Raw genomic sequence first — 197,900 nt, 5'->3', positions numbered from 1 at the left:
ATTACGAAGCCTGGGCGCTGGAGAAATGGAAGTGGACCCAGCCCGCTGAAGCTCCAACCTTAAACAATGAAGAACTGATAAACCCTGTTTTGGCAGATCCATGGGTTCAGTTTTATCATGCGTACGCTGTGAGTGATTACGTGGGAATGGAAGACTCCATTGAAGCCTTAAGAGATTCTGCGTATAATTTCTTGACGTATCAGGAGAAATTTGTTAGTTTAACCTTTTTGCGCAATGGGAGTGTAATTACGAAGACTGGAACACTGGGTCGTGTTGAGTGGACGGAGAATGGTTCAATGGTGTTTACCACTCTAGTCACCTCTCCGTCTGAGGACGGTTTCATGCTTAACACTACAACCTACTACTGGCCAAGTGCGTTACGGGCTTATGAGCTGACATCCAACATAATGACTCTCGTAAAGGCCAGGAATTGTGGTAACAACAATTCTGAGGTTCAGTGGATGCTTAATCAGAAAGTTGCAGAGTTGAGGAGTGCGCTCAAGGTAATTATCGTGAGTACGAGCACTTCAACTGTACAAGTTCCGAATGAGCCAATTTATCCAATAGAGCCAATAGACCCGATCTATCCAATAGATCCAAAACTGCCAGTACTGCCTGTTTCGACGACTTCTCCAGAAGAGTCCACTACGGCAGAACTTTCCGAGAGTACAACCGTTATAACCCCTGCCGATGAGACTGCGCTGTTGGCCCTTGATCCCAACAACGAGGAAGGGCGCTTAGTGGTTGACAGTGTTAATGTGGAGGCGGTTGAGGTAACCTCGGATTACGTCACATACAAGGTTGCAGTCCACCTCCATGTTGAAGACAATGCCGTCTCAAACGTGAATTTAGAGTTTCAAGGAACTGAGTTGAGTGACTCCAAGTCTATGGGTTTTCTTTATCCAGGTGATAGCTTTGTGGTGGAGAGTACCGTCAGTGGAAGGGTGTATGGAAGTGACCAAGTTACGGTAAGCGGGACTGTTAAGATAACTTATACCCCCAGTTCCGGCCAGATACCGAACAGTGTTAGTCCAGCTAATGATGAGCGTGAAATAACCGAGAGTTATTCAAAGACAATACCGTTGGAGGAAGGCATTGATCCTAGCAAGGTTTATGTAAGCGTTTTGGCTCAAGATGAGAATGGTGATGGAACCGTCAAGACTGGAGAAGACGTTACTTTCAAGGTTGTAGTGAGGAATGACAATGATGTTAACATTGCTGGAACTTGCACTATCAGGATTGTCTATCCAATAAGCAGCAGCGACACGAGCGCGAGGAGTTTTAGCGTTAGCGTTAATGCTCCTGCAGGTGGGAGTGCAACGGAAACTTTTGGTAGTGTTCATTATGCCTGGTCTGGAACCTTCACGTATACTGGAAAATGTACTTTTGACCAGTATGAGAAAAGCTTTAGTGGTTACGTGACGGTGGAGGAGGATGACTCCACAGACCCCACTGTTGTGAAGATGATTGATGTTGTTCCAACAAGTTGGCCAAGTACGGCTCGTCTTGGTGGTTCTGTTGAGTTCAGTGTGGATTTGAAGAATACGTATCCAGTAGACAAGTCTGTGAAGGTTGAGTTAAAGATTGATGGGACTGTTGTTGACGTTGTTGAGGTTACTGTTATTGCTGGTCGTTCCACGGGAATATTACTCCACTGGAATGTTCCGGATGACTTTCCAGTGGGGGAGCATTCCGTAAAAATACAGGCCTTCTCAAGAAATCTCGACTCGAACGACTCATGGAACCCAGAAGACAGTGAAACTGGATCAATTAACGTTGAGCGGCCGAAGGATTTGCTCTTCGGCAAGCTTGTGCCGAATGTTAATGGTACTGTGGTTCAGGGCACGGTAGTTCATTTTGACGTGATTGTGGAGAACAAGGAGGATTATCCAGCTTACAATGTTCCCATCAGGGTTTTCTACACTTATCAGACGCCGAATGGAGGGTTCAGTGATCCAATCCGAGTATTTGAACGCAATCCACGTCAGATTGATGGTCTCGGAGTTAACCTCACGTGGTTCAACATGACCCTTACCAACCTAGGGAAGTATTACTTCACACTCTATGTTAATGGGGAAATCGAAGATGAAAAGATTATAACCGTGACAAGCAACAGTAGCGTGATGGCGTGGATGGAATGCGAAGACACAATTCCATTATATGACGAACTTAGTTGCCATATTCATATATTAAACAACAGCTCAGATGACGTCTCTATCCAGGTTACCAAAGTCATGTTTGGTGGTTATGAAGTATGGAACGGTGAAAATTGGAAGGCGGTCATGGTAAACTACATTACAGGGACTACTATTAAAAGACACTCAGAAGGCATTATCTACATAGGAATAGACGTTGATGGATGGTTATCTGAAAGAGTATTCGGGGATGACTACTATATCTACCTCTTTCTAGATGGTGGACAACCCAAGGAACACATAATTAACGTAGATCTTCGACTTAACGACACACGTCGTGTACTGGGATACACTGTCACAGTATATTCTGGAGATGATAAAGAGGGAGGGAAAATAGAAACCGCGGATTATATATTAAAATCTGCACAAGTCGCTGGTGGAGCTTCGACAGTATTGGGCTTTGTACTGGCAATAGGTGGGAACCCCACAGGCTTGATAATAGCTGGGATTGGATTCGGAGCCCTCGTACTAACAACGGTAGGCTATTCCACATACAAAGGAATCACAGCCCCAACACCAACCTGTTCCCAAGAGAGTGACAATAATCTAATTTGCGGAGGGTGATTTCAATGACATGTTGGGTAACTTTGCTTTTCCTGTTTACATCTTTTTTGGTGCTAGTGGATGGGTATTTGGTTGCTAAATACGAAGGACTACGACCAATTCGAAAAGAACTGGGAAGAAAAACAGTTGAGTTTCTGGGTGACATAATTATAATTCCATGGAGCGTCACAGGGCTTGCCTCGATGATAGTTCTCGCAGATAAAGGGAAACTAGACTTCATCGCCCCTGAACTCGGAGCAATTCTAGTGCTCGTGTGGTTTTTGACTCTACTCTTTATAGTTTTCAAAATTAGAAACACAGCAGATGCAGTTCTAAAAAGGATTGAAGATATAATAAAGTTAAATGCCTTTGGAAATGCACTACTACTAATGATGACCTTCCTAGAGGTATGCAAAAATATAACAATAATTCATGGCATTGTACTGACAATCCCCGTAATCCTGTACCTATCAATATCCATTAAGTTCGCCAAAATAATAAAGGAAAACCCAAAGAAGAAACTCTAAAACTCATGAAGCAATCTAAAATATAACAAAAAGGACAATAAAGCCATCACGATAAGGGGGGCAGTAAAGTGGTTACATTAACGTGGACTGCTCAGGCTGGGGAGCACGAGTATAGAATAGAGGCCTGGGAAAGCGGAAAACTGGAGGCATCGAGGAGCGGGAGTGTGCTGGAGGAGATTTACTTTGCCGGAATTCCAGTCTGGACTGGGGTGAACGATGATTCCGTTAAAATCCCAATCACTTCAAAGAGAACAGTAACAGTTCTCGCGAACTCAGAAAACGATGATATGGGATTCGAGATAATATTTAATGACAACCTTGCAGAAAAGTTATTTACAGCAGATTATTTCCTCTCTCCTGGCGGGAGCTACTATAAATACCTATTGACGCCAGGGGGCCAACCAGCGATTTATAGGGTAGCAGTGAAGCTTTCAACAGGACAAATAATCACGTATGATATTTGCTTGCTGCCTAATACTGTAAATGTGACCGGATATGAGATAGTTGGAGGTTCCTCATCTGGAGCGGGTGTTATTCTAGCGTTTTTAAATATCGATGTTGGAACCCTACTTACTGTAGGTGGACTTTTGTTATATTTCTACCCTAGCATAAAGGCACCTTCCCTTCTAGGAGCCACTGAAACGGACAATAATCTAATAGGAGGTGGCTGAAGTGGTCGTTAGTTTTGAAGGCTTCTCTTCCTTTCTTTTAATTGTCGTCTCCCCAGTCCTCTTGCTTTCGCTGGCAGTATTAGTCAGCAACAGGGACATTATTCGCAGAACCAATTTCTGGGAGGGAGCCGCAAAAATATACACTTGGGCGATTATATTGCCAGCGTACTATCTGGCGTTTATCTTTACCTTCCACATGATGGTCAGGTACTATCTGGTTGGGATGATTATTTTCGTCATTCTTACTGTAGGGGCCATGTACCTAACCGGTAGCCTCAAAGGTGACCCATGCAAGGTGAGGGGAATTTCCAAGCATGACTACATGCTGTTGGGCATACTTGCGACAGTGTACATCTTGATTCCAGCATCCATCACCCTCCTCAAAAAAGAGTTCTCCATTGGTTCGGCCATCTACTTTGCAATAGCAATTCTTTACTTTGGGTATTCCTTCAAGCTCCTTAGGGAGATTCACAGAAGTAATAAAATTCGTGGAGCTCAGAAACGATGTGACTAGTAATGAGAGGAGAGTGCCTGTGGACTTAAGCGACATAAACCCCGGAACGCCAATAGCAATCAAGGCCTACCTGAACCAGCTGAAAGAACCAATAACTTGCGTGGTGGAAATGAATCCCCGACCCGTTACTGCAGGGGACGTGGCAAAAGCTATGTATTCTGGGGCAAAATGGGTAAAAGACGAACTCGTTGGAACATTCACAGACGTAAGAAGCATCGCAGGAGGAGCTGGGGCTACTAAAGGTATTGTAAAGTTTTTGGCAAAGAAAGGGATTGAAATTTCCAGTGAAAGTGCAGGAATGCTCTTTGGGGCATTTTCTCTGTACGTAAAACTTTGGATATATGTCTTAGAGAATCCAATACCTGAAAATGCTCCTGGGGACAATAACCTCATAATAGGGGACTAAAGGGGTGTAGCAAATGGATCAGCTTGCAGATCTTTTCCTGCTATATCTTTTCCTGAATTCTGTTTTTATTTTGGGTCTCTTCATCGGCAATATTACTGGTCTTCCTAAGAATCGTGAGAATTCAGTAAATCCTGTGCTGTCTGCAGTAACTACTGTGGCTCTCTTCCTAATGGTTGGATTGATAAATTTGGACTTGGGGTTGATTGTTTTTTTAGTGTATGTATTTACTTCCGAAAGGTACGAGGATAGGGTGTTTACCAGACTCTTAACTCCATTAAGAAGCGTTATGTACATTCTCTGCCTGCAGGTGTTGTCTTCTATTGAAGCGTACTTGGTTACCAAGGACGTAAGTTTAGTGATTATCATTGGAGTATTCCATTTGGTCTATATTGCTCTGGCATTGCACTCCTTCCGGGTTTCAACATTAGAGGAGTGGGCAACCAACTAAGCGGTCAACGAGGCAGTGAAAATAAATTCTAGGGAGCCAACCAAACTTCAAGTGCCCTTAGAATTTGACTTTATGAATTAAGGCGGCACTCTTTGACCCCATACCTCCAAACGACCCAGGAGATAACAATTTGATAATTGGGGGGTGATAAGATGCAGAGAATCCCAAGAAATCTCCTTGCTCTTCTTTTTATTGCATACCTGTTTGTATGGTTAGTATTTTTTTGTTACTGACTCATTCAAGGGAACCTCATTATTGGCGATACTCGGTGTCCTTCACATAGTTTTTCTAATATTTGCAGGTTTTATTGTGGTATTCTACCTTCTAGCACCGCTAGATGATATAAATAGGAAACATAGATAGCTACAACTCGACAAGAATATACCACTTGCCCAGGAACCACACAATTAGTCTAAAGATTTACAAGGCAATAAACTTTATGCCAACAACAGAGGTACTAACACAAAGCGAGAAAGAAGTCATCACAGTCAAATACGACGGATACATGGAGAAGAAAACAATGATTTATTATTTCAAGATTGGCAAGACGAGTGCCGAAGTTCTCGGGCTATATCTAACAGTAGAATATGCAGCTGTAAAGGCTGGAGCAGAAGCAGGTTTGAAGGAACTAGGAAAAGAGTTTCTCAAGAAGGTATTGGTTGGTTAGTGGGATGATCTGCAATGAAGGTTAGATACTGGATTCTTATCTTTATCTTTTATACTTCTGCGGTAATTGTCCAAGAGGAGATTAGTATTTGGGATTTTATAGGCTTCTTAATCCTTGTGCTTGCGTTTATGGTAAGCCAGAAAAAAAGAATGACCCAAAAGGAGCCCTACATCATCGACGACTCCACCGAGATTGAATACCTAACCCCAGAATAACTGGAGGAACGATTAAAGGCCTTGAAAAGACGATAACGGTGGGAAAACTAGTTAGCACTTTTCTCCAGCAACCCTTTTTAACCTCCCTACCTACACATCTTTGGTGGTGTTGATGAGGATTAGGGTTCGCTACTTTGCCCGCTTCCGCTCCCTCGTTGGCACCAGCGAGGAGGAGCTGGAGGTTCCCGATGGGATAAAGGTTAGAGAGCTGATAGAAATCCTGAAGGAAAGGCACCCGGTTCTCAAAAACGAGGTCTTCGCCGAGGACGACGACCTTGCCGATGTGAATGTCTCACGAAACGGTAGCTATGTCAGCTTCGACGAGGTTCTCCGAGATGGGGACGTTGTGGCACTGTTCCCTCCGGTCAGCGGTGGTTGATATGCTGAGCGAAAAGGAAATCGAGCGCTACGACAGGCAGATAATGATCTTCGGCGTTGATGGGCAGGAGAAACTCAAAAGTGCAAAGGTAGCCGTCATCGGTGTCGGCGGCCTCGGGAGCCCGGTGGCTTACTACCTTGCGGCAGCGGGAATAGGCACGATATTGCTGGTTGACGAGCAAAAGCCCGAACTCAGCAACCTCAACAGGCAGATACTCCACTGGGAGGAGGATATCGAAAGGAACCCAAAATCCCTATCGGCGAAGTGGAAGCTTGAGCGCTTTAACTCGGAGGTAAAAATCGAGACTTTCGTTGGAAGATTGACTGAGGAGAACATTGAGGACGTTCTCAGGGACGTTGACGTTATCGTTGACTGCCTCGATAACTTTGAGACGAGGTTTCTCCTCGACGACTACGCCCAGAAAAAAGGTATCCCCCTCGTCCACGGTGCCGTTGAGGGAACCTACGGCCAGGTGACAACAATAATTCCCGGAAAAACTAAGAGCCTGCGCGAGATATTCCCTAACGTGGGGGAAAGGAAGGGAAAGTTCCCGATACTCGGGGCGACTGCGGGAGTCATCGGCACACTTCAGGCGATGGAGGTAATAAAGCTGCTCACCGGGATTGGCGAGCCCCTCCTCAACAAACTGCTTATAGCTGACCTGGCCTTCAACACCTTTGAGGTTGTCGAGCTCAGGTAGACGGTGCTTCCACGTTCTTCTTCTCGTTTGTGGATGTTATCAGTATGGCCTCGCTCCACGAGCCGTCCTGGGTTATCGTCATCTTCCCGATAGTGGGGTCGTCTATTGAGGTCTTTGCGCTCACCGAGAAGCTTATCCTGCCCCCTACGAGCCTGCCGTTCTCAAAGTACAGCTCCAACAGGCTATCCTTCACGCTTATTTCCGTGTCTGGAGTTGTCGCGAAGTACATGATTGCCAGAGGCCTTACCTCGTAGTCCCTGAGGTGGTACCTGAGCACGAGCCTCTCGCTGTTCTCCCTTTCGTCGGGGGTTCTTTTCAGGTACTCCCTGGCGAGGCTTACGATGTTGTATTTCCAGACGAATTCCGCGGTGGCTTGGTCGTCGCTTTTCACCCATCCTACCGGGGTGAGGATGTAGGTGACGTTGTTAACGACGATCCGTGAGGTGTTGGTGGATGCTCCATCGGGAACGCTGATGGTCGTTGTGTTTATGCTGGCGCTCCATGATTCAAAGTCAATGTAGCCCCTTTCGATTATATTCAGCGTGACGTTGTCCCTCTGGGAGACGTTTTCCTGCTTTATGGCCACCACCATTGAGATGGTGGCGTTGCCCACATAGGTGTACTGGTTTACCGCTGAGACCCACTGAAAGAGCTCGTCAGTGGTGACCTCCTTTGGGGTTTCCGTGGGGGACTGACTGGTGGCGGTTGTTGGAGACTGGCTGGTGGTTGTCGGGGTTGTGGTGGCAGAGCTGGAAGAGACCGTGGGGCTCGATGTCGTGGTATCGCTGCCGCCTCCAAGGCAGCCGGCGGTGAATCCGATGACCAGAACCAGAATGAGGACGAGGGCGTATTTTTTCATGCCTTTCACCCAGGACTCCTCGGGTGGAGACCACTTAAACCTTTTCGTTAATCCGGCAGGTTTTAATTTGGTTGGACGTAGTCTTTACGGGGGATGAATGATGAAGGCCAGGATAACGGAGGAACCCTTTGACCTTAACGAGGCACTGAGCTACTTGGTAGTTCCCGAGGCTGGTGGCTATGTCTTCTTCCTCGGCAAGGTCAGAAACGAGAACCACGGAAGAAAAGTGAAGAAACTCATATACGAGACCTACGAGGAGATGGCTGTTAAAGAGATGGAAAAAATCAGGAATGAGGCCATCCAAAAGTTCCCAATCCTGGATATGCTGATATGGCACCGCTACGGGGAGCTTGGGGTTGGGGAAGACACCATACTGATAATCGCGAGTGGGAAGCATAGAAAAGAGGCCTTTGATGCGTGCATCTGGGCCATTGATGAGGTCAAGCGCCGCGTCCCGGTGTGGAAGAGGGAGGTGACGGAGGAGGGTACTTTCTGGATTGAGGGTGACCGGCTGGTTCCAGAGGAATGATTTTCCATTTTTTGCAGACTACTCTTAGTAGTGTGCAAAATCGGAATAGAAAAAGTATATATACAATTCTGTCCCTCTCTTCTATGGTGGGGGTTAATGGAAAGGGTAGCCTACGATGCATCTCATACCGTTGATGTGGGGATGGCCCTCAATATAGTCTCCATAGGAAAGCCTCCCTGGAGCAACAGCTCCCACAGCGGCAGGCTTGAGCGTCTCATCGTGCAGCTTGGTGCCGGGAACGGTAAATTCTCCGAGATTTATGGCATACCGCGCTCAATAGGGTGTATAGGGAACAGCTCTTTCGTTCTTCGAAGGGAACCCCTCAGCCCCGAAAGGGTGAGGGGGCTTATCCGGGAGTTCAGGGAGATAGGCGGTAAGGAGCTCTGGCTCACCAACTACGACAGGGTGGAATACCTTACCAGCGTTGCCACCTACGCCTCCGAAATAGGCGTCCCTGAGGTCTATGCCGTCGTCAAGCTTGAGGATGTGGAATCGGTCGAACCCGTCGATGGGGTCCGCTTCATCGCCGAGCTTGAATACTCACCGAAAAACGTTCAGAGGCTTGAGGCCTACAGCTGGCTCTACGGAGCGCTCATAATGGTGCGGGGTTCACAGCTGGACGAGCTTATGGGCCTCAAGACCACATTTCCGGGAGAGGTCTACGTCGACGTTCTCTTCCCCGGCTCCGCTAGAAAGCTGGACTTCAATGTCATAGAGGTCAAGAGGATACTGAATCCCACCGTTGAAAGGTACCACGACTGCTTGGCCGGTACGATGGCCGTAACGGCTGACGGCTATGCACTTCCGTGCCCGCTCCTCAGGAACTACGTTGTTGGAGACCTCAAGGAGCTGGGGATAAAGAAGGTTCTCAGGAAGAGGAGGATCAAGGCCTTCTGGAAGATGACGAAGGACGAGATAGGGGCCTGCAGTGCCTGCCCGTTCAGGTATATCTGCCACGACTGCAGGGCACTGGAGTATCAGGCTACCAGTGAGATAGACGGGCTTGAGTATTGCCATATAGTGTTTTAGAAGTCCAGTATGGATCGGTACCCGCTTCCGTCTTTTTTTACCCTTCGTGAGTACCTGGTCATTCCATTCTTGTCGTTGAGTTCTTTGAATGTTGAGTCAAAATAGTTGATCAGAATCTTGTCCACGTAATTACTGAACTCCAGTATCTTCGTTCCCAGGTCATCTTTTGAGGAGAAAAACCATTCTATGACATATCCTCTTCCGGGGAACACCCCAACAATGATCTCGTATTCCTTGAATCTCTCTATCACCGATTCGTCGAGGGTTTCCGCTATTCCAAGAACGCTCCTGTCATGGACATTGTTTTCCAAAGCGGGGTCGAATCCAACCAGGATTCCCATCTCCTTAAGCCGGTTTATCATGAATTTTACTGTAGGGCGGGTCTTCCCGAGCCTCCGGGCTATCTTGGTTATCGGGGTTCTTGCGTCTACATTCAAGATGTCCATCAGCACAGCATAATCGTAGCTCAAGTTCCATTCTCCGAAGTTGTCGTCCCCGCTATACGGATACGCCCTGACCTCATAGTATTCATAGTCGTTGGAGTATTTTGAGAGCATCTCGTCTATCCTGTCCTTCTGGTCGTCTGGGATGTGGAGTATTGCAGATAGTCCATTTTTGAAGCCGAATGCGGGATTAACATAAGCCACAAAAGGATTCTGGGTCATCCTATAACCAATCTCAAGTATGCGGTCTGAAGGGACGCTCAGAAATGCCAGATAGCTTCTGAGGCCTATTATCCTGATGTTGTAAACGGCACTGACGAGGATGTACTTGCCGTAATACTTATCGTACAGTCTCTTGAGCCGGTAGTAGTCTATTCCCTCTTCCTCGGCTATCTTCCTAAGGCTATCGGTGGGATGCCTCATCAAAATTTCCGCGAGAAATTCGAGCTCCTCCATGACAGGCTCGCCCATTTTACCTCACCATTATATCCCACGGAAAAGGTTATATCGTTGATGTATATTAAACCCTTCCGGTGGTGGACATGGTAAAGATAGACGTCGTTGATATTGAAAAGCCGGAAGGCGTCGAGGTCATCATTGGACAGGGCAACTTCTCGATATTCACCGTTGATGACCTAGCAAAGACCCTCCTCACAACGGTTCCGGGCATAAGGTTCGGAATAGCCATGAACGAGGCCAAGCCCCAGCTGACGCGCTTTACCGGCAATGACCCGGAGCTTGAAAAGCTTGCCGCTAAAAATGCCCTCAAGATAGGTGCAGGTCACGTCTTCGTTATACTGATGAAGAACGCGTTCCCGATAAACGTTCTCAACGCCGTCAAGAACCACCCCGCCGTTGCCATGGTCTACGGCGCCAGTGAGAACCCGTTCCAGGTGATAATAGCTGAGACTGACCTCGGCAGGAGCGTTCTGGGGATTGTGGACGGCAAGGCCGCCAACAGGATCGAAGACGAGGAGCTCAGAAAGGAGCGCAGGGAGCTTGTTGAGAAGATAGGTTACAAGATAGACTGAAACCTTTTTATCTCTCCGTTCCCCTTTCTCACCAGGTGGTCTCATGAGGCTGGCGTTCATCACTTCCAACCCCGGAAAGGTCGAGGAGGCGAAGAAGTACTTCGAACCGCTTGGCGTTGAGGTGTACCAGCTCCGGATGGAGTACCCGGAGATACAGGCTGACAGCTTGGAGGAGGTCGCCCTCTTCGGCCTTGAATGGCTTGCCAGAAAGATTGATGGGCCGTTCTTTCTCGATGATTCTGGGCTGTTTATAGATGCCCTTGGCGGCTTCCCGGGGGTGTATTCTGCCTACGTTTACAGAACCCTTGGAATAGGTGGAATTCTCAAGCTGATGGATGGCCTTGAGGACAGAAATGCCCACTTCAGGAGCGTTATAGCTTACTGGGACGGTGAGGCTCACATCTTTACCGGAAGGGTCGATGGCGAGATAACCACATCTCCAAGGGGAAGCGGCGGTTTTGGCTTCGACCCGATATTCAGGCCTCGGGGATTTAACATAACTTTTGCCGAAATGACAACCGAACAGAAGAACGTCATCTCCCACAGGGGACGTGCCCTGAAGGCCTTTGCTGACTGGTTAAAAGAAAACCTTAAATAAGGCCATCGTTCCAAAGTTAACAGTTATCATTGAACGGATGACGAAGGGGGTCGCGATGGTAGCATCACTCGATAGCACCGATTTGAGGCTGTTGAAGGAATTGAAGGAGAACGCCAGGGAGAACATAGCGAGTCTCAGCAAGAAGCTGGGGATACCGAGGACCACCGTCCACTACCGCATCAAGAAGCTGGTTGAGGAAGGGGTGATAGAGAAGTTCACGGTCAAGCCCAACTACAAGAAGCTCGACCTTGGGACGACGGCCTTTATACTAGCCAGGTATGAACCAGACTCCGGTCTGAGCCAGAGGGAGGTTGCTGAGAGGATAGCGGCCCTTGAGGGGGTCTACGAAGTCCACATAATAGCCGGCGAATGGGATCTGCTCATAAAGGTACGCGCCCCGAGCTCAGAGGAGGTCGGAAAGATAGTCGTTGACAGGCTCCGGGAGATAAAAGGGGTTGGCCAGACTGTAACTATGGTGTCGTTCGTAACGGTTAAGGAGGAGCTTTAGTCTTATCGGGCGATGATCGGCGTTCTCCTTTCTGATTTTGTGATGATGCGAGGAATGGTGAGCCCTATACCACGCAGCACTCGTAGATTATCTCAACTTCCCTTACAGTTTTTGCCCAATCTATAACTTTTCTTGGGGGGTTCGTCAGCCTGTCAACGCCGGCCAAAACCGCTCCCCTGTCGAACTCAAGGCGCCATTTTCCAAGTGGCCTCATACAGCCTATGCTTATCTCCCCGTCGAATCGTTCCCTGGCGTACCTCACGACATCAAGGCTCTCCTCAACCCCCGGAGAGGATACACCTTCCATCTCCGTTCCCTTTGTTGGGATGAGCACGTCCAGCACGAGGACATCTATGGGATACTTCACCAGCATGTCTATAGCCCTGTACTCCCAGTGGACTTTCCCGAAGTCGAGGCCTATGGTTATGTGTGGGGCAACCCTGACGCCTGCTTCCGTGAGCAGGTCGAGGATTCTGAGGTAGTCCTTTACGGTCCTGTCTATTTTGTAGACCCTCTTTATAACGTCGTCATCGCCAACGAAGTCGAGGGAAACTACATCGACGTATTTGACCCACTCCAAATCTTTCTCGTCTATGAATCCCACGTGGGCGTTGAGCTTTAAGCTCGTCCTCCTCTTTATCTCCCTGATTTCATCGGCGTACTTGTCGAGGGGGACCTTCAGGCGGGAGTCCAGACCTCCGCTCAGCAGGCAGCCGGTGTAGCCTTCCCTCTCAAGGCTGACGCAGTAATCCACCAGCTCTCTCCTCGTCGGCTTCCTCATGCTCTCAAGGTAGTGCCTCCCGCAGTGGGCGCAGTTGAGCGCGCAGTAGTTTCCCGTGAGCGAGATGGAGGGAAACTTAATGCCCGGGATGTATATCTTTAGCTTCTTCCGTTCTGCCATTTAGATCACCTCGCAGAACAGGGGGTTGTAGGGGGCTTTGTCCCCTCCGGTGTTCAAGGGAGAAGGAAGTGGTTGGGAAACGTAGTTTCCCGATTTATGTTGGGCGAAGCCCCACGTTCGGGGGAGGGGGTTGGCAAGGACGTGGGGGGGTGAAACCTCCCTGCCCTGCGAGGGGGACTTGATGCCTAGGATGTAGATCTTGAGTTTTTTTCTTTCCACCATTTCAACCACCTTGCAGAACTGGGGGCCGTAGGGAACGGGGTCGCCTTGAAGAGTTTGATATCTATTCTCCATCGGTCAGGGCCTCCCGGGATTAACCACTCCGCTGGTTCCCTCAAGTTCAAAAAAGGTTGAAGCCGAGGTTAAAAACCCTTGCTGGCCACTGACCTCCTCCCCGCCGTGAGGGGGCGGTTCGGTTTGCGGGCCCATCACTTACTCGGGTTGCCCCTTTCGGCTCGGCCCGCAGGCCGGGTCTTCGGCCCGTTACCCCTCACCGCAGGGCGGATTGGGGTTATGGTTTAGAGGCTACCTTTTGGAGTTTTCAACCGCCAAGTGGCGGTTTTTAAAGGACGCTTAACAGCGTCAATCCTCCAATGCCAGAGGGTAACGTGAAACCCCTCATCTCATAGGGTCTCCTTACGATGGTCTCTTCGAGGCCTTATTACACTGGCAAGACTTAAAAAGATTTCGGTTGTTTAGTTACCCATTGGGCTGATCATTGCATCCCACCGTGAACGGCGAGGCTTTCAAAAGAAAAATGTAATGTAGAAAAGAAATAGAGGCTCAGAAGAACGGGTTCCTGAACTTCCTGCCCGGATATACCGCTATGCCTTCAAGCTCCTCCTCTATCCTGATGAGCTGGTTGTACTTGGCGTTCCTGTCGCTCCTGGCCGGGGCCCCTGTCTTGATCTGGCCGGCGTTGAGTGCAACCGCAAGGTCCGCTATGGTGGCATCCTCGGTCTCTCCAGAGCGGTGGGAGACGACGACACCGTAGCCTGCCCTAAAAGCCGTGTAGGCGGCATCTATTGCCTCGCTCAGCGTTCCAATCTGGTTGACCTTGAGGAGGAGCGCGTTGGCGGCGCCAAGCTCGATGCCCTTCCTTATCCTCTTCGGGTTGGTGACGAACAGGTCGTCGCCGACTATCTGTATCTTGCCTCCGAGCTCCTTGGTTATCATCGCGAAGCCTTCCCAGTCCTCTTCGTGGAACGGGTCCTCAATGGAAACTATCGGATAGCTGGTAACCAGCTCACGGTAGAGCTCGAGGAGCTCGCCCTTGTCGTACTCCTTTCCGGCAACGACGTACTTGCCCTTGTTGGGGTGGAAGAACTCACTGGAAGCGGCATCAAGGGCGAAGGCAATCTCATCGCCCGGCTTGTAGCCGGCCTCCTCGATGGCCTTGATGAGGACTTCGAGCGGCTCGGTGACCTCCTTCATCGGTGGGGCAAAGCCACCCTCGTCACCGACGTTCACGGCGTTCTTTCCGTACTTTTCAGCGATGACGCTCTTGAGGACGTGGTAGGTCTCGCTCACCCACCTTATCGCTTCCCTGAAGGAGTCTGCTCCAACGGGCATGATCATGAACTCCTGGAAGTCGAGCTCGTTGCCGGCGTGAACGCCGCCGTTGATGACGTTGCTCATCGGAACGGGCATGACGTAGGCGTTGGTTCCGCCGATGTACTGGTAGAGCGGAAGTCCGAGCGCGTTCGCTGCTGCCTTGGCAACGGCAAGAGAAACGCCGAGCATCGCGTTGGCACCGAGGTTGCTCTTGTTCTCCGTTCCATCGAGCTCAAGGAGGAGGCTGTCGATGTCCCTCTGCCAGGTGACGTCCATGCCGATGAGTTCGGGCGCGATAATCTTGTTGACGTTCTCAACGGCCCTTCTAACGCCCTTGCCGAGGTAGCGCTTTCCACCATCCCTGAGCTCAAGGGCCTCGTGGGTTCCGGTGCTCGCTCCACTCGGAACGGCAGCACGCCCCATGCTTATCGGCGTGTAGACCTCGACCTCAACCGTCGGGTTCCCCCTGCTGTCCAGTATCTCCCTTGCCACAACCCCTGTAATCTCAAACGGGTTCTCCATCTCGATCACCTCGGGTGATATTCTTTCCGGGCCATATAAAGGTTTTAGCTTTAATTCTGGCTGAAGCGATGAATAGGCGTATATATTTGGTTGCCGTAGTCCATCCGGTGGGAAAATGAAGAGGGTCGTGGGTTTTATAATCCTTCTGATGTTCACTGTGACCCCCATTGTGAGGGCCTGCACTAACCCGAGCGATTATTACGCCGTTGAAGTCGTTCTCAATAAGCCGGGGATAACATACGAACTCTGGCGCTTTAAGGCTACGCACAACGTTCTCATCGAAAACGGGACCTTCGTCTTCCGCTCCCACTATGATAAGAGGCTCTACGTTCTGGTCTGGAATGCCAGCGATGGGCTTCACCTCAAAGTTGGAATTCCCGTTGAGTGAAGACCGAGGACGTCTCGATGGGGTCATTAAACGTCTCCATTCTCGTCACGGAGGAGGCCATTGAGAGGCTCAGGGAGGATGGGTGGAAGGTCTCCGATAACACAACTTTTGAGAGGAACGGTGTCACGATAACTCTGATTTCCGTTGGGGGAGGCGAATGCACCTCCGACGCCGACTGCGCCACCGGCGGCTGTTCCGGTGAGGTCTGCGCTCCCAGGGAGGGGGCGTCAAAGATACTCACGCCCTGCGTTTACAGGCAATGGTATGACTGCCTCCCCCTGACGAGCTGCGGCTGCGTCAACGGCCTCTGCACCTGGAAGCCGAACCAGGCCTTTGAGTCCTGCCTGAGGGAGCACGGAGTTGATCCCTCCCAGGTAGTTCGCGCAGGATACTTTGAGCTCAGGGTTGAGGGCATCAACAAGTCCGACGGCGAGATAAACGCAGCTCTAAAGGACTTCCTCGGCGCTTTTGGAGTCTCGTGCAACTCACCGCTTACGCTGGTTAAAACTGCCGTAATCCGACTTTCTCCTACCATAAACCCCTCTGAAGTTAACGCTTCAGGGGCTATAAAGGCCGAGCTGGAGTGGATGAGGGGATTTGGAATAGTCAACATGAGCGGGAAGGAGGTTGAGGAAATCTCCGCGGTAGCCCGGTGGGGCTTTGCCGGCCACAACGGAAAAATAGGATGGTATGAAGGGGCGAACGGGAGCTATGCGTGGATGCCCTACTATAGGAGCAGGAATCCGAGCCTGATAAAGTGCGTCTCTATGGAGGTTCCGCCCTACAGGCTCCCGAACGGCACTGCCTACGTCGGGCCTACAGTGGCCGAGCCTCCCTCAGAGAGTCCTGCCACGGCCTCTGGTTCAACTAATGGGGAGGTATGCGGGCCGGCCGTTGTGATAGGACTGCCTCTGCTTCTCCTGCTCTTCAGGAGGAGGTGACCCTTTCTTCCTTCCCATGTGATTGAATGCCCCACACCTTGCTGGCTTTTGTCCACTCCATGCAGGATAACTTCAAAAAATTGCCGAAAATTCAATGAAACCCTGCAGATTTTCCGATAAATTGCCCATTTTTGAGGAGAAAAAGTCTAAATACCTTCAGGAAAAGTAGGTACTGGTGATAATTATGGGTGATCATCTCGATATGGCTAAATATATCGACCATACGAATCTCAAACCATACGCTACCGCCGATGATATAGTTAAGCTCTGCGAGGAAGCCAAGGAGTACGGCTTTTACGCCGTCTGTGTCAACCCGTACAGGGTAAAGCTGGCAAAGGAACTCCTCAAGGGCTCGGAGGTAAAGGTTGCCACGGTTATAGGCTTCCCCCTCGGTGCAACTCCGACGGAGGTCAAGGTATTTGAGGCAAAGAGGGCTTTGGAAGACGGTGCCGACGAGCTTGACATGGTCATCAACATCGGCGCTCTGAAGGATAAGGACTACGAGTACGTGAAAAGGGACATTGAGGAGGTAGTCAGGGTCGCCCACGAGAGGGGTGCGGTAGTCAAGGTCATCCTTGAAACATGCTACCTCACAGAGGAGGAGAAGGTCAAGGCCTGCGAGCTGGCAAAGGAAGCTGGAGCGGACTTCGTGAAGACCTCAACGGGCTTCGGGACCGGCGGGGCCACCGTTGAGGACGTTAAGCTCATGAGGGAGGTCGTTGGCCAGGAGATGGGCGTCAAGGCCGCTGGAGGCATCAGGACCTACGAACAGGCCCTGGCGATGATAGAGGCGGGAGCAACGAGGATTGGAACCTCCAGCGGCGTAAAAATCGTGGAGGGGGCGAGGGATGCAGGGAGTGGGTGAGATAAAGGATATCCTGATGAGGGCCATAGCGGAGCTCCAGGAGGAGGGCCTTGAACCCGACATACTCCTGGTTGGGCCGGGCTTCCTTGAGCACTCCGCGGAGATACTCCGGGACTGCAGGCTCAGGATATATAAGATCGAGGAGCTGGGATACGATGCCGTCGTTGCGGACTCCAAGTATCTCGGACAGATAAAAAGGGCCTCAAGGAGAATATCCGTTGAGCCGCTCCTCAAGGAAAGTGAGATGTGGGAAGAACTGAAAAAGCTGGAAGTTTAGATGAGGTCGGTGACCTCGGGGTACCTCTTCTTTATTATCGTTGCCAGACCCGTCCCGACTATTATTCCCGTGACGGCTTGGACGGTGTTTCCTGGAACCTCCGTTAGAGCCGCAGGAACACCAAACATGTACGCCTCAAATGCGAAGTAGCCGGAGACCATTATCATTCCACCGACGATTCCGGCTATGACGAGGGTCGAGACGTTGTCGCTCCTTCTGGCGATGTATCCTATAACCAATCCCTCCAGTCCCTTGACGACGAGCGTTATCGGCGCCCATCCAGGGTAGCCACCGATGATGTCTCCAGGGGCCGAACCAACACCGCCGGCGAAGACTCCAACGACCGGCCCGAAGACCATCGCCGAGAACATGACCATGGTGTCCCCAAGGTTTATGTAGCCCCCCGTTGCCGGGGTCGGCACCTTTATTACGTTGGTGGCTATCGCAACTACCGCCGCGAGGACTGCCGAAAGGGCTATTGTGGCAGGTGCCCTGTACTCCTTCCTCTTGGCCCAGATGTAAGCGAGGAACACCACCACCGCGCCTCCGAGTACATAGTGACCGTACGGCTTGAGCATCTCGGTCAGATCCATTGCTATCACCGCCGAAATTTCAAGTTTAAACTTTAAAAGCTTGTTGCTATGGTAGTAACCGTTTACGAATGGATAAAAACGAAGGGACATTAAAAGGATAAAAAAGAGGCTCAGCCGAGAGCGGCTTTGAGGCTCTCCTCGAATATCTCCATGGCGACGTCTATCTCTTCCTTGCTTATGGTCAGTGGCGGGATAAAGCGTATGCTGTTGTCTCCACAGCCGAGGAGTATGAGCCCGCGCTTGACGGCCTCCTTGACTATCTTGTCCCTCAGCTTGGGGTTCTTCTCCTTGGTGTCCTTGCTCTTGACTATCTCGACGGCCTGGGCCAGTCCAAGACCCCTCGCATCTCCGATGACCTCGTACTTCTCCTCGAGCTCCTTGAGGTACTTGTGGAGGTAGTCGCCGACCTCCCGGACGTGCGGGAGGAGCTCCTTGACTATCTCGACGACCTCTATTCCTGCAGCTATCGCGACGGGGTTGCCGCCGAAGGTCGAGGCGTGCCTGCCCGGTTTGTCGAACGCTATGTCGGCCCTGTGGACAACACCCGCTAAGGGGATTCCGCCGCCAATGGCCTTGCCGAACTGTATGGTGTCAGGTGCAACATCAAAGTGCTCGATGGCCCAGAACTTTCCTGTCCTTCCGACACCCATCTGAACCTCGTCGTCAGCCAGGAGGATTCCGTAGCTGTCCGCCAGCTTCTTGAGCTCCTTGAAGAAGCCCTTGGGAGGAACGACGTAACCACCTTCACCCTGTATCGGCTCGAAGACTATGGCTCCAACCTCCTCGGGCGGGACGTGCCTGAAAACGTACTCCTCGATGAACTCTATAACGCGGTTGACGAGTTCATCCGGCTCGGCGTAGCCGTCGATGTGCCAGGGGTTCCTATAGGGGTTCGGGTAGGGAATGTGCTCAACGCCCGGCATGGTCGGGAAGAACCTGTCCTGCTGAACCCATTTGCTGGCTGTCAGGCTGAGAACGGCCTGGGTTCTTCCGTGGAAGGCGTGGTAGAAGGCGATAAACCTCTTCCTGCCGGTTCCATACTTAACGAGCTTCATCATGGCCTCGTTGGCCTCGGCACCGCTGTTCTGGTAGACGACCTTCTTCGGGAAGTCACCGGGGGCGAGCTCGGCGAGCTTGTTAGCGAGTGTTATGGCGTTCTCATAGAAGAAGTCATTGAGGGCGAAGTGGGTGAACTTCTCGGCCTGCCTCTTTATGGCCTCGACGACCCTCGGGTGGGTGTGGCCGACGTTGAGGACGCCTACACCGCTTCCGAAGTCGTAGAAGACGTTTCCGTCGACGTCATAGACGAGGATTCCATCCCCGTGGTCGATGACTATCGGGAGCGTCTCCGGGTCCTGGGTTGTGTAGGCGAGGGCTTCAAAGTTTTTCTCTATGATCTCCTTGGCCTTCTTTCCAGGGAGTTCTTTAACGTTCGGTCTAACCACCATCTGCATCACCGAAGGGTGATGGGGGTTATCCTATATAAGCCTGTGTTCATCAATGAACATCTTTGACCGAAGAATTTTCGACAAACTTTCTGTAGAAATGAGTTTATAAAATGCCGCCACCAACAAAGGCACAAATTTAATAAACTTTGAATGGTTTTTATTTTCGGTGATAAGGTGGTGAAACTGCACAGGGGAGAACAGGGAAAAGGTGAGATTGGCAAAGCTATTTTGGCCAGTTCGGTCACGGCGATGGTGATGATCATCGCTCTAAACGTTCTCATGGGAAAAGAAGACTTAATAACCGCCCTCGACATAGCAATCAAAGTCATTCCTTTTGTGGCACTGTGGGCTTTCCTTTTGATATCTTTCTTTGATAAGAGTTTTCTGTTTGAGGAAGATGAGGAATCCCGGGAGGATTTTCTCGATATTGAGGAGCTTGTTTGAGGTGAGAATGATGAGGAAGTGCTTTCTTCTCGTTGCCGCGATTCTCATAATATCCTTCATAACTCAGGAGGTATTCTCTCTTGGTGACGTGGTTCTCATTACTCTTCTAGCCTATCTCTGCGGCCTTTTCGATGCCACTCAAGGAGCAGGAATTAAAGAGCCTTACGTAATTGGAGACTCAAACGAAACCGTGTACCTAACGTGAAAGGAACTTAAAGAGAGGCTGGAAAAGAGAAAAACCTCACTCCTCGTTCTTCTCGCTCCACTCCTCAAGGAGCTCCTTGGCGGAGTTTGCAGCTATCGCTCCCTGGCCTACTGCCACAGCTATCTGCTTGAAGACGTTGGTTATGTCTCCAGCCGCGAAGATGCCCTTCACCTTGGTGCGCATGTGCATGTCCACCGGGATGTAGCCGTACTCGTCGGTTATGCCGAGGTGCTTGACGAAGTCCGTCTTCGGCTCGTAGCCGATGAATATGAAGACCCCATCTACCTTCATCTCGGTCTCTTCCCCGGTTACGCGGTTCTTCAGCTTCACCGCCTCGACCTTGTTCTCCCCGATTATCTCGGTCACGACGGTGTTGAGTATAGTTGGAATGCCGCTCTCCTTGAACCTGTCCTGGAGTATCTTGTCCGCCCTGAACTGGTCGCGCCTGTGGACGAGTGTCACGTCAACGCCTATGCTTTTAAGATACATCGCCTCCTGCAGTGCCGTGTTTCCGCCGCCCACAACGATGACCTTCTTGCCCTTGAAGAGCGGGCCGTCGCAGGTGGCGCAGTAGGAAACTCCCCTTCCGGTCAGCTCCTCCTCTCCGGGGACGTGGAGCTTTCTCGGCGCGGCACCGACGGCTATGATTACCGTCTTTGCCTTGTACTCCTTACCGTTCTTGGTCTTAACCGCGAACTTGCACGGGCCCTCGTAGTAGGCGCACTCCGTCGGGTCTATCCTCTCGACCTCGTCGAAGACTACGTCAACGCCGAGGTTCTTGACCTGCTCGTGCATCCTGTTTGTCAGCTCGGAACCGCTTATCTGCAGAAAGCCGGGGTAGTTCTCTATGAGGTCGGTTAAAGCCATGTTTCCGCCCAAGTCTTTGCTGATGATGAGGGTCTCCAAACCGAAACGTTTGGCATATATGGCCGCGGTGAATCCTGCCGGTCCGGCACCTATGATGAGCACGTCCCAGGTCTTGTTCTCATACTCCCCTCCGCGTGAGAATCCTCCTAGACTGAACATCTCTCCCACCTCCGGTTCCTAACCTTGGGTTGAATATTTAAAAACATTGCCACCCGGATTTGGGTACTCAGACCACAACCTCGACCTTCACTTCCCCTTCAGGGGGTTCCTCCGAAGGTTCCACCCTGAGGGTCGCCTTGTCGTGGACGTCTTTGCCGAACGGCACATCGAGCGTCAGCTCTAAGGTGTATTCACCGTGCCCCTCAATGAAAACCTTCCTTCCGAGGATTCGCGAAAAATGCCTCGGGTCAGTTGCGTTTCTGTGGGATATTATCAGGAGGCTCTCCTTCAGGAATTCCTTTCTGAACTCGGCGCTTTCCCTCGTCTCGGCAAGCTTCTCGATTGCCTTCGGCGTTTTTGTCTTCAGCTCTATCCTAACCCCGCGGCACTTTTGAAGGTTCGCATATAACTTGCCCCAGAAGCCGTTATTTCCAACCTCAATCCTTGCGTGTGCAAACTCCATTTCCCTTGAGGCCTCCAAGGACTGCTTTTCGACCTCAATCCTGTAGGAGGGGACTATAGGTATTAGGAGTAGACCTTCGAACTCCGGCTCAAGAACAAGGTACGCCGGAACGTCTATCAGGGTCTCCTCATCTCTGGCCATCACCAGGGTGAACCTCTCAGGTTTTGGCTCTATCACGTCGGTTTCAAGCTCGCTCTCTTTGATGAACTTCCGGTCAACGTGATAGCTCCTGCTTCTGCCGGTGCTCGACCAGTGGCCTTTGAGCAGGAAGCGTCCCTTTGCGAGTTTCATTCTTCTGGGAAGAGCCACCTTACCATCTCGAATTTCTACGGCGTTTTTTAGTTCCTCGGCCTTTTCCCTTGCTTTCTTTTGGCTCATGAAGGCGAGAAAAAATATGGTCGCGATTATCAGAACGACCAAAAGGAAAAAGAGTGTTCCCATCTGCATGGAACCACCGAAATCCCTTCTTTCTTCTTTCGATAAACCTTCCGTTCACAGGAGGGAAACCTCCCTGTCGAGGAGCAGGTGTAAAACATAGCCGCTGAAGGCAGCGAAGCCGACGTAGAGTCCTTCCCCACTTGCCATGTCGAGGCCGTACTCCACGAGCAGAAAGGCCAGAGCGCCGTATACTGCCGCGAAGAGCAGGGAGTGGACTATCCCTCTGTGTTTCGGCATCATCCACGTGAAGGCATACCACGCTACCAGTGCAGCAGCCACCGCGATTCCCCAGGCAACGGCGGTGTTTAACCACTGCTCACCGACATTTATCGAGCCGGCGAGGTTGATGTAGGTCGCTCCCCCCACCAAAACGCTCACTATGGGCTTCGTTCCGCGGTGGATCAGCGCGTTTGGGTGATCCATGTCCGGCAGGTCTGCCCCGAGGACGTAGAGGGTGTAGCCTATTACCAGCGCCATCGTGCTCAGCTCGAAAGGAACCCCTTTACTGGAGAGAAAGCCTGCAATCGCCACAACGAGGGGGTATGTAACTACCCCGCTGAGCACGTGGGCGTCGTAGTTCGGCATGGGCAGTCACTCTTCGCTCTCTTTCGTCTCTCCGCCCTCTTCAAGGAACTTCCTCACGTACTCTGGAACCTTGTAGTTGCCCTTCGGGTCGCCGACCAGAAAGCCCAGCCTTATCAGCTCGTTGAGCTGGTCGTAGACCTGTATTCCCGGCCTCTTAACGACCTTGGCTATCTGGATGTAGCTCACAGGCCCGCCGTTGAACTCATGGACTATCGCCTCGACGAGATCTTTGTAGTCCTTCGGGATCCTCGTGAGGTACTCCTCAAGGCTCTTCGGCTCCTCAAGGATGGTCGTGACGACGTAGTCGTCTATGGGGTCGAACTTGTGCTTCGCTGATTCGCTGAGCACGTAGTGGAGGAGCCTTAGAATCTGCCTCGGGTTGCCCTTTCCGAGCTCGTGGATCAGCTTTACCGCCTCTTCCGTGAACGGGTACAGCGGATCGTCGGTGTCCCGTGTCCTCACGAGGTTGAGCCTCTTTTTCACCAGTTCGTAGGCTTCATCCAGGCTCATCGGGCGAAGCTTGAACTCGTAGTGGAGGCGCATGAAGAAGGCCGGGAAAATCCTGGAGTATTCCTCGTAGGCTTCAGGTATGCAAGCGAATGCAACCACACATCCCTGGGGCATGTTGCTGATGAAGTGTCTGAGCATCTCAAAGAACTGTATCTTCTCCCTTTCGCTCGCTGTCTGCATGTTCTCCAGCTCGTCCAGGAGGAGGGCGCAGTAGGGGTACTTCCCCATCTGCTCGGTCAAAAGCTCGGCTATGTCCCTGCTCTTGTACTCGTCCCGGTCGCTCAGCATCTTCTCAAGCCGGTCTATGAAGCCGAGCTTCCTTGATAGGTTTTCGAGGAAAATGTTCGTTCTGCTCTTCGGCGGCTTGAGGGCGTAGAAGATGTCGCGCGTGAGCTTGAGGATGTCGTTCGTGTCAACCTTGACGTATATCGCCTTCCCCCTGTTCTCTTCTATGGCCTTGGCTATGGTCTTAAGCCTCTGGGTCTTGCCCATCCCGAGGGGACCGACTATGCTCAGCGCTATGGAGCTCTTATTGCCTATTACTTCGGACACTATCATCTGGAGGCGCATGTCTATCTCCTGATAGACGTGAATGCTCTCGACGTCGGCTATTCCCTCGCTTGCGAGCTGTTCAAAGGGGTTTCGAGAAAGACCGTAAACTTCGTATGACTGGTAGGGATAAAGCTTAAGGCTACTCGCTCCCATTTTAACTCACCGCATAGTTTAGGAACGCGAAATATAAAAAGTTGTCCATCGGTGAGCGGAGATGACGATTCTTCTCGTTACGGCCCCGTACAACAGGGAGGGTGATGCAATACTTGAGCTGGAATGGGCACTGGAAAGGGTTCGGGTTAAGGGGACGGACTGGAGGGGGGTTCTCCTGGCCGAGACACCTCTGTCTAAGGGAGAAGCCCTTAAGAAACTTAAGAACTTCGAGACCCAGGCGATACAGCGGGTTGTCCCCCTCGACATAATCGTTCCGGCAAGTAGGGATGATATTGAAAGGGCCGTCCTCCAGCTGGCGAAAAAAATGGACGGCACCTTCGCTGTGCGCGCCAAGGTCAGGGGGAACAGGAATCTCTCTGCGAGAGAGCTTGAAGTAAAGCTGGGTTCGCTTATAGTGGAAGCCTTCGGCCTAAAAGTCAACCTCAGCGACCCGGACTACACGGTTGTTGTCGAAGTGCTTGGGAAAAGGGCCGGAATCGGGCTGGTTGGAAGGGGAGAACTGCTCCGCCCTGAGGTGATGGAGTGAAGTCTAAATAGTATGACATCCAATCCATAAACATGAACTTCAGACATGTTTCGTACATCGTCGTGGCCCTGGTGGTGGCCTCGTCACTTCTCCTCGTCCTCAAGCCTTACGTTCCGCTGAGGAGCGTGGGCGAGACGGTCTCTGGAGATGTTATAGCCCTGCCAGAACCGAGGCTGGAGTCAGAGATCAGCGTCGAGGAGGCAATAGCGAGGCGTAGAAGCATACGTTCCTACAGGGACGAACCCGTAACCCTTCGCCAGCTCTCCCAGCTCCTCTGGGCGGCGCAGGGGATAACGGCCCAGCGAACCAAGTTTCGGGCCTCACCCAGCGCGGGAGCGACATATCCCTTCGAGGTCTATGTGGTGGCAGGGAACGTTGAAGGCCTTGCCCCGGGCGTTTACCGCTACGACCCCTTCAACCACACCCTTGTATCGGTGAAGCCCGGAGACTACAGAAAAGCCCTCCAGGATGCCGCCCTCGACCAGCGGTGGGTTGGGGATGCACCCCTCAGCTTAGTCCTTGTGGCATTCTACGAAAGAACGACTTCGCGCTACGGGGAGAGGGGGATTAGATACGTTCACATGGAGGCGGGCCATATTGGTCAGAACATCTACCTCCAGGCAACTGCTTTGGGTTTGGGAACCGTCGCCGTTGGGGCCTTCTACGATGAGCAGGTTGCGGAGATACTGGGCACCGACGGTGCTCCCCTGTACATCTTTCCGGTTGGTGTTCCGAATGGTTAGCTTTGACCACTACACTCTTGGCTACCTGAGCTTTGCCCTCATGAGCCTAGCCATGCTGAGCGGGGCGTTTATCTTTATCTCCAAGCGCAGGGATTTCTGGATAAAGTTCCACGTCGTCGTGAGCGTCATCGGGTACATTCTGATGTTCCTGACGATATGGCTCGTTAGATGAACCTAAAGCTTATTTAGGTGAGTGCCCTATCGCTGTCCGATGGAAATGTACGACGTCAAAGAGGTAGTTGAGTTCCTCTCAAGGCTGAACTACCGGCAAGCGCTGGCCTACTGGATAGAAAGTGAGAAGAAAGAGGCTAAATTTTACCGCGAACTCGCCAGACGTGCAAGGAACCTTGGTCTGGACAAGGAGCTGGTTAAGGCCTTTGAGAAGCTGGCGGAGGATTCGCTTGCCCATGCGAAGGAGCTTGAGACGAGTTTCAGGGAGACCTACGGGGAGGTTCCAGGGAGCGACCTTCCGCCCATTGAGGTTCTCCCGGTTCTCGATAAGCTTGAGCGGGCCGATCAGCTTCTCGAGGTTCTCCGCGCCGCGATGGAGAGCGAGCTTATAGCCCACGAGTCGTATAAACTGCTGGCCGAAAGGGTCGGGGACGCAAGGCTTAGGGAACTCTACCGGAAGCTTGCCGGTGTTGAGTGGGCTGTTTCTTAGGGTAACTTTCGTAACTTTTGTTGTTTTTTGTTAGCGCAAGGTTTAAATATTCTAACTTAGTATTTCTTTGGGGGTAGTTAATAATGCCTAAGGCAACTTTTGTCATCAGTGAGGAGACCCTTGAAGAGTTCAAAAAACTCGCCAAAAAACGCTATGGAGATAAGAGGGGAGTCCTAAGCGTTGCAATTGAAGAAGCCATTAAGGATTGGATTAAGAAAACAAAAAAGGAGCTGGAAAATGCCGAGTGAAACAATCAAACTCACGGCAAAATTCAAGCTCAAGGAAACTCCCGAAGGATTAGATGAGCTTTTCCAAACTTACCGGGAAATTGTGAACTTTCTCATCACTCACGCTTTTGAGAACAATGTAACGAGCTTTTACCGGTTGAAGAAGGAAACGTACAAGGGATTACGCAAGGAGTATCTAGAACTCCCGAGTCATTACCTTTACACGGCCTGCCAGATGGCCACATCAATTTACAAGAGTTATCGGAAGATGAAGCGGAAGGGTAAAGCTAAAGGAAGACCTGTTTTTAGGAAGGACGTCATAATGCTGGACGACCATCTATTCAAACTCGACCTTGAGAAGAGAGTGATAAAGCTCTCCATTCCCAAAGGCCGAATTCAGTTGGAGTTTTATCCCGCAAAGTATCACGAGAAGTTCAAGAGGTGGAAGGTTGGGCAAGCTTGGCTTGTTAGAACGTCCAAGGGAGTTTTTCTAAACGTCGTTTTCTCGAAAGATGGTGAGGTTAGAGAACCAACAACTTTTGTCGGCGTGGACTTGAACGAGAACAATGTCACTCTCTCCCTTCCTAACGGGGAATTCGTTCAGATCATCACCCACGAGAGGGAGATTAGGACTGGCTACTTTGTAAAGAGGCAGAAAATCCAGCAGAAAATTCGGGCTGGAAGGAAGAGGGAAGAACTCCTCGAAAAATACGGCGAGAGGGAGAAGAACACGCTTAACGACTTGTATCATAAACTTGCGAATAAAATCGTCGAGCTGGCGGAAAAATACGGTGGCCTCGCCTTGGAGGATTTAACGGAAATCAGGGACTCAATTAGGTATTCTGCCGAAATAAATGGTCGTCTTCACCGCTGGAGTTTTAGGAAGCTTCAGAGCATTATCGAATACAAGGCGAAATTAAAGGGCGTTAGGGTTGTTTTCGTTAATCCCGCTTACACTTCCTCCCTGTGCCCGGTATGTGGGGAGAAACTAAGCCCGAATGGGCACAGGGTTTTGAAATGCAAGTGTGGGTTTGAGGCTGACAGGGATGTGGTCGGCTCTTGGAATATTCGTTTGAGGGCCTTGAAGATGTGGGGAGTCACCGTTCCCCCCGAAAGCCGGCCGATGAAGATGGGAGGGTGGAAGGTCAGCCGTAACGAGGCTTACGCACTTTACACAAGTTACGGCTGACCAGAACGGGCACTACGAACTGCTCCGTCAGAGGTATCACGAGTTGGTAAAGGAAAAGGCATGAAAACCCGAAATCCGGTTCAAAAGGCCCTCCCTTTTTGATATGTCCTTGAGGGAGTGGCCGATTATTTCAAACGCATTCTATAGACGGTTGTGCCAAAGCCCGTATAAAGCTCGGTGGGTAACCTCTATCGGTGAGTGGGATGGTCGATCTCGAAGGCATGGCCTTCATTGAGGGGCTTCCCCTTAGGGAGCTCCTCGCCTACTGGATATCCCTTGAAGGGGACAAGGCCCTTCTCTACGAGAGGCTGTCCGAGAAGGCGAAGGGCATGGGGATTGAGGGTGCCGTCTGCGACATGTTCAAGCTCCTCTCACAGGAGGCGAGGCGGCACGAAAGGAAGCTCAGGAACCTCTACACGAAGAAGTTTGGAACGGAAGTCCCTTCGGTCAGCGGCCCCTCCCTGGAGGAACTCTCCGAAATAAAAAATCTTGAGGACGAAAACGACGTTTTTGCAGTTCTTAAATGTGCCCTTGAGCTGGAGGAGGTGGCTGAGAGGGTTTATTCGATCCTGGCGGAGAAGGCGGACGGGGAGTCCATGAGGGCTATTTTCTCCTACCTGGGCTCGACGGAGAGGCTCCACGAAAGGGCGGTGGAATCCCTCATCAGGGATTACGACTACAGAAACGGGGTAAGAAAAAGGGGGATGGAGGCTTAGCTCACGCTAGCCTTCTGACTCCGCTGCCTCCTTCACTTCTTTTTTGAAGAGCTCCCTTGCCTCTGGCGGCTCCTCGATGAGGTTGTCGCTGTACTTGTCGTAGTCGGCTATGAGGAACTCCTCGCTCATCCTGAGCGCCTTAACGGCCTTCTCCTCGCCGGGAAACTTCTTGCCCGGGCAGACATCGACGCAGAGGGCGCAGAACATACAGCGCGAGACGTAGTGCCGTATCTTCTTAAGCTCTGGGATCCACTCCATGGCATTGGCGGGACAGACCATTATGCACAGCCTGCAGCCTATGCACCTCTCGGGGGTATAGACCAGCTTGCCCCTGAAGTCCTCGGGAACCGGAACCGGCGGGTTTATCTGGACTTCACCTTTCTGCACCTTCTCTATGAGGGCCGTGACGTTAGCGGGAGCGTGTTTGACCGGGAACGGATTCGTGGCCGGCTTTTTGACGAGCTGCTTGAGGAGGACAAACATCATCTTGTTGACCATTTCTCACACCCCCAGCCATACCAGCGCGAGTCCCACGAGGGCGATTATGTTGACGTAGACCCAGAATATTTTTGACGCCTGCTCTATCCTGAACCTGGCGAAGGACGTCCTGACCAGCGTTATCGCCAGCAGGTAGATGACCAGCACCTTGAAGAGGAACCACAGCGCCTCGACGGCGTAGTAAGTCGTTCCCGTCAGGCCGAGGTTGAATATGTCCGTCAGCGTGAACGGGAAGAACAGCACCACCTCCAGCGCCGCCATGGCGAAGCCCCTGACGGCATCGGAGAGGTAGAACAGTGCCAGGTTCCTCCCGCTGTACTCCGCGAGCATACCCTCACATATCTCCGTCTCAGCCTCTGCAATGTCAAAGGGCAGTTTCGCCAGCTCTGCGGGTGTAACCGCAAGGAGCGCCACGAGGAGCAGCAGCACGCCCATGGCGGCGAGCGGACCCGCGACGCCCCACACCGGTGTGCTCGCTATGGTGGTCAGTGAGAAGCTCCTGTAGAGCATGGCGAAGCCGACTATAACCGTAGCCAGCGGCATCTCGTAGCTCATCATGAGCACCATTTCCCTCTGCGCACCCACCGATGAGAACGGGCTTCCCGAGGCGAAGCCGCCTATGGCCATTGCCAGGGACTGCAGCGTGAGCAGGTAGAGTATGACGATTAAGTCTCCGTAGCCCTCGAGCGGGGCCTTGAGCACCCCGAAGGGTATGTAGAGGAGCAGGGTCATCGAGGCCGCGAAGGAAACTATCGGTATGGCGTTGAATATCCATGCCACCGCGTTCTCGGGAACGACGGTTTCCTTCAGGAGCAGCTTCCCTACGTCCCAGAAGGGCTGCCTTATGGGCGGGCCTATCCTGGAGGTCAGCCTCGCCGAGAAGCGCCTGTCTATACCCTTGTATACCAGCCCGAGGAAGACGCCCAGCACGGGGAAGGTGAACGCGTAAATGAGGGTCTCGGGGGTCATGTCCTCACCCCCAGCTCTTCTCTAAGCTTCCTTGTTTTCTCAACCGCCTTCCTGTGGAGGGTTGCCGGGTCGATTACCCTGCCGTCTTCGTCCCTCACAACCGCTATCCTGTCGTTACAGCACATGCACGGGTCGATGTAGGCGACGACTATAGGTATGTCCGCCACCTCGGCGCCGAGGAGAAGCGGGGCCCATGTGTTGATGTTGTTATAACTGGGCGCTATGACCTTCCAGACGGATGGTCCGTCCCTCTTTCCGTCGAATTTGATGTAGTGGATGACCTCACCGCGCGGTGCCTCGTGGGCTCCGATGGCCTCGCCCTGGGTTCTCCTTATCTTTGCAAGGAGCGCCACATAGTTTGGAATGGCCATCAGCTTGCCCTCGGGCATCTCGTCGAGGCAGTATTCGATGATGTCAAGGCTCTGGTCTATTTCGTAGAGCCTTACCATGGTGATGTCGTAGGCATCGCCCCTGGCCTCGCCAACGATGTCCTGCGGAACCACTGCGCGGACGTCTATGTCGGCGTATGCGTCGTACGGTATGTCCTGTCTGATGTCCATCCTTACTCCAGCGGCCCTTGCCACCGGCCCGACGGCGTTCAGCTCAAGCGCCATCTTCTTGGAAAGCTGGGCGACTCCCCTCGTTCTCGCCTTGTAAACCGGGTCGGAGAGGAAAACCTCCTTCATCTCCTCGTTGAATATCCTGTAGTAGCTAATCATGTCCTTGATTGCCTTTACGTGGCTCTCCTTGATGTCTCTTCTCACACCGCCTATCATGAAGACCGAGTAGTTTATCCTGTTCCCGGTGAGGAGTTCGAGTATGTCGAGGAGCCTCTCCCTGCCCTTCCACGTCCAGAACAGGAGGGAGTCGAAGCCCATCTCGTGCGCAACCACACCGAGCCACAGGATGTGGCTGTGTATCCTCTCCAGCTCCCCTATTATCGTCCTGATGTACTGGGCCCTGGGCGGCGCCTCTATTCCGAGGGCCTTCTCTGCTGTGACCACGAAGGCGTAGGGGTGCGATATCGAACAGATTCCGCATATCCTCTCGGAGAGGTAGAGCGTCTGGATGGCGTTCCTTTTCATGCCCATGTACTCTATTCCCCTGTGGGCAAAGCCCCTCTTGACGTCGACCTCGACTATCTTCTCGCCCTCGACCCTCGCCTCGACCCTTATGGGCTCCTTAAGTGCGGGATGAATGGGCCCGACGGGGACGTAATACTGGGTTTTGGCCATCACTCCTCACCCCTCATCTTCCTTATCTCGTTCACGCTCCTGTGGGTGTGCTTCACCATGTCTTCAACGCCGTGCTCGTCCCTTCTCCACGGGTACTTGCCCTCCGGCCAGTCGTCGGGCAGGAAGAGGTGTCTCTTGTTCTTCAGTCCCTCGAACTCAACGCCGAGCATCTCCCTTATCTCGCGCTCGTTGGTTTCCGCCCCGATCATGAGGTCGGTTATAGTTGGGAGGACAAGGTTCTCCTTGGGGAGGTCGAACTTGACCGTGATGCTCAGTTCACCCCAGGGGTGCGTGTGGAAGACTCCGAAGGAGTATATCATGGTTATCGTCTCCCCTCCCCCGTCCTCTCCCGCTATGAAGTGGAGGTGGGGGTAGTCGAGGGCAAATATGGCCTCGACGGTCTTTCTGAAGGCGTCGGGCTTTATTGTGATCCACAGCTCCCTGTACGTTCTCTTCCGCTTAACGCCCATGGTGTACTCCCTGACCTCATGGGAGAGCAGCGCCTCCCCCAGCGCCTCCTGGAGCTTTTTGAGTACCTCTTCCACGCTCATCGGCTCCTTCATTCCTTCTTCCCCTCCAGCTCCTTTTCCAGCTTCTCTATTTTGAGCCAGGCCTTCACAACGCCGTCTATTATCGCCTCTGGCCTCGGCGGACATCCCGGAACGTAGACGTCCACGGGTATTATCTCGTCTATCGGGCCCGCTATGTTGTATGAGTCGTAGAAGACCCCACCGCTGGTCCCGCAGTTCCCTACCACCACTACCGCCTTCGGGTCGGGCATCTGCTCGTACACGCGCCTCAGCTTGTCCGCGAAGTCCCTTGGAATGGCTCCTGTAACGAGGAGCACATCAGCGTGCCTCGGACTTCCGACGAGTTTGATTCCAAAGCGCTCCACGTCGTAGCGGGGAGTAAGCACGGCGACTATCTCTATGTCGCAGGCGTTGCAGCTTCCGCCGGACGCGTGGAACACCCAGATGGAGCGCTTAAAGTTGGTGAGCTTCCCCATTCACACACCCCCCACGAGGACGAACAAGATTACGGCACCGAGTCCGAGGTACCAGAGTATGTAGTCCCTGAGGTCTCCGCTGTGCATCCTCATGAGGACGTTGTAGTAGCCCTTGAGCGCCTCGATGAAGCCCCAGTATATGTCCCCAGCCCTTACGCGGATTTCTTCCACGTCCTCCACTGCGTTGCCGCTTATGAAGGGCTTAACCTGTTCCCTGTTGGGCTTGTAGCTCCTGTTCCCGCGCGAATAGATGAGGTAGCCGATGAAGGCGAAGATCACCAGGAACGCCAGCCAGACTATCGGGTTCCAGAAGCCCGACGGCGAGTTCAGCGTAAGGCTCTCAATCCAGGTCATGGCAGACCACCCCACGTCTGGTAGCTGCTCAGCTTCAGCAGCGCGTCAACTGCCGGGTACACCAGCTTGTCCAGCACCACGTTCGGGAACAGACCGAAGAGGATACACAGCGCCGCTAGGATTAGCATCGCCACTACCATGCTCCTCGGAACCTCCCGTACCTCTTCGTACTTCTTGACCGGCGGCCCGAGGAAGGCTGAGGCAAAGACCTTGACGAAGGACGCTAATGTCAGGACGCTCGTGACCATCGCGAACACCGCGAAGATCGGGCTGAGCTGGTAGGACGTCTCGTAGATGAGGAACTTGCTTGCAAAGCCGTTGAAGGGCGGTATTCCCGATATTGCCGCGGCACCGACTATGAAGGCTATCGTGGTGTACGGCATCTTTCTGGCTAAGCCTCCCATCTCGTTGAGGTTCCTCGTCCCGGTGACGTAGAAGAGCGCCCCAGCGGTCATGAGGAGGAGGCTCTTGTAGATGATGTGGTTGATTATGTGGAATATTCCACCTGCCATCGCGTCCCTTCCGAAGGCGGCCAGTTTTGCCGGGTCGTTGAGAACTGCCAGGCCAACGCCGACTCCGAGGAGCATGTAGCCTGTCTGTGAAATCGCGTGGTAGCTCATGAGCCTCTTGACGTCCTTCTGGACGAGCGCCATGGTGACGCCTATGAACATCGTGAGGACTCCGAGGATGCTCATTATCCACCCGAGGCTACTCATGTTCATGGTCACCTTACCGAAGAGGCTGAAGCTCACCCTGAAGAGGGCGTAGAGGCTCGCGTAGGTCGCCACCAGGAGAGGGGGGTTGATTCCGGAGGGGACCTCGGTGTAGGCATCGGGGACCCAGTGGTGGGTCGGCACGGAACCGCACTTCATCGCGAAGGACGCGAAGAGTATTCCGAGGGCTATCATGTCGACGGTGTTGAAGCTTATCTGAGTGCTCAGGTAGGCCATGTTGAGGTTTCCGTACTGACCGTAGAGCAGGCCTATTGAGAACAGCACCATCAGTGAAGCGACCGCGCTGACTATGAGGTACTTGATTCCGGCCTCGCTAGCCTCCCCCCTGTAGTTCCTGAAGCCTACCAGCGCCGAACCGGCTATTCCGGCTATCTCAAGGAACACGAATAGGTTGAACAGGTCTCCCGTCAGGACCATGCCGAGGATTCCAACCTCAAGCAGGAGGAGCAGCGCGTAGTACTTCTCAAGGCCGGTCTCATTCCTGACGTGGCTGTAGGAATACAGCGCCCCGATGAAGCTCATGAGCGTTGCCGAGAGCGCCATGAAAGCCCCTATCGCGTCGACCTCGAAGATTATCCTCACCGGAACCCTGTATCCCGAGGGCAGGACGAGGGTTGGCCTGTCCGCCCCGAAGACGTACACCATCATGCCCTGAGCGAGCACTTCCCTTACGAGAAGGAGCGCCATTCCCAGGGTTACGCCGGTGATGATTATTGCCCAGACGGCTGGAGCACTGCCCTTCTTCTTCAGCAGCGGCGCTATAAACGCCCCGAGGAGGGGCACGGCTATCATAAGTGCCGGCAAATGCTCGATCATCCTTTCAGCCTCCTGACCTTTGTAACGTCAAGGGTTCCATAGTGGCGGTAGATGTTGACCGCGAAGGCGAGCATGAGTGCCGATACCGCGACGCCTATGACTATGCTCGTCAGAGTGAGCGCCTGCGGGGTCGGCAGAACCATGTTGTTGGTGGCATCCTGAGGCGCCATGGTGTATATCGGGGCGTAGGCGCCTTTGACGTAGCCGAGGGCTATCAGAAACAGGTTGACCGCCCCCTCAAGGATTTCAATGCCTATGACAACCTTGATGAGGTTCCTCTTGAATCCTATCGTGTAGAACCCCACAGCCAGCAGGAGGGCCACGACTATGAACGGTAGATTGACCAAAATCACGTTATTCATCCTTCTTCACCCCCAGGAGGAGGTAGAACACCAGGACTATGCTTGTTAACCCTGCCAGAACCTTTGTTCCGACGAATATGTTCATGTAAGGCAGTGTTCCTCCCGTGTTGAGGTAGCCGGGATTAATTCCGAGCGGGGTGGGCTGACCGAAGAGCGGGAACCCGCTGTTGGCTATGACGTTCTTGAAGAAGGTGTACCCCATGAACCCTAGGGCAGCGGTTCCTAAGAAGCCGAGCGCTCCTATGCTCTCGAAGGCACCGAGCGGAACCCTGGAGAAGGTTCTCCTTATGTAGTCATACTTGTTGGCCACGATGAGGAGCGCAAGGCCGCTGGCGAAGACGGCTCCCCCCTGGAATCCGCCTCCAGGGGTGAGGTGACCGTGGAGGATTATGTACGCTCCGAAGGTGAGTATGAGCGCCGCCAAGTACTTCGTGGTGGTCTTGATGATTACGGTTGTCATGTCTTCACCTCCCTCCGCCTGAGGGCCATCAACACACCAGCCACCGCGGTGAACAGGACGGTCGCCTCACCAAGGGTATCGAACCCCCTGTAGTCGAAGACGATGCTCGTAACGACGTTGTTTGCCGAGGCTTCCCCCTGAGCATGCTGAATGAAGTATGAGTCCATGTCGGTGTGGACTGGCTCCCCGAAGGGTCTGAGGCTCGCAGCTGCCACCAGAAGGAACAGCGTGAATCCTATGAACGCAAAGAGGCCCAGTGCACGCCTCATTCTACCACCTCCTCGTCGGTGGTGTTCTTAATCGCCAGCAGGTACATGGCTGTCGTCAGGCCCGCCCCGACACCGGCTTCGGCGATGGCGACGTCCGGCGCTTGAAGAACATAGAACTCCAGTGAGAGTATCAGGCTGAAGACGGCCATCGCGATGACCGCTGAGACCAGGTTCTTGAGTCTGATGGCCGCTACTGCCGTGACCAAAAGCCCCAAGCCAACTAGGACCTGAATCGCCCAGAAGAGCTCCTCGAAGTTCATAGCCTTCCCTCCAGCTCGTCTATAACGGCCCCGTAGGGCCTTATTCCCGACTTCCTGGCCGCTCTACCGAGAGCATGGGCTCCAACGGGGTTGGTGAGAACGAGGAATATCACGACCAGGGCGGAGTGTATCCCTATGGTTACCCATGCCGGGTCTCTCTGGATCCAGTAGTTGTAAATCGAGTACGTAACCGTCGCGAGCACTATGAATATCGTTCCGAAGGTGGTGCACTTCGTCGCCGCGTGTATCCTCGTGTAGACGTCAGGGAAGCGGAGGATACCGACGCTGGCCAGCAGGTTGAAGAAGACTCCTACCACCAAGAACGTCCCGATGAGCCACTCGATCATGGTGCATCACCCTCATAAGCGATGCCGACCCTCTTCTTCACGAGGTAGCGGGCTATGTAGAGCGTTGCGATGTAGCTCAGAACCGCGTAGACTAGTGCGACGTCTATGAAGACAGCCTGTCTGGTTATAACGCCGTAGAGAACCATGGCACCCGCCGTTGTTGTCGTCATTGAGTCGAGCGCAACGGCTCTGTCCGGTATTGTCGGCCCCGCCAGAAGCCTTATAAGCGTCAGCATGGCCGAGAACAGGAGCAGTATCATGGCCCACATGAACATACCATCGACCGTCATTCTCCAATCCTCCTTGCCCATTTTGGAAGGTATCCACACAGTTCTTCGGGTGTGGGCTTTTCCTTTCCAGGCGGCACGTTTATCCAGTGGACGTAGAAGTTGCCCTCGTCGTCTATCTCCAGGGTGAAGGTTCCCGGTGTCAGCGTTATTGAGTTGGCGAGGAGTGTCCTGCTCTCATCTCTGGTCAGGTCTGGTGATATCTTCACAATCCCTGGCCTTATCTTCCCAGTTATGACCCTGTAGGCGACGTCGAGGTTGGCCTTGGCCATGGCGAAGAAGAAAGGCCCTATAGCGTAGACTATGAACAGCAGCCACCTCTTCGGGTTGAAGAAGTATCCCACCTTTTCGTCCATTACGTCCTTCGTTGCATAGCCGATGATGGCCGCTATTACTATCCCTGCAACCAGCTCCCCCGGGCTCCAGGCGATGACATTGCCGGAACCTGCTGTGAGGAGCAGATAGACGATAAGGGACCACAGGAACGGTGCGGCAAACCCCATTTTCCCACCTCAACTTTAGGTTTTAAACCCTTATCGGGCGTATTTTCCCGAAATCTCAATTGAGCATTGGCTAAATCTTTATAAATGGATTTCTAAAACAAATGGTTAACAACCTGAAATTTGACAAATAGAAACAGCACAGCGCTTTACATAAGTCCAAAAAACAGCTCTCTGTAGTATGTTTCTGGATACGAGTGCTCAGAAAAGAACATCAGAGGTCATGGAGGAAAACATAAAAATAGGGTATTCACTTAGGGGCTTCTTTCTTTGCAGATTCTTTGGCCTTCTTCTGCTCCTCGAGCTTCCTCTTGAACTCCTCGATCTCCTCCCCGTGGAACCACATGAGGTTGTCCTCGTACTTGTCGGTGGTCGCCAGCAGGAACTCGTCGCTCATCCAGAGTGCACTGACGGGGCAGACGTCCACACACTGGGCGCAGAAGACGCACCTTCCGAGCCAGAAGGTGACCTTCCTGACCTCCGGGACGTACTCTATGACGCCGGCGGGGCAGACCATGACGCAGAGCCTGCAGCCGACGCACTTCTCGACGTCGTAGTTGAGCTTGCCCCTGAACCCTTCCGGAACCGGCACCGGCTCGCTCTCCGGGAAGGGGTTGGTTGCAGGCTTCTTGAAGAGGTTTCCGAGCACAGTTGAGAGGGTTGGTGGAACCTTCATGCTATCACCCCCAGTGTGTCAATGGCCAGGAGCAGCGCCCCGAGTACACTGGCCGGCAGGAGCCTCGTCCAGAACATATTCACCGCCTGGTTTATCCTGAGCCTTCCGGTTATTGCTCTGAAGATGCTCATGCTGACTAAGAGGACTCCGAAGACCTTTAGGGTGTGGAAGAGGAGCTCCACCACCATCGCGGGAACCCCGGTGAGGCCGAGGTAGCCGGAAATCCCCCACGGGAAGAATATCGCCACGACGAGGCTTGCACTCACGAAGGCCTTTATGGCGTTGGCGAGCTCGAATATTGCCAGGTGCCTGCCGCTGTACTCGGCCATGGGGCCTTCAGCGAGCTCAGTCTCCGCCTCCGGTATGTTGAAGTAGCCCACCTCTATCTCGCTGGCGAGCCAGGCAAGGAAGACTATGAGGAGTATGAAGGCGCCTATAAGGCTCAGGGGTGTCCCCAGCTCCCAGATGCTGTGCTCGTAGAACGTGCCCATGCTGAAGGGCTTGGTAACGCCGAGCTCGCTGAGGCGCCAGAGGATTACAAAGAGGGCGAGCATCATGGGGGCCTCCCTTGACGCGAGTAGGGCCATCTCCCTCTGGGCGCCAATCTGGGCGTAGGGGGAGCCCGAGCTGACGGCACCGACCACGCGGAGGAATCCTATGAGGGTGAGCAGGTATATGAAGACTATGACGTCACCCTTCGTCCCAAAGATGGGCTCGAAGCCGAGCGGCGTGTAGGCCAGGAGCGCTATTGATGTCGCGAGCGCCATGACCGGGGCCAGCTCAAAGAACCTGTTGGCGTCCCTCGGGATTATTGACTCCTTGCTCACCAGCTTCAGGAAGTCGTAGAAGGGCTGGAGCAGCGGGGGCCCTATTCTCCTCTGCATCCTCGCGACGAGCTTCCTGTCTATTCCTCCCCAGAGCAGTGACGCAAGCGAGACGTAGATGTAAATCCCTACGAATCCAAGGGTAGCGTAGAGGAGGTTCATAGTCCACCACCCCTTGGACAGCTTACTCCAACTACTTCGGGTCTGGCCTTTACGTTGGGGTTGATCTCCCTCGTCTTCTCAATGGAGAGCCTGAGAAGATCCCTCTCGGTGAGGACCTTCTTCCTTCCGGTGTTTGCGTCTATGACGGCAACCCTGTCGGTACAGCTCAGGCACGGGTCTATTGAGGCTATCGCGACCGGGACGTCCGCCACCTGCTCGCCTACCAGTGCCCTGGCTATCGCGAACAGGTTGGGGAACGTTGGCTCCCTCATCTTCCACCTCGCAGGGACGTCCTTGCCCTTCTGGGCCATGACGTAGTGGATGAGCTCTCCTCTCGGGGCCTCGTACCTGCCTATTCCCTCTCCCTCTGCCTTCTTGAGCTGGAAGAGGAGGGCGTTGTCCTTGGGGACGGCCTTTATCTTGCCCTCCGGCATCTGGTCTATGGCCCTCTCGATGAGCTCAAGGCTCTGCCATATCTCCCCGACCCTGACGACCATCCTGTCGAAGACGTCCCCCTTGATGACACCTGTGAACTCCTTGGGGGTTATCGGCTTCACGCCGAGGTCGGGATAGACGCCGAGCCTTTCGTTGTAGCGGACGTCCTTCTTGACGCCGCTTCCCCTCGCGGTGGGCCCCTGGGCGCTGTACTCGATTGCTATCCTTTTTGGAATAACGCCCGCGTCTCTAAGCCTTGCCTCGACGGTCGGGTCGTAGAGGAAGACCTCCTCTATTCTGGGCATGACCTCCCTGCGGTAGTAGTCTATCATGTCGGTTATTGCCCTGATGTGCTTCTCCCCAATGTCCCTCCTGACGCCGCCTATCATGTTGACGGCGTAGTTGACCCTGTTGCCTCCAATGAACTCGAGTATGTCCATAACGCGCTCCCTGGCCAGCCATGTGAGGTGCAGGACGGTATCGTAGCCTATGGCGTGGCCAACCACACCGAGGTTGAGCAGGTGGGAGTGAATTCTCTCCAGCTCGCCGACGATTACGCGGATGTACTCGGCCCTCTCGGGAACCACTATACCGGCCATCTCCTCTACCGCTCTGGAGTAGGTGTGGTTGTGGGAGAATGAGCAGATGCCGCACATCCTCTCGGCGAGATAGAGTATCTGGATGTAGTTCCTCCTCAGGGCTATCCACTCTATTCCCCTCAGGTTGTAGCCGAGCTTGACGTCGACGTTGATTATCCTCTCTCCGTCCAGTGTGATGATGAACTTCTCCGGCTCCTCAAGGGCCGGGTGAATGGGTCCGATGGGTATCTTGACCCAGTACTCAATCCTCTCATTCATTTCGAGCCCTCCTTAGAGCCCTTTGCTCCGCAAAGCGCTCGCGGAAAGTTATTATCCATCCAACTTGCTTTTTCTCTAATTGGTGCCTCTTTACGGCCTTCTCTGCTTCTGTTCACCCGTGAAATGCGCCCTCCGGGCGCAGGGTGAGTGTGAACCTGTTGGACTGGCCTCATTTCTTCGCACCCCCTATCTTGTACGGGTGGCCGGCGTTCTTCACCATCTCCGGCTTGATGCCCGTGTCGTCCAGCCTGAGCGGGTAGACACCTTCGGGCCAGTCGTCCGGGAGGAAGAGCCTCCTGGGGTCGGGGATTCCCTCAAAGAACAGTCCGTAGAACTCCTGGACTTCCCTCTCGTAGGGCAGAGCGCTCGGGAAGACGTCCGTAACGGTCGGGAGCTTTGGGTCGTCCTTGGGGACGCTGGTGCCGACTATGAGCGAGATGCTCTCGCCCTCCTCCCAGAAGAGCTCCATGTGGTACTTTGCCTCAAGAGTCTCCCCCGCGTCCCTGGCTATGATTATGGAGAACTGGGCCCTTGGGTCGAGCTCTTTGATGAACGCCATCGCGTCATGGAACCTCTCCCTCTCTACAGTTACCCACACCCTCTTCCTCGGGTGGGGCTGCTTGTTCTCGCTGACCCTTATCTCCGCCTCAGGGAACCTCTCGCCGAAAACCCTGATGAACTCGTCAACGTTCATTTCTTACCCCCCTCAATCTTCTCAATCAGCTTCTGAAGGCCGAGTACGACGCCGTGCAGTATGGCCTCGGGCCTCGGCGGGCAGCCCGGGACGAAGACGTCCACCGGTATGTGCCTGTCCAGCGGTGCGTTGGTGAATGGGCTCTCGAAGAACACGCTTCCGCCGGTGGGGCACGCTCCGACTGCCACCACTACCTTGGGGTCGGGGGTCTGCTCGTAGACCAGCTTGACCCTCTCAAGGCTCTGGTTGGTGACGGGGCCGGTGACGAGCAGTATGTCGGCATGCCTCGGCGTCCCGGCCAGCTTTACACCGAAGCGCTCCGCGTCGTAGCGCGGCGTCAGGACGGCTATTATCTCGATGTCGCACCCGTTACAGCTGCCGCTGTTGACGTGGAAAACCCACGGTGACCTTCCTATGTACCTGCACAGCTTCGATATCTCCTTCTCAAGCCTCTCGCGCTGGGAGGGGTTTGAGCTTGGATGGGCGTCGTGGGCGTGAACTTTAATGGCCATATATCTTCACCTCCTCATCCCCAGACTATCAGGGCCCCCACCACTATTGCCGTCGTGACGAGCAGGTAGCTGACGTAGTCGCTCAGCAGTCCGGTGTGCTCCCTGCGGAAGACCAGGAAGAGCCTGTGAATTCCCCTGATGAGGCCCCACATGACGTGCCTTCCGGTGACGTAGCCCTGGAAGTGCTCGAACTGCGGGATAACGTTGTCCTGGTCCTCACCGCTGAGGAATATCTTGGTTCCATCCCCGGTTCTCCGGGTCCCAGTGCTTGAGCGCTCGGCCCACCTGTAGAGCATGTACGAGATGATCAGGCCTATGATGAAAACGTAAACGAAGTAGAGAGCGTCCCAGTAGCCGAACATTTCACGCACCCCCCAGCACGGCTGATATGTACGTTCCAGCGTTTTCGAGCATCTTTGCGGCGGGTATCATGATCCGGTCGCTGATGAACCACGGAAAGAGGCCCATGAGGATTATTACCGCCACGAGGAGGAGCATCGGCACGAGCATGGCCTTTCCTGGCTCTTTGGCCTTCATGACCCTCTCGCTGGGCCTCCCCAGGAAGGTGAAGAGCACCCTGATGTACGCCGCAAGGCTGAACGCTGTTCCTATCACCGCTATGACCGCCACCAGCGGGTTGAAGAGCGCCGAGCTCTCGTAGATCAGCCATTTGCTCGCGAAGCCGTTCATCGGGGGGAGGCCTATTATCGCCGCGGCGCCGACAAGGAATGCGAAGCTCGTCACGGGCATCTTTCTGGCTATGCCGCTCAGCTCGTTGAGGTTCTTGGTTCCGAGCCCGTGGATGACGGCTCCAGCGACCAGGAAGAGGAGCGCCTTTATGACGGCGTGGTTGACGGTGTGGTATATCGCTCCAGCGAGGGCGATGTTTCCAACATCGCTTCCGTAGGCGGCCAGGCCTATTCCGGTTCCGAGGAGGATGTATCCAATCTGGCCCACACTGGAGAAGGCAAAGAGCCTCTTCATGTCCGTCTGGATTACGGCCATCGCGTTGCCCACTATGAGGGTAGCGCAGGCGAAGAGTATTATGACCCACCCTATGGTCTTGGTGTCTATGCCCGTGCTGAAGACGCTGAAGGCCATCCTGGCCAGGGCGTAGGTTCCGCCTATCTTGATGACCAGGCCGGAGAGCATGGCGCTGATTGAGCTTGGAGCCGCTGGATGGGCATCGGCGAGCCACATGTGCACCGGAACCGCACCGCTCTTGAAGAGCAGTCCTCCGATGAGGAGTCCGAGGGCCACCTTGGCGGTGAACGTCGGGTTCTCGGCTATCATCTTGGCCAGGTAGGCCATCGTCAGCGTTCCGTACTGGCCGTAGAGGAGCACTATTCCGAGGAGGATGAAGCTGCTTGCTATCGAGCCCACGAACATGTACTTTATGCCGGCCTCTATGCCCTCCCAGGTGTCGTTTCTAAACGCCACCAGCGCGTAGCCGGATATGCTCATTATCTCCATGAACACGTAGAAGTTGAAGAGGTCGCCGGTCATGGCTATACCGAGCATTCCGACCTCAAGGAGGAGTATGAGCGCGTAGTACTTTTCGAGGCCCGTGTCGTGCCTCATGTACTCGGTGGAGTAGAGCACGGCCACGAAGGCGACGAAGGCCACCATGAGGATGAATATTGCCCCCAGCAGGTCGACCTCCCAGACTATCCTTATCGGGAAGGAGACTCCTTTTCCGAGCGGGCTCTTCGCTCCGAGGGTGTAAACGAGTATCTCGCCGCCCTTCCAGACGGTGTAGAACAGCTCCGCCGCGACGCCGAGCGTGACGGCGGTGATGAGTACTGCCCAGGGCTCCCTGGCCTTCTTTCCTGCGAGGCTTATTATCGGGAGTGAAAACGCTCCGAAGAGTGGGACTATGATGAGGTAGGGGATCAGCCCGTTCATCCTCTCAACCTCCTGAGCTTGTTAACGTCGAGGCTTCCGTAGTGTCTGTAGGCGTTTATCGTGAGGGCCATGGCAAGTGCGAGGACACAGACTCCTATGACTATGCTGGTAAGGGTCAGTGCCTGGGGCAGCGGGGCCACCATGGCGCTCTTCACGGTCTCGTAGCCGGTGTAGATCGGTGCTGTTGGTATCTGGCCGAGCTCTATCCTGTAGCCGAAGCTTATGAGGAGCAGGTGTATTCCGGAGTCGATGACGTTGAGGGCCAGGATGAGCTTGATGAGGTTTCTCTTGTAGAGGAACGCGTAGATTCCCATTGCTATCATGAGGAAAGCGGTGATGAACTGGAACGGTATCACTCCTTCCACCTCCTGTAAGCGGCTACCGCCACCATCGCGCTGACCAGTCCCGCGAAGACCTTCAGGCCGACGGCCAGGTTCATTATCGGCAGGTATCCCGCTGAAAGCAGGGTCCCCGGCTGGCCGTTGAAGAAGGGCCCTCCATGCCAGAGCGTGTTGTAGAAGAACGCAACACTGAGGCCGAGCATGGCCGCTCCGAGGAAGACAAGGCCTCCTAAGCCCTCAAGTGCGGAGTAGAGGTGGTGGTTGTAGCGCCTCTTCATCTCGCCGAAGCCGAAGGCTATGAGGAACAGTATCCCCGCCCCGGCTATCGTCGCACCCCCCTGGAAGCCTCCTCCAGGAGTGAGGTGACCGTGGGAAACTATGTAGGCACCGAAGATTCCTATGAGCGGGATGGTGGCCCTAGCGGTGGTCTTAACGATGAGCCCCATTTCACTCTGCTCCGAACTGCGGTTCATTCTTCATCCCTCCTCCAGGGCCTTAGCAGAGCCACCGCTCCGGCTATGGCGGTGAAGAGAACCGTCGCCTCTCCGAGGGTGTCGTAGCCACGGTAGTCGAACACTATGTCCGTGACTATGTTTGTCCCACCGACCTCCTCAACGCCGTGCTCGATGTAGTACTGGTCGGTGTAGCGGTACTTCATCCACTCGTCCCCGCCGAGACCGAACTTTATCCCCGTTGACGGACTCGCAACAACTAGGAGCACTCCGAGGAGGAACAGCAGTGCGAGAGCACCAAAGGTCCTGTTCATGGCCCCTCACGCTCCCATCTCTCCGTTTTGGCGATTCCATACACGACTATGGCCGTAACGACGCCGGCTCCGACGGCGGCCTCGGCTATTGCAACATCTGGCGCGTGGAGCATGTAGAACTCCAGGCTCAGCAGAAGGCTCATCGCAGCGGAAGCTATGGCCGCGCTGAGCAGGTCGCGCATGGTTATCGTGAGGTATGCCGCTATGAGGACGCCGAGGAGTATGCCGAACTGGATCGCCATGTCAACAGAGAGAACGTTCATTCCTCACCACCCCTTAGTTTCTCTTCGTAGGCATCGATGACGGCTTTGGCGGGCTTGTATCCGCTTAGGTGTGCCGCCTTCGCTATTGCGTGCGCCCCCGTCGGGTTCGTGAGGAGGAGCGCCACCAGTGCCACGAGGCTGTGGAGCGCCATCTGGAGGTACTTTGGGTCACCTGTGAGGTGGAGCTGGTAGGCCGCGTGAACAACCACCGCCAGAACCGCAAAGATCGTCCCGAAGGTGGTGCACTTGGTCGCGCCGTGGAGTCTCGTGTAGACGTCAGGGAACCTGTGGAGCGAGAAGCTGCCGAGCAGGTTGAAGAGGATGTTTATGCCCAGGAAGGCGTATATTACGTAGGTCACCGCGCTCACCTCAATCCCCCCTGGAGGTACTTCGCTATCGTCAGCGTTCCGACGTAGCTCAGAAGCGCGTAGACTATCGCGATGTCGATGTATATCGTCCTGTCATAGGCCGCTCCCAGCAGAACCATCCCCGCGACGATGAGGGTATTGAGAGTGTCCACTCCAACAACCCTGTCCGGCACGCTCGGGCCGAAGAACACCCTGAGCAGTGCCAGGAACGCACCTATCATGACTATGACCGCGGCGTAGAAAAACTCGGGTGCTATCATCTTCCCAGCCTCCTCGCCCATTTCTCAAATGAACCGGCTATCACCTCGGAGCTCTTCGGCTCCTTATCGGTGACGTTTATCCAGTGGACGTAGAGTGCCTTCTCCTCCGGACAGGCATCAACGGTCAGCGTTCCGGGGGTGAGGGTTATCGAGTTGCTCAGTATGGTGTACTGAGCGTCGTTTTCGAGGTCAACCGGGACGCGCACGATTCCCGGCTTTATCCTGCCGGTTATGACGCGGTAGGCAACGTCGAGGTTGGCCTTGGCCATGCCCCAGAAGAGCACGGGGATGTAAGCTATCCATCCAATCCACTTAACCGGGTTGAGGAAGCGCGATGCTTTCTCCCCTATGATGTCCTTAGTGGCGAAGGCTATTATAGCCGAGAATATCACCCCGGCAACGAGCTCCTGGCCGCTCCAGAGTAACCCCTTACTGCCCGCAGTCAGTACTAACCAGAGCACGAATGACCAAATGAATACAGCGATGAAACTCATTGTTCCTCCCTCCTCTCACATGATACGGGCTCTACAGCCCTGTGTTTCGTCGTTTTTCAATTAAAACTTCGTTATTTGTTTTAAAAGGGTTTTTTGAAGCTTAGAATTGAAAGTAAAGGTCTGTAACTCCTTGTTTTTAACCAAAGGTTAAATACTTGCGTCGGCAGTAGAAAATTGGCTGGCAGAAATTTTTGGGCCCGATTGTCCTTTGCTGGACTTATATGGCTAGAGACGGCATTTTAGTGACTTTAGGGACGTAAAAATTACCCAAAGCTTTATATACCCTCCTGCTGAGTCCCTGTTGAGGCTCTTCTCGGAGTCTTTCGAGGAGTCTCAAAGTTGAAAGAGTTGGTGTTGGATATGTATGGAGATGGATTTGGCGGTGGCTACGAAGCCCCTGTTAAGGTTGGAGAAAGGTATAGAGTTAGGATCGAGAGCCTTGGAAAGGGTGGCGATGGTATCGCCAAGATAAAGGGCTTCGTTATCTTCGTCCCGAACACCCAGGTCGGCGACGAGGTTGAGATCGTCATTAACTCGGTTAAGAGAAAGTTCGCTTTCGCGGAAGTCATCTGATTTCCTTTTCCTTCTATTCTTACTGAACGTGAAGGGTTTATTCAATAGTTCTGGTGCCATGAGATACAGGGTCAAGAGGGCAGAACTCCTTTTTATGGTGAGCCCTTTAGCAGGTGGTTCCCAAACCTGAACCGCACCCTTTTTAAACCCCTTCCCAGAGCGCCCACCGATGGTAAGGGTTCACGTCGAGACCTACGGGTGCACGAGGAACAGGGCCGATGCTGAGATAATGGAGGCTCTCCTGGTTAGGGCAGGGTATAGCCTGGCGGAGACACCGGAAAGCGCCGATTACGTCGTGGTGAACACATGCGCCGTAAAGGACCCCACAGAGAAGCACATGCGCGAGCGCATAGCGGAGCTCATCGGCTCTGGAAAAAGGGTCATCGTCACCGGCTGCCTTCCCCACGTCAGCCCGGAAGCCATAGACCCCCGCGTCTCCGGGATCCTCGGAGTGAAAAGCATTGACAGAATAGCCGAGGCGATAAGCGTAGCGGAGCGCGGCGGAAAGCTGATGAGCGTTGAGGGCTGGCGGGAAAGAAATCTCGACAAGCTCGAACTCCCTCGCCTCTGGAAAAACGGCGTTGCCTTCGTCGTGCCCATAAGCGAGGGCTGCTTGAACGGGTGCACTTACTGTGCGACCCGCTTTGCGAGGGGGGTGCTTAAGAGCTACAAGCCTGAACTCGTAGTCAAATGGGTGAAGGAAGCTCTGGCAAGGGGTTACAGGGAGATCCAGCTGTCGAGCGAAGATACAGGCTGCTACGGCTTCGACATCGGGACTAATTTAGCCCAGCTACTCGACGAGATAACTGCGATAGAGGGCGACTTCAGGATAAGGGTCGGCATGATGAACCCGAACCATGCGATAAAGATACTCGACGAGCTGGTTGATGCCTATCAGGACGGGAAGGTCTACAGATTCCTCCACCTGCCGGTTCAGAGCGGGGACGATGAGGTTCTGAGGAGGATGGGGAGGACGTACACTGTGGAAGAGTTCGAGGAGATAGTTCGAACGTTTCGTAAGAAAGTTCGTGATTTAAACCTCAACACGGACATCATAGTGGGCTTTCCTGGGGAGAGCGATGAGGCCTTCGAGAACACCGTTGAGCTGATTAAGAGGGTTAAACCAGACAAGATAAACGTCTCCCGCTACTCTCCGAGACCGGGAACGGTAGCGGCTAAGTGGAAGCAGCTCCCAGGCTGGAGGGTCAAGGAACGCTCCAGGCGTTTACACAGGCTCAGGCTCCAGATAGCCCACGAGATAAACCGCTCCTACGTCGGCAGGACAGTCGAGGTTCTCGTCCACGGTGCCGGTGAGAAGGGGGGCGTTGAGGCCCGGACTTTCAACTACAAGGATATAATACTGGATTCCGGAGAGCCCGGTGAATTCCTCCGGGTTCGGGTCGAATGGGCCGGTTCGACGTACCTTAGGGGCACTCCCCTTCACTGAGGCACTCTTTTGTGGAGTATCCAAGGCCGATTGAGGGATTCTTAACGATCTTCTGGTTCTTTTGTAAAACCTACAATTTCAAAAGGTGAACCGGTATGGTTTGCTTTAGAAAACTATTTATACCCCCAGAGGGGCAGAAGTTATAAGGCTCTATTTAGGGGTGGGTCAAAATGAGGAGGAATAATAAGAAGAGGTTAATTCCGCTTGCTCTGGCCCTTGCGCTTTCCCTCATCAGCGCCGCGCTTGCTGTTCCTGCTATTACAGTTAACGTCCAGGAACTTGGTCAGGGCAGTAAGGTCATTACCAGCACCGTTACAAACGCTGATGTCACTTGGACTCTTGATTCGACCAACCCGGACTACGTTACCAGCGCCACTGTTACTATAACCACCGATCCAGGTGCGGGTACCATATACCTCAAACTGTACAGCGGGACGACTTTGGTGGCCGTTGCTCAGGCCACTCTGAACGGTTCCGGTACGTACACCCTGACCTTTGCCTCGCCAGTGGCTTTGAGCAGTTTCGACACTGTCTATGTGGTTTACCAGGGTGGCTGAAGGAATAGGAGGCCCTGAATGAATGCCAAGCGCTTTGACTTCCTCTCCATTTTGACGTATTCTATTCTTGTCTTTGTGCTGGGAATCGTTGCTCTGCACTTTGTCTTCGGCTTTCAGTACGTCGTCATCCTCACAGACTCTATGAAACCCCATATAAACCCGAACGATATGGTGATTACAAGACCAGTCTCCCCGGGCGATGTGCATATCGGTGACGTGATTCTCTATCGTATTGAGATTGGAAATGCAACGTACCGGATAACCCATCGGGTGGTAGATATAAAAACAGACCCGGCGGGCAATATTTACTATGTAACCAAAGGGGATAACAGGGAGTATGCGGATCCGTGGAGGGTCTATCCCAGTCAGATTGTGGGAAAGGTCGTGCTCGTTATTCCCAGGGCGGGGATCCTCTGGTACTATACGCCCCTCATAATATTCGGTCTGTTGCTTATAGTGGTGGCTTCTCTCGCGTATGATATAGCTTGGTCGCTTCTGGAAGAAGAACCCCTACGTCCTAAGTCCAGAAAGGCAGACCTGGTCGTCCTCAGGAGAAAGAAAATAAAGGTTTACCATTACAGGCGCCGTTAGGCCCACTCATCGTCGGGTATTGCCTCTTTTTTGGCGGGGATTATGCAGAGGAACTCGAAGGTCTCGCTTAAAGCCCTGTAGCCGTGGGGCTCGTTGGGCGGGACGTAGAGGAAGTCGCCGGCCTTGACGTGGGCCTCCTTGCCGCCGCCGGTTATTATCCCCTCGCCCTTCACAATGAATATCTCGTGCTCCCAGTCGTGGTGGTGGAGCGGTATTTCAGCGCCCTTCCTGAGGACGAAGTAGCGCATCGCGTAGTTCTCCGCTCCGAGCTTTGGAGAAACGAGCCACCTTATGGTCACCCCATCAAAACCGGTGTCCTTCTCGGGGACGTCTTTGTAGTGCCCGACGAACATGGTATCACCCAGATAAATTTTAGACACGATTATTTAAACCTGCCGAGCTTTGGGGGCCGGAAAATATGGGGAAAAGTCCAAAAGGACTTTAAGCTCTGACTTTTAACCTCCTGTGGTGAAGGACATGATGAAGAAAGTTGCTTCTGCAGTCCTGCTGGTTCTGATCGTCCTGGCAGCGGGATGCATAGGGTCAAATGGAGGGACAGCCTCAACATCTCCCACCGGCACGGGAACCACCTCGGCTACCTCCCCAACAGCGTCCCCCACCGAATCAGGTGGCATTGACTTTGCCGCTTATGGGAAAGGCCAGGTTCTTTCTAACTGGTACAAAATCGGGGACACGTCGAAGGTCTACGTCAGTAAGGGGTACGAGGACTTGGCCAAGCACTACTTCCCGAACGCCCAGATTCTTCCGGCGAGCCAGTACGAGGGTGGCATCGCTATACTCTCTCCGGAGGACGCCCGCCCTGTTCTCAGGGGGAAGCCGATACTGATAACGGTCAACGACTACTTCGGCTACATCGTCTACAAGCTCGGCCTTAAGTTCGTTGGTAAAGACAAGGGCATCTTTGCGGCCTTTAACAAGGACGGAAAGGCCTACCTCGTCTTCACCGGCACAGGCAAGGCAGGTGCCGGGGCCGCTCTGGAGTACGCGATGGGGCTGAAGGAGGGGAGGCAGATAAACACCGGCGACGTCCTGAGGAGCGGCGAGTTCGAGGGGATTCTCCTCAAGGTCATAGGGGACAACAACTGGAACGGTGTTCAAGACGAGGGGGAGCACTGGTACTTGAGCTCATTTAAGACGATGGAGCCTTTCATCTACTACTGGCGCGTCGTTGACGGTGAAAACGTTACAGTAAAGGGAGGGTTCATAAAGCTCGTCAACGGCTCGACAGTATATATTTACGCCCTTGGCTTCAACGTCAGCGTGGAAGTCAAGAACCCCAACGGGGCTGAGCTCACCTACGTCATCGAGAACACCAATCCCTCCGTACTCAACCTGCCGGAGGATGTCGAGACAGGTGATACATGGGTCAAGTTCACAACATCCAAACCTTCCTTCAGCATCTCTCCGAGGGATGTTGGGAACTACACGGTTCTTGCCTTCGGCGACCACAGATCCGATGGTGGAAAGGAGGTGCCTCCGGCGTTCCTCAAGGTCAGGGACGCCATGAACTCTGACGAGGGGGCCTTCATAATAGACGGTGGGGATCTGGTCTATTCCGGCAAGGTTGACGAGTGGGGCGAGCTTATGAAGGAGTGGAAGTGGAACAAGCCCGTCTTCATAGCCGTCGGAAACCACGAGTACCGTGGTGAAGGAATAAACGTCTACCACCAGCTCTTTGGCCCGACGGACTACTCCTTCGCCCTCGGTGATTACTACTACATATTCATGAACAACATAGACCACGACTACGGGCTGAGCGATGAGCAGTGGGAGTGGCTTCAGAACGAGCTCGAAAAGGCTAAGGGCCTCGGCAAGAAGCCTGTCATCGTCATGCATGCCCCTCCGGTTGACCCAAGGCCTAACGGCAACCACGGCATGAACTACATGGACGGCAAGAAGCTCCTCCAGCTCATGAAGGCCTACAGCGCCTTTGGGGTCTTTAGCCACATCCACATGTTCTGGGACGGTGAGATAGACGGCGTCAGGTACATAGTCACCGGTGGAGGCGGAGCGCCGCTCTACGCCAAGCCCGATGAGGGTGGCTTTTACCACTACGCCAGGCTCGGCATGCTCTCCAATGCCACAATAACGGCCGAGCCCGTGAAGGTGAACCCCTGATTTTCTATTTATTCTATTTATCGCTATATAGAGATTCCCACACAACTATATTCTACTGCGGCAAGATATTTATATGCCCCCCCTTATTGGGCTTCGGTGATGGCAGTGGAAGTGTGGCTACTGATAACCGTGGTCCTCGGATTTGCCATGGCGTGGGCGATAGGTGCCAACGACGCCGCCAACTCGATGAGCACCGCGGTGGGTGCGAAGGCGATAACCCCCAAACAGGCCGTGATAATAGCTGGTGTTCTTGAGTTCACTGGGGCGTATTTCTTTGGAAAGAGCGTCACCGAGACCATACGAAAGGGCATCCTCGACCCGACGATGATAACCGACCCGAACGTTCTCATCTACGGCTCCGTTGCGGCGCTTCTCGCGGCGACCCTCTGGCTTATAATAGCCACCAAGTTCGGTCTGCCGGTCTCTACCACCCATTCGATTATAGGCGGCATAGCGGGCTATGGAATAGTCTACGCCGGAACGGCCATAGTCAACTGGGGCAAGATGACGCAGGTGGTTCTCAGCTGGATACTCTCCCCGATAGTCGGGGCCATAATGGCCTACTTCATATTCAAGGCGCTGACCAAGAGCATATTTGAGAGGAGAGACCCCGTGAGGAGTGCCCGCATCTGGTCGCCCTTCTGGATCGGGCTGGCCTTTGTGGTAATAGGGACGATGTTCTACATCAAGGTCCTCCATGGGAAGGATCTCAAGACGGGCGTTTTCATGTACGGTGTCCCGCTCGGCATAGTTGTGTTCTTTGTAACGTACGTCCTCATAAAGCTCCGCTTCCCGAGCAGCGACCCGTTCATAGGGGTCGAGGCCATATTCCGTAAGGTTCAGGTCATTACCTCCGGCTACGTTGCCCTTGCCCACGGCGCCAACGACGTTGCAAACGCGATAGGCCCTGTCGCGGCCGTCTATGCGGTGGCAACGATGGGGCTGAGCGGCATGCAGGTTCCCGTCCCCAAGTGGATCCTTGCCCTTGGTGGCCTGGGGATAGCGGTTGGTGTCGCCACCTACGGTTACAGGGTCATGGAGACGGTTGGAAAGAAGATAACGGAGCTCACCAACACGAGGGGCTTCACCATAGACTTTTCGGCGGCGACGGTCGTCCTTGTCGCCAGCTGGATGGGCCTGCCAATCTCAACGACGCATACCGTGGTTGGGGCAGTCATAGGGGTAGGCCTCGCCAGGGGAGTAAAGGCAATAAACAAGAACATCGTTAGGGACATAATAATCTCCTGGTTCATTACCGTTCCGGTCGCGGGTCTGATAAGTGCGGCCATATTCAAGTTCCTCATGATCGTGGGGTGATAACATGCAGGTCTGGACAAAGCTATTTGCGAAGAGCCCGTTCAAGCCCCTTATAAAGCACTCCGAGGTCGTTCTCAACACCGTTGAGACCCTTGAAAAGGCGCTCCAGCGCTGGTACGATGGGGACTACGAGGAGATGAGAAAGATAGCCGTCGAGGTTGACCGCCTTGAGGACGTTGCCGACAGGATAAAGGAGGAGATAAGGGACTCCCTCAGCTCGAAGCTCATGATGGCAGTGGCCAGGGAGGACGTGCTCATCTACCTCCACATGCAGGACAAGGTTGCTGACGCTGCTGAGGACACCGCCAAATGGCTTCTCATCAGGGAGCCCGGAGAGCTTCCGGTCGAGGTCAAGGAGGTAATCCTCCAGATGGGCATGGAGAGCATCAAAGCTGCAAAGCTCGTCCACGAGGCCATAGTCCAGATGGATCGTGTTATAGAGAGCGGCTTCGCCGATGGGGAGATATCCAAGGAGTACGAAATAATCCGGCAGATAGAGAGCGTCGAGAATAAGATAGACGGCCTCGACACGAAGCTCATGCAGCTGGTCTTCGAGAACGCGGAAAAGCTGAGCTGGGGCGACGGCTTCTACATCCTCAACATCGCCAGAACCCTCAGCAACATCTCGGACAAGGCCAAGGATGCGGCCGAGAGGATAAGGCTCATGATGAACAAGTGAGCCCCTTCTTTTCTGTTATTCTTAGAATAAGGGCAAGAGAGAAGAATGAGAGGTTCAGATGGCTATCATCGTCGAGGTCATCTGTATCTCGGACATCTTCCTTATCTTCTCCGTGATGAACTGGTCAAGGTCCTTGAGCGTGTCGGTCTCAACCTTAACGACGAGGTCGTACTCGCCGTAGACCACGTAGGCCTCCTTAACCTCCGGCATGGCCAGAAGCTTCTCCATAACTTCCCTTTCCTTTCCAGCGGCCGTCACCATCAAAATAAAAGCCGTCACCATGGCTATCACCAAAAGTATTTTATCGGCGGAGTATTTAAGCTTATCGAGGAGTATGTTCGACCACCTGATAAGTAAAGCTCAACTGGGGCGGTTTTACTCCCACCTAAAATCGCTCGGATTCGAGGAAGTCCGCCCCTACTCCAAGGGAACCACGAGCCTTATCTTCAGGGCAATGTTAGATGAAAAAAACGTCATCATTAAGCTCCAAAGGCCCGACTCGCCGAGGCAGAACTTCGCGAGGGAGGCGAAAATCGTCAGGACGATAGGGCCCTTCGGAGTAACTCCCCCGCTGATAGGGTATGGGGTCTTTGAGGGCCTTGAGTACCTCATCAGGGAGTTCGCAGAGGGGGAGATAATCCTCCACGCTGACCTCGAAAAGCGCCACCTCTTTGAGGTAGTCGAGAAAACAGCTTTGCTCGACAGGCTCGGCCTTGACCACGGCCAGATCCAGGGCGGCAAGCACATAATAGCCGGCGAGCATGTTTACGTCATAGACTTCGAGAAGGCCAACTGGAGGAAGCCGAAGAACCTCACCTCCGCGGTGGCCATGATCTTTCTCAACGACAACTACATTTCGCGCCGGGTGAGGGTGAAGTTCGGTATTGATAGGGATTTTCTGGACGAAATGAGGAACGAAGTTAGGGCTTACAAAAGAACCGGCCAGCTATCGGGCCTTCTCCGCCTCCTTTCTCGCCTTTAGTCTGCCCGCGTAGATCGCCAGCAGGGGTATCGCGATTGCCATCGCTATGAGGCCCATCCTCGGGTCCCAGAGGTAATTGAAGACCAGTATGACCACCACCGCTATGGCTATCATGAGGAAGAGGTCACGGTCGTAGAGCCTCGACTTCGCCAGTACGTTCTGCTCCCTCGCGATGTAGGCCAGGTAGAGGGGTATCCCGAGGGCGGCCAGTGCTATTCCGCTGTATGTTCTGAGAACGAGCGAAACCACTATTCCAGCGGCAAGTATAATTCCAACGGCGTACTCTTCCTTCATCCTCTCACCTGGACGGGTAGTTACCCTTATATACTTTTAAGGCTCTCTACCAAGTAGGTGATAGCGTTATGAGCAGTATCGAATGGAACCACGAGACCTTTTCTAAGTTCGCCTACCTGGGCGACCCGAGAATACGGGGGAACCTTGTCGCCTACACCCTCACCAAGGCCAACATGAACGAAGATAAGTACGAGAGCACCGTCGTTGTTGAGGATCTGGAGACCGGCGCGAGGCGCTTCATCGAGAATGCAGCGATGCCGAGGATTTCGCCCGACGGCAGAAAGCTCGCCTTCACCCGCTTTAACGAGGAGAAGAAAGAGAGCGAGATATGGGTCGCTGACGTTCAGACCCTGAGCGCAAAGAAGGTTTTGAGCGCTAAAAACGTCCGCTCGATCCAGTGGAACAGCGATTCAAGAAGGCTCCTCGTTGTGGGCTTTAAGAGAAGGGACGACGGGGACTTCGTCTTTGACGACGACGTCCCGGCATGGTTCGACAACATGGGCTTCTTCGACGGCGAAAAGACCACCTTCTGGGTTCTCGACACGGAGAGCGAGGAGGTACTTGAGCAGTTCGAGAAGCCGAGGTTTTCGAGCGGAATATGGCACGGCGATGGCGTGGTCGTCAACGTCCCGCACCGCGAGGGAAGCAAGCCGGCCCTGTTCAAGTTCTGGGACATCTACCTCTGGAAGGATGGAACTGAAGAGAAGCTCTTCGAGAGGGTTTCCTTCACGGCGGTGGGTTCCGACGGAGAGAGTCTGCTTCTCCGCGGGAAGAGGGAAAAGAAGTTCATCAGCGAGCACGAGTGGATCTATATCTGGGACGGCGAGCTCAGGCCGGTCTACGAGGGCCCGCTGGACGTCTACGACGCCAGGCTTGATGATGGGAGGGTCTACTTCCTGACGCCCGACGCTGGCAGGGTGAACCTCTGGCTCTGGGACGGGGAGGCCGAGAGAATCGTTGCCGGTGACCACTGGGTCTACGGCTTCGACGTCCATGGGGGCAGGGCGGTTCTGCTTATAGCGACCGCAATGAGAATAGCGGAGCTCTACCTCTACGACGGCGAGCTGAAGCAGCTCACCGACTACAACGGGCCGATATTCGAGAGGCTCAAAACCTTTGAGCCGAGGCACTTCCGCTTCAAGTCCCTCGACCTTGAGATAGACGGCTGGTACCTCAGACCGGAGCTGAAGGAGGGCGAGAAGGCGCCGGTGGTGGTCTTCGTCCACGGCGGCCCGAAGGGGATGTACGGCCACCGCTTCGTCTACGAGATGCAGCTGATGGCGAACAAGGGCTACTACGTCGTCTTCGTGAACCCGCGCGGGAGCAACGGCTACAGCGAAGACTTTGCCCTCCGTGTGCTGGGGAGAACCGGTCTGGAGGACTTCGGGGACATAATGAACGGCATTGAGGAGTTCTTTAAGCTCGAACCCCAGGCAGACAGGGAGAGGGTTGGAATAACCGGCATAAGCTACGGCGGCTTCATGACCAACTGGGCCTTGACTCAGTCCGACCTCTTCAAGGCCGGCATCAGCGAGAACGGCATAAGCTACTGGCTCACCAGCTACGCCTTCTCGGACATAGGCCTCTGGTACGACGTTGAAGTCATCGGGGCAGATCCATTAGAGAACGAGAACTACCGGAAGCTCAGCCCGCTCTTCTACGCCGACAGGGTTAAAGCGCCGATCCTGCTCATCCACAGCCTTGAGGACTACCGCTGCCCGCTCGACCAGAGCCTGATGTTCTACAACGTGCTCAGGGACATGGGGAAGGAGGCATACATAGCGATATTCAGGCGCGGCGCCCACGGCCACAGCATACGGGGCAAGCCGAAGCACAGGGCGAAGAGATACAGGCTCTTCATCGAGTTCTTCGAGAGGAAGCTTAAGAAGTACGAGGAAGGATTTGACGTGGAGAAGGTGATGAAGGGAGAAACGAAGAAATGAGCTTTTTTATTTTTCTTTCACCGGCTTCCTCGCCACCACTCCTAGGGCCTCCTCGACCCGCTTAACCCCTACGAAGCCCGCCTTCCTCAACCGTTCCATGACGCCCCTCTGGAGGTCTTTCCTCCGGTACTTTTTCCCGGGGTTTCCAACGTAGTGGAACAGCCTCCCGCCGGGCTTTAGGACGCGGTACAGCTCGCGGTAGAACTCCTCCGAGTAGAGCTGTCCGGCTAAAGAAAAGCGCGGCGGGTCGTGGATAACCACGTCGAAGCTCTCATCGTTGAACTTCTTTACAACTTCGAAGGCATCGCCCTGTATGACCTGGATTTTTCCTCCCGTGAAGAGCTCCCTGCTCCAGGGGTTTATCCTGGCGAGCTCCAGGACGTGCGGGTCTTTCTCGATGGTTATGACGTACGCCCCCCTCTTGGCGGACTCTATGGCGGTGTACCCCAGCCCCATGCATGTGTCCAGAACCGTCTCTCCCTCCTTCGGCTTCACCGCGTTCACCTTGTTCCTTGTGTCCTGCAGGGGGTTCACTTCCTTTGTCCTGTGCATCCTGATGCCGTTTATCTCTATCGTCGGCGGAATCGTCGGCACAAGCTTGTAGAAGTGCTCGCCGGCTATTGCGGCCTTGTAAACGCCTTTCCTGATAAAGTAAACGCTCCCCTCGTCCCTCGCAATTCTCTCTATGATGTCCCTCCCAACCCGCGTTCCATTGGGAAATATGAACTCGTCTCCTTCCAGCTTTACCTCCCACGTCCTGTTGGTTTTTCTGAGGTCGAGGTTGAGCTTAACGGCCCCCCCTGAAAAGAGCAGTCTCCTGGCTTCCCTCGCGGTTAAAAAGTAGAGTTCCTCCATAACTCCCACCGTGCCGTGCTGGAGGGTAGGGAATAAAAACCTAACCCACGACCCTCTCAAAAACGCGCTCAAAGTTCTTGAATGTTATGGCCTCGACCTCCCTCCCGCTGAAGGTCTCGGAGAGCCGTTCAACCAGCGCTGGTATCTTCGACTCGTCCTCGAAGCCCTCAACGCTCCTCCCGCTCCAGCCTGGGAGGTAGTACACGAAGTCAAAGCCAAGGCCGACGTGTTTGTACCCGGCCAAGTCTGCCATGTACGCTATGTGCTCCACGTACATCTCCAGTGTTGGCCTCTCCCGGTGGACGAAGCTTGGGATCGCCACCGCCCCTATGACACCGCCGCGCTCGGCTATCGCCTGGATCTGATCGTCGGTCAGGTTTCTCCCGTGGTCGCAGAGGGCTCTTGCGTTGGAGTGCGACGCTATGACCGGAAACGCGGTAGTATCGAGGACGTCCCAGAAGCCGGCCTCGTTGATGTGGCTCAGGTCGATGACTATTCCGAGCTCCTCCGCCTTTCCAACGACCTCAATACCGAAGTTGGTGAGCCCCCCATTCGTTCTTTCAAAGACACCGTCGCCTATCGCGTTGTGCAGGCTCCATGTGAGGGTCAGAACGCGGAGGCCCAGGCGGTAGAAGACCTCCAGGAGGTGGATGCTCTCGCCCACCGGTTCGCCGCCCTCAAGGCCGAGCCAGAGGGCGATTCTTCCATCTTCAATGGCCCGTTTCATCCCTTCGGAGCTCGTCACCAGCTCAAATCGTTCGCTCTCCTCGATGTCCCTTCTGAGGGCGTTCAGAGCCTCCAGGCCGTAGACGGTTGCGTTGCTCCTCCTGTCGGGACGCGTCCAGATGGCCATGACCCTGGCACCTATCCCCGGGGCGAAGAAGCGTTCGAAGTTTTCCTCCAGAACGCGAGCCTTTCCCCTGTCCCTTTCGTCGTAGATGAACGTTGGGAGGTCTGAATGGGCGTCGAATATCATAGCTTTTCACCGGCTCTCCTCTATAGCAACAACCTCGGTCATCGCTTCGGCCCTTATCTCCGGGTCGGGTATAATCTCAACGATCTCCCGAGCTTCTTCAAACTCGTTCCTTTTTGCCAGCTCTACGGCTATTGCCCTCAGGGCGTCGCTCTTCTTGCGAACGTCCTTTATAGCTCTCGCGAACTCAAGCGCCCTTCTCAGGCTTCCGAGTTCGGTCAGAAGCCTGGCTATCTTCTGCACGTTGGCCTCCGTGAAGCGCGGGTTTTTGCAGTGCTCGAAGGCCCTGTCAACGACCTCCAGGTACTCTACGTTGTTCACCCTCTTCATCCAGAGCGCCACTTCGAGCTCCCCTATGAGCCTCACGACCCCGGCGTACTTCTTTTCAATGAGTGCCAGGGCGTAGTGGTTCCTTCCCTCAAGGAGGGCCTGCCTTATCGACGGGAGGCCGACCTCGTAGACAGTCCGGGCCAGCTCTATCTTCTTCTCGACGACGGCCGCGCGCTGGTTTACATGGAGCTTGTCGAATATGTCGAAGGCCATCCTGTAGAAGTCGAGGGCTTTACCCGATGGAAGTGCATCACCCGCCTTCTCAAGGAGCTCTCCTATCCTTATTATGCCGTCGACTTTAAGGTTGTACCCCACTTCCGCCCCGATTATTGTGTCAAAGGCTATGTTGAAGAGCTCAAGGGCGTTTTCGGGATAGCCCCCAACTGCCAGATGATACGCAAGCTCGGAGAGGACTACGCCCTTCTCTATCGGACTTTTTATTCTACCAGTTACGTCCAGAGCACGATTGAAGAAGTCCATAGCGTCCTCTTCGTATCCCATTATCGCGAGGGAAGAGGCTATCGTTGAGTACGCCACTGCTCTGTTGGCCGGATCTTTGAGCTTCTTGGCTATGTACATGGCGTCCTCTATTATGCTGGGGATCCATTCTTGGGGCCCGCCGTGCTGGTATATGGCAACGGCTATGTCCGTGAGAACCTCTATCTGGTCGAGGGGGTCCTTCAGATTGTGAACCTCGGACAGGGCCTCCTCGTAGTACCCCCTTTCAATCAGTAGTTCTATTTCCTCGCGCGTCGTCATCCTAACTTTTTAGTCTGTTCTAAATCCTTATAAACATTCCCTGGCCACTTTAAGTGAGGAAAGATGCTGACTCTGGCCCTTTACAACACGTATGACCCCAAGAGGCTCCATGAGGCCCACCTCAGGGCGATAGCCAGGGCCGGGCCAATTGCCTACGCCTACGGCTTTCATCTGGCACTGGTTGGCTTCCCCCTTGAGGGAGAGCCGCTGGACGTTGCCCGGGAGATAGCCGGCCATACGACCATAGGTGAGGGGGGGAAGTATCTCCTCGAACTGGCCGAGAGAAACCGCTTCCACATTCTGGAGTTCCCCCGGAGGGGTTTTCCGCCGCAGTTCGGTATCCCCGTCGCCACGACCAGAAAGCCGGGCGAGGAGAAGGAGATAACACCACTTGAGCTTGCAGAGAGGGCTTTGAGGGGGGAGAGTTTTCTCCTCCTGGTCGGCCTCGGGAGGCACGGTCTCCCGAAGGAAATATTTAAGACCGCCCGCTACCACATGGACATCACTGGAAATGGGATAAGCCTGGAAACCTGCACCGCGATAGGTGCCATACCCGCGAGAATAAGCACCCTCATGGAGGCGCTGAAATGGAGGACTCATGGAAAAAGGACCTGGCGTGGATACTGATAGCCCTCCTGGCGGTCTTCACTCTCCAGGTGGGGCTCAAACTGGCCCTTCACACTGACTCGCCCCTTGTAATAGTCGTCAGCGAGTCCATGGAGCCCGTTTTCTACCGCGGTGATGTTGTCCTGCTCAAGGGGATAAACGAGGATAACATAGACGACGTCCACGTCGGTGACGTTATCGTCTACAAACGGCCCGGCTACGAATACCCGATAATTCACCGCGTCAGGGAGATAAAGGTGGTCGAACTTGGGGGTAAGGCAGAGAAGTGCTTCGTGACGTGGGGAGACAACAACTGGGCACCCGACCCCCCGTACCCGACACCCTACGGCACCGTCCCCTGCGTTCCAGCCTATGCCGTCGAGGACAAGGCCCTAATCGTCTTCCCGAAGATAGGGCTCATCCCCCTCATAATAAGGGAACACCTCGGCCTGGGATGATGTGAGGGTAGGTGTCCGAGGGCTCCGATGATGAACTAATCGGCCCCTGACCCTACGAAAGACAAGGGGGCTCCGCCCCCTTATCTCTCTGTACTCTCAAACCCCCGGTGTGGGGTTCCACCCCACAACCCCGCTTTTTCTCCAAAACTTGGGAAACTACGTTTCTCCACCTTCCTTATTTTTTAATCCCTTGGGGGGCTAACGCCCCCACACCCCCAGAACTTTGCCTGCGCAAAGTTTGATCAAAGTTTGTAGCTCCCCCTTTTTTAAGTGCCAGATTTTGGGTTTTCTATTTGAAGTCCGTTGTTTTGAATGGGGGACTCTTTGGGGCTCCTTTTAAAGAGGTTTAACCTTAAAAGACGTCCATTGGGCGTCATAGGGGAGTAAACCATTTTAGCCGGCCTCTGCAGTTTTCTCCCTCAAAAAATGCCCTCGATTTGGAAAACCGACCGTAGTGACGCCTTCAAGGGTGGGCTACAAACTTTTGGTGAAGCTTTTTCCAAAAGCTTCCTGTACTCTCAAACCCCCGAGGTGGGGCTTTGACTTTTTTCTTTTCACAAGCCTCGCCCTTTAGGGCGGGGTACGGTATTTGATAAATTGGTCTCAATGAGAAAAGCAACACTCTTTTAAAGCCTAAAACGCATACCATACTTTGAAATGAGGCGGGCAGTAACGGTAAAACTTCAACCCTCAAAGAAACAAGAGAAAGCCCTTTTTGAATTAGCTCAAGCCACAGCCATAATCTGGAACAAGCTCAATTACCAACGCTTGAAACAGTTCAAAGAATTCGGCAAAACCGACTTCTCAACGACAGAAAAAGAAGCATACTACGAGTTCAAGAACTGGATTGGTGGCTCAACAGTTCAACAGTTAGCCCGAAAGAACGCTGAAAGCTGGCGTTCGTTCTTCTCACTCAACAGGAGGAAAAAGAATGGCGAACTCCCCGAATGGTCCAAGCCAAGACCGCCCAAATTCGTTAGGGAAGAGGACGGCAGAAAACTCTTCGTAATTCCCCTGAGAAACGACCAGTACCGGATTAATGGAAACGTCCTCGAATTGAGGAGACTTGGTAAGTTCGGAATACTCAAAATCCAATTCAAGGGCAGGATACACTTGAAGGGCAAGCAGGGGCGGTTAGAAATCACTTATGACAAGGTGAAGCGGAGATGGTACGCCCACATCAGCGTTACAGTCGAGGAGAAATTTGAGGGCGGGGAGTGGGTTGCACTCCCAAGAAGGCCAAAAGGAAGCCTTTCGGCAGGAATCGACTTGGGAGTGAACAACTTAATGGCCGTTTACGTTGAGAATGGTGAAAGCTTCCTCGTGAACGGGAGACCACTCAAAAGCATTGATTTTTACTGGAGGAGAAAAATTGCAGAGTATCAATCAAAACTCAATAAATCTGGAGCTAAGACGAGCAGAAAACTCAAGAGAATGCACGAGAGGGCCAAGCTTCAGGCTAAACATTACATTAACACTGCAGTCAGGCAAACTGTCAGGAGGCTTTACGAGATTGGGGTTTCTAAAATTGTCGTTGGTTATCCTAAGAGTATCGCCAGAAACTCGGACAAGGGTAAAAAGCAGAATTTTCTCCTTTCCCACGTGTGGCGTTTCAATTATGTGATTAAGAGGCTCAAAGAAGTCTCGGAAGAGTATGGTATTAGTGTTGTTGTGGTTAATGAGGCTTTCACTTCGCAATCCTGTCCTCTCTGTGGCCAACACCATCCCAACGCTCGCTTTGTTAGGGGTTTGTTTAAGTGCCGTAGAGAGGGCGTTGTAATGAATGCTGACCTTGTGGGAGCTTTTAATATTTTGAGGAAGGTTAAAGCTATAACCCCGAGCCTTGAGGGTTTGAAAGCCTTCAAGGTGAGGGGTAACTGGCCTAAGACCGGGCCAGAGGGGTCGAAGACCCAATTTGTTTTGGGTCTAAATGAGACCCCTCAAACCTCCCTGCCTTTAGGGTAAGGGGGGTTCCTCGTTGGAACCCTCGTCCTTCAGGGCGGGGAGGAGGTCAGCGCTCTCCTCATCGTTGCCTCGGAAGGGCTTGGGCCTCATCATCGCTGGGCTTAAAAACGCTCACGACCTTTTAACCTTGGTGATGTCATGAGGTTCATCCCGCTCATAGTTGCAAGACCTGAGGTCCAGATGGCCATAGACGAGGCGATAATGCGCGCCAGAATCGAGGGGAAAGTCCCTGACACGGTCAGGCTCTACGCCTTCTCGCCGAGCTCGGTAACTATTGGGAGATTCCAGAGCGTCGTCCACGACGTCAACCTTGAGGAAGCCAGGAGGCTCGGCATTCCCGTCGTGAGGAGAATAACCGGCGGCGGTTCGGTCTTCCACGACGAGTTCGGCGAGATAACCTATTCCGTCGTTGTCGGCGAAGATTTACACCCCATGCTCAAAAACGTCGAGACGAGCTACCGCTATCTGGCCGGCCCTCTCGTCGATGCCTTGAAAGAGCTCGGCATTGATGCCGGCTTCTCCGGCCTCAACGACATAGTTGCCAACGGAAAGAAGATAAGCGGCTCCGCACAGACGAGGCGGAAGGGAATCATCCTGCAGCACGGCACCTTCATGTACTCCACGCGCGTCGAGGTGCTCGGAAGGGTTCTCCGCGCTTCAAAGGCCAAGCTCGCCGACAAGGGCGTTTCAAGCATCTGGGAGAGGGTAACAACGCTGGAGCGCGAGGGGATAAAGCTCAGCCGCTGGGAGGCCTACGAACTGCTGAAGGACAAGTTCTTTACCGCGTTCGGGCTGGAGGAAGGGGGGCTAACGGACTACGAGCTTGAGCTTGCCGAGAGACTGGTGGAAGAGAGGTACGGGAACCCGGAGTGGAATGAGATGAGGTAACTTTTTTTCTTTTGCAAGCCTCGCCCTTTAGGGCGGGGAAGAGGTCAGTGCGGGATGCCCTTCCATGAAGAGCTACATGAGTCTCACCTGGCTTTGATTTCGAACTTCTCCGCCAGCTCGTAGAACAGCTCGTCTTCTCCGAGCTCTTCCCTCAGCTTTCTGAAGTTTCTCCCCAGGCGCGGCAGTCTCCCCTTGCTCCTCATCAGCATGGAATTGCCGACTTCCAGAGCAAAGCTCAGGTACTCATCGTCGATTAAAACCCTCCCGTCCCTGCCGAGGGGCGCGGTTAGGTACTCTGTGGCGTTTATCTCAACGAGGTATCGCTTCGAGATGACCTTGAAGGTGGTGTACTTAAATCCCGATGCCAAACCAAGTTCATGGAGCTTCTTCGCTTTCTCGATGTCCTCGGCGACGACGTGGAATATTGGCGGCTGGCTCTTGAGGAAGATCAGTCCCTTTTCTGCCTTTTTGAGAGCTTCTCTTGCTTCTTCAAATGTCATCTCACGGTGTACCTTTATGAGCCACCTTGAGAGGGGCTTTGCACCCAAAGCGGGCTCCTCGATGATTCCAATCCTGCCGGAGCAGGAGCTGGTCGTGTAGATTCCATTAATTGAGTTGATGAGCAGGAGGAGGTCGATTATGTCCTCGTCAACTTTTCCCTCCCTCATGGCCCTGAAGAGGCTGGTGAGTGCCTCGCGCTTTGCCTTCATATCTAAACCTCCCAAAGCCCGCTGTCCTGCTAAATCTCTCCCCAGCTATCAGTTATGGTATGTAAAAGGTCTCAGCTCCCTCTTTCAGCCCCTTCCGTCGAAAACTTTATAAAGCTAACCCAAAAGGTTTAGCTGGAAATGGCCAGGGTGGTGTAGCCTGGTTAGCACAGGGGACTGTGGATCCCCTAGCCCGGGTTCAAATCCCGGCCCTGGCCCCAGAAACGAAAGACAAGGGGGCTCCGCCCCCTTATCTCTCTGTACTCTCAAACCCCCGGTGTGGGGTTCCACCCCACAACCCCGCTTTTTCTCCAAAACTTGGGAAACTACGTTTCCCCACCTTCCTTATTCCTTAATCCTCTGGGGGGCTTACGCCCCCACCCCCAAAGATTTACTGAGCAAAAGTTTGATCAAGGTTCGTGATTCTTATCCAAGGTGCTCTTTTGTAGTTAATGATTTCCGAATTCAAGGAACTGTTTTTCGGTTGAATGCACTCTTAATGGCTAACTTTCAAGTGGGTTTACTCCAACTCGCGCTCCTATGGAGCGCTAAAAAGAGCAAACCCTATTCGAGAGCGAGTTAGAACCGCATTCCTCTATAAAACCCTCGGAGTATAAAATCACAATAATAGGGGAGATATGAGGAAAATCACAAACTTGATGAGACTTTCCCAAAGTTTTAGTATTGGCAGAAAGATAGCGTTCTCTTCGGTCAAAGCAGGCTTTCAATAAGCTTGTAGTCCTCCTTTGGCAGTTCTCTCATCGCCTTACCCATCAGGTGCCCGCTCCAGCGCTTTTTTGTTCGTGATGAACTTCAGCTTTGGAATGAGAGGCTTGAAGTCGAGCTCGCTGAACGTCTGTTACTTAGATAAAATCTTTTTCCCGATAAATTCGTGATTTAACTTCTATACAGATCACTTCATTGAATTGAGTCTCCAACACCCATTTATTGTTTTTAATAAAGTCCTCAAACGCTTCTTCTTCATTGGATCCTTCACCAAATCCGAGCACTTGGAGGTTTTCCACGTCGGGGTACGTCTCATCGGGGGACGAGTAAGTTACTCCATCTGGCGTTATAAACACGAACAGTCTCTTTTTCATTCTATAACCTCCAATGTCAACATTTTTAGGAGTTCCTCATAGCTGTATTCCTCGGAAGGATCTATGTCCTTAAAATAATATCTGACAGCTAATATTTTGGGATTATTGAGGATTGATCTTGGGAAATCCTTGGCAATCAATATCCCTCCAACGGTTTCGTTACTGAATTCATTTATGTATCCCATTAATTGCCCCAAATCTTTACTTTGTGCTTTTCCGGTTTTGACTTCCACAGGCAGGTATTTGTTTGTTCCTCTTGGATGCCTCAGTTTGATGAATATATCAACGTACCCTTCTGGGAGAGCCTTTTCACCCAGCACTTCAAATTCTTCGGGAGTACTATCAACACCGAAAAATTCTAAGGCGTCTTTGAGAATGGAGTATTGAATTTTCCTCCTTACAAGGGATTGAAGTACAAGCTCTCTGAAATAGAACTTCTCGGGAGGTCTTTGATTTTCTCTCTTGAAAACAATCTTAGGTTCAAACGTTTCGGCATTTAACTCTAGATGCTTGGTTTCGCCATCAAATACTGTTCCCATCTCGGAAACGTTATAAAATGTTACCGTGTCGGCCTGGAAATGGGTCTTTCTATAGCCCCCTCTCAAGAGCAGATTCTCAGCTACGTAAGAAAATTCAGGTCTGACCATCGGTTCGTTAAATTCCCTTTCCTGTTTTAGGACCAGTCTGAATGGAAAATAATACGTTCTTTTTGACCTGAATGTTATCGGCGGCCACGGGGGAAGATTCTCGGCGTTCTTATAGGCGACTTTCTTGGTAACCTTGTAGAGATTTCTAACTCGGGCCCCATATAGAAATGAGACATAATCCCCAACATCTATATCAAAAAAGGTCCAGAGGCCGTTTATGCTATTTGTGAACCCTGCGAGACCATACTCTATGCAGAGTTCCAAATTCTCCCTGTTTGAAAGGGATATTAAGAAGTAATCCGCCATCTGGTTTCACCATCTTGGGATTTGCACTAACGAGAATTTAATCATTTCCCTATTCCATCAACACCCTTTAAAACCCCTGGCGATTATATCCATCAGGTGAACCCACATGCCTTGGAAAGACAAGCTCTGCTTAGTTCACATCTACACCGGCAACGGGAAGGGGAAGACGACGGCGGCCTTCGGCCTGGCCGTCAGGATGCTCGGCTCCGGCGGAAAGGTCATCATCCTTCAGTTCATGAAGGCTCCCAATGTGTACGGCGAGCAGAAGAAGATAGCCGAATGTGGCGCGGTCATAGAGTCCTTCGGCCTGCCCAAGTTTGTCCACGGAAACCCCGAACCGGACGACATAGAGGCCGCCAAAAAGGCCCTTCAGCGGGCCAGGGAGGTAGTCTCAAGTGGCGAGTGGGATCTGGTAATCCTCGATGAAATCTGCGTTGCCTTGGGTTTCAAAATGCTCGACGTTGAGGAAGTCAGGGGGCTCGTCAAGAGCAAAGCCCCGCACACGGAGCTCGTCCTGACCGGCCGCTACTGCCCGGAGGGGCTCTTTGAGCTGGCCGACTACGTGACGGAGATGAAGGAAATAAGCATCCCTACCAGAAGGGCATCCTCGCGAGGAGGGGCGTGGAGTTTTAGTTCTGGCCCTCCCCTCCCCTGGTTTCGACGTTGACCGAAAAGTTTTTTAGTTAGGAAAGCTTAAGATAACCCGAGGAGATTTTAGTAACAATTCTTTAGAAAAGGGGGTGATAGAATGAGCGAGCTCATCGGCCAGATCGTGCAGGTTCTCAAGGAGCAGGTCGTCCAGGACACCGTTGTTCCCAGGAACATAAGGCGTGCCGCCGAGCAGGCCATAGAGGCCCTCCTCGACGAGAGCAAGGAGCCCGCCGTCAGGGCGGCCGATGCCATAGCCATCCTGGAAGAAATAAGCGAGGACCCGAACATGCCGATGCACACGAGGACGATCATCTGGGAGGTCCTCGGTGCCCTTGAGCAGGTCAAGTGAGCGTTTTCTTTTTACGCTCATTTCCCTGCGTTTCTGATGAGTAAAAAGGAGAACTATTTTCTGCCCAGGTACCACAGCTTCGCGCTCTCCTCCACCAGTTCGGCCTTGTAGAAGGCCTCCCTCAGTGTTCTTCCGACGGTCACTATACCGTGCCGCTCCAATATGACGGCGTCCGACTGGAGTATGGCGTCTGCCACAACGTCGGCCAGCTCCTGGGTTCCCGCAGGCCTGAACGGGGCTATTGGAATTCTCTTCAGGTATATCTCGGCCTCGGGGGTCATTATCGGCAGCTCCCAGTCGATTAGGGATGTTGCGGCTATTGCATAGGGGGGGTGGAGGTGAGCTATGGCTTTGACGTCCGGCCGGCTCCTGTAAACTGCCAGATGGAGCCTGTACTCCGAGGACGGCCTGACGCCTGAAACCTGCCTTCCGCTCATGTCTATAACTGCCACCTGTTCCGCCGTCATCTCGTCCATCACCGCCCCCGTGGCCTTGATGAAGACAAGATTCCCCTTCCTTATGCTTAGGTTCCCCCCAAAGGCCGCTGTAAGGCCCCGCTCGTGGGCGAGTCTCGAATACTTCACCAGCTGCGACTTTATGGCCCTCATTTCTTCCACCACAAGATTGTTCCCCCTTAGGTACTTAATCCTTTACCCTCACGCCGTAGCCGCAGTCTTGGCAGTAAGCCTTCTCCCCCTTCCAGACGAGCTCCCCTCCGCAGACGGGGCAGGTGTGAACGTCTCCCCCACTCTTCCAGCGCTCGTACGTCTCGCGGTATATAACGAGGAAGAGGCCCTCCTCATCCTCCTCGAAGTGGCCGAGAACCGGGCTGCTCTCCAGTTCGAGGGTTTTCTCGTCTATGATTATCGGCTCAACGCCTATGTTCCCCTCGTATTCGAGGTCGTTGGTCGGGAGAATCTCGACGACGAATGCCTCAAGCTTCCTGTCGCGGTAGGCCACGACCTCCAGCGCGTCGCTGAGCTCGCCGCTGGAGGAGATGACGTCAACCACCAGCGTCTCCCCCCGGGGAAAGGCGAGGGCTATGAGGAACCTGCTCCTGTAGAGGGCCAGCCCCCGGTCGAGGCAGCTCTCCTCCATTCCCAGACTCTTCAGCATCTCGCGGAGCTCGTCACCGTCCGGCAACCTGCCCTCGCGCATTATGAACTCCCCTATTCCCTTCGCGAGCGGTATAGCGAGTGTAACGGGTTCGTAGAGCCTCATGTTCCCACCCCAATTACCTCGGGAGAAAAATTTATAAACCTACCCGGGGGATTATGGAACGGGCTGCCTGTAGGGTCCCGCGGTAGCCTAGCCTGGGAGCGGCGGCGGACTGTAGATCCGCAGGTCCCCGGTTCAAATCCGGGCCGCGGGACCACCAGAATTCTATCAGCATTTTGCCCACCTCTTCTCCAAAAAGGAGCGTTCTAAGTACCTTGTTGATGAATTTCGACTTATTGAGCGCAAGCTCCTCCATAACTGCGGACACTTCTTCATCAATGGTAATATGAATGCGTGTCTTTCGCTTTTTTCGGGCTGAATCTCGAAGGAGAGCCTTGCTTTTTTTAGTGGCCACTTTGCCCATTTTGCCCACGATTTTTCACCAAGCTCATGTATAATATTATGATATATGAGCATTGGCATCACACCCTCACGAAGTCGTAGAATTCACGAAGTGCGTCGGGAAGTACATACTCTTTCTTGCTCAGCCTCACACCAACGTAGTGCTTCCCGTCATCGCCTTCCAGGAGAATATATAAGTTCCTTGCCGACTCTGCGAGAGCGTACTTGTCTTCAATCTCGATGACTTGTGCAGGTTCGCCGTCGATTAGTATAAGCTCAGGAAACATAAGCATCACCACAATTCGGCGACTTTTCCGATCTCAAACTTCCACATTTTGGCGAGGTTTTCCATGCGTTCGGAGAAGCGGTCTGAAAGCCTGTACATCCCCCTGTCCTCGTAAATCATGCCGAGGGCCAGGAGCTTCTTCACGACTCTAAAGTAGAGGACCTTATCTGTTCCATCAATGCCAAGAGCCTCCTGGTACTCGTCCTTGAACATGCCTCCGTTCTTTTTGAGGTATCTGACGAGGCGCTTCGCTATCTCAAGCGTTTTACCCTCAAAAAGGAGTTCGAGGGTGCTGGAAGGTGGCTGGTAGACCGGAACTCGTATCTCTACATAGTCTGGAAACTTTCTCCTGCGAGGCATTATACCACCTCTGTTATTTTGTTAGCAGGACTTATATTTTTCAGGCGCCAGGACGCTTCGGGAGTTGTGGGGAATAAGTACAGGTGGTGTATATTTGGCCGGGTTTTCCGGTGTTTGGGGTTGGTCATGCGAGGAAGGTTCCTGGAAAAGAATGATAATATACAGTAGGTGTTAGTATCCTTAACTTTCATACGAAAGCGAAAGTTAACACTCACGGCCATCACGCTCCCCCTTTTCTTCTTCAGAGTGCACGTAGCGGAACCACCACGTGTAATACTCCTCAGTTACGCCCATTTCATCCATTTAGATCGCCTCCACAAGAGTCATTTGATTTGAGTGGGTTGTTGCAAGGCTGTCAAGACGGCTGATCCAATCGTTGAGTCTCTCAATCAATTGCTCAGAAATCGGTCGAGGATCCTTCACCCTGTCTATTCTCCACCTGTACGCGAGACTATCTGCTGAGTAGAGAGCATCCCACACGTCTTTGTACTTCAGAACGCTGAATTTCACACCAAATGCATGGAGCCCATACTTGCGCGGGAGCTCTGCGCGGAGAGTAGTGATGATGCGTCGGATCTGCCTTTCCTGTCCACGTCTGCAGACAGACCCAATACCAATTAGCCTCGTGAGAAGCCCTTGGCTTTTCATCTCATCGAGCATATACAGATATTCCTCTATGGTCCAGCCTTGTAGGACTGCAACGAAGCGATTCCCGAGCTCTGGATACTGATCATCTATTAGATCCTGAATCGCAATCTGATTCTCAATAGTCTTGAGCTGGTTCTCTCTTACAGTGCGGCCAGTCTGGTGAAGTACCTCGGGCTCGCAGGGATGGTCTCTGTTCGCGAAGAAGTCAGCGTTCTTTTTCAGCACGAATTCGAGGTACTTCTCGTGAGGATCTGGATACTCCCTGAGTTTGAAGAAGAAGCTGAAACCACCGCTGTCGATGAAGAGCTTGCTAGTATTTCGCGGGATTGGTCGTACCTTCGTGGCATAGTTCACCATGATTGGGAATTTTCGCGGAGCAAAGCTCTCTATCGCCTTTCTTGCCGAACCGTCAGCGACTCCGAAGAAGAACAATTCCACGCCCCATCACCTCCCTCCAAAGATTAAGTCCCTGAGGTACTTCGCCAGCTCAACCCTATCAGCGAGCTTCGTCACAGAGGACCTCCTGACCAATGCATAGTAATCCCTCGTCCCAAACTCCTCGCTCCCAAGCCACTCAAAGCGAACCGGCGTCCCAACGACACCCCAAGCGTAGAAATAATCCCCACCACGCGCCTGCACGCGAATGAGGTAACGCACGTCAATGCCCCTCCTCCTCACGAACTCCATGTAACTCCTGTACTGGTTGCCATTCACCTTCACGTACTTCCTCCCATCCCTGCCGTAATAATTCACAACGTCCTCCCTGAGCGTCTTAATCTCAAAGCCAGCCCGGATTTCGTTATCAACAACCACTAAGGCGTCAATGTCCATGACCTTGAGGAAGTGCCTGCCCTCGGCGAGGCTCCTGGCCTCCTCCAAAGCCCTGCTGAATTCCAGGCGGTTGAACACATCCTTGGAATGGCGGATAAAGAACTGCTCCAGCTGTCTGAGTGGAAGAGAAGAATCATAGACGAAAGCGGTTCTGGAGGCCATCAGCTCTCACCCCCGAGGCAAATGTCTTTGAACTCGCAGTATTTGCACTGCCAGCTTTCCTCCCGCTCCGGCGGTTCCATCTTCCTAAGTGCTGTCCAAAGCTTCATAGCACGTTCCTCAAGCTCCTTGACAACCTCATAGCCCCTTGAAGTGTCGATGAGGAAAATCTTGACACCTCCAAGCCAGACATAGATCAGGCCGGCCTTTGGAGTGTTGTTCACCCAAGCATAGAAGAGGACCTGCTTCACGTGCTCCCCCTTCGGGCCGTCACGGACGGCATATTCATTGCTGATAGTCTTTAGGTCATAAACCGTGTCATCGTAGATAAAATCAATCTTGCCTGCTATCACCGGTCCGTCAGGAATACGGTGGGTTATGCGGACCTGGTTTTTAGGGAATAATCCAGTCCATAGCCCATCAAAGACCACTCCCCGGTACAGCCACCACCTGTTCTTAAGCTCTTTCTCGACATTTTCCCCGTTCTTCTCAGCCATGCGCCTGTAATAGGCCTTGCGGAGGCAGTACAGGAGTTCAGTCACGTGAACCTCGCCGTCTCGATGAGTGTACTCACTTGAAGTTATCTCCTCAATATGGCGTTTAATGGGTTCTGGAAGCTCGTTCACATCATCTGACACCGAGGTAATAAGGGAATCAATATTCAAGCTTCCACCTCCTTGGGCGCGACGACGATCTCCTCCACCTCGAGAACTTCTTCCCCTGCCTCAGCCTCCTCGTACCTGAGCACCTTTATCACGCGCTCATTCCTGTCCCACCACGCTCTTCCAAGCTTCTCCAGCTCACCCATGAGCGCCTTGTACTCCTCGCGAGAAACCCGCTTCCTCAGCTTCACCTTGTAGACCTTCCCATCCACGTAGACCCTGCTCGGCGCGGGCGCGTCCTCCAGGACGGTCTGCAGGCGCTCCAGCTCAAGGACATTGGTCGCGTTCTCAGGCAACTCGTCGTCATCGATAAGGACTTGAACCTTGAGGGCGTTGAACTCCTCGATGGCCTCCTGCCACTTGGCCTGAACTTCTTCCGGGAGAGAAAGATGCTTCACAGCAGGGCGGAAAGTCATGCTCTCACCCCCTGCTCTTGCCTTGCGAAGGCCTTCAGAGAAGCCAACTCTGAGAAGCTGAAACGACTCAGGCCGGACTCTTCGACCTTGAAAATTGCCAAGTCACCCTTACCACTCTTGCTCTTTCTGACTTCGAGGTTCAACTGCTTGACAATCCTCTCAACGTCCGCACTGAGCGGTAGATCCGCAACATGAACCTTCTCCCCACCCCTGAGGAGCAAGTCGAGTTCAATGTGCTCGCGCTCACCGTACAGACTGTTCATGATGAGGATTTGCTGGACTTCTGCCAAGTCTATGAGCTTAATCTCAAATTCCTCCGGGAAGGCATCAAGAACCGCCAGCCAACTCATGCCCACCCCTCCCTTGCAATTGCAAGCGGCCCGTCCCTGAAGACGAGGCCGCGCCTGGTCAGGTCGTCCAGCAGAGCCTGAGCGTCACTGAGGTCAATGTGCAACTCCCGCGCGAGTTCCGAGGGGCTGACCCAACCCCGCCTAGCGAGCTCAAGAGCGCGCACACGGAGAGCAGACCAATCCCTCATGAGCGACCCTCCTAGCGTTCAACATTGATGATGATCTCCCTTGGAGCGGGCTGGCCCTTCTCAATTGCAATCCAGAACGCTACATTCCAACGGCCAACCTCCCCCGTATCCGTGTAAAGATACTTCTCGTAGACTTTAAGCGAGTCAAGAGAGAAGCTCCGAGTCGGCTTTTTCTTCGTCCTCTTAAGAACAATCTCCGTCATGAGCGACCCTCCAGCTCTTCGTTTTCAAGCGCATCAACTATCAGGGTTGAAGCCAGCCTTAGCAAATAGCGCGCATGGTTGCTTTCCACCTCAAGCGCAAGAAGGTCGACCGCCTCTTTCAGCTCCAAGAACCTGTTCCTGTCAACCTTCATGCTCCAACCCTCCTGAGCCTTCTCAGAACTTCGTTTATGACCTCAAGCCGCCCCTCCTCGTACGCAGCTTTCAGGGGCTCATTCCTGAGAGAATACGAAAACCTGGCATTCTCCGCCCTGGCCCTTTCGCGCTCAAGCCACGCTACCACGTCCCCAAGGCTTTCTGAAGGGCGGGCCTGCTTCACCTCCTCCGAAACCCAAGCCCAAAACTCCTTCTCCTGCCTCTTCGCTTCCGCGAGGACCTCGGACAGGTTGTCCCCGCAGACCGAAACAACCGGCTTCGACACCCCAAACAGACTTACCAGCTCCTTCAACTCCTCAGACATCCGACATCACCTCCAGCTTCCTAACCTTCCAGCCGAGGAGACCGACCTCATGCGAAGGCTCAAGAACGAGGCCGAGCTCCTTAGAAACGAAAACCTTACCCTCAAGCACAAACCAACGCTTCTGAAACGCTTCCGCCTTCTTCATCAACGCCTCGCCCTTCTCCGAATAACCAAGCCTCCTGAACAGTTCGAGGAGCTTGAGCTCCGGGTACATTGAGAGGACCCTCTGAACCTCATCACGAAGGTCGCGGGCCTCACGCTCACGGGCAGGAATCGCACCAGACTTCTCAAGCTGTTCCTGAAGCTTCTTGCAACAATCCTCAAACTTAAGCTGAAGCTTCTCGTAATCTCTGACCAGGCGCTCATATTCTTGCAACAGTTTATCTTTCTCCTTCCGCTCCTGTTCAAGAGCTTCCATGAGGTGTTTGACCTTCGCTTTCAGTTCCACCTCATCAATCTTTCCCTCGGCAAGGTCCACAAGCCAAGTGAGGAGCTCTGAGAATGGGACGCCAAGCCTTTCTTTCAGAGCGTAGAGTCTATCGTGGGTAGATTCGGGAACTGGTGCTTGGAATTTCTTCATGTCCTCTCCATATTTGCGTGGCCGTCCAGGGCCCGCTGTGCGTCGCTGGTAGTTTCTTCTCGGCATCGACAACACCGTCAAGAAGTCTCTAGATTGTGGGCTTTCCAGAACTCCCAAAGCTCCCAAATGAACTCACCCCAAGCTTTCCGTCCCTTGGCTTCTTCCATCTCTTCGACTTTCTCAGGCGGAAGGAGGAACTCAACACGCCTGACGGCATTATACTTCCGAGTTCTCGGCATCTTAGCCACCTCTTTTATGGTTGTATTTACCATATGGTTAATTTTACCATAAACCATACGGAAGGAAAGTTTAAAAGGTTTGTGTGGCTGGAAAAGTTCAGCGTTGGGCAAAATTGTTACAGCCTAATTTTTGGATACATAAATTAAGCCGGAATACTATTAGCAATAATAATTTAGGGGTTTCGATTTTGCAACTTTTAAAAGTAGCTAAATGCACAGAAATGCAAAGCTCTAAAAACGCTGGATTTTGGCCAAACTCTGTTACTTTTCTTAGTTAAATTAGTGCGAATTTTTAGATACAAAAATTCAACCTCTAAAAAAGAAGCTCTCAGAGGGAAGAAAACATACTATATCTCTTTTCTTCTTTCTTCTTTTTCAGGAATTAATATATATATGTATATATTAAACGTTCAAAAAAGATATCTGTATATTATGCCTATCTCGTTTAGGTATGAGGAGTCAGTTGGGAGAACTTTGTAGTTGTTCCGTGCTTGAAGCTTGGATAAAAGTTCCCTACCCTTTTCGCTTACCAACTCCTCAAATTTGTAGTAGTCTAAAATTATGACTTCAACCGGTTCGTTTTCTTTTAGTTCAAACTCCCGCATTAGCTTTTTGGGAAGTGTTATAGCTCCATTTCTCCCAATTTTAACCGCTAAAACTGCTTGAGCGGTTACGACGATTGTTTTACCTGAGATCCCAATTTTTCTTATTAGGACTTTAATATAGTCATTTTGCTTTAGCCCGAAGGTTTCAAGGATTGGCCGAGGGATAGTAATACGGCCGTCTTTGTTTACCTTTGCTTGAAACTTTGCGAGTGGTTCTTTGGTGTCTTTCATTGACTCACCTCTTGTTGGTGCTGGTTTTACGAATTATTCTTACGGTATGAATGTTTAAAAGGTTTGAGAAAATTTCCCGTGGGTGGGATTTTTACCCTTAGCGTGAATTACCCACAATCCTTTTAATTTCCTTTTGAGTAATTTTTACGTAAGGAATAAATGGTGGTGCTCATGGGATTCGGCGACTTCTTTAAGAAAGTTGGAGAAGCCACTAAAAAGGCAATGGATAAAGCCGCCAAGGAAGCGAGGTATCGCGCCAAGGCGCTTGAGATTAAACGGGAAATTGCAGAGGCAGAGAGAAGATTTAAAGAAGAAGTTACGAGAAAGGAGTTTGAGGCTAAGCGAGAAATTCTTTCTCAGCTTAAGATGAGGCAGCTTGAGGCTGTTTGTGCTGCTAAAGGTATTCCTACTTACCGAACACAAATAGTGAATGGGGAGGAACGCCGTTACAAAATAAGGAACAAAGACGAGCTGATTGATGTTGTGGCAAGTCATTTAACCGTGGAGGAAGTCGCCGAGGTCGCGAAGAGGTATAAGGTAAAGTCTCGGCATGTAGTTCAGCACTTCACGAAGTGGCTTGAAGAGGCCAATGAGGCTCTAAAGGCCTTCAAGGAGCAGAAGCAGAAAGAGCTTGAGGAATACAAGGCTCAACTTTTTGGAGAGGAATCTCATGAGATTGCTTCCATTGAGCTTGAGTCTGAGACTGTTGAATCTCTTGGTGGAGAGGAGCTTGGAGGGTATTCACTTGAAGAGGACAACCATCAGCCCGAACTTGATGTTGTAGATATTCTCTTTGATTTCGAGCCGGAAACTGTGAGGGATGAAGAGGATCTTGAAAAGCAGCTTTATCAGTACCTTAGGGCACGCCTTGGGAGGCGTGTTGTCCGCCAGTATCCTGTTGGAGATCAGAAGATTGATATTGCTATTGATGGCAATGTTGGGATTGAACTCAAGATTGCTGAGAGTCGGAGTAAGCTCCAGCGTCTTGTGGGGCAGGTCTTGGACTATGTTGAGTATTTTGACGAGGTTATCGCGGTGATCCTTGATGTTGGAGCCAATGTTGACATTGACAAGTATATAAAGAAACTCCGGAGACTTGGCGCAAAGGTCATTGTTCTTGAGGGAGACATTAAAAGGAAAGGTCCTTCCAAGGAGATTATTATCAAAGACTCCAGGAGGAAAATAATTATACGGTAGTTTCTACTTTTTCTTCACTAATAGTTCTTGGCAGTTGTCTAGGGGCTCACCTCGGGCTGGATTTTAGCGGTTGTTTACTGTTGGGTTTTGGGAATAAATAAGGTTTGTCGTTTTGTAGGTTTTAGAAGTGGGTTCTTTAGATTATCAGGGGATGTGCCGGGCGAGAAGTAGGGGTGTGATGTGTTTGGTTATTACGGCCTGCATTATTTCTGGCAGGCTTTGTTCTTTGCTTGGTATTGGTTGTGTGTGGCCTCTGCCGTGCATGTGGAGGGGCCAGGATTGGAATGTTGGTTCGTCGTGGAAGTTGTCCCATCCTACAATCTCGTGGCCGTGTGAGTCTCTTAAGTATGCCGAGAATTTGCGCTGGTAGATTGTTCTGTTGTTGCAGTTATGCTCGATGAAGCGGTCGATGATGTAGAGGACGTGGCCGGTTGTGAAGGTTATTCTGGCCTGGTACTCTAAGTTGTCGTCTGGTGTGACTGGAGGACGGGGTTTGAATTCTACCCTATCAATTATTTCGTAGCGGGTTAGCCTGCGTTCGATGTTTTTGAGAAAAGTTGTGTTGCTCAGGAGGAGTTTGAAGGCTTTGTCCCGAGGAGGGAGTGCTTTTGAATGTTTATCTTCGAAAATAGCCACTACCAGGGGGATTCTGCTCACAGACGGCCCTCCTTTCGCAGGAGTTCCTCATAGTGGATCCAGGTTTCGAGGATTATGCTGAGGTGGGGGTTGGTTTTGGCCAGTTCTTTGAGGTGTTCTTTGGAGCCGTATTCCTGCTGGTATTCCTGTATTATTTCCCTCATTTCTTGGAGCTGTTCTTCTTTTGTTGTCAGTGGGACGCCGAGGCCTTCGCTGACTTCTATTATTTCTTGAGGGGTGGTGAGTAGGAGGATCTCGCTTGCCGAGGCTTCGGCATCAGCTATTAAGGTTCTCATTAACTTATTGAGCTCCCTCTTGTCCATTCTATGAATGGATTCTCGTAGGGGTTCTTCGGTCAAGAGTGTGGTTTGCATGTTCTCACCTGTTGATGCTTTGGAAGTTAAATAATAAATAACTTACGGAATTATTACTTTTAAGATTAGTATCTAGAAATGAACACATGTCTAATTCCGCAAGGCTTCTTGGAGTAAGCTCATCTCCTCTTCCATAGAAATGGGCTGGAATTTGTTTTTGAACAATGAGATGAGCTTCTTTCCTGTCGGACTTAACAAGTCATCGGCGGTATAATGACCAATAAGGATTACCTCAACGAGCATCTTGGGACCGCCGGCCATTTTGTAGAAAGCCCGTGGAATATGGATGAGTCTGTTCGATGAAACTCTGACAAGAATTCTTGCACGATGGGAAACAGAGCCTGATTGATCTATCACTCTGACAATTAGGTCGACATAGTCATTAACCTCAATAGAGTACCTCTTAGCTGTAGCTTTTGGAAAATAAAATCTCCCCTGAGTGTCTGTTTCTGCGTGGAATTTCGCTAGTGGTTCGATGATTTTAGCGTTGTCGCTGTCGTTCATGGGGTCACCTCGGGTTTGTGTTTGTTAAAAGCTATTTCGGGGATTGTCGGGAAAGTATTAAAACATTTTGTGGATTATTGGGACGAGAGTGTTTGGGGGGCAGGCTGGATGTGGTTTGCTTTTGTTGATGAGAGTGGGAAGCCGAAGTTTTGGGAAAAGGACGTTAGGCAGGAGCCTCTTTATGTGATTTCGGCTGTGGTTGTTCATGAGTCTAAGGTTAGTTCTCTTTATCATGAGATTGAGGGTCTAAAGAGGATGGTCCTTCCTAGGGATAAGTGGTCTGTGGAGATTCACACTAAGGAGATTGTTCACGGAAATAAGAACTATACAGGGGTGCCTCTTGAAAAGAGGGTTGGGCTTCTTGATGGTTTATTTGGGATTCTGAGTGAGTTTGAGGGGTTGTATATTATGTCCGTTGTCGTTGATAAGCCTAAGGTTTTGGCTTTGAATTCTGGTTTTTCCCGTAATCAGCTTGGAAGGCTTGCTCATGCGTATGCATTTAAGGTGCTTGCAGACATGGTGGAGCATTTTCTTCGTGTTAAGTTGATGACTGAGGGTTATGAATTTTTGCTTTGGGTTATTGATGATTCTGTGAGGGTGGAGAGGGATAGGACGAGGGATAGTCTTATTGAGGCGGTCATCCGGGGAGGATATGATCCGCTTCTTGGACGGGATGCTACTTCTTTTTATACTATTCTGCCGCCGCTTTTTGCGCATTCGTACCAGCATTTGGGTTTGCAGGTTGCTGATGCTGTTTCTTACGTGATTTCTCGGAGGTTGAGGGGATCGCCTTCGAAGAAAGCGTTTGATTTTGAGGGGTACTTCCAGATTATTCTTTCAAAGCTCTATGGTGATGGTTTAGTTGTTGTGAGTAGGATTCCAAGAAAAGAGCATTGGTGGATGTGAAAAGGGTTAGTGTGGGGGCGTGACCGCCCTCCCAATGCGACCCTTCTGAGCGGGCCCTTAGGGGCTTTGGGTCGCAACCTACCGGTTGCTTCTGTAGGGGCGTGACCGCCCTCTTCATTTTGGGTTTTGATTTAATGTTTTAAATACTTTATGTTGAGTCAAGCCGTGCGTGGAATTTCGCTAGTGGTTCGATGATTTTAGCGTTTGAAGTATCTTGGTTGATCATATGCTCACCTCAAAAGGTGCTCATAGCATTAACCCCCAAATCACTACAAAATTGGTGGGTTTTTCTATAAATAAGGTTTGCGAAAAATACGTAAAAAGAGAGAGGGTATTCATTTCACATAAAGCCTCAATATAAGATCTCCAAGAGACGGTGCGATTTCTATATAGTACTTAGAGTAGTCTGCCAGATCGAAACATAAGCAATAGGGGAGAAAAGGAACCTAAATTAGTCCCCTTTGTTTTAGGCTGTTGTAGTGATCTACATGGGTATAAGTGCATTTAATGTAGTCAGTGAACTGTTTTTTGTTTTCAAACTTTAGTTGTCGCCTTATCTTCTGAAGGAGGTCATCAGACAGTGTTTTGTACTTTTTGCCCCTGCTGAGTTTTGTTCTTATTTGGGTGTATACTTCTCCCGTGTGGGGATCAACAAAGAAAAACCAGTCGTGATCTCTGTTCGTTACTTTCTGAAAGCCCTTGCTGGTTAGTGTGGAGACAAGATGGTCACGTTTCATTGGCATTGGTCACTCCTCCTTTACAGGAAGAGGCTTTATGACGACTGGTTTGTACTTGTGTGAGAGATCATTCAGGTTTAGGTACTTGGAGAGTTCTTTTTTTATCTTCCTTGCAGATTCTGCTAGGTCTTCGTCTTTGAAGGCTAGGAAGCCGATGATCAGTCCTTCGAGGCTATCTTCAAGGTCCTTCATTGCTTCTTGGTAGGTTTTACCGTAGCCCTCAATAGCTAGTTGTTCATTCCTCAAAATCCAGAGGTTGTCTTCCATATCATAACCAAGTTCTACAAGCACGGGTTGTTTGAGTCTGAATTTACCTATCCTATCTAGTGGGACCTCTTCCTGCTTACTTAATCCTTTGAGTTCTCGGATTTCTCGGCTCTTGGCCTTTTTGGCCATCAAGCCAGTAACTTTCACGGGGACTGCCTTGTAATACTCTTTGATTTGGGGCTCCAGTTCAGGGCGAATGTATACTTTGATGCGTTCTCCTGTTGTGGTGTCTATAATAAAGTAACGAGGATCCTTGCCATGGAGATCTGTTATGATCCCGATAAACTCGACAGTTGCTTGTTGTTGGTATTTGGTTTTCATTTTCTTCACAAAGTCTCTTTGCTTTGATTTTAGTACTGCCCTTTTTTCGGGACTGTCTTTGCTCAGACCAATGAGATAATCTTCGCTTGATGGTGTTATGTCCTCTATAGATGCAAGCAAGCGGTATCCATACAACGGATCTTTGAGTGATCCAATTATGGTTTCGTCGAGAGTCTTTTCGTCTTCCTTTTGGATGGCATCATACACTTGATAATGGGTTTCTACTACTCGATGTTGAAACTCGGGTAGGGTGCCTCCTGCGAATTCCAATACTGCGTCCACGCTCCCCTCTTGTATCTCAGCGAGGAAAAGCTTGAATTTTGGTTTAATGGTTTTGCCATACTGTGCTTCTGCTATGATGTTTATTTGTTTTTGAATTTGAATTAATAACTTTCCAAAAGTATATGCATCAACCTTGTGATCTTTGACGACTTTTCGCCCATCCAGGTGAATCCATATCTTTGGGCGTTCCATAAATATCACCACAAACATGGTTATTATGATAGAGTATTTAATAAGACTATCAAATTCTTGTGTTGAGGCATTTAAATAACTACCGTTGGGTGATGTCCAACTTCTTGGTGTTTTCTCAACGTAGCGCGGCGAAATGTTCTTATATGTGCTCGTAATAAGAGTATTGCATTATCGAAAAGAGCGGAGGAGGGCCCTGGAATGGGAGCTCCAACATTTGGTCACGGAGCTGCTAGAGGATATAGTGATGTAGTCGTTCCGTATTTTGTGATACTGCTTCTCAACACAACAGGGGAGATAATGAAACAACTCGAGCCATCAGTAGCAAACATGGTGGGAATGATAATCTTGATGTTTATCTTTATAGGTCTTGTAGATATAATAGACACTATTGGACGTAGCAAGTGGTGGAATGTTTGGTACACTTTTGGTTACATCTTTGGAGTGTTTTTTGGATTTTACACTTTGGCTTTGATGGGAGCCTCACAAGACATCATGGCAATCATTGGTATTATGTTGATTGTGGTCAGGCTCGTTGAAAAGATTGGGAGAAAATTATAATTCGAGAATATCTATCCTGTCATAACTTCCACTATTTTTCTCCTAAAAAAGATTGTGTAAAAAAGAGACTCGGCTCAGAAAGCCTTCACTTAGTAGTTGCATGAGCCTCCTTCTTTTCCAGGATCTTTTGGATGTTGGTAATGATCCATAGCAGAATGTAGAAGATGTAAAGGAGAGCTGTCAGAGCCCAATGTCGTAAAGTGTTCTTGACGTTCACGGTTTCCACCTCAGCTCAGGAAACCATCGCTTTCATAGCCAAATGCACTTCCATAAGCCCACCCAATGAGACCGAGGGCGCCAAGTAATGGCACCATTATGCCTGCCCTTTTGACCCAAATGACAACGAGTATTATTGTTAGTGCGAGGAACAGTGGCCATAGGAAGATACCAACAATTGCAGGGAGAGAGAATAGTGTATTTATGCCCCAAAAGGCTATATTACTGTTAATCCAGTACCAAAAGATACTGTGGAGGTCAGCGTCGTATTTTATGATGATGTATATGCCACCAACTATGCTAATGACGAGCCATAGTAAGGCTCCAATGAATAACAGAAGGCCAAGGCCACTTTGTACAGTCCCGGATATTACGAGTTTCTGGAGCTGGAAAAAGGAGGGAAAATCTATGTTTTGGAGTTGAGTTAAGTCGGAAGGATTTATCATGATCATTCTCCATCACCTCCGAGGAGTTTCCACCAGTCTATCTTATCTTTACTTAACTGGCGGCTCAGCCAGTTAAGGCCGTCAAGCGGATTGTCTCCACGGAATTCCGTTGCTGACCAGCCCTGTCTGGACTTTATGGCATAGTGGCTTGGGGCAGTGATATCAACTGCAGCCTTCCAGATGACGCCTTCGCCTCTATTCCTGTACCAGGACCACAATATTGCCTTTGGTTTGAGGGTTAATTCATCGACGTTTTTCGTGGTTGGAGTCCAGATATTTCCATCGAGAATGACCTCCTCTCCGCTGAAGAGCCCGAGGTATGATGTTCTCTTGATAATTTTGACCTTCATCACCGCAGCCAGGATACGGCCGTTCCAGAATTGTGTAATTTTCCAGTTGTCGTTAGTGGAGTATGGTATGATGTAATAGTCAACTGCCTTTATACCGAGTTTTGCAAGCAGACTTGTATCCCATAATATTTGGGTATAATAGTTGAAGTTTCTATAATCCCTGGTTTCCCGCAGGATGCGGTTAGTAAATGTTATAGTGTCTCCGGAGATTTTAAAAGACTCCTGTGGCATTAACGCCTCCAGAAGTGTTGCATTGTTCGAGAAAAACACCATATCATAACTGTTTTCGTTTTTGAGGAATGTTATCCATCCATCAAAAGTCCCGTCATTGTTTAAATCGATCCTCTGTCCCCAAATTCCATCGTGGTTATTGTCTTTTATGGTCAAGGTGTTGGTGAGATTCCCAATGCTGATGATGCTTCCGAGGTCACTTAGAGCTCCAATTCTGATCTCAAGATTCCCTAACTCAAGGTGTTCATTGTCTTTCACATTAAAGAACTGTATTACATATGGACCACCAAGTACAAATACTTCTTCAGTTAATTCTGCCTGATCGAGTATCTGGCTGGTATTATCTTTGGCAACTGCGGTTATTTTTAGGGTGTAAATACCTGGTTCTACATTGCCGAGAGTGATGTTAGCCCTCCAGAGTCCTGGCGTTGAGCTGTCCTCAGAGTACATCCAAACATCTGATATTCCATCGCCGGTCATGTCTAGAGTGTTTCCAGTGTCATCCACAAAGCGGGCGCTCACGTTGATTGATGTAGCACCTGGAATGTTGGAGAGGCTGAATGGTTCTCCGTTGGAGGTGAGGATGCGGACAATGCTTTCCCATGTCTCGTTAGAGATAAGGACTAGGCCGCCGTTGTCCTCACTGGTATCTCTGATGTCTATGGTGGCCGCTGTCGTCACTTTTGGAATAATTAAACTTAATGTCAAAAACAAAACTACAATGGCCCGGGCCGCCGCTTTCATCGGTGTGGCCTCCGACTTGTTCTGTTGATTTTAGAAGGGTCATTATTAGAGCAGGTAAGGTTCCAATATGCTCTTTTGGCGTGTAGATTTAATATAACACCGTTTACAAAATAAGACCGGAGGATGCTTTAAATACACTGTCTCAAAAAGAAGCACGATAAAGCGATAAAAACGGAAAAAAGAAGAATTAGCCGACGAATACTTTCACTATTCTCTCGTCCTTGTCCACTATAATAGCAGTTATTGGCACTTTCGTTGGGTCAAATCCTATCTCAAAGATGCTGAATGGGTCCGCAAACATTGCCAGAACTTGCGCTTGGAGCTGCACAATGCTCATAAGGTCTTTATCCGGCTGAATGCCCTTCACGGGTTTCAGGAATTCACCCTTTAGGAGATCGCAAGCAGCGTAAGTCCCCCACCTGTCAAGCCCCGCAACGAGCACGTCTGCGATTTTGATGTTGCCTTTCATGAGGCTTTCTTTGAACTCATCAACGTTTCTTATTGCGGGAATGATCATAATGACTCCGTAGCTTCCGCTCCATCTGTCGCCGTATTTGCTCACGAGGTACCACCTGTCGTTCTCCTTGACAAAGCGCACTGGAAGATCAGTCCTGTTGTTGAGCATTGCAGAATACTGGTTCGCTGCTGGCCCTCCTACGCTGTAAACTATCATCCCTATTTTCCCTGGATCAGAGACTTCTGTGTCAAGCATTGCATCCGCATTTAGGTTCTTTGATGGGAGTGTTGCCAGTTTTGCTCCGAGTCCGCCGAGGCCGGGGATAACGACATCTCCAGTCTTTTCTTTGATGATGTCTATCCACTTCTGCACGGCTATCCCGACTTTTGCCCCCGCGGCCACGTCGGTCCCTGCAGCATTCTCACCCACGACGATCATGGCTGTTGGGGTGCTGAGGTTAAGGGGCGGGATTTTTGGCTCTTCGTTCGTCTGGTTTTCTGAACCGGGGCCGAGCTCTGTTCCTGGAGGATAGCCAGGATTTGGATACACCTCTACCGTCCCGCTCACGGCGGTGATATGATGTAACACAAGCACGGCTTTTGACCCAAAAAGGCCGGTTTTAATATCTTTGAGCTCGAGGACGGTCTTCTCATAACCATTGCTGTCTGGAAGTTCTCCAGAAACGTCAATATTGTCTCCAACGCGCAGGGTGTATGTTTCTCCGTTGAAGTCGTTGTCGATTATGACTTTTCCTGTCAGGGGATCGATGAATTTCACTGTGAGGTCGTGCCAGCTTTCCATGAGGCCGAGCTCTTTGGTCTCGGGATTGTCCTGTGTTTGAAGGTTGGTTATAATCCAGATGTATTTTCCGTCGGAGTCCACGAAGCCGTTTTCTGTTGCGCTAACACCGTGCTGATAACCGGTTTCTGTGAAGTACACGGAGAAGGTCGCTTCCCACCCTTTGCCGTTCCAGTCGAATTCCCCTGTCCAGTTCACGATGGCCCCTGGAATCTCTTTGGTCCAGGGCTGTCCAGCCACGACCTGAAACGTTGCTACAGGCGTCACTTCGGCTTTCACTATCCCGGCCGGCACCATCGCGCCGGCAAGGAGAAAGATGAGAAAGGCGGCAATCTTCCTCATGGGCACCACCATCAATTTATTATAGTTCTGGAATTCCTTTTAGGGCTTTGGGTGTTTTTGCTTTCTTTTTGAGTGTTGGTTTTTCAGCCGTGACTTTGTAGCTCCTGATTTTGATTTTCTGGTCCTTTGCCAGCTGTCTGATGAGGTACTCGACCCTGTCAGCGTCGCCCTCGACGTTGATGGTGATCCAGTACCTTCCAGGGCCGTGGATCTTATCCTGGAAAATTTCATAGACCAGCCAGCCGCCCAAGAGGATGGAGATGATGAAGAACCACTCAAACATGGTCACCCCTCCTCAGCAGAGAGTATATCTCGTATCTGCGTTTCTCAGCTTCAAGTTCGACTTCGAGGAGCTTTTGATATAACTGAAGGTTTCCGCGGAGTTTGGGTGCGTTCAGCCAGGCCAGGAGTTTTGCCTTTAGCCCTCCTTCTCTCGCGATGTTGAGTCTCCTTTCAAGCTCTTTGATCCTGTCCTGTGAGTACTTCCATGGCCGGATGAAGAGGTCTGCAATGTACAGTAGAATTGCCCCGACGAAGGAAATAGCAAAGAGGCTCTCAAACATCTTTGCCAGCCTCCTCTTTGATTCTTTCCTTCAGCTCAAGCAGTTTCTTCTTGAGGTATTCAACTCTGTTTTCTTTCAGTAAGAAGCGCTTCCTCGCGAGCTTGGCGACCTGGTCGATGTCGAGCTGAAGGATGTCGCCCTTTGTGATTTCTGTCGAGCCGGTTATCTGCGGGATGATGGTTCTCAGAATCACGAGCAGGTTCGGGTCGTCAACTATTGTTTCGATCTTTGCCCTCAGCAGGTCCTTCTTGAGGTACTCGCTTAGGAGCTCTTCTTTCAGTTCTTTCGCCTTGAGGTCGATCTGGACGTCTGCGTATTTCTTGATTCTCTTGTAGCGTCTGTAGTAGATCGTGAGGCTCGCGAGGACTATTGGGAAGAGATAGGGCGTCCAGAGGATGTATTGCTCTTCGGCCTTTTCTCTTGCCGTCTCCCATGACCACTGTTCGGCCTTCAGTCGTTCGATTTCCTCTTCAAGCTCTCGGATTCTCTTGTTTCTCTCTTCGAGGGCCTGTTGGAGTATCTCTATCTGCTTTCTCAACTGCTCGTTTTCTGTCATTGTCATGTTGAGCTGTTGCTGGAGGTACTGGAGCTGTTTGGCCAGTTCGTCGCGCTCTTCTTTCAGCTGTTCGAGCTGCGCTGTGAGGTTGTCGATTATCTGCTGACACTCCTGGACGCTGTCGCATGTCAGGTTTTGGGGAACCACGACTGGAGTGAGGTTGATGGGTGTGAGGTTCACTGTCAGGTTCGCCGGGGTGGTGTTGGTCTGGTTCGTCTGGTTCGTGACGTTGGCAGCCGTCAGGTTCCCCTGCTCGGTCTCGTTTTGGGCCAGCTCGCTCTGGAGGAGCACGGTGTAGGTGTCGGGCCCGGTGATGATGACCCTGGCGGTGCGGTTCTGCGGGTTTTTCCATGTAGAGGTCATGGTGATGTTTGTATTGCCGAGCTCGATTGTATTCCAGTCTATGTTCTTCAGGAAGAGCCGTCCGGACGGCACTTCTGTGATGATTGCGTATACTTGCCCGCTGTTGATGTTGATGTCGAGGGTGATGTTGTAGAGCAGGGTATCGTTGTGATACACGAGAATTGGCTCGCCAAGGTGGATCTCTCGTTGCCATGTAAATGCAGCTACATAGGTATGAAGCACTATATTCATATATAATATAATGAGTAAGACGCTAATAATTCGCCTCCTCATTCTCCCACCTTTTGTACTCCTTGACGAAATGAATCGGGAGGAATTCTCCGGAGCGGGCTTTTCTCGACATGGGTGGCCTGACGAGGATTTTCTTCACCATATAGCCGTCATCGAAGAAGGCGAACTTCTTGTCCAGGCGTCTCAGTTCTGTGTAGTCAATCTTCAGCTTCTCGGCGACGTCGCGGTTCCTCATGCGCTTGATGAAGCGCTCCTGACACTGTGCCACTACAACGTCATCCAGGTCGTCAAATTCCTGACTATCAAATGTCCACAATAGTCCTTTTCCTCGCGAGATTCTCGAGTAGACCTGTAAGTTCTGCTTCATGCGTTCCTGGTATCTTGCGAGTGTGTCGATCATGTCTTTCTTCTTCTTTGGGGCTAATAGATGAGCATCTGCTACATAGAAGCTCAGAATATCTTCTTTCCGCTTGAGGTACTCCCACCTGTCATAGATAATGTTGAGAATGGCCATGGCCCACAGGTACCTTTCGAGGGGATCTCTGATGAATGTGAATGTGAAGACGCTTATCTCGTCTTTCTTTTTGAGAATCTCATCTATCTTGTGCTTGCCGTCGCTGTGAAGAACGCTTGCTATATACTCGAGCTTGAGGAGGGTGAAACTGCTGAAGTTTGCCTCTTTTCCAACTTCCTCAAAGACCTCCAGGAACTCGGATATAGAGCGCTCTTTCCTCTTTGGTCTGATCTCTTCGGTGTATTTCTTGTATGCCTTGTTGATGATGAGTCTCTCGATGGACCCACCTGGAAAAATCGCAAGGATGAGGTCCACCACGTCGGGCTCGGTGATCTTGAGCGACTTGTAGAACTTTGAGCGGATTCCCTCATCGTTCTTCATGAAAGCACGGTACTTCCGCGTCGCTGGCGAGTACACGATGGCCTTGAAGGGCCTCGGCTCAAGGTGGAAGTATTTGTTGAGAACCTCAAGCATGCCGTCGTCATCGTTCGGCAGGTTCATGAATGCCCTCTCGTTTTTAGCCTCTAGCGCAGGTTCTATCTCGACGATTTTCCGTCCGCGGAGGAAGTCCACCTCCATGAGAGTCTGCGCGAGGGTTGTTTTTCCCGCGTTGGTCTGTCCAGAAATATACCGGTGTACCATGTCGGCAGAGACATAGACGAAGTTTTTCCCGCGGGTGAGGCCCACGGCGTGGGTCCGTGGCTGGTCGATCTGGAATTCTTTGGGCTGGACGACGAAGCGGTCGAGATAAGCAGACATCATATCGCTCCCCTCGCTTTCAGCTCAGCCACGCTCTGCCAGAGAAGCCGAAACACCTCGTCCATCACGCCGGGCCGGAGGGAGTACCGGCCTTTTTCGTCTTTCTCCACGACTTTGAGCTTGTCGAGCTCTTGCAAAGCCTGGTGGACGGCCTGCGTTGAAATGCCAAACCTCTCGGCGAGCTCAGAGGGGCCGACCGGCTCAGTCTCGCCGTAGAGGGCCGCGATGATTTTCGTCCTCAGCGTTGCCCTCGCGCTCAGCATTCTTTCGAGCTTCCTCAGCGCCATCTCGGCGCTCTCGCCGACAAGAATCGCCTTGATGAGGAGCTCGTTCGCCTGCTTGTACTGCTCTATCGCTGAAAGTGCAATTTCGAGCTTTTTCTCCTTGTAGATGCCGGGGACCTTTTCCATCTCCTCCTCGAGCTGCGCCGCTTTTTCCATGAGAGAAAGGGCAAGGTCGAGATACTTGGCTTCGCCATCCTCGGCCGCTTCGGCCTTCAAACGCGAAATATATTCAAATCTACCCAAAGCTAACCCGTTCGCCACCTTTCCACCTCCTGTTTCGGAATGTGTGATTTTCCCGATACGCGTCCTTCAAGCCATCAAGTCACGTCTTGACTTGATCACCTCGCGGCCTTTTTCGGCCCACACGGGCCGGCTCCACGGGGACGAACCGCTTTCGGAACCCCTACTCGCGGCTCGATCCCCCTTATGGGCGAAATTGAAAAACGAAAGGATCACCAGGCCTCGCGGTCTTTCTTGATTGCCTCCAAAATCGCGGAGATTTCCTCCTTCTTGATCTTCCCGACCTCGCTGAAGAAGCCCTTGCCCATGATGTCGAGGATCTGCTTTGCCTTCTCGAAGCCTCTGTTGGAGAGCTCCTCGAAGAACTCCTGCGGGATCTGGCTGATTGTCTTGGCCAGCTCGTAGCCCCTGGCGGCGTACTCCTGGAGGATGCGGTTCTCTGCCTGGAGGTAGGCGATTTCCTTCTGCGCTCTCATGTATTTCTCCTCACCGAGGTCGATCGGCTCCCACACGTAGACGGGAATTGCCTCGCCTGTGATTGGATCGGTCTCGTAGTAGGTCGGTTGGCTTGGCTTCCTGGCGCTGATGATCCTCGTGTTGCCGTAGCCGTGGATGGAATCGTAGGGGATGAAGTATATCTCGCCGTTCCACTGCGGCGAGAGGAGGGACCTGTTTGGATAGACTCTCCAACCTAACTCCGTCTCGACGATGTGGGGCTTTATCCTCTTGTTCTTGATCTCGCGGTTCGTGAACGGAAGCTTGAGCCCAATGAGCGGCTTCTCCTTGACCCAAATCTCCGTCTCTGGCGAGGTCAGAGGGATGAGCCTCTTGCTCCTGGCCTTGGCTGACTCGACCCATGTCATCCTCATGAACTCGACGAAGGCAATCGAGCCCACCAGGACGTAGAAGCTGTAGCGGGGCGTGGCGAGGCTCTCGTGAATGGAGAGCAGGGTGTCGTAGAATCCTGGCGCGGCGTAGGCCACGAGGCCGAAGCCGAGCAGGCTGCCGATGAAGGTGATGGCCAACCTCCAGAACCTCTGCCTGTTCTCGTTCTTATTCTCGACCTTTGCCGCGAGCTCGGCGCGGATATCCTCGCGAATCTCAGGTTCAGGAGCGGGTTCCACGCTCATCACCTCTCTCAAGCTGTTTCAGCTCGCGGTTCACCCGCGCGAGCTCTTTCTGGATGTTCGTGAGCACTCTGTGCAGTATCTCCCGCTTCCGTTTGAGGTACACTTTCCGGCTGACCATCCTCCTCACCCCTGCGTGGCACCTACGAGGAAGACGACCATGGTCGGGACAATGTAGAAGCCCCACATGAGGCTGAAGATTGGGCTGAGGAGCATCGTGAGCAGTGGAGCGCCGACGATGAGGGCGAGGCCCCATGGAAGGAAGTCTATGTCGAAGACCTTCCATGCGACGATGGCAGTCACGAGGAGCAGGATTCCCGCGACTACTGGATAGAGGAACCACAGGAACACTGCACCCGGAGAGTTTGTGCTGTCCGGCGGCATCAGGATGAGGAATGGAACGAGGTACACTGCCGCGAGGATTGCTCCTGTCTTGAGGTCAACCATGCACGCCCCTCCTGTCTGCTACAAGGTCCTCGTAGATTCCCCACGCCAGGAGCAGGCCGAAGAGCACTCCAACCCCAAAGGCCATCTCCGGGCTCAGGTTCAGGAACTCCAGTCCAAACATTCTTTCACCCCCTCCTGACCAGATAGAGCGAGCCCACAACATGCCGAAACGTCACGTTCTCCACGGTAACATTCCCAAAGCCCTCAAAATCCTCAAAGCTCAGTATTCTCGTGCTGTTGTCGTCGAAGAGAATCCTGACCGAGCCGTTCTGGAGGATTGTGACGTTTTGCACATTGAGGTCCTGCGCGCTCGGCAGGTTGTAGGCGATGTACGCTTTCTTTGCGGGCCTCCAGCCATGACCAGGCCTCCAGCTGAAGTCCCACACGAAGAAGGCTCCAATCCAGCCGTCACCAACTGGCGCCTTCTTCCACCAGATGTCGTTATATTTGCTGTTCTCGACCGGAAAGGCGAATAGGCCGAAGTAGACTTTCCAAACCTGTACTTTCACGTCCACGTCGGTTGGCACGAGGTAGCTCCAGTAGAGTTTGCTCTCGTTGAGCTGGACGTAGTAGTCCGGGTTCCAGAAGTGTTCGCCTTCGATCCAGAACCCCTCGCCGACTTTGAGTGCTTTGTAGCCGTCAACTGGCATGACTTCGCGCTTGAAGAGGTCGAGGGCGTGGCTGGCCGTGCCCTTGAGGAGGTCTTTCAGCGACCAGGCGCCGACCGGCCCGGCCGCGAGGACGAGAATCAAAACTACAAGTGCGAGTGCTTTCTTTCCCATTTTCAATCCCTCCATTGCAGGTACGCGTATACAAGTATCAGGAGGGCTCCCACAGCGAGGAAGAGTGTTGAACTCTGCTCACTGCTTCCACCGTAAAGAGCGTGGCCGGTCACGTCGTCCAGCCATATCATGAACCCTGCTACAAAGCTCGTGACGGAGATGAACCCGCCGAGGATGAGTTTCATGAGCACGCCGAACGCCATGAGGCCGAGGCCCCACGTGGCGTGGTGGGCTCCTGCGATGCTGTACACAATGAAGACAATTGCCAGGGCCCCGAGGATTGCCAGCAGGGCCTCGCTGTCGTACTCGAAGCCAGTTCTCAGCCCCTCGATGAGCACGAAGAAGGCAGCAATTGCAAGGACGAGGATGAAGGAGTAGTCTATGTTCATTCGGATTGTATTGGGGGCGAGGTAGTAAAGGATTGTCGCAGCGAAGAGCCCTACTCCGGCGTAGAAAATCGCCCCTCGGAATGTCCCTTCGTCGAAGTCTGTCAACTGCATGAGCAGGGCAATACCGAGAAAAGTGCCTGCCACGTAGACGATGTGGTAGTAGTCTTTTGCCACGAATGCCGTGAGGGTGACGAGGACTGTTGCGCCGAGGATGTCCGCGCGGTGGGAGAGCATGAAGTATGCTCCGAGGGCCACTGCTACCGCGAGAGCGCTCACCATGATGCCCTGGTAGCTCGCTGTGGCGAGGGCTGTGGAGTACATCAGCTCCCACCTCCGATCTGGATGGCCTCTTTCACCGCACTAAGGTCACCGCTTGCTATTGGGCCGAGGAGGCCGAGGGCGTAGAGGATGATGAGCACGAGCACGAGGAAGACGATGGCTTTTCCCCAATTCCCGAAGACATAGCCGCCAAGGGTCGTCAGGAAGATGAAGAGGGCTGTCCAGAGCCTGATGCCGAGCCAATCCCCTATCATGATGATCGGCGTGGCAAGGAACTGGCCGCCGTTGGAGGAAAGGTCCCAAAAGAAGACGAGGCCCACTATCCCGAGCGTGATGAAGAAGGCTGCCTCACCGCTGGAATACCACATTGTAGCCAGCGCGAACGTGATGATGAATACGAGGAAGATGATCGCGAGCATTCCTGACATTTTTCTCACCACCTCTCAGGAAGGGGAAAAACGAAAGCTCAGATCCAGCCAAACTCATCTGCGAGCACCATCACCGTGGCGCTCGGGAACCAGTCAATCGGCGCTGGAAGGATGCCGTCGGCCGCGCCGACCGCGAGGGCTTTTACGTTGTCAGTTAGTGCATACGCTACAAAGGCATTCAGTGGGGCCTCGATGATGTCGCTGACTCCTGGAACGAAGTTCAGAGCGTCGATGACGTCAGCGATGATCGCAATCCCAAGACGGAGAGGAAGGGGCTTATCTTCAAGTCCCCACACGGACAAACACCTCCTAATCTTCTACATACTCATCAACAATTCTCAGCACGAGAGCGATTGCTATTGCGAGGCTCACGTTCTCAAGGAACTTCTGAAAGCCGACGAGGAACAGCGTAAAGAGGAGGATAAGGAGCAGGAAGATGATGAACTTCTTCATGGCATCAGCCTCCCGAGCCAGTCCCAAATGCTGTCTTTCGGCACCTGTGCTGTCACGGCAGCGTAGGCATCTACTATGCCGGCTCCTGACCACGTGGGCAAAGCGTTGATACCGTCGAGCGGATAGGCAGTCTTCTGGAGAATCATCTTGACGGTCTCTGGCGTCAGCGTGCCGTGCTCCTGTAGAATCAGCGCGACAACACCGCTGACGTGCGGGGTGGCCATGCTGGTTCCTGACATCGCTATAAGCTGGTTCGGTGTTCCCGCACGGGCGGCAACTATCTTAACGCCGGGCGCGCTGATGTCGGGCTTCACGTCGTAGATGTTCAGGCCGGGCCCTTTGCCTGAGAACTCTGCCACCTTCATGTCTCTATCCACAGCCGCGACGGTGATGGCACCGGTCGCGATGCCGGGACTGTCTATGACGACGAACTCGTTTCCAGCCGCGATGACGACCGGAATGTGCTCCTCTCTAATGAGCTGCTCCACCTTCTGGACCATCGGGTCTCTTGGACTTCCGAACGGGCTTCCGAGGCTCATTGAAACCACGAGGGGCTCGTCAGGATGCTTCTTGTGCCACTCGACGATGTAGTCAAGGCCCTGGAGAATCTGCGTCATCGTGCCTCCGCCGTCCTTGCCGAGCACTTTCACTGCCAAAACATTCGCTTCTGGAGCGACACCGCTCACGTAGACGATTTTCCCGTCCACGTTCGCCTTGACTGGCCGTCCGGCGGCAATGGAAGCGACGTGGGTTCCATGACCGTTCAAATCGTCGCTCGGTTCGTTGCTCACGAAGTTGGCCACGCCGACACAGGCGCCCTGGAGCATGACGTGGTTGCAATCCACGCCCGTGTCGACGACCGCTATTGTGACGCCCTTTCCGGTAATGCCCTTCTTGCTCCAGGCCAAATCCGCTTTTATCAGTTTGATGTTCCAATTCGCGTTTGCGACCTGCTCGGGAGTGATGTTGCCCTGGAGGAAGGCCGCGTTGACGTTCTCGACCGTCGCTGGACTGTTGGCGACGTAGAGGTTCGGCCAGACCTCGCGGATGTAGAAGCGGTAGTCAAAGTCGAAGGCCTTGGAATAGACGAGGTTCTTGATGAGGCTCGGGCGGGCCTCGATGGCTATCGCGTTGATGCCTTCATCGATATAGAGCACTTTCGCTCCAACTGCTTCCAGGGCCTCCTTGAGCCGGTCGTTTGGCTTCAGCCAGGTGATGATAATCCACTGGACGGGTTCGTCGTTCTGGACTTTCTGCTTGAAGGTGTTCAGCCATTCCAGGGCCATGTCAGTGAGGTTGGCCGAGGCCTCAATCGAGCCCGTGACCCAATTCCAAAACCTCTCGTCGACGTAAATCCCTGTATTCGTCCTCGTTAGCCCGGTGCTGTCGAAACGCCACTCCTTGAACTTGATTAGGATTTTATTCACGTAGTCGGAGAGAGTGAGGGAAGGGACATCAAACTTAACCTGCGTGGTCTCGTTCAGCTCTGGAAGGCTACTGTCAGCTACTGCAACGCTGAGCGTCGAAAAGAGTGCAATGAAGATAATGGAAATCGCTGGAAGGGGCCTCATTCAATCAGCCCCCTTAAGAGCTGCTGGACTCCTCGTCTTCAAGGCCGAGGAGGTTAGCCCAATCGAGGTTTGGCTTGAAGAACCCTCTTCCTTCTGGTTGTAAGACTGGATTGAATCCTCTGAAGTCTTCACTTGAAACGCTAAGCTCGTTCAGGTTTCTTTCTCTCAAGCTGTATGTGTTTGGAATTGTAATGTCACCAAGGCCAGTCCTGATCTCCCATAGCCCTCTTGCAAAGTACGCCCAATTTCCGACCCACTTTCCAAATACAGTGAGAACATTGTCGACGTTTACTTTCTTGTTGAAGATGTTACCACTGTAGACTTCCTCTTCACTACCAAAAAGACCCCACGCGTATGTGGTTCTCTTAATCACTTTGATATCTGTTCTTTCAACGTTTCCCATACCCTCTCTCCAGTGCTCTCTTCCTCTCAGTGGAATGATGTAATAGTCAACTGCTTTGATTCCAAGCTTTGCCAACCATGACTCGTCCCAAACAACATAAGCCTTGTACGTGTTGTAGTTCTTGAAAACCTTGTTTCTGAACGTGATTCTTCCGTCAGAGCTCCTTACTTCGAAATCACCAGTCAGATTGAAGCTGTCAAGGAGGTTCGCATCGCTTGAATAGATCATCAAGATGTACCTATCACTGTCATCATTGCTCTTTGTGAAGACTATCCAGTCATTAGCCCCATCATTTGTAACATCATACTGCCAAGTGAAGAAACCATCCCTGTCAGAGTCAGTTATTGTTTGTGTAGTCAGGTTTCCAAGGTCGAGTATTGCGCCAAGCTCGGAGAGCCCTCTTATGGTAAACTGCAGGTTTCCGATTTCGATAGTATCGCCATCCTTGACATCAGCCACGCTGACCCAATAGGGCCCACCGGCAATCCAGACGGAAAGCTCCATGGTGGCGTTATCTACTATTGTATTGGTAGTGCTGTTCTTGGCGAGGGCTTCGATTTTGAGGGTGTACTCTCCAGGAGTAACATTGCCAATTGAGATTGTTCCCGTCCATAGGCCCGGAGTGCTGGTGTTGGTGAGGGTGTAGATGTCGGCGTTGTTGTCACCATTCATGTCCAAAGCGTTTCCATACTCATCGACGAACTTCGCTGTTACCTCAAGCAGGTCGGCGTTCGTGTAGCTGCTAAGGGCAAATGGGTCTCCGGAGCTGGTTAGTATTGTAACGTTGAGGGTGGCGTTTGTTCCGGCTATCAGCTCAATTCCTGGATCGGTGATGGCATTCTCCCACGTCACGTTGGTAATGGTCGCTGCCCTCACTACGGCAAAGACGGAAAAGACCAAAACCAGGGCTACAAACAGCCCAAGGGGCTTTTTCCACCTCATTTCTCAATCACCTCATGCGCGTGAGTTTTTACGGTGGCGCAAACAACCAAGTCAGCCACCCCCGAAAAACATCGCCTTGATCTTCGCCATGAGCGAGCGGATCTTGTCGAGAATCGACTTCCACCAGGACGTTTCCTTGTTGTAGAATACTTTGATCTCCGCATGCCCGCTTACGAATGCATCAGCGGGCACCTTGACGACTATCTTGCCGTCTTCGAGCTTCTCGACCTGCAATGTTTCTCTTGAGCCGGTCAGGGCGACGGCTTCAACCACGTCGCTCTCGTCCTCGACGTCCTTGAGCGGGACGAGAACAGTGACATTGCTCACGTCGGCGTTGCTGTCAATCTTGATGACCCTCACGTACGTGTCGCTCTTGCCCTTTGCGGCGTTCTCGGCGAGCTTCTGCGCTGTCTGCCAGTCGAGGATGTTGCGGAAGTCTTCCAGCTTCGCCGGGAACTCCAGCTCTTCTTTTGAGATTGTCCAGATGCTCTTGATCCAGTGCATGCTGATTTCGCCGGGCTCAAGCGTGTCCGTGCGGATGAGATACAATGATGTCGAGTTCTGCGGCTGCCAGCTGACCATGTTGATGCCGTCCAGCTCGAACTGCGGGAACTGGAGCACGGAGAAGCCGAGCGCGGTGGGGTCGACAGAATAGATGACGTTCAGGCGGGCGGCGGTGGGGTTCGTGACCTTGAACTCTTTTTCATAGACGAACGTCTTCTTGTCCTCGTCGAGAAGGATTTCCTTCGAGAAGCCGCCTTGCTCGCGGACGGTCTCGAACTGGATCGGCAGGTTGAACTGGATTTTCTGCGCCTGATACCAGTAGTGCCCCTGGTAGTAGAAGTCTGCATTGGTGTAGTCGGACTTCAGGCGTGGGGCGCTGGTGATGCTCATGTTCACGGCGCTTTCCGGCACGGGCACGTAGCCCGAGGGGTTGCTCGTGCTGACCTCCAGGCCAGCATAGAAGGTCGCACGATCGCGAGTGAGGTCTATGAGCGGGCTGAAAATCTGGCGGAAGTTCGCGGGCTCGGAGAGCTTCTTGCGACCGGCGAGGTAGAGGAGCTTGATTTCGTCTTGGGTAAATACTCCGTCGATTTTCACTCGCACCTCATCATAGACGACTCTGCCAACGTTGTTGTTCTGGAATAACTCAAAAACTGTAAAGTCGTTGACTGGCACACCTATTTTCTCAACATCAAGTGCAACACTTGCATCAATATATACCTGTATCCTCGTCGTGTTTCTGACACCATCCATGATAAAATTCACAACAATGAAATGCCAATTTCCATCGTCGATTTGCGATTGAACAGGTATACTCCTCCAATTCCTTGCGACGTCAGTGTACCCTATTGAAAATTCACTTCCAGCAGGCCAATAAATCTTCACCACTCCATTCGCAGTTTTCAACTGCATTATGGATCTCAGGTCAGTTCTATCGAGAATCTTCAACCAGACTGCGAAGGATATCGAGCTTGTGTATGTTTCAGAAATCGCCACGTCAATTGTCGGAGATGTTAGCGCCGATGCGGTTGCTGATGTCCCTGTGAGTTCAATTGCGTTTCCTATCCTACCCACCACCAACGTGGCGCCTAAAGCATTCACGATACTCGCAGATGTAGCATTGCCTCTCAAAAAACATGGCGTCGTGTTCGTGCTTGCATCATACGCGTCCAGCCCGCAGAACAACGTCACGTCGCTGAAAGTGCTGTCCTCAGGCACGATGACCCACTTCGGCAAATCCAGAGTTGCAGCGCTCGCCGCTCCCGCTATGCTGGCGAGGAAAAGAGCCACTACCAAAACGCCGAGTGCTTTCTTCCGGATCACATCCACATCCCTCCGCGGAGGTTTTCAGCCGGGCCTCATCGCCGCGGGCGTGCCCGCCCTGCCGGCTCAGCCCTCCACCATGAACCTGAGTTGAGAGAACTGATTTGAGCTAACGCGGTTCCCTAATGAGTCATTACGCACCAGGGACTTAATATAACACCGTTTGCAAAAGAAAGGTTTAGAGGGCGATTTTCCGCCCCAATACGCGCTCCAAAAACTCAACAAAGCGCTCAGTTGGGTATCTTCTTCCATCAGGGCCACGGATAACATAGTTAGGGTCATCGCCGTATATCGACGCGTACCAGTCAAACTTTTTCCAGACCGTGACAAGGTTCAGGTTGTTCTTCCTCGCAATCGCCCGAATCGAGACAATCTTCACCCTCTCCACCCTCTCACCTCCCAAACAGCATTATCATAAAAACAAAGAGGGCGAGCATCAGGACAAAATCAAGGCCCGCGATAGCCTTCTCCACCCTGCTCATAGCTCACCCTCCAGCACCTTCTTCAACTCATCAACCACCCGAGAATACGCCTCGTCTGCAAGAACAGTTAGATTGAGATAATGCCTTTCGAGCACGGAGCGAGGAGCACGGCCTTGAATGAAGTCGATGACCTCAGCACTCACACCCCGTCTTGCGAGAAAAGTCGTGAACCACTTCCTTATCGTGGCTGCGGAGACTTTCTTATACTGCGGCCAGTCTTGAGCACTCTTATAGTTGACTTTCATCCTCGTGAGCTTCTTTGCCAGCTCAAGAGGCATGTAAGCCCAATACGCCTTCTTGTTGCCCCTATCAACAATCATGAGAGGATAGCGGGCAATTTTGTCATTCACGATGTAAAGATTATCGGGCTCGTAGGTGTTCATGAGCTCGACCACGTGTGTGAGCCTCAGTCCCGTGAAAACCAAGAGCTCAAAGAGTAGCTGCTTTTTGAACCCACGCTTTTTGACCTCCTCATAAGCCTCTTTGAGCTCCTGATCCGTGATATAAATCCTCTTAACGCCAACCTGCCTCGCCTTGATGAAGCGCTTTTTGATTATCATTGCAATGTCATAGTCGAGGTAATCTCTCTCCGCAAGGAATGTCAAAAAGACCCTCAGACCATTTGCTATGTTCCTCTTGTTGCCCTCCTTATCCAAGAATTTCTTTATGTCCGGGCCCGTCTTTATGGTGTAGCGGACAAAGAAGTAACTGAGCGCTTTCATGTAGTCTTTCCTTGTTTTTTCGCTCACTTTTCTTGAGATTGAGAGCCATTCCTCAAACTCGCCTTTATAGCGTGCCCACAGTTCGTTTAGCGTTTTACTCCCCTGTAGATCCGCAGGTCCCCGGTTCAAATCCGGGCCGCGGGACCACCAGAATTCTGCGGACTTTTCTGAGAGCTTTGAACCTGTGGGTTCCTCTTCGTTGGAGCTCTACCTCCTGCGCGCCTCCCGGGCGCTTCAGCGTTCTGGCCGGCATTTTGAGAAAAACTTTTTAATCTTCAGCACCGTGTTAAACTTTGGTGTTTAAAATGCCCTCGAAGAGCTTCCTCACCGAGCAGCAGATTAGGATCCTCCGTCTTCGGGCTAAGGGGCTGAAGCAGAGCGAGATAGCGGAGCTTCTCGGCACGAGCAGGGCCAACATAAGCATCCTTGAGAGACGGGCCCTTGAAAAGGTCGAGAAGGCCAGGAACACTCTCCTCATATGGGAGCAGATAAACTCGAAGATAAGCGTTGAGGTGCGGAAGGGGGAGGACATATTCTCAGTTCCCGAGAGGCTGTTCAAGAAGGCCGACGAGCTGAAGATCAAGGTCCCCTACAGCACGGCGGAGATAATAGCCTTTCTCGTGGAGCACGCGCCCATAGAGGATCGAATAGCCAAGAGGGACTTCACGCTCTTCCTTGACGCCCGGGACAGGCTCAGGATAAGCGAGTGCCTACTTGAGGAGTTCGATGAGGTGGGGAAGCAGTAGGGAAGTGAATACCCCGTTCAGGGCCATGGCCAGACCGCTGACAGCCCCGGCGAGTTCGTCCTCCAGGATTATCCTTGCGGTTCCGAGGCCGTGGGAGCTGACCCCAGTTGCGAGGCCCCTCGCTATTCTGTCCCTGACCCTGATGAGGCCCAGCAGCTCAGGTGCGAAGGCGTTGCCGAGGAGCCCGGTGAGTATCACGAGAACCGCGGTCAAGGCTGGAATGCCGCCTATCTTTTCGCTTATGCCGATCGCTATGGCGGTGGTAACGCTCTTGGGGGCTATGCTCAGGAGAACCTCCTCGCTCCCGCCAAGGAGTCTGGCGATGTAGAACGCGCTCAGGATTGCGACCGTCCCTCCGGCGGCTATTCCGAGCGCTATCTCCCCTGCGTAGGTCTTTATGGTTTCTCTGCCCTTGTAGACCGGGACGGCCAGGCTCACCACCGCCGGCCCGAGCAGGAACTTGAGTATAACTGCACTGTCCATGTAGCTCTCGTAGGGGATTCCGAATCCCTTGAGAACCGCCGCTATCGTGATTATGGACAGGAGAACCGGGTTGGTGTAGAAGGCCCTCCTTCTGGAGTGGAGCTCCGAGAACAGGTAGAAAATAATTAGGGTGAGCGTTATCCCGAGCGGGTTCATTCCACACCCCTCCGGAGGAACTCGACGGTCTTCGCCGTTACGACGAGCGTAACCAGGAAGCTCAGAACCAGGGCGACGAATATCGGAACGGCCTGGCTCTTTATTAGGCCGAGGTAGGCCACTATCCCCACGCCCGGAGGGATGAACATGACGCTCATGTTTCTGACCAACAGCTCTGCCTCCCCCTCCACCCACTCCAGTTTGATGAGACCCGTGAGCAGAGACCCCAGGAGAAAGAGCATCCCCAGGACGCTCCCGGGAACCGTCAGGTTGAGGATGTATGTTGCCAGCTCGCCCAGTGCGTAGAAGCCGAATATTATCGCCAGTCCGCGGTAGGCCTTCATGTCTCAACCTACGGCGGGGGGATATAAAAGCGTCCCGGCCAATGCGAAAGACCAATAAGCCATCACAGCGTAACACTACTGGTGATACCATGCTCCTCAGGGACTACAGGTTCCCCCCAAGGTACGGCCCGGAGTGGGGCAGCGGCGGCATATTCGGGCTGAAATACCACAACGGGACGCTTTACTTCACGCTGGCCTTCGAAGCCGAGGCGCACTTCATAGACGTGAAGAGCGGCGAGGAAAAGACCTACGACTTCACCCTTCTCGGCGGTGCCCCGACGAGCGGCGGCGACACCTACAACGCGGTCGAGACCGTTGACGAGTTCATATACTTCGGCGGCTGGGTTCACGCCCCTGCCGTCTACAGGGAAGACCGGAGGATACTCTTCCACAACAAGTACTCCCACGTCCACGTCTACGACACCGAGGAGGGAACGGTAAAGCTCCTCTGGAAGGATTCCATCCACCACGAGACCGACTGGGCAGGGGAGGTAAGCGATATACTCTACGACCCCTACAACGACAGGCTTCTTCTCGCGAGGGAAGACGGGCACGCGAACCTCGGTGTCTATGCCCTCGACAGGAGAACCGGGAAGGCTGAACCTTTGATTCACGAGCCTTCCCTCAAGGGAACGATAGTTCACGATGCGGCCTTCTTTGGGGTCGGGAGCAACTTTACCGCGGGGCTGAGGGAGATAAGGGCCCTCGACCTGATAACCGGAAAATGGGAGGCATTTAAACCCGGGGACAGCGTCGATGGAAGACCGTACATAAGGCCGGAATACGGACCGCTGGCGAGCGCCTACAACAGGGCCTTTGCCTTCGTCCGCGGGGGTATAATAGCGGGCAACCCCCTCATGGGCGAGGACTTCAGGTTCTTCCGCCTCTTCGAGTTTTACACCTTTTACGCCCCCTTCAGGGTGAACGCGATAAACGTCGGAGGAGGCATCCTAACCGCCTACAACGCCCACCACGACGTCCTCTACCGGCCGGATGGGAGTCTGACGTGGGCGACGACCAACACGATAACTGGGCCCAGCGTTCTTCTCTACATCGCACCGCCGATGGTAAAGATAGTGGGAGCCTTCGGGGCGAGGATTACGGGCATCGAAAAGGTGGACGGAAAGCTCCTTATTGCCACCAACACCACCCCGAACACCGGCTCAACCGAGGCGACGCCCTTTGATACGGGGAGCAGGGATGTGGTGGTTCTCGACGAGAAGATAATTCAGGAGAGGCCGCCGGCGGTGAGCTTCTCACTGCCCCTTGCACTGCCGGGAATGGCGAGGAAGCTGGGCGGTGGAACCTTCGGCGGAATCCCCCTCGACGGCTACCGCGAGCCAAGGATGGTTCTCTACCTGAGCAACGACAACAGGCTGACCGTCTATGAGTACGACCTCTCGCTTCCAGCGGGGGAAGCCGTTGCGGAAACCTTCGATGTCAAGGCGGGCAAGAACATCCTTGAGCTGGACTCTTTCAGCGGGATTGTGAGTTTCGAGCTGGAGAAAGAGGACATGAAAGGAAAAGCAAGAATAGAGCTCCGCTGAGCCTTTTCTTTTTTATGATTCCATGCTTCCCAGGATGTTGTTCCAGGAGTAGCTGGATTCCACGAGCTCCTTCACAGCTATGCGCTCCTCTCCGATTATCTCCGGTTCCAGCTCTTTCAGGGCCTCCAGGAGCTCCTCCCTGGGAAGTGCATCCTCATCGAATACCACGAAGCCGTTTTTGGCGTAGCCGTTGAGGAACGCCCTCCATATCCTTTCGTCCTTCAGGAGCTCGTACTGCTTTGCGGTGGCCTTCTCCCAGTCTATATTCCCGAACCTGAGGCTGAGCACCGTGAGCATCTTGTCCGGACTGACGCTCATCTCGACCACCTCACGCCTTTTCCATGACTCCAAGGTAGTCCTCGATGTCGACGTAGGTCTTCCTGTAGAGCTCGCTGTTCTTCATCCGCTCAACGAACTCCTTCGTTCTGATGTACTTGTCCTTCCGGTACTCCCAGTCAGGGTGCATGGCCTTCCACTCCTCCCAGGTGTAGCTGAACTGGGCCTGCACCTTGTCCCTGTAGAGCTCCGGGATCACGTTGAAGGTACAGAAGGGCACTATTCTTCCGTCCGGCATGGCGTAGTGGATGACGCAGCGCTCAACCCTCTCGACGTCGTAGTTGTACTCGTCCATGAAGTGCATCATTCCCAGGAAGAGGGAGTTTATGTGGAACTTTCCGAGGGCGTCGTAGTTGCCGTGGACAAAGGCGTTCTTTATGAGGTCGAGGACACCGAGCCCCTCGGGGGCGTACTTCTCGTCGTAGAAGCTCTTGAACTTCATGAATATCTCGGCGCCGAGCTTGAGTTTGTGGAGCTTGCCCATGCTCTTCCAGCCCTCTATCTCCTCCGCCTTGCTCTCTAGGTACTCAACGAAGCCTTCCACATCAAGGAACCTTCCAATCGGGACGACCCTCTTCTTCTCCCTGTCCAGGAAGACGTAGGTGGCGGCACCGCAACCGTAGTGGCTGGTCATGTAGTACTTACTGCCCGAGAACGCCTCAAAGAACCTGGCTATATGCCCCGCTATAGGAATCGGATACCAGTCCTCCCTGGCTATTGCCCCGTTAGTCTGCTCCTCTATCCTCTTTATCGCGCCCGGTATGGTTATTCTGAACCTCTGGCGCTCCTTCTTCGGAACCCTCCCTACGAGGGAAATCGGCTGGAAGTTTACACCGCGGACGATGTCGAGGTGGTTGAGGCCGAAGTTGATTATCGCGCCAAGCTCGTGGTCGTTGACGTTCCTTATCGTGGTCGGCACGAGGACTATGCCCGGCCCGCTGGCCTTCCTCACGTTCTCAAATATGAGCGGTATCTCCCAGTGGTTCTTCCAGTTGGTCTGGGGGGTCATTCCGTCGTAGCTGAGGTACAGCACGTTGACCCCTGCCTTGCGTATCTCTCTGACAAGCTCCGGCTCGAAGGCGAGCTTTATTCCGTCCGTGTTGAGCTGGACGTGGTCGTAGCCCTCCTCTTTGGCGATCCTGATTATTTCTATGAGGTCCTCGCGGAGGGTCGGCTCGCCTCCGGTGAGCTGAACGGCGTTGGCACCTATCGGGTGCTCCTTCTTGGCGTTCCTGAGCATCATCCTTATCTGCTCAAGGGTCGGCTCGTATATCGGCTGGCCCTCCTTGGCGTAGAAGAAGCAGTACCAGCAGCTCAGGTTGCAGCGGTTGGTGAGGACTATGTTGAGCAGGCTGGTGTGGGAGCGGTGCCTAGCGCAGAGGCCGCAGTCGAGGGGGCAGTTGACGCCCGAGGCGTCAACGTTGGCACTCATGAGTTTGAAATCGAACTTCCACCGCTGGAACCGATAGTACTGTTCAACATCCTCATAGTAGAGGTCGGTTATCATACCTTCCGGACAGCGCTTCGTTATCCACACCATACCGTCCTTCTCCCAGACGAGTGCCGGAACGACCCTTCTGGTTTCCGGACAGAGGGAGTACGTCCTGTGGGGCAGATGTCCACCGTAAGCCCTGCTGGCCTTCTTAAGCATCTCCTCGAACTCCTCCTCGCTGATCTCCGGAAACTCGACTATGTCCCTGATCCTCCTCGTTAGCTGGTCGAATTCCTTTTCGCCGCTGGGCACTTCACCAACGCTCTCTGCCATATCCATTCACCCCTCATTTCCACTCCTTTTGCTGGGTTTTATTTCGCTTTAGGATATAAAAACTTTTGCGTAAATATGAAGATTTTCCTGCATATCTATGCCCCATACTTGGGTAGAGAGCTGACATGCCATGGGGTGTGGGCTTCCGAGAGGAAAAAGGTAAGGTTAAAAACAGACCCTCAAACTTAGTGCGGTGGTGAGATGCCTGCGAGGGAAATGAGGATGGAAATGTTCCTCCGCGCCCTGCTGAGGAGGGACTTCACAAAGGCAAAGGCGCACCTGGAGAAGCTCCAGAAGATGGCCGGCTCCGATGAGTGGGGCAGGGGCTACGGGAAGGCAATAAACGGGTTCATGAGCGCCCTGAAGGACAACGACACGGATGCACTCATAGTCCAGCTGATAAACGAGCACGACCGGGAAAAGGCCGAGAAGCTCCTTGGGCACTTTGAATCCATCCTTGAACACGAGTTCAGGGACGAGTACGAGAAGGGCTACTATACGGCATGGGTCGAGTTCCTCAAAGCCTACCTGAGCCAGAAGACCCTCGCACTCGAGAGATGAGGTGTTTTCATGGGCAGGGAAGAGGCAATGAGAAAGCTTGAAGAGCGGATTAGGGCGTGCCAGAAGTGCCCGCTCGGCCAGCTCAGAACGAACGCCGTGCCCGGTTCGGGAAGCTACGATGCAAAAATCATGTTCGTTGGGGAGGCACCGGGGTACTGGGAGGATCAAAAGGGCCTTCCCTTCGTTGGGAGAGCCGGTAAAGTCCTCGATGAGCTTCTGGCTGAGATAGGCCTCACCAGGGACGAGGTCTACATCACCAACATCGTGAAGTGCCGTCCCCCGGAAAACCGCGACCCCACAGATGAGGAAATCAGGGCCTGCTCCCCCTACCTTGACAGACAGATTGACATCATCAGGCCGAAGGTCATAGTCCCGCTCGGCAGGCACTCGATGCGCTATATCCTTGAGAAGTTCGGCTTCGAAGCCGCGCCGATAAGCAAGATACACGGAAAAACTTTCGAGACACACACCCTTTTCGGGAGATTCGTCATAATGCCGATGTATCATCCGGCAGTGGCCCTATACCGTCCCCCTCTGAAGGAGGAGCTGAGGAAGGATTTCCAGAAACTGATGGAACTCATCGGCGGTTCTCCATGAAACTACCCCCACTTTTCAATTACTCTTCCAAGTAATCTATCCCTGCTTGGTGTTTTTCAAGCCCAAATGCCTCTGCTCTGAAGCTTTTTCTGGGAAAGATTTTTATGGGATTAGTGTGCACTATTGTACTTGAGAGTATTCATTAATGCAGGAGTACGCCAGTATTCACTAGGGCACAGGAAATTTGGTTCAAATGTATGGAAATGTCTAACAGAATTTTCAAAAATAATGTCATTATGGCAAAAGACATTCCGGAAGATTTATATTGAAACCCGAGGTTTCCCTGGTGAAATACCTTTGGAGGTGGGCAAATGTCAGATTTCGGAATACTGTCTCTGCTGCCGCCACTGGTGGCTATTATACTGGCGATATGGACGAAGAGGGTTGTCTTGGCGCTGTTTGCGGGTGTCTGGATTGGTGGGCTCATGGTTGCGGGCTGGAATCCAGTGACCGGAACCACTCAGAGCCTAGAGTGGATAGTGGGCAGCGTCACCGATGACTGGAACGCCAGGATACTCATCTTCGACTTCCTGATTGGAGCTGGTGTCGGTCTGATATACAAGTCCGGAGGAGTGCACGCACTCGCAAAGGCGCTCTCAAAGAAGGTAAAGACGAGCAGGGGTGCTTCTGTCTTAGGATGGCTTATGGGTGTGCTGGTGTTCTTCGACGATTACACAAACACGATAATAGTCGGCAACACCATGAGGCCAATAACCGACAGGACGAGGGTTTCGAGGGAGATGCTCGCCTACATAGATGACTCAACAGCTGCACCTGTGGCGGGCCTTGCCCTAATCTCAACGTGGATAGGCTACGAGCTGGCGATGATAGGAAAGGGATTCGATGCCGCGAAAGTGGCGTATAACTCCTACGATGCCTGGCTTTCAAGCGTCCCCTTCAGGTTCTACTCGATACTCGCGATTCTCCTGGTTCTGATAGTGGCCTACACCCACAGGCACTATGGGGCGATGCTCAAAGCGGAGATGCGTGCAAGGACGGAAGGAAAGGTTCTCCGCGATGGTGCGAAGCCGCTCATGACGACGGAGATAGACCTCGGAATGCCCAAGGAAGGCGGCAGCCTCTGGGATTTCGTGATACCCATCCTCGTGCTGGTCTTCGTCTCCATGATGGGCCTATGGTATACCGGGGCGGCGAACCTCGAAGCCTACAGCCAGGACCTCGGATGGTGGACCGAGCTTGAGAACCCATTTGGCGTGAACTTCCTCAACTACAGCTTCGTCGAGTCCTTCCGCGAGGCTGACGCTGCAACGGCTCTCCTCTGGGGAAGCTTTACAATGGTTCTCGTGGCGAGTATAATGCTCCTGGGAAGGAAGAAGATGAGCATTGAGGAGTGGGAGGACACCGTCGTCAGGGGAATGAAGCAGATGCTCTTTGCCAACACCATCCTTGTCCTTGCATGGAGCCTTGGTACGGCCGCAGATGCGGTCGGAACCGGCACCTACATCATCAACCTCGCAACGGGTTCTGGAGCTAACCTCGGCCCCTGGATGCCGCTCATAATGTTCCTCGCGGCGATGTTCGTTGCCTTCACGACCGGAACCAGCTGGGGAACCTTTGCCATAATGGTCCCGCTCGGAGTTCAGCTCAGCCTTGCCCTAACCAACGGCCACGTCAACGAGATAGTCTTTGCAACCATTGGAGCCACTTTTACCGGCTCGATATTCGGTGACCACTGCTCCCCGATCAGCGATACGACGATTATGAGTTCCATGTTCTCCGGAAGCGACCACATAGACCACGTAACAACGCAGATACCCTACGCCTTTACCGTTGCGTCGATAGGCGTCGTGCTCTATCTCCTCTTTGGTCTTGGAGTCAGGAGCTGGATCATACTCCTGCCCGCGGGAATAGTGCTTCTCATTGGAGCATGGTACGTCCTCAGCGAGTGGTACGGCAAGAGGTACGGCATACCGCACGGAAAGGTGCCAATCTACGTGGTTGAAGAGTGAGCTTTCCCCTTCCTTTTCTCGCCACTTTTAAAAGGCAAAGTCCCATCTTTTCTCGGAGGTGAGAGAGTGCTCGTAAGGGCTTTCGTTCCGGCTCACATAACGGCCTTCTTCGTCCCAGCCTTTCACGATGACCCGCTCAAGGCCGGCTCCCTTGGGGCGGGCGTGAACCTCGACAAGGGTGTCAACGTCTTCGCGAGCGTCGAGGAGGGCTCCCTTGAGAGGCACGTACACATAGCCTTCAACGGCGAGCCGGTTGGGAAGAAAAGGGCAGTCATAAGCTACTCCGTCGCGGATGAACTCGTTCCAGAGGATTTCCGTGGAGATGTTGAAATATGGCAGTACTTCGATTTTCCGAACGGGTACGGCTTCGGCAACAGCGCCGGCGGCGCTCTGGGAACGGCCTTAACGTTAAGCTACACCTTCGGCGGGACGTGGCTTAGGGCCGCTCAGACAGCGCACAGGTATGAGGTTCTCAACAGGGGCGGCCTTGGGGATGTGATAGCCCAGCTCGCCGGCGGGATGGAGGTTCGCGTTAAGGCAGGCGGCCCTGGCGTCGGCGTCGTTGACAACCTGTTCTTTGAGGGATACAAAGTTCTCGTGGTGCCTCTTGGAAGGCTCTCAACTAGGGAAGTCCTAGACGGCGATGTCGTGAGAACCATAGAGCGCGAGGGAAGGAAAGCCCTTGAGAAGCTCCTCATGGAACCAAGGCCTGAGAGAATGATGTCCCTCGCGAGAGGGTTCGCGGAGAGAACCGGCCTCCTGAGCGGTGAGCTCCTTGAGCTGGCGGGGGAGCTTGACAGAGTACTTAGAAATCCCAGCTCCATGATAATGCTCGGAAGGGGGCTCTTTGCCCTTCTCCGGGAGGACGAGGTGGAGAAGGCCATAAGCTTGGTCTCAGATCTCAACCTGCCCTACGATGTGACAGGAATCCATGAGGGCCGGCCCGTGGTGGGAAGGTGGGTCGGCTAAACCCTTTTATCTCCCTGTTCCATAACTCCCTTCTAGGTGGTGAGGATGAAATACGCCGAACTCGCTGACCTTTACAGACGCCTGGAAAAAACGACCCTCAAGACCCTTAAGACGAGGTTCGTCTCCGATTTTCTGAAGAGAACCCCCGATGATCTCCTGGAGATAGTCCCCTACCTCATTCTCGGAAAGGTCTTCCCAGACTGGGATGAGAGAGAACTCGGCGTTGGCGAGAAGCTCCTCATAAAGGCCGTCTCCATGGCAACCGGCGTTCCAGAGCGCGAGATAGAGAACTCGGTGAGGGACACCGGTGATTTGGGAGAGAGCGTCGCTTTAGCCCTGAAGAAGAAAAAGCAGAAGAGCTTCTTTTCCCAGCCCCTCACGATAAAGCGCGTTTACGGCACGTTCGTTAAGATAGCGGAGGCGAGCGGGCAGGGGAGTCAGGACAGAAAGCTGAAGTACCTAGCCAACCTCTTCATGGATGCTCAACCAGAGGAGGGCAAATACCTCGCCAGAACGGTTCTTGGAACGATGAGAACCGGCGTTGCCGAGGGACTCATGAGGGACGCCATAGCGAGCGCCTTCGGCGTCAAGGCCGAGCTCGTCGAGAGGGCCTACATGCTCACCAGTGACTTCGGATATGTGGCGAAGGTGGCCAAGCTTGAGGGCAACGATGGCCTCTCAAAGGTCAGGATTCAGGTGGGCAAGCCCATAAGACCGATGCTTGCCCAGAACGCGGCGAGCGTGAAGGAAGCCCTGGTGGAAATGGGTGGGAAGGCGGCGTTTGAGATTAAGTACGACGGCGCGCGCGTCCAGGTTCACAAGGACGGCGACAGGGTTGTTATCTACTCCCGCCGGCTGGAGAACGTGACAAGATCCATCCCCGAGGTCGTTGACGCTGTCCTGGGGAGCGTAAAAGCTGAAAGGGCCATCGTGGAGGGCGAGCTCGTTGCCGTGGGCGAGGGCGGGAAGCCCAGGCCCTTCCAGTACGTGCTTAGGCGCTTCAGGAGAAAGTACAACATCGAGGAGATGATAGAGAAAATCCCGCTGGAGCTGAACCTCTTCGACGTCCTCTACGTTGACGGTGAGGGGCTGATAGACACGCCCTTCTCCGAGCGCAGGAAGAAGCTGGAGGAGATAATTTCCCCGGGGGAGCGGATAAGGCTGGCGGAGCAGCTGGTAACCACCAGCGCCGACGAGGCGGAGGAGTTCTATCAGCGTGCCCTTGAGCTCGGCCACGAGGGGCTGATGGCGAAGCGCCTGGATTCGGTTTACGAGCCCGGAAACAGGGGCAAGAAGTGGCTCAAGATAAAGCCCACGATGGAGGACCTTGACCTCGTCATAATCGGCGCCGAATGGGGTGAAGGCAGGCGCGCACACCTCCTCGGCTCCTTCCTGGTTGCGGCCTTCGACCCGCACAGCGGCGAGTTCGTCCCGGTCGGAAAGGTCGGGAGTGGCTTCACCGACGAGGATCTGGCCGAGTTCACCAGGATGCTCAGGCCTCTCATAGTCCGTGAAGAAGGAAAGCTCGTCGAGATAGAGCCGAAGGTCGTTATCCAGGTCACCTACCAGGAGATACAGAAGAGTCCGAAGTACGAGAGCGGCTTTGCCCTCCGCTTCCCGCGCTACGTGGCTTTGAGGGAGGACAAGAGTCCCGAGGAGGCCGACACTATCGAGCGCATAGCCCAGCTCTACGAGTTCCAGGAGAGGTTCAAGGCGAAGCGCTGATTTCCTCCGTTTCTTCAATGTTCTCCGGCACTCCACCCCTTCCTTCATCCTCCCTTGGAGCAAGCCTCCCTGCCAGCTCGGCGGCCCTTTTTGCCATTAGCGGTGTCACGATGAGGAAACCTGCCGACAGTCCGGCAAGATAAGCCACAACGGTTCCGGAATAGCCGTCCACCATGGCCAGGGGTGGGAGGTCGTAGAATGTGTGGGCGATCATTGAGAACAGTAATCCGGCGAAGCGTTTCCATCCCCTTTCGCCGAGAAGGAAACCGGCGGTTATGGCTGCCCAGATGGTGTGCAGTCCCATAAGGACTATTCTGACCCCGACGAGATAAGCCGGCTGGTTAAGGGTGAAGATTCCGGCGGTGTACATTATTCCCTCCACAACTCCCAGGAACAGTCCGGTACCAATGACGAGCTTCCATCTCTCCCACTCCTGAGAGCGCTCGAAGAACTTCAGGGGCAGGAGCTTCACAGACTCCTCGATTATGCCGGCAGCAAAGGCCAGTGCAATCCACGTACCGAGAAACAGAAACGGTGCCTCAAGGATTGAAGCCAAGATAAGGCCGAGCACCCCGATGGCGAAGGATTGAACCTTCCAGCCGCTCTCGGGGAAGGAGCGCCACCTCTGGAGGGTGTACTTGACTGCCAGCAGAACGGAAAGGCCGCCAACTGCGGTTATGATTCCGAAGTAGTACTCGATGACCTTCTCCGGCGTGAGCATGGTATTTTTTCCACCATTTCCCTTATTAACGTTGACGTCAACTTTTTTAAATCCAGTGTATATTTTCTCCTGGAACTGCCAAGAAATTTACACCAAGGTGTTCAAAATGGAGGATATGAAGGATCAGCTCATTGATACGTTCTTCTCCGAGGGGGCGATACTCTTCGGCCGCTTCGTGCTGACCTCCGGAAAAGAGAGCGACTACTACATCAACGTCAAGAAACTGTCCACGAATCCGAAAGCATTAAGACTCATCGCGAGGCTGATGGCGAAAAAGGTTAAAGAGCTTGGCATTGAGTTCGACAGGATTGCGGGCCCGGAGCTGGGGGCAGTGCCGATAGCGACCGCTCTTTCACTTGAAACCGGAAAGCCCCTAGTCGTAGTCCGCAAAAAACCCAAGGGACACGGCACAGGGAGCCAGATCGAGGGAGAGGTGAAGCCCGGCGAGAGGATACTCCTCGTCGAGGACGTCACAACGACCGGTGGGAGTGTCCTGAAAGCCGCTGAAGTTCTGGAGAGGGCCGGAGCTGAGATAGTCGCTATAAGCGTGGTCGTTGACAGGGAAGAGGGGGCAGGCGAGAGAATAGAAGAGAGGTACAGATTCATATCCCTTGTCACGGTCTCAGAGCTTTTTGCCCGCAGGGACTCTGCCGAAATGAAGAAATGACACTATGGCTTCATAAAGTCTGTGGAGCACTCCGTCCTTTTTCGTCTCTTTTCCAAATATCCATCCGTTCAGAACATCACCGGCTTCTCTGATTGCCTTTGATGCTGGCGCATGGGGCGCGTACTCCAGAACCGGGCGCCCTACATTCGTCGCCTCTGGGACCTTGGGGTCGTAGGGGATGATCCCAACGACCGGAACATCAACGCTGTACTCAAGGAAGTCCACAACGTCGTCGATGTTGCGGGACGACTCCCTGACCTTGTTTATTATCACTCCCACTCTCAGCCCGTAGGCCTCACCCAGAGCCTTGAGCTTGATTACCTCATTTTCTATCATTTTATGAACCGAGCGTATGGGGGATCTCTCTATTTCCAGCACAATAATCTGATACTGTGCCAGTCTGAAGGTAGATATGGTGTCGAATGGTATGCCAACTGGGGAGTCTATTATCGTCAGCTGGTATCTCGTCGAAATCTCCCTCACGATGTCCCTGAGTCTCTTGCTGTCGAGGTCGATGACATCGCACAGCCTTGAGCTACCCGGAAGCACGTCAACTCCTGTGTTGATGTCGTGGTAAACGGCGTTGAGAACGCGCATGTCTGGGTTCTTCAGAAGGGTGTGGAGGTTGTAGACCGGGTTGTATATTCCAAAATGGAAAGCAAGTTTGGGCAGGTAAAGGTCGCCGTCTATGACGAGCGTTCTGTACCCGCTCTTGGAGAAGTACGTGCTTAGGTTGGCGGTCATCGTCGTCTTTCCAGCGCCGCCTCTGCCGGTTATCACCACGGATACCACTGTTTGAACCTCCGTCCGTGCATTATTTAAAAATTGACTTGGAGGAATTATATAAAATCCTCTATGGTCTTTGCCCTGACCATTATTGAAGCCTTGTTCTGGCCGTAGAAGACCTCCACCAGACCGTCGGATTCAAGCTGTTTGACGGTCTTGAGAACCGCGGGCATTGGTGTTTCAAGCTCGGCACTCAGGGCCTGGAGCGCCACGGCCCTCTTTTTGGTGGCAAGAACCTTATAAACAACGTCCTTACGCCTGCCGAACATCAGGGGCACCAATATTCAGTTACTCATACCACCTACATAAACCTTCTGTGGACATGATTGGCACATGTACAAGGGCAGGTTTATAAAGCGACTGCTGAAGAGGGAATCATGCGCGGGGTCGTTGAGAGGCTTGACAACGAGGGACTGGGAGTTGTGAGGCTTGGAAAGAGGGATGTCCATGTTCCCTTCACGGCACCTGGCGACGAGGTGGAAGTACGGAGATGGCGAAAGAAGAAGAGAACCCTCGTGGCGACCGATTTTGAGGTGATAAAGCCTTCTTCGATGCGGATTGAGCCGAGGTGCCCCCACTTCGGGACATGCGGCGGTTGCCTGCTCCAGCACATTCCCTACGATGAACAGGGCAGGTTCAAATCTGACAAGTTGTCCCAAATTCTGGGTTTTGATGTCAATGTTATCCCATCACCGGTGATATATGGTCACAGAAATCGCATTGATGTTGTTATTTCGACAAACGGCATCGGCTTCAGGCGGCGCGGTACGTGGTGGGACGCTGTCGATATTGAGGGGTGTCCCGTCTTCGGCGACTCCAGCCGGAAGGTCCTCCACTCCCTGAGGGACTTCATAGAGGACTTCAAACCGAGCCTGTATGAGATCCGCAGGAACGAGGGATTTTTGAGGTACATAGTCATCAGGGAGGGCAAGTTCACGGGAGAGCTTATGGTGAACCTCGTCACCTCGGAGGGCGAGCTTCCCGCGGAGTTCCCGGAATACTTCGACTACGCCACCTCGGTCTACTGGAGCGTTAACAGGACCAAGAGCGATGTCTCCCACGGCGATGTGGAAAAGTTCTGGGGCTCCGAGTTTATACGGGAAAGGCTCGACGACACTACCTACCTCATACATCCCAACAGCTTTTTCCAGACCAACAGCTATGGGGCGGTTCACCTCGTCAGGGAAGTGGCCAAACTCATTGATGGGGAGAGGGTGCTCGACCTGTACTCTGGCGTTGGAACCTTTGGGATATACCTCGCCAAGAGGGGCTTTAGCGTAGAGGGGATTGAGATTAACCCCTTTGCCGTGGAGATGGCCAATAAAAACGCCCAGCTGAACGGCGTTGAGGCAACCTTCAAGGTTGGAGAGGACAAAGATGTCGAAAATCTTTCGAAATACGACACGGTAATCGTGGATCCGCCGAGGGCAGGGTTGCATCCGAGATTGGTAAGAAAATTCTTAAAAGAGGGACCGCAAAGCATCGTTTACGTCTCCTGCAATCCAAAGACGCTCAAAGACAATCTAAATGCCCTCTCCGAGAGGTACACCGTGGAGAGTGCCGTTGGACTCGACATGTTCCCGCACACGCCTCACGTGGAGACGGTTGTCAAACTTAAACTCAAGGTTTAACTTTAGAACCAATAGGTTCAAAAACTTAATATACTTAGTCTGCATAACATTGAACAGAGGTGATGAAAAAATGCTTGATGAAAGGGACAGGATTATAATCGACATGCTCACTAAGGATGCCCGTACTCCTTTCACGGAGATAGCCAAGGTTCTGGGCATCAGCGAGACAGCCGTCAGGAAGAGGGTTAAGGCCCTTGAGGAGGCAGGAGTTATCAAGCAGTACACCGTTGTCGTTGACCCATCGAAGCTCGGCTACAACCTCGTCAGCCTCACTGGCGTTGACACACTGCCGGAGAAGATATTCGACGTTGCGAGCAAGCTCAAGGAGTTTGAGTTTGTCAGGAGCGTCTACCTCACGAGCGGTGACCACATGATAATGGCCGAGGTATGGGCCAAGGACGGGGAGGATCTCTCCGACATAATCTCCAACAGGATAGGCAAAATCGAGGGCGTTACAAAGGTCTGCCCTGCCATAATTCTCGAAAAGCTGAAGTGAGCTTTTCTCTTTTTGGATTTTCACGGTTTTTATCCTTTATGGGTGATATTTCCATAGATTGTTTTTAGGAGGACGTCGTCCCAAAACCGTTGGGTCTAGAAAAGATGCGCCCACCAGAATATTATGGTGCGGTGGCCGGGATTTGAACCCGGGTCACCGGCTTGGAAGGCCGGTGTCCTAGACCAGGCTAGACTACCACCGCACTGTTCAGCCCGTAATATAAGGCATCCCCGGACTTTAAAAGTTTTATCCCTCCTTTCTCCCCACAATAATCCTCACAATCCCGCCATAGTGGCTCTCCTCGTGCTCGACCTTGAAGTACTCTCCCACCAGTCTGTGGGTTTCCCGGAGGGTGTTGTCCTCTATTAGCCACCCGAGGAGAATGTCAAGGGGCTTGAGGAAGAGCCAGTTGATCAGCCTGCAGTCGCTTTTTGTGTGTTCGAGGAATACCGCCCTCCCGCCCGGCCTCAGGACGCGATGGATTTCTTTCATCGCCTTCTCCGGGTTCGGGACAGTGCAGAACACGAAGGTCGAGACCACGGTGTCAAAGCTCCCGTCCGGGAATTCAAGGTTCTCGGCGTCCATGACGTAAAAGCTGGCATTCAGGCCGAGTTCCTTGGCCTTCTTCTCCGCCACTCTCAGCATCTCCGGGACGGCATCTATTGCGTGGAGTTCTATGTCCTTTGGATAGTAGGGGAGCATCAAGCCCGTCCCCACACCGACCTCCAAGATCTTCCCGGAAACAAAGGCGGCCGCCTTCCTCCTCAGGGGGTCGAAGAACCTCTCAAGCGGCCCGTCTATGCGCTCGTACCTCTCGCCCAGCCTCGAATACTTTTCCCTGAAGCTCATGCTATGAAGTTCGCCTTCCGGATTAAAACTCTAACTGGGCAGTTCCGGGAAGTCGGCAGGCTTTTAAGACCAAAGGGCAAAGCGGGCGTGGTGGTGCTCATGCCTTACCTGCTCATAGAACACCTGGAGGAGCTACGCGACTGGGTACTGCTGGAGTACAGGCACGCGAGCGAGTGGTGGGGGGAGAAGCTGATATTCACCAACGTAGAACCCCATGAAAGGGAAGAACTCGCGAAGCTGGGGAGCGTTTTGAGCCAGAGCGTTACCGAGTTCCCCTTCGACAGGTCGAAGCTCATAATCCTCGACCCCTTCGCTGAGGAGGAGCTGAAACCTGAGGATATTGGGGAGGACAGCATAATCGTCGTGGGTGGAATCCTCGGGGACTTCGAGTTCACCGGAAAGACCAAGAAGTTCATAACAGAAAAGATCGAAGGAGCGAAGGCCAGGCACATAGGGAGCGTCCAGTTCTCCATAGACGGCTCGGCGATAGTGGCAAAGCTCATTGCCGAAGGGAAGCGGCTGGACGAGATTGAGTACGAGCTTAATCCCACGATAAAGCTGGACGAGTTCAGCGAGATAACGCTCCACTACGCGGTGCCAAAGCTGAACGGAAAGCTCCTCCTCACGCCCGGCCTCATAGAACTTCAGAAGAGGGAGCTTGGATATACCCAGGCTGACGATGAGGTAAGCGACGAGGAGCTTGAGGCGTTCTTTGAGGGGAAGGGGGAACTTTAATCGAATCCCCCAAATCCTTTCGGATCCGTTGGGTTTCTACAGGTACATTCTCTAGGACGGCATACGATTATCCAGTTAGAGATTTATTCCCATACGACAGGCGTTAACTGTTTTTAGACCTATCAAATCCAGTGTGCTAAACACAACCTTAAAACGTAAGACTTATAAGGCTCAATAAGTTATTACTAACGCCTTCTATGGAGGCGATACCATGAAGCGTAGGATATTACTCGGAGTCCTCCTCCTTGGAGGACTGTTGATCGGCCTCGTGAATGCGGCAGGTAGCGTTTCCACCCAGAGCTGCTGGACGCCCTGGGACCACAACAGCGACGTTAGGCAGTGGAGCGACAACGAATGGGTATGGACAGGCATACACGGGCAAGTCCTCGTATGCAACGGCCAGTTCAAGATGGTTCTCACAGACACAGTTTACGGAACAGCCACAGCAAAAGGAGTCGAAGTGATAAGCAAGGGGCTTAAGATAGACTCAAAAAGATCGTATGCCTACGTTACATACACCCGATATGGCTCGATAGAAACTGCCTTTGCAGACATTCCTAATTATTTCGGATGATTTCGGAGGGAAACAGCGTGAGAAGAGCAGTTTTGTTTTTTCTAATTCTTTTTCTGGTTGTTTCACCCTTCTCAGGAGCACAAAGCATCGAAAAGCCAAAGACGCCCTCGTGGTTCAGAGATGGAACGTATTTGGTGTACACAATGATGATGCCAACGAATCCAAAAAAAGGAGAGGTAAATGTTATTGAGGTATGGCCTAGGTTACTTCCCCCTCAGGGTATCCCCAAGAGCATTATCGAGGATTTGGACAATAGTTCAACCGTGACCCTCCTGGTTTCTGGGGACATGTATCTAACCATTAAGATCGTGAATACGACCAGCGATACTGCGTATGTTCAGATCGAGCTTGAGTTAAATAATGTGAGTGCTAAACAGGGAATTATCATTCCCAGATTAAGCTTGAAGAAAACACTCCTTCTTAACCTAACAGAGATGCTTTACTATGAAGAAGATGGTACACCAATTGGCAGACCCATGTTTTTTGTGAATCCACTCCATTTGCCAAAAGAGGATGACTATATCGTTGTTCCAGCCTTTCTAAAGAAGTATGGCCTCATCTCGGACAGGATAACGATAAAGAACGTCTCATATACATGGATGGAGAACAGGGTACTCCACACACACTACAAAGATTTCATGCCACCGTACCTCTACGTTGAGGGCAGGGGACTGTATCTTGTGTACAATCGACAAACAGGAGGAAGCTTTGATATTGTAACTCAGTTAGTTTATGACATAGATACCGGCATTTTAATAACGACCGGACTCTGTGATATCACTCCTGAGCTTGTTAGTCTGGGCATCGTTAAAGTAATTGCCCTTGACAGGGTGAACTCCAGGAAATTGTACAAGCTCATCGATGAGGGAAAGGCAGATAAGGAGTGGTGGGCTCAGGGGTTCAACCTCTACGACACCAACGTCAAGCTCCCGGACTACGGGAGCGGGCGTTCACCTTCGACGCTGGCTAAGTACTTCTTCGCCCTCTCGCTCGTCATTCTCGCTGTGGTCTTCCTGTGGACGGAAAGGAGGTGGAAGAGGTGACGTGGAAAGCGTTTTTCCTGGTATTTTTGATGGCCGGTTTGCTCATTCCTCCTGTGTATTCAACTGGAGAAGCTATGGAGAAGCCCGGCTACCTGTTCGTTGAGGCACCCAGTGGCCTGGTGGCTGAGATAGTAGGGGTAGGCTCTTACGCTACTCCCGTAGGTCTGGCGCTCCCTCCAGGAAACTACACCGTCAGGATAACCGGAAACGTCACGGTGATTGCCCGGGTTTCGGTGGTGGCCGAGACGGCTACAATAATTCGCGTGAACCCCGAGGAGATTAAAGAGGCAGTTTCAGGGGAGGGAATCGCGTCGGTAAGGGCAATCTTCAACGAGAGCGCCAACTACAGCCGGGAAAAGCTCAACCCGCCCTTCAATCCGTTTGCGTTCCCGGGTGGGTGTGGAAGCAACTCCGGGTATCTTAACATATCAAACCCTTACCCAATGGGCCTCGCAGTGCGGGGAAGGGACGAGGTGTACATAACCCTCAATGGAACCTTCATGCACATTGGAGACGATGACAGAAATCCCTGTATTTTCTATGTCGAAGTGTATCCCGGGGGAAGCGAACGACAGGAGAGCGTCAGGAACGCCACCTACCTCGTCCCCTGGGCGCGGCTGGAAATAACCTCGGTTCCCGAAGGCCTAACGTTCTACATCAACGGGGGTCACAACAGGTACGTCTTCTATACACCCATGGGCCTCTACGTTCCCGCAATCCCCCACGATGTCCACAACGCCACCGCCATCGGTTACTACGGAACGATACGGATTCCGGTAATTCACAGGATCGACACCCACGTCGTTGGGATAGCGGAGAACCACTATCTCATCGAAAGCGTCGTCAGGGTTGTTCCCAATGAGACTCACCACATCAACGTGGACATGGAAAAGGTGAAGTCCGCGCTGACGGTGGAAAGGAAGGCTGTGAGAACGGTCCCCATTGAAGTCAATTCAGAGCCCGGCAACGCTTCCATAGTGGTTACCGATGGGGTTCTAAGGGCCTTCGCCGTCACGCCCACCACGCTGTTCCTTCCACCCGGGAACTACACGGTCATAGCCTCCAGAGGCAACCTCTCCGCCCGGGAATCGGTGGTTCTGGTCGAGAGCTCAAGCGTCTTCCTGAAGCTCTCCCCGGCCAGCGCAACCCTCACGGTCGTGACCCATCCAGGCAACGCGACGGTGCTCTTGAACAGTAAGGAGGTCGTGGCAAGAAACCTCACCCTCAGCCCCGGACGCTACAACCTCACCGTGAAGGCCCCGGGCTACCTCATGAAGAGCGTGGAGGTAATCCTGGCCCCGAACGAGTCAAAGACCGTTGAGATAAGCCTGGAGAAAAAGCCAGCAGATGAGGATCCGAAAATCGTCATCTCGCCGCCTTCGAGTGGATCGGACGACGTAAAATCTGAGGAGATGACAGAGACCGACGAGAACGACGTTCTCGGTAAAAACCAAACCCACTCGTTGCCCCCCACCGATAACGTTCCAAGCCGTGAAGAGAAGGAAAACCGTCCCCTGTGGATCAAGCTGGCTACCCTGGCCGGAGTTGTTGCGGTCGTCTATCTGATCCTGAAAGTGAGGAGGTGAGGCAATGAGGGCCCAGATAAGGTGGGAGCTTGAAGACCCATACAACCTCATCGTCTTCATCTTTGGCTTCATCATGCTCGGCATCACATTCTTCTCCGGCCTGACGAGAAACGATACCGTGTTCATGATAGCCGGACCTGACAGCGTAATAGTTTCCGAATCGGCTAAGAACATTGGCCTCACCCTGCCAAGGCTGGGGATCGAGGAGTACACGATATTCGCCCTCACCGGAGCGTTGCTGGTCTCGCTGATGCTAAGATATGACCGGGACACGAGGGTCGCCAAAAGCATCTACAGCCTGCCCGTCAGGAACCACTCGGTGGTCCTTTCGAAGGCATTCTCGGCGATGGTGCTGCTCTTCCTCGCTTCAATCCTGCCGGCGTTCCTTGCCTTCATCTACATCCACGGGGACGTTCCCGGGCTGATGAGTAGGGCACTCTTTGGAGAGGGCTTTTTAGCGGGCTATCTCCTCTACTGGGCGATGATGGTGCTCTACGTGGTGTCCCTCTCAGCCCTGGTGGCGATGCTCTCACCAAACACCTTCGCCTCCCTCCTCGGGAGCATCACACTCCTCTACGTCCCCCTCGTGCTCAAACTGAGGAGCCTTCCCCCTGCGATAATTGACGATGCGTTCTTCAAGGCCTACACGACTCAGTTTTACCCCTCCGACAGGATAGCGGCGTTCCTTGACGGTTCCTTCTACGTGGGGCTTCTCCTTCCGGTGGTGATGCTGGGGATAGCTCTTATACTCAGCGAGTGGAGGGACGTCTCATGAGGCTCCTGAAGGCGGTACTGCTGTCGGTGGTCATCATGACCCTCCTCGTGTTCCCGATAGAGAAGAATGTGCTGACCCAGCCAATTTCTGAGGTCGTCCTCGTGGGGCAGGGGATCATCGTGCCCTCCTCGGGAATGGTCATGCTGAGTTCCAGCGCCGACGAGGGAACCGAATACGACGTCAAGGTCTTCGATCCGGAAAGCGGAAGGGCAGTCCTTGAGAGGAACGTGAGCGGAAGCTTCAGGGGCAGGGTTATGCTGGAGCATTCCGGCCCCTACTACTTCTCGGTTCAGACCATGACACCGGTGACGATGGCGGTCAGGATCATAAACAGGTATCCCTCGGTAACGGTGCTCAACATCAGGTACGGCCTGGGTGGAGTGAGCGCCCTGCTTCTGGCGGCAATCCTGCTGGTGGAGGGGATTAAGAAATGATAACCGCGAGAAACCTCACCAAGCGGTTCGGGAGGCTGGTTGCCCTGGATTCGATAAACCTTGAAATCGATGAGGGATTAACGCTTATACTCGGTCCCAACGGCGGAGGAAAGAGCACCTTCCTGAACCTCTGCGCCGGCCTCTACAGGCCAAGCAACGGGGAAATCAAGGTTCTCGGGGAAAATCCATGGAGCAACGACGGGCTGAGGAAAAGGATAGGCGTCTCCTTCGACCCGCCGGCTCTTCCGAGGCACAGGACGGCCAGGGAATGGCTCGGTTACATAGCGGAGGTCAAGGGTCTGAGGGAGGAAGAGGTAACCAACGCCGCGGAGCTGTTCTCCGCGGTGAATTACCTCGACAGAAAGATGGGAGAGTACTCTGCTGGAATGCTCAAGAGGATCAGTCTGACCCAGGCATTCCTCGGAAAGCCGGAGCTGGTGTTCCTGGACGAGCCACTGGCGAACCTCGACCTGGAGGGAATCAGGGAAGTAGCGGAAGTCATAGGCGAGCAGGCGGAAAAGGGGGCCAACATGGTCGTGGTCTCCCACATCTGGCGCCCGCTGGTTGAGTTCGCTGACAGAATCGTCGTGATAGCCGCAGGAAAGGTTGTGATGACGGGAACCCCAGAAGAGGTGGTTCCGAAAATTGAGGAGATTTAGCCTTTCCCACCCCTCATCTTCTTTTCTATCTCCCTCCAAACCCTCTCCCTGTTGGCCTTATCAACGACGAGAAAAACGTCCTGAACGCTCCCATCGCTCTTCGCTATCAGCTTCAGCCCTGTGGTCGTTTCCCTAGAGACCTTTATCTCGAAGCCCCTGGAATCGCTCGCGTATATCCTGCCGGGGATTACCTTCTTAACCCCTGGGATCCGGGCTATCTCTTCGAGCGGCCGCTCAATACCCTTGAGAAAGTGGTGCTCCCTCTTGACGCCCCTTTTGAAGTGCTTCGGCATGTGGGAAGATAGAAAAGCGGGTTTTTAGGAGTTACGCCCTCTTCCTAACCTTAACCGCGACGCCCTTCTTTGAGCGAACCATCTCTTCTCCGGCCAGAACGGCCTTTCCGACACCGACAACTTTCTCATCCCGGACTATGCCGACTATGTCGTCCGGCCTTATCGCTGGGTCAGCCTCATCAACGCCGACAGCGAAGACGTCGCCGCGCAGTTCAAAGTCAACCTTTACCCAGTAAGCCTTCAGTTTATCGTATATCCTCTGCATTCCAAAGGGTGTCACGCTTATCACGCCGTCCCTGAAGGTTCCGGTCTGCTGGTTGTCAACGAAGAGGCGGAGCATCTTGGAGCCCTTGACTTTGCCGTCCTCCGGCAGAACGGCCTCTCCGGCACCAACGCCGAAGTAGAAGTCAAAGACCTTCCTTATGCCCTCGAAGTAGCGGTACGTCCTGTCCTCTTTGGTGCCCTCAAGCTCAAACTCCCTCAGAGTTTCCCTGAGTGAGCTGAGGCTTTCCCTGCTGGTGGTGCCGTTCCTAACTTCCGTAAAGATTATTTCCCTTCCAGAAAGCTCGCTTGCAAGCTTCGCTATCTCAACGTAGGCTTCATCCAGGTGCGCTATTATTGGAACGCTCTCCGGGTACTTCTCAAGGGTCTTCGCCAGGAGTTCGGCCGCAGGTTTAATCTCCTCCTCGCTCCAGTGGCCGGTAACGACTATGTCGTACTTTGCTAACCACTCCCACTCCCGTGGAACGACGCCGAAGGGCGAAGTCAGAATCAGCTCGTGGGCTCTGGCTATTCCTGAGCCAAGGGCCTCCTTAACCGCCTTCCGGTAGAGGGTGTGGGAGCGGGAGAAGGAGTAGGGCTTCTTGGCAGAGCAGGGGAAGAGGAGAACCAGTTCAGTGTTCTTAGGTGGGACGAAGCGCTCGGCAACGCGTTCGTGCCATCTTCTAACCTCTGGCCTCCTAATCGAGGCGTCGCTTATGAAATAAACCGTCTCCTTCTGGATGGGGGTGTACCTCTCAAGGTAGTCCCCGTGCTCAAGGTCGGCTATCCGCAGTATTCCCGCGTGGTACTGTGTGTTAAAGAAGTTCTCAACGAGGTAGCGGAGCTTTCCTTCTTCCAGGGCTTTTCTCACGAGGAGTATCGTCTCCCTGGCGAAGTCAATGGAATTGGGCCCATTTCCCCACAGGAAGGGGCTATACCCGGTGAAACCTTTGCCCTCGAAGTCGTAGAGCTTGAGCGAGCGGGTGTCGAAGGCATCGACACCGAGGTAAACTGCCAGGGGGTAAAAGAAGGGCTCTAGGTCGGCTATTATCATAACGTTGGGAAACCTCTCGCGGAGCTCGCGCAGGATTCTCACGAAGTAGCGGTACTCCCTCACCAGAATCTTTGAGTTGCCGAGGTAGACGGCATCGAAGTTATAGCGCTCGATTATCTTGAAGAACTCGGGAAGGTATTCCGTCCTCCTCAAAGCCGGCAGGTAGAAGGCGTTGAAGCCGTCGTAGTTTACGCTCCAGAGCCTCCCGAGGGCCTTCTCTATCACATCGCCCGGCGTGTAGAAGCCGAGGGGTATGGATGGGGCCAGGTTGAAGTCATAATCCCCCGGTTCGGATGGGTGGAAGAAGGAGTTGAACGGGGATAGTGTGAAGTCTACCCCCATTAGGGCAGGAGTTCTGAAGGTGTGCTCCCCGAGCCTTACGAGGCCCAGCCTTCCAGGCCCTTCGTGCCTGATGACTTCCATAGCCAGGCCTCAGACGAGGTTGTACCTCTGGAGGAGGAGCAGTTCGTCGAGTGTTAGCTTCTCGCCGCGCTTGAACTTCTCAAGGGCCTCAACGGCCTTCTCGAAGCTGGCGTCCTTCTTCGAACGCATCCTGGCGACGAGCCTGTAGGCTATGAGCTCCTTGTGCCTCTCGTCGTACTCCCGTATCTTCTTCTCGATCTCGCGGAGCTCCTTCCTGACTTCCTTGATCTTCTCCCTGAGTTCGACGACCTTAGCGTGGTACTCGTCGGCCTCCTTCTTGACCTCGTCGGCCTGGTTGAAGGCCTTTATCATCTGCTCGTGGAACTGCTGGCTCTGGTTGGCGAGCTTCTGTATCTCCATGCTTATGCCTCTCCTGGCCTTCTTGAGCTGGTTCACCTTCTTTCTCGTTTCAATGAGCTTGTTGTGGAACCTCTGGGCCTGCTGGATTATCTCAAGCTCAGTTGCAAGAACCTGGATCTGGTCGACTATCTGCTTCTCCCTGTCTGGGGTTATGTTCGGGTTGGTCTGGAGCTCCCACTCCAGCTTCTCTATGCGCTCCTGTATTTTCTCAGGCGGCATCTTGAGCCTGCGGAGCTGGTTGTACTCGTCCCTCTTCGTCCTGTACTCTAGTATCTCCTGGTAGAGGAGGTCGAGCTTGGCGTTTATCTCCTCGCGGTTCTTCTTGAGCTCCTGTATCTGTTGGTTGATTTCATCCCTCTTGGCTTTATACTCACGCCCCTTCTGGCGGAGCTGCTTGACCTCGTTGTTCTTTTCGTCCCTCTTCTGAACCCAGATTTGAAGCTCCTTCTCCAGCTCATCTAGTTTGGCCCTTATCTCGTTTCTCTCCTTTTCAAGGGCCTCTATCTCCCTCTTGATCCTCTTAATTTCCTCTGGATCCACTTTCACTTGCATCTCTCTTCCCCTTCCCTATTTTTAGAACAGCCCGTGAGCTTACTCCAAACATCTGGACTGAAAACGGTGAGAGTAAATAAAAACTTTTTGGCTGAAATTTTGAGAACAATTCGAAAAAGGTTAAAGTAATAGAAAACCCGGCACTTCAGGAGCTCTCGCCCTTCTGGGTGTAAGGCATGAACTCCACCGTGCCCCTCTGCTTTGTTGGCTGCCTGTAGAGCTCCATAAGGGCATAAACTTCATCTGGAACCTCCGTTTCAACGTGAAGGCCGAGCTCCTTGGCGTGCTCGTATGTAATGGGATAGTCATGGGTCCACCGGCCCTCGGTGAGTATCTGGGCCAGCTCTCTGGCTTTCTCCTCCCCGTACCTGTCCTTCAGGAGGCCGTAAACGAACTCCCTAACCTGTTTGATGGCCTTTTCTGCCACGTCCGCCAGGATGAGTGTCTGGTCGTCCACCTTGTCAACGCCCTTCCTCTCGACGGCTCTCACTATGCTCGGCCCGGGGTACTGGCCGAGCTGGGGGTCAACCGGCCCCAAAACCGCGTGGGGGTCCATTATTATCCTGTCCGCGGCGAGGGCGATGAGCGTTCCGCCGCTCATGGCGTAGTGGGGAACTATGACACGTGTTTCAGCCGGGTGGTCGTGCAGTGCCTTTGCTATCTGAGTTGCCGCGAGAACCAACCCTCCGGGGGTGTGTATTATGAGGTCTATCGGCTTGTCCTTGGGGGCGGCTCTAATAGCTCTGAGCACCTCCTCGCTGTCCTCGATGCTTATGAACTTGTAGAAGGGTATTCCAAAGAGCCCGACGCTCTCCTGCCTGTGGATCATCGTTATCACGGTTGAGCCCCGCTTTTCCGAGAGCCTCTTCAGTATCTTTGCCCTGGCTAGCTGCAGGCTCCTGTACTGCATCTGGGGCCACAGGAGGATGTACATGAAGAACAGCCACCACAGCAGGGAGCCAAAGAACCCGGTCGTCGCGTCCGCCATGTCATCACCGGATAAAATTTGGGAAGAGAGGTATTTATAGGATTTGGTTCAGCCTTTTATGACCTGCGTTCCGGTCTTTCCTTCCAGGGCATCAACGGCCTTTTCCAGGTGGGCTATGACGGCCCTCTCGCCGCCCCACTCGACGAATCTTATCGCGGCCAAAACCTTCGGTCCCATGCTGCCTTTCTTGAAGTGCCCCTCCTCGTAGTACCTCCTGAGCTCCTCGGCGGTGACCTTTCCGAGCCACCTCTCGTCGGGTTTTCCGAAGTTCAGGGCGGCACCGTTCACGTCGGTGAGTATCATGAAGATGTCGGCGTTAACCTCTTCCGCAAGCTTCTCACCGGCCAGATCCTTGTCTATGACCGCCTCGACGCCCTTGAGCTGGCCGTCCTCCTCGATGACGGGAACTCCGCCGCCCCCGCTGGCGATGACTATGAACCCCTTCTCAACGAGGTCCCGGATGATTTCCGCCTCGACGTGGCCCTTTGGATCGGGACTCGGCACTACTCTTCTCCAGCCCCTGCCGGAGTCCTCTATGACGACCCAGCCCTTTTCCTCTGCGAGCTTTTTGGCCGTCTCCTCGTCGTAGAAGGGCCCAACCGGCTTGCTCGGGTGCTGGAATGCTGGATCGTCCTTGTCAACGATGGTCTGGGTTACTATAGTCGCCACGGGCTTATCTATCCCGCGTCTCTTCAGCTCGTTCCTTATCGCCTGCTGTATCATGTACCCTATCTGGCCCTGCGTCATTGCTCCGGCCACGTCCATGGGCTGGGCCGGGATGCCGTGGGTGGCCTGACCCGCGTCCATGTGGAGGAGCAAAGCACCGACCTGGGGGCCGTTTCCGTGGGTGATTACAACCTCGTAGTCACCGTCAAGGATTATATCCACTATCTGCTTGGCCGTCTTCATGACGTTGGCCATCTGCTCCTCGTAGGTTCCCCTCTGACCTCGCTGGAGAATAGCGTTACCGCCAAGAGCGATGACAACCCTCTTCATGAGCATCACCTCCTGGATGGATAACTCAGCGCAGGAGGATAAAAACGTTCGTTAGGAGCCAGGACTGTTCACCGAAAAAAGGTTCGGGGGAAGGAAAAATAAGTTGGCAAAGGTAAAGAAAGGACGGGCAAGGACTGCCTCAGAGATACCATTCCCGGAAGTCCCCAAGGCCGAGCCTCTCAAGGGTTTTCATGACCCCCAGGGCTATGCCCTCAACCTCTATTCCCCCAGGCGGCTTGTATGCATCGCCCACGATGTAAACGTCCTCCACCGGGAAGTCCTCAACGGTCTGGCCGCTGGCGACCCTGTTAACGGGATTCCCATCGAGGTAGGTCTGTACCAGCAGGATTTCTCCCTCGCTATCGAGGTTCGGGAAGATTCTGTAGATGTCTTCGATGCCCTTTCTCTGCTCTGCCTTGACGTTCCTGCCCTGCAAAGCGTGGTGGAGCATTATCAAGGTATAGCCCTCTTTAGCCAGCTCCGGGGAAATGCTTGAAGGCTCGTTGTAGCCGTTTATCCTCTCGGTGTCGAGGGTGAAGACGACGGTGTTTCCTATCCTCGGCCCACCCTTCAGGGCCACGTTGTACTTTATCCCCTCGCTCGGCTTCAGCGAATCCACTCTTCTTAAGTACTCGCGGTCAAAGTTCTCCCTTCCGATCAGCTCGACGGTCTCCTTTATCCCGATGTTGGAGATGAGAACGTCGTATGAAAGCTCGTCGCCGTCGGAGGTGATAACCCTCCTTGCCTCGGGGTCAACTTCGACGGCCCTTTTCCTAGTGAGGATTTTTCCGCCGTTGGCTTCCGTTATCCTTGCCAGCTCTCCGGTTATTGCCCTACACCCGCCCTTGACCAGGCCCGGCCCGCCCCACCTCAGGGCAGCCTTTATCTCCCTCGCTAGCTCACCAGCAGGAACGTCCAGGACGCTGTCGGCCCAGCCGAGGAAGCTCTTGATGAAGAGGTCAGCAAACTCGTTGTCGCCTATCCTTTCCCTTATCCATTCTCTCCCGCTCATCTCGGCCTCTTCTTCGGTTGGGAGCCTGTTCCTCTTGATGTCGAGCAGGAGCTTTGTAGCCCTTGCCTTCTCGGTGAAGCTCAGGTACTTCCAGCCATCGCGGTAGTGGAAGGTCTTTCCGTCGTAGAAAATCATGCCCTTGGGGTTGGAGTTCACTATTTGGACGTCCGCGTTGAGGAGCCCGAGGAGGTGAGCCAGAGGCCCGTCCTCCCCGTGGGGAAGCATGTGGAAGGCGCCAGTGGAGAGGCCAAAACATTTGTAGTTTAAATTTGTGAAGCGGCCGCCGATGTAAGGAGCCTTTTCAATGACGGTGACATCGTAACCATTTTTGGCTAGAAACGACGCGGTTAGAAGACCGCCGATTCCGGAGCCTATTACAACTGCCCTCATTTTTCTCACCTGAAAACCTGGGGGAGGCGGAGAATATAAGGGTTTAGCTATTGCATGGCTATGCAAGTCCTTTACTCAGGCGTATTTTCGTCGATCCCACTGGGAAACCTTAACTCCGAAAAAAATTTGTACCAGAAAAAAACGAAGAAAGTTTACCCATAGTAAATGAAAAGCTTATAAAGGCCAGTGAATTATATATTGCAAAAACGAAAGCCTCTCCGCGAGCACGTACGTGGCAATTGATTCATCCGCGTTTTGAGGTGGGACGATGAGGGAAAAAATCCTAGCTACCCTTTTGATTTTATTGAGCATCACGGCCGTCATCTCAATAACGAAAACGCACACTGAAAACGCCACTGCACTCAATATAACAACTCCCTCATGGACAAACTGGACGGTAAGGCGCCTTTACCTCGCTCAGAATCCGTTTACAGGTGGCTGGAACGGCGATGTCTCATTTACAATACTTCCCAGCCTTTATCATACATATCACGGCGTGATGACGCTGACCCTTCTGAACTTGAGCCCAAAACATCCCGAAAAAACCATAGAGTTCCTGAGGGAAGAAGAGGAGAATTTTTACAGCGGTCGGAATTATCCTTCGGTTCTTGACGCCTATTATCTGCTGACACTCTTTAAAGAGTTCAATATAAGCCCCAGAAACAGGGGGGCCTTCGAAAACTTCATCATTGAGGACATGGAGAGGTCAAATTACACATTTCTGCATGCAAAAACTCTCATTCTGCTTAACTCCACCCTGGCGAAGAACGTTTCCATGTCCCTCTGGCTCGAGCTGAGGCCGGAGCACTCACTGGAGTTCTTATGGGACTTCCTTCAGCTCAGGGGGCTTCTCATTGAATCCGGATACTCCCCCGATGAAATACCCGGCTACACTGTGATGTATGACACCGCGAGGGCCGTGTTTGATGAGGCGTCTGGCAGAATAGAGAACCTCGGTTTCTTTGACCTCAAAACCATAGCGAGATTCATGCGGGAAGAGCACATCAAAAACGAGACGTTAAGGAGAAGAATACTAACGAGTATTCAGAAATACAAGTGCCCTGACGGCTCATACTCCGATACAAGAGGCGCTAAAAAGGGACACCTCGAGACCACCCATTGGGCTGTGGAAACGATAACCTATGCGGGGGGAGAAGTTGGGGAGGATACTATAAGCTACCTGCGGTCCCTTGAAGGGCCCCTGGGAGGTTTCATAGACATCCCAGACTACATAGTGCCGAATCCCGTGGGCACTGCCTTCTCCGTGATGACCCTTAAGCTTTTGAACTCAACGGTGCCCAATGAGACGGCAGTCAGGAACTACCTGCTCACCGAAATCTCACGGGAGAGTAAACCGAGCCTGATATGGGTTGAATACAGGGCACTAAAGGAGCTTGGTGTGTCCAACAGTGATCTTAAAACGAGAGTAGAACCCCGTCTGAAAAGCTTCATCGCCAACCTGAACCTCTCAGAGGTCTATCAAAACCACTACCTGCTGAAGGATATATACTATCTCCTTGTAACGAGCAGGGAACTGGGCATTGAGATCGATAAACAATGGAAGGAAAACGTGACCTCCTTTGTTTTGGGTCTGAAAGATAGTGATGGAGGATTTGGGAGCAAAATATCAAAGATAAAAATTAACCGGCTTGAAATAACTCTTTACTCTGTCCTGATCCTCAACGAGCTTGGGTACGAATATAGGGACGAAAAGACAGTGGAGTTCATCAAGTCCAGCAGAAACGGTGCCCTGTGGTGGTCTTTACCAATAACCAGGTACGCTTTGCTGGCTCTAAGTTCAATGGGGGCCAAGATTGACGGGAAAGAAGAGGTAGTAAAGGCGCTTGAGTTGAGGAAGTGCCCTTATGGCTTCTTCTCCTACGCCCCCTGCGAGCACCCCGAGCAGGGAGGACCGATACCAACGTTTTTGGCGCTCGATATACTCAGGCTTCTTGGTTATCATCAGCCAGCCGCATTTTTTACATTTTTAGATTTGAGCCAGTCATAGGGTAGAAAACCGACAATCGTTCTTCCCGCAAATAGATAGAAAAACGAAAACTCAGAGCCTCCAGTCCACACCGAGGGCCTCGCTGTAAGCTTCTAAAACCTTCTCAAGGTACTCCTTCGCCGTGCCGACCTTGTCAATCCTGAACTTCTCGGCCCAGCGCTCGTTTCCGAACTCCTCGCTGCCAGCGGAGACAAGGTCTATAACGCGCATGCTGTCCCAGAAGACGGGGGTGTAGCCGGCCTTTCTGGCGTACTCTATCAGCCTCTTAATCTGCTTCTTCGCGTGCTCCTCCATGTCAACGTTCTCGCCGTAGGCGTCCATGAAGAGCGCCTTGAGGACGGGCTTCATCCAGCCTCTATGAAATCTGCACCAGCCGACGTTGTCGTACCAGAACTCCCAGAGGGCGCTCGCGATTATCTTTTGAGCGAGCTCCTCAGGCTCAAGGAAGACGCCGAACTGGTAGAACGTCCAGTAGCGACCCTGAATCGGGAGCGGGATGTAGTTTCCTATCGCCCAGTACATCGTCGGCGTCATCTCTCCGTTCTCGCCGAGCGGAACGAAGACGCCGTAGTCCTTGAAGCTCTCGCCGTACTTCAGCCTGTCCTTGAACCTCTCGTCGAGTATAACGCTGGCCTTCCTCTTTCCGAGGCCGATTATCCTCGCTATCTCGTTCTCGGCGAAGGCAACGCGGTGGGCCAGCTCGGCGACGAGCTTGGCGTTGATTTCACTCGCCTCGACCGGCCTCTCAAGAAGGGCCTCTTTGGTGAACTCCGGCTTTCCGCTTAACCCAACTTCCTCCGGCTTGAGCAGACCGCGGTGGATTAATTCCAAAACCCATGCGGCGGTTCCGCCGAACTCTATGGCGTCGAAGCCCATGGCATCTGCCGCGTGGACGCTTATGTCGCTTGCCCTGAGCGAGATGCTTCCGCTGAGCGGCCCGTTGGCCTCGTAGGGCTCGTACTCGACGTGGTGCCCCCTGCGGTGCTTCTTACACACGACCGGACAGGGCTCGCCGCAGGTCGTCCAGTTCTTGGGCTTTATGGCCTCCTCATTGAAGGGTTCCCAGTAGTGCTTCATTATGTTCTCGTGGATTTTTATGCGCTCTTCCTTTTCGATGTACGGCATCTGCCAGTTAAGGATGGGCACGAAGTCGCCTTCGGCCGGGTAGTTGCCGCCGAAGGTTCCGCCAGTGTTGAGCTTGGGGTTGAAGCGGTACTTGGTCGTCTTCTCGGCTATTATCTCGTTGTACGGCTTTTTGTGCACGCCCTCGACGATACTCTTGGAGGTCTTGAAGCTGCCGATGTCCTCCCCCGGGAAGCTTCTCCTCCCCGGCTTTCCGCCGAAGACTATTCCGACGACGTTGTGGGCCCTGAGAAGAACAGAACCCGGACCTCCCCTTGCCGCCCAGTCCTCGCTTCCAACAAGCCTTTCTCCCTTTCTGAGCGCCTGGGAGAATATCGCTCCGTAGTTGGTGTTCAGCGAAGCCGGCCCAACGACGGCTATGCGGTACTCGAAGTCAAACCTGCCGCCAAAGGTATCTATGAGGTACTGTGTGAGGGCATAGACTCCCTCCTCTCCCTTGTAGCCCCTCCAGATTTCAACGACCCTCTCAAGCTCTATAGCGTGGAGCTCCACCCTTACGTTTTCGCCGTCGTTGTAGAGTAAAACAACGACGGGCTTCTCGGCCTTGCCCTCGAAGGCCACGAAGTCTATGCCAACGTTTTTGAAGGTGTATGCCGCCCCTCCCATTGCAGATGGAAAGAGAGTCCCGTAGAGGGGGGAACGGAAGAAGAACATGAGCCTGTGCGCCCCGGGCAGGGTTGAGCCTGAAAACGGCCCCATTCCCATTACCATGACGTTCTGGGGGTCGTATGGTTCAAGGCTGTGGGTTTCCAGGCTCTCGTGAACTTCTATTCCGTAGTCTATAACCCCGTATATTCCATCCCTCTCCAGCTCCTCGCTTTCGACCTTTCCTTCGTTCAGGTTGATCCTGAGAACCGTGAACCTCATATCCCTCACCCCGTATCACTCCCAGTGTTATTTACAATTAATGTATTTAAGAGTTTTGAGAGGCTGCGTTATGTCCTGCCGCCGGAGGAAATAAAATAGCGAATCAAGCGGAGGCTTTGCCGTACTACGCCTCCCTCGTGGCAACGATGTTCGCCCCGGTTCCCAGTACGTTCTCAACGATGACCTGTCCTACGCTGACCGGCGCTTCGACCTCAACTTCCGCGAGCTTTTTCATTATCGCGGGTATGAGCTCCTTGGGAACGGGCCTGTCGCTTTTAACTGCCACCGTCGGAAACCTTCCCCCCCTAACCTTCACGACGCTCATGACGATGCGCTTCGGCTCCCTGATTTCCTGTATCGCGTAGTCCTTTCCCCGGGGGCATGTGAAGCCCTCAACTCCGGTTATCCTGTCGCCCTCCATGGTCACCTCCACTGTACAGCCAAGGGGGCAGACGATGCAGGTCAGCCTGAACTTCTTGATCTCACTCATCCCGGACGACCTCCATGGTGATTCTGTCTTTGGCCCGGGCTATCTCCTCCTTCTTCAGCTTCACCCTTATCATCTCAGAGGGCCTCACGAATGGGAGTCTTATCTCCTTTCCAATCTCCGGGAAGCGGAGCCTGACGTTCTCCTCCGGCTCCCCAACCCTCGCGTAGATTGTGACGTCCTTGGTGTCAGCTAAGTAGTGCGGCACGGCGAGCCTGATGTTCCTCCCCTTCACGAGCTTCCTCCATTTGAGGGCCGGCAGGCCGCCGTTTTTGACGAACTCGTACGCCCCCATGGCGGCCTCCTCGCCCTGCTCGACGACGTAGTCAACGAGGTCGTTTATGACTAGGGCGTTTCCGGCCACAAATATCCCCGGAACGCTGGTTTCGAGGTAGCTGTTGACGACCGGCCCTCTGGTGGCGGGATCTATCTCCACCCCTGCCTTTTCTATGACTTTGAGGTACGGAACAAGACCGGCCGCCAGAACGACGGTATCGCACTCTATGCTCTCCTCCGTTCCAGGAATGGGCCTAAGCTTCTCGTCCACCTTCGTCACGATGACCCTCTCGACCCTCTTCTTTCCTTCGACCCTTGTTACTGCATGGCTCAGGTAGAGGGGGATTCCAAAGTCCTCAAGGCACTGGACGACGTTTCTTGTTAGTCCGCCTGGATAGGGCATCAGCTCTATGACGGCCTTTACCTTTGCCCCCTCAAGGGTAAACCTTCTCGCCATTATGAGGCCGACGTCGCCCGAACCGACTATGACTATCTCCTTTCCGGGCATCACTCCGTAGATGTCCATCATGGTTTGGGCTTCCCCGGCTGTGTAAATCCCTGCGACCCTGTGGCCGGTTATTCCTATCTCGAACATGTGCCTCTCCCTTGCACCGGCGGCGTAGACAACGGTCCTTGCCGCCACCTCAAAGAGCCCCTCCTCCGTGACTATCCTCAGAATCTTGTGCCTGTAAGAGTACGGCACCACCTCAAGGACGTGGGCGTTCGTGTAGTATTCGACGTCCAGCGCCCTGAACCGTTCGATTATGCGGTGTATGAACTCCGTTCCTGTCAGATCCTCTTTGAAGTAGTGAATTCCGAAGCCCGGATGAACGCACTGGAGGGGTATCCCCCCCAGGAACTCCCTGTTCTCGATGAGGAGGACGTTAAGGCCGAGCTCCTTCGCCTTTATTGCAGCGGCAAGGCCAGCCGGCCCCCCTCCAATGACAATGACGTCGTACTCACTCCTCATTCTCCTCACCCCTCAGGAGAACCTTTATGTCACCGATGCCGTATTCGGTGCCTTCTCCCTTGATGCTGACCTCCCAGAGCGGGACTCCGGTTTCCCTGGCGATGATGTTGGTTATCCTCACCCTGCAGAAGGAACCCTGACAGGTTCCGCCAGTGACACCTGTCCTGAGCTTAACGCCGTCGAGGGTTATCGTCCTGACGCCCATCTTCTTCATCCTGGCTATTGCGTCGAGTATATCCCCCTCCGTTATCGTGCGGCACATGCAGATTACCCTGCCGTGTGAGGGGTTCTCCTTCACGAGCTCTGCCTGCTTTTCCCTTGGGAGGGCCTTGAACCAGAAGGCGTTCCTGTGGGGGTTCCAGCGGGACTTTTTGGTTAGCTTTACGTCCAGCTTGCCTTCAATCAGCTCTTCAGTAACGTAGTGTGCTATTGCAGGCGCGGCTGTGAGTCCGGGCGACCTTATCCCTGCAACGTTTATGAAGCCCCAGGGGTCATCGTAGGCCTCTATTATCCACCTGCCGTCCGGGGGCTCTGGCCTCAGACCCGCGAAGGTTCTTATCACCCTGCTCTTGGGGGGCAGTCCCTTGACGAGCTTCTTCGCCATCTCCCAGACGAACTCCAGCCCCTCCCGGGTTGTGGAGGTGTCGTCCTTAGCTTCCTCGGGCAGATCCTCGGCGGTGGGTCCTATCATCACCCCGTCGTTCATCTCGGTGATGACGTAAACCCCTTTTGTGGTCGGGGTCGGCGTCTGGTGGACTATCCTCCTGACCTTCGGCCCGGCATCGTCGTCGAAGATGTAGTACTCTCCCTTCCTGGGACGTATTGTGAAGTAATCTATGCCCGCCATGGCCGAGATTCTGTCCGCGTATAAACCTGCCGCGTTTATGACGAGGTCGGCCTCGATGAACCCCCGGTTAGTCTCAACGCCCTTTATCTCCCCGTTCTCAACCTTTATCCCGCGCACCTCGGTTTCGGGGTGGAACCTAACTCCGTTGTCGACCGCGTTCTCGGTGAGTGCCACGGCCGCCATCGGGGAGGACATCACTCCAGCTGTCGGTGCCCACAGCGCCCCTGCGGCGTTTGGGTTGACGTTGGGCTCAAGTTTCAGAAGCTCCTCCCTATCAACGAGCCTGACGCCCGGAACGCCGTTTTTCTGCGCAAGCTCCAGGTAGTACTCGGCGACCTTCATGTCTTCCTCTTTGAGTGCGACCATGAGCTCGCCCGGCCACTTCGCTGGAATTCTCAGCTCTTTCGTCCACTGGTACCAGAGCCTGTTTCCCTCGACGCAGAGCTTTGCCCTCAGTGGGTGCTTTTCGGGATCGTCCTCGTGTCCGGGATGGATTATGCCCGTGTTCGCCTTGCTGACTCCCATCCCCGCGTCGACGTTTCTCTCGATTAGATGGACCTCAACTCCCTCGTACTGGCTGAGAACGCGCGCTATCGACGCCCCTACGACGCCGGCACCGATTATTGCGATCCGTGTCTTCATCCTTTTTCCCTCCTAATTAACTTAAAAAAGGGTTTTTCCCGTTTTAAAGCTTTCTTAAACCTTAAGTTTGGCCAAAAAGGGAGGAAAGAACAGTTCTGGGCATCAGGAAAAAGGGCAGGGATGAACAGCATTTGAATGTGCTGATGTGTTCATATGGTGCGTCGTTTTTGTGATTCACAGTCAGGCTTCCACTACCTTTGCCCACCCAAGTGCTCTCTTTACTGCCTCTTTCCATCCGTGGTAGAGTTTCTCCCTTGTTTCTTTATCCATAGTTGGCTCGAATATCTTCTCCGCCTTCCAGAGGTTCTGTATCTCCTTGAGGCTCTCCCAGTAATCAACGGCCAAACCGGCCAGATATGCCGCCCCCAACGCGGTGGTCTCTTTCACCACCGGTCTTACGACACGTCTGTCCAATATGTCAGCCTGGAACTGCATCAGGAAGTCGTTGGCAGTTGCCCCTCCATCAACCCTCAGCTCCTTTATGCCGACCAGCTTCTCCATCTCCTCAATAACATCGCGTGTTAGGTATGCTATTGCCTCAAGCGTTGCCCTCGCGAGGTGTTCCCTGCCCGTTCCGCGCGTTATCCCGATTATTAATCCCCTCGCGAACTGATCCCAGTAAGGCGCTCCAAGGCCCACAAATGCTGGAACGAAGTAGAGCCCCTCGTTGCTCTCAAGCCTTCTTGCGAGTTCTTCCGTTTCAGAGGCATGCTTAATTATCCTGATTCCATCACGGAGCCAATGGACAGCGGCGCCGGTTACGAATACGCTCCCTTCGAGGGCGTAGGTAACCCTTCCATCGAGTCCCCAGGCGATGGTTGTTAGCAGGTTACTGGAATAGCGGACGGTTTTGCCGGTGTTGGCTAAGATGAAGCTTCCCGTCCCGTAGGTGGCCTTAACCATTCCGGTCTCAAAGCCTGCCTGACCAAATAAAGCGGCCTGCTGGTCGCCTGCATCGCCGCTGACGGGTATTTCTCTTCCAAGGAGTTCCCTCTTTGTGTACCCGTAAATCTCGCTCGATTCCCTGACTTCGGGCAAAACCTCCGATGGAACATCAAACATCTCAAGCAGCTCATCGTCCCAGTCCAGTTTTTTGATGTTGAAGAGCATCGTTCTTGAGGCGTTTGAATAATCGGTCACGTGCTCTCCGGTAAGGCGGTAGATGAGGAACGTATCGACCGTTCCAAAGAGCACCTCGCCCCTCTCGGCTTTTTCCCTAAGTCCAGGAACGTTGTCGAGGAGCCACTTCAGCTTTGACGCTGAAAAGTATGCATCTGGCACGAGACCGGTCTTTTCCTTGATAACGTCGCCGTATTCGCGTTTTATCTCTTCCACCATCTCTGCAGTCCTTCTGCACTGCCAGACTATGGCGTTGTACAGAGGTTTGCCTGTTTTGTCCCATACTATGGTTGTCTCGCGTTGGTTCGTAACTCCTATGGCAGCGATCTGGCTTGGTTCCACGTTTTCCCTTTCCAGAGCAGTTTTTATTGCCCTTATTTGAGCGCTCCATATCTCTTCCGGGTCGTGCTCGACCCAGCCCGGTTTTGGATAGTGCTGTGGAAACTCGTACTGGCCGATCCCCTTGATGTCCCCTTCCCTGTCAAAAATTATTGCCCTCGCGGAGGTTGTCCCCTCGTCGAGAGAAAGGATGAACTTTTCTCCACTCATTCCAACCACCGGTGTATATTTCTATTCTTCCCCTCTTGATTGTGTACATTGATGGCTATGGCATTTGGAAGTTATAAGATTTTGTGGACAGAATGGCCGTGGAGTACAGAAAGAAAAAGAAAATCACTCGACGGGCTCGAACCTGTCCTTGAGCTTCTCCAGGACTCCAGGGAGGGTGGTGTACTCCATGTCCTCCATCGGGAGCCTGTGGGGCTCGAACGGGCCGTGCCTGCGAATGTACTCCGCTATTTCCAGAGCCTTCTGCCTGGCCCCGTCAAAGGCAGGGTCATCGAAGAGGTCAACCGGGCCGACGAGCTTTCCTTCGGGGCTTATCTGCCAGCCGAGGGCAACGACCCTTGGCGGGCCATCAAAACGGGTCGGGTTGGCCATGTGCATCGGAACAGGCATCACCGGGCCGTTGTGTGAACCCCTCATCCAGCCGCTTACAAGGTGCGGGAATGCGAAGGGCTCAAGAACCTCTCCGAGGGCCGGGAGACCGCTCTGGGCCCTGACGATGGCCACAGGGTCGTCCTTTCCAACGTACTCGCCGGCTATCTCGTAGAGCTTCTCGGTGCTTATGACGGCGACCGGCTCGTCCTTCGGGATTTTGTGTCCCTCTTTGGGGAAGACCCTCTTGATGACGTAGCGACTCTTGGCTCCGATGAGGGCGAGGAGGTCGTAGAGCTCCTCGGGAGTGCTGAGGATAACGCGCTTGTGCTCCTTTATGTCCCAGACCTCAAAGCGGAAGCCCATGTGCATGTTGGGGTCAATAACCAGTCCAGCGGTGTTGAAGGGATCCGCGAACATCCTGAATATCGGAAGGTTAAAAGCCCCGGGCTCGGTCTTGTCCATGTGGAAGGTCACTATCGGCTCGCTCTTCCTCAGGGTGATCTCCATCTCGGCTATCCCCGGCCCCATTCCCCTTATGTTGCCGCTGAATGCGTCTTTCAGAAGGTCCTGGCCAGCCCCATAGAGCCCGAGCCCCTTGGCGACCTTCGTGGCCTCCTCAAAGGTCTTCCAGGCCAGGCCGTGGATCTCGGAGCTGTCGACACCTTTCTTGTGAGTCATGATGAGCTGAAGGTCATCGCCGCAGGTGGCGACGTAGAAGTCGATTATCGTGCCCTCCTCCTGAGCCTTCGCAAGAACCTCCTCCGCAGTCTCAACGAGCTGGGGATGAACCCTTGAATGTCCCGGCCAGCCGCCGATGTCGGCCTTTATAACGCTGATCGTTATCTTCTCTCCAACTGCCATGGCAATCACCTCGATGGCTTTTAAGCACTTTTATACTTATAAAACGTTAATATCACCGCCGATGATACCCATAAAGGCGGCAAAGCCGAAATTCGGCGGAAAAAAGGAGAGGTTCACTCGCAGATGTCGGTCCATCCGAACTCCTCTTTGACAACCTTGATCAGGTTCCTGAGTTCTTCCTTCTTTATGTTGACGCTTGAGCTTGCGCCAACGAGGGCTATGATGCCGTGGACCTCTTCCTGCACCTGGATCACGTCGTCGCTGACCTTAACCACGCGGAGTTCCCTTCTGGCCGTTTCTCCTTCGCCGATGTAGAACTTGTCGTGGCCTATCTTTATGGGCTCCTCCATGATACCACCTCGTAAACTTTTTATGAGTCAAAGTTAATAAAACTTCCGCCGGCGCTGAGGCTTTTGGAAAAAGCTTCACCAAAAGTTCGTGATTCTTTTTGAGGTGCCTTTAGAGATGGATTCGTTTCAAAATCAGTCATTGGAAAGTTGGATTCTCCAAACAGGCTTTTTCACGCGGGTTCTACCATAACCGCGCTCCAAGGGAGCGCTAAAAACTTGAACCCCTTAAGAAGCGCATTTGGAGCAAATCCTCATATCAAAAAACAGCCATTGAAGAAAATCCACTCCAAAAGTAGCCGTTCAATAGAGAATCACAAGCTTTTGATCAAACTTTTCGCCAGAAAAGTTTGTACTGGTGGGGGCGCGGGGATTTGAACCCCGGTCCGCGGGTTTCTCCGGGTCAGAGCTCCAAAGGCTCATCCCCAAATCAGCAAACCCGCAAGTCCTCATACCTCTGGAGCCCGCGATGATGGACCAGGCTACACCACGCCCCCATCCGGCTTAACCTACCCAAGCCGAGTTTATAAGTTTTGCTGTCCCTTCCCGATGATTATACCGGTCACTATCATCGCCAGCCCCACCACCGTTGCCGGAGCTATGCTCTCCCCGACGAGGAGGGAGATGAAGAACAGGCTGAGGAATGGCACCAGGTAGGCAAGGTTTGATGCAAACGCCATGTCCCCCTCCACTGCCTGGTACCAGAGGAGGAAAGTAACTCCCATCTCGAACAGGCCGACGTAGATCGCTCCGGCGAGCCCTTCAGCGGGAGGGACGGCGAGCTCACCCATTAGGGCCATCGTAATGGAGATGTAGATGAAGCCGAAGAGGAAGTTCCAGAACATCTTTTCGACTAACTTTCTCCCATCGCGCAGGTTGAGGAGCCAGTAAGACGCCCAGACAACCGCGCTTCCAAGTCCGAGGGCCACACCTATTGGGTCCCTGAAGTTCAAACCCGCAACGTCTCCCTTCGTGGCAACGACTAATGCTCCAAAGAACCCTAGTAACAGGCCGAAGGCTGTCCCCGCCCCGGGTCTCTTTCCGAGGAGGGGAATAGAGAGAAGGACGAGGATCAGCGGCCAGGTGTAGTTGAGTGCCTGCGCTTCCTGGGCCGGCAGTCTGTCGTAGGCCGAGAAGAGGACGGTGTAGTAGAGGAGGGGGTTTATAAGGCCGAGGTAGGCCGAGCGGAGGTTTTCCCTTCTGGGGGTGAACTCTCTCGCGTGAAGAATTCCAAAGAGCACGAGCGAGGTTAGGGACGCGTAGAAGAGGAGCTGGAGAGGACTCATGTAGCGGAGTGAGAGCTTGAAGGCACTTGCGACGGTTGACCAGAGGAGAACGGCTCCGATCGCATGCCTGCGGGACATGACCCAAACTCATTTTTTGGGAATATAAATTCAGCGATTTTGGCTTTCCGAATAAAATTTGGTTCTGCTCCCGTTACCAGGTAACGCCCCCATTACCTAAAAGGTTTTTGGAGAAAAGAAGAGGAGGAATCACTCCTCCCTGAAGGCCCCGTACTTCTTGGGGTCGTAGAAGGGCGGAGCAACGGTTACGGCCTTCTTGGGTTTGCCCCTTATCTCTATCTCCAGCTCGACGCCGGGCTTGGCGTATTCTTCCTTCACGAAGGCTATTCCAATGCCTATTCCGAGGAGAGGTGAAGACGTTCCACTGGTGACCTCGCCTATGGGTTCGCCGTTAACGAGAACCCTGTAGCCCTCCCTCGGGATTCCCCTGTCCACCATCTTGAAGTGCACCATCTTCCTGCTGAGGCCGCGCTCTTTCTGCTTGAGGAGGGCATCTTTGCCAATGAACTCCTTGTCCCAGAAGATGGCGAAGTCGAGGTTGGCCTGGAGCGGGGTGACCTCGTCTATGTCCGTGCTGAGGAGCTGCATTTCCTTCGTCTCGTTGCCGTAGAGCGTGTAGCCGGCCTCAAGGCGAAGCGTGTCCCTGGCCCCGAGTCCGGCGGGTTTTATACCGTACTTCTCTCCGGCCTCAAGGATGGTCTTCCAGACGTGTAAAGCTTTCTCCGGCTCTCCGCGCTTGCTCTCGTCAGGGTGGTAAGGGTTGGCGTCCTCGAAGTAGACCTCAAAGCCGTTCTCCCCGGTGTAGCCGCTCCTTGAGAGGAGCATCTTTATCCCGTCGAGCTCGACTTCCTTTGCCTGGAACCACCAGAGCTCGTTGATGTCGATGCCGAAGAGGTCTTTCGCCAGGTCCCTCGCCCTTGGACCCTGTATCGAGAACATGGCCATGTCGTAGGTCTTGTTCTCGATTTCGAGATCGAGCTGGCCGAACTTCTCGATTCCTCTCTTTATGGCGTTAAACCAGGCGTCGAGCTTCTCAAAGGCATCGCTGTCGCAGACCATCATGTAGGTGTCGTCCCCCATGTTGAAGACGAGGGTCTCGTCCTTTACCGCTCCGCGCTCGTTGAGGACGAGGGTGTAAGTCCCGCTTATCGCAGGGGGCCTGCTTATGTCGTTGGTGGTCACGTACTGAAGGAACTCCAAAGCATCTTTACCGCGGAAGATGAACTCTCCCATGTGGGAGACGTCGAAGATTGCCACGCCGTTCCTTACAGCTAGGTGCTCCTCCTTTATGCTGGAGTACCAGATGGGCATCTCCCAGCCGGCAAAAACTTCAACCTTCTTCGCGTTTTCCTTGTGCCAGTCAAAGATGTGAACCCTCTTGACCATAGCTATCACCGTTGAGAGTTCGCTCTGAGCGTTATAACACTTTCCAATACATGGGCAACGATAATAAGCACCAACGTCCAAATTAATACTGAGGTGTCCAAGATGTTTGAGAAGGTTTTGTACCCGACCGACTTTTCGGACGTTTCCCTGCACGCCCTGCGCACCTGCATCCCGAGGCTCATCTCCATGGGGGTTAAGGAGCTCTACCTCATCCACGTCATTGACATAACCATAGCGGAGTTCGAGGCCTTTGAGCTTGAGGATATCTACCGCGAGAAGCTTGAGGATCTCGCCGAGGAGCTCCGGGCTGAGGGGGTAAATGTGAACGCGGTAGTTAGGATAGGTATTCCATCGATAGAGATAGCCGAGGTGGCGGAGGAGAAAAGCATAGACCTCGTGGTTATCCCAAGCGTCGGCGAGAACATCTGGAGGACCATGTTCATGGGCAGCACCGCCTCCAACCTGGCCAGGGCGACAAAGCGGCCGGTTCTTCTCCTCAAGTACCAGAAGAAGGACGACGGCTTTGAGCCCTCCATGGACTGCTCGACCATATTCAAGCGCCCTCTGGTAGCGCTGGACTTCTCGAAGTGCTCGATAAAGATAGTCAAGACCGTCAGGGAGTTTGAGGAGCTCATAGAGCGCGGAATCCTGCTTCACTCCGTGGACTACGGCAGGATTGACGAGCTTGAGCACAACATCGAGGTGGCGAAGATAAACCTCAGAAAGTCCGCCAAAGGCGTAAAGGCCCAGTTTGACGTTGAAGTTCTCGTGGGCAGTGCAAGTCAGGCGATAATAGGGACTGCCTTGGCAAAGAACGCCACACTGATAGTCATAGGCAAGAAGGGCAGAAACTTTCTGAAGGATCTGCTCCTTGGAAGCACCGCGGAAAGGGTCATGAGGGACTCAAAAGCCCCTGTGCTGCTGGTGCCGTGCGATTAGCCTCAGACTGGAACGGCTTCCACATCAAGATTCGGTAGCTACCCTGTTGCCATCATCGGCCGTTTCTTTCTTTTCGGCCCCTCTTATAAACCTACCCCCGTGTGCTCTCTCCCGTCATGACCGCGCTCGCTATCATGTGTGCCAGTCTGAGGGGCTCCGGGATGAGTCCAGTCCGGGTCGTAACCCTGATAACTTCGGAAGCCTTGTCCCCATCGATCCCCACGGCCTGGATGTAGAGCTTCTCCGGGACGAGCTCCAGAAGGGGAGGCGCTTTCTTCAGGAGGGCTATCCTCTCCTCGGCATCTCTGAAGTGCTTCCTCAGCGCCTTCACCATCGCCTCCATATCCGGCCGTTTTCTGATGACGACTATCAGGGGCAGGCCAGTCTCTGAGTGGAGCCTCTCCAGGTCAACGACGTTGAAGCCCGCGTAGGTTATGCCCCTGAGGAGAATCAGCCTCAAATCCTTGAACCTGGAGGAGTTGATAGCATCTATCATCGCATCGGTCGCATCGCTCCCATCAACGGTTATCCAGCGCGAGAGGACACCAACGACTTCCTGGGAGCCTTTCATGACGACTCCCACTAGGACTGTCTTCTCTCCTTTGAGTTTGGAAGAAAAAGAGAATGTCCCGTCGTCAAAACCCACAACCCTGATCTGGGGCTTGACCTTTCTTATCATAGCAGCACCTTCTCAAGCCACTCCGCGTACTCACTGTTCACCCTGTCGACCTCGATGCGGGCTATTATCGGAACGGTGTAGGGATGCATCTCCTTTATGGCCTCCCTTAGTTCTTTCCACTTATCGACGCTCGTCTTGAGTATGGCGCCGACTTCGGTGTCCTCCTCGATCTTTCCCTGCCACCAGTAGAATGCCTTGTGCTCCCTGAGGTTGGCGCAGGCGATGAGCTTTTTCTCAAGGAGGGTCTTCACTATCTTCTCGGCGCTCTCCCAGTCCGGGAAGGTCGTGTAGACGAATATCATCTCCATGCCCCTCACCAGGTTCTGGAGTCGACGGATAAGCTTAAATCGGTTGTGGGGCTACACTCAACGGGATGAGGTATGGAGCGGGTGAGGGCTCACCTTAGAATCTACGGACGCGTTCAGGGTGTTGGCTTCAGGTGGAGCATGCAGAGGGAAGCGAGAAAGCTCGGCCTCAGCGGATGGGTGAGGAATTTGCCAGACGGAACGGTTGAGGCCGTCGTTGAGGGAGACCCGGAAAGGGTTGAGACACTCATTGGCTGGGCCCACCAGGGGCCGCCGCTGGCGCGGGTAACGCGCGTCGAGGTAAAATGGGAAGAACCGGAGGGGCTGGATGGTTTTAGGGTCACGGGATAGCCTCAAACCTCTCTATTAAAACCCTTCTCGGGCAGTATTTAACCTCGCAGTAGTTGCAGACGAAGCGCTCCTTGTCCTTCTCCGGCGTGTGGAGGATTAGCTTCCTGAATCCTTCCATCTCCTTGACTCTCATGAAGACCTCAACCGGCAGGGTTCCGTCTATAACTATGTAGAGCTTTGTGGGCTCTTCCCGGAGGTTTCTGCTGAACACCTCCATTACCGAAACGCCGTTGTCTGAGAGCAGGGCGAGAACCTCGGAAAAGCCCCGAAGATAGCCCCCTTTGTCCAGCTCTATCTCCAGAACCTCCCACCCCATCAGAGGAGCGACCTCTATCAGGCTCGGAAGCGGGTTGAGGCGCTCGAATATCAGCTTGAGGGGATAGGTCTTCTCGATGTACTCTATGGTGTGATAGACTATCTTCCTGTTAACGCCTATGACCCTAGCGAGCTCGCTTATGGGAACCTCCACGTTCCGGAGGTATATCTTGCCGTTCTTTACGCTGAGGCCGTTTTCAAAGAGAAACTCGGCTACCTTCCTTCTGGCGGGGTAGTTCTTGAAGTAGGCCTCCAGTACAAGCATCATTTTTGTTCACCTCTTACTCATATGTGGGTAGGAATGGATATTTAAATCTTTCCCTTTCGGCTTTCCGCAAGATTATTAACGAAATCCCACATATCACATCACTCAGGGGGTGATGTCCGTGGTCAGATTCGATGTGGTGGGAATTGGAAACCTCAACTATGACATCATAATGCTGATGGATCGTTTCCCGGAGTTTCACGAGAAGGTCAATGCCAGGGAGGCCTTTTTCGGCCTGGGCGGTGCCGCGGCAAACACAATAAGCTGGCTGGCCACCTTTGGATTGAAGACGGGCTACATAGGGGCCGTTGGAAGGGACGAGATTGGCGAGGCTCATCTGGCATACTTCGAAAAGCTCGGCGTGGACACCGGTGGCATAAAGGTTGTCGACGTTCCCTCGGGTGTTGCAGTGGCTATGATACGCGGCGAGGACAAGAGGATAGTGAAATATCCAGGTGCGAACCTGATGAAGGAGGTGGATTTCGAGTACCTCTCTATGACTAGACACGTTCACCTCTCCTCGAACCCTCTGGAGACTATAGTTGAGGTCGTGAACTTCGCAAGCGAGGATGGCATAACGGTCTCCCTTGATATAGGGGAGGCGGAACTCTCTCCGGAGATAGAGGAGAAGGTGGACTACCTCATGATGAACGAGGACGAGTACAGGCGGAAGTTCGGTTCCCTCGACCTATCGCTCTGCTCAGCTAAAAACCTCGTAGTAACCCTAAACGGTGGCGGGGCCCTGGTGAGGGACGAGGACGGAAATGTGCACGAGGTAAGGGGGCTGAGCGCCCGGGTTGTGGACTCGACCGGAGCTGGAGATTCCTTTGATGCGGGTGTTATCTACGGAGTCCTCAACGGCTGGTCGCTGGAGGAAGCCGCAAGGCTGGGCATGGTGCTGGCGTATCTCACCGTTCAGAAGGTCGGTGCGAGGAGCGCTGTGGTGCCACTGGAGAGGGTCATAGAAGTCGCGAAAGAGACGGGCATCGCGCTTCCCTTCAGTAGGCCTTGAGACCGACGGTTTTTGCCTGCTTTTCACTCCATTTATATGCCAAGTAGCCGAGAAGGCCGTATGCTGTTGAGAGAACTAGAAGATACGCTATTTCCCCCGCCGCTGCCCCATAACCGTAGGCGACGACGCTTCTCACGGCCTCAGTTGTGGGTGCGTAGGGCAGTATTCTGGCCAGGAACTGAAGTCCGCCGGGGAGTACCGAGATGGGGTACATCGCACCGCTCAACGCGAACACCAGCATCTCCAGTATGCTTATGAACGGCCCCGGATCCCGCAGATAGAGCACTATCCCGGCTGTGGCCATTCCCATGCCCACCATCCCGACGGCGCCGATCAGGAGCACCGGGATGGCCCTTGAGAACGCTACTATGTCGAAGTTCAGCCCGAACAGGAGTACGAACAGGGGGACGTAAACCGCCATGTACGCGAATGAAAGGAGCAGTCTCGTGAGGACGTTGCCGAGGAAGAAGGTTATTCTCCTCATCGGGGCGGCGAAGGAGTACTCAAGGGTTCCGGCGTAGAGCTCATCCACAACGCTCCAGACGAAACCGCTGAGAAACGTCAACCCGAACCCCAGAACCATGAAGCCGAGGACGGCGAATGTCACGTAGTCTGAGTAGCCGGTCAGCTCGCGGAGAGCCTCGGAGTTTCTCTCCCCTGTGAGGCCTATCCCTATGAGGAGGGCCTGTCCAACGAAGAAGAAGCCGAGGGCTATATCGCTGACGAACCAGAGCTTGTAGCTCAGGAAGATGCGCCAGCTTTTAACGGCCACCCCCCAGAGGGCCCTGAGCTCAGTAGCCGCCATACCCTATCACTCTCGTCGTTCTCTCCGCCCACCGGAAGAGCAGGTAGCCGATGGCCCAGTAAGCGGGTATCAGGAGCAGCAGCCACGCCACGGAGCCCGAGACTGTGGAGTACCCCTCGCCTGCAAAGAGCGTCCTGACGATTCGTGCCGAATGGGTCAGCGGGAACAGACTGGATAGAGTCCGGATGGTCGCTGGCATTACAGTGAGGGGAAAGAATATCCCGGACAGGAACAGCATTGCGAACTCGAATATCTGGGCGAAGGGCCCGATGTTCTTCAGGAGCATAACTAAGCCGGCAAATACAAAGCCGAAGCCCAAAAACGCCAGGAGAGACGCCGCTACAGCCGGCAGGGACTTCAGAACGATGGCCGCGGTTATGGGGATTTTGAAGATTATCACCCCCATGACAAAGACTATCGCCATGAGGATTGAATCCATGAGGAGCCAGCTCAGAGAGAGCCCGAAGAGCAGGCTGATAAGCCTCGCCGGAGACAGGACGTTGGTTTCAAATGTCCCCCTCTGGAGCTCCCTCCTGACGCCCCAGACGTAAGCCTCCATTGGCGAGACGGAGACCCACCAGAGGACGTAGCCTATGAGGGCGTAGGTTGGATAGTCCCCCATTCCTGTGGAGGTCTCAAGAAGGGCCGAGTATCTGCCTCCGAGAACGGCCTGCCCGAAGTAGACGAACTGGAGGAGGAAGACTATCCCCACGAGGATCGAGCTTATGACCCTTAGGGGGTAGCGGAAGAACATCTGGAATTCCTTCTCCACAACAGCCAGTATCAATCCCTCAGCCCCCTTCCGGTGAGCTTTATGAAGACGTCCTCCAGGGTCGGCTCCATTTTCTCGACCGAAAGCACCTTGGCGCCCCGTTTTACGAGCCATTCCACGAGCCGGGGCAGGTCTTCCTCGTCAACCTGTGCCCTGAGCCTTACGGTTCTGGTCGAGGCGTCATCCTCAATCACCGCCATACTGAAGGGGCTCTCTTCGAGGATTTGGGGTTTTAGCTCCCTTACCCTGATCTCGACGGTCTCTTGGTCCTTAACGAGCCTCTTCAGGCCCCCAGGAGTGTCCATGGCTATTATCCTCCCGTGGTCGATGATCGCTATCCTGTCGCACAGCTCCTCCGCCTCAGCCATATAGTGGGTCGTTAGAAGAACAGTCTTGCCTTCCTCCTTCACGAGCCTCTTCACGAACTCCCTCACAAATATCGCACTCTGCACGTCGAGGCCCAGTGTGGGCTCGTCCAGAAAGAGAACCTCGGGGTCGTTTATGAGCGCCTTGGCTATGGCCAAGCGCTGTTTCATGCCGCGGGAAAAGTTCATCACCAGGTCGTTCCGCCTCTCCCAGAGGCCTACAAGCTTAAGGAGGCTTTCTATTCTTTCCTTTTCTTCTCTTTTGGGGACGTAGTATATCCTGGCGAAGTACTTGAGGTTCTCATAGGCGGACAGGCGCCAGTAGAGGGTTCTCTCGCCCTCTGCCACTAGGTTTATTCTCCTCCTGATCTTCCTGGCGTCCTTCCGTATATCCAGTCCTAGAACCCTTGCAGTCCCTCCACTGGGCTCTAGAAGGGTCGTCAGCATCTTTATCGTGGTGGTTTTCCCAGCACCGTTGGGCCCGAGAAGTCCGAAGAGCTCCCCCTTCCTAACTTTGAAGCTGACGCCCTTTACGGCTTCCACCCACTCTACCTTCCTGAAAGGTAAGGGGATCTTCTTGGGATAGCTTTTTTTGAGCCCCTCTGCTTCTATGGCCCACATAGCCTGCCCCTCTTGAGTTTGTGAATTTCAATAATGATATTGTCTCATAACGTTTAAATAATAGCTGACATCATTTAATCTAAGGGTCCTCTAGGAAACCCTTAAAAATCTGCACCCTAAAAGCCTTAGGGAGACCAAAAAGTCTTTGGGCTGGAGGTGGAGCACTTGGAAATCATAATCGACAACTTTAAGCCGAAAATCACCCGTCCCTTCAAGAGAAAGAACGAGTACTGGGTCAAGCTTATTCTGTCGGAGGGTGAGGAGTATATAATGAAGTTTAAGACCCCTCTTGAGGCGGAAGATGCCATATACGGCATGCTTGATGACCTCCAGGTCTACGGCGGGAAGGTGAAGCTCCGTCTTAGAGAGGGCAACGTCATTGAGGACATCGAGGTTCTGGAGCTCTACAAGCCATCCGCAAAGGAGCTCCTCAATGAGTATTTCACCGATTAGTCCATTTAACGTTCTTTTCTGTTCACTGGCGTTGGAAAAATGACAAAAACCTATATATAGTCCAGCACACATATCTTGTTATTGGACGATACTTATGCGCTAAAATTCAGCGTGGTTAAATATTCTCTGGAGGTCGTTAATGGTGGCGAGGAGAAAAAACAAGGAGCTCCTTGAGCTTGCGATGGACATGGGCGGTGAGGAGGCCGTTGAGGTAATCAAGGCTCTCGAAAAGAAGAAAGAATCTACCGACGAGGAGCTCGCCGAGATAACCGGTATCAGGGTCAACACCGTCAGAAAGGTCCTCTACATGCTCTACGACCAGGGATTGGCTGAGTTCAAGCGCATAAGGGACAAGGAAACCGGCTGGTATTACTACTACTGGCGTCTTGAGACGAAAAGATTGCCGGAGATTATCCGGGCAAAGAAGATGGCTGAGCTGAAGAAGCTGAAGGAGATGCTTGACGAGGAGACCAGCGAAATTTACTACCACTGCGGCACACCGGGGCATCCAAAGCTGACCTTCGACGAGGCCATGGACTATCAGTTCCAGTGCCCGATATGCGGGGCCATGCTCATGCAGTACGACAACACAGCTGTCGTTGAGGAGCTGAAAAAACGCATAGAGGAGCTTGAGATTGAGCTGGGCCTCAGGAAGAAGCCCAGGAAGAAGAAGTGAGAATGTTTGAACGGCCGTTTGGATGAACTTCGGGGATGGTGAGGATGCAGGAAGTAGTTATTCTTGAGAAGGTTTATGGAGACAGGAGCGGTTTTCTTAAGCTCGATAGGAAGCTCAAAGCTCTGCTTGGTGATCTGGAAGTTGAATGGAAGCTCTCGGCTGTGAAAAAGAACTGGGTCAAGGTAAGCCTCAACGGTGAGGACGAGGAAATAAGCGCGAACCTCGTCCGTGAGGAGTTCGGGGAGGTCCCCTACAGGCTGAGCGCCGTCAGGGAGGGAAGGACATATAGGGGGCGCTTTATAGACCTCGGAAAGGTTGGCTACGGCGCCTACGTCGATATTGGGATTTTCACTCCCAAGCCCAAGGATGCCCTTCTCCCCCTCTACTATCTGAAGGAGATCTTTGGCGAAATGCCTGTCAGGCAGATGATAAGGGAGTTCGGCTGGGTGGACAACCTGCCAGTCGAGGTCGTTGTGACTGGCGTTGAATTCGGTGCCAGAGAAGTCGAGCTGGCCTTCAGCGATGCCCAGTTAAAACGCATAAAGACCTGGCTCAGCGACGGCCACGACAAGCTCTTCATCGCTGGGACGGTAAGCGAGAACGTGGAGAAGGCCCTCATAAAGACGGGGCACGGAAGGGATGTCAAGCGGATTGAGGAGCTCGGCCTAATGGAGACCCTCCTCGTACTCAAGAAGGGCACCCAAGCGCCGGGCATAATCAAAGAGATAGGCCCCCACCTCCGGGGGACAGTGATAGGGGCGATGAAGTTCAGGGAGTGAAGCTGTGGATCATCCTGATGGTGAGCGCCGCCAGCAGGATGAAGCAGTACGGGAACAGCGGGGGCACGAAGAGGGCTATTGGCAGGGACACCATCGTCATCAGTAACAGGAAGGCAGTCTGTCCCCTCATCTTTATTCTTCTCCGACCCTTTAGGGCCGTATAGGCCATTGCAGTTAGTGCAAGGGAGCTGTTAAAGAGGAACCTTTCGAGGTATCTCCATCCGCTGGGGTCTATGCTCTTAGGTATTCCGGGTGGCATGCCGAACTGTGTGTACATCAGAAATACTCCAATGCTGGTTATCATCAGGTAGGCGTAGTTCCGTAGGTGCCTCTTGGGGAACGTCAGGACGAAGATTATCGGGATGAGAACCAGATACGGGTTTATTGCTATCGTCAGGAGCGTGAAAATTGAGAGGATGAACGTCTGGAGCAGTGCCTTCCATTTCTCCGGAGAGAACGCCACGTTGCTTATTATTGCAAGGACTATTGCAAGGGCCGCCAGGCCGAGGGTGCTGCCATTGATATGGTACAGGTTCTCTCTGAACATTGGAGATACAAAAATGAGTCCGAATATCATGAATCCGAGCTCACGCGCCCGCTTTGGGGCCAAATAGAATGAGAATGATAGTATCAGCAGAATGAGGGTCCAGTGGATGAACACTATGTTCTCCTCTATGGGTGCCACGACCCTGAACGTTGCACCAATTATCGCGCCCAGTGGAGAGCCCGGGGCCCCTCCGGTGGCGAACTCCAATCCCTGGAAGAGATAGCGCAGGAATCCCTCCGTCAGAACAGGCCTTTCAGCGGTGAGGTACCAGAGGCCGAGGAGGGAAGATGCGAGGAGATAAAAGCTCCCGGCGTGGCTGTTATCGCGGCTCAGACAGACGAGAAATATCATGAATATCAGGAAGGAGATTGAAGAGAACGCCACCACCGAGCTCCTTGGAGGGTTCCAGAGCCCTTCAAATGCCCGCTCTGTCATGTAGATGTTGTCCTTGGAGCCGGTTATGAGAACGGTGTCATTGAGGACGATGATGGATGGGAGGAGGGAAGCGTTTTCGGAAAGGCCTGTCCGGTTCCACACCCTCATCATCAGGGGGTTGTTGTAGACGTTGCCGACGAGAACAAGGGTGTCGTTCCCGTGGGGCTTTATCGTGTGGAGCCTCTCATCGATGTAATATGCCCAGCCCCTCGCCCAGCTCTCGTTGCCGGCAACGATGGTGTACGATGAGTTTGAGTCGAGAAACGCCTGAAAAGCACTCTGGTTGGGGTAATAGCTTAGTGTTTCAGCGGAAACTAGGGGAAGGGCTACGGTGAGGATGAACGCGATGAGAATGAGGGCCCGTTTCATAATCTCCCTCCCGATGAGATACCCAGAACTGGTTAAAAAGTTAATGTAGCCCGGCCCAGCGCGGCCCCATCGCTTCGGCCCCAGCCGGTCTGAGCCGCGCTGGCTGTGGATAATACCACAGACTTAAAAGCTTCACTCCGATTCGGGGCTCTCCTTCTCCCCTTCCTTCATCTCCTCAAGCCTTTTCACGAGCTTCTCCACTATCTCCATGAATGCCTTCGCCGCCACGGTGTCCTCATAGAGGACTATAGGCATACCAGCGTCGCTCGCTTCTCTAGCCTTGAGGTCTATTGGGATCTCTCCAAGGAAGTCAACTCCCTCCTTCTCGGCGAGCTTTCTACCGCCTCCCTTGCCGAAGAGGTCTATCTCGTTGCCGCAGTGCGGGCAGATGAGGTAGCTCATGTTCTCAACGACCGCTATGTATGGCACTTCCATCTTCTTCATCATGTTAACGGCCTTGCCCGTATCGAGCAAAGCCACCTCCTGTGGGGTGGTGACTATTATCGCCGCATCAAGCTTTACCGTCTGAGTGACGGTGAGTATCTGGTCACCTGTCCCGGGCGGGAAGTCGATTATCATGAAGTCGAGCTCGCCCCACTTGACGTCGCCGAGGAGCTGTTTTATCGCCTTTGTGACGAGTGAGCCGCGCCAGATTATCGGCTGGTCTTCTGGAACCAGAAAGCCCATGCTCATTACCTTTATAGGTGTTGTCTGTCCGAGGAAGTCGTTCATCGGCGGTATCATTTCAAACCTGCCGTCTTCCATTTTCTCCGCCAGAACATCCGCCTTGTCAACGCCGAGCATCTTGGCGACGTTCGGTCCGTGTATGTCCGCGTCGAGTATTCCTACAAAGTAGCCCTTCTTGGCCAGTGCCGTCGCCAGATTGACAGCGACGGTGCTCTTTCCCACGCCGCCCTTGCCGCTCAGCACGGCTATCTTGTACCTCCACTTCCTCTGTTTCTCGTTTATTCTCTGGGTAAGGGGATCAGCGCCGAGTCCGGCTATGTTGAGTGTCGGGGGAGTCTTTATCGTCATTTTCAACCACCTCTGGGTTAGGTTCCCCTAAGGGCTTAAAAGCTTTGCCTCAAAATATAGCAATCCTGGACAAATCTGTGTAAGAACTTTCATGGGGGAAAACACAAGAGAAAAGGGAGAAATCACTCCTCCGGCTTCGGGAGGGTGACTTCGACACCGAGGGTCTTCCACATAGCTTTGATCTGCTCGCGGAGCTGGTCAATTGCCTCCGGCTGCTTGAAGAGGTGCTTGAACCTGCCCTGGAGCTTGAGGTACTCCTCGATGGGCTTCTTGAACTCGATAGCGACGACCCTTCCTCCCTCGCGCTTGACCTTTGCGCCTCCACCCGGTGCCTGTATCTTGATGTTGTGGAAGTCGCCGTTCTCGATCTCAAAGAGCGGCCAGACACCGGTCTCGATGGCGAGCCTGGTGATCTCAATGCTCTTCTCAGGGGGGGCGCGCCAGCCCGGAACACAGGTACACTGAACCTGGATGAATGCGGGGCCGTCGATCTTGGCGGCCTTCTTCATCTTCCTGATGTAGTCGTAGGGGTTGGCGACGCTGGCGGTGGCGACGTAGGGTATCTGGTGTGCCGCAGCGATGAGGGCGACCCACTTCTTGGGCTTGTCCTCACCTATGGAGTATTTGCCCGGAGGTGAAGTTGTCGTCCAGGCTCCGTATGGGGTTGAGCTCGACCTCTGGATTCCGGTGTTCATGTATGCCTCGTTGTCGTACATGAGGTATACGACGTTGTGCCAGCGCTCCAGCATACCTGAGAGGGCCTGCATACCAATGTCTGCCGTACCGCCGTCGCCACCAATGGCGAGTATCTTGCCCTTTCTCCCGAGCTTCTTCCAGGCAGCCTCGACACCGCTGGCAGCGGCAGCCGCGTTCTCAAAGGCGACGTGCAGCCACGGGGCCTTCCAGGCGGTGTACGGGAAGACAGCGCTGACGACCTCCATACATCCGGTGGCCTGGGCTATTGCAAAGGCGTTCGGGTCTCCATACTTCTCCTCCATGGCCTCGCTAAAGGCTTTGGTGGCGAGCCTCAGGGCGGCAGCACAGCCGCAGCCGGCACAGGCGGCGTGTCCTGGGGCCCAGTACTCGCGAGTAGTGATCGGGGGCTTCCTAACGGCCATCTTCCTCACCTCACAGTATCTCCTTCCTCAGTCCTATCCAGTTGACTTCATCAAACTCCTCTCCAGCGAGGGCCTTCTGGGCTATGCCGAGGGCCTCGTCGAGGTCCTTGAAGGTGACGTCCCTTCCACCAAGGCCGAGGATGAAGTCAACTATGACGGGCTTCTCCTTCTCGTTGATAAGTGCCCTGCTGAAGTCCTGGAAGAGTGCCCCGCCGACGCTGAATGTGACGTTCTTCTCAAGCAGAGCTAAGACCTTGGCCTTCTTCGCCAGCTCCCTAACCTCTTCGGTCGGGAAGGGCCTGTAGACGGTGAGCTTGGCGACTCCAACCTTAACGCCCTTCTCGCGGAGCATGTCAACGTACTCCTTGACGGTTCCGGCGAGTGAACCCATGGTGACGAAGATTATCTCGGCGTCATCTGTGCGGTACTCCTCAATCTTCTGGTACTTCCTTCCAAACCTCTTCTCGAACTCAGCAAAGGCCTCGTCAATGACCTTCTTGGCGTTCTCGTTTGCCTCCCAGACGGTGTATCTCGCCTCCATGTAGTGGGCCGGGAAGGCGAGGGTACCCTGGGTTATCGGCCTGCTCGGGTCGAGGTAGGCGTGCTTTGGCACATACTCGCCGAGGAACTCGTCAACGAGCTCCTGGTCGGGAATCTCAACCGGCTCGACGGTGTGGGTCAGGATGAACGCGTCAAAGCCGACCATGGCCGGGAGGAGAACCCTCTCGTCCTCCGCGACCTTGAACGCTATCAGGATGAGGTCTAAAGCTTCTTGGTTGTTCTCGGCGTAGAACTGGAGCCACCCGGTGTCGCGCTCGCTGATGGTGTCCTGCCAGTCGTTCCAGATGTTAATCGGAGCGCTCAAAGCCCTGTTTCCGACGGCGATGACTATCGGGAGGCGCATTCCTGCTGCAATGAAGAGTATCTCGTGCATGAGGGCGAGACCCTGGGAAGCTGTGGCCGTGAAGGTTCTGACTCCAGCGGCTGAGGCACCTACACAGGCTGAAATCGCTGAGTGCTCGCTCTCGACCTTGATGAACTCGGCGTCGAGCTCCCCATCCGCGACAAACTCGCTGATCTTCTCCGGAACCAGGGTGGACGGTGTAATTGGGAATGCGGCTATAACCTTCGGCTTGGCCAGCTTGGCCGCCCAGGCAGCCGCTTCGTTGGCCTTCATAACCTTCCTAATCGGCATTTTTCACCACCTCACTTGACTTCCCTAACCATTGTTATGGCATCAACAGGGCACTCGTTCGCACAGATGCCGCAGCCCTTACAGTAGTCGTAGTCAAAAACCGGATAGTTCTCCTCGTCCAGATAGATAGCTGGCTCCGGACAGTAGATGTAGCAGAGGTAGCAGCGGACGCACTTGTCCCTGTTGAACTCCGGCATGAAGACTCTCCACGAGCCGGTCTTGTTGACGACGCTGCTTCCCGGAATTACGGCTATGGCTCCGGGGGTCATCTTTTCGCTATACTCCTTCTGAACCCTCTCAATCTCGGCCTTAAACGGACTCTCGGCCATGCGTATCACCTCGGGTGAGTTATCAGATTGGAACTTAAACCTTGCGAGGAATTAAAGATGGAAAGCTCAGCCGAAGATCTCGGCGAGCTTCTTGAGCTTCTCCCATTCATGGAGAACCCACTGCTGGAGCACTTCAATGTCCTCCTTTGTCATGTACTTGAACCTGCCCTGGTACTTGAGGAACTCCTCGATGGGCTTCGGTTCCTTCTTCGTTGAAGGCATGTTAATCTTGTACTTTCCGTTCTCGTACTCGAAGAGCGGGAAGTAGGCAGTCTGGACGGCTAAGCGGGCAAGCTCGATGCTCTTGTCTGTGGGTGAGCGCCAGCCGGTCGGGCACGGCGCGAAGAGCTGTATAAAGCTCGGCCCTGGAATCTTCTGGGCCTTCTTGAGCTTCCTTATGAAGTCCTCGGGGTAAGCAATGCTGGCGGTTGCCGCATAGGGCACCTCGTGGGCGATGACTATGTCAATGACCTTCTTCTTGTGCCGCTTTTCCAGGAAGTGCCTCTTTCCACCTGGGGTGTTGGTGGTCCAGGCTCCATAGGGGGTTGAACCAGACCTCTGGATTCCGGTGTTCATGTATGCCTCGTTGTCGTACATGATGTAGACGGCATCATGGCCCCTCTCAAGGAAGCCCGAAAGGGCCTGGAGGCCTATATCGGCTGTACCGCCGTCGCCGGCCCAGCCGACTACCATTATGCCGTCTTCGCCCTTGACCTTAAAGCCCCTAGCCTTTAAGGCAGCTTCGATACCGCCTATAACGGCCCCGGTCGTCTCGAAGGCGGTGTGGAACAGGTTGGCATCGAGGGCGCTGTAGGGCCACGGGCCGGCTATGATGGTCGAACAGCACGCCGGAATGGCGAAGATGGTCTTCCTTCCGTAAGCCTTAAGGACGTAGCGAAGTCCCAGGGAGGCACCACAGCCCTGACAGGCGGTGTGGCCTGCATAGAAGTGCTCATCCCCGGGGATGCTCAGCCTCTTTTTAACGTTCTCGGGAATCTCCATCGTTCTCACCTCTTAAGGTGGTACCAGTCCACCTCTACGTCAAGCTCTCCCTTCTCGATTATGGCCCTCATATTCTCGGCTATCTTCCTGACATCGCTGACGGTGAAGTCCCTTCCGCCAAGGCCGACGATGTAGTTCTTCATGATGGGCTTTGCATTGGTGTTGTAGAGCGCGCCCTTAGCCTCGGTGAAGAGTATACCCTCCATGCCAAAGGAGTAGTTCCTGTCCAGGACTGCTATCCCCTCAACGTTCTTGGCGAGCTCATAAAGTTCTTCCTTCGGGAAGGGCCTGAACCAGCGCACCTTGGCGGCTCCTACCTTGTAGCCCTCATCGCGGAGAACGTCAACGGCCTGCTTGACGGTTCCCATAAGGGAGCCCATCCCCATGAAGACGAAGTCTGCATCCTCCGTTCTGTAAAGCTCGATCATCTGGCTGTAGTCCCTTCCGAAGCGCTCCCCGAACTCCTTGCCGACCTCGTGGATGACCTCCTTGGCCTTCTCCATGGCCCTCTGTATCTTGTAGCGGAACTCGTAGTAGTCGGCAGGAGTTCCGAGGGCTCCTATTGAGAAGGGCCTTTCGAAGTTGGTGAGGTCGTAGAGCGGCTTCCTCGGTGGGAGGAACTCGTCCACAAGCTCCTGAGGTATCATCTCGACGACGTCGTAGGTGTGGCTCAGAATGAACGCGCTCTCGATGACCATCGCAGGAAGGTTAACTGTTTCCGCTATTTTGAAGGCCATCAAAACACCATCGTAAACCTCCTGGTTGTTCTCCGCATAGAACTGCATCCAGCCGGTGTCCCTCTGCGCTAAACTGTCGGTCTGGTCGTCCCAGACGCTCCAAGGTGGGGCCATGGCACGGTTGACGTCGACCATCACAACAGGAAGTCTGGCTCCAGATGCCCAGTGGAGCATCTCGTGCATGAGCGCGAGACCCTGCGCGGAGGTGGCAGTGAAGACCCTCGCTCCTGCCGCGCTCGCTCCTATACATGCCGCCATGGCAGAGTGCTCGCTCTCAACTGGAACGTACTCAAGGTTCTCGACTTCACCGTTGGCTATGAACTCGGCTATCTTCTCGATGATGCTCGTCTGGGGAGTGATCGGGTAAGCGGCCACAACCTCAACGCGGGCGTGCTTGACAGCGTAAGCGGCCGCGTAGTTGCCGCTCACAACCTTTCTAATCGGCTTGTACTCCGCCATCTCACTTCTCCTCCTTCTCCATTGTTATGGCATTGGTCGGGCACTCGTTGGCGCAGATTCCGCACCCCTTACAGTAGTCGTAGTCCACCCCAACGTAGCCGTCCTCGCGGATGAATATGGCCGGCTCCGGGCAGAACTTCCAGCAGATGTAGCACTTGACACACTTGCTGTCATCAATGACTGGTATGAACGTCCTCCAGTCACCGGTGAAGTTGGTGAGGGTCGTCCCTAAAGTAACTGGTGCCTCAGGATACTCGTCCACCGACTTGAGGACGATTTTGGTCGCTCCCTCTTTTCTTTCACCAAACAACGTGTTCACGCTTTTCACCCCTTGCAAGGATTATGAAGGAAAGAGAATCAGAGCTCGTAGACTGTGGTCTTGTTGAAGGCTTCCTCTGCGGCCTTGGCATTCTTCTCGCCAAGTGTCCCTGAGAAGACGTCCTGTATTGCCTTCTGGACGTGCTCCAGCGTGACGACGCCGGTGGCCTTGGCGACGGCACCGAGGATTGCCGTGTTGGTGATGGGCAGGCCGAGGACATCAAGAGCTATGGTGGTAGCATCGACCAGGGCCAGCTTGGCAGGCTTCTTCTTGAGCTTGGCAAGAACCTCGTCCTTGCTCTTCTCTGTGTTGACGATGACGATTCCGTCCTCTTTCAGTCCAGCGGTAACATCGACGGTGTCGAGAAGGCTCGGGTCGAGGACGACGACAATGTCGGGCTCGTAAATCTGGGTCTTTATCCTTATCGGCTTCTCGTCAATCCTGGTAAACGCTGTAACCGGCGCTCCACGCCTCTCGACGCCAAAGAACGGGAACGCCTGGACGTATTTGCCCTCAAGGAAAGCGGCTGATGCCAGTATGTTGGCCGCGGTAACTGCGCCCTGTCCACCCCTACCGTGAAAACGGATCTCTATCATCATTCCTGCCTCCTTAAGTTTGTCAAACTTTATTCATCTAATGCATTTATTTAAGTTTCGGTATTGGCTTAACCGCCCTTCGGCAGGTGTCTTTGGGTAGGCGTGAACGTTGTCAGTCGTCAATGGCTTAACTGGGGCATCATTTCCCGAAAAAAGTTCGTCCGCTAAATTTTTAAGCCCATAAACTACATGCCGGTATATAGACTATATAGGTGGTGCTCATGGAAGGCATTGCCCTCGCAGCGATAGCAGTGGCATTCTACATCGCCTGGAACATAGGCTCCAACGATTCCGCCAACGCTATGGGTACAGCTGTCGGCGCGGGCATACTCAGCTTCCGCCAGGCGACGCTGACGATAGCCATCTTTGTCCTTATGGGGGCGTACCTCAAGGGCTACAAGGTCATGAAGACCGTCGGGAAAGGCATAGTTCCGGAAGGGTACCTCACGATGGAGATGGCTGTCATAGCGCTCCTAGCGGCGGGAGTGTGGGTCACGATAGCGACCGTGAAAGGCCTTCCCGTCTCGACAACTCAGGCTATAGTTGGGGGCGTCATCGGAGTGGGCCTGGCCACCCACGCACCCGTCAACTGGTACACCCTCGGGAAGATAGCCGCGGCGTGGGTCGTTTCACCCCTTCTCTCGGGGATACTTGCGATGCTCCTTTACAGGTTCTACTCGTGGGTAGTCTCTAAAATTGGGAGTATGTCAACGATCGAGGCCCTTTATAAGGCCCTGGCCATACTGGGAGGCTCCTACATGGCCTTCAACTTCGGAACCAATGAGGTGGCGAACGCCTCCGGGCCAATAGTGGGAGCGGGCTTCATGGAGCCCAAGACGGCTGGGATAGTGGTGGCGCTCAGCTTGGCTGTTGGGTCCCTGACCTTCAGCTACGCTGTTATGCACACAGTCGGAAAGAAGATAACCGCCCTCGGTCCGGTTTCGGCCTTCGCGGCCCAGTTCGGCTCGGCCATAGCGGTCAGCCTGGCGAACTTCTTCGGACTGCCAGTCAGCTCAAGCCAGTCCATAGTCGGCGGCGTTGTTGGAGTTGGCCTCCTCGCCGGTGAAGGGGTTGAAAAGTCGGTAATCAGGGACATTATCTTCGGTTGGGTCGCCACGCCGCTGACGGCGATATTCATTTCACTGGCCATCTTCAAGGCCTTCTCGCTGGTTGGGCTGGTTTAGCCTCCTTATCCCGACTCCAAGCCTTGTCAGCTCCTTTATCATCCCCGTCTGGATGTAGGCCTCTATCCTCGTTTCCTCCCCGTACTCCACATTCAGAACCTCGCCGATGGCGTTTATCAGCGCCATGACCTGGGGGACCTTCTCCGGTTCGCCTACAGTTATCTCGAAGGCACCGTACTTGGGCAGGGTCAGTATGACCTCTTCGAGGGCACTGTAAAGCTCCTCCAGCTGGCCGAGCTTGGCTGATATCGAAACGACGCGGGAAACGTTTACACCGCGCTCCTCGATTATTTCCCCTATCTTCATTGCCTTGTCCCTTACGTCCTCCTCGGTGGTCAGGTCTCTCTTGTTGAGCACCACTATCATCGGCTTATCTAGTGTTTTGAGCTCCCTCAGGACGTTAATGGACGCCAGAAACTTCCTCTTTATCTCGCCCCACGGTTCACTGACGTCGAGGACGAGGAGTATTATGTCCGCCTTCACTATCTCCTCCAGCGTCGAGTGAAATGCCTCCACTATGAATGGAGGAAGCCCGTCTATGAACCCGACGGTATCGGTAACGAGAACCCTCTTCCCGCCGAGTTTAAACCGCCTGGTGGTCGTATCCAGGGTCGTGAACATCTGGTTCTTGGCCTCGATCCCTTCCCCCGAGAGCGCGTTCAGGAGCGTGGACTTACCCGCGTTGGTGTAGCCTGCCAAAGCAAGGAGTATGAACCCGACCTCTTCGCGCCTTTTCCTCTTGACCTCCCTGTCTGCCTTGACCTTCTCCAGCTCCTTTCTGATCCTCCCCATCCTGTAGCGGATGTGCTTGAGGTACTGCTGCGTCTGATACTCACCCATACCCTTGAATCCCGCCCTATCGCCGAGTTTTATTCTCCGTATGGCCTCTTTCACGAGGGGAACCTCGTACTGGAGTGAAGCCAGCTCAACTTGAAGCTTGGCCTCCTTTGAGTGGGCCCTCTTTCCGAATATCTCAAGGACGAGCTGCCACTTGTCGATGATTTCAATTCCAAGCTCCTTCCAGAGGTTGTAGGCCTGGGAGGGAGTTAAGCGGTTGGCGAATACGACCTTGTCGGGTCCAAGCTCCCTCACAAGCTCCTTCAGTTCCTCCAGTTTACCCTTTCCGATGTTGTACTTGGGGTGCTCCTCTCTGTTCTGCTCCAGAACCGCCACTACATCGTAGCCGGCACTCCTGAGGAGCTCTTCAAACTCCTCTCGGCTTATTCTTTCCCGCCGTGATTTCCTTATGACGCCTATCGCCCTCATCACCACCGCCTACACTGTGGCCTTTATATCCTTTTGGCATGGTTTCCAACCTACAGTTGGGGATATGCCTTTAAACCTAAAATGCGAGTTATTTATGGTGGTTCCCGTGGACTGCGAAGAGGTTAACGTCAAACTTAGGGAAATAGAAGAACTCCTGGATATTCTTGGAAAAAAACACCCCAAGGAAATGGGGGCTTTTTCGAGGTTCCTGAAGGAGGTTATTGACAACAAAACCCTCACAACGCGGGAAAAGGAGCTTATAGCGGTGGCTCTCGGAATAGCCCAGGGATGTGAGTGGTGTATCGCACTCCACACCCATAAGGCTCTCGAAGCCGGCGCAAAGCCTGAGGAGCTTATAGAGGCAGGACTTGTCGCGGTTCTCATGGCCGGCGGGCCCGCTCTAATGCACCTGATCCCACTTATGAAGGCAATAGAAAACTTCCAGAAGGGAGCTGAAAAGGATTGAGGGCTTTTCTTTTTCATTCCTCTGTGAGTTTGAGTATCGCCTCTGCCAGGTCCCCTTTGGCCTCTTCCAGGGCTTTCTTTGCGGTATCGTAGTCGACGCCGGCCTGCTCCATGACGAGCTTTATGTCCTCCTCCGGGATGCTGATCACTGTCCTTACTTCTTCACTGCCCGGGACTATCTGGTAGCTCTTTTCCCCCTGAGCGGTGATTATCGTAATCACGGGGTCTTTGAGGATTATCTCCTTGTTTTCCAGCCTGATTACTACCTCTTTAACGCCATCAAGCTCCTCCATCTTGATGCCCATCTGGCGCATGAGCTTCTTCATCTGCCTGGGGTTCATTCCCATCATCGCTACCACCTGAGGAAAGTTTCACCCAGATTTTAAAAAGGTTGGCAAAGTTTTTTAGGTGCCCTGAAAAATCCATCCGGTGGGAGCATGCCGTATATCCCCCAGACGGTTCCCACGGATTTTCAGATTGTATTCGGTTTCTTAGGTATAGCCCTGCTTCTCCTAGCGACCTGGTTCTTCTTTGACTGGATAGAGCGCTATGCGGAGAGGAAGGAGCGGGAAATCGAGGAGGAACTGGAGGAGCTTGAGGAAACAGGAGAAGTGTATTAGGGAATCGTGTTTGCCAAAAACTATTTATTTTCCAAAAATCTAATCTTTACCATGGCAGTGGAAGTTGTGAGGCTCGATGACAACGGGAGGGTTTATCTCCCTGCCAGCATCAGGAAGAGACTCCACTCTAGGGAGTTCTACGTCGAGGAGAAGGACGGCAGGATTATCCTGATCCCCGTCAGGGAAAAGCTGATGAAATACCGGGGAATTTTCCGGGGGGAAAACCTTACAGGTGAAGAAATTGACGAAATCGTGGACGAAGAAACTGAAAAGCTCCTGAGGGGAGAGCTGTGAGGGTCTACGTTGATGTTAACGTGATCTACTACCACCTTACTGATAACCCCGAGTTCTCCGATAGGGCCACCGATTTGCTGGAAGAACATTACGGGTCAATGATAACTTCATCGCTGACCGTCTGGCAGCTTTACATACTCCTTAGAAGGTTGAACAGGGAAGTGAGGTTTAACCTCATGGAAATACTTCCGGAACTGGGGGTTCGGATCGTCCCGCTGACACCTGAAATTCTTCTGGAAGTGGAGAGAGTAGAAAAGCTGGATTTTGATGATGCCATTCACTACACCACAATGAAGAGGTATGGCGTAAAGAGGATACTCTCGAATGACAGAGACTTCGACAAAATTGAGGAAATAGAGAGGGTCTTTTAGCTCTGGCTTCCCTCCTCCGGGAACTTCGAGGTCTCCTCGCTGGCCTTCATTATCTTTGCCCGGTACTCCTCGTACTTCCTTCTTGCCTCCTCTGCCTTCTCCTTTTCCCCAAGGTAGTCATAGGCCTCGGCGACGTGCTTCCACCACATCGGATCGGCCTCGGCCTCCTTCAGACAGTATTCGAGGAACCTCTGGTAAGCCTCGCGAGCCAGCTCCTCCCTTCCGAGCTTTCTCGCTATGTTGCCGACGTCCTCGTAAAAGACCCCCTCCTCCTGGGCTTCCTTCTGGTAGTACTCCAGTGCCTTTTTCCATGCTTCCCTGGCCTTCTCCTCGTTGCCGAGTTCTTCGTAGAGCTTTGCAACGTCCTCCCAGAACCAGGGCTCCTCCTCGGCGTATTTTTCGAGAGCCTTCGCCGCTCTGTCCATGTTTCCCGCCTTCTTCCAGTACTCATGGGCCTCCTTGAGGTAGTAGGTGTCCTTCTCCTTCTCGTACAGCTGCTCGTAAATCTCCGCAGCTTTTTCGTACTTCCCGGCCTTCTCGTAGGCCCAGGCGGCACTCTCCATCCACCCGAGCCTCTCGTACATCTCGGCGGCCTTCAGGTAGTTGCCGGCCTTCTCGTACTTTCTGGCGGCCTGCTTGTACTTTCCGGCCCTTTCGAGGCTTTCCGGACTCTTGAAGCGGTCGACCAGTCCAAGGTCGGGCTCGCTGATGTACCAGATGCCGAAGGCGAGGATGGCTATGAAGAAGACTATTATCCCAGCAACGACGTTTAACCTCTGCCACGTGGCGCTCAGGTACAGGCCGTAGCCGCTTATCGCGGTGAAGACCGCCAGGATTGCCCCGTACTTCCAGCTCTCCGCGTAGAGAGTAAGCCCCGTGAAGAAGAGCAGCATGAGGGTGACCCCAAGGAAGCCGAGGGTGAGTATCACCTGGAGTAGAAGCTTCCAGCCGCCGTACCAGACTACCCCGGCCGCTATTCCCAGAACGACGAGAATGAACGCTATCAGGTACGCCTTGAGCCTGTCCATCCTTTCACCCCCTCAATTTCGAGCAGGAAGACCTTCTCCTCCAGTCTCGGAGTGTAGTAACCGATGCCATCGCGAGCCACAACCCTGTGGCAGGGGACGACTATCGGGTACGGATTTCTCTTCATGGCACCGCCGATGGCCCTTGGTGACGTCTTGAGAGCCTCGGCAAGGCTACCGTAGGTTATAACGCTCCCTCTTTTAACGTTTTTCGTGAGCCATTCGTAAACCCGTCTCTCAAAAGGTGTAAGGCCCTCAAAGGACATCATCGGAAGGAGCTCCCCGTTGTCGAGCTCTCCGGTGATCACCTCCATCACAAGCGAGGGGTACTCGCTCTGTTTCCTTGCTGTATCAACGCTAACGCCCCTCCTCCTCAGAAAGCCCGTGAGGCGGTTTATGTTGCTCTTAAACTGCCCCTTCTCAAGGGAGAACGTTATTCCCTGAATTTTCTCGCTGAAAAAGACCCCTATCCACACCCTTCTTCCGGCTATTTCAAAGCTATCAACGCTCAGCATTCCGGCATTCCTCCAGTTCCATAGCGGCCTTCCTCAGCGGGCCTATGAGGGTGTGAACCTCCCTCCCGTAGAGGGCCGCCCTGCCAACGAAGCGCCTGAAAATCTTGACGAAGATCGCTCTTCTCTCGGCGTCTTTTGGATAATTAAGAACCTCTAACAGTTTTTCCCAGGCATTCACCAGCTCGTCCTTCTCCCCCCTCGTGGCGGGCTCAAGGGAGTGAACCTTCGCTTCTGGCTTCCTCTTTGCCAGCTCGTAGAGGATAACGGCAACGGATTGCGCGATGTTCATAACGGGGTAAGCCTCGCTGGTTGGAATCGTTACGGTGAAGTCAAGCCTCTCCAGCTCCTCGTTTTTCAGGCCGATGCTCTCCCTGCCGAAGAACAGGCCGACCCTCCCCGGGTAGTCCCGTATGGTTTCCCTCAGCTCCCACGGCATCAGTGGCGCCCTCTCGGGGATGTAGCTTTTTCCGGGCTTTCCCGTTGTTCCGACGGACAAATCGAAAAGCTCCAGCGCCTCTTCAAAGCTCTCCAATATCAGTGCGTCTTCAAGAACATCCACCGCGTGGACGGCGTAGCTGTAGCTCTCCTCGGTGATGTTTGGATTGACGAGGACTAACCTTGAGAACCCGAAGTTCTTCATGGTTCTCGCTACCATCCCTATGTTTGCCGGCCCCTCCGGCTCAACGAGAACAACGCTTATCATCGATAGGGCTTTAAGGGTGGGGCTTTAAACGCTTGCGGTGGTGGGATGAAGGTTTACGTACTCGGTGCGGGGAGCATAGGTTCCCTCTTTGGGGCTTTGCTCGGGAGGGCCGGCAACGACGTAACGCTCATCGGGCGGAAGGAGCAGGTGAGGGCCGTAAACGAGAACGGGCTTCACGTCTCGGGCTTCGAGGAGTTCACGGTCTACCCTGAGGCAAGCCTCTACGCGCCTGACGAGCCTCCCCAGCTTCTGATCCTGGCCACAAAGTCATATTCGACGAAAACCGCCCTCGAATGTGCCCGCAACTGCATCGGGCCCGACACATGGATCCTCAGCATCCAGAACGGTCTGGGCAATGAGGAACTGGCTTTGAAGGTCACCCCCAACGTTATGGGTGGGATAACCACGAACGGGGCAATGCTGGTCGAGTGGGGGCACGTGAGGTGGACAGGAAAGGGAATTACCGTAATCGGCAGGTATCCGAGCGGAAACGACCCCTTCGTCGGGAAGGTCGCCGAGGTTTTCAATGCCTCCGGCCTGGAAACCCACGTCACGGAAAACGTGAACGGCTGGAAGTGGGCGAAAGCTATAGTGAATTCTGTCATCAACGGCCTTGGGACGGTTCTTGAAGTCAAAAACGGGGCTTTGAAGGATGACCCCCACCTTGAGGCCATATCTATAGAAATAGCGAGGGAGGGCTGCATCGTCGCCCAGCAGCTCGGCGTCCAGTTTGAGATGCACCCCCTTGAGCTCCTCTGGGACACCATCGAACGCACGCGGGAGAACTACAACTCGACGCTCCAGGACATAAGGAGGGGGAAGAGGACCGAGGTTGACTACATACACGGAAAGATAGTTGAGTACGCCCACTCGATAGGCCTTGAGGCTCCGAGGAACGAACTACTCTGGGCACTCATCAAGGCGAAGGAAAATCTAAATAAACCGGGCGGTTGAACTTAAACCGGGGGGTTGAAGATGCCCATATTCGGTGGTAAGGAGAGCAACGTCTTTGAGGCTATTGAAAACCACCTCGCGGTCGTGGACGAGACCCTTGTGGCGTTCAGGGAGCTCATGAGGGTGTACCTTGAGGGCGACCTTGAGAAGGCAAAGGCCTTTGAGCGGGAGGTTGACCAGCTCGAAAGCAAGGCCGACAGGCTGAGGAGGGACATAGAGACCATGCTGTATGAGGGCGCTTTTCTGCCCGCAAACAGGGGTGACTACGTAAGGCTCAGCGAGCTCATAGACCAGGTGGCGGACGCCGCTGAAAGCGCTGCACACACCCTGATCCTTGCAAGGCCAAAGGTGCCGGCGGAGCTCAAAGACGAAATTATGGAGCTTGTGGACTCATCGATCAGGAGCTATACGGTTCTGGTTGAGGCGGTGAAGGCATTAAACCGCGACGTTGACAGGGCCATAGAGCTGGCAAAGGCTGTTGAGGACTCTGAAGAAGAAGCAGACGATGTGGAGTATGACGTGAAGGGGAAGGTTTTTGAAAGCGAGACCGTCACGACCTATGCCAAGATTATCTGGAACCAGATACTGACAAAGATAGGCGACATAGCAGACCGTGCGGAGGACACTTCCGACCAGGTCATGCTCATGGCAATAAAGAGAAGGGGATGAGGTGATGGATATGGTGAAGGTTCTCGTTGCAGCACCGCTCCACGAAAAGGCTATTGAGGTCTTGAAGAACGCCGGTTTTGAGGTTCTTTACGAGGAGTACCCCGATGAGGGGAGGCTCATCGGGCTCGTCGGGGACGTTGACGCCATCATCGTCAGGAGCAAGCCGAAGGTGACGAGGAAGGTCATCGAGGCCGCTCCAAAGCTCAAGGTCATCGGAAGGGCCGGCGTCGGGCTGGACAACATAGACCTTGAGGCGGCAAAGGAGAGGGGCATTAAGGTCGTCAACAGCCCTGGTGCCTCAAGCAGAAGCGTCGCAGAGCTCGTCCTTGCCCTGATGTTCAACGTCGCCAGGAAGGTGGCCTTCGCCGACAGAAAGATGAGGGAAGGCGTCTGGGCCAAGAAGCAGTGCATGGGGATCGAGCTTGAGGGCAAGACCCTCGGAATAGTCGGCTTCGGCAGGATAGGCTACCAGATAGCCAAGATAGCCAAAGCCCTCGGCATGAACGTCCTCCTCTACGACCCCTACCCGAACGAGGAGAGGGCCAAAGAGGTCGGTGGGAAGTTCGTCGACCTTGAGACCCTCCTGAGGGAGAGCGACGTTGTAACGCTCCACGTCCCGCTCATCGATGCTACCTACCACCTCATCAACGAGGAGAGGCTCAGGCTCATGAAGCCGACCGCGATACTAATCAACGCGGCTAGGGGTGCCGTCGTTGACACCGAGGCCCTCGTAAAGGCCCTCCAGGAGGGATGGATCGCTGGGGCTGGCCTCGACGTCTTCGAGGAGGAGCCCCTCCCGAAGGACCACCCGCTCACGAAGCTCAACAACGTCGTCCTCACCCCGCACATCGGAGCCTCGACCGTCGAGGCACAGATGAGGGCGGGCGTCCAGGTGGCGGAGCAGATAGTTGAGATTCTGAGGGGCTGAACCCTTATTTCCCTTTTAACATCCTCAACCCTTTTTCCTGGTTCTCGAAAGCTTTTACCCATGCCAGTGGAGCTCGGTGGAAAAGTTTACCAGTATAATGGTACATTTTTGGCACAAAATTTGCCGGTATGTTGGTACAATTTTTCTGTAAAATTTACTATCATAATGGCAAACTTTATATGGGGTTCGTACCAGTTTGGTCCATGAACGTTGAGGAACTCAAGAGGATTTTGGCCGACCAGTGGGAGACCATGAGTGAGAAGCTCGAAAGAGAGAACATCGTCGAGCGGGAGCTGAGGGAAAAGATCCTGAAAAACTTCGGCCCAACAGCCCACATAATAACAGGACCAAGACGCTCCGGAAAATCCGTTCTCTCGGCGACTCTCCCGGGTAGACCGCTCTACGTAAACTTTGAGGATCCCACGATGGCGGGTTTCACCATTAGGGATTACAAAAAACTCCTTCAGGCGGGCTACGAGCTTTTTGGAGACTTCGATTACATAGTTCTCGATGAGGTTCAGGAAGTTGAGGGCTGGGAGAGAATGGTCTCCGCTTTAAGGGAGAGCTATCCCACAGTCGTTACCGGAAGCAACGCCCGGCTGCTTTCGAGGGAGTTCTCTACCTATTTGACCGGAAGATATCTGAGCTACACCCTTCTGCCCTTCTCATTCGGGGAGTTTCTGGCCTACAAAGGAGTTGAGCTGGAGGTCGAGACAACAAAGGACGAGGCGCGGATAAAGCGGGCTTTACTTGAATATATCGAGCGCGGAGGCTTTCCGGAGGCGCTACGCTTCGGCCGGGAGTACCTGGTAAACCTCTACAGCGATATCATCACGAGGGACGTTATAGTCCGCTACGGCGTTAGAAACGTCCGCGAGCTTAAGGAGGTAGCTTTCTACCTCTTCTCGAACTTCTCTGGGCGGTTTACATACAGGAAGGTGAAGAACGTCCTTGGAATCGGGAACGTTGAGACGGTGAAGAACTATGTCGAGTATCTTGAATCGGCATACCTTCTCTTTGAGCTCCCCAAGTTCTCTTTCAAGCCAAAAGAAGTTCTCAGGGGCTATAAGAAGGTCTACGCAGTTGACACAGGAATGCTTAACGCCGTCGTGCCGAAGGTGTCCGAGAACATCGGCAGGCTGATGGAGAATGCAGTCTTTCTTGAACTCCTAAGGCTCAAACACTACGGGAGGCCAGAGCTTGAGCTTTACTACTACAGAGATACCAAGGGAGAGGTAGACTTCGTCGCCAGGGAGAACGGGAGTGTTGAGCTGATTCAAGTCACCTACGCCTCGGACGAGGGAGAAATAGCGAAGAGGGAGCTGGAAAACCTATTCAGAGTCATGGAACTCTTCGATGTGAAAACTGGAACGCTCGTGACGTGGGACTACTCGGGGGAAATAAGGCGAGATGAACTGAAGGTGAAGGCCGTCCCGCTCTGGAGGTGGCTTTTAAATTCCCGCATCAATCTTTTTAATCCATCGGTTCAGTCTTAGACAGGTGGATGCCAATTGATTGAGGCCATCGTCGAGGCGATAAGGCTGGCCGTCACCAAGATCCCCGAAGACACCTTCTCCGCCATCAGGAAGGCCTACGCCGAGGAGGAGGACGAGACAGCGCGCTTCAACCTCGGGAATATAATTAAGGCCATAGACCTCGGCTTCGCCGACCGGGTTCCCGTCTGTCAGGACACGGGCACGATTACCTTCTTCGTTGAGGCGGGAGTAGAAAGTCCCTACCTCGGTGGACTCAGGGACCTGCTCATAGAGGCGACGAGGAGGGCAACTGGGGAAATACCCCTCAGGCCAAACGCCGTTGACGTCCTCACCGGAAAGAACTCCGGCGACAACACCGGCAGGAACGTTCCTCTAATCCACTGGGAGCCCGTTCCAGGAGACAGAATAAGGATAGCTGTTCTTCCAAAGGGCGGCGGAAGTGAGAACTGCTCTGCTTTAGCGATGCTGACCCCTGCCGAGGGCTGGGAAGGCCTAAAGCGCTTCGTAGTCGAGCACGTTAAGGCCTGCGGCGGAAAGCCGTGTCCACCGGTCATCCTGGGCATAGGGGTTGGTGGAGGTGCAGATTACGCCCCGCTCCTGGCCAAAAAGGCCCTGCTGAGAAAGGTGGGCGAGAGGAACCCGAATGATAAGATAGCGAAAATCGAGGAGGAACTTCTGACGGCAGTGAACGGCACAGGAATCGGCCCCATGGGGATGGGGGGAAGGACCACCGCTCTGGACGTCAGGATAGAGGTCGCCCACAGGCATCCGGCGAGCTTTCCGGTGGGTCTGGTCGTCCAGTGCTGGGCCAACAGGAGGGCGTTCATCGAGATAAAGCCCGACGGGAGGGTGGACGTGTGGCAGTGAGGCTGAAGACTCCCCTGAGTGGGGATGACATCCTGAACCTCAATGCTGGAGACGTAGTTCACCTCTCCGGGGTAATCTACACCGCCAGGGACTCGGCCCACAGTAGAATTCTCAAACTAGTCGGAAAGGGGGAACTTCCCTTCGACCTCAACGGTGCCGTTATCTATCACTGCGGGCCGGTGGTGAGGAAAACGTCCAATGGTTATGGGATACTCTCCGCCGGACCGACGACGAGCGCAAGGATGAACCGCTATCTGGACAAAATCCTCTCCCTCGGCGTCCGCGGAATAATAGGGAAGGGGGGCATGAACAGGGAGCCGTTCAAAGACCGCGCCGTTTACTTCTCCTTTACAGGGGGAGCCGGCTCACTCGCGGCAAAGAGCGTAAAACGCGTCGTTGACGTCCTCTGGCTGGAGGAGCTGGGGATTCCAGAGGCGGTGTGGGTTCTTGAGGTTGAGGACTTCCCTCTGCTGGTGGCGATAGATGCTAACGGTAGCTCCCTCTACGGTCGTTGAGAGGCGCTATCTCCCGCTCATAGAACTCCCTCCATTTCCTCAACCGTTCTTCTATCTCATCGGGGCTAACACGAACCCTCGCGACCCCTTCCTTCATTGCTTCCTCGGCGACTGCCCTGGCAACCTTCGGGTGGACCTCGGGGTGGAACGGGGAGGGGATTATCTCATCTTCACTGGGCTCTATCACCGAGGCGATAGCCTTTGATGCGGCAATTATCATTCCGTCGGTTATCGTCTTGGCCCTCACGTCCAGGGCCCCCCTGAATATAGCCGGGAAGCCGAGGAGGTTGTTAACTTGATTCGGGTAGTCGCTCCTTCCCGTTGCAACTATTCTTGCCCCGGCTTTCTTCGCCTCCTCTGGGAGTATCTCGGGAGTTGGGTTTGCCAGCGGAAAGACTATCGCGTCGTCGGCCATGAGCCTTATCCATTCCGGCTTTATCACGCCGGGACCGGGCTTCGTGAAGGATATGAGAACGTCGGCACCTTTAACCGCTCCCTCAACGCTTTCGATACCCTCGCCGTTCGTCCTGGAGAGCAGTTCTCCCCGGTGGGGAAAGAGCCGCTCAAGTGGGAGGTCTGGTGTTAAGGCTCTCTGCCTTCCGCCAACAAGCTCGACGACGCGAACGTTTTCCGGCTTAACACCGGCTTCGGTCACTATCCTGAGTGTTGCGAAACCTGCCGCCCCGGCACCGAAGAGTGCAACGCTTACCTCCCCCAGCCTCTTACCGACGACCTTCAGGGCGTTTATCAGCCCCGCCAGAACAACCGAAGCCGTCCCCTGCTGGTCGTCGTGGAAAACAGGGATGTTCAGCTCGTTGCGGAGCCTTTCGAGGACGGGGAAGCACTTTGGCGAGGCTATGTCCTCAAGGTTTATCCCTCCGAATGAGGGGGAAACTGCCTTGACGACCTCGATGAACCTCTCGGGATCCCTCTCGGCCAGAACGAGTGGGAAAGCATCTACTCCACCGAATGCCTTGAAGAGGAGTGCCTTTCCCTCCATGACGGGGAGTGCCGCCGAAGCCCCAACATCGCCGAGGCCCAGCACCCGCGTTCCGTCGCTCACAACTGCGACAGTGTTGCATCTGTTGGTGTACTCGCAGGGGTCTTCTCCGTCTGCTATCGCTCTCGAAACCTCCGCCACGCCGGGGGTGTAAGCTAGGCTGAGGGTCTCCCCGGTGAGGGGAATCTTTGGAATGACCTCTATCTTCCCGTTGCCGGGGAAGTTGTTCCGGTGAAAGTTAAGAGCGTCCATCAGACCACCGGGTTTGATTGGCATGTGAAAGTTAAAAACCCTTCTTTTCCAGTAGAAATTGAACTCAAAAATGTGTATCACTCCCCGCGTTGAGACCAAAACTTTTTAAACCACCCCGCTTCCCATATAACCGGGTGTGGGCCGGTAGCTCAGCCTGGTATGAGCGCCGCCCTCGCAAGGCGGAGGCCGCGGGTTCAAATCCCGCCCGGTCCACTACAATTATACGAAAACGATTTTTACTCGTGGGGCCTATTTTTAACTGGGTGATACAATGCCAACGCCTCTTGATGCCTTTATGGGTGGGGAAGATTTGTTCGAAGAAATAAAGGCTGTTTTGAGTGATGTTTCAAAAAGGCCCCTGCTGGAGGTTCTCTCGTACCTCGTTAGGAGTGAGCAGTACTCAGCAGGTATATACGTTTTGCTTAGGAATACCCTCCCGGACGATTATTTGGAAGATAAGGTTTGGGGAATTTGTGGAGAAAAAGCTTCGCGGAGAGGAGAAGCTCAGGAGGGTTGTCAGGGAGCTGTACCCCGATATCGAGTTTGAGGGTGAGGCCAGGGAATGGAGCAGGATGTTTCTTGATCAGAAGCTTGAGATAGCAACCGTCGGGGAGTATCTTAAAGTCCTGGAGGTCGTCATGGAGCTTGAAGAGCTCGGAGAAAGGGTCTATTCATACCTCTCCGGGAGGCTCACCGGTGAGGGAAAGTTCCTGATGCTGGAGCTCGCCGGGCTGTCGAGGAGCAACTACGTCACTTTGAAGGAAGAGTATGAAAAAGTGAAGGCCATAGAATCTGACTTTTTTCTTTTTCAAGCCTCGCCCTTTAGGGTGGGGTACAGTGTTCGAGAATTTGGCTCTTGAGCAGGAAAGCAAAAGAAAGGCTTAAATACTTGTATGTATTAATACTTACTGGTGAGAGAGTGGGAGTAATAACTGTCTCCGTCGATGATGATGTTGAGAGGAAGTTCAGAAAGCTTGTGGCAGAGAAGTATGGACGGATTAGAGGGGCATTAGGAGTTGCAGTAACTGAAGCAATGAAACTCTGGATTGAAAAAGTCGAACGGGAGAAGAAATGAGGCGAGCAGTAACGGTTAAACTCCAACCCTCTAGGGAGCAGGAGAAAACCCTTTTTGAGTTAGCTTACGCTTCGGCAATAATCTGGAACAAGCTCAACTACCAGCGCTTAAAACAGTTCAAAGAATTCGGCAAAATCGACTTTAACGGAACAGAAAAGGAAGCATACCACGAGTTCAAAAACTGGATTGGTGGCTCAACAGTCCAACAGTTAGCCAGAAAGAACGCAGAAGCTTGGAGGAGCTTCTTTTCCCTCAACAAGAAGAAAAAGAATGGAGAACTGCCAGAATGGTTCAAACCAAAACCGCCCAAATTTATTAGAGAAGAGAACGGCAGAAAAATCTTCGTAATCCCACTCAGGAACGACCAGTACCGGATTAATGGAAATGTTCTCGAACTGCGAAGACTCGGCAAGTTTGGAAAACTCGAAATCCAGTTCAAGGGAAGAATCCACTTGAAGGGAAAGCAGGGGAGGTTAGAAATAATCTATGATGATGTTAAACGCAAGTGGTACGCCCACATCAGCTTCTCCAAAGTTGGGGAGAAGCTGGAGAAGGACAAGTGGGTTAAACTCCCAAGAACACCAAAAGGAAACTTCTCGGCAGGAATTGACTTGGGAGTGAACAATTTGATGGCCGTTTACGTTGAAAATGGAGAGAGCTTTCTAGTCAATGGAAGGCCTCTCAAAAGTATCGCCTTTTACTGGCAGAAGAGAATAGCAGAGTATCAGTCGAAACTCAACAAGTCTGGAGCCAAAACGGGCAGAAAACTCAAAAGAATGCACGAGAAGGCGAAACTTCGGGCGAAACACTACATTAACACGGCAGTAAGAGGGGCTGTTAGAAGGCTTTACGAGCTTGGCGTTTCTAAGATTGTCGTCGGTTATCCCAGGGGTATCGCCAGAAACTCTGAGAAGGGCAGAAAGCAGAATTTCCTTCTCTCCCACGTCTGGCGGTTTAATTACCTCATCAAACGCTTGAAGGAGGTTGCTGAGGAGTATGGTATTAGCGTTGTGGTTGTTGATGAGGCTTTCACTTCTCAAACCTGCCCTCTCTGTGGCCAACGCCATTCTGATGCTCGCTTTGTTAGGGGTTTGTTTAAGTGCCGTGGAGAGGGTGTTGTGATGAATGCGGACTTGGTTGGAGCTTTTAACATTTTGAGGAAGGTGGTCAAAACCATAACCCCGACCCTGCCTGCTCTGGCAGGTAGGGGTAATTGGCCTAAGACCGGGCCAGAGGGGGTTCGAAGAACCCGTTTTAGTGGGTTCCCTGATGAGAACCCCTCAAACCTCCCCGTCATTGGCGAGGGGTTAACTCGTTAGAACCCCTCCAAAGCGGGGAGGAGTCAGATGAGCTTTAGGGACTTTCTCAGGGAGCTGAGGGGGATGGAAGATGGAGATTGAGCTCCTAAAAAGGCTCGTTTCCATCCGCTCCCCCTTCGGTGAGGAGGGGGATATATCGCGCTTTATAGCGTCTTTCCTTGAGGAAAGGGGCTTCAAAGTTGAGACCCTCCCAGTCGATGGCTTCGGCGAGGACGTGATAGCGTACCTCTCCGGACGGAAGACTACGGTCGTTCTGAACGGCCACATGGATACAGTGAACCCATCTCCGGGATGGACGCGCAACCCGTGGGGCGAGCTCGACGGCGACCGCTTTTATGGCCTCGGCAGTGCCGACATGAAGGCTGGCCTCGCCGCTCTGATGAGCGCTTTCATTGAGCTTGCCGAGCTTCCCAAACGCGAGAGGCCGGAGGTAATATTCACCGCCGTCAGTGACGAGGAGGGCTATTCCCGTGGAACCTGGGAGCTCATAAAGAGCGGAAAGCTGGACGCGGCAGACCTTGTGCTCGTTGCCGAACCGACCAATGAGAGGCTTATGCTGGGCGCGAGGGGGAGGTTTGTGATTCGGGTGGAGGCCCTCGGCAGAAAGGCCCACGCCGCCAGACCGCACCTCGGAATCAACGCCATCGAGGAGCTGGGGAGGTTTCTGGGAAGCCTCTGGAGAATCCGGCTCAGGAGGCACAGAAAGCTCGGTTCCGGTTCGTACTGCACGCTCCATATCGAAGGCTCCGCCGACGGTCTCAGCGTTCCCGATGGGGCTACCGCCATAGTTGACCGTCACATTGTACCCGGGGAGGACTGGGAGAGGGTCAAGGCCGAGCTCCTTGGACTCGCAGAGAGGCTGAAGCTCAGGGTGGAGCTGAGGATCGAGAAGTTTGAGAGGCCGACGCCGGACATGCTCCCCTATGTCGTCAGGGAAAACAGCAGGTTCGCAGGAGCGTTCAGGAGAGTTCACGCTGCGCTCTTCGGAAGGGAGCCTGAGGTAACCTACGGGAAGAGCGTGGGCGATTTCAACTACTTTGGAACCTATCTGGGCAAGCCGACCCTTGTCTACGGCCCGATAGGTGGAAACTGGCATTCCTCGGATGAATGGGTGAGCATCGAATCTGTGACGAGGGTGAAAAGGGTTTACGTTGAGTTTCTCAAGGGTTTGGTGTAGCCTCAGGGAGCCGGTTGTCCTCACCTCTCAGGGCAGGGAGTTCTCATCATCGGCAGTGCAAAGTTCGGGTGTTTCCTAAAATCTTTTTGTTGGGGCTCCGTGGAAGGGACCGCTAAATGGGATAAAAATAGAACCGGAGGTTCACAGCTTCTTACCAACCGCGGCACCCACGAGGAAAGCGCCGAGGGCTATCAGGATTATTGCCGTCTCGGGAACTCTTCCACCGCCTTCTCCCGGGATTGGGGTTGTAGTTTCGGTTGCCGATGGCGTGGGGATGACTATCTGGGGTATGTCCGTTGCGGTGGTGTTCGTTTGAATCGTTGTCTGGCTCGGCTTGCTGAGGAACAGGTTCGCAGTTTCCCTGGCGTACTGGTAGAATATCATTGCCGTCTGGAGGTCCTCCATGCTGCCGTTCTCCTCCGCGCTCTGCTCGTAGCTCTCCGCGAACTCATAGTATGCTATAGCCAAGACGGGAGTTATGCCCTGGTTCTGGGCCATCGCTATGGCCACCTTGGCGCTTTCCTTCATTCCCGCCAGCTTGTCTTTGAGAATCGTTTGGTTGTCTATTCCCAGCGTGTCCAGAAAGACCTGTGCCCTGACCCTCGCCTCCATCGCCGTGAAGAGCGCCGCGGAGTACTTGCCGTCCTCGTAGTACTGCTCCGCCTGCTGAATTCCCTGGCTCAGGTCGCCCCCAACGGTACCGTACATCGACTCTATGTAGGTCACTATGAGGTTGGACTCGTCTATGTAGTCCCTGGCAGTTGCCTTCACGACGTCTCTGCTTATCACGTCACCGCTCGCAAACCTCTCGCCGAGGCCCGCCCAGAAAATAGCTGTCTTCGCCCTCTCGTAGGCATAGGCGGCTTCACCTATTGCATCCCAGTAGTCGCCGTTGTAGTAGTACTTCCATGCGCTCTGGAGGAGCGCCTTTGCCTGCTCGACTCTCTCCTCTGCGGCGGCAACCGCCTGGAGCATTGTCGTGCCTCTGATGGTGATGTTCGAGACCCTGCTCTCGGAGGTGTTTATCTGCGAACCCGTCGTTTTTAGAATCCTCTGAACGTCATCTCCAGACTTTACGCCCAAGTACCAGTCCACGTGCCTTATGATGATCCTGGCCTGGAAGTCCTTGCTCAGGGTCGTGTAGTACATCCCTCCTTCGAGGCTCTTCTTGGACTGATTGAGTATGGCGTTTGCCTCGTTCAGCGCCTCCATCAGGGTCGTGTAGGTGGCGTAGTCAACGTCGCTCTTTTTGAGCTTCTCCAGCGTTGACTGGTAGTAGGCGGTGGTGTTGTCGTAGTCCTTCACGGCGTCGTCCTTCAGGAAAGACGTGTCTATCTTGATGTACGCAGGGGCCTCCGGGCGTGGTATCCTGTGCCCCGTGAAGTAGTAAACGGCATCGTAAATATCCTTAATCTCAACGACCGTCAGTCCCCAGCGCTCCTTGGCGTAGTCAACGACGTCAACCTTCTTCGTCTGGGTGTTTATCTCCACTATGCCGCCAATCTCCTTTTTCTGGGTCTCCTGAACGTACTGGATGCGCTGTCCCTGGGGGATTAAAAACAGCTCGGCCCCGACGTCGTGGGCCGCGGAGGCCTTCTCAAGTATCCCGCCCACCGGCCCTATGGTTCCGTCCGGGTTTATCATCCCGGTCATCATGACCTTGGGGTTGACCTTCCACCCCTCAAGGGCCGCGATTATTCCAACTGTCATGGTTCCTCCGGCGGAGGGACCGCCGATTATTGGGGAATCTGCCTTGATCTGAATGAACACGTCGTACTTGCTCATATCCACCCCGAGGACTTTGCCCGCTATCTGTGCGGCCAATCTGGCACTCGCCTGCATATCCACTTCAGCTAGAGGCCACGTCTCGACGTAGACGTGGCCTGTTCCCGGTGCGACTGTGATTACAAAGTCTGTGGCGACACCTATGAGCTGGCCGTCGGCGGTTTTTGAAACCGCGGGCGCCTTGAGAACCACCGTGTGTCCCTCGCTCGGACACTCTGCTGCGGCAAATGATGCGAATGGCAGCAGAAGCATGAGTATCAGCAGCGGTACTAGTGCCTTTTTCATTTTTCTCACCCCGATTTTAGCTCGCAGGGCTTTAATAAAGCGTTTATGGTTCAACCCTCTAAAACGAACCGGCAAAAAGCTTAAATCATCTCCTTATCTTCCCAGTCTGGGGATGACAATGGATGTATTCAGCAGGCTTATCGCCAGGAAGTTCAGGAACATTGCCGGCGGGAGATACGAGGAGATAGCGAAGCGCTACCGCGAGTTCCTTCTCCTACCCGAAGAGTTCGTTTTACCGGAAATACACTCGATTCTCATGCCTGTGGACAGGTTCTCTGGAAACATACCCGAGGAGCTCTACGAAATACTGAGTGCTTACCCCGGTGCATCGGTTACCGTTGTTTACATCTCCGAGAAGAGGACCCTCCTGCTGATAGAGCAGACCCTCGGCAGGGATGAGGCTGAAAAACTCAAAAGGGCCAAGATGGAATTCGCCGAACGGGTTGCCGCTGAGATAGCTTCAAGGCTTGAAATGCACGGGCTTCGTGTCAGGCACAGACAGTTCATAGGCAGCAAAAGCGATGACGTTGTGAAGATGATGGAGGGGGAAGAGTTTGACCTGCTTGTTATTTCGAGGAGCTACGGCTCCGAGGTTACGAAGATATCCCCAATAAGCCCGCTGGTCCTTAAGATAGTCCAGCACGTGGACAAGCCAACGATAGTGTATTAGGGTGGTCTCGATGACTCCGGATGGACAAGTAGCAGTGGCTGTTGCAGTGTTCATCTTTATCTACGCCCTGATAATCAGTGAAAGGGTTCACAGGACCGTTGCTGCCCTGTTTGGGGCATCAATAGTGCTCTTTATGGGGGTCGTCCCCTGGGAGAAAATGCCCGAGTACCTTGACCTCGGCACGCTCCTCCTGCTTATCGGCATGATGATGATAGTCAACACGGCCAAGGAAAGCGGTCTCTTCGAGTTCATAGCGATAAAAACGGCGAAGTTTGCCAGGGGCAGCCCCATGAAGGTTCTCATACTGTTTTCCATAGTGACCGCCCTTGTAAGCTCCGTTCTCGACAACGTTACCACCGTCCTTCTCCTGACGCCGATGCTCCTCTATATAACCCGCCTCATGGACGTTAACCCGATTCCTTACCTGCTGGCCGAGATATTTGCATCAAACATCGGCGGAACGGCAACACTGATAGGCGACCCCCCCAACATAATGATAGGCTCTGCCGCTGGACTGAGCTTCACCGAGTTCCTCCTGAACATGGGGCCCATAGCGGCCATAGACCTCCTCATAACCCTCGGTATAATATACCTTGTCTACCGGGACGCCATGAGGATAACCCCCGCAAAGATGGAGAGGATTCAGTCGACCATCCAGATGCTCAGGGAGGACGAGGCCATAAGGGACCGCTCCCTCTTCCGGAAGTCGGTCATCGTGATACTGGCAGTTGTGCTGCTGTTCTTCATTCACGACAGGCTTGGAATACACCCCGCCGTCGTGGCCCTCAGCGGCGCTTCAGTTCTCCTGCTCTGGAGCAGGATGGAGCCCACGGAAGTCCTCGAAAAGATTGAGTGGACTGCCATATTCTTCTTCATGGGGCTCTTCATAGTCGTTGGTTCACTCGTTGAGACCGGGGTTATAGACGACGTTGCGCGCTGGCTTCTCGGCTACGTCCACACGACGGGACAGGCCATAGTGATGGTCACGTGGTTCTCGGCCATAGCCTCGGCCATAGTGGACAACATACCCCTGACTGCGGCAATGATACCTCTGATAAAATCCATGAGCGTCTCTATGGACGTCTATCCCCTCTGGTGGGCGCTGTCCCTCGGGGCCTGTCTCGGTGGAAACGGCACCGCGATAGGTGCGAGCGCCAACATCGTCGTTCTGGGTATTGCCGCCAGGGAGAGGCTCAACATAACCTTCATGGACTTCCTTAAGATAGGCCTTGTAATAATGCTGAGCACGGTCGGCGTGGGTATGGTTCTGATTTGGATAAGATACATAGGGGTGTGATCTATGAGGATACTCGTGCTCGTTGATGGTTCGAAGTGGAGCCAGAAGGCAGCCCTGCACGCGATAGCCATAGCGAAGAGGAGGGGAGGTAAGCTCACGCTCTTCTCAGTATTGGACAGGAGAGAGGCCAAGGCTCTCGCCTTCAACATGGGGATGCTGAGCCAGGATTTAAAAAATGTTCAGAAGTTCGAGGAGGAGATATGGAGGGAGATGAAAACCAGTATAAAGGACATAATGACGAACCTCCTTGAGCTCTGCCACCAGGAGGGCGTCAACTGTTCGATAAGGATTGTGGAGGGCTCAGCAAAGGACACAATTCTTGGGGAAGCCAACTCCGGAAAGTACGGGCTTGTCGTCATGGGGGCCTACGGGAGGAGTGGAAAAACGAGGATAGGAAGCCTTCTGGAGGAGGTCGTTGGCTCGATAGAGCCTCCGGTGTTGGTGGTTCGCTAGCGCTTCCAAAGTGCCAGAACAAAGAGAACTAGGACTATGACCTCCAGTGTGCCGACGGCTATGCTCACGTCTCTCTCTATCCACGCCGCCAGATGCAGGGTCTCTATGACCTTCTTTATTGCCAGCAGGAGGAACGCGGCTATCAGGTAGAGCGCCGCGCGGAGATGGCTCTTCTTGTAGGCTATCAACGAGATCCCCGCAAGGGCCAGTGCGAGGATCAGTGCCGTGACTGTAAGTATGGTTTCAATCATTCCTCATCACCCACGCTGGTGAGCAGATCTATCAGGTTGTCGGCCAGCTTCTCCCAGAGGCTCGGCCGGTAGTCCTTTATGACGCGCGCTATTATCCCCGGGTCATAGGAGAGGGTGTACACCACACTCTTCCCCTCCTTCCTGGCATCGACGATGCCGAGCTTCAGGAGCTCCCCCATGTGGTAGCTCACGGTAGGCTGGCTGAGCCTTAGCCTTTTGGCTATCTCGCTCTGGGTCATGGGGCCTTCCATCAGGAGCAGGAGGATCCTCCTCCGGGTCTCGGTCGAGATTGCTATGATGAGCTTCTGGCACTCCCCTTCAAAGCCCTCGGGGAATATGTAGCGCCTCTTTCCGAGCTTCCTTGAAAACACCTTCTTCTCCTTCTCCAGCCGGTAGAGGTGGTACTGCAGGTCACCTATGCCTATTCCGAGCTCCCTTGCCAGCTCCCTGAAGGTTATCCCCGGTTTGCTCTGGATGTACTGGAGTATTTCATTACGCCTCTCCATACCCAACACTTAAACGCTTGTGGTTCATCCCTCTATGGGAACCCATATAAACGCTATCCCTTTTATGTCCATCGGTGGGAGGATGGAGGGTCTATTAAGAACCGCCGAGGAGCTCGCGGGACGTTACGGTATATCCTATTATGAGATACGTGTAACCCGGGTTACCGCATCACACCTCTCAATGCAGAACGGCCAGCTGGAAGAGCTGGGGATGAACACTGAGGTGGGTATAGGAGTCAGGGCCTTCAACGGTGCGTGGGGATTTTCGAGCGCCAACGATATGAGCCGAGCAGGGGATGCCATAGAGGCCGCCATGAAGATAGCGAAGCTTTCTAGGGGGGACTCGAAGATTTACCTTGGCGACCCCGTGAAGGACAGGGCAGAGATAAGGCCCAAAAAGAGCTTTCTGGACCTGGATATCGAAGACAAGCTCGCCCTCGTAAAGGAAATCGATTCGCTCCTCCGTGGAGGTGATATATCCAACAGGAGCGTTTACTACGGGGACGGCCTCAAGGAGAGCTTCTACTTCAACTCCCTCGGAAGCGAGATAGAGACGGTCGTCCCAAGGCTGAGGCTGAGCTTCTCTGTGACTGCCAGGGGGAACGGCGAGATGCAGAGCTACTGGAAGAGCTTTGGCGGAACGGCCGGGTGGGAGCTGGTTGAAAGGATAGATCTGAACCGCTGGACTGCCTTCGTGAGGGAGAAAGCAATTTCACTTCTCCACGCCCAGTCGCCCCCTTCCGGCGAGTTCCCTGTGATAATGGATCCCGAGCTCACTGGCGTCTTCATCCACGAGGCTTTGGGCCACGCCGTCGAGGCCGATTCCGTTAAGAACGGCGACAGCATCTTGGCTGGTAAGCTGGGTGAGAGAATAGCCGTCGAGGGGCTAACTGTCGTGGACGACCCAACGCTTCCGGGCAAGTTTGGCTCCTATGTTTACGATGACGAGGGAATAAAGGCCAGGAGGGTTGAGATAATAAAGAACGGCGTTCTGGTGAATTACCTCACCGACCGCGAGACGAGCGCTTTGCTCGGTCTCGAACCAAATGGTCACGGCAGGGCTCAGGGCTACAGCTACCAGCCCCTCGTGAGGATGAGCAACACCTACGTCGAGCCCGGAGACTGGAGCTTTGAGGAAATGGTCGAAGAGGTCAAGAACGGCCTCTACATGATAGGGGACAAGGGCGGCGAAGTTGACACGGCCAACGGCACCTTCACCTTTGGTGCCAAGGAGGGTTACATAATCGAGAACGGCGAAATTAAAGCCCAGGTGAGAGATGTGGCACTCTCTGGATGGATCCTCAACGTCCTGAGGAACATCCGCGCCATAGGGGACGACCTCAGGATAGAGTTCCCGGGATACTGTGGGAAAGGTCAGTGGGTGCCGGTCGACGATGGCGGGCCTCACGTTCTTACAAGGGCCCTCGTGGGGGGATTGCGGTGATCGACGAGCTCATCGGCATACTCGAACGTGAGAACGTTGAGTGGGAGATTTACTGGGAAAAGGGACGGGGAGGCTCCTTCCGGATAGAGAGGGAGAGGCTTGAGCGCTCCCAGCGGAAGTTCCACTCCGGCATAGGCCTCCGCGTGGGCTATAATGGGAAGCTGGGCTTTTCCTACATAACCGGCCTTAACCACGAGCGGAAGGCCCTTGAGGAGCTCGTGAAGAGAACCGTAAAGCTCGCCAGAGTTAGCGAGGTCCCCTTCAGTGGTTTCCCGACCCCTTCCAGGGTGCCCCGCGTTGACGGGCTCTACGACAGGAGGATAGATGAGATTCCCTTTGAAGAGGCCCATTCCCTCGCTGGGGAGTTCGCCGCCAAGATGCGCGAGCTGAAATATGACTCACTGACCCTCTCGGGTTCGATAGCCCTTGCGGTCAGCAATTACGGGATAGCGAACTCCAACGGAATTTTCTTTGAGGGGAGGGGCACCGGAATGAGCGTCTCTGCCTACGCCGTGAAGAGGGGTGAGCGGACTGGCTCCGGTTCGTACTATCAGGCTTATCGGTCACTCCAGCCCTTTGAGGAGCTTGAGGGGGCGATTCAAAAAGCGGTCGAGGAGGCCGAACTGAGCTACCGCGCCGGGAAGGCGGAGCCTTACTCGGGTGAGATTCTTCTTGAGCCCGAGGCATTCCGCGCCATCCTTGGAATCCTCCTTGAGAACCTATTCGGCGACGGTGTTTACTACGGGAGGAGCCGCTTTTCCAAGCCGGGGGAAGACGTGGCCCCGGAGGGACTGGAAGTCATTGACGACGCAACGATACCTGCGGGTGTCGGGAGCTTCCCCTTTGACGGTGAAGGAAACCCCGGCGAGAGGACAGTTCTGGTGGAAGATGGCGTTATACGCTCGTTCCTTCTCGATGAGACTTACGCACGCTTTTTGAACATGGAGAGTACTGGAAACGCTGTCAGAGACTTCAGGACGATGCCCCATATCGGGACGAGCAACGTGGTGGTTGGGGCAGGAAGGGACAACCTGGAGGAGTTTGAGGGCGTAGTTGTTAAGAAGGTCTTCGGCGAGCACACTGCAAACCCGGTCAGCGGCGACTTCTCGCTGACCGTGGAGCTGGGCTACCTTGTCAGGGGTGGAGAGGTCATACCGTTCCGGGACAACATGCTCGTTGGGAACGCCTTCGAGTTCCTCCGCGCTCTAAACGCAATAGGACGTAAAGTCTACAGAAAAGGCTCATTTTATTCGCCCAGGGTTCTTGGCATTGCCAGGCTTGTGTAAATTTCGATGTTCTTAGGTAAGCTTTTATAGTTACACGTCTTAAAAGCTATTTGGGTGCGTGTGTATGGCATACCGCGGGATTGACTTGATACTTTTCAATATCCTGCCAGGTGAGACTGTGCTCGTCGAGTACAGTTCGGTGTCCTCCCCGGAAATACTTCTGTACCTGATCTGCAGGGGGTGCACGAATGCCGGCCGCCCAGTTCTCATCGATGACATCTCCGATACCTTCGCCGAATACGTGACCCGGCTTGAACTTATGGGGCTGGATACGGATGATTTAATGGAGATTCCTGTGATAAAGATAGGCGGCAGCAGGGAGTTCGGCAACGTCGTTGGCAGGGTCGAGGTGGACAAGTACTCCCTCGACTTCAAGTATTATGGCAAGATATACGACAAGGTCGTGCCTGAAAAGGTCGTGTGCAATCCGGTCCTCGGCATACACAAGCTCTTCGTGGCCCTCGAGAGGCAGGACGTGATAAGGCTCGTCCGCAACATCTCGACCTTTGTCGGAAGGAAGAGTCGCTTTGCCCTCTACTTCATAAACCGCGACGTGCTGGAGAAAAGAACCCCTGAGTTGTTGCCCCTCCTTGAGGAGACTGCCAGCACGGTGCTCCAGTGGGAGGCTGAAAGGGGGAAGTACCGACTCAGGGCCGTGAAGGCTGCGAATGACGAGATCCTTGGTTCAGAGGTGTCCATGAGCTTCAAGGACATAGAAAGAACGTGAAGTTTTTAAGGCCCTTTTCTTATCACTTTTGGTGATATAATGAGGCTGGTGAAGGTTATCTTTATCGTGCTACTTCTTGCATTTCCTGCAGTGGGGGCCTATCCCGTCCCTGAAAGGGGCGTCGTCTATCAGGTTATGGTCGACCGTTTCTACGATGGCAATCAGAGCAACAACGGGCCCTTCTACGATCCGGAGCACAGAAACTACCGCCTTTACTGGGGAGGCGACCTGGAGGGCCTCACGGAGAACCTCGACTACATAGCAAGCCTCGGCGTCTCGATGATATGGGTCTCCCCGCTCAACGACAACATCAACAAGATGGCACATGGCTCCGCTCCATACCACGGCTACTGGACGAGGGATTACAAACGCATAGAGGAGCACTTCGGAACCTGGAAGGACTTCCTTAAGCTGGTAGAGGAGGCCAAAAAGAGGGGGATTTGTATAATCGTTGATTACGTCCCCAACCACTCCAATCCGGCAATGGACGGTGAGTTCGGTTCCCTGTACGACAACGGGACCAAAATCACTGACTACTTTGAGGACACGAAGAACGCGAGCGTGAACCCGATAACGGGCATAAGGGAAGAGGTCTACCACCACAACGGCAACATCTTTATCTGGTCGGGAATACAGCTGAAATACGCCAACCTCTACGGCTTAGCTGACTTCAACCAGCTCAATCCGTGGGTGGATTCCTACCTCACGGAGGGAGCGAGACTTTTCATCGAGAACGGTGCCTGCGGCCTTAGAATCGACGCGGTCAAGCACATGGAGCTTGGCTGGCTTGAAAGCTTTTACCTCCGCCTGTACTCGGAAAGGCCCCTCTTCATCTACGGGGAGTACTACACACCATCGCCCGGGAAGAGCGACGATTTATACGAGTTCTACCGCTACTCCAACGTCTCGCCGGTTCTGAACATACCTATAAGGGCGGATATAGTGAAAACCTTTGGCTTCGTCGGAAGCCTTGAGACTCTCTCGGCCCAGCTTGGGGACTACTACTCCCGTTTCCTCTATCCGAACAAGCAGTTAAACTTCCTCGACAGCCATGACTTAATCCGCTTCCTCAATGGAGCGAGGAGGGAAGACGCCGTAGAGCGCTTCCACATGGCCCTGGCGCTGACGATGACCCTGCCGGGTATTCCCGTCATCTACTACGGCGACGAGAGCTACCTTGTGAGCAGGGACGGAAAGGGCGACCCCTACAACAGGCCCATGATGGTCTTCAACAACACCACCGAGGCGGCAAGAATAATCAGAACTTTAGCTAAGCTCAGAAAGACCAATGACGCTTTGGCTTTCGGAGACTTCAGAACGGTTTACGCCAACTACTCGGTCTGGGCCTTTGAGAGAACCTTTGGAGCGCACAGACTTCTGGTTGTGATGAACAAGGGCTCGCCGGCAGAGCTCAGCATCAACCTCGACTGGCCCGATGGAACTTACGCTGATGTCCTCTACGGAGCAGAGATGGTGGTTGAGAACGGCAAAGCGACGGTAGAACTGCCGAGAAACAGCTTCTACGTCTTCCACATTGAGCGCGAGCAGGAAGGGCCTTTAATAGGTTCCTTAACCCCCTACACCGCAAGACCCGGCCAGGAAATCCTCATAGCCGGGGCCGGCTTTGGAAGCGGTGGGAGGGTTACCATCGGCGGCGTTGAAGCGAGGGTTCTCTCCTGGAACTCAACAGAGATACTGGTTGAGGTTCCATCAACAAAAACCGGAAAGGCCTGGCTTGACGTGGTAGTTGAAACCGGCGGAAAGGTCAGTAACGTTGCTAAGCTCCGCTACTATTCGGGAAATGGCGTTCCGGCATTAATAGCACTCAACGCCAGTCTCGTGAACCTCTCCAGGGCAAACCTCTGGATTAAAGGCAACCTATCAGAGCTTGCCGAGCCGAGGCCCCTCCTCAAGTCCTCAACGGGCTATTACTTCACGGTGGCTCCCCTCCCTAAAGGGGCATCTTTCTCCGTGGAGCTCTACGAGGGCCCCTACTGGGGTGAGCTCAGGCCCCTTGGGGTGAAGCTCTACGGCTTCGTGAACTCAACGGTGGTGGTTCTGAGGGAGGAACCCCATGCCACCGAAACCGCTCCAGCGATGCCAACAACGACGGTAGTTCAGGGGCCCATCGGGGAAAATCCCCTGCCCTACCTCCTCGCCGCTCTCCTGCTGCTCGGGGCGGCTCTGATAATCTGGAAGAAAAGGGGTTAAATCTGCTCCAAAAGTTTCTTTCTCTTTTCCTCGTACTCCTCCTGGCTTATCACACCCATGTCGTAGAGCTCCTTCAGCTTCTTGAGTTTTTCCAGCGGGTCTTCCTCCTTCTCCACAGGGGGCGCTTGCTGGACTGGGGTTCCTCCCGGGACGACCCTGCTCACGAGTTCCTTTGGCTTCTTCAGAACCCACGTCTCGTGGGTCAGACCCTTCTTGACCTCTATCGTTACCGGCTCGATGGCTATCGCGTTGAGGGCGTCCTTTATGGCGTTTATCGTCTTTCTCGCCTGCTCCTTGTTCATCCAGCCGAGCTTGAGCCTTATGTCCTCCTCGCCCTTTATGAGGAACTCCGAGGAGATGATGCCCAGCTCAACGGTGACCTCCTCAAGCTTCTGGTACGGTATGGCCTTTATATCGTACCTGCCCAGGATTTTTTCGTCGAGGTAGATTATCCTCCTATCCGTCACGAGAACCCACTTCGGCTTTTCGAGGCTTATCTTTTTCTTTACAGAGAAAAGGACCTTCTCGCCCGGTTCGAGAACTTTATTCACCGCTTTCGGCAACTCATCTCCCATCTCCATCCCCCTCCTGTTTTTGGTTGGCGTAATATATTAACCTTCTCCTCCCTTCTTTCGGTAGAGCAGGAAGAGCGTCTCGCCGTCAGCACTCTCTATGAGGGGGGTTAGGAGCTCGCTTCTGTCTCCTGCCCTCAGGACGACCCGTTTAGGCCTCCTCTTAAGCTCGGCCTCCAGCCTCAGCGTATCCCACTCGAACGCTGAAGAACGGCTCAGGGGCATGATCCTGCTCCCATCTGGCGTCTCTATCACTACCTCGCCGTTCAATGGAGGAACCTCGACCGCAACGATGACCCTCCGATAGCTCCCGCTCTCGATTGAGGAATAGGCCATAGCCACGCCGAGAACGAGCAGGAAAACCGGCAGTAATATTCCCGCTGTTGAGAGGCCCAGGCTTTTCCCGAGCCACAGAAGTCCCAGTGAGAGGGCAAAGGCCAGCAGGACGACGGGAAGGCCGTAGAGCAGAGTTTTTCCACCGGCTCCCCTCCATCCAAGCCCCCTTAGGACGTTCTCCCATGCCTCCGCGGTGTCAACGTAGTCGGCGAGTATGCTCAGGGCCATCAGGGCAAAGATTGCCAGAGGGCTGGAGAAGTAGGGGCTCGCCAGTATCGCCTCGCTCAGGTTCCTGTATGCTTCGGGGAACGCTATCGGGAGGAACTGAGAGAGAGCTATCGAGTAGGGCACCGCGTAGAGCACCGTTGAGAGAAAGACCGTCCCGCTGGCGGAACCCCTGGAGAGGAACGTTCCCAGAAGGATTATCCCAATGGCCGCCGCCAGGAGGTAGTCCCCGGGGCGGAATACGTCGGAATACGCCAGAGACGTAAGGATTATCGCCGGGAGCACCACCGCCAGCTTTACTGCCCTGAAGTTCATCTTATCTCCCCCAGCAGCTTGCTCAGAACCTCTCCTATATCCTCCCGCCCCGGAACCCAGCGGACGACGTAAGCTCCGGTGCCCTCCAGCTCAGATGTTATCGCCCGCTTTTCCATCTCTATGAGTGTGCCCGTCTTGGGGTCGAGGGTCGGATAGACCGATATGTCCACCACCACGGGTCTGGATTTCCCCCTGTGGACGGCCATTACGGTCAGAACTCCCTTCTTGGTCTCTCCGGCCGTCCTATCGAGCACGTTGGAGACGTATATGACGAGCGGCGTGTACTGGACGAGTATCCTCTTCAGCCTTTCAACGGCATCGGCAAAGCTTTCCTCCTCTGCCTGAACCCTCTCGAAGTCCATCATCGTCCGGACCATCGTGTGCAGCTGTCTGGGCCCCGTTGCCGGCGGCAGGAACTTTCTGGCCCCGAGTAGGTACAGCCCCACATGGTAGTCCTTCCTGAGGAAGCGGTGCGCCATCGAGGCGACGAGGTTCATGGCGTGCTCGTAGGGGCTCTCACTCTCAATTCCTATCTTCATCGCCTCCCTGGCGTCGACTATGAACAGGACCGTCTTCTTGCCCTCCCTCTCGAACTCGTTGACGAGAACCCGCCCCGTTCTCGCGGTGGCCTTCCAGTTTATGAGCTTCATCGGGTCGCCGGTCTGGTAGTCCCTTATCTCCTTGAAGTCTGTGGAGATGGGCCCCCTTATCGAGAAGCTCGTCTCGGGGACGCTTATCTTGGCCTTCCTCCGTGTTTCCGCTATCGGAACCGCCCTGATGACCTTGGGAACGGCCCTGAGCCCGAGCTCCTCACCGTAGAGCCCCCAGATGTACCTCGTCCCCAGCGGATTTCTGGTGGTTACTTCGCTCCTTGGCAGCGTATAGACTCCCCGGAGCATCGGCCGTATCCGGTAGGTGTACTCTGCCTTCAGCGGCTTCAGACCCTTGAAGAATACTCCTACGTTGTTTCCCAATGTGAGGGCAACGTTCTTTGGAAGCGGGTCCCTGACGACGACCAGTCCGAGTCCCTTCTCCACTGTGACCTCGACCCTGATTTCGACCTCCTCGCCGAGCCTTATCTCGCGCCTTGAGAGCCTTCTCTTCACCCTAACCTCCCTCGGGGGGTCAACGAGCATCGCCAGGGCGAGAAGGGAGAGCGGCACTATGGCTAGGCCTATCATCCCTGGAGAGAGGAATGCCGTCCCGAGGAGCAGTGCCCAGAGGATGTATCCGGTCAGGCTTTTCCTCATCTCTCCCCCGCCTCTTTCGGTACGGGTGTTTTTTCTAGGGCTTCCCTAACAATCTCCTCCCCGTTTATGCCTTCAAAAGCGTACTCAGGCTTGACCACAACCCTGTGAGCCAAAGCATCCACCGCGTAAGCCTTAACATCATCCGGCAGGACAAAATCCCGCCCCTCAAGCAAAGCATTAGCCTTAGCCACCTTCATCAAGGCAATCCCCCCACGAGGACTCGGGCCAGCCTCAACCCTCTCATCAGCGCGGGCATTCCTAATCAACTCAGCAATGTACTTCAACAAGTCCCGGCTGATGAAAATCCCCCGCTCGACCAAATCCTGCATCTCGACAAAAGTCTCTCGATCAATCAAGGCCCTCATGTCAACCGTCGGATCATCCTTCCGCCAGCTCAAGCGCGCCTCAAGGATAGCCACCTCATCCTCAAGCGATTTCGGATAACCCACGCGGAGCCTTAAGAGAAAGCGGTCGAGCTGAGCCTCTGGGAGGGGGTAAGTCCCCTCGAACTCGATGGGGTTTTGGGTGGCAATGACGAAGAACGGCCTCTCCAGGGTGAAGGTTTCGCCCTCGATGGTTACCTGCTTCTCCTCCATGGCTTCGAGCAGAGCCGACTGAGTCTTTGGGGGAGCCCGGTTGATTTCATCCGCTAATAGAACGTGCGTGAAGATTGGGCCTTTGATTAACTCGAAGGTTCCGAGGTTTTGGCGCCAGACTTTGGTGCCCAGAATGTCGGCTGGAAGCAAGTCTGGAGTGAATTGGACGCGCGTGTACTTCAAGCCGAGGACTTTTCCGAAGGCTTTGGCTAAGAGCGTCTTGCCCAAGCCAGGATAATCCTCGAAGAGGACATTCCCATTCACCAACGCCGCAGCCAAAGTCTTCCTAACAACAACCTCATTACCAATATACACCCGAGAAACCGCCTCAACGATTTCCTCAAGGGTTTCAAACGCCTCTTTAATATCCATCATGACTCCCACCTCATGAGCGTTTTCAGTTCCTCAAAAACCTCCTCAACGATTCTAATCCTCCTCTCAAGTTCTCTCTTCTCGTAGGCGTGCCTTATCCAGAGCGGCGTCAGCCGGGAGGTCTGCCTGCCCCTGTAGTCGGCTATCTTCCCTATGAGCGCCTCGAACTTTTTCCTATCATCGAAGAGCCTTGCCCCGTAGTAGGCTATGAACGCCACCAGTGCCGCCTTCTTCCCACGCACCACGAAGTCCTCAACTGCTTTACTCGCCTCCGCGAGTTCCGGGCCGAGCTTTTTCACGGTTCTCGCCTCGTGCTTTCTCCACTGGGAAAGGAGATACGCCTCCGGGTCTTTTTCGCTGACGTACGAGTAGACCATGCTTCCGGCCACGATGACTCCCAGGAGAAGAACCAGCCACTCCCCGTAGAATACCAGCTCCGGGTGGCTCTCGCTCAGGCTTCCCCTTACCGCTGTGTAGAGCCCGAGGATCGCACCGAGGGCGCCCAGTCCAAGCAGGTTTCTTTCAACGGGCTCGGTCCAAGGGTACCTCTCGCCGAGCTCTGCTATCGAGTATCCGAGGAACAGGAAAAGGCCCGCGTAGCTGAAGACGCTCCCCATCGCTCCGAGAGGGGGAAGCCTTGAGACGCCGTAGAGGCCAATCAAGAGCCCCGCGCCCCTGACGAACCTGGGATGGCCCTCCAGTTTCGGTGCTATTATGGCAGTCCCCGCTCCGAGCACTATCATGGCCGCGGGGATGTTCCATTCGGCTGGCAGGAAGAGCGCCGCGAGGGTTACTCCGAGGAGCCTGAGGGCGAAGGCCTCGTTTTCCCCCTTTATCGCCCCGGCAACGTCTCCGGCGGTTAAAAACAGGGCGAGCACCACTGCAGGCATTAGGAGGGTTTTCAGCTCCTCCATCTGGGTGGAGAGGGCATATATGAGCGTCAGGGCACCGATGTATATCGCGATTCTTCCCGGGTTGAGCTTAAACAACGCAGCCACCTCCTATCACCTCGAGCACCGAGCGGTAGAACCGTATGAACTCCTCCCTTGAGACCCTCCTTCCGCTGTACTTGGCCTTCTCGAATATCTCCGTAAGGGTGTCTATGGGCTCCCACGGGTACATCATGTCTGTGAGGGTCTCCGCTATTTCCCTGGGCGTCAGTTCGTCCACGTCCACCCCCACACCCTTCGCCCAGGGGAGGAAGCACCTCTCGTAGTACTCCACGACGGCGTCGTTGTAGCTGGGCAGTATCCTGGCTCTGGCGGTCTCAACAAGACCGTTGCACCTGGCCTCTATCGTGTGGTCTCCCAGCGGCAGAGTTAATTTGAAGTCCCGCCCCCTCCCGAAGGGTTTCCCGTCGACGTAGAGCTCGGGCTCGCCGTCGCACTCCACGCTTATCTCCATGGTCTCGCCCTCCTGGAACAGGGGTATGCCGTTGTTGAATATTATCTTCAGAATCCTCTCCTGCCTCCTATCCTCTGGTTTCCTCTTCACGAGCCTGTATCTGGCCACCAGGGCGCCGATTATCACGATCACGCCGATGTAGAGCCATGGTATCTTCCGCTTTTTACCGATTACGACGTGGAACCTTCCGCTGGCGGGCAGGTAGTAGGGGGAGCCGTCGAAGGCAACCGTCACAGTTGCGTTGGTTTCCTCCTCCGGCACTGGGACGTCGAGGGTTGCTATTCCGGAGCCGTTGGTCATCACGCGCATCGCAAAGCCGTCCACGCTGACGTTTAGGTATATCCCGCTGACGGGGTCGTTGACCGAATCCACAACTCGGAACTTCAGCCGGGCGGTTTTTTCGCCCCTCGCCTCCTTCGTCAGCAGTTCTATCCTCACGGGGGAGACAACCGCAAAGGTTATCCGCTTCAGAATGCTGGCGCCGTGTCTGAACTCCAAGGACCTCTCACCGACGGTCTGGAAGGGCTCAACGGTGAAATCGAAGCTTCCGTTGACGACGTTGATGGTGTAGGTCTTGCCCGGGAATACGTAGGCCTTTAGCGTGGCGTTTTCAATTCCGATGACCCTGCCGCTGATTCTGATGGGCTTTCCGAGTTCGCCAGTTATCTTATCTGGAACGTCAAGTTCAACGGTCGCAAGTGTGGCTTTCATAGTTGCCGGGGAATAGTTGGCGCTCCCCGGATACTCAAGGGTCAGCGTGTGCTGTTCTATCCCCGGAATCTCCAGCCTCAGGGAGAACCTGCCGTCAGTTCTGCTCGTTGCGTTCCCTATGTACCTTCCGTCCAGGTAGTATGGGATGGTGGCGTTGGCTATCGGCTCACCAGCACCGTCGATAAGGCTTCCCACCACTGTGACGTTTCCAGGCCGGGCTAAAATCAGCCCGGGGAGCGAAAACTTCGCCAGCCCCTTTATCCGGACCACCAGCGTGGTGCTTGAGGACAGGTACGGGTACCCGAGAGGTGCGACGTAGTACACCTTCACCTGGCCAGTCATGGGCTTCAGGTATTTGGGAATCCTGATGGGGAGTGAGAACCCGCCGTTTGAGAGGTTGCCGTACCCTATCAGTATGTCTCTCCGGCCGTCACTCAGGAGCACCACGATGCTCCCCAGCGGTGGGGCGCTTCCGGTGGAGATTCCGCTCACGGTGCCGTTTATGACGAGAGAATCACCAGCCGTCAGGGTGTGGGGGATATCCATACTGATCTCGGTTGATTCCATGACAAAGACCGGGATGTGGAGGGGATACCTCTTTGCGCCGCTTGTCACGGTCATGTTCACAACGTGCCATCCGAGGGGATATCTCAGCGGAGAGGCCAGTCTAGCGTATATCCCGGTCTCGCTTCCTGGAGTTCCCCACCAGAACCACGTTTCGACCAAGGGGGAGGTGGTTTCGAGCCGCACATCCTGGGTGGCGCCCTGTATCGCGAGGCCAAGGACAACCTGGTCGGTCTTGAGGAGCGCAACCGCGGCCTGGTCTGGAGTGACGGTTATCCTACCTGGAACCGTGACTGCCGTAAAGAGGAGCATGGACATCGGCGTCCCCGCGTTTGTGGAGGCGTTGACTATGAGGGGATAATAGCCGGGCTCCTCAAATGGCCCTACGGTCAGTGTGTATATCCCCGATTCGTTGATGAGCGCTATCTTCCCGAGGGTGGGGACTTCCACAGTGACCGTTGAGTTCGTTCCGCTCGCGACGCGCTCGAACTTGACCTCAACTTCCCCCGTCGAGTTGGGGTTGAGCACCATCTTTGGCGGTGAAACCTCCAGCTCAAAGGGCATGTAGACGTTCGGGTCGGGGTGAAGGGGGTCGAAGGTGAGCCAGCCCGCGCCCTTAAAGTAAACCTCCGCCCAGAAGTGTCTGTTCTCTTCGGTGACCGCCTGCGTCTCCGGAACTGCGTCGATGTAGACCCCTTCGACGAGCCTCGCAGGAAGGCCGTTCAGCCTGGCCAGCACCACGAAGGCCGAGGCGAAGTCGTAGGAACTCCCTGCCTTGGACTCGAACAGGAACCACTTCAGCCTGTCGGTGCCGGCCGGTGGTGTGGCGTTCTCCACGTGCCTGTAGTTGTTTGCTAGGTATCTGATTATCTGAATGGCCTTCCCGTAATCCGAACGTGCCCCCAGGGTTATGCTCTCGGCGAGGTTCTTCAGCTCCGTGTTGTTGGGAGCCTCTAGATACTCGGTCTGATTTCCAGCAGTGAGGTTGACTAGATAAGGCCACTCGAAGGTGTAGCTCACCGCGGAGAACGAGTAAGTGGTCACGTTCAGGGGGGTCATGAAAAGGTTGTACTCGGGAATGGCCTCTGCCCCGGCACCGTCAACGCGGGTCGTGTAGAGAGATGTGAACAGGTTGCCCCTAATGGGCAGAAACGAGACAACGGTTATTCTATCCCTTTCGCTGTGGTGGGGGACTTTTATCTCGGGGGGGGCAAGGACATTGCTCGGGATCTTGGTGGCGTTTCTGGTCAGCCACCCTCCGTCCACGTAGTCGGTGTAGACGTTGAGCCTGAGGTAGTGGGTGTGTGCCGCTCCGGTCACGAGGAGGACAAAGCGCGGTGAAACTGGAACCTCAGCAGGCGGTCCGGTTTCGTTGGTCTCGTTTCCGGGCGGAAGCTTTGGCGATAGTATATCCTCGATGCTCTTGGTTTCGGGGGGAGCCTCGATGAGGGCTGGCCCCAGCACGACGGAGGTAAGGAGGAAGGAGAGCAGTGTGAGGGTGAGAAAGGAGACGTATTTCCGCCTCGCCATGATATTTTCTACTTCTCCTGTGGGTTATATAAGGCTTTTCATTGATGTAAAAGTTTGGTCATCGATGCATCCACCTTCCAAAACCCTTAACTACCTCACTGACGTCTCATCTCCGGTGGTACTATGGACTTCGAGAGAAAGCCCCTCATAGGCATGGTTCACCTGAAACCCCTCCCAGGTTCCTACCTCTACGATGGGAACTTGGATGAGGTCATTGATTCCGCCCTGAGGGACGCTAAAACGCTGGAGGAGGCGGGCTTCGACGCGATAATGGTCGAGAACTTCGGCGACGTCCCGTTCCCAAAATTTGTTGACAAGACGACCGTCGCGGCATTCACAGCCGTTGCCAAGGCAATCCGTGACGAGGTGAGCTTGCCCCTGGGAATAAATGTCCTCCGCAACGACGGAATTGCCTCATACTCCATAGCCTACGCGGTTAAAGCTGACTTCATAAGGGTGAACGTGCTGAGCGGTGTAGCCTACACAGACCAGGGCCTCATTGAGGGCATCGCCCACGAGCTGGCAGGGCTCAGAAAGCTCCTCCCGAGTGGGATAAAGGTCTTCGCCGACGTCCATGTCAAGCACGCCGTCCACTTCTTCGAGTTTGAGGATGCGGTAAGGGACACCGTCGAGCGTGGATTAGCGGATGCCATCGTTGTCAGCGGCAGGGCGACGGGAAAGCCGGTCGAGGTTGAAAAGCTCGCCCTCGCAAAGAAAATCTCACCTGTGCCTGTGGTTGTGGGTTCTGGAACGAGCTACGACAACCTTCCTGAGCTGTGGAAGCACGCAGATGCGTTCATAGTGGGCACCTCTATAAAGCGCGATGGGAAAGTTGAAAACGAGGTCTCACCCGAAAGAGCCAGAAAACTCGTTGAACTTGCGAAAAAACTCCGGGTAGATGACCTTTAATTTCTTCAATTTCGAATTTTCTTTTCCGAAAGTCTTATTGCCCATTAATGTGTAACATGCTAAAAGCAAAACCTGTCCCGCTTTCCTTTTCTGCGAGATAGGTTTTATCGGGAGTGTGAATATATGTCCCCTGAACCACTTACGGGCTTGAAGGTTCTTGGCCCATTACTTGGGCTTTTCCTGCTTGTTGGGGCAGTTATAGTTTTCCTCCTGCTCGCGAGGTTGTTTCTGGGGATTCTTCGGAGGTTGGCATGATGTTAAAGAAACCCGTCCTTTTCCTGGGAGTTATGCTATTACTTGCCTTACCCGTTTCTGCCTCCCGGTTTCCAGAGCAGTTGCCCTCGATAACCAAGGAGGAAGCTAACTCTCTTGGATTGATAATCTCCTACGGTGGTGGGGGAGGCGGATGGGAGGGCTCGAACTACATCAACTTCTATCAGGACTTCATGTGCGCCAACCACAGCCCCGATTACAATAACTACATCGAGGTCATGGTCACATACTACACCGATAACGAGGCCGTGGAGCAGTTCAGATGGTTCATCAAGCAGGGAAAGAACTACACAGACAGAGAGGAGGATCTCATAGGCTTCTGGAGCGGTGAGAAGGAGGGGACAATATCCTACCACTACGAGTTTAGCGAGCGATCCGAGTACGCTGACCTCAAGTTCGTGTATACCAAGAAGTACTTCGATGGCCGCGGGTTCACGTCGATTAAGCACACCTATGTGGCTCTGGTTAACGACCACTACTGGGTAACCGCGGAGGCGTCTTACCAGGAGGGGACAAACGCCTGCAACCTTGAGGGCATCGCCCCGGTTCTGCTGAACCTCTACCTGAGCAGGATACCCAACAGCACGGTAAGGGTTCCGGTGAATGCCTCCGTTGATGTCTCCGGGGCAGGAAGCACTTCGGGAACCGGTCTGAGTCAGGAGGCAGTTAAGAGGATGAAGGATACCAACGAGAAGCTCAAGGGACTCGGCGAAAAATGGGGCGGCTTTATGGTCATCAAAACGCCGAAGGGAGAGGTCGTCAGGGTGGTCAACTCAAACCCGGACTATTCTGGTGGTGGTTCAGTCCTTGGCTGGAAGGCCAAGTACTACGGCAACAAGGCCCTCGATACATTCATCGATCAAGTAGCAAACTACCTTCCCAAGCCACTGGGGCTCTTCAAGGACTACTTCAAGGCCGACAAGGAGGTCAACGTCTTCTCAGACGATGAAATGGTGAAGAAGACCGCCAAAGACCTGCACGTGGACGAGAGGAGCGCCTCGCTCTACAACGGCATGTCCGACATAGAGAACCGCGAGAAGGCGATGTCGCCCTACAAAAACGCCGTACCTTCAAACATCGGGACGAAGCCTATAGAGATTGCCCTCAACTCGATGGGCGTGGCAATAAAGAAGACCCTTGCTCAAGACTACAGGTGGGAGTTTGAAAAAACTGCGGAGATTGCCATTCGCTACAAAAAGGCCGGCATGAAGTACCGCGAGGTCATCAGGAACACGATAGAGGGGATGAGTGACACCACCATGGGGATGCACAGGGTCAACATGCTCGACAGGAACTCCAAGGGCGACTTTAAGAGCCAGGAAGCGAGGGTACGGTTCTACATCAACAAGCTCTTCGAGGAGGGGGTAATATGAAGGGGAAGCTGCTCCTGGTACTCCTCCTAATCGTAGGTGCCTACCTGTACCTCAACTGGGACTTCCAGATTCCAGACGACCTAAGCCCCGAACAACTCATAGACACCGCCAAGAACGTGACGAACAGCCTTGGAGAGACTTCCGGCGTTACCGAAACCCCGTCCTCCACGGGAACGGAAGGATCTACAACGATAGCTGAGAACGTCACCGTGCTCACCTCTGACAGCGGGACGGTCATTCGGTTCAAAACAGAAGTCATTGACGAAAGCCTGATAGGTGTGGCGTATGCCCTCGCGAAGAAGGAGCATGAAAACGGCTCGGAGAACATCAGGGTGGAGGCTTACTTCGGGGAGGAGCCCATCTTAGCTTTAACAATAGAAAACGGCGACTTCGACAATCCGGTCTTTGAGGACATTAGAAGGCCGGAGTTCAGGATAGAGACTGACTTAGGCCTCTTCGATGTACTCGTGCACAATGTAACCGTCACGAACGATACAGCGAGTGTTTCCCTTGAGTATCTTGCTGGAGAGGACTCCTTCTGGAGGGACTACGCCAGGATGAGCCTTGCTATACTGGAGGACGCTCCCTGGGTGGAAAGGGTTGAGATCCTCTATCTCGGAGAGAGGAACGTCAGCGTTTCCGTTTCCAGCAACGCTCTCCTGAAGGCCCTCTCCGGAGAACTTTCTCCTGGGGAGTTTGGGGATGCTGTGAAGATAGTCGAACTTGAAAAGGAGTGAAGGAGGTGAGAAAATGGGGATTATCAAGAAACTCGTCGGTGGATTCTTTCTGCTGATACTCATTGGCATCATCGGGGTCTTTGGAATGCAGTACTACTACGAAAACGCCTACGACCAGGTTCCTGTAGAGGTCAAAAGCGAAACCGTCAGCGGAGACTTCTTCTACCTCTCCAACGTCCTTGAGCCCGGAAAGTACCTGATAAAGGCGGAAAGTGAAGGCACAGTCGAAAAGATAAGCATCCTCGACGAGAACGGGAACGTTCTAACGGAATCCGAAGGTGGGAAAATGATTTACGGCTCTTCCCAGAGATTCCAGGTGAGGATAGACTACAAGGCTCCAATGAACGTCGATTCCTACGAGGTTTCCGTGGGTATATACAGGCTCGTGAAGAAGTGAGCTGTTTTTTCTGCTTTCCACTTTGCGTTTCTTCAATCGACGAAAAAATTATAGCTTTTACCTTCTGACTGGTTACATCATTCTCACAGGTGGTCACCATGGGGAAGTACTTCGGAACCAGCGGTATTCGAGAGGTCGTCAACGAAAAGCTGACCCCCGAGCTTGCCCTCAGTGTTGGCAGGGCTCTGGGAACTTACCTCGAAACCGGGACGGTTGTAGTTGGCATGGACACAAGGACGAGCGGCGAGATGCTGAAGAGGGCTTTAATAAGCGGGCTTCTATCGGTGGGAATAGACGTTATAGACATCGGTTTGGCCCCAACGCCCCTGACAGGCTTCGCCATCAAGCTCTACGGGGCAGGGGCGGGCGTTACGATAACGGCCAGCCACAACCCCCCTCAATACAACGGAATAAAGGTGTGGCAGGCCAACGGGATGGCATATACTCCAGAAATGGAGGACAAACTTGAGGCCATTCTCGAATCCGGGAACTTCAAAAAAGCTCCATGGAATGAACTTGGAACGCTCAGAAAGGCAGACCCGAGGGAGGAGTACATAGGGAAAGCCCTTGAGATGGTTCACCTCGATAACCCCTACACCGTCGTCATTGACTCCGGCAACGGTGCCGGGAGCGTTGTTTCCCCATACCTCCAGCGTGAGCTCGGAAATAAGGTTATCTCGCTCAACTCCCACCCGAGCGGCTTCTTTGTCAGGGAGCTTGAGCCGAACGCTAAAAGTCTCTCGATGCTGGCGAAGACCGTCAAGGCCATAAAGGCCGACGTTGGGATAGCGCACGACGGCGACGCCGACAGGATTGGAGTAGTCGATGACGAGGGAAACTTCGTGGAGTACGAGGTCATGCTCTCGCTTATAGCCGGCTACATGTTGAGGAAGTTCGGGAAGGGCAAGATTGTGACGACGGTCGATGCGGGCTTTGCCCTCGACGACTACGTCAGACCACTTGGTGGGGAGGTCATCAGAACGCGCGTGGGTGATGTTGCCGTCGCGGAGGAGCTGGCAAAGCACGGCGGCGTCTTCGGCGGCGAGCCGAGCGGGACCTGGATAATGCCCAAGTGGAACCTGACTCCCGATGGCATCTTCGCCGGTGCTTTAGTTCTTGAGATGATTGACAGGCTCGGCCCGCTTAGCGAACTCGCTAAAGAAGTCCCGCGCTACGTGACGTTAAGGAAAAAGATACCCTGCCCCAACGAGAAGAAAGCTAAAGCGATGGAGATAATCGCCAGGGAAGCCCTCAAGACTTTCGATTACAAGAGGCTCATAGACATAGACGGCGTCAGGATTGAGAACGGTGATTGGTGGATTCTCTTCAGGCCGAGTGGAACAGAACCGATAATGCGCATAACCCTGGAGGCCCACACCGAGGAGAAAGCAAAGGAGCTTATGGAGGAGGCTGAGAGGCTGGTGAGGGGAGCAATAGCGAGGGCATGATGGCGTCAAATTTCCCGTGTCCTCCCGTTATCCTCGGTTTAAAGAATTCCTCAACTCCTCGATGCTTCCCTCGATATCCTCCTTATCGAACTCGACGTAAACCGCCTCCGGGAACCTCGCCATTAGAATTTCAAACAGTATTCCGGGCATCTGGACGAGCCTGAAGTTCTGCTCCATCACCAGCTCCTTCGAACGCTTCAGCCTCTCCTCCTTGTTCAGGTAGAAGAACTCCTGCATGGTCCTGTAGGGATAGCCTTCCGGATCGCTCGAACTCGTGTGGAAGACGCCGCAGGTCGGGGAGCCTTTAACGCCGAGAAAGACGACCTTTTCCGGCCTTTCCTCGGTTATAACCCGCCCTATGAAGTCTGCTATTACCTTCGCCCTCTCGCGCATACCGAGCCTCTCGTAAACTTCTCTGCTTGCAGGTGCCCTTGGCCATCCCATTGCCTCGAACTCGGGGCAGGGATAGGCGAGAACCTGCCAGTCCTCGCCGAGCTCTCCAATCAGCTCCCTCAAAAGTCTGGCCGTCTCATACTCCTTCTCCTTAGGCCCGCGGTAGACGTAGAAGGGGCTTAAAAGGCAGGGGGCTATGATGAGGAGGTTCATGGTTCATCCCTCGAAGGTTTTTAGAAAGGGAATCCTCTTGAAGTCGGAGTCAAACGTCAGAATCAGATCAATTTCACGCTCTTTGCACGTCGCGGCGATGAGGGAATCGTTTGGTAGGAGTTCATAGTCCTCTCCAAGCTGGGATGCGAGCTTCATCGTGTTTTCGCTTATGGGGACGATTTTCAAAAACCCTGCCTCGCTGAGTTCCTCAAGCGCTGTCTTGACCCTTCCATACACGAAAGTGTAGTCTCTCAAATGCTTTTTGAGGTCATATGCCCCTTTAAGGCCGTCCTGAATGGCAAGGGTAAACATGACCTTGTAAACTGTCTCTGAAAACACTACCAGGTTCGTGACCAGAGTATGTCCTTTATTTATGGCTTTCTTGACGAGCGCCTTTGCCCGTGGATCCCCAAGGTGCAGACCAACGAAAACCGATGAGTCCACAAAGACTTCAGAACGACTCATAGTACGCCTCCTTCAGGCGCTTATAGTCGATTTTCCCAACCTTTCTGATGACCATTGAATCAAGGAGTTCATCTAAGTCCCTTTCGATGATTTTTATCCTCACTTTCTCATGATCGCGCAGATGGGGTTTTTTTAGGGGCTTCAGAACGCCGTTCTCGTACACGGCCTCTATGATCTCCTCCATGGTTCCACCCAATCTTCTTTGGTGAAACTCCCTTTAAACCTTCCCCGCGACATCTTCAATTATCTTTTCCACCTTCTCCCTCAGCTCTTCTAAGGTTCCCTCGTTGACTATCACGTAGTCGGCTAAGCCTTTCAGCTCGCTCGTGTGATATAAGCGCTCCTCGGCGTCGTCCATGGCCTTGAAGTCCTCAAAGCTCTTTATGCCCTTGTCCTTACTCGCCTTTCGTTTCATCAGGCGCTCGAACCTTACCTTCCGGCTTGCCTCGACGTAGATGACCTTTCCGCCGAGCCGTTTGATGGCCTCTATCTCCTCCCGAGAGCGAACGCCGTCTATGACTACTTTTTCGCAGTGCCTCATCTTGTCCACGGCGAGCCTTATGAGTATGTCCTCGCCATATTCCTCCTTCAGGTACTTCCCGAACTCTATGAGCCTGTCCCTGGTGGGCTCGGCCTTCTCCGGCAGCTCCGGAATCCACGAGTATTCCGAGACGTTGTGGGTGAGCAGGTCTATCAGGGGGTCGCTGCAGGAAACCCTGCAGAAGCCTTTCTCCTCGAAGAACTTCGCGACAGTCGTCTTTCCAGCGGCTATCTTTCCAACGACGCCCACTATCATTTTCTCCACATCCTCCAGATTAGATTTGCCCCGTCAGTTGACTCCATCAGTCCTTCGTAGGTAAGGGAAGTTACGAATCTAATCAACGCCTTTTTATCGTAAACGGTCGGCATATCGGAGCCGAACAGGTACTTCAGCTCGAAGAAGCCGATATGGAGTAGTCGGAAAGGATTGAGAAGATAAATCCCTCCCTCAGACTTAAGGCCGAAGGGAAAATCCGCCAAGACGAGCTTTGCTCCTCTCTCCTCTGCGAGGGCGACCAGTTTTCCTTCGTCCGGAAAGAATAGTTCTTTGGGTTCAGCTTTGATAGGCTCGTACTTTAGTCTCGGGAAGGAATATCTTATTCCAACGGCCTCGTAGGGAAGGTTCAGCCGCTCGGCAAAGCCGAGCAGGGCTTTCGCGCTGAAGCTCAGGAAGACGAGCGTTTTGATGTCTCCTCTGATGTCGGGCCACTTCCTCGGTGGAAACCTCTTCTCCGCCTCGATTATCGGGAGGAGGAACTCAAGCTCTGTCCCCTTAACAAGCCTTTCGGCTTTCTCTAATTTCTCCCTTTTTAT

The 197,900-nt window shown here is 53.6% G+C and carries 248 protein-coding genes, 5 tRNA genes and 2 pseudogenes (1 of these 255 cut by a window edge); 102 read left to right on the top strand and 153 right to left on the bottom strand.

The window, feature by feature from the left end:
• The first annotated feature begins 140 nt into the window (after positions 1-140).
• The 10 genes from A3L14_RS11600 to A3L14_RS11555 all read left to right on the top strand — a co-directional run bounded on the left by A3L14_RS11600 (position 141) and on the right by A3L14_RS11555 (position 7,265).
• Entirely contained in the window at positions 141-2,759 is a 2,619-nt protein-coding gene (locus A3L14_RS11600; RefSeq protein WP_088886144.1) for a COG1361 family protein, read from the top strand.
• Positions 2,760-2,764: 5 nt separating this feature from the next.
• Positions 2,765-3,265 carry a hypothetical protein gene (locus A3L14_RS11595; RefSeq protein ID WP_055430152.1) on the top strand — a complete coding sequence of 167 codons (501 nt, stop codon included), beginning with the start codon at positions 2,765-2,767 and terminating at the stop codon, positions 3,263-3,265.
• A 68-nt stretch (positions 3,266-3,333) separates the two neighbouring features.
• Positions 3,334-3,936 (top strand): hypothetical protein, encoded by a 603-nt coding sequence (locus tag A3L14_RS11590; protein WP_055430151.1) that lies wholly within the window; start codon positions 3,334-3,336, stop codon positions 3,934-3,936.
• Positions 3,929-4,450, top strand: coding sequence for a hypothetical protein (locus A3L14_RS11585; RefSeq protein ID WP_143597787.1), 522 nt, complete (start codon positions 3,929-3,931; stop codon positions 4,448-4,450). The genes A3L14_RS11590 and A3L14_RS11585 overlap by 8 nt, the downstream gene beginning before the upstream one ends.
• Complete coding sequence (locus tag A3L14_RS11580; RefSeq protein ID WP_157726987.1) at positions 4,443-4,856, top strand: hypothetical protein; 414 nt, start codon at positions 4,443-4,445, stop codon at positions 4,854-4,856. Before A3L14_RS11585 ends, A3L14_RS11580 begins: the two co-directional genes overlap by 8 nt.
• A 13-nt stretch (positions 4,857-4,869) precedes the next feature.
• Complete coding sequence (locus A3L14_RS11575; protein WP_055430148.1) at positions 4,870-5,304, top strand: hypothetical protein; 435 nt, start codon at positions 4,870-4,872, stop codon at positions 5,302-5,304.
• Positions 5,305-5,743: 439 nt separating this feature from the next.
• Positions 5,744-5,971 carry a hypothetical protein gene (locus A3L14_RS11570; RefSeq protein WP_055430147.1) on the top strand — a complete coding sequence of 76 codons (228 nt, stop codon included), beginning with the start codon at positions 5,744-5,746 and terminating at the stop codon, positions 5,969-5,971.
• Between the two features lie 14 nt (positions 5,972-5,985).
• Entirely contained in the window at positions 5,986-6,186 is a 201-nt protein-coding gene (locus tag A3L14_RS11565; RefSeq protein WP_055430146.1) for a hypothetical protein, read from the top strand.
• 112 nt (positions 6,187-6,298) lie between these two features.
• Positions 6,299-6,565, top strand: coding sequence for a ubiquitin-like small modifier protein 1 (locus A3L14_RS11560; RefSeq protein WP_055430145.1), 267 nt, complete (start codon positions 6,299-6,301; stop codon positions 6,563-6,565).
• Position 6,566: 1 nt separating this feature from the next.
• On the top strand, positions 6,567-7,265 hold the full coding sequence (locus tag A3L14_RS11555; RefSeq protein ID WP_055430144.1) for a ThiF family adenylyltransferase: 699 nt from the start codon (positions 6,567-6,569) through the stop codon (positions 7,263-7,265).
• Here A3L14_RS11555 and A3L14_RS11550 read toward each other — a convergent pair.
• A complete protein-coding gene (locus A3L14_RS11550) occupies positions 7,258-8,124 on the bottom strand; it encodes a hypothetical protein (RefSeq protein WP_055430143.1) in 867 nt (288 codons plus the stop codon). The genes A3L14_RS11555 and A3L14_RS11550 overlap by 8 nt on opposite strands.
• 100 nt (positions 8,125-8,224) lie before the next feature.
• On the opposite strand from A3L14_RS11550, the gene A3L14_RS11545 reads away from it, so the two are divergent.
• Together A3L14_RS11545 and A3L14_RS11540 are read left to right on the top strand one after the other, a co-directional pair.
• The gene (locus A3L14_RS11545) at positions 8,225-8,653 is read left to right on the top strand and encodes a molybdenum cofactor biosynthesis protein MoaE (RefSeq protein WP_055430142.1); all 429 of its coding nucleotides are present in this window, start codon (positions 8,225-8,227) and stop codon (positions 8,651-8,653) included.
• A 96-nt stretch (positions 8,654-8,749) separates the two neighbouring features.
• A complete protein-coding gene (locus A3L14_RS11540) occupies positions 8,750-9,682 on the top strand; it encodes an SPASM domain-containing protein (protein ID WP_055430141.1) in 933 nt (310 codons plus the stop codon).
• On the opposite strand, the gene A3L14_RS11535 is transcribed toward A3L14_RS11540, so the two are convergent.
• Entirely contained in the window at positions 9,679-10,596 is a 918-nt protein-coding gene (locus A3L14_RS11535) for an Lrp/AsnC family transcriptional regulator (protein ID WP_055430140.1), read from the bottom strand. The two genes, A3L14_RS11540 and A3L14_RS11535, sit on opposite strands and share 4 nt — an antisense overlap.
• Positions 10,597-10,667: 71 nt before the next feature.
• Between A3L14_RS11535 and A3L14_RS11530 the strand changes: the two genes are divergently transcribed.
• From A3L14_RS11530 to A3L14_RS11520, 3 genes are read left to right on the top strand one after another with little or no spacing between them, the layout of a single operon-like run.
• Positions 10,668-11,156, top strand: a complete 489-nt coding sequence (locus tag A3L14_RS11530; RefSeq protein ID WP_055430139.1) for an adenosine-specific kinase — start codon at positions 10,668-10,670, stop codon at positions 11,154-11,156.
• A gap of 43 nt (positions 11,157-11,199) precedes the next feature.
• Complete coding sequence (locus A3L14_RS11525; RefSeq protein ID WP_055430138.1) at positions 11,200-11,754, top strand: XTP/dITP diphosphatase; 555 nt, start codon at positions 11,200-11,202, stop codon at positions 11,752-11,754.
• A gap of 55 nt (positions 11,755-11,809) precedes the next feature.
• Positions 11,810-12,262, top strand: a complete 453-nt coding sequence (locus A3L14_RS11520) for an Lrp/AsnC family transcriptional regulator (RefSeq protein ID WP_055430137.1) — start codon at positions 11,810-11,812, stop codon at positions 12,260-12,262.
• Between the two features lie 64 nt (positions 12,263-12,326).
• Here the strand turns inward: A3L14_RS11520 and A3L14_RS11515 are convergent, their stop codons facing one another.
• From A3L14_RS11515 to eno, 3 genes are all read right to left on the bottom strand, one after another.
• Positions 12,327-13,163 (bottom strand): radical SAM protein, encoded by an 837-nt coding sequence (locus A3L14_RS11515; RefSeq protein ID WP_074631294.1) that lies wholly within the window; start codon positions 13,161-13,163, stop codon positions 12,327-12,329.
• Positions 13,164-13,385, bottom strand: a complete 222-nt coding sequence (locus tag A3L14_RS11510; RefSeq protein ID WP_055430136.1) for a hypothetical protein — start codon at positions 13,383-13,385, stop codon at positions 13,164-13,166.
• Positions 13,386-13,946: 561 nt separating this feature from the next.
• On the bottom strand, positions 13,947-15,239 hold the full coding sequence (eno, locus tag A3L14_RS11505; protein ID WP_055430373.1) for a phosphopyruvate hydratase: 1,293 nt from the start codon (positions 15,237-15,239) through the stop codon (positions 13,947-13,949).
• 115 nt (positions 15,240-15,354) lie between these two features.
• On the opposite strand from eno, the gene A3L14_RS11990 reads away from it, so the two are divergent.
• The 4 genes from A3L14_RS11990 to A3L14_RS11490 all read left to right on the top strand — a co-directional run bounded on the left by A3L14_RS11990 (position 15,355) and on the right by A3L14_RS11490 (position 17,710).
• A complete protein-coding gene (locus tag A3L14_RS11990) occupies positions 15,355-15,627 on the top strand; it encodes a hypothetical protein (protein WP_232473355.1) in 273 nt (90 codons plus the stop codon).
• Complete coding sequence (locus A3L14_RS11500) at positions 15,624-16,568, top strand: CGP-CTERM-anchored Cys-rich protein (protein WP_232473354.1); 945 nt, start codon at positions 15,624-15,626, stop codon at positions 16,566-16,568. The genes A3L14_RS11990 and A3L14_RS11500 overlap by 4 nt, the downstream gene beginning before the upstream one ends.
• 184 nt (positions 16,569-16,752) lie before the next feature.
• Positions 16,753-17,433 (top strand): deoxyribose-phosphate aldolase, encoded by a 681-nt coding sequence (gene deoC / locus A3L14_RS11495; protein ID WP_055430372.1) that lies wholly within the window; start codon positions 16,753-16,755, stop codon positions 17,431-17,433.
• Positions 17,417-17,710 carry a family 4B encapsulin nanocompartment shell protein gene (locus A3L14_RS11490; protein WP_055430371.1) on the top strand — a complete coding sequence of 98 codons (294 nt, stop codon included), beginning with the start codon at positions 17,417-17,419 and terminating at the stop codon, positions 17,708-17,710. Before deoC ends, A3L14_RS11490 begins: the two co-directional genes overlap by 17 nt.
• Here A3L14_RS11490 and A3L14_RS11485 read toward each other — a convergent pair.
• Together A3L14_RS11485 and A3L14_RS11480 are read right to left on the bottom strand one after the other, a co-directional pair.
• Positions 17,707-18,303 (bottom strand): ECF transporter S component, encoded by a 597-nt coding sequence (locus A3L14_RS11485; RefSeq protein WP_088886143.1) that lies wholly within the window; start codon positions 18,301-18,303, stop codon positions 17,707-17,709. The two genes, A3L14_RS11490 and A3L14_RS11485, sit on opposite strands and share 4 nt — an antisense overlap.
• Positions 18,304-18,413: 110 nt before the next feature.
• A complete protein-coding gene (locus A3L14_RS11480; protein WP_055430369.1) occupies positions 18,414-19,751 on the bottom strand; it encodes an ornithine aminotransferase in 1,338 nt (445 codons plus the stop codon).
• Between the two features lie 174 nt (positions 19,752-19,925).
• Between A3L14_RS11480 and A3L14_RS11475 the strand changes: the two genes are divergently transcribed.
• Together A3L14_RS11475 and A3L14_RS11470 are read left to right on the top strand one after the other, a co-directional pair.
• Positions 19,926-20,195: a hypothetical protein gene (locus tag A3L14_RS11475; RefSeq protein ID WP_055430368.1), complete on the top strand. Its 270-nt coding sequence runs from the start codon at positions 19,926-19,928 to the stop codon at positions 20,193-20,195.
• 10 nt (positions 20,196-20,205) lie between these two features.
• The gene (locus A3L14_RS11470) at positions 20,206-20,400 is read left to right on the top strand and encodes a hypothetical protein (protein WP_055430367.1); all 195 of its coding nucleotides are present in this window, start codon (positions 20,206-20,208) and stop codon (positions 20,398-20,400) included.
• A 36-nt stretch (positions 20,401-20,436) separates the two neighbouring features.
• On the opposite strand, the gene trxB is transcribed toward A3L14_RS11470, so the two are convergent.
• The 4 genes from trxB to A3L14_RS11450 all read right to left on the bottom strand — a co-directional run bounded on the left by trxB (position 20,437) and on the right by A3L14_RS11450 (position 24,127).
• Positions 20,437-21,426, bottom strand: coding sequence for a thioredoxin-disulfide reductase (gene trxB / locus A3L14_RS11465; RefSeq protein WP_055430366.1), 990 nt, complete (start codon positions 21,424-21,426; stop codon positions 20,437-20,439).
• A gap of 67 nt (positions 21,427-21,493) precedes the next feature.
• Positions 21,494-22,336, bottom strand: a complete 843-nt coding sequence (locus tag A3L14_RS11460) for a hypothetical protein (protein WP_055430365.1) — start codon at positions 22,334-22,336, stop codon at positions 21,494-21,496.
• Between the two features lie 45 nt (positions 22,337-22,381).
• Positions 22,382-22,912 (bottom strand): metal-dependent hydrolase, encoded by a 531-nt coding sequence (locus A3L14_RS11455; RefSeq protein ID WP_055430364.1) that lies wholly within the window; start codon positions 22,910-22,912, stop codon positions 22,382-22,384.
• Positions 22,913-22,918: 6 nt separating this feature from the next.
• Positions 22,919-24,127 carry an ATPase gene (locus A3L14_RS11450; protein WP_055430363.1) on the bottom strand — a complete coding sequence of 403 codons (1,209 nt, stop codon included), beginning with the start codon at positions 24,125-24,127 and terminating at the stop codon, positions 22,919-22,921.
• 61 nt (positions 24,128-24,188) lie between these two features.
• Between A3L14_RS11450 and A3L14_RS11445 the strand changes: the two genes are divergently transcribed.
• The 7 genes from A3L14_RS11445 to A3L14_RS11420 all read left to right on the top strand — a co-directional run bounded on the left by A3L14_RS11445 (position 24,189) and on the right by A3L14_RS11420 (position 28,210).
• Positions 24,189-24,674, top strand: coding sequence for a THUMP domain-containing protein (locus tag A3L14_RS11445; RefSeq protein ID WP_055430362.1), 486 nt, complete (start codon positions 24,189-24,191; stop codon positions 24,672-24,674).
• A 32-nt stretch (positions 24,675-24,706) separates the two neighbouring features.
• On the top strand, positions 24,707-25,417 hold the full coding sequence (locus tag A3L14_RS11440; RefSeq protein WP_055430361.1) for a SagB/ThcOx family dehydrogenase: 711 nt from the start codon (positions 24,707-24,709) through the stop codon (positions 25,415-25,417).
• The gene (locus A3L14_RS11435; protein WP_055430360.1) at positions 25,410-25,589 is read left to right on the top strand and encodes a hypothetical protein; all 180 of its coding nucleotides are present in this window, start codon (positions 25,410-25,412) and stop codon (positions 25,587-25,589) included. The genes A3L14_RS11440 and A3L14_RS11435 overlap by 8 nt, the downstream gene beginning before the upstream one ends.
• A gap of 39 nt (positions 25,590-25,628) precedes the next feature.
• Positions 25,629-26,078 (top strand): ferritin-like domain-containing protein, encoded by a 450-nt coding sequence (locus tag A3L14_RS11430; RefSeq protein ID WP_232473353.1) that lies wholly within the window; start codon positions 25,629-25,631, stop codon positions 26,076-26,078.
• An 83-nt stretch (positions 26,079-26,161) separates the two neighbouring features.
• Positions 26,162-26,326, top strand: coding sequence for a hypothetical protein (locus A3L14_RS11880; RefSeq protein WP_162840167.1), 165 nt, complete (start codon positions 26,162-26,164; stop codon positions 26,324-26,326).
• Positions 26,316-27,494, top strand: a complete 1,179-nt coding sequence (locus A3L14_RS11425) for an RNA-guided endonuclease InsQ/TnpB family protein (protein WP_083391972.1) — start codon at positions 26,316-26,318, stop codon at positions 27,492-27,494. Before A3L14_RS11880 ends, A3L14_RS11425 begins: the two co-directional genes overlap by 11 nt.
• 203 nt (positions 27,495-27,697) lie before the next feature.
• On the top strand, positions 27,698-28,210 hold the full coding sequence (locus A3L14_RS11420; protein ID WP_055430042.1) for a ferritin-like domain-containing protein: 513 nt from the start codon (positions 27,698-27,700) through the stop codon (positions 28,208-28,210).
• Between the two features lie 6 nt (positions 28,211-28,216).
• Here the strand turns inward: A3L14_RS11420 and A3L14_RS11415 are convergent, their stop codons facing one another.
• The 28 genes from A3L14_RS11415 to A3L14_RS11280 all read right to left on the bottom strand — a co-directional run bounded on the left by A3L14_RS11415 (position 28,217) and on the right by A3L14_RS11280 (position 44,864).
• Positions 28,217-28,708, bottom strand: coding sequence for a 4Fe-4S dicluster domain-containing protein (locus A3L14_RS11415; protein WP_055430041.1), 492 nt, complete (start codon positions 28,706-28,708; stop codon positions 28,217-28,219).
• 3 nt (positions 28,709-28,711) lie between these two features.
• A complete protein-coding gene (locus tag A3L14_RS11410; protein ID WP_074631551.1) occupies positions 28,712-29,677 on the bottom strand; it encodes a respiratory chain complex I subunit 1 family protein in 966 nt (321 codons plus the stop codon).
• Positions 29,674-30,912, bottom strand: coding sequence for a hydrogenase large subunit (locus A3L14_RS11405; RefSeq protein ID WP_055430040.1), 1,239 nt, complete (start codon positions 30,910-30,912; stop codon positions 29,674-29,676). Before A3L14_RS11405 ends, A3L14_RS11410 begins: the two co-directional genes overlap by 4 nt.
• A complete protein-coding gene (locus A3L14_RS11400; protein ID WP_074631550.1) occupies positions 30,912-31,475 on the bottom strand; it encodes an NADH-quinone oxidoreductase subunit C in 564 nt (187 codons plus the stop codon). The genes A3L14_RS11405 and A3L14_RS11400 overlap by 1 nt, the downstream gene beginning before the upstream one ends.
• Positions 31,472-31,918, bottom strand: a complete 447-nt coding sequence (locus tag A3L14_RS11395; protein WP_055430039.1) for an NADH-quinone oxidoreductase subunit B family protein — start codon at positions 31,916-31,918, stop codon at positions 31,472-31,474. The genes A3L14_RS11400 and A3L14_RS11395 overlap by 4 nt, the downstream gene beginning before the upstream one ends.
• Complete coding sequence (locus A3L14_RS11390; RefSeq protein WP_055430038.1) at positions 31,919-32,272, bottom strand: hypothetical protein; 354 nt, start codon at positions 32,270-32,272, stop codon at positions 31,919-31,921.
• Positions 32,269-33,822, bottom strand: coding sequence for a proton-conducting transporter transmembrane domain-containing protein (locus A3L14_RS11385; protein WP_055430037.1), 1,554 nt, complete (start codon positions 33,820-33,822; stop codon positions 32,269-32,271). The genes A3L14_RS11390 and A3L14_RS11385 overlap by 4 nt, the downstream gene beginning before the upstream one ends.
• Positions 33,819-34,184 (bottom strand): sodium:proton antiporter, encoded by a 366-nt coding sequence (locus A3L14_RS11380; protein ID WP_082432047.1) that lies wholly within the window; start codon positions 34,182-34,184, stop codon positions 33,819-33,821. The genes A3L14_RS11385 and A3L14_RS11380 overlap by 4 nt, the downstream gene beginning before the upstream one ends.
• Positions 34,177-34,644, bottom strand: a complete 468-nt coding sequence (locus A3L14_RS11375) for an MnhB domain-containing protein (protein WP_055430036.1) — start codon at positions 34,642-34,644, stop codon at positions 34,177-34,179. Before A3L14_RS11375 ends, A3L14_RS11380 begins: the two co-directional genes overlap by 8 nt.
• Positions 34,641-34,913 (bottom strand): hydrogen gas-evolving membrane-bound hydrogenase subunit E, encoded by a 273-nt coding sequence (gene mbhE / locus A3L14_RS11370; protein ID WP_055430035.1) that lies wholly within the window; start codon positions 34,911-34,913, stop codon positions 34,641-34,643. The genes A3L14_RS11375 and mbhE (A3L14_RS11370) overlap by 4 nt, the downstream gene beginning before the upstream one ends.
• Positions 34,910-35,173: a hydrogenase subunit MbhD domain-containing protein gene (locus A3L14_RS11365; protein ID WP_055430034.1), complete on the bottom strand. Its 264-nt coding sequence runs from the start codon at positions 35,171-35,173 to the stop codon at positions 34,910-34,912. The genes mbhE (A3L14_RS11370) and A3L14_RS11365 overlap by 4 nt, the downstream gene beginning before the upstream one ends.
• Positions 35,170-35,520, bottom strand: coding sequence for a monovalent cation/H(+) antiporter subunit G (gene mnhG, locus A3L14_RS11360; RefSeq protein ID WP_055430033.1), 351 nt, complete (start codon positions 35,518-35,520; stop codon positions 35,170-35,172). Before mnhG (A3L14_RS11360) ends, A3L14_RS11365 begins: the two co-directional genes overlap by 4 nt.
• Positions 35,517-35,810 (bottom strand): cation:proton antiporter, encoded by a 294-nt coding sequence (locus A3L14_RS11355; protein ID WP_055430032.1) that lies wholly within the window; start codon positions 35,808-35,810, stop codon positions 35,517-35,519. Before A3L14_RS11355 ends, mnhG (A3L14_RS11360) begins: the two co-directional genes overlap by 4 nt.
• Positions 35,807-36,310 (bottom strand): Na+/H+ antiporter subunit E, encoded by a 504-nt coding sequence (locus tag A3L14_RS11350; protein WP_055430031.1) that lies wholly within the window; start codon positions 36,308-36,310, stop codon positions 35,807-35,809. The genes A3L14_RS11355 and A3L14_RS11350 overlap by 4 nt, the downstream gene beginning before the upstream one ends.
• Before the next feature lie 247 nt (positions 36,311-36,557).
• Positions 36,558-36,983, bottom strand: coding sequence for a 4Fe-4S binding protein (locus A3L14_RS11345; protein ID WP_055430030.1), 426 nt, complete (start codon positions 36,981-36,983; stop codon positions 36,558-36,560).
• On the bottom strand, positions 36,980-37,969 hold the full coding sequence (locus A3L14_RS11340; protein WP_055430029.1) for a respiratory chain complex I subunit 1 family protein: 990 nt from the start codon (positions 37,967-37,969) through the stop codon (positions 36,980-36,982). The genes A3L14_RS11345 and A3L14_RS11340 overlap by 4 nt, the downstream gene beginning before the upstream one ends.
• Positions 37,966-39,261, bottom strand: a complete 1,296-nt coding sequence (locus tag A3L14_RS11335; RefSeq protein ID WP_055430028.1) for a hydrogenase large subunit — start codon at positions 39,259-39,261, stop codon at positions 37,966-37,968. Before A3L14_RS11335 ends, A3L14_RS11340 begins: the two co-directional genes overlap by 4 nt.
• A 169-nt stretch (positions 39,262-39,430) precedes the next feature.
• Entirely contained in the window at positions 39,431-39,955 is a 525-nt protein-coding gene (locus A3L14_RS11330) for an NADH-quinone oxidoreductase subunit C (RefSeq protein ID WP_055430027.1), read from the bottom strand.
• Positions 39,952-40,467, bottom strand: a complete 516-nt coding sequence (locus A3L14_RS11325; protein WP_055430026.1) for an NADH-quinone oxidoreductase subunit B family protein — start codon at positions 40,465-40,467, stop codon at positions 39,952-39,954. The genes A3L14_RS11330 and A3L14_RS11325 overlap by 4 nt, the downstream gene beginning before the upstream one ends.
• A 14-nt stretch (positions 40,468-40,481) precedes the next feature.
• Positions 40,482-40,829, bottom strand: coding sequence for a hypothetical protein (locus tag A3L14_RS11320; protein ID WP_055430025.1), 348 nt, complete (start codon positions 40,827-40,829; stop codon positions 40,482-40,484).
• 1 nt (position 40,830) lies between these two features.
• Positions 40,831-42,372 carry a proton-conducting transporter transmembrane domain-containing protein gene (locus A3L14_RS11315; protein ID WP_055430024.1) on the bottom strand — a complete coding sequence of 514 codons (1,542 nt, stop codon included), beginning with the start codon at positions 42,370-42,372 and terminating at the stop codon, positions 40,831-40,833.
• Positions 42,369-42,728 (bottom strand): NADH-quinone oxidoreductase subunit K, encoded by a 360-nt coding sequence (locus A3L14_RS11310; RefSeq protein WP_055430023.1) that lies wholly within the window; start codon positions 42,726-42,728, stop codon positions 42,369-42,371. Before A3L14_RS11310 ends, A3L14_RS11315 begins: the two co-directional genes overlap by 4 nt.
• On the bottom strand, positions 42,725-43,186 hold the full coding sequence (locus A3L14_RS11305; protein WP_232473352.1) for a Na(+)/H(+) antiporter subunit B: 462 nt from the start codon (positions 43,184-43,186) through the stop codon (positions 42,725-42,727). The genes A3L14_RS11310 and A3L14_RS11305 overlap by 4 nt, the downstream gene beginning before the upstream one ends.
• Positions 43,183-43,479, bottom strand: coding sequence for a hydrogen gas-evolving membrane-bound hydrogenase subunit E (mbhE, locus tag A3L14_RS11300; RefSeq protein ID WP_055430022.1), 297 nt, complete (start codon positions 43,477-43,479; stop codon positions 43,183-43,185). Before mbhE (A3L14_RS11300) ends, A3L14_RS11305 begins: the two co-directional genes overlap by 4 nt.
• The gene (locus A3L14_RS11295; protein ID WP_055430021.1) at positions 43,476-43,742 is read right to left on the bottom strand and encodes a DUF4040 domain-containing protein; all 267 of its coding nucleotides are present in this window, start codon (positions 43,740-43,742) and stop codon (positions 43,476-43,478) included. Before A3L14_RS11295 ends, mbhE (A3L14_RS11300) begins: the two co-directional genes overlap by 4 nt.
• Complete coding sequence (gene mnhG / locus A3L14_RS11290) at positions 43,739-44,110, bottom strand: monovalent cation/H(+) antiporter subunit G (protein ID WP_055430020.1); 372 nt, start codon at positions 44,108-44,110, stop codon at positions 43,739-43,741. Before mnhG (A3L14_RS11290) ends, A3L14_RS11295 begins: the two co-directional genes overlap by 4 nt.
• Positions 44,107-44,370, bottom strand: coding sequence for a cation:proton antiporter (locus A3L14_RS11285; RefSeq protein WP_055430044.1), 264 nt, complete (start codon positions 44,368-44,370; stop codon positions 44,107-44,109). Before A3L14_RS11285 ends, mnhG (A3L14_RS11290) begins: the two co-directional genes overlap by 4 nt.
• Positions 44,367-44,864, bottom strand: a complete 498-nt coding sequence (locus tag A3L14_RS11280) for a monovalent cation/H+ antiporter subunit E (RefSeq protein ID WP_055430019.1) — start codon at positions 44,862-44,864, stop codon at positions 44,367-44,369. The genes A3L14_RS11285 and A3L14_RS11280 overlap by 4 nt, the downstream gene beginning before the upstream one ends.
• 360 nt (positions 44,865-45,224) lie before the next feature.
• Between A3L14_RS11280 and A3L14_RS11275 the strand changes: the two genes are divergently transcribed.
• The 4 genes from A3L14_RS11275 to A3L14_RS11260 all read left to right on the top strand — a co-directional run bounded on the left by A3L14_RS11275 (position 45,225) and on the right by A3L14_RS11260 (position 48,032).
• Positions 45,225-45,437 carry a TRAM domain-containing protein gene (locus A3L14_RS11275; RefSeq protein ID WP_055430018.1) on the top strand — a complete coding sequence of 71 codons (213 nt, stop codon included), beginning with the start codon at positions 45,225-45,227 and terminating at the stop codon, positions 45,435-45,437.
• A 169-nt stretch (positions 45,438-45,606) separates the two neighbouring features.
• Positions 45,607-46,884, top strand: a complete 1,278-nt coding sequence (locus A3L14_RS11270) for a tRNA (N(6)-L-threonylcarbamoyladenosine(37)-C(2))-methylthiotransferase (RefSeq protein ID WP_055430017.1) — start codon at positions 45,607-45,609, stop codon at positions 46,882-46,884.
• 170 nt (positions 46,885-47,054) lie between these two features.
• Positions 47,055-47,441 (top strand): hypothetical protein, encoded by a 387-nt coding sequence (locus A3L14_RS11265; protein ID WP_055430016.1) that lies wholly within the window; start codon positions 47,055-47,057, stop codon positions 47,439-47,441.
• 18 nt (positions 47,442-47,459) lie between these two features.
• Complete coding sequence (locus tag A3L14_RS11260; protein ID WP_055430015.1) at positions 47,460-48,032, top strand: signal peptidase I; 573 nt, start codon at positions 47,460-47,462, stop codon at positions 48,030-48,032.
• Here A3L14_RS11260 and A3L14_RS11255 read toward each other — a convergent pair.
• A complete protein-coding gene (locus A3L14_RS11255) occupies positions 48,029-48,385 on the bottom strand; it encodes a cupin domain-containing protein (protein WP_055430014.1) in 357 nt (118 codons plus the stop codon). The genes A3L14_RS11260 and A3L14_RS11255 overlap by 4 nt on opposite strands.
• A 127-nt stretch (positions 48,386-48,512) precedes the next feature.
• On the opposite strand from A3L14_RS11255, the gene A3L14_RS11250 reads away from it, so the two are divergent.
• The 3 genes from A3L14_RS11250 to A3L14_RS11240 all read left to right on the top strand — a co-directional run bounded on the left by A3L14_RS11250 (position 48,513) and on the right by A3L14_RS11240 (position 52,167).
• A complete protein-coding gene (locus A3L14_RS11250) occupies positions 48,513-50,171 on the top strand; it encodes a metallophosphoesterase family protein (RefSeq protein WP_074631562.1) in 1,659 nt (552 codons plus the stop codon).
• 99 nt (positions 50,172-50,270) lie between these two features.
• Positions 50,271-51,488 (top strand): inorganic phosphate transporter, encoded by a 1,218-nt coding sequence (locus tag A3L14_RS11245; RefSeq protein WP_055430013.1) that lies wholly within the window; start codon positions 50,271-50,273, stop codon positions 51,486-51,488.
• Positions 51,489-51,492: 4 nt separating this feature from the next.
• Entirely contained in the window at positions 51,493-52,167 is a 675-nt protein-coding gene (locus A3L14_RS11240) for a TIGR00153 family protein (RefSeq protein WP_055430012.1), read from the top strand.
• 54 nt (positions 52,168-52,221) lie between these two features.
• On the opposite strand, the gene A3L14_RS11235 is transcribed toward A3L14_RS11240, so the two are convergent.
• Positions 52,222-52,449: an Lrp/AsnC family transcriptional regulator gene (locus A3L14_RS11235; RefSeq protein ID WP_012572508.1), complete on the bottom strand. Its 228-nt coding sequence runs from the start codon at positions 52,447-52,449 to the stop codon at positions 52,222-52,224.
• Positions 52,450-52,501: 52 nt separating this feature from the next.
• Between A3L14_RS11235 and A3L14_RS11230 the strand changes: the two genes are divergently transcribed.
• Entirely contained in the window at positions 52,502-53,149 is a 648-nt protein-coding gene (locus A3L14_RS11230; protein WP_055430011.1) for a hypothetical protein, read from the top strand.
• Here the strand turns inward: A3L14_RS11230 and A3L14_RS11225 are convergent.
• Positions 53,114-53,443 (bottom strand): hypothetical protein, encoded by a 330-nt coding sequence (locus tag A3L14_RS11225; protein WP_055430010.1) that lies wholly within the window; start codon positions 53,441-53,443, stop codon positions 53,114-53,116. The two genes, A3L14_RS11230 and A3L14_RS11225, sit on opposite strands and share 36 nt — an antisense overlap.
• A gap of 68 nt (positions 53,444-53,511) precedes the next feature.
• Between A3L14_RS11225 and A3L14_RS11220 the strand changes: the two genes are divergently transcribed.
• Positions 53,512-55,386 carry a S9 family peptidase gene (locus A3L14_RS11220; protein ID WP_088886142.1) on the top strand — a complete coding sequence of 625 codons (1,875 nt, stop codon included), beginning with the start codon at positions 53,512-53,514 and terminating at the stop codon, positions 55,384-55,386.
• 6 nt (positions 55,387-55,392) lie between these two features.
• Here the strand turns inward: A3L14_RS11220 and A3L14_RS11215 are convergent, their stop codons facing one another.
• The 3 genes from A3L14_RS11215 to A3L14_RS11205 are packed head-to-tail and all read right to left on the bottom strand — an operon-like array spanning position 55,393 to position 58,303.
• Positions 55,393-56,241 (bottom strand): class I SAM-dependent methyltransferase, encoded by an 849-nt coding sequence (locus A3L14_RS11215; protein ID WP_055430008.1) that lies wholly within the window; start codon positions 56,239-56,241, stop codon positions 55,393-55,395.
• Positions 56,242-56,281: 40 nt separating this feature from the next.
• Entirely contained in the window at positions 56,282-57,217 is a 936-nt protein-coding gene (locus A3L14_RS11210) for a dipeptidase (RefSeq protein ID WP_055430007.1), read from the bottom strand.
• A 6-nt stretch (positions 57,218-57,223) separates the two neighbouring features.
• Positions 57,224-58,303 carry a hypothetical protein gene (locus A3L14_RS11205; RefSeq protein WP_055430006.1) on the bottom strand — a complete coding sequence of 360 codons (1,080 nt, stop codon included), beginning with the start codon at positions 58,301-58,303 and terminating at the stop codon, positions 57,224-57,226.
• A gap of 63 nt (positions 58,304-58,366) precedes the next feature.
• Between A3L14_RS11205 and A3L14_RS11200 the strand changes: the two genes are divergently transcribed.
• The 4 genes from A3L14_RS11200 (at position 58,367) to A3L14_RS11185 (ending at position 62,220) form a co-directional block, all read left to right on the top strand.
• Positions 58,367-58,930 carry a DUF531 domain-containing protein gene (locus A3L14_RS11200; RefSeq protein WP_055430005.1) on the top strand — a complete coding sequence of 188 codons (564 nt, stop codon included), beginning with the start codon at positions 58,367-58,369 and terminating at the stop codon, positions 58,928-58,930.
• Positions 58,891-59,367, top strand: coding sequence for a signal peptidase I (locus tag A3L14_RS11195; protein WP_055430004.1), 477 nt, complete (start codon positions 58,891-58,893; stop codon positions 59,365-59,367). The genes A3L14_RS11200 and A3L14_RS11195 overlap by 40 nt, the downstream gene beginning before the upstream one ends.
• A 657-nt stretch (positions 59,368-60,024) precedes the next feature.
• Complete coding sequence (locus tag A3L14_RS11190) at positions 60,025-61,332, top strand: RNA-guided endonuclease InsQ/TnpB family protein (RefSeq protein WP_055430003.1); 1,308 nt, start codon at positions 60,025-60,027, stop codon at positions 61,330-61,332.
• A gap of 138 nt (positions 61,333-61,470) precedes the next feature.
• The gene (locus tag A3L14_RS11185; RefSeq protein ID WP_055430002.1) at positions 61,471-62,220 is read left to right on the top strand and encodes a lipoate--protein ligase family protein; all 750 of its coding nucleotides are present in this window, start codon (positions 61,471-61,473) and stop codon (positions 62,218-62,220) included.
• Between the two features lie 83 nt (positions 62,221-62,303).
• Here A3L14_RS11185 and taw3 read toward each other — a convergent pair whose 3' ends face one another.
• Positions 62,304-62,930, bottom strand: a complete 627-nt coding sequence (taw3, locus tag A3L14_RS11180) for a tRNA(Phe) 7-((3-amino-3-carboxypropyl)-4-demethylwyosine(37)-N(4))-methyltransferase Taw3 (protein ID WP_055430001.1) — start codon at positions 62,928-62,930, stop codon at positions 62,304-62,306.
• A 141-nt stretch (positions 62,931-63,071) separates the two neighbouring features.
• Between taw3 and A3L14_RS11175 the strand changes: the two genes are divergently transcribed.
• Positions 63,072-63,148: transfer RNA gene (locus A3L14_RS11175), tRNA-His, on the top strand.
• A 490-nt stretch (positions 63,149-63,638) separates the two neighbouring features.
• Here the strand turns inward: A3L14_RS11175 and A3L14_RS11985 are convergent.
• The 3 genes and pseudogenes from A3L14_RS11985 to A3L14_RS11160 all read right to left on the bottom strand — a co-directional run.
• Positions 63,639-63,774, bottom strand: a pseudogene (locus A3L14_RS11985) (EVE domain-containing protein); the annotation flags it as partial.
• Positions 63,775-63,790: 16 nt separating this feature from the next.
• Positions 63,791-64,027: a hypothetical protein gene (locus tag A3L14_RS11165; protein WP_055430000.1), complete on the bottom strand. Its 237-nt coding sequence runs from the start codon at positions 64,025-64,027 to the stop codon at positions 63,791-63,793.
• Positions 64,024-64,980 (bottom strand): PDDEXK family nuclease, encoded by a 957-nt coding sequence (locus tag A3L14_RS11160; RefSeq protein ID WP_055429999.1) that lies wholly within the window; start codon positions 64,978-64,980, stop codon positions 64,024-64,026. Before A3L14_RS11160 ends, A3L14_RS11165 begins: the two co-directional genes overlap by 4 nt.
• 106 nt (positions 64,981-65,086) lie before the next feature.
• Between A3L14_RS11160 and cobO the strand changes: the two are divergent.
• Both cobO and A3L14_RS11150 read left to right on the top strand, forming a co-directional pair.
• A pseudogene (cobO, locus tag A3L14_RS11155) lies at positions 65,087-65,613 on the top strand (cob(I)yrinic acid a,c-diamide adenosyltransferase).
• Positions 65,614-65,728: 115 nt separating this feature from the next.
• A complete protein-coding gene (locus tag A3L14_RS11150; RefSeq protein WP_014013138.1) occupies positions 65,729-65,980 on the top strand; it encodes a UPF0147 family protein in 252 nt (83 codons plus the stop codon).
• Positions 65,981-66,033: 53 nt separating this feature from the next.
• Here the strand turns inward: A3L14_RS11150 and A3L14_RS11145 are convergent, their stop codons facing one another.
• Positions 66,034-66,588 (bottom strand): aldolase, encoded by a 555-nt coding sequence (locus A3L14_RS11145; RefSeq protein WP_055429998.1) that lies wholly within the window; start codon positions 66,586-66,588, stop codon positions 66,034-66,036.
• 34 nt (positions 66,589-66,622) lie between these two features.
• Positions 66,623-67,201, bottom strand: coding sequence for a hypothetical protein (locus A3L14_RS11140; RefSeq protein WP_074631548.1), 579 nt, complete (start codon positions 67,199-67,201; stop codon positions 66,623-66,625).
• Between the two features lie 76 nt (positions 67,202-67,277).
• On the opposite strand from A3L14_RS11140, the gene A3L14_RS11135 reads away from it, so the two are divergent.
• Positions 67,278-67,355, top strand: a tRNA-Tyr gene (locus tag A3L14_RS11135).
• A gap of 11 nt (positions 67,356-67,366) precedes the next feature.
• On the opposite strand, the gene A3L14_RS11775 is transcribed toward A3L14_RS11135, so the two are convergent.
• The 15 genes from A3L14_RS11775 to A3L14_RS11075 form a co-directional block, all read right to left on the bottom strand.
• Entirely contained in the window at positions 67,367-67,621 is a 255-nt protein-coding gene (locus tag A3L14_RS11775; RefSeq protein ID WP_143597844.1) for a hypothetical protein, read from the bottom strand.
• Positions 67,621-67,827, bottom strand: a complete 207-nt coding sequence (locus A3L14_RS11130) for a hypothetical protein (protein WP_055428406.1) — start codon at positions 67,825-67,827, stop codon at positions 67,621-67,623. The genes A3L14_RS11775 and A3L14_RS11130 overlap by 1 nt, the downstream gene beginning before the upstream one ends.
• 5 nt (positions 67,828-67,832) lie before the next feature.
• Positions 67,833-68,186: a hypothetical protein gene (locus A3L14_RS11125; protein ID WP_055428407.1), complete on the bottom strand. Its 354-nt coding sequence runs from the start codon at positions 68,184-68,186 to the stop codon at positions 67,833-67,835.
• Between the two features lie 303 nt (positions 68,187-68,489).
• On the bottom strand, positions 68,490-69,272 hold the full coding sequence (locus A3L14_RS11120) for a deazapurine DNA modification protein DpdA family protein (protein ID WP_055428408.1): 783 nt from the start codon (positions 69,270-69,272) through the stop codon (positions 68,490-68,492).
• A 6-nt stretch (positions 69,273-69,278) separates the two neighbouring features.
• Positions 69,279-69,827 carry a hypothetical protein gene (locus tag A3L14_RS11115; RefSeq protein ID WP_055428409.1) on the bottom strand — a complete coding sequence of 183 codons (549 nt, stop codon included), beginning with the start codon at positions 69,825-69,827 and terminating at the stop codon, positions 69,279-69,281.
• Positions 69,827-70,450: a PD-(D/E)XK nuclease family protein gene (locus tag A3L14_RS11110; protein ID WP_157726986.1), complete on the bottom strand. Its 624-nt coding sequence runs from the start codon at positions 70,448-70,450 to the stop codon at positions 69,827-69,829. Before A3L14_RS11110 ends, A3L14_RS11115 begins: the two co-directional genes overlap by 1 nt.
• A 35-nt stretch (positions 70,451-70,485) precedes the next feature.
• On the bottom strand, positions 70,486-70,902 hold the full coding sequence (locus A3L14_RS11105) for a hypothetical protein (RefSeq protein ID WP_055428411.1): 417 nt from the start codon (positions 70,900-70,902) through the stop codon (positions 70,486-70,488).
• Positions 70,899-71,252 (bottom strand): hypothetical protein, encoded by a 354-nt coding sequence (locus A3L14_RS11100; protein WP_055428412.1) that lies wholly within the window; start codon positions 71,250-71,252, stop codon positions 70,899-70,901. Before A3L14_RS11100 ends, A3L14_RS11105 begins: the two co-directional genes overlap by 4 nt.
• The gene (locus A3L14_RS12035; RefSeq protein ID WP_055428413.1) at positions 71,249-71,440 is read right to left on the bottom strand and encodes a MarR family transcriptional regulator; all 192 of its coding nucleotides are present in this window, start codon (positions 71,438-71,440) and stop codon (positions 71,249-71,251) included. Before A3L14_RS12035 ends, A3L14_RS11100 begins: the two co-directional genes overlap by 4 nt.
• An 11-nt stretch (positions 71,441-71,451) precedes the next feature.
• A complete protein-coding gene (locus tag A3L14_RS11090; protein WP_055428414.1) occupies positions 71,452-71,643 on the bottom strand; it encodes a hypothetical protein in 192 nt (63 codons plus the stop codon).
• On the bottom strand, positions 71,640-71,795 hold the full coding sequence (locus A3L14_RS11770; protein ID WP_157628409.1) for a hypothetical protein: 156 nt from the start codon (positions 71,793-71,795) through the stop codon (positions 71,640-71,642). Before A3L14_RS11770 ends, A3L14_RS11090 begins: the two co-directional genes overlap by 4 nt.
• Positions 71,792-72,121, bottom strand: a complete 330-nt coding sequence (locus A3L14_RS11085; RefSeq protein ID WP_055428415.1) for a hypothetical protein — start codon at positions 72,119-72,121, stop codon at positions 71,792-71,794. Before A3L14_RS11085 ends, A3L14_RS11770 begins: the two co-directional genes overlap by 4 nt.
• Entirely contained in the window at positions 72,114-72,767 is a 654-nt protein-coding gene (locus A3L14_RS11080; protein WP_143597842.1) for a coiled-coil domain-containing protein, read from the bottom strand. Before A3L14_RS11080 ends, A3L14_RS11085 begins: the two co-directional genes overlap by 8 nt.
• A gap of 11 nt (positions 72,768-72,778) precedes the next feature.
• Positions 72,779-72,997 carry a hypothetical protein gene (locus A3L14_RS11765; RefSeq protein ID WP_143597841.1) on the bottom strand — a complete coding sequence of 73 codons (219 nt, stop codon included), beginning with the start codon at positions 72,995-72,997 and terminating at the stop codon, positions 72,779-72,781.
• Between the two features lie 353 nt (positions 72,998-73,350).
• Positions 73,351-73,776: an AbrB/MazE/SpoVT family DNA-binding domain-containing protein gene (locus A3L14_RS11075; protein WP_055428417.1), complete on the bottom strand. Its 426-nt coding sequence runs from the start codon at positions 73,774-73,776 to the stop codon at positions 73,351-73,353.
• 165 nt (positions 73,777-73,941) lie between these two features.
• Between A3L14_RS11075 and A3L14_RS11070 the strand changes: the two genes are divergently transcribed.
• The gene (locus A3L14_RS11070) at positions 73,942-74,973 is read left to right on the top strand and encodes a PDDEXK family nuclease (RefSeq protein ID WP_143597840.1); all 1,032 of its coding nucleotides are present in this window, start codon (positions 73,942-73,944) and stop codon (positions 74,971-74,973) included.
• A gap of 144 nt (positions 74,974-75,117) precedes the next feature.
• Here A3L14_RS11070 and A3L14_RS11065 read toward each other — a convergent pair whose 3' ends face one another.
• From A3L14_RS11065 to A3L14_RS11055, 3 genes are all read right to left on the bottom strand, one after another.
• Positions 75,118-75,630: a toxin-antitoxin system TumE family protein gene (locus A3L14_RS11065; protein ID WP_074631546.1), complete on the bottom strand. Its 513-nt coding sequence runs from the start codon at positions 75,628-75,630 to the stop codon at positions 75,118-75,120.
• Positions 75,627-75,932 carry a hypothetical protein gene (locus A3L14_RS11060; protein ID WP_074631545.1) on the bottom strand — a complete coding sequence of 102 codons (306 nt, stop codon included), beginning with the start codon at positions 75,930-75,932 and terminating at the stop codon, positions 75,627-75,629. Before A3L14_RS11060 ends, A3L14_RS11065 begins: the two co-directional genes overlap by 4 nt.
• A 141-nt stretch (positions 75,933-76,073) precedes the next feature.
• On the bottom strand, positions 76,074-76,487 hold the full coding sequence (locus tag A3L14_RS11055) for a hypothetical protein (protein ID WP_055428420.1): 414 nt from the start codon (positions 76,485-76,487) through the stop codon (positions 76,074-76,076).
• Positions 76,488-76,556: 69 nt separating this feature from the next.
• Between A3L14_RS11055 and A3L14_RS11050 the strand changes: the two genes are divergently transcribed.
• Positions 76,557-77,393: a DUF3800 domain-containing protein gene (locus A3L14_RS11050; protein WP_143597839.1), complete on the top strand. Its 837-nt coding sequence runs from the start codon at positions 76,557-76,559 to the stop codon at positions 77,391-77,393.
• Positions 77,394-77,839: 446 nt separating this feature from the next.
• Here the strand turns inward: A3L14_RS11050 and A3L14_RS11045 are convergent, their stop codons facing one another.
• Entirely contained in the window at positions 77,840-78,136 is a 297-nt protein-coding gene (locus A3L14_RS11045) for a hypothetical protein (protein WP_055428422.1), read from the bottom strand.
• 3 nt (positions 78,137-78,139) lie between these two features.
• A complete protein-coding gene (locus A3L14_RS11040; RefSeq protein ID WP_055428423.1) occupies positions 78,140-79,192 on the bottom strand; it encodes a hypothetical protein in 1,053 nt (350 codons plus the stop codon).
• Between the two features lie 198 nt (positions 79,193-79,390).
• On the opposite strand from A3L14_RS11040, the gene A3L14_RS11035 reads away from it, so the two are divergent.
• A complete protein-coding gene (locus A3L14_RS11035) occupies positions 79,391-79,750 on the top strand; it encodes a hypothetical protein (protein ID WP_055428424.1) in 360 nt (119 codons plus the stop codon).
• Between the two features lie 227 nt (positions 79,751-79,977).
• Here A3L14_RS11035 and A3L14_RS11030 read toward each other — a convergent pair whose 3' ends face one another.
• The 20 genes from A3L14_RS11030 to A3L14_RS10950 form a co-directional block, all read right to left on the bottom strand.
• Positions 79,978-80,418, bottom strand: a complete 441-nt coding sequence (locus tag A3L14_RS11030) for a hypothetical protein (protein ID WP_055428425.1) — start codon at positions 80,416-80,418, stop codon at positions 79,978-79,980.
• Entirely contained in the window at positions 80,415-81,737 is a 1,323-nt protein-coding gene (locus tag A3L14_RS11025) for a hypothetical protein (RefSeq protein ID WP_055428426.1), read from the bottom strand. The genes A3L14_RS11030 and A3L14_RS11025 overlap by 4 nt, the downstream gene beginning before the upstream one ends.
• A gap of 187 nt (positions 81,738-81,924) precedes the next feature.
• Positions 81,925-83,346 carry a hypothetical protein gene (locus A3L14_RS11020; RefSeq protein WP_143597838.1) on the bottom strand — a complete coding sequence of 474 codons (1,422 nt, stop codon included), beginning with the start codon at positions 83,344-83,346 and terminating at the stop codon, positions 81,925-81,927.
• A 7-nt stretch (positions 83,347-83,353) separates the two neighbouring features.
• On the bottom strand, positions 83,354-83,617 hold the full coding sequence (locus tag A3L14_RS11015) for a hypothetical protein (protein ID WP_055428428.1): 264 nt from the start codon (positions 83,615-83,617) through the stop codon (positions 83,354-83,356).
• Positions 83,610-83,897 carry a hypothetical protein gene (locus tag A3L14_RS11010; protein ID WP_055428429.1) on the bottom strand — a complete coding sequence of 96 codons (288 nt, stop codon included), beginning with the start codon at positions 83,895-83,897 and terminating at the stop codon, positions 83,610-83,612. Before A3L14_RS11010 ends, A3L14_RS11015 begins: the two co-directional genes overlap by 8 nt.
• Positions 83,890-85,047: a hypothetical protein gene (locus tag A3L14_RS11005; protein ID WP_143597837.1), complete on the bottom strand. Its 1,158-nt coding sequence runs from the start codon at positions 85,045-85,047 to the stop codon at positions 83,890-83,892. The genes A3L14_RS11010 and A3L14_RS11005 overlap by 8 nt, the downstream gene beginning before the upstream one ends.
• Positions 85,048-85,069: 22 nt before the next feature.
• Entirely contained in the window at positions 85,070-86,323 is a 1,254-nt protein-coding gene (locus A3L14_RS11000; protein WP_055428431.1) for a hypothetical protein, read from the bottom strand.
• On the bottom strand, positions 86,320-86,865 hold the full coding sequence (locus A3L14_RS10995; RefSeq protein ID WP_143597836.1) for an HTH domain-containing protein: 546 nt from the start codon (positions 86,863-86,865) through the stop codon (positions 86,320-86,322). The genes A3L14_RS11000 and A3L14_RS10995 overlap by 4 nt, the downstream gene beginning before the upstream one ends.
• A gap of 191 nt (positions 86,866-87,056) precedes the next feature.
• Complete coding sequence (locus tag A3L14_RS10990) at positions 87,057-87,974, bottom strand: hypothetical protein (RefSeq protein ID WP_143597835.1); 918 nt, start codon at positions 87,972-87,974, stop codon at positions 87,057-87,059.
• Positions 87,952-88,092 (bottom strand): hypothetical protein, encoded by a 141-nt coding sequence (locus A3L14_RS11760; protein ID WP_157628410.1) that lies wholly within the window; start codon positions 88,090-88,092, stop codon positions 87,952-87,954. The genes A3L14_RS10990 and A3L14_RS11760 overlap by 23 nt, the downstream gene beginning before the upstream one ends.
• A 5-nt stretch (positions 88,093-88,097) precedes the next feature.
• A complete protein-coding gene (locus A3L14_RS10985; RefSeq protein WP_074631542.1) occupies positions 88,098-88,418 on the bottom strand; it encodes a hypothetical protein in 321 nt (106 codons plus the stop codon).
• The gene (locus tag A3L14_RS12030; RefSeq protein WP_257789383.1) at positions 88,411-88,539 is read right to left on the bottom strand and encodes a hypothetical protein; all 129 of its coding nucleotides are present in this window, start codon (positions 88,537-88,539) and stop codon (positions 88,411-88,413) included. The genes A3L14_RS10985 and A3L14_RS12030 overlap by 8 nt, the downstream gene beginning before the upstream one ends.
• 4 nt (positions 88,540-88,543) lie before the next feature.
• Positions 88,544-89,200, bottom strand: coding sequence for a hypothetical protein (locus A3L14_RS10980; RefSeq protein ID WP_055428435.1), 657 nt, complete (start codon positions 89,198-89,200; stop codon positions 88,544-88,546).
• Between the two features lie 2 nt (positions 89,201-89,202).
• Complete coding sequence (locus A3L14_RS10975; protein WP_055428436.1) at positions 89,203-89,910, bottom strand: hypothetical protein; 708 nt, start codon at positions 89,908-89,910, stop codon at positions 89,203-89,205.
• On the bottom strand, positions 89,910-90,296 hold the full coding sequence (locus A3L14_RS10970) for a hypothetical protein (protein ID WP_055428437.1): 387 nt from the start codon (positions 90,294-90,296) through the stop codon (positions 89,910-89,912). The genes A3L14_RS10975 and A3L14_RS10970 overlap by 1 nt, the downstream gene beginning before the upstream one ends.
• 38 nt (positions 90,297-90,334) lie before the next feature.
• A complete protein-coding gene (locus A3L14_RS10965; RefSeq protein ID WP_055428438.1) occupies positions 90,335-90,592 on the bottom strand; it encodes a hypothetical protein in 258 nt (85 codons plus the stop codon).
• A gap of 13 nt (positions 90,593-90,605) precedes the next feature.
• On the bottom strand, positions 90,606-90,749 hold the full coding sequence (locus tag A3L14_RS11755; RefSeq protein WP_157628412.1) for a hypothetical protein: 144 nt from the start codon (positions 90,747-90,749) through the stop codon (positions 90,606-90,608).
• Positions 90,746-92,320 (bottom strand): S8 family peptidase, encoded by a 1,575-nt coding sequence (locus A3L14_RS10960; protein ID WP_055428439.1) that lies wholly within the window; start codon positions 92,318-92,320, stop codon positions 90,746-90,748. The genes A3L14_RS11755 and A3L14_RS10960 overlap by 4 nt, the downstream gene beginning before the upstream one ends.
• A gap of 13 nt (positions 92,321-92,333) precedes the next feature.
• Complete coding sequence (locus A3L14_RS10955) at positions 92,334-93,665, bottom strand: hypothetical protein (RefSeq protein ID WP_055428440.1); 1,332 nt, start codon at positions 93,663-93,665, stop codon at positions 92,334-92,336.
• Between the two features lie 51 nt (positions 93,666-93,716).
• Positions 93,717-95,165 (bottom strand): LamG-like jellyroll fold domain-containing protein, encoded by a 1,449-nt coding sequence (locus A3L14_RS10950; protein ID WP_394325653.1) that lies wholly within the window; start codon positions 95,163-95,165, stop codon positions 93,717-93,719.
• On the opposite strand from A3L14_RS10950, the gene A3L14_RS10945 reads away from it, so the two are divergent.
• The gene (locus tag A3L14_RS10945; protein WP_055428442.1) at positions 95,083-95,586 is read left to right on the top strand and encodes a hypothetical protein; all 504 of its coding nucleotides are present in this window, start codon (positions 95,083-95,085) and stop codon (positions 95,584-95,586) included. The genes A3L14_RS10950 and A3L14_RS10945 overlap by 83 nt on opposite strands.
• Positions 95,587-95,670: 84 nt before the next feature.
• Here A3L14_RS10945 and A3L14_RS10940 read toward each other — a convergent pair whose 3' ends face one another.
• The gene (locus tag A3L14_RS10940; protein ID WP_055428443.1) at positions 95,671-95,880 is read right to left on the bottom strand and encodes a hypothetical protein; all 210 of its coding nucleotides are present in this window, start codon (positions 95,878-95,880) and stop codon (positions 95,671-95,673) included.
• A 90-nt stretch (positions 95,881-95,970) separates the two neighbouring features.
• Positions 95,971-96,696: an integrase gene (locus A3L14_RS10935; protein ID WP_143597833.1), complete on the bottom strand. Its 726-nt coding sequence runs from the start codon at positions 96,694-96,696 to the stop codon at positions 95,971-95,973.
• 305 nt (positions 96,697-97,001) lie between these two features.
• Between A3L14_RS10935 and A3L14_RS10930 the strand changes: the two genes are divergently transcribed.
• Positions 97,002-97,442: a Tfx family DNA-binding protein gene (locus A3L14_RS10930; RefSeq protein ID WP_055428445.1), complete on the top strand. Its 441-nt coding sequence runs from the start codon at positions 97,002-97,004 to the stop codon at positions 97,440-97,442.
• On the opposite strand, the gene A3L14_RS10925 is transcribed toward A3L14_RS10930, so the two are convergent.
• Both A3L14_RS10925 and A3L14_RS10920 read right to left on the bottom strand, forming a co-directional pair.
• A complete protein-coding gene (locus A3L14_RS10925; protein WP_055428446.1) occupies positions 97,407-98,081 on the bottom strand; it encodes a CidB/LrgB family autolysis modulator in 675 nt (224 codons plus the stop codon). The genes A3L14_RS10930 and A3L14_RS10925 overlap by 36 nt on opposite strands.
• Positions 98,078-98,425 carry a CidA/LrgA family protein gene (locus A3L14_RS10920; RefSeq protein ID WP_074631540.1) on the bottom strand — a complete coding sequence of 116 codons (348 nt, stop codon included), beginning with the start codon at positions 98,423-98,425 and terminating at the stop codon, positions 98,078-98,080. Before A3L14_RS10920 ends, A3L14_RS10925 begins: the two co-directional genes overlap by 4 nt.
• An 89-nt stretch (positions 98,426-98,514) precedes the next feature.
• Here A3L14_RS10920 and A3L14_RS10915 point away from each other — a divergent pair, with 89 nt between their 5' ends.
• Positions 98,515-99,972 (top strand): DUF2139 domain-containing protein, encoded by a 1,458-nt coding sequence (locus A3L14_RS10915; RefSeq protein WP_055428447.1) that lies wholly within the window; start codon positions 98,515-98,517, stop codon positions 99,970-99,972.
• A gap of 12 nt (positions 99,973-99,984) precedes the next feature.
• Here A3L14_RS10915 and A3L14_RS10910 read toward each other — a convergent pair whose 3' ends face one another.
• A complete protein-coding gene (locus tag A3L14_RS10910; RefSeq protein ID WP_055428448.1) occupies positions 99,985-100,290 on the bottom strand; it encodes a DUF3213 domain-containing protein in 306 nt (101 codons plus the stop codon).
• Between the two features lie 10 nt (positions 100,291-100,300).
• On the bottom strand, positions 100,301-102,073 hold the full coding sequence (gene tes / locus A3L14_RS10905) for a tetraether lipid synthase Tes (protein WP_055428449.1): 1,773 nt from the start codon (positions 102,071-102,073) through the stop codon (positions 100,301-100,303).
• 201 nt (positions 102,074-102,274) lie between these two features.
• On the opposite strand from tes, the gene A3L14_RS10900 reads away from it, so the two are divergent.
• From A3L14_RS10900 to A3L14_RS10880, 5 genes are all read left to right on the top strand, one after another.
• Positions 102,275-102,634 (top strand): hypothetical protein, encoded by a 360-nt coding sequence (locus A3L14_RS10900; RefSeq protein ID WP_055428450.1) that lies wholly within the window; start codon positions 102,275-102,277, stop codon positions 102,632-102,634.
• Positions 102,635-102,643: 9 nt separating this feature from the next.
• Positions 102,644-103,231, top strand: a complete 588-nt coding sequence (udg, locus tag A3L14_RS10895) for a type-4 uracil-DNA glycosylase (protein WP_055428451.1) — start codon at positions 102,644-102,646, stop codon at positions 103,229-103,231.
• Between the two features lie 311 nt (positions 103,232-103,542).
• Positions 103,543-105,201 carry a Na+/H+ antiporter NhaC family protein gene (locus A3L14_RS10890; RefSeq protein WP_055428452.1) on the top strand — a complete coding sequence of 553 codons (1,659 nt, stop codon included), beginning with the start codon at positions 103,543-103,545 and terminating at the stop codon, positions 105,199-105,201.
• Between the two features lie 66 nt (positions 105,202-105,267).
• On the top strand, positions 105,268-106,170 hold the full coding sequence (locus A3L14_RS10885; RefSeq protein WP_055428453.1) for a pantoate kinase: 903 nt from the start codon (positions 105,268-105,270) through the stop codon (positions 106,168-106,170).
• Between the two features lie 45 nt (positions 106,171-106,215).
• Entirely contained in the window at positions 106,216-107,895 is a 1,680-nt protein-coding gene (locus A3L14_RS10880; RefSeq protein ID WP_055428454.1) for an ATP-dependent DNA ligase, read from the top strand.
• Here A3L14_RS10880 and A3L14_RS10875 read toward each other — a convergent pair.
• Positions 107,879-108,616 (bottom strand): PrsW family glutamic-type intramembrane protease, encoded by a 738-nt coding sequence (locus tag A3L14_RS10875; protein WP_055428455.1) that lies wholly within the window; start codon positions 108,614-108,616, stop codon positions 107,879-107,881. The two genes, A3L14_RS10880 and A3L14_RS10875, sit on opposite strands and share 17 nt — an antisense overlap.
• 115 nt (positions 108,617-108,731) lie before the next feature.
• Between A3L14_RS10875 and pyrE the strand changes: the two genes are divergently transcribed.
• Positions 108,732-109,283, top strand: coding sequence for an orotate phosphoribosyltransferase (gene pyrE, locus A3L14_RS10870; protein ID WP_074631559.1), 552 nt, complete (start codon positions 108,732-108,734; stop codon positions 109,281-109,283).
• Here pyrE and A3L14_RS10865 read toward each other — a convergent pair.
• Both A3L14_RS10865 and A3L14_RS10860 read right to left on the bottom strand, forming a co-directional pair.
• On the bottom strand, positions 109,239-110,075 hold the full coding sequence (locus A3L14_RS10865; protein WP_074631538.1) for a MinD/ParA family ATP-binding protein: 837 nt from the start codon (positions 110,073-110,075) through the stop codon (positions 109,239-109,241). The genes pyrE and A3L14_RS10865 overlap by 45 nt on opposite strands.
• Positions 110,076-110,122: 47 nt before the next feature.
• Positions 110,123-110,338: a helix-turn-helix domain-containing protein gene (locus tag A3L14_RS10860; RefSeq protein WP_055428457.1), complete on the bottom strand. Its 216-nt coding sequence runs from the start codon at positions 110,336-110,338 to the stop codon at positions 110,123-110,125.
• Between the two features lie 108 nt (positions 110,339-110,446).
• Between A3L14_RS10860 and rlmD the strand changes: the two genes are divergently transcribed.
• Entirely contained in the window at positions 110,447-111,700 is a 1,254-nt protein-coding gene (rlmD, locus tag A3L14_RS10855) for a 23S rRNA (uracil(1939)-C(5))-methyltransferase RlmD (RefSeq protein ID WP_088886141.1), read from the top strand.
• A 70-nt stretch (positions 111,701-111,770) separates the two neighbouring features.
• Positions 111,771-112,196: an HTH-type transcriptional regulator LrpA gene (gene lrpA, locus A3L14_RS10850; protein WP_055428459.1), complete on the top strand. Its 426-nt coding sequence runs from the start codon at positions 111,771-111,773 to the stop codon at positions 112,194-112,196.
• A 124-nt stretch (positions 112,197-112,320) separates the two neighbouring features.
• On the opposite strand, the gene A3L14_RS10845 is transcribed toward lrpA, so the two are convergent.
• Both A3L14_RS10845 and A3L14_RS10840 read right to left on the bottom strand, forming a co-directional pair.
• Positions 112,321-112,398, bottom strand: a tRNA-Gly gene (locus tag A3L14_RS10845).
• A 44-nt stretch (positions 112,399-112,442) separates the two neighbouring features.
• Positions 112,443-113,045: a class I SAM-dependent methyltransferase gene (locus A3L14_RS10840; RefSeq protein WP_055428460.1), complete on the bottom strand. Its 603-nt coding sequence runs from the start codon at positions 113,043-113,045 to the stop codon at positions 112,443-112,445.
• 99 nt (positions 113,046-113,144) lie between these two features.
• Here A3L14_RS10840 and A3L14_RS10835 point away from each other — a divergent pair, with 99 nt between their 5' ends.
• From A3L14_RS10835 to A3L14_RS10805, 7 genes are all read left to right on the top strand, one after another.
• Positions 113,145-113,780, top strand: coding sequence for a hypothetical protein (locus A3L14_RS10835; RefSeq protein ID WP_055428461.1), 636 nt, complete (start codon positions 113,145-113,147; stop codon positions 113,778-113,780).
• 211 nt (positions 113,781-113,991) lie between these two features.
• Positions 113,992-114,354: a hypothetical protein gene (locus tag A3L14_RS10830; protein WP_055428462.1), complete on the top strand. Its 363-nt coding sequence runs from the start codon at positions 113,992-113,994 to the stop codon at positions 114,352-114,354.
• 17 nt (positions 114,355-114,371) lie between these two features.
• A complete protein-coding gene (locus A3L14_RS10825; protein WP_143597831.1) occupies positions 114,372-115,397 on the top strand; it encodes a hypothetical protein in 1,026 nt (341 codons plus the stop codon).
• On the top strand, positions 115,394-116,983 hold the full coding sequence (locus A3L14_RS10820) for a PEGA domain-containing protein (RefSeq protein ID WP_055428585.1): 1,590 nt from the start codon (positions 115,394-115,396) through the stop codon (positions 116,981-116,983). Before A3L14_RS10825 ends, A3L14_RS10820 begins: the two co-directional genes overlap by 4 nt.
• A gap of 4 nt (positions 116,984-116,987) precedes the next feature.
• Positions 116,988-117,758, top strand: coding sequence for a hypothetical protein (locus A3L14_RS10815; RefSeq protein WP_055428464.1), 771 nt, complete (start codon positions 116,988-116,990; stop codon positions 117,756-117,758).
• On the top strand, positions 117,755-118,192 hold the full coding sequence (locus A3L14_RS10810; protein WP_055428465.1) for a hypothetical protein: 438 nt from the start codon (positions 117,755-117,757) through the stop codon (positions 118,190-118,192). Before A3L14_RS10815 ends, A3L14_RS10810 begins: the two co-directional genes overlap by 4 nt.
• Positions 118,189-118,851, top strand: a complete 663-nt coding sequence (locus A3L14_RS10805; RefSeq protein ID WP_055428466.1) for an ABC transporter ATP-binding protein — start codon at positions 118,189-118,191, stop codon at positions 118,849-118,851. The genes A3L14_RS10810 and A3L14_RS10805 overlap by 4 nt, the downstream gene beginning before the upstream one ends.
• On the opposite strand, the gene A3L14_RS10800 is transcribed toward A3L14_RS10805, so the two are convergent.
• From A3L14_RS10800 to A3L14_RS10775, 6 genes are all read right to left on the bottom strand, one after another.
• Complete coding sequence (locus A3L14_RS10800) at positions 118,848-119,144, bottom strand: DUF2103 domain-containing protein (protein ID WP_055428467.1); 297 nt, start codon at positions 119,142-119,144, stop codon at positions 118,848-118,850. The genes A3L14_RS10805 and A3L14_RS10800 overlap by 4 nt on opposite strands.
• 31 nt (positions 119,145-119,175) lie before the next feature.
• On the bottom strand, positions 119,176-120,882 hold the full coding sequence (gene arcS / locus A3L14_RS10795; protein ID WP_055428468.1) for an archaeosine synthase subunit alpha: 1,707 nt from the start codon (positions 120,880-120,882) through the stop codon (positions 119,176-119,178).
• 9 nt (positions 120,883-120,891) lie between these two features.
• Complete coding sequence (locus A3L14_RS10790; RefSeq protein WP_055428469.1) at positions 120,892-121,794, bottom strand: coiled-coil protein; 903 nt, start codon at positions 121,792-121,794, stop codon at positions 120,892-120,894.
• A 145-nt stretch (positions 121,795-121,939) separates the two neighbouring features.
• Positions 121,940-122,782 (bottom strand): SDH family Clp fold serine proteinase, encoded by an 843-nt coding sequence (locus A3L14_RS10785; protein WP_055428470.1) that lies wholly within the window; start codon positions 122,780-122,782, stop codon positions 121,940-121,942.
• Positions 122,783-122,830: 48 nt separating this feature from the next.
• Complete coding sequence (arcC, locus tag A3L14_RS10780) at positions 122,831-123,778, bottom strand: carbamate kinase (protein ID WP_074631536.1); 948 nt, start codon at positions 123,776-123,778, stop codon at positions 122,831-122,833.
• 139 nt (positions 123,779-123,917) lie between these two features.
• Entirely contained in the window at positions 123,918-125,180 is a 1,263-nt protein-coding gene (locus tag A3L14_RS10775) for a phytoene desaturase family protein (RefSeq protein WP_074631535.1), read from the bottom strand.
• A gap of 268 nt (positions 125,181-125,448) precedes the next feature.
• Between A3L14_RS10775 and A3L14_RS10770 the strand changes: the two genes are divergently transcribed.
• A complete protein-coding gene (locus A3L14_RS10770) occupies positions 125,449-127,188 on the top strand; it encodes a prenyltransferase/squalene oxidase repeat-containing protein (RefSeq protein ID WP_055428471.1) in 1,740 nt (579 codons plus the stop codon).
• A gap of 51 nt (positions 127,189-127,239) precedes the next feature.
• On the opposite strand, the gene gor is transcribed toward A3L14_RS10770, so the two are convergent.
• From gor to gcvT, 10 genes are all read right to left on the bottom strand, one after another.
• The gene (gor, locus tag A3L14_RS10765) at positions 127,240-129,198 is read right to left on the bottom strand and encodes a glyceraldehyde-3-phosphate:ferredoxin oxidoreductase (protein WP_055428472.1); all 1,959 of its coding nucleotides are present in this window, start codon (positions 129,196-129,198) and stop codon (positions 127,240-127,242) included.
• Between the two features lie 124 nt (positions 129,199-129,322).
• On the bottom strand, positions 129,323-129,688 hold the full coding sequence (locus A3L14_RS10760) for a DUF1667 domain-containing protein (RefSeq protein WP_055428473.1): 366 nt from the start codon (positions 129,686-129,688) through the stop codon (positions 129,323-129,325).
• A complete protein-coding gene (locus A3L14_RS10755) occupies positions 129,681-130,931 on the bottom strand; it encodes an NAD(P)/FAD-dependent oxidoreductase (RefSeq protein WP_055428474.1) in 1,251 nt (416 codons plus the stop codon). Before A3L14_RS10755 ends, A3L14_RS10760 begins: the two co-directional genes overlap by 8 nt.
• Positions 130,921-132,420: an NAD(P)/FAD-dependent oxidoreductase gene (locus A3L14_RS10750; protein ID WP_055428475.1), complete on the bottom strand. Its 1,500-nt coding sequence runs from the start codon at positions 132,418-132,420 to the stop codon at positions 130,921-130,923. The genes A3L14_RS10755 and A3L14_RS10750 overlap by 11 nt, the downstream gene beginning before the upstream one ends.
• A 180-nt stretch (positions 132,421-132,600) precedes the next feature.
• Entirely contained in the window at positions 132,601-134,088 is a 1,488-nt protein-coding gene (gene glpK, locus A3L14_RS10745) for a glycerol kinase GlpK (protein WP_055428476.1), read from the bottom strand.
• A gap of 123 nt (positions 134,089-134,211) precedes the next feature.
• The gene (gene fbp, locus A3L14_RS10740) at positions 134,212-135,339 is read right to left on the bottom strand and encodes a fructose-1,6-bisphosphate aldolase/phosphatase (RefSeq protein WP_055428477.1); all 1,128 of its coding nucleotides are present in this window, start codon (positions 135,337-135,339) and stop codon (positions 134,212-134,214) included.
• Positions 135,340-135,452: 113 nt separating this feature from the next.
• A complete protein-coding gene (locus A3L14_RS10735; protein WP_055428478.1) occupies positions 135,453-135,689 on the bottom strand; it encodes a hypothetical protein in 237 nt (78 codons plus the stop codon).
• Between the two features lie 353 nt (positions 135,690-136,042).
• Positions 136,043-136,183 (bottom strand) — tRNA-Trp (locus A3L14_RS10730).
• Positions 136,184-136,210: 27 nt separating this feature from the next.
• Positions 136,211-137,050 carry a DMT family transporter gene (locus A3L14_RS10725; protein WP_055428479.1) on the bottom strand — a complete coding sequence of 280 codons (840 nt, stop codon included), beginning with the start codon at positions 137,048-137,050 and terminating at the stop codon, positions 136,211-136,213.
• Between the two features lie 129 nt (positions 137,051-137,179).
• Positions 137,180-138,376, bottom strand: coding sequence for a glycine cleavage system aminomethyltransferase GcvT (gene gcvT, locus A3L14_RS10720; RefSeq protein WP_055428480.1), 1,197 nt, complete (start codon positions 138,374-138,376; stop codon positions 137,180-137,182).
• A 102-nt stretch (positions 138,377-138,478) separates the two neighbouring features.
• Between gcvT and A3L14_RS10715 the strand changes: the two genes are divergently transcribed.
• Complete coding sequence (locus tag A3L14_RS10715) at positions 138,479-139,315, top strand: universal stress protein (protein WP_055428481.1); 837 nt, start codon at positions 138,479-138,481, stop codon at positions 139,313-139,315.
• A gap of 91 nt (positions 139,316-139,406) precedes the next feature.
• On the opposite strand, the gene A3L14_RS10710 is transcribed toward A3L14_RS10715, so the two are convergent.
• Both A3L14_RS10710 and cutA read right to left on the bottom strand, forming a co-directional pair.
• Positions 139,407-139,994 (bottom strand): endonuclease dU, encoded by a 588-nt coding sequence (locus A3L14_RS10710; RefSeq protein ID WP_055428482.1) that lies wholly within the window; start codon positions 139,992-139,994, stop codon positions 139,407-139,409.
• Positions 139,991-140,302 carry a divalent-cation tolerance protein CutA gene (gene cutA / locus A3L14_RS10705; protein WP_055428483.1) on the bottom strand — a complete coding sequence of 104 codons (312 nt, stop codon included), beginning with the start codon at positions 140,300-140,302 and terminating at the stop codon, positions 139,991-139,993. Before cutA ends, A3L14_RS10710 begins: the two co-directional genes overlap by 4 nt.
• A gap of 72 nt (positions 140,303-140,374) precedes the next feature.
• Between cutA and A3L14_RS10700 the strand changes: the two genes are divergently transcribed.
• The gene (locus A3L14_RS10700; RefSeq protein ID WP_055428484.1) at positions 140,375-140,650 is read left to right on the top strand and encodes an acylphosphatase; all 276 of its coding nucleotides are present in this window, start codon (positions 140,375-140,377) and stop codon (positions 140,648-140,650) included.
• On the opposite strand, the gene A3L14_RS10695 is transcribed toward A3L14_RS10700, so the two are convergent.
• The gene (locus A3L14_RS10695) at positions 140,640-141,233 is read right to left on the bottom strand and encodes a hypothetical protein (RefSeq protein ID WP_055428485.1); all 594 of its coding nucleotides are present in this window, start codon (positions 141,231-141,233) and stop codon (positions 140,640-140,642) included. The genes A3L14_RS10700 and A3L14_RS10695 overlap by 11 nt on opposite strands.
• Before the next feature lie 112 nt (positions 141,234-141,345).
• On the opposite strand from A3L14_RS10695, the gene A3L14_RS10690 reads away from it, so the two are divergent.
• Complete coding sequence (locus A3L14_RS10690) at positions 141,346-142,242, top strand: ADP-dependent ribose-1-phosphate kinase (protein ID WP_055428486.1); 897 nt, start codon at positions 141,346-141,348, stop codon at positions 142,240-142,242.
• Here the strand turns inward: A3L14_RS10690 and A3L14_RS10685 are convergent.
• The 3 genes from A3L14_RS10685 to A3L14_RS10675 are packed head-to-tail and all read right to left on the bottom strand — an operon-like array spanning position 142,229 to position 144,805.
• Entirely contained in the window at positions 142,229-143,047 is an 819-nt protein-coding gene (locus A3L14_RS10685; RefSeq protein WP_055428487.1) for an ABC transporter permease, read from the bottom strand. The genes A3L14_RS10690 and A3L14_RS10685 overlap by 14 nt on opposite strands.
• Positions 143,034-143,834: an ABC transporter permease gene (locus A3L14_RS10680; protein WP_257789382.1), complete on the bottom strand. Its 801-nt coding sequence runs from the start codon at positions 143,832-143,834 to the stop codon at positions 143,034-143,036. The genes A3L14_RS10685 and A3L14_RS10680 overlap by 14 nt, the downstream gene beginning before the upstream one ends.
• Positions 143,831-144,805 carry an ATP-binding cassette domain-containing protein gene (locus tag A3L14_RS10675; protein WP_055428488.1) on the bottom strand — a complete coding sequence of 325 codons (975 nt, stop codon included), beginning with the start codon at positions 144,803-144,805 and terminating at the stop codon, positions 143,831-143,833. The genes A3L14_RS10680 and A3L14_RS10675 overlap by 4 nt, the downstream gene beginning before the upstream one ends.
• A 165-nt stretch (positions 144,806-144,970) precedes the next feature.
• Between A3L14_RS10675 and A3L14_RS10670 the strand changes: the two genes are divergently transcribed.
• The 3 genes from A3L14_RS10670 to A3L14_RS10660 all read left to right on the top strand — a co-directional run bounded on the left by A3L14_RS10670 (position 144,971) and on the right by A3L14_RS10660 (position 146,713).
• Positions 144,971-145,258: a hypothetical protein gene (locus tag A3L14_RS10670; RefSeq protein ID WP_055428489.1), complete on the top strand. Its 288-nt coding sequence runs from the start codon at positions 144,971-144,973 to the stop codon at positions 145,256-145,258.
• A 142-nt stretch (positions 145,259-145,400) separates the two neighbouring features.
• Positions 145,401-145,934, top strand: a complete 534-nt coding sequence (tfe, locus tag A3L14_RS10665) for a transcription factor E (protein ID WP_055428587.1) — start codon at positions 145,401-145,403, stop codon at positions 145,932-145,934.
• A gap of 44 nt (positions 145,935-145,978) precedes the next feature.
• Positions 145,979-146,713, top strand: coding sequence for a DUF2110 family protein (locus A3L14_RS10660; RefSeq protein WP_055428490.1), 735 nt, complete (start codon positions 145,979-145,981; stop codon positions 146,711-146,713).
• On the opposite strand, the gene A3L14_RS10655 is transcribed toward A3L14_RS10660, so the two are convergent.
• From A3L14_RS10655 to A3L14_RS10615, 9 genes are all read right to left on the bottom strand, one after another.
• Positions 146,703-148,064 carry a hypothetical protein gene (locus tag A3L14_RS10655; protein WP_088886140.1) on the bottom strand — a complete coding sequence of 454 codons (1,362 nt, stop codon included), beginning with the start codon at positions 148,062-148,064 and terminating at the stop codon, positions 146,703-146,705. The genes A3L14_RS10660 and A3L14_RS10655 overlap by 11 nt on opposite strands.
• Before the next feature lie 132 nt (positions 148,065-148,196).
• Positions 148,197-149,099, bottom strand: a complete 903-nt coding sequence (locus A3L14_RS10650; protein ID WP_055428492.1) for an Mrp/NBP35 family ATP-binding protein — start codon at positions 149,097-149,099, stop codon at positions 148,197-148,199.
• Between the two features lie 122 nt (positions 149,100-149,221).
• Positions 149,222-150,217 (bottom strand): pyruvate synthase subunit PorB, encoded by a 996-nt coding sequence (porB, locus tag A3L14_RS10645; RefSeq protein ID WP_055428493.1) that lies wholly within the window; start codon positions 150,215-150,217, stop codon positions 149,222-149,224.
• A 10-nt stretch (positions 150,218-150,227) separates the two neighbouring features.
• Positions 150,228-151,412, bottom strand: a complete 1,185-nt coding sequence (porA, locus tag A3L14_RS10640; RefSeq protein ID WP_055428494.1) for a pyruvate synthase subunit PorA — start codon at positions 151,410-151,412, stop codon at positions 150,228-150,230.
• Between the two features lie 11 nt (positions 151,413-151,423).
• On the bottom strand, positions 151,424-151,741 hold the full coding sequence (gene porD, locus A3L14_RS10635; protein ID WP_055428495.1) for a pyruvate synthase subunit PorD: 318 nt from the start codon (positions 151,739-151,741) through the stop codon (positions 151,424-151,426).
• A 66-nt stretch (positions 151,742-151,807) separates the two neighbouring features.
• Positions 151,808-152,743, bottom strand: coding sequence for a 3-methyl-2-oxobutanoate dehydrogenase subunit beta (locus A3L14_RS10630; protein WP_055428496.1), 936 nt, complete (start codon positions 152,741-152,743; stop codon positions 151,808-151,810).
• 5 nt (positions 152,744-152,748) lie between these two features.
• Positions 152,749-153,939, bottom strand: a complete 1,191-nt coding sequence (porA, locus tag A3L14_RS10625; RefSeq protein ID WP_055428497.1) for a pyruvate ferredoxin oxidoreductase — start codon at positions 153,937-153,939, stop codon at positions 152,749-152,751.
• Between the two features lies 1 nt (position 153,940).
• Complete coding sequence (locus tag A3L14_RS10620) at positions 153,941-154,258, bottom strand: 3-methyl-2-oxobutanoate dehydrogenase subunit delta (RefSeq protein WP_055428498.1); 318 nt, start codon at positions 154,256-154,258, stop codon at positions 153,941-153,943.
• Positions 154,259-154,296: 38 nt separating this feature from the next.
• Positions 154,297-154,854 carry a pyruvate/ketoisovalerate ferredoxin oxidoreductase subunit gamma gene (locus A3L14_RS10615; RefSeq protein WP_055428588.1) on the bottom strand — a complete coding sequence of 186 codons (558 nt, stop codon included), beginning with the start codon at positions 154,852-154,854 and terminating at the stop codon, positions 154,297-154,299.
• Between the two features lie 221 nt (positions 154,855-155,075).
• On the opposite strand from A3L14_RS10615, the gene A3L14_RS10610 reads away from it, so the two are divergent.
• Positions 155,076-156,038, top strand: a complete 963-nt coding sequence (locus A3L14_RS10610; protein WP_055428499.1) for an inorganic phosphate transporter — start codon at positions 155,076-155,078, stop codon at positions 156,036-156,038.
• Here A3L14_RS10610 and hflX read toward each other — a convergent pair.
• On the bottom strand, positions 155,994-157,304 hold the full coding sequence (gene hflX, locus A3L14_RS10605) for a GTPase HflX (protein ID WP_055428500.1): 1,311 nt from the start codon (positions 157,302-157,304) through the stop codon (positions 155,994-155,996). The two genes, A3L14_RS10610 and hflX, sit on opposite strands and share 45 nt — an antisense overlap.
• Here hflX and A3L14_RS10600 point away from each other — a divergent pair.
• The gene (locus A3L14_RS10600; protein WP_232473349.1) at positions 157,285-157,770 is read left to right on the top strand and encodes a carboxymuconolactone decarboxylase family protein; all 486 of its coding nucleotides are present in this window, start codon (positions 157,285-157,287) and stop codon (positions 157,768-157,770) included. The genes hflX and A3L14_RS10600 overlap by 20 nt on opposite strands.
• Positions 157,771-157,783: 13 nt before the next feature.
• Here A3L14_RS10600 and A3L14_RS10595 read toward each other — a convergent pair whose 3' ends face one another.
• Complete coding sequence (locus tag A3L14_RS10595; protein WP_055428502.1) at positions 157,784-158,119, bottom strand: nascent polypeptide-associated complex protein; 336 nt, start codon at positions 158,117-158,119, stop codon at positions 157,784-157,786.
• An 87-nt stretch (positions 158,120-158,206) separates the two neighbouring features.
• Here A3L14_RS10595 and A3L14_RS10590 point away from each other — a divergent pair, with 87 nt between their 5' ends.
• The 3 genes from A3L14_RS10590 to A3L14_RS10580 are packed head-to-tail and all read left to right on the top strand — an operon-like array spanning position 158,207 to position 159,054.
• A complete protein-coding gene (locus tag A3L14_RS10590; RefSeq protein WP_055428503.1) occupies positions 158,207-158,389 on the top strand; it encodes a hypothetical protein in 183 nt (60 codons plus the stop codon).
• A 51-nt stretch (positions 158,390-158,440) separates the two neighbouring features.
• Positions 158,441-158,683, top strand: coding sequence for an AbrB/MazE/SpoVT family DNA-binding domain-containing protein (locus tag A3L14_RS10585; RefSeq protein WP_074631557.1), 243 nt, complete (start codon positions 158,441-158,443; stop codon positions 158,681-158,683).
• On the top strand, positions 158,680-159,054 hold the full coding sequence (locus A3L14_RS10580; RefSeq protein WP_055428505.1) for a type II toxin-antitoxin system VapC family toxin: 375 nt from the start codon (positions 158,680-158,682) through the stop codon (positions 159,052-159,054). Before A3L14_RS10585 ends, A3L14_RS10580 begins: the two co-directional genes overlap by 4 nt.
• Here the strand turns inward: A3L14_RS10580 and A3L14_RS10575 are convergent.
• The 3 genes from A3L14_RS10575 to A3L14_RS10565 are packed head-to-tail and all read right to left on the bottom strand — an operon-like array spanning position 159,051 to position 161,297.
• The gene (locus A3L14_RS10575; protein WP_055428506.1) at positions 159,051-160,082 is read right to left on the bottom strand and encodes a tetratricopeptide repeat protein; all 1,032 of its coding nucleotides are present in this window, start codon (positions 160,080-160,082) and stop codon (positions 159,051-159,053) included. The two genes, A3L14_RS10580 and A3L14_RS10575, sit on opposite strands and share 4 nt — an antisense overlap.
• A complete protein-coding gene (gene otg / locus A3L14_RS10570; RefSeq protein ID WP_055428507.1) occupies positions 160,058-160,594 on the bottom strand; it encodes a methylated-DNA--protein-cysteine methyltransferase in 537 nt (178 codons plus the stop codon). Before otg ends, A3L14_RS10575 begins: the two co-directional genes overlap by 25 nt.
• Positions 160,581-161,297: an RNA methyltransferase gene (locus A3L14_RS10565; protein WP_055428508.1), complete on the bottom strand. Its 717-nt coding sequence runs from the start codon at positions 161,295-161,297 to the stop codon at positions 160,581-160,583. Before A3L14_RS10565 ends, otg begins: the two co-directional genes overlap by 14 nt.
• 45 nt (positions 161,298-161,342) lie before the next feature.
• On the opposite strand from A3L14_RS10565, the gene A3L14_RS10560 reads away from it, so the two are divergent.
• The 6 genes from A3L14_RS10560 to A3L14_RS10535 all read left to right on the top strand — a co-directional run bounded on the left by A3L14_RS10560 (position 161,343) and on the right by A3L14_RS10535 (position 166,726).
• Positions 161,343-162,251: a 2-dehydropantoate 2-reductase gene (locus A3L14_RS10560; RefSeq protein WP_055428509.1), complete on the top strand. Its 909-nt coding sequence runs from the start codon at positions 161,343-161,345 to the stop codon at positions 162,249-162,251.
• Positions 162,252-162,272: 21 nt separating this feature from the next.
• Positions 162,273-162,920: a TIGR00153 family protein gene (locus A3L14_RS10555; RefSeq protein ID WP_055428510.1), complete on the top strand. Its 648-nt coding sequence runs from the start codon at positions 162,273-162,275 to the stop codon at positions 162,918-162,920.
• A gap of 13 nt (positions 162,921-162,933) precedes the next feature.
• Positions 162,934-163,848, top strand: a complete 915-nt coding sequence (locus A3L14_RS10550) for a hydroxyacid dehydrogenase (RefSeq protein WP_055428589.1) — start codon at positions 162,934-162,936, stop codon at positions 163,846-163,848.
• A 203-nt stretch (positions 163,849-164,051) separates the two neighbouring features.
• Positions 164,052-165,344, top strand: coding sequence for an ATP-binding protein (locus A3L14_RS10545; protein WP_074631532.1), 1,293 nt, complete (start codon positions 164,052-164,054; stop codon positions 165,342-165,344).
• Positions 165,345-165,359: 15 nt separating this feature from the next.
• Positions 165,360-166,211, top strand: a complete 852-nt coding sequence (locus tag A3L14_RS10540; RefSeq protein WP_055428512.1) for a fumarate hydratase — start codon at positions 165,360-165,362, stop codon at positions 166,209-166,211.
• A complete protein-coding gene (locus A3L14_RS10535; protein ID WP_055428513.1) occupies positions 166,202-166,726 on the top strand; it encodes a FumA C-terminus/TtdB family hydratase beta subunit in 525 nt (174 codons plus the stop codon). The genes A3L14_RS10540 and A3L14_RS10535 overlap by 10 nt, the downstream gene beginning before the upstream one ends.
• Here A3L14_RS10535 and A3L14_RS10530 read toward each other — a convergent pair.
• Complete coding sequence (locus A3L14_RS10530; protein ID WP_055428590.1) at positions 166,698-167,978, bottom strand: NAD(P)-dependent malic enzyme; 1,281 nt, start codon at positions 167,976-167,978, stop codon at positions 166,698-166,700. The genes A3L14_RS10535 and A3L14_RS10530 overlap by 29 nt on opposite strands.
• A 138-nt stretch (positions 167,979-168,116) precedes the next feature.
• On the opposite strand from A3L14_RS10530, the gene A3L14_RS10525 reads away from it, so the two are divergent.
• The 6 genes from A3L14_RS10525 to A3L14_RS10510 all read left to right on the top strand — a co-directional run bounded on the left by A3L14_RS10525 (position 168,117) and on the right by A3L14_RS10510 (position 171,549).
• Positions 168,117-168,191, top strand: a tRNA-Ala gene (locus A3L14_RS10525).
• A 58-nt stretch (positions 168,192-168,249) separates the two neighbouring features.
• On the top strand, positions 168,250-168,525 hold the full coding sequence (locus A3L14_RS11875; RefSeq protein WP_157628413.1) for a hypothetical protein: 276 nt from the start codon (positions 168,250-168,252) through the stop codon (positions 168,523-168,525).
• Complete coding sequence (locus A3L14_RS10520; protein WP_055428514.1) at positions 168,452-168,838, top strand: hypothetical protein; 387 nt, start codon at positions 168,452-168,454, stop codon at positions 168,836-168,838. Before A3L14_RS11875 ends, A3L14_RS10520 begins: the two co-directional genes overlap by 74 nt.
• A gap of 59 nt (positions 168,839-168,897) precedes the next feature.
• Positions 168,898-169,053, top strand: coding sequence for a hypothetical protein (locus tag A3L14_RS11870; RefSeq protein WP_162840175.1), 156 nt, complete (start codon positions 168,898-168,900; stop codon positions 169,051-169,053).
• Positions 169,050-170,372 carry an RNA-guided endonuclease InsQ/TnpB family protein gene (locus A3L14_RS10515; RefSeq protein ID WP_055428515.1) on the top strand — a complete coding sequence of 441 codons (1,323 nt, stop codon included), beginning with the start codon at positions 169,050-169,052 and terminating at the stop codon, positions 170,370-170,372. Before A3L14_RS11870 ends, A3L14_RS10515 begins: the two co-directional genes overlap by 4 nt.
• Positions 170,373-170,442: 70 nt before the next feature.
• Entirely contained in the window at positions 170,443-171,549 is a 1,107-nt protein-coding gene (locus A3L14_RS10510; protein ID WP_088886138.1) for a M20 family metallopeptidase, read from the top strand.
• Positions 171,550-171,690: 141 nt separating this feature from the next.
• Here the strand turns inward: A3L14_RS10510 and A3L14_RS10505 are convergent, their stop codons facing one another.
• Positions 171,691-173,619, bottom strand: a complete 1,929-nt coding sequence (locus A3L14_RS10505) for a S16 family serine protease (protein WP_055428516.1) — start codon at positions 173,617-173,619, stop codon at positions 171,691-171,693.
• A 112-nt stretch (positions 173,620-173,731) separates the two neighbouring features.
• Here A3L14_RS10505 and A3L14_RS10500 point away from each other — a divergent pair, with 112 nt between their 5' ends.
• From A3L14_RS10500 to A3L14_RS10490, 3 genes are read left to right on the top strand one after another with little or no spacing between them, the layout of a single operon-like run.
• Positions 173,732-174,289 carry a universal stress protein gene (locus tag A3L14_RS10500; RefSeq protein WP_308686510.1) on the top strand — a complete coding sequence of 186 codons (558 nt, stop codon included), beginning with the start codon at positions 173,732-173,734 and terminating at the stop codon, positions 174,287-174,289.
• A gap of 10 nt (positions 174,290-174,299) precedes the next feature.
• Entirely contained in the window at positions 174,300-175,586 is a 1,287-nt protein-coding gene (locus A3L14_RS10495) for an ArsB/NhaD family transporter (protein ID WP_055428518.1), read from the top strand.
• Positions 175,587-175,589: 3 nt separating this feature from the next.
• Positions 175,590-176,039, top strand: a complete 450-nt coding sequence (locus tag A3L14_RS10490) for a universal stress protein (RefSeq protein ID WP_055428519.1) — start codon at positions 175,590-175,592, stop codon at positions 176,037-176,039.
• On the opposite strand, the gene A3L14_RS10485 is transcribed toward A3L14_RS10490, so the two are convergent.
• Complete coding sequence (locus tag A3L14_RS10485) at positions 176,036-176,290, bottom strand: hypothetical protein (RefSeq protein ID WP_055428520.1); 255 nt, start codon at positions 176,288-176,290, stop codon at positions 176,036-176,038. The two genes, A3L14_RS10490 and A3L14_RS10485, sit on opposite strands and share 4 nt — an antisense overlap.
• Positions 176,287-176,796 (bottom strand): winged helix-turn-helix transcriptional regulator, encoded by a 510-nt coding sequence (locus tag A3L14_RS10480; protein WP_055428521.1) that lies wholly within the window; start codon positions 176,794-176,796, stop codon positions 176,287-176,289. Before A3L14_RS10480 ends, A3L14_RS10485 begins: the two co-directional genes overlap by 4 nt.
• An 82-nt stretch (positions 176,797-176,878) precedes the next feature.
• Between A3L14_RS10480 and A3L14_RS10475 the strand changes: the two genes are divergently transcribed.
• The 4 genes from A3L14_RS10475 (at position 176,879) to A3L14_RS10460 (ending at position 182,464) form a co-directional block, all read left to right on the top strand.
• Positions 176,879-178,240, top strand: coding sequence for a TldD/PmbA family protein (locus tag A3L14_RS10475; protein WP_074631528.1), 1,362 nt, complete (start codon positions 176,879-176,881; stop codon positions 178,238-178,240).
• Positions 178,237-179,526, top strand: coding sequence for a TldD/PmbA family protein (locus A3L14_RS10470; protein ID WP_055428522.1), 1,290 nt, complete (start codon positions 178,237-178,239; stop codon positions 179,524-179,526). The genes A3L14_RS10475 and A3L14_RS10470 overlap by 4 nt, the downstream gene beginning before the upstream one ends.
• Before the next feature lie 64 nt (positions 179,527-179,590).
• Complete coding sequence (locus A3L14_RS10465; RefSeq protein WP_055428523.1) at positions 179,591-180,253, top strand: DUF257 family protein; 663 nt, start codon at positions 179,591-179,593, stop codon at positions 180,251-180,253.
• Positions 180,254-180,292: 39 nt separating this feature from the next.
• Positions 180,293-182,464, top strand: coding sequence for an alpha-amylase family glycosyl hydrolase (locus A3L14_RS10460; protein ID WP_055428524.1), 2,172 nt, complete (start codon positions 180,293-180,295; stop codon positions 182,462-182,464).
• Here the strand turns inward: A3L14_RS10460 and A3L14_RS10455 are convergent.
• From A3L14_RS10455 to A3L14_RS10430, 6 genes are read right to left on the bottom strand one after another with little or no spacing between them, the layout of a single operon-like run.
• Positions 182,461-183,039, bottom strand: a complete 579-nt coding sequence (locus A3L14_RS10455) for a PH domain-containing protein (RefSeq protein ID WP_055428525.1) — start codon at positions 183,037-183,039, stop codon at positions 182,461-182,463. The genes A3L14_RS10460 and A3L14_RS10455 overlap by 4 nt on opposite strands.
• Before the next feature lie 36 nt (positions 183,040-183,075).
• Positions 183,076-183,912, bottom strand: a complete 837-nt coding sequence (locus tag A3L14_RS10450; RefSeq protein WP_055428526.1) for a hypothetical protein — start codon at positions 183,910-183,912, stop codon at positions 183,076-183,078.
• Positions 183,909-185,162: a DUF58 domain-containing protein gene (locus tag A3L14_RS10445; RefSeq protein WP_055428527.1), complete on the bottom strand. Its 1,254-nt coding sequence runs from the start codon at positions 185,160-185,162 to the stop codon at positions 183,909-183,911. Before A3L14_RS10445 ends, A3L14_RS10450 begins: the two co-directional genes overlap by 4 nt.
• On the bottom strand, positions 185,159-186,133 hold the full coding sequence (locus A3L14_RS10440; RefSeq protein WP_055428528.1) for an AAA family ATPase: 975 nt from the start codon (positions 186,131-186,133) through the stop codon (positions 185,159-185,161). Before A3L14_RS10440 ends, A3L14_RS10445 begins: the two co-directional genes overlap by 4 nt.
• A complete protein-coding gene (locus tag A3L14_RS10435) occupies positions 186,130-187,128 on the bottom strand; it encodes a hypothetical protein (protein WP_232473347.1) in 999 nt (332 codons plus the stop codon). Before A3L14_RS10435 ends, A3L14_RS10440 begins: the two co-directional genes overlap by 4 nt.
• The gene (locus tag A3L14_RS10430; protein ID WP_055428529.1) at positions 187,112-190,339 is read right to left on the bottom strand and encodes a transglutaminase domain-containing protein; all 3,228 of its coding nucleotides are present in this window, start codon (positions 190,337-190,339) and stop codon (positions 187,112-187,114) included. Before A3L14_RS10430 ends, A3L14_RS10435 begins: the two co-directional genes overlap by 17 nt.
• A gap of 123 nt (positions 190,340-190,462) precedes the next feature.
• On the opposite strand from A3L14_RS10430, the gene A3L14_RS10425 reads away from it, so the two are divergent.
• From A3L14_RS10425 to glmM, 5 genes are all read left to right on the top strand, one after another.
• Positions 190,463-191,248, top strand: coding sequence for a BtpA/SgcQ family protein (locus A3L14_RS10425; protein ID WP_055428530.1), 786 nt, complete (start codon positions 190,463-190,465; stop codon positions 191,246-191,248).
• Positions 191,249-191,499: 251 nt separating this feature from the next.
• A complete protein-coding gene (locus tag A3L14_RS10420; protein ID WP_055428531.1) occupies positions 191,500-192,894 on the top strand; it encodes a hypothetical protein in 1,395 nt (464 codons plus the stop codon).
• On the top strand, positions 192,891-193,631 hold the full coding sequence (locus tag A3L14_RS10415; RefSeq protein ID WP_055428532.1) for a hypothetical protein: 741 nt from the start codon (positions 192,891-192,893) through the stop codon (positions 193,629-193,631). The genes A3L14_RS10420 and A3L14_RS10415 overlap by 4 nt, the downstream gene beginning before the upstream one ends.
• Positions 193,632-193,644: 13 nt before the next feature.
• Positions 193,645-194,028, top strand: coding sequence for a hypothetical protein (locus A3L14_RS10410; RefSeq protein WP_055428533.1), 384 nt, complete (start codon positions 193,645-193,647; stop codon positions 194,026-194,028).
• Between the two features lie 98 nt (positions 194,029-194,126).
• Positions 194,127-195,476, top strand: coding sequence for a phosphoglucosamine mutase (gene glmM, locus A3L14_RS10405; RefSeq protein WP_055428534.1), 1,350 nt, complete (start codon positions 194,127-194,129; stop codon positions 195,474-195,476).
• Between the two features lie 27 nt (positions 195,477-195,503).
• Here glmM and A3L14_RS10400 read toward each other — a convergent pair whose 3' ends face one another.
• The 5 genes in view from A3L14_RS10400 to A3L14_RS10380 are tightly spaced (at most 33 nt apart) and all read right to left on the bottom strand, a layout consistent with a single transcriptional unit that may run on beyond the window.
• Entirely contained in the window at positions 195,504-196,082 is a 579-nt protein-coding gene (locus tag A3L14_RS10400) for a hypothetical protein (RefSeq protein WP_055428535.1), read from the bottom strand.
• A 3-nt stretch (positions 196,083-196,085) separates the two neighbouring features.
• A complete protein-coding gene (locus A3L14_RS10395; RefSeq protein ID WP_055428536.1) occupies positions 196,086-196,547 on the bottom strand; it encodes a type II toxin-antitoxin system VapC family toxin in 462 nt (153 codons plus the stop codon).
• Positions 196,534-196,731, bottom strand: a complete 198-nt coding sequence (locus A3L14_RS10390) for an antitoxin family protein (RefSeq protein WP_055428537.1) — start codon at positions 196,729-196,731, stop codon at positions 196,534-196,536. Before A3L14_RS10390 ends, A3L14_RS10395 begins: the two co-directional genes overlap by 14 nt.
• A gap of 33 nt (positions 196,732-196,764) precedes the next feature.
• The gene (locus A3L14_RS10385; protein WP_055428538.1) at positions 196,765-197,343 is read right to left on the bottom strand and encodes an AAA family ATPase; all 579 of its coding nucleotides are present in this window, start codon (positions 197,341-197,343) and stop codon (positions 196,765-196,767) included.
• Positions 197,340-197,900, bottom strand: the 3' portion of a protein-coding gene (locus A3L14_RS10380) for a hypothetical protein (protein ID WP_055428539.1). 240 nt of this gene lie beyond the right edge of the window; 561 of the gene's 801 nt are visible here — the last part of the coding sequence; the start codon falls outside the window, past its right edge; the stop codon is at positions 197,340-197,342. The genes A3L14_RS10385 and A3L14_RS10380 overlap by 4 nt, the downstream gene beginning before the upstream one ends.

The organism is Thermococcus thioreducens (genome assembly GCF_002214545.1).
GTDB lineage: Archaea > Methanobacteriota_B > Thermococci > Thermococcales > Thermococcaceae > Thermococcus > Thermococcus thioreducens.
This window is presented reverse-complemented; position numbering and strand designations above follow the sequence as displayed.

Coding starts and splice junctions, on each gene's coding strand:
- A3L14_RS11595 (WP_055430152.1), top strand. CDS start 2,765: ATGACATGTTGGGTAACTTTGCTTTTCCTGTTTACATCTTTTTTGGTG.
- A3L14_RS11575 (WP_055430148.1), top strand. CDS start 4,870: ATGGATCAGCTTGCAGATCTTTTCCTGCTATATCTTTTCCTGAATTCT.
- A3L14_RS11570 (WP_055430147.1), top strand. CDS start 5,744: ATGCCAACAACAGAGGTACTAACACAAAGCGAGAAAGAAGTCATCACA.
- A3L14_RS11565 (WP_055430146.1), top strand. CDS start 5,986: ATGAAGGTTAGATACTGGATTCTTATCTTTATCTTTTATACTTCTGCG.
- A3L14_RS11560 (WP_055430145.1), top strand. CDS start 6,299: ATGAGGATTAGGGTTCGCTACTTTGCCCGCTTCCGCTCCCTCGTTGGC.
- A3L14_RS11555 (WP_055430144.1), top strand. CDS start 6,567: ATGCTGAGCGAAAAGGAAATCGAGCGCTACGACAGGCAGATAATGATC.
- A3L14_RS11550 (WP_055430143.1), bottom strand. CDS start 8,124: ATGAAAAAATACGCCCTCGTCCTCATTCTGGTTCTGGTCATCGGATTC.
- A3L14_RS11545 (WP_055430142.1), top strand. CDS start 8,225: ATGAAGGCCAGGATAACGGAGGAACCCTTTGACCTTAACGAGGCACTG.
- A3L14_RS11540 (WP_055430141.1), top strand. CDS start 8,750: ATGGAAAGGGTAGCCTACGATGCATCTCATACCGTTGATGTGGGGATG.
- A3L14_RS11535 (WP_055430140.1), bottom strand. CDS start 10,596: ATGGGCGAGCCTGTCATGGAGGAGCTCGAATTTCTCGCGGAAATTTTG.
- A3L14_RS11530 (WP_055430139.1), top strand. CDS start 10,668: ATGGTAAAGATAGACGTCGTTGATATTGAAAAGCCGGAAGGCGTCGAG.
- A3L14_RS11525 (WP_055430138.1), top strand. CDS start 11,200: ATGAGGCTGGCGTTCATCACTTCCAACCCCGGAAAGGTCGAGGAGGCG.
- A3L14_RS11520 (WP_055430137.1), top strand. CDS start 11,810: ATGGTAGCATCACTCGATAGCACCGATTTGAGGCTGTTGAAGGAATTG.
- A3L14_RS11515 (WP_074631294.1), bottom strand. CDS start 13,163: ATGGCAGAACGGAAGAAGCTAAAGATATACATCCCGGGCATTAAGTTT.
- A3L14_RS11510 (WP_055430136.1), bottom strand. CDS start 13,385: ATGGTGGAAAGAAAAAAACTCAAGATCTACATCCTAGGCATCAAGTCC.
- eno (WP_055430373.1), bottom strand. CDS start 15,239: ATGGAGAACCCGTTTGAGATTACAGGGGTTGTGGCAAGGGAGATACTG.
- A3L14_RS11990 (WP_232473355.1), top strand. CDS start 15,355: ATGAAGAGGGTCGTGGGTTTTATAATCCTTCTGATGTTCACTGTGACC.
- deoC (WP_055430372.1), top strand. CDS start 16,753: ATGGGTGATCATCTCGATATGGCTAAATATATCGACCATACGAATCTC.
- A3L14_RS11490 (WP_055430371.1), top strand. CDS start 17,417: ATGCAGGGAGTGGGTGAGATAAAGGATATCCTGATGAGGGCCATAGCG.
- A3L14_RS11485 (WP_088886143.1), bottom strand. CDS start 18,303: ATGGATCTGACCGAGATGCTCAAGCCGTACGGTCACTATGTACTCGGA.
- A3L14_RS11480 (WP_055430369.1), bottom strand. CDS start 19,751: ATGGTGGTTAGACCGAACGTTAAAGAACTCCCTGGAAAGAAGGCCAAG.
- A3L14_RS11470 (WP_055430367.1), top strand. CDS start 20,206: ATGAGGAAGTGCTTTCTTCTCGTTGCCGCGATTCTCATAATATCCTTC.
- trxB (WP_055430366.1), bottom strand. CDS start 21,426: ATGTTCAGTCTAGGAGGATTCTCACGCGGAGGGGAGTATGAGAACAAG.
- A3L14_RS11460 (WP_055430365.1), bottom strand. CDS start 22,336: ATGCAGATGGGAACACTCTTTTTCCTTTTGGTCGTTCTGATAATCGCG.
- A3L14_RS11455 (WP_055430364.1), bottom strand. CDS start 22,912: ATGCCGAACTACGACGCCCACGTGCTCAGCGGGGTAGTTACATACCCC.
- A3L14_RS11450 (WP_055430363.1), bottom strand. CDS start 24,127: ATGGGAGCGAGTAGCCTTAAGCTTTATCCCTACCAGTCATACGAAGTT.
- A3L14_RS11445 (WP_055430362.1), top strand. CDS start 24,189: ATGACGATTCTTCTCGTTACGGCCCCGTACAACAGGGAGGGTGATGCA.
- A3L14_RS11440 (WP_055430361.1), top strand. CDS start 24,707: ATGAACTTCAGACATGTTTCGTACATCGTCGTGGCCCTGGTGGTGGCC.
- A3L14_RS11435 (WP_055430360.1), top strand. CDS start 25,410: ATGGTTAGCTTTGACCACTACACTCTTGGCTACCTGAGCTTTGCCCTC.
- A3L14_RS11430 (WP_232473353.1), top strand. CDS start 25,629: ATGGAAATGTACGACGTCAAAGAGGTAGTTGAGTTCCTCTCAAGGCTG.
- A3L14_RS11880 (WP_162840167.1), top strand. CDS start 26,162: ATGCCTAAGGCAACTTTTGTCATCAGTGAGGAGACCCTTGAAGAGTTC.
- A3L14_RS11425 (WP_083391972.1), top strand. CDS start 26,316: ATGCCGAGTGAAACAATCAAACTCACGGCAAAATTCAAGCTCAAGGAA.
- A3L14_RS11420 (WP_055430042.1), top strand. CDS start 27,698: ATGGTCGATCTCGAAGGCATGGCCTTCATTGAGGGGCTTCCCCTTAGG.
- A3L14_RS11415 (WP_055430041.1), bottom strand. CDS start 28,708: ATGGTCAACAAGATGATGTTTGTCCTCCTCAAGCAGCTCGTCAAAAAG.
- A3L14_RS11410 (WP_074631551.1), bottom strand. CDS start 29,677: ATGACCCCCGAGACCCTCATTTACGCGTTCACCTTCCCCGTGCTGGGC.
- A3L14_RS11405 (WP_055430040.1), bottom strand. CDS start 30,912: ATGGCCAAAACCCAGTATTACGTCCCCGTCGGGCCCATTCATCCCGCA.
- A3L14_RS11400 (WP_074631550.1), bottom strand. CDS start 31,475: ATGAAGGAGCCGATGAGCGTGGAAGAGGTACTCAAAAAGCTCCAGGAG.
- A3L14_RS11395 (WP_055430039.1), bottom strand. CDS start 31,918: ATGGGGAAGCTCACCAACTTTAAGCGCTCCATCTGGGTGTTCCACGCG.
- A3L14_RS11390 (WP_055430038.1), bottom strand. CDS start 32,272: ATGACCTGGATTGAGAGCCTTACGCTGAACTCGCCGTCGGGCTTCTGG.
- A3L14_RS11385 (WP_055430037.1), bottom strand. CDS start 33,822: ATGATCGAGCATTTGCCGGCACTTATGATAGCCGTGCCCCTCCTCGGG.
- A3L14_RS11380 (WP_082432047.1), bottom strand. CDS start 34,184: ATGAATAACGTGATTTTGGTCAATCTACCGTTCATAGTCGTGGCCCTC.
- A3L14_RS11375 (WP_055430036.1), bottom strand. CDS start 34,644: ATGACAACCGTAATCATCAAGACCACCACGAAGTACTTGGCGGCGCTC.
- mbhE (WP_055430035.1), bottom strand. CDS start 34,913: ATGAGGCGTGCACTGGGCCTCTTTGCGTTCATAGGATTCACGCTGTTC.
- A3L14_RS11365 (WP_055430034.1), bottom strand. CDS start 35,173: ATGAACTTCGAGGAGCTCTTCTGGGCGATTCAGGTCCTAGTTGGCTTG.
- mnhG (WP_055430033.1), bottom strand. CDS start 35,520: ATGATCGAGTGGCTCATCGGGACGTTCTTGGTGGTAGGAGTCTTCTTC.
- A3L14_RS11355 (WP_055430032.1), bottom strand. CDS start 35,810: ATGACGGTCGATGGTATGTTCATGTGGGCCATGATACTGCTCCTGTTC.
- A3L14_RS11350 (WP_055430031.1), bottom strand. CDS start 36,310: ATGGGGTTTGCCGCACCGTTCCTGTGGTCCCTTATCGTCTATCTGCTC.
- A3L14_RS11345 (WP_055430030.1), bottom strand. CDS start 36,983: ATGAAGGTTCCACCAACCCTCTCAACTGTGCTCGGAAACCTCTTCAAG.
- A3L14_RS11340 (WP_055430029.1), bottom strand. CDS start 37,969: ATGAACCTCCTCTACGCTACCCTTGGATTCGTAGGGATTTACATCTAC.
- A3L14_RS11335 (WP_055430028.1), bottom strand. CDS start 39,261: ATGAATGAGAGGATTGAGTACTGGGTCAAGATACCCATCGGACCCATT.
- A3L14_RS11330 (WP_055430027.1), bottom strand. CDS start 39,955: ATGAACGTTGACGAGTTCATCAGGGTTTTCGGCGAGAGGTTCCCTGAG.
- A3L14_RS11325 (WP_055430026.1), bottom strand. CDS start 40,467: ATGGCCATTAAAGTTCACGCCCACGACGCCCATCCAAGCTCAAACCCC.
- A3L14_RS11320 (WP_055430025.1), bottom strand. CDS start 40,829: ATGTTCGGCTACTGGGACGCTCTCTACTTCGTTTACGTTTTCATCATA.
- A3L14_RS11315 (WP_055430024.1), bottom strand. CDS start 42,372: ATGAACGGGCTGATCCCCTACCTCATCATAGTCCCACTCTTCGGAGCG.
- A3L14_RS11305 (WP_232473352.1), bottom strand. CDS start 43,186: ATGAACCGCAGTTCGGAGCAGAGTGAAATGGGGCTCATCGTTAAGACC.
- mbhE (WP_055430022.1), bottom strand. CDS start 43,479: ATGAACAGGACCTTTGGTGCTCTCGCACTGCTGTTCCTCCTCGGAGTG.
- A3L14_RS11295 (WP_055430021.1), bottom strand. CDS start 43,742: ATGAACGTTCTCTCTGTTGACATGGCGATCCAGTTCGGCATACTCCTC.
- A3L14_RS11285 (WP_055430044.1), bottom strand. CDS start 44,370: ATGATAGCACCCGAGTTTTTCTACGCCGCGGTCATAGTCATGATAGGT.
- A3L14_RS11280 (WP_055430019.1), bottom strand. CDS start 44,864: ATGAGTTTCATCGCTGTATTCATTTGGTCATTCGTGCTCTGGTTAGTA.
- A3L14_RS11275 (WP_055430018.1), top strand. CDS start 45,225: ATGTATGGAGATGGATTTGGCGGTGGCTACGAAGCCCCTGTTAAGGTT.
- A3L14_RS11270 (WP_055430017.1), top strand. CDS start 45,607: ATGGTAAGGGTTCACGTCGAGACCTACGGGTGCACGAGGAACAGGGCC.
- A3L14_RS11265 (WP_055430016.1), top strand. CDS start 47,055: ATGAGGAGGAATAATAAGAAGAGGTTAATTCCGCTTGCTCTGGCCCTT.
- A3L14_RS11260 (WP_055430015.1), top strand. CDS start 47,460: ATGAATGCCAAGCGCTTTGACTTCCTCTCCATTTTGACGTATTCTATT.
- A3L14_RS11255 (WP_055430014.1), bottom strand. CDS start 48,385: ATGTTCGTCGGGCACTACAAAGACGTCCCCGAGAAGGACACCGGTTTT.
- A3L14_RS11250 (WP_074631562.1), top strand. CDS start 48,513: ATGAAGAAAGTTGCTTCTGCAGTCCTGCTGGTTCTGATCGTCCTGGCA.
- A3L14_RS11245 (WP_055430013.1), top strand. CDS start 50,271: ATGGCAGTGGAAGTGTGGCTACTGATAACCGTGGTCCTCGGATTTGCC.
- A3L14_RS11240 (WP_055430012.1), top strand. CDS start 51,493: ATGCAGGTCTGGACAAAGCTATTTGCGAAGAGCCCGTTCAAGCCCCTT.
- A3L14_RS11235 (WP_012572508.1), bottom strand. CDS start 52,449: ATGGTGACGGCTTTTATTTTGATGGTGACGGCCGCTGGAAAGGAAAGG.
- A3L14_RS11230 (WP_055430011.1), top strand. CDS start 52,502: ATGTTCGACCACCTGATAAGTAAAGCTCAACTGGGGCGGTTTTACTCC.
- A3L14_RS11225 (WP_055430010.1), bottom strand. CDS start 53,443: ATGAAGGAAGAGTACGCCGTTGGAATTATACTTGCCGCTGGAATAGTG.
- A3L14_RS11220 (WP_088886142.1), top strand. CDS start 53,512: ATGAGCAGTATCGAATGGAACCACGAGACCTTTTCTAAGTTCGCCTAC.
- A3L14_RS11215 (WP_055430008.1), bottom strand. CDS start 56,241: ATGGAGGAACTCTACTTTTTAACCGCGAGGGAAGCCAGGAGACTGCTC.
- A3L14_RS11210 (WP_055430007.1), bottom strand. CDS start 57,217: ATGATATTCGACGCCCATTCAGACCTCCCAACGTTCATCTACGACGAA.
- A3L14_RS11205 (WP_055430006.1), bottom strand. CDS start 58,303: ATGACGACGCGCGAGGAAATAGAACTACTGATTGAAAGGGGGTACTAC.
- A3L14_RS11200 (WP_055430005.1), top strand. CDS start 58,367: ATGCTGACTCTGGCCCTTTACAACACGTATGACCCCAAGAGGCTCCAT.
- A3L14_RS11195 (WP_055430004.1), top strand. CDS start 58,891: ATGGAGGACTCATGGAAAAAGGACCTGGCGTGGATACTGATAGCCCTC.
- A3L14_RS11190 (WP_055430003.1), top strand. CDS start 60,025: ATGAGGCGGGCAGTAACGGTAAAACTTCAACCCTCAAAGAAACAAGAG.
- A3L14_RS11185 (WP_055430002.1), top strand. CDS start 61,471: ATGAGGTTCATCCCGCTCATAGTTGCAAGACCTGAGGTCCAGATGGCC.
- taw3 (WP_055430001.1), bottom strand. CDS start 62,930: ATGAAGGCAAAGCGCGAGGCACTCACCAGCCTCTTCAGGGCCATGAGG.
- A3L14_RS11165 (WP_055430000.1), bottom strand. CDS start 64,027: ATGAAAAAGAGACTGTTCGTGTTTATAACGCCAGATGGAGTAACTTAC.
- A3L14_RS11160 (WP_055429999.1), bottom strand. CDS start 64,980: ATGGCGGATTACTTCTTAATATCCCTTTCAAACAGGGAGAATTTGGAA.
- A3L14_RS11150 (WP_014013138.1), top strand. CDS start 65,729: ATGAGCGAGCTCATCGGCCAGATCGTGCAGGTTCTCAAGGAGCAGGTC.
- A3L14_RS11145 (WP_055429998.1), bottom strand. CDS start 66,588: ATGAGGGCCATAAAGTCGCAGCTGGTGAAGTATTCGAGACTCGCCCAC.
- A3L14_RS11140 (WP_074631548.1), bottom strand. CDS start 67,201: ATGAGGCTCTACGAACCCGTTACACTCGCTATACCGCTCGCGAAGGGA.
- A3L14_RS11775 (WP_143597844.1), bottom strand. CDS start 67,621: ATGCCAATGCTCATATATCATAATATTATACATGAGCTTGGTGAAAAA.
- A3L14_RS11130 (WP_055428406.1), bottom strand. CDS start 67,827: ATGTTTCCTGAGCTTATACTAATCGACGGCGAACCTGCACAAGTCATC.
- A3L14_RS11125 (WP_055428407.1), bottom strand. CDS start 68,186: ATGCCTCGCAGGAGAAAGTTTCCAGACTATGTAGAGATACGAGTTCCG.
- A3L14_RS11115 (WP_055428409.1), bottom strand. CDS start 69,827: ATGGCCTCCAGAACCGCTTTCGTCTATGATTCTTCTCTTCCACTCAGA.
- A3L14_RS11105 (WP_055428411.1), bottom strand. CDS start 70,902: ATGACTTTCCGCCCTGCTGTGAAGCATCTTTCTCTCCCGGAAGAAGTT.
- A3L14_RS11100 (WP_055428412.1), bottom strand. CDS start 71,252: ATGAGTTGGCTGGCGGTTCTTGATGCCTTCCCGGAGGAATTTGAGATT.
- A3L14_RS12035 (WP_055428413.1), bottom strand. CDS start 71,440: ATGAGGGATTGGTCTGCTCTCCGTGTGCGCGCTCTTGAGCTCGCTAGG.
- A3L14_RS11090 (WP_055428414.1), bottom strand. CDS start 71,643: ATGACGGAGATTGTTCTTAAGAGGACGAAGAAAAAGCCGACTCGGAGC.
- A3L14_RS11770 (WP_157628409.1), bottom strand. CDS start 71,795: ATGAAGGTTGACAGGAACAGGTTCTTGGAGCTGAAAGAGGCGGTCGAC.
- A3L14_RS11085 (WP_055428415.1), bottom strand. CDS start 72,121: ATGTCTGAGGAGTTGAAGGAGCTGGTAAGTCTGTTTGGGGTGTCGAAG.
- A3L14_RS11080 (WP_143597842.1), bottom strand. CDS start 72,767: ATGCCGAGAAGAAACTACCAGCGACGCACAGCGGGCCCTGGACGGCCA.
- A3L14_RS11765 (WP_143597841.1), bottom strand. CDS start 72,997: ATGGTTTATGGTAAAATTAACCATATGGTAAATACAACCATAAAAGAG.
- A3L14_RS11075 (WP_055428417.1), bottom strand. CDS start 73,776: ATGAAAGACACCAAAGAACCACTCGCAAAGTTTCAAGCAAAGGTAAAC.
- A3L14_RS11060 (WP_074631545.1), bottom strand. CDS start 75,932: ATGGACAAGAGGGAGCTCAATAAGTTAATGAGAACCTTAATAGCTGAT.
- A3L14_RS11055 (WP_055428420.1), bottom strand. CDS start 76,487: ATGAACGACAGCGACAACGCTAAAATCATCGAACCACTAGCGAAATTC.
- A3L14_RS11045 (WP_055428422.1), bottom strand. CDS start 78,136: ATGCCAATGAAACGTGACCATCTTGTCTCCACACTAACCAGCAAGGGC.
- A3L14_RS11040 (WP_055428423.1), bottom strand. CDS start 79,192: ATGGAACGCCCAAAGATATGGATTCACCTGGATGGGCGAAAAGTCGTC.
- A3L14_RS11035 (WP_055428424.1), top strand. CDS start 79,391: ATGGGAGCTCCAACATTTGGTCACGGAGCTGCTAGAGGATATAGTGAT.
- A3L14_RS11030 (WP_055428425.1), bottom strand. CDS start 80,418: ATGATCATGATAAATCCTTCCGACTTAACTCAACTCCAAAACATAGAT.
- A3L14_RS11025 (WP_055428426.1), bottom strand. CDS start 81,737: ATGAAAGCGGCGGCCCGGGCCATTGTAGTTTTGTTTTTGACATTAAGT.
- A3L14_RS11020 (WP_143597838.1), bottom strand. CDS start 83,346: ATGGTGGTGCCCATGAGGAAGATTGCCGCCTTTCTCATCTTTCTCCTT.
- A3L14_RS11015 (WP_055428428.1), bottom strand. CDS start 83,617: ATGTTTGAGTGGTTCTTCATCATCTCCATCCTCTTGGGCGGCTGGCTG.
- A3L14_RS11010 (WP_055428429.1), bottom strand. CDS start 83,897: ATGTTTGAGAGCCTCTTTGCTATTTCCTTCGTCGGGGCAATTCTACTG.
- A3L14_RS11005 (WP_143597837.1), bottom strand. CDS start 85,047: ATGAATATAGTGCTTCATACCTATGTAGCTGCATTTACATGGCAACGA.
- A3L14_RS11000 (WP_055428431.1), bottom strand. CDS start 86,323: ATGATGTCTGCTTATCTCGACCGCTTCGTCGTCCAGCCCAAAGAATTC.
- A3L14_RS10990 (WP_143597835.1), bottom strand. CDS start 87,974: ATGAGCGTGGAACCCGCTCCTGAACCTGAGATTCGCGAGGATATCCGC.
- A3L14_RS11760 (WP_157628410.1), bottom strand. CDS start 88,092: ATGGTCAGCCGGAAAGTGTACCTCAAACGGAAGCGGGAGATACTGCAC.
- A3L14_RS10985 (WP_074631542.1), bottom strand. CDS start 88,418: ATGGTTGACCTCAAGACAGGAGCAATCCTCGCGGCAGTGTACCTCGTT.
- A3L14_RS12030 (WP_257789383.1), bottom strand. CDS start 88,539: ATGTTTGGACTGGAGTTCCTGAACCTGAGCCCGGAGATGGCCTTTGGG.
- A3L14_RS10980 (WP_055428435.1), bottom strand. CDS start 89,200: ATGGGAAAGAAAGCACTCGCACTTGTAGTTTTGATTCTCGTCCTCGCG.
- A3L14_RS10975 (WP_055428436.1), bottom strand. CDS start 89,910: ATGTACTCCACAGCCCTCGCCACAGCGAGCTACCAGGGCATCATGGTG.
- A3L14_RS10970 (WP_055428437.1), bottom strand. CDS start 90,296: ATGTCAGGAATGCTCGCGATCATCTTCCTCGTATTCATCATCACGTTC.
- A3L14_RS11755 (WP_157628412.1), bottom strand. CDS start 90,749: ATGAAGAAGTTCATCATCTTCCTGCTCCTTATCCTCCTCTTTACGCTG.
- A3L14_RS10960 (WP_055428439.1), bottom strand. CDS start 92,320: ATGAGGCCCCTTCCAGCGATTTCCATTATCTTCATTGCACTCTTTTCG.
- A3L14_RS10955 (WP_055428440.1), bottom strand. CDS start 93,665: ATGAGGTGGAAAAAGCCCCTTGGGCTGTTTGTAGCCCTGGTTTTGGTC.
- A3L14_RS10945 (WP_055428442.1), top strand. CDS start 95,083: ATGGATCTCAGGTCAGTTCTATCGAGAATCTTCAACCAGACTGCGAAG.
- A3L14_RS10935 (WP_143597833.1), bottom strand. CDS start 96,696: ATGAAAGCGCTCAGTTACTTCTTTGTCCGCTACACCATAAAGACGGGC.
- A3L14_RS10930 (WP_055428445.1), top strand. CDS start 97,002: ATGCCCTCGAAGAGCTTCCTCACCGAGCAGCAGATTAGGATCCTCCGT.
- A3L14_RS10925 (WP_055428446.1), bottom strand. CDS start 98,081: ATGAACCCGCTCGGGATAACGCTCACCCTAATTATTTTCTACCTGTTC.
- A3L14_RS10920 (WP_074631540.1), bottom strand. CDS start 98,425: ATGAAGGCCTACCGCGGACTGGCGATAATATTCGGCTTCTACGCACTG.
- A3L14_RS10915 (WP_055428447.1), top strand. CDS start 98,515: ATGCTCCTCAGGGACTACAGGTTCCCCCCAAGGTACGGCCCGGAGTGG.
- A3L14_RS10910 (WP_055428448.1), bottom strand. CDS start 100,290: ATGAGCGTCAGTCCGGACAAGATGCTCACGGTGCTCAGCCTCAGGTTC.
- tes (WP_055428449.1), bottom strand. CDS start 102,073: ATGGCAGAGAGCGTTGGTGAAGTGCCCAGCGGCGAAAAGGAATTCGAC.
- A3L14_RS10900 (WP_055428450.1), top strand. CDS start 102,275: ATGCCTGCGAGGGAAATGAGGATGGAAATGTTCCTCCGCGCCCTGCTG.
- udg (WP_055428451.1), top strand. CDS start 102,644: ATGGGCAGGGAAGAGGCAATGAGAAAGCTTGAAGAGCGGATTAGGGCG.
- A3L14_RS10890 (WP_055428452.1), top strand. CDS start 103,543: ATGTCAGATTTCGGAATACTGTCTCTGCTGCCGCCACTGGTGGCTATT.
- A3L14_RS10880 (WP_055428454.1), top strand. CDS start 106,216: ATGAAATACGCCGAACTCGCTGACCTTTACAGACGCCTGGAAAAAACG.
- A3L14_RS10875 (WP_055428455.1), bottom strand. CDS start 108,616: ATGCTCACGCCGGAGAAGGTCATCGAGTACTACTTCGGAATCATAACC.
- pyrE (WP_074631559.1), top strand. CDS start 108,732: ATGAAGGATCAGCTCATTGATACGTTCTTCTCCGAGGGGGCGATACTC.
- A3L14_RS10860 (WP_055428457.1), bottom strand. CDS start 110,338: ATGTTCGGCAGGCGTAAGGACGTTGTTTATAAGGTTCTTGCCACCAAA.
- rlmD (WP_088886141.1), top strand. CDS start 110,447: ATGCGCGGGGTCGTTGAGAGGCTTGACAACGAGGGACTGGGAGTTGTG.
- lrpA (WP_055428459.1), top strand. CDS start 111,771: ATGCTTGATGAAAGGGACAGGATTATAATCGACATGCTCACTAAGGAT.
- A3L14_RS10840 (WP_055428460.1), bottom strand. CDS start 113,045: ATGAGCTTCAGGGAAAAGTATTCGAGGCTGGGCGAGAGGTACGAGCGC.
- A3L14_RS10835 (WP_055428461.1), top strand. CDS start 113,145: ATGCCTTACCTGCTCATAGAACACCTGGAGGAGCTACGCGACTGGGTA.
- A3L14_RS10830 (WP_055428462.1), top strand. CDS start 113,992: ATGAAGCGTAGGATATTACTCGGAGTCCTCCTCCTTGGAGGACTGTTG.
- A3L14_RS10815 (WP_055428464.1), top strand. CDS start 116,988: ATGAGGGCCCAGATAAGGTGGGAGCTTGAAGACCCATACAACCTCATC.
- A3L14_RS10810 (WP_055428465.1), top strand. CDS start 117,755: ATGAGGCTCCTGAAGGCGGTACTGCTGTCGGTGGTCATCATGACCCTC.
- A3L14_RS10805 (WP_055428466.1), top strand. CDS start 118,189: ATGATAACCGCGAGAAACCTCACCAAGCGGTTCGGGAGGCTGGTTGCC.
- A3L14_RS10800 (WP_055428467.1), bottom strand. CDS start 119,144: ATGCCGAAGCACTTCAAAAGGGGCGTCAAGAGGGAGCACCACTTTCTC.
- arcS (WP_055428468.1), bottom strand. CDS start 120,882: ATGGAAGTCATCAGGCACGAAGGGCCTGGAAGGCTGGGCCTCGTAAGG.
- A3L14_RS10790 (WP_055428469.1), bottom strand. CDS start 121,794: ATGCAAGTGAAAGTGGATCCAGAGGAAATTAAGAGGATCAAGAGGGAG.
- A3L14_RS10785 (WP_055428470.1), bottom strand. CDS start 122,782: ATGGCGGACGCGACGACCGGGTTCTTTGGCTCCCTGCTGTGGTGGCTG.
- arcC (WP_074631536.1), bottom strand. CDS start 123,778: ATGAAGAGGGTTGTCATCGCTCTTGGCGGTAACGCTATTCTCCAGCGA.
- A3L14_RS10775 (WP_074631535.1), bottom strand. CDS start 125,180: ATGAGGGCAGTTGTAATAGGCTCCGGAATCGGCGGTCTTCTAACCGCG.
- A3L14_RS10770 (WP_055428471.1), top strand. CDS start 125,449: ATGAGGGAAAAAATCCTAGCTACCCTTTTGATTTTATTGAGCATCACG.
- gor (WP_055428472.1), bottom strand. CDS start 129,198: ATGAGGTTCACGGTTCTCAGGATCAACCTGAACGAAGGAAAGGTCGAA.
- A3L14_RS10760 (WP_055428473.1), bottom strand. CDS start 129,688: ATGAGTGAGATCAAGAAGTTCAGGCTGACCTGCATCGTCTGCCCCCTT.
- A3L14_RS10755 (WP_055428474.1), bottom strand. CDS start 130,931: ATGAGGAGTGAGTACGACGTCATTGTCATTGGAGGGGGGCCGGCTGGC.
- A3L14_RS10750 (WP_055428475.1), bottom strand. CDS start 132,420: ATGAAGACACGGATCGCAATAATCGGTGCCGGCGTCGTAGGGGCGTCG.
- glpK (WP_055428476.1), bottom strand. CDS start 134,088: ATGAGTGGAGAAAAGTTCATCCTTTCTCTCGACGAGGGGACAACCTCC.
- fbp (WP_055428477.1), bottom strand. CDS start 135,339: ATGGCAGTTGGAGAGAAGATAACGATCAGCGTTATAAAGGCCGACATC.
- A3L14_RS10735 (WP_055428478.1), bottom strand. CDS start 135,689: ATGGAGGAGCCCATAAAGATAGGCCACGACAAGTTCTACATCGGCGAA.
- A3L14_RS10725 (WP_055428479.1), bottom strand. CDS start 137,050: ATGTCCCGCAGGCATGCGATCGGAGCCGTTCTCCTCTGGTCAACCGTC.
- gcvT (WP_055428480.1), bottom strand. CDS start 138,376: ATGGTCAAGAGGGTTCACATCTTTGACTGGCACAAGGAAAACGCGAAG.
- A3L14_RS10715 (WP_055428481.1), top strand. CDS start 138,479: ATGTTTGAGAAGGTTTTGTACCCGACCGACTTTTCGGACGTTTCCCTG.
- A3L14_RS10710 (WP_055428482.1), bottom strand. CDS start 139,994: ATGATAAGAAAGGTCAAGCCCCAGATCAGGGTTGTGGGTTTTGACGAC.
- cutA (WP_055428483.1), bottom strand. CDS start 140,302: ATGGAGATGATATTCGTCTACACGACCTTCCCGGACTGGGAGAGCGCC.
- A3L14_RS10700 (WP_055428484.1), top strand. CDS start 140,375: ATGGAGCGGGTGAGGGCTCACCTTAGAATCTACGGACGCGTTCAGGGT.
- A3L14_RS10695 (WP_055428485.1), bottom strand. CDS start 141,233: ATGATGCTTGTACTGGAGGCCTACTTCAAGAACTACCCCGCCAGAAGG.
- A3L14_RS10690 (WP_055428486.1), top strand. CDS start 141,346: ATGTCCGTGGTCAGATTCGATGTGGTGGGAATTGGAAACCTCAACTAT.
- A3L14_RS10685 (WP_055428487.1), bottom strand. CDS start 143,047: ATGGCGGCTACTGAGCTCAGGGCCCTCTGGGGGGTGGCCGTTAAAAGC.
- A3L14_RS10675 (WP_055428488.1), bottom strand. CDS start 144,805: ATGTGGGCCATAGAAGCAGAGGGGCTCAAAAAAAGCTATCCCAAGAAG.
- A3L14_RS10660 (WP_055428490.1), top strand. CDS start 145,979: ATGCAGGAAGTAGTTATTCTTGAGAAGGTTTATGGAGACAGGAGCGGT.
- A3L14_RS10655 (WP_088886140.1), bottom strand. CDS start 148,064: ATGAAACGGGCCCTCATTCTCATCGCGTTCATCCTCACCGTAGCCCTT.
- A3L14_RS10650 (WP_055428492.1), bottom strand. CDS start 149,099: ATGACGATAAAGACTCCCCCGACACTCAACATAGCCGGACTCGGCGCT.
- porB (WP_055428493.1), bottom strand. CDS start 150,217: ATGGCCGTTAGGAAGCCCCCGATCACTACTCGCGAGTACTGGGCCCCA.
- porA (WP_055428494.1), bottom strand. CDS start 151,412: ATGCCGATTAGGAAGGTTATGAAGGCCAACGAAGCGGCTGCCTGGGCG.
- porD (WP_055428495.1), bottom strand. CDS start 151,741: ATGGCCGAGAGTCCGTTTAAGGCCGAGATTGAGAGGGTTCAGAAGGAG.
- A3L14_RS10630 (WP_055428496.1), bottom strand. CDS start 152,743: ATGGAGATTCCCGAGAACGTTAAAAAGAGGCTGAGCATCCCCGGGGAT.
- porA (WP_055428497.1), bottom strand. CDS start 153,939: ATGGCGGAGTACAAGCCGATTAGAAAGGTTGTGAGCGGCAACTACGCG.
- A3L14_RS10615 (WP_055428588.1), bottom strand. CDS start 154,854: ATGATAGAGATCCGTTTTCACGGTAGGGGTGGACAGGGCGCAGTTACC.
- A3L14_RS10610 (WP_055428499.1), top strand. CDS start 155,076: ATGGAAGGCATTGCCCTCGCAGCGATAGCAGTGGCATTCTACATCGCC.
- A3L14_RS10600 (WP_232473349.1), top strand. CDS start 157,285: ATGACGCCTATCGCCCTCATCACCACCGCCTACACTGTGGCCTTTATA.
- hflX (WP_055428500.1), bottom strand. CDS start 157,304: ATGAGGGCGATAGGCGTCATAAGGAAATCACGGCGGGAAAGAATAAGC.
- A3L14_RS10595 (WP_055428502.1), bottom strand. CDS start 158,119: ATGATGGGAATGAACCCCAGGCAGATGAAGAAGCTCATGCGCCAGATG.
- A3L14_RS10590 (WP_055428503.1), top strand. CDS start 158,207: ATGCCGTATATCCCCCAGACGGTTCCCACGGATTTTCAGATTGTATTC.
- A3L14_RS10585 (WP_074631557.1), top strand. CDS start 158,441: ATGGCAGTGGAAGTTGTGAGGCTCGATGACAACGGGAGGGTTTATCTC.
- A3L14_RS10575 (WP_055428506.1), bottom strand. CDS start 160,082: ATGGACAGGCTCAAGGCGTACCTGATAGCGTTCATTCTCGTCGTTCTG.
- otg (WP_055428507.1), bottom strand. CDS start 160,594: ATGCTGAGCGTTGATAGCTTTGAAATAGCCGGAAGAAGGGTGTGGATA.
- A3L14_RS10565 (WP_055428508.1), bottom strand. CDS start 161,297: ATGATAAGCGTTGTTCTCGTTGAGCCGGAGGGGCCGGCAAACATAGGG.
- A3L14_RS10560 (WP_055428509.1), top strand. CDS start 161,343: ATGAAGGTTTACGTACTCGGTGCGGGGAGCATAGGTTCCCTCTTTGGG.
- A3L14_RS10555 (WP_055428510.1), top strand. CDS start 162,273: ATGCCCATATTCGGTGGTAAGGAGAGCAACGTCTTTGAGGCTATTGAA.
- A3L14_RS10545 (WP_074631532.1), top strand. CDS start 164,052: ATGAACGTTGAGGAACTCAAGAGGATTTTGGCCGACCAGTGGGAGACC.
- A3L14_RS10530 (WP_055428590.1), bottom strand. CDS start 167,978: ATGGACGCTCTTAACTTTCACCGGAACAACTTCCCCGGCAACGGGAAG.
- A3L14_RS11875 (WP_157628413.1), top strand. CDS start 168,250: ATGCCAACGCCTCTTGATGCCTTTATGGGTGGGGAAGATTTGTTCGAA.
- A3L14_RS10515 (WP_055428515.1), top strand. CDS start 169,050: ATGAGGCGAGCAGTAACGGTTAAACTCCAACCCTCTAGGGAGCAGGAG.
- A3L14_RS10510 (WP_088886138.1), top strand. CDS start 170,443: ATGGAGATTGAGCTCCTAAAAAGGCTCGTTTCCATCCGCTCCCCCTTC.
- A3L14_RS10505 (WP_055428516.1), bottom strand. CDS start 173,619: ATGAAAAAGGCACTAGTACCGCTGCTGATACTCATGCTTCTGCTGCCA.
- A3L14_RS10500 (WP_308686510.1), top strand. CDS start 173,732: ATGACAATGGATGTATTCAGCAGGCTTATCGCCAGGAAGTTCAGGAAC.
- A3L14_RS10495 (WP_055428518.1), top strand. CDS start 174,300: ATGACTCCGGATGGACAAGTAGCAGTGGCTGTTGCAGTGTTCATCTTT.
- A3L14_RS10490 (WP_055428519.1), top strand. CDS start 175,590: ATGAGGATACTCGTGCTCGTTGATGGTTCGAAGTGGAGCCAGAAGGCA.
- A3L14_RS10485 (WP_055428520.1), bottom strand. CDS start 176,290: ATGATTGAAACCATACTTACAGTCACGGCACTGATCCTCGCACTGGCC.
- A3L14_RS10480 (WP_055428521.1), bottom strand. CDS start 176,796: ATGGAGAGGCGTAATGAAATACTCCAGTACATCCAGAGCAAACCGGGG.
- A3L14_RS10475 (WP_074631528.1), top strand. CDS start 176,879: ATGGAGGGTCTATTAAGAACCGCCGAGGAGCTCGCGGGACGTTACGGT.
- A3L14_RS10465 (WP_055428523.1), top strand. CDS start 179,591: ATGGCATACCGCGGGATTGACTTGATACTTTTCAATATCCTGCCAGGT.
- A3L14_RS10460 (WP_055428524.1), top strand. CDS start 180,293: ATGAGGCTGGTGAAGGTTATCTTTATCGTGCTACTTCTTGCATTTCCT.
- A3L14_RS10455 (WP_055428525.1), bottom strand. CDS start 183,039: ATGGGAGATGAGTTGCCGAAAGCGGTGAATAAAGTTCTCGAACCGGGC.
- A3L14_RS10450 (WP_055428526.1), bottom strand. CDS start 183,912: ATGAACTTCAGGGCAGTAAAGCTGGCGGTGGTGCTCCCGGCGATAATC.
- A3L14_RS10445 (WP_055428527.1), bottom strand. CDS start 185,162: ATGAGGAAAAGCCTGACCGGATACATCCTCTGGGCACTGCTCCTCGGG.
- A3L14_RS10440 (WP_055428528.1), bottom strand. CDS start 186,133: ATGATGGATATTAAAGAGGCGTTTGAAACCCTTGAGGAAATCGTTGAG.
- A3L14_RS10430 (WP_055428529.1), bottom strand. CDS start 190,339: ATGGCGAGGCGGAAATACGTCTCCTTTCTCACCCTCACACTGCTCTCC.
- A3L14_RS10425 (WP_055428530.1), top strand. CDS start 190,463: ATGGACTTCGAGAGAAAGCCCCTCATAGGCATGGTTCACCTGAAACCC.
- A3L14_RS10420 (WP_055428531.1), top strand. CDS start 191,500: ATGATGTTAAAGAAACCCGTCCTTTTCCTGGGAGTTATGCTATTACTT.
- A3L14_RS10415 (WP_055428532.1), top strand. CDS start 192,891: ATGAAGGGGAAGCTGCTCCTGGTACTCCTCCTAATCGTAGGTGCCTAC.
- A3L14_RS10410 (WP_055428533.1), top strand. CDS start 193,645: ATGGGGATTATCAAGAAACTCGTCGGTGGATTCTTTCTGCTGATACTC.
- glmM (WP_055428534.1), top strand. CDS start 194,127: ATGGGGAAGTACTTCGGAACCAGCGGTATTCGAGAGGTCGTCAACGAA.
- A3L14_RS10400 (WP_055428535.1), bottom strand. CDS start 196,082: ATGAACCTCCTCATCATAGCCCCCTGCCTTTTAAGCCCCTTCTACGTC.
- A3L14_RS10395 (WP_055428536.1), bottom strand. CDS start 196,547: ATGAGTCGTTCTGAAGTCTTTGTGGACTCATCGGTTTTCGTTGGTCTG.
- A3L14_RS10390 (WP_055428537.1), bottom strand. CDS start 196,731: ATGGAGGAGATCATAGAGGCCGTGTACGAGAACGGCGTTCTGAAGCCC.
- A3L14_RS10385 (WP_055428538.1), bottom strand. CDS start 197,343: ATGATAGTGGGCGTCGTTGGAAAGATAGCCGCTGGAAAGACGACTGTC.